The organism is Nonomuraea sp. NPDC050451, assembly GCF_044458585.1.
In genome coordinates, this window is sequence record NZ_JBITHZ010000012.1 from 168,557 (window position 1) to 350,168 (window position 181,612).

Genomic DNA, 181,612 nt, shown 5'->3' on the forward strand with positions numbered 1-181,612 from the left:
CGCCGCGCGCTCGTACTACCGGGACCGGCAGGCCAGCGCGCACACCTTCCGGGACGGTTGGGTGCGGATGGGCGATCTGGGCTACCTCGACGAGGACGGCTACCTGTATCTCGTCGACCGGGAGAGCGACGTCGTCAAGTCCGGGGCGTACAAGGTGTCGACCGTGCAGGTGGAGGCGGCGCTGCACGAACACCCGGACGTGGCCGAGGCGGCGGTCACCGGCGTGCCGCACCCCGTGCTGGGCACCGTGCTGGCCGCAGCCGTCGTGCCCCGTTCGCGGGCGCCGCGCGTGACGGAGCTGCGGGCCTTCCTCATGACCCGGCTGGCCGCGCACGAACTGCCGGCACGAGTGATCTTCGTGGACCGCCTGCCCCGGAACCACTCGGGCAAGGTCGTCAAGTCCGGCCTGCGTGATCTGCTGCAGGACGCGGACTCCGTGATGGAAACAGGCACTGTGGAGAAAGAAGGCGGGAGATGACCGGATCGTGGCCGGCCTCCCCTGCGCAGCAGGGGATGTGGCTCACCGAGCGGGCCGGGGTCGCCGGGCGGGCCTTTCACATGCCGCTGGCCGTCTGGCTGGACGGGCCGCTCGACGTCGTGGCGCTGGAGGAGGCGTGTGAGGAGGTGGCGCGCAGGCATCCCGTGCTGGGCGGCGTGCTCGCCGAGGACGGTGGTGAGCTGCGGGTGGTCCCCCACGGGGTGCCGCCTCTGCGGGAAGGCGGCGACCTCGAGGAGGAGCTCGCCGGGCCGGTCGATCCGGTCGGAGGGCCCGCGGCGCGGTTCACGCTGATCCGGGAGGACGCCAAGCGGCATGTGCTGCTGTTCCAGGCCCATCACGCGGTGTTCGACGGGGAGTCCAAGGACATTCTGCTGAGGGACCTGGCCTCCTGGTACGGGGGCGCGGCGCCGGCGCCGCTGGTGCTGACGCACCCGGAGGTCACGGTCCAGCAGCGGGTCAGGCTCGCGGACGCGCTGCCGGACGCGCGGCGGTACTGGCAGGACCGGTGGCGGGACCAGCGGGAGCTGCACCTGCCCGGCCTGACCGGCGTGTCCGTCGCCGCGGCGCCCGGCTCCGCCCTCGACTTCGTCGTCGAGGACCTCGGCGGGCTCGCCGAGCGGCTGGAGGTCACCCGTTTCGAGGCGGTGCTGGCCGCGTTCGTCGCGCTGCTGCACGCGTACGGCAACGCCCGGCCCGCGGTCGGCGTGGATCTGTCCACGCGGACAGAGCGGAGCCGGGACCACGTGGGCGCCTTCGTCAACGAGCTCCCCGTGATCGGGGTGCCCGAGGGAGGCACGTTCGGCGAGTTCGCCCGGAGCCTGCGGGCCGAGCTGCGGCGGCTGTACCGGCATCGCGAGGTGCCGCTGGCCAGGGCCGTGGACGGGATCGGCCCGCGCGCCGCGCTCACCCCCGTGTCGCTCAGTTACCGCCGGCGGCCGGAGACGGCCCCGCTGTTCCCCGGGCTGGGCGCGTCGGTGGAGTGGATGATGTTCAACGGCTGGGTGCGCAACACGCTCCACCTGCAGATCGTCGACGACCAGGCGGGCACGGCGGCGCGGCTGCAGTACAACCCGGCGCTCCTCGACCCGGCGGGGGCCGAGCGGATCCGGGAGGATCTGGCCGCGCTGCTGGCGGCGGTCGCCGTGGATCCGGAGGCGCCGCTGGACCTGCTGCCGCTGCCCGCTCCCGTGCCGGCGGCGTCCGCGATCATCGCCGCTGTCACGGACGGACCCGTGGCCGCCGAGCTCGTACGGGAGATCCAGGCCATCTTCGCCAAGGAGCTCGAACTGGACGACGTGGAACCCGACGACGACCTGTTCGATCTCGGCGGCCATTCCCTCACGATCACCCAGATCATAGCCAGGGCCCAGGAGCGGTTCGGCGTGGAGCTCTCCTTCGAGCTGTTCATCGACGACGCCACCGCGACGCGCATCGCCGCGGAGGTCGCCAGGCTGCAGGAGCAGGCATGCTGAGGGAGCGCGTGGCCGCGCTGGTGGCCCAGGCCAGCGACGGCGAGCTCACCACGGCGGAGGTGCTGGCGGCCGACTGCTCGCTGACGGCGCTCGGCCTCACCTCGCTGGGCTACATCCGGCTGATCGACGCGATCGAGGAGGCGTTCGGCTTCGACGTCGAGTTCGACGGCGGCCTCGACACGCTCGACGGGCTGGTCGAGCACCTGTCCCGGTTCGTGGGCCGCCCGTCATGATCGGCCCCGTGACGGTCGAGTTCACCGGCGCCAGGTCCGGCCAGGGACCGCTCACCTGGGGCCAGCGGGCGATCTGGCGGCTCACCGAGTGGCTGCCTCCCGGCGACCCGTACTTCAACATGCCGTGGGCCCTTCCGGTGCACGGCAAGCCCGGCCTGCCGGCCGTCCTCGCCGCCCTCGCGCGGCTGCTCGAACGGCATGAGAGCCTGCGTACGAACTGGCTCCCCGGCCCGGAGCAGACCGGCCCGGAGCAGGTCGGCGCGGAGCAGGTCGGCGCGGAGCAGGTCGGCATGGTGCAGCGGGTCGCCGGGCAGGGGCGGCTGGCGGTCGAGCTGGTCGACGCCGCCGGCTCCCGGCCCAGGGTGCTGGCCGGGGAGATCGCCGCCGAGCTCGCGGCCAAGGGCTTCGACTACGCGGACGAGCTCCCGGTGCGCTGCGCCGTCGTCATGGACGGCGGCAGGCCGCGCGCGGTGGCGTTCGCGTTCACGCACATGGCGGTGGACGGGCGGGCGCTCGACGTCATCGCCGCCGAGTGGCCGCGGCTGCTGTCCGGGGAGCCGCTGCCGCAGGCCGTGCCGCAGCCGCTCGACCTGGCCGCCGAGGAGCGCTCGCCCGAGGGCGCGGCGCGTGGCGAGCGGGCGCTCAGACACTGGCGGGCGGCGCTGGAACGGATGCCGCGTCCGCTGTTCGCCGCGCCGCCGGGCACGCCCGAGGAGCCCAGGTTCGTCAAGCTCGGCATGGAGTCGGCGGCGCTCGGCGCGGCGGCCACCGGGCTGGCCGCGCGCTGGGGGGTGAGCACCAGCAGCGTGCTGCTCGGCGCGTACGCGACGCTGCTGTCCCGGCTGACCGGCCGCGGCACGGTCGCGCTGCAGCTCATCGTGGGCAACCGGCACGATCCCCGGCTGGCGCCCATGGTGGCGACCCTCGTCCAGGACGGGATCTTCGTTCTGGACGTGGCCCCGGGCGCGCCGCTCGCCGAGGTGGTGCGGGCCGCGCACCGGGGGGTGCTGGCGACGTACCGGCACGCCCGTTACGACCCGGCCGCCCAGCGGGCGCTGATCGAGGAGACCGGGCCGCCGCCCACCGCCTACTTCAACGACGTACGGGTCGCCGCGGGCTGGCCCAACCTGCCACCGCACCCGCCCGCGATCCCCGGCCGGATCTTCCCGGTGGGGGCCTGGCCGGAGGTGGACGCCGAGGTGTTCTTCACCGCCGGCCCCGCCACCCACACCTGCCGGCTGGACCTGCTCGCCGACACCTCCCTCCTGCCCCGGGAGGCGGTCGAGGCGACGCTGCGCGAGATCGAGACGCTACTGGTCAGCGAGGAGAACACATGAGTGCGGAGACGCGGGTGGTCGTCAACCACGAGGAGCAGTACTCCGTCTGGGCAGCCGATCGCGAACTGCCGCCCGGCTGGTCCGACGCCGGGTTCGCGGGCACCCGGGAGGAGTGCCTGGCCCACATCGAGACCGTCTGGACGGACATGCGCCCGCTCAGCCTGCGAAACTGAAAGGCGAGATCGACGTTGAGTGACGACACGACGCCGCCCCCGCGGAATGCCGTGAACGGGGGCGCGGGCACCATATGGCGGTGGCTGGACAAGTCGCCCGACGCGGTGGCCGTGACCGGCTCCGACGGTCGGGTGACCTACCGGGAGCTGCACCGGCGCGTCGAGGACCTGGCCGCCGTGCTGCGCGGGCATGGCGTCGGCCCCGAGGTGCCCGTGGGGCTGTGCATGGAGCGGACCACCGGGATGCTCGTGGCGATGCTCGCCGTGTGGACGGCGGGCGGGGCATATGTGCCGCTGGACCCGGCCTTCCCCGCCGAACGGCTGCGGATGATGCGCCAGGACGCGGGCATCGGCCTGGTGCTGACGCAGGCGGGCGTCGATCCGGCGCTGCTGGACGGCGTTCCCACTGTTCTCACGCTCTCGCCCGGGGGCCGGCCGCTGACCGGCGTTCCCGCCCCGTCCACCGGGGTTCCGGCCGATGGGGATCGGCTGGCGTACCTGATGTTCACCTCGGGGTCCACCGGCCGGCCGAAGGGGGTGGCGGTGCCGCATCGGGCCGTGGCGAACCTGCTGGAGTCGTTCGCCGACCTGCTGCCGATCGGTCCGGAGGACCGGTGGCTGGCCGTCACCACGCTGTCGTTCGACATCTCGGTCCTGGAGTTGCTGCTGCCCCTGTTCACGGGAGGCCGGGTGGTGATCGCGGCCACCGGCGAGGTCTCCGACGGCTGGGCGCTGCGCGAACGGGCCGTCGCCGAGGGGGTCACGATCATGCAGGCGACGCCGGCGGGCTGGCGGATCCTGCTGGAGTCCGGCGGAGTCCCCGCGACGATCAGGACCCGGTTGTGCGGCGGCGAGGCGCTGCCGCGCGATCTCGCGGACGCGCTGCTGGCCGACGGCGCCGAGCTGTGGAACGTGTACGGCCCCACCGAGACCACCGTGTGGTCCACGGCCGGCAGGGTGCGGCCGGGACCCGAGGCCGTGGATCTCGGCTCGCCCATCGGGCGCACCTCGGTCCACCTGATGGACGAGAACGGGACGCCGGTCGCCGACGGGGAGGTCGGCGAGCTGCACATCGGCGGCGCGGGGGTCGCCCGGGGATACCACGGGCTGCCCGGCCAGACGGCCGCGCGTTTCCTGCCCGACCCGTACGCCGGCGCCCCCGGCGCCCGCATGTACGCCACGGGTGACCTGGCCAGGATCACGCCCGACGGCCGGCTGGAGTACCTCGGCCGGGCCGACCAGCAGGTCAAAGTCCACGGGTTCCGCATCGAGCTCGGCGAGATCGAGGCCGCCCTGCGAGCCGCCCCCGAGGTCAGGGACGCCGCGGCCGCCGTCCGCGACGGGCGGCTGGTGGCCTACCTGGTCCCGCGGGCGCAGGCCGTGGGCTGGGCCGCCCTGCGCGAACGGCTGCGCGCCACGCTCCCCGACTACATGATCCCGGTCCGGCACACGACCCTGACGTCCCTGCCGCTCACCCCCAACGGCAAGCTCGACCGCGCCGCCCTGCCCACCCCGTCGTGGACGCGCCCCGGCACCGCCGCCTTCCGCGCCCCGGCCACCGGGGTCGAGTCCGACCTCGCCGAGATCTGGGCGGGGGTGCTCGGAGCCACCGAGCCCATCGGCGCCGACGACGACTTCTTCGAGCTCGGCGGCCACTCCCTGGCCGCGACGCAGATCATCGCCAGGGTCCAGGCCAGGTACGGCCTGGAGGTGCCGATCGTCGTGCTGTTCGAGCGTCCGACGATCGCCGGGTTCGCCACCCGGCTCGACGACATGGACGACGCCGAGCTCAGCCTGACCGACGTCGCCGCGCTGCGCGACCAGCTCGACGGGCTCAGCGCCGAGGAGCTCCAGGGGCTGTTCGACGACCTGGCGGCCGGGTCATGAGGGCGCCGCTGTCGCCCGCGCAGGAGCGGCTCTGGATGCTCCAGCGGCTGGAGCCCGGCGACGCCTCGTACACGATGTACCTGGTACGGCGCCTGCGCGGCCCGCTCGACCGCGAGGCGTTCACCGCTGCCGTCGGGGCGCTCGTGGCCAGGCACGAGAGCCTGCGGACCGCCTTCGCGGAGGAGGACGGCACGCCCTGGGCGGTGGCCGGGCCGGTCGGCTGGGCGCCGCCGATAGAGTGGCCGGCGGCGGCCGAGGAGCAGGTGGGCGCGCTGGTCGCCGAGCGCACCAACGCCGCCTTCGACCTGGCCGCGGGCGTCCCGCTGCGGGTCGCCGTCATCGAGATCGCCCCGGACGATCATGTGCTGTGCGTGACGCTGCACCACATCCTGGCCGACGGGCACTCCCTGGAGATCATGCTCGACGACCTGGCCGAGTACTACGCCGCCGCCGTGGAGCGCCGCCCCGCCCGCCTGCCCGACCTGCCCATCCAGTCCAGCGACTACGCCCGCTGGCAGCGGCGCAGGGCGGACAAGGCCATGCCGTACTGGACCGAGGCGCTGGCCGCGCCGCCGGTCACCGAGCTGCCGTTCGCCCGTCCCGGGGCGCGCGCCGCCGTCCGGGAGGGCGGCTATCACTGGGTACGGCTGGGCGCGCGGCACCTCGCCGAGGTGGAACGGCTGGCCGTGGCCCACCGGGCGACCCCGTTCATGGTGCTCATGGCGGCCTACCAGGCGCTGCTGTTCCGGCACAGCGGGCAGCACGACATGGTGGTCGGCACCGTGGTCGCCGGGCGGGACCGGGTCGAGCTGGAGCGGATGGTCGGCTACCTCACCCAGACCCTGCCGCTGCGCGGCGACCTGGAGGGAGATCCGACGTTCGCCGAGCTGCTCGGGCGGGTCAAGGGGGTGGTGCTCGACGCGATGGGCCGGCCCGCGCCGCTGCTGGAGCGGCTGGCGCGCGGCGTCGAGACGCTGCTGCCGACCGTGTTCATCATGCAGGACTACGCCGCCGGGCAGGACCGGGCGTACGGGGGAGTCCGGGTGTCGGACTTCGAGGGACGCCACGAGCAGATCGTGGTGGATCTGATGGTGGAGGTCTGGCCGGCGGGGGACGAGCTGGCGATCTGCTTCGGCTACGACGGCGCGGTGTTCGAGGCCGGCGAGGTGGCGACGATCGCCGAGCGCTACCTGACGCTCCTGGCCGGGGCCGTGACCAGGCCGGACACGCCGATCTCGCGGCTTCCCGCGTGGACCGGGCGGGACGAGAAGGCGATGGCCGAGCTGGCCGCCGGTCCCGCCGAGCCGGTCGCGGACGGGGTGCTGGAGCTGGTGGCGGACGTGGCGCGCCGGACGCCGGAGGCCGTCGCCGTGCGCTGCGGCGATCAGGTGGTCTCGTACACGGATCTGTGGGACCAGGCCGGCGCGCTCGCCGGCGCCTTGCGGGAGAGCGGCGTCCGGGAGGGCGACGTGGTGGCCGTGCGGCTGGCCCCGTCCGCCGAGGTGATCGCCGCGCTGCTGGGCGTGTGGCGGGCGGGCGCCGCCTACCTGCCCCTGGACCCCGCCGACCCGCCCGCCCGGCACGCCGACTCCATGGCCGCCGCGGGCGCCGCCTGGCTGATCGGCGAGGACCGGGTGCGCGCCGTGGCCGAGGCAAGCGCGGCCAAGGGGCCAGCGAAGGGAATCGCCTACGTGATGACCACCTCGGGGTCCGCCGGGCTGCCCAAGGCGGTGCTCGTCGAGCATCGTTCGGTGGCGGCCAGGGTCGGGTGGATGCGGCGGGAGTACGGCCTGGGGCCCGGGGACCATGTGGTGCAGTTCGCGTCGCTGAGCTTCGACACCCACGTCGAGGAGATCTTCCCGGCGCTCGCGTCCGGGGCGACGGTGATGCCGCTGCCGGACGGCCCCGCGAGCCTGCCCGACCTGCTGGCGGGGCCGGACGGGCACCGGATCACCTTGCTGGATCTGCCGACCGCGTACTGGCACCGGCTCGTCGAGTCGCCCTCGGAGGTGGCGTGGCCGCCGGCGCTGCGACTGGTGATCCTCGGCGGCTCGCAGGCCGACGGGGCGGCCGTGGCCCGGTGGCAGGCGCTGTGGCATCGCGACGGGCCCGGGGTCCGGCTGGTCAACACGTACGGGCCGACCGAGGCCACGGTCATCGCCACGTGGGCCGAGCTGGACGGGACCGACCCCGGCGGGCGTCCGCCGATCGGCCGGCCGCTGTCCGCGACGACGGTGCGGGTGCTGGACGCCCGGGGGGAGCCGGTGCCGCCGGGCGCGGCGGGCGAGCTGACGATCGGCGGTGCCGGGGTGGCCCGCGGATATGCCGGGCTGCCCCGCCGTACCGCCGCCGCCTTCGAGCCCGACCCGTACGGCGAGCCCGGCGCCCGGCGCCTGCGCACCGGTGACCGGGCGCGATGGCGCTCGGACGGGCAGCTGGAGTTCCTGGGCCGCCTGGACGACCAGGTCAAGGTGCGCGGCGTGCGCATCGAGCCCGGCGACGTGGAGGCCGCCTTGCGCGAGCACCCCGGCGCCGGGCAGGTGGCCGTGGCCGCGCGCGGCGAGGACCTGGTGGCGTACTTCACCGGCCCCGCCGCCCCCGCCGAGCTGCGCGCGCACGCCGCGGGCCGGCTGCCGCGAGGCTTCGTGCCGACCCGGTGGTCACGGCTGGCGGAGCTGCCGCTCACCTCCCGGGGCAAGCTCGACCGGGCCGCGCTGCCCGAGCCGGACCGGGTCACCGGGACGGACTACACGGCGCCGCGCACCGACAGCGAGGCGCTGGTCGCCGAGATCTGGGCCGAGGTGCTCGGCCTCGAACGGGTCGGCGTGCTGGACGATCTGCTGGAGCTGGGCGGGCATTCGCTGATGACCACCCGGGTCGCGGCGCGGCTGCGGGCGATGCTGGAGGTGGAGGTGCCGATCCGGGTCGTGTTCGGCTGCGGCACCGTGGCCGAGCTCGCCGAGGCCGTCGAGGACCTGCTGATCGAGGAGATCGACGCGATGAGCGAGGAGGAGGCGCGGCGCGCCCTGACCGGGGAGCCCGTGCTCAGGGAGTGATCGTCTTCCGGATGGCGTTCAGGAACATCGCCGCCTCGCGCCCGTTCACGAGGCGGTGATCGAACGCCAGCCCGAGGGTGACCGCGGTGCGTTTCACGATATTTCCGGCGGAGTCGAGGGCGAACTCGTGCTGCGGCGCGCACAGCGACAGCGCGCACGTCTGCCCGGGGAACACGATCGGCACCGCGAGGAGCACGGCCGTGTCGGTGTGCAGGGTGACGACGATGTTCCCGCCCGCCAGGTCGTCCTCGCGGAAGGCCGCCTGCGACGCCTTCGTCCGGTACGCCGTGAGACGCTCCGCGATCTCCTTGAGGGACAGGCGGTCGGCGTCGCGCAGCACCGGGACGTACAGGCCGTGGCCGACGTCCACGGTGACGCCGACGTTAGGGCCCGGTGAGAGGCGCACGGCCGGCTCGCCGCCGGGCCCGTCCGCTTCCACCGGCTCGGCGAAGCACATCGGGAACCGCCCGTGCAGCGACGCGACCGCCGAGACCAGCAGCTCAGGCAGCCCGATCAGCGCCCTGGCCTCCTTGCTGAGGGCGCGGGCCCGGGCGATCGCGGGGCCGGCGTCCAGCTTCACGGCGGTGAAGGCGGCCGGGATCGTGTGGTGGGAACGGGTGACCGCGGCGGCCACGGCCCGCTGAACGGCCGGCAGCGGCCGTGTGTCGTCGGTGCCGGTCTCCAGGAGGGCCAGCACGTCGGCGCGCTTGATCACCTTCTTGCCCAGGGCGCGGATCCGCGCCGGGTCCACGCCGTGCTCGTCGATCAGCGCCTGGGCGGGCGCGGTGACGATCGGCCCGGAGTCGCCGCCGGCCGCACCGGGTTCGTCGGCCGCCGGCGGGAGTGCCGAGCCGTCGGAGATGTGCGCGATCACGTCCCCGGGCCGGCAGGTCGCGCCGGTCTCCGCCGTCCGCCGCAGCACGCCGTCGGCCTCGGCCATCAGCTCCTCGGCCGCCTTGGAGGTCTCCAGGACCACCATCGGATCGCCCTTCACCACGTCGGCGCCGTCCTCGGCCAGCCACTCGACCAGCAGGTACTCGGTGTCGTTGTTGTTGAGCTTGGGCACGCGCAGCTCGGTCAAGGCAGGAGCTCCTGTACGGCGCGGACGATCGCGGTGTCCTGCACCAGCACGTCACGCTCGAGGTGGGCGGCCGCCGGGATCACTGAGGCCGCCGAGTGGACGAGGGACACGGGACGCCGCAGGCGCCCCCAGAGCCGGCTGTGCACCTGGTGCGCCACCTCGGCCCCCCAGGTGCCGCCGGCGGTGCTCTCCTCGGCGACGACCACGGCGCCGGCCCGCTCCAGCAGCGGCGACAGCGGGGCCACGTCGAAGGGGTGCAGGCGCCGGGGGACGAGCAGCAGGCAGGTGATCTCCCGCTCCAGCAGCAGCGTGCGCATCGCGGCCAGGGCCCGGTGCGCCAGCCCGCCCGGCGCGATGATCACGCAGTCGGCCTGCTCGGGATCGTCCACGTACACCCTGGTCACCCCGACGGCGCCGGGCAGCACGTCGTACTGGAACAGATCGTCCGCGACCCCGCCGCCGAAGATCTGCCGGGTGTAGAGGATCTTGTCCTCGAACAGCAGGCACGGCTCGCCGAGCGCGAGCATCTCGTCGAACAGCTCACGATGGTCGTCGAAGGGGGACACCTCGTACACCGCCAGACCGGGCACGCCGATGAAGTGCTTCTGCAGGCTCTGGCTGTGCGTGGGGCCGTAGCCGCGCCCGCCCCCGGACGGGCAGCGCACGATCAGCGGCAGCCGCAGCGGTCTGCCGTACATGGAGACCGACTTGCCGGCGAAGTTCACGATCTGATCGAAGGCCAGGGCCACGAAGTCGGAGAACATGATCTCGACGATGGCCTTGCCGCCCGCGAGGGCCAGGCCGCCCGCCACGCCGACGATGCCGTTCTCGCTGATCGGGGTGGCCAGCACCCGGCCGGGGAAACGGGTGGACAGCCCTTTCGTGATCTTGAATGCCCCGCCGTACGGGTCGAGCACGTCCTCGCCGAGCACCCGTACGGACGGGTCGTCGGCGAGCACCTCGTGCAGCGCCCGGTTGAGACTCTCCGCGACCCGCATCGCCTCAGCCCTCCCGCGCCGACAGCGGCCGCCCGAGCACCTCGCCGGCCACCACCTCGACGAACGCGCGCGCCTCCGCGTCCATGCGGGCGAAGCGCGGGGAGACGTCCTGGCGCGGGTACCAGTCGTGATCGCGGGCGCGCCGGATCTCCTCGGCGGAGCGGGTGTCGTCGCCCTTGCTGTGGGGCCCGATCCGGTGCGTGGCGAACTCCACCACCAGCGGCCCCGCGCCCTGTCTGGTCCGTTCGAACAGCGGCCGCAGCGCGTCCCGGATCTCATGCGGGTGCCGCGAGTCCAGGTGCAGGAACCGGCACCCGAACGCCCGCGCCCGATCCCCGATCGTGCCCGCCAGCTGCGCCGACGTCGGCGTGGTCTGCGCGATCCCGTTGTTCTCGGTCACCACGACCAGCGGGAGCCGCCAGAGCGCGGCCATGTTGAGCGCCTCGTACACGGCGCCCTCGCCCCACGTCCCGTCGCCGATGTAGGCCAGTGCCAGCGCGCCCGGCTCGGCGTCCCGGAGGTGCAGGGCCACGCCCGCGGCGACCGGAAGGCTCTCGCCCTGGATCCCGGTGGACAGGTAGCGGCCGGACAGGATGTGCTGGCTGCCGCCCACGCCCCCGCAGACCGCGCCCTCCCGCCCGGTGATCTCCGCGAGCAGTCCGTACGGATCCCGGAACCGTGCCAGGTAGTGGCCGTGCCCGCGATGATTGCTGAAGACGTAGTCCCGCTCGTCCAGCAGCGGGGTCAGCGCGACCGGCACGTACTCCTGCCCCAGGCAGGTGTGGGTGGTGCCCTGCACGAGCCCTTGGCCGAACAGGTCGAGCAGCTTGCGTTCGAAGTGCCTGATCAGCAGGAGCAGCCCGAGGTCGTCGTCGGACAGGTCCTCCGTGATCTCTTCCAGCAGTCGTTCCGGCACGATCGGCACTCCTTGTGGGGGACAGTGTTTTTGGGAGCGCTCCCATCAATTCTATCGATCACTGTGGGGAGCGGCAACGGTCGAACGGGGAGCTTGCCAGACTGTCAAACGGCGAGAATGAAGGGGCGGTGCCACGTGTGATGATCGCTACTCGTCCGCGTTCGGTCACATCGCGTCGCGGTGAGGGATCTTGACCTGTCTCCGGCGTGAAATCTAGGCTCCGTTGGGAGCGTTCCCAACTTTCGAGGTGACCCCACGTGAGCCCCGACCTCGAGCGCGAGAAGCTGCGGCGGCGCCTGGCCGCGCTGCCCCCCGAACGCCGTGCGGCCCTGCTCAGGTCGCTGCTCGGCGGCCGGGAGCAGCGGACCTGGCCGCTGTCCACCGGGCAGGAGCGGCTGTGGTTCCTGCAGCGCTTCGACCCTGACGACTGCGCCTATCACATCACCTGGCCGGTACGGCTGCGCGGCCCCGTCAACGAGGCCGCTCTCGCCGCGGCGTTCACCGCGATCGCCGCCAGGCACGAGGTGCTGCGCACCCGCTTCGTGCTGGACGGCGACCTGCCCGCGCAGGTCGTGGACGAGCCCGGCGAGGTGCGGCTGGACCGCCTGGATCCCGCCTCCGCCGACATCGAGCGGGCGGTCGCCGGCTACGCCGGGCGGCCGTTCGACCTCGCGGCGGCCCCCGCCTGGCGGGTGGGCCTGCTGTGCCTGGCCGCCGACGACGCCGTCCTGTGCATCGTGCTGCACCACATCGTGGTCGACCACTGGTCGCTCGACGTGCTCATGCGCGAGCTCGGCGAGTGCTACGCAGCCCACCGGGAAGGCCGTCCGCTCCTGCTGGACGAGCTGCCCACGCAGTACCGCGACTTCGCCGTGGCCGAGCGGCGGCGGGCCGAGGAGGGCCGGGACCACCTGGACTACTGGACCGAGCGGCTCGCCGGGGCGCCGTCGCTCGACCTGCCCCTCGACCACCCCCGCCCCGCCCGCTGGACCGGCCGCGGCGCGAAGGCCGCCGTGGCCGTGCCGGACGCGGACGTCACCCGCCTGGAAGCTGTCACGCGCGCCCACCGGGCCACCGCGTTCATGGCCCTGCTCGCCGCGTGGCAGGTCACGCTGGGCGCGGCCGCCGGGCAGGACGACTTCTGCGTGGGCGTGCCCGTGGCCGGCCGGGACCGGCCCGAGCTGGCCCCGCTGATCGGCTACTTCTCCACCACGCTCGTCGCGCGGGCCGACCTGTCGGGCGATCCGACCTTCGGCGAGCTGCTGCGGCGTACCCGGATCAGCACCATGAAGGCCCTCGCCCACGCCGGAACCTCCTTGGACCGCATCCTCGGCGCACTGCGGGTGCCCCGCGACCTGAGCCGGCCGCCGCTGTGCCAGGCGATGTTCAACCTCACCCACAACCTGCCCACCGGCGACATGCTCCGCACCGAGCTGGGGGACCTGACCGTGGAGGTGTGTCCGCAGCCCGACCTGGGCCGGGCCCGGGTGGAGGCGTCCCTCGACGTGTACCGGGGGCCCGAGGGGATCGGCGGCTGGCTGGAGTACTCGACCGACCTGTTCGACGCCGCCACCGCGCACCGCCTGGCGGAGGCGTTCGCGCGCGTGGTGGCGCGCGCGGGCGACGACCCGAGCCTGCGGCTGTCCGAGCTGGGAGCAGCGGTCCGGAACTAAGGAGAGCGCCATGCGGCTTTCGGTGGACTTCGCCTCCGACCGTTCCGGAACGGCGGAGCTCGCGTGGGGACAGCGGGACGTCTGGGGGGCCATCCAGAGGGTGGGGCCGGACGCACGCTACTTCAACGTGCCCCGGCTGCTGACCGTCCCGGGCGCGGGAGGCCCGCGCCATCCCTTGGCCGTGGCGGCCGCCCTGGCCGAGGTGATGGGTCGGCACGACGCCCTGAGATCCGTGGTACGGCTCGGCGCGACCGGGCCGCACCAGGAAGTGGCGGCGGCCGGGACCCTGGCGATCGAGCTGGTCGAGGCGGCACGCGGCGACGTGGACGATGCCGCGGCCGGACTTGTCGCCCGTCTGGCCGGGCGATCCTTCGGCGACGGCGAGCAGCCGCTGCGCGCGGGGATCGTGGTCTGCGACGGCGCTGCCACCCACGTGGCGCTCGTGATGAATCATGTCGTCGCGGACTGGCGCGCGGCCGACGTCGTGGTGCGCGATCTGCGGATGCTGCTGCTCCGCGGAGCGATCGCGCGACCGCCGTCGGCGCAGTTGCTCGACCTGGTACGGCAGGAGGAGGCGGCATCGGCCCGTTCGGCCCGGTCGATCGCGCAGTGGGAGGCGCTGCTGCGGACCGTACCGTCCGCCATGTTCCCCACCGTGGTCAGGAGCGGCGCGACGCCGAGGTTCGCGCGGGCCGTGCTGTCGTCGCCCCGGCTCGACCACGCCGCACAGGTGCTCGCCCGCCGTACCGGCGTCAGCACCGCCACGGTCCTGCTGGTGGCGGTCGCCATGCTGCTGCGCGAGCTGACCGGGCACGAGGTGTGCGCGATCACCCCGATCGTGCACAACCGCTTCGACAGCCGGACCCGGGGCCTGGTCACCAGCCTGAACCAGCTGGGGCTGTTCACCCTGGGCCCGTGCGGAAGCCTTGCCGAGACCCTCGCGAGCGCCTATCCGGCGGTTCTCGCGTCTTACAGGTGCGCCCGCTTCGACTCGCTGGCCCTGCACGCGATGGTCGACCGGATGAGTGCCGACCGGGGCATCCCCATGTTCCCGTTGTGCTGCTTCAACGACCTGCGCCCCGGCGCGGATCCGGGTGGAGCCGACCGCGCGGACGGGGAGTCCGAGCTGGAGTGGCTGCCCGGCATGGACCAGCGCAGCTGCGACTTCTGCGTGGCCCTGATGCGCTGGAAGGGCACGCTCGGTGTGGAACTGAGCGCCGACACCGCCCGCCTGCCCGAAGGCGAGATGGCCGCCCTCCTGCACCGGCTGGAGTCCTTTGTGGCCGGTGCAGCTCACTCCTGACGGGGCTCAGTAGTTCTTGAGGGTGATGGCGTTCCCCCCGTCGGGCAGGCGCGGGGCCGTTCAGCGCTCGGAGGTGGTCTCCCGTACCCAGGGCAGGGCCAGCCGCTCGACGAGCACAAGGGCGGAGTAGAGGGCCACGCTCATCGCTCCCAGCAGGACGATCGCCGCCCAGGCGGTGGCGCTGTCGGCGATGCCGCTGTACTGGACGATCTGGTAGCCGAGGCCGCCCTCGCCGGCCTGGAACTCGCCGATCACGGCGCCGATCGCGGCCAGCGGCATGGCGACTTTCAGCCCGACGAAGATGTGCGACAGCGCGGCCGGGAGCCGTACCTTGCGGAAGGTCTGCCAGCGCGAGGCGTCCAGGGACCGGGCGAGTTCGGCGAGTTCGGCGGGCGTAGTGGTCAGGCCGGTCGCGGTGGAGAGCACGATCGGGAAGAAGGAGAGCAGGACGACCATGGTCAGGATCGGCCGCTGCCCCCAGCCGAGCGAGACGACCAGCAGCGGCCCCAGCGCGATCTTCGGCACCGCGTTGATCGCCACCAGCAGGGGCGAGAACATCCGCTCGGCCGCCCGCGAGGCGGCCAGGAGCAGCCCGATCAGCACCCCGGCGACCACGGAGATCAGGAAGCCGGCCACCGTCTCCAGCGTTGTCGTGGCCAGGCCGCCGAGCAGTTCCGCCGGCTTCGCCCGGAAGGCGGTCAGGACTTCGGCGGGCGGTGGCAGCACCGCAGGATGGACGAGGGGGAACGCCGAGGTGATCATCCACCAGCCGCCGACCGCGACCGCGAGGCCGAGAGCGGGCCACCCCACCGCCGTGAGCGTCGCTCGCCCGCCGGGAGTCGCGGGTCGGGTGCCGCCTGCCTCGGCCATGTCGCGTGCTCCTCGTACGGTCAGGGCTTCGGCGTCAGGTCCGCGCTGATGAGCTGGTCGGGGGTCAGCCCGGCAGGTATGGCGTCGGCGTCCTGGAGGAGCTTGATGCTGCCGGCGACCCGTTTCGTGTCGATCGTGCCGACCACGTTGCCTCCCGAGCCCTCCGGCCGGACGAAAGCACTCATCAAGGTGCATTCGGCGGCGGCGGGTGCGGACGCCGATGCCGGGACGTTCTTCTGGAGGATCCGGCCGGCCTCGTCCGGGTTGTCGATGCTGTGGACGAGCCCCTTCATCAGGGCCGAGATGAAACGCTTGGCCAGGTCCGGCTGCTCCTGGGCGATCTTGGTCGTGGTGATGAGCACGTTGCCGTAGAGGTCGCTCATCACGTCGCTGTAGGGGAGCACGACCGCCTGCTTGCCCTTGGCCACCGACTCCACCGTCGGCTCGCCCACCACGAACTGGCCGATGCCCGCCACGCTGCCGCTGGCCAGCAGGCCGATGAGGTTCGCGGGAGCGCCGTTGACCCACGTGACCTTGGACGCGTCGACGCCGGCCAGCTTGGCGTAGGTGGGGAAGAGGTTGCGCACCACCGAACCCGGGCTGTCGGCGAGTGTCTTGCCCTCGAGATCCTTCGGCTTGGTGATCCCGTTGCCCTCGAGGCTGATGAGCGCGGCCATGGTGCGCTGCTGGATCCCGGCCACCACGACGACGCTCTTGGCGCCGCCGTTCCCGCGCGCCAGCATCAGGCCGGTGAGGTCGACCGGGGTGAACATCGCCGCGCCGGCCTCGATCTTCGAAATGTTGTCACCCGTACCGCCCCCGGGCTTGATGTCCACGTCAAGGCCGGCCTCGCGAAAGAATCCTTTGTCCTTGGCGACCCAGGCGTACGAGTCTCGTCCGAAATTGCCGAACGAGGTCAGATAAGTCACCTTTTCTAGGGGCTTATTACTAGAAGTTGATGTCTGTTGTTGATTGTCTGGATTGCTGCAAGCGGAGACGAATGCGCAGGTCAGAGCCAAGGTGGCGACAGTACGGGTGAGCCTGCTCATGCACGCTTCCTTTCATCCGGCGCCGATCGGCCTGCGTATCCAAGCTCACCAAGGGTTCCATTTCTTGTCAATCCGTATAGTCTGGTCCAACTGGATTAAAACCGCAGTCAGATGGAGAGCTGCGCGCATGATTCGGCTGGCTGGGGTTTCCCGCAGTTTCAGTGGACGATCCGGGGTCGTGGAGGCGGTGCGCGGCATAGACCTGACCGTGGCCGAGGGGGAGTTCGTCGCTCTGGTCGGCCGATCAGGATGCGGCAAATCCACACTTCTCAGGCTCATCGCCGGGTTGTTGCCGCCGACCGAAGGTGAAATCACGGTCGCCGGCGAACGGGTCACCAAGGCACGGCGCGACATCGCGATGCTGTTCCAGCGGCCCGCGCTGCTGCCCTGGCGGTCGGTCATCGACAACGTGCTGCTCCCGGTGGAGATCTTCGGCTGGCGCCGGGCGGCGCACCGCGAGCGCGCCTTGCGGCTTCTGGAGATGGCCGGGCTGGCCGGCTTCGAGAGGCGCCTGCCGCACGAGCTGTCCGGCGGCATGCAGCAGCGGGTCTCCCTCTGCCGGTCGCTGATCGGCAACCCCCGGGTGATGCTGATGGACGAGCCGTTCTCCGCGCTCGACGCGATCACCCGCGAGGAACTCTCGGTGGAGTTGCAGCGCGTGCACATGGAGAACGCGTCGACGATCGTCTTCGTCACCCACTCCATCGACGAGGCGGTGCTCCTGGCCGACCGGGTGGTGGTGCTCACCCCGCGTCCGGGGCGGATCCGGGAGGTGGTCGAGATCCGCATCCCGCGCCCGCGGACCCTGGGCCGCGACGCCCATTTCGAAGAGGTCGCTCGGTGCAGCGCCGATCTGCACGAGCTGCTGGTGGGGAGGGGCACGTCGGCGGTGGTCCGGGAGGGGGGACAGTGAGCATGCGCGTGTGCGTATTCGCCGAACCGCATCGCGGCGCCACCTACGACGATCAGCTGCGGATGGCGCGGCTGGCCGAGGACGGCGGGTTCGAGGGCTTCCTGCGCGCCGACCACTACCGGTCCATGGAGCTCGAGGGCGGCCTGCCCGGCCCCACGGACGCCTGGGTGACCCTGGCCGGCCTGGCCAGGGAGACCTCCCGGATCCGGCTGGGCACGCTGGTCTCGTCGGCGACCTTCCGGCTGCCCGGGCCGCTCGCGGTGACCGTGGCGCAGGTGGACCGGATGAGCGGCGGCCGGGTGGAGCTGGGCCTCGGCACCGGCTGGTACGAGCGGGAGCACACCGCCTACGGCATCCCGTTCCCCCCGGTCGGTGAGCGCTTCGACCGGCTGGAGGAGCAGCTCGCCATCGTCACCGGGCTGTGGGCCACGCCGCCCGGAGGCCGGTTCAGCCACCACGGCGAGAATTACCGGCTGGTCGACGCCCCCGCCCTGCCCAGGCCGGTGCAGCGGCCCCGGCCGCCGATCATCGTCGGAGGCCGCGGGCCGAAGCGCACCCCGCGGCTCGCCGCCCGCTACGCGGACGAGTTCAACCTGCCGTTCAGGAACGTGTCAGAGACCGCGGCAGCGTTCGAGCGGGTCGTCGAGGCGCAGGAGCGGATCGGCCGTCGTGTTCCGCTGGTGCTCTCCGCGGGCGTCGTCGTCGCGATCGGGCGCGACGACGCGCAGGCCCGGCGCCGGGCCGCCCCGCTGCACGTGCCGAGCGCGCTGCCCCCGGAGGACCCGGTGATCGGCTCGCCGGCCCAGCTCGTCGACCGGATCGGCGAGTTCGCCGCGGTCGGCGCCACCCGGATACATCTGCGCCTGATCGACTTCAACGATCTCGACCACCTGGAGCTGATCGCGGCCGAGGTGCTGCCGCAACTGGGGCCCGCCTGATCAGGCGGCCTGCCTGATCAGGGGATGGCCGGGCGGCTGGCGGAGGGCAGGCCGAGCCGGGCCGTCACCGCCGCCGCCAGCTCGTCCGGCGGCAGCGCCACCTCCAGCACCATCCCGGACTCCTCCGGGCCGAGGTGCTCCAGGGTCGCCCGCTGCGAGTCGAACAGGCCGGGCGACATGTAGTGGCCGGTGCGGCGGGTCAACCGGTCCCGGATCAGCGTCGCGGGCCCGTCCAGGTGGACGAACTCCACCTCCGGCGGGCCCTGCCGCAGCACGTCCCGATAGGAGCGCTTGAGCGCCGAGCAGGCCAGCACCGTGGAGACGCCCTCGGCGTGCCGGGCGGCCATCCAGGCGGCCAGATCGCGCAGCCACGGCCAGCGGTCCGCGTCGTTCAGCGGGATGCCGGCGCGCATCCGCGCCACGTTCGCCTCCGGGTGGAACTCGTCCGCCTCGGCGAACCGCAGCCCGGTCAGCTCGCTGACTTTGCGGGCCACGGTCGTCTTGCCCGCGCCCGACACGCCCATGACCACGACGTGCCGGGTGCGCCGGTGCTCACCAGTCATGGACGGTGCCGTCCTTGAGCCGGTTGAACGGCAGGTACGCCGGTTGGTACGGGAATCGCGCAGCGGCCTCCTCGTCGAGATCCACGCCGAGCCCCGGCAGCTCCCCGGGGTGCAGGTAGCCGTCGGAGAAGCTGAACGACTGCCGGAACACCTCGTTGGTCGCCGCGCCGTGCTGCATGTACTCCTGGATGCCGAAGTTGTGGATGGCCAGGTCCAGGTGCAGGGCGGCGGCCATGCCGACCGGGGAGATGTCGGTCGGGCCGTGGATGCCGGACTTGATCTGGTACTGGGCGGCGTAGTCGAGCAGCTTGCGCATGGCCGTGATCCCGCCGGTGTGGGTGACGGCGGAGCGGACGTAGTCGATGAGCTGCTCGCGGATCAGGGTCTGGTAGTCCCACACGGTGTTGAAGACCTCCCCGATGGCCAGCGGGGTGGTCGTGTGCCGGCGGACCAGGCGCAGCGCCTCCTGGTTCTCCGCCGGCGTGCAGTCCTCCAGCCAGAACAGGTCGTACGGCTCGAGGGCCTTGCCGAGCCGGGCGGCCTGGATGGGCGTCATCCGGTGGTGCCCGTCGTGCAGCAGCGGCAGCTCGGGGCCGAACTCGTTGCGCACCGCCTCGAAGACGCCGGGCAGGTGGCGCAGGTAGGCGCGGGTGTCCCAGTCCTCTTCCGCGGGCAGCGCGGTGCGCTGGGCCGGCTCGTAGTCGTACCGCTTGCCCTCGACGCTCGGCTGGGCGGCCACGCCGTAGACGGCGTTGATGCCCGGTACGGAGGTCTGCACCCGCAGCGAGCGGTACCCCATCTCCAGGTGCCGGCGGATCGAGTCGAACAGCTCCGGCAGGTCCCGGCCCGAGGCATGCCCGTACGCCATGATGCCGTTCCGGGAGGCGCCGCCGAGCAGCTGGTAGAGCGGCATCCCGGCGGCCTTGGCCTTGATGTCCCACAGCGCCACGTCCACGGCCGCGATGGCGGCCATGGTGACGGGCCCGCGCCGCCAGTACGCCGAGCGGTAGAGGAACTGCCAGGTGTCCTCGATGCGATGCGGGTCCCGTCCGATCAGCAACGGGACGACGTGGTCGGCCAGGTACGACGCGACCGCCAGCTCGCGCCCGTTGAGGGTGCCGTCGCCCAGCCCGGTGATCCCCTCGTCCGTCGTGATCTTGAGGGTGACGAAGTTGCGGTCGGGACTGGTGACGATGACGTCCGCTGCGATGATCTTCACGCGGGTGCCTTTCTCACGTCGGCGGTGCGTTCGGGGGTCGTGGTTACCATTCCGCGTACGAACCGTCCCGATGTCGCCAGACGGGGCTGCGCCAGGCGTGTCCTCGTTTGTCGGCGGAGCGGACCGCCTGGTCGTCGATCTCGATACCCAGGCCCGGCGCGGTCAGCCGCTCGACGTGTCCGTCCACGAAGGTCAGCGGGGTCTTGTCGAGGCAGTAGTCGAGCACCTCGGCGCCACGGTTGTAGTGGATGCCGATGCTCTGCTCCTGGATCAGGTAGTTGGGCGTGGCGAAGCCGACCTGCAGGCAGGCCGCGAGGGCGATCGGGCCGAGCGGGCAGTGCGGGGCGAGCTGCACGTCGTACACCTCGGCGAGCACGGCGATCTTGCGGACCTCGGTGATGCCGCCGGCGTGCGAGAGGTCCGGCTGGGCGACCGCGATGCCGGCCTGGAAGACCGGCAGGAACTCCTGCCGGCTGTAGAGCCGCTCCCCGGTCGAGACCGGGGTGGTCGTCGAGCGGACGAACTCGCCGATGAGGTGCGAGTTCTCCGGGACGACCGGCTCCTCCAGGAACAGCGGCCGGTACGGCTCCAACAGCGGCGCCACCCGGCGGGCGTTGGCCAGGGTGAAGCGCCCGTGGAAGTCGACGGCCACGTCGCGGTGGTCGCCGAGCACCTCGCGGGCGGCGGCCACCCGGGCGACCACGCCGTCCAGCTCGGCGACCGAGGCCACGGGGCTCATCCTGCCGGAGGCGTTCATCTTCACCGCGGTGAGCCCGGCCTCGACCTGGGCGGCGATGTGGTCGCGGACCTCGCTTGGCTCGTCGCCGCCGACCCAGCCGTACACCCGGATCCGGTCCCGGACCGGGCCGCCGAGCAGCTGATGGACGGGGGCGCCGAAGTGCTTGCCGGCGATGTCCCAGAGGGCCTGGTCGAGGCCCGCCACGGCGCTGGCCAGGATCGGGCCGCCCCGGTAGAACGAGCCCTTGGTCAGCACCTGCCAGTGGTCCTCGATGCGCAGCGCGTCCTGGCCGATCAGCAGCTCCGCGAGCTGGTCGACGGCGGCGCGGACGGTCTCGGAGCGCCCCTCGCAGGTGGCCTCGCCCCAGCCGACGATCCCGCAGTCGGTCTCCACCCGGACGAAGAGCCAGCGGGGGGCGACGAGGAAGGTCTCGATGCGCGCGATGGTCGTCATGCCGCTCAGCCCTTCGTCGCACCGGCGGTGAGGCCGGAGACCACGTACTTCTGCACGAACAGGGCGATCACCATGATCGGCACGGTGACCACGGTGGCCGCGGCCATCAGGCCGCCCCAGTCGATGCTGGCGTAGCCGACGAAGTCGAAGATCGCCACGGGCAGGGTCTTGGTGTCGGCGTCGGACAGTACGAGCGCGAACATGAAGTTGTTCCAGGAGAAGATGAAGGACAGGATCCCGGCGGTGGCGATGCCCGGCACGGACAGCGGCAGGGTGATGCGCCGGAACGCGCCGACGTGGGTCAGCCCGTCCACCAGCGCCGCCTCCTCCAGCTCCTCGGGCAGGCTGTCGAAGTAGCCCATCATGATGTAGACCACCAGCGGCAGCGAGACGAACATGTGGCTGATGATCAGCACCCCGAAGCCGCCGACCATCTTCAGGTTGGAGAAGACGTAGTACCAGGGCACCAGCAGCGAGACACCGGGGATGACCCGGGCCATCAGCACCACCAGCGCGGACTTCTTCATGTTGAACCGGCTCATCGAGTACGCCGCCGGCACGCCGAGGATCAGCGACGCCACCGTGGCGGCGAACGCCACCCAGAGGCTGTTGACGATGAACTCGACGTAGTTCGCCTGCTGGAGCACCTTGGCGTAGTTGTCCATGGTGGGCGAGAAGGCCAGGGCCTTGCCCGGGTCGTAGATGTCGACGTTGGTCTTGAACGACGCGGAGATCATCCAGAGCAGCGGCGCGACCAACGACAGCACCACGAAGGTGAGCGCCACCACCCGGAACACCTGGTACGCGGGCCGGGCCTTCATCGCTGCGCCTCCTTGCGCCGGGCGGTCAGGGCCCACATGGCCCCGATGATGATCAGGAAGAAGAGGATGAGCACGGTGGAGGAGACGCCGTACTCGTTGTAGTCGAAGCTGAGGCCGTAGGCGTACACGTTGAGCGTCTCGACCTCGTGGAACGAACCGCCGCCGCGGCCCTTCGTGGCGTACAGGATGTCGAAGGTCTTCAGGGCGTCGATGCCGCGCAGCAGGACCGCCACGGTCAGCGTGGGCATCAACAGCGGCAGGGTGACGTGCCGGAACCGCTGCCAGGTGCTGGCGCCGTCGATGCGCGCCGCCTCCTGCGGCTCCTCCGACAGCGAGGTGAGCCCGGCCAGCAGGATCAGCACCACCATCGGCGTCCACTGCCACACGTCGATGAAGATCGTGGTGGGCAGGGCCGAGTGCTGGCCGGACAGCCACGGCTGCGGCCCGATGCCGAACCAGCCGAGGAGCTGGTTGGCCAGGCCGATGTTCGGGTCGAAGATGAGCCGCCACATCATGCCGACCGCCACCGGGGTGGCGACGAGCGGCATGAGGATGGCGACCCGGACCCACCGCTGCCCCTTGAAGGGCCGCCAGAGCAGCAGCGCGATCGCCATCCCGAGGACCACCTCGAACAGCAGCGCGACGACGGTGAACGTGGCGGTCCGCCCGACCGCGGGCCAGAACCGCTCGGTGTCCGACAGGACGTCGAGATAGTTCCGCAGGCCCACGAACTCGCTCTCCGCGCGGACGGATCCCTCGGCGTCGGTCAGGCTGAGGTAGCCGGTCCAGGCCAGGGGGAACACGAGCAGCGCGGCGACGAAGACCATCGCGGGCGCGGCGAAGAGCCATTTGCGGTGCTCGTCGACCCAGCGCAGCCACCCGGGCGTGCCGGGGGCGGCGGGGGCGCCGCGCGGCGCCTTGGTGGTGGGTGTGGTGATCGTTGCCATGGGGACTCCAGGGGTCGGCGGGTGCCGCTTACTTGGCCTCGTCGTCCAGGAACTTCTGGAACGCGGCGTTGGCCGTGTCGGCGGCCGCCGCGGCGTCCTTGCCGGTGATCGCGTCGACGATCGGCTGGCCCACGATCTCGCGGGACTCGGCGACCTTCACGACCAGCGGCCGGTCATGACCCACCCCGTCCTTGGTGCTGGCCGCGATGGCCTCCACCAGGTCCTTCGGGAAGGTTGAGGTGCCCTCCGGGTTGGACCAGACGGAGCTGCGGGCGCCCGGCACGCCGGACTTCTGCTGGGCGAGCGTCTGCGCCTTGCCGGTGGCCCACTCGATGAACTTCCAGGCGTTGGCCGTGTTCTCCGAGCTGGAGTTGATGCCCAGCGCCCACGACGGGATGTTGTACGGCTTGGAACCGCTCGGGCCGGCCGGGAACGGCGCGAAGCCGACGTTGTCCGAGACCTTGGACTTGGCGGGGTCGGTGGCGTTCTTGTAGAGCGAGTTGGCCTCGGTGTAGAAGGCGGCCTTGCCCTGGGTGAAGATGGCCATCGCCTCGGGCCAGCCCATGTCGGTGCTGACGTTCGCGGGGCCGGAGTCCTTGATCAGCCCGCCGTAGTAGGCGTACGCCTGCTTGGCCGCCTCGCTGTTGACCGCGGCCTTGCCGCTGCCGTCGACGAAGTCGCCGCCGAAGCTGTAGAGGAAGCTGGAGAACTGGGTGACCGCCGGCGACTTGCCGGTACGGGCGACGAAGCCGGCGACGTCCGGCTCGGCCGCCTTGATCTTGGCGGCGGCGGCCTTGAGCTCGTCGAGGGTCTTCGGCGGGGCGCTCAGGCCGGCCTTGGCGAGCAGGTCCTTGCGGTAGTAGAGGACCTCCTGCTCGGTGATGATCGGGACGCCGACCGGCTTGCCCTCGTACGTGGTGGCCTCCACCGGGCCGGCCTGGAAGTCGCCGAAGTCCCAGTCCTTGTTGGCCTTCACCTGCTCCGACAGGTCGGCCAGGTACTTGTTCTTGGCGAAGAGCCTGCCCTCCTGCAGGGGGCGGTACATCATCACGTCGATGTCGGAGGAGCCGGCGTTCAGCTTGACGTTGTACTGGTCGGAGAGCTGGTCCTCGCCGAGCTGGGTGATCTCGGCCTTGAGCCCGGTCTGCTTCTCGAACTCGGGCAGGGCCTTCTTGATGTTGTCGGTCCACACGTGGTTGGCCAGGGTGATCCGGACCGTCTTGGACCCGCCGCCGTCACCGCCACCGCCACAGGCGGACAGGGCCATGGCGGCCACCACGGCCAGAGATGTACCGAATATCGCTCGACGTCGCACGTCATCCCGCCTTTCTGTCATGGTCGCCGCCCCCCGGAAGAGCGCCACATGCTCGTAACATCTGCTTAATGCCGGGATGCTAGGCCAAAAAAGCTGACTTATTCAAGAGTCAACCTTCAACTGATATGTTCTATGCCGTGAATCAGTCCTCCCCGGGGGCCGCCCCCACTCGGCCCGCCGCTGCGGAGGCTGGGTTGCACGCACGCGTCCTCGACCACCTCGGCACCGCCATCTGCAGCGGCGACGTGGCCGCCGGTTCGGTCCTGAGCATCGAAGACCTGGTCGACCGCTATCAGGTCTCCCGCTCGGTGATCCGCGAGGTGCTGCGGGTGCTCGCGTCCATGGGGCTCATCGAGACCCGGCGCCGGGTCGGGATCATGATCCAGCCCCCCGGGGTGTGGAGCGTCTTCGATCCGCAGGTGATCCGCTGGCGGCTCGCCTCGGACGGGAGGATGGCGCAGCTGCGCTCGATCACCGAGCTGCGGACCGCGATCGAGCCGCACGCCGCCTGGCTGGCCGCCGAGCGGGTCGACGACGACGAGGCGAGCGAGCTGGTCGGGCTCGCGGCCAAGATGTGGGCCGCCGGGAAGGCCGGCGACGAGGCCCGCTTCCTCGACCTGGACATCGACTTCCACCGGCGGGTGCTGGCCGCCTCCGGCAACGAGATGTTCGCGAAACTGCAACTGATCGTCGCCGAGGTGCTGGCCGGCCGGCACCACTACCACCTGATGCCGCACTACCCGGACGAGCAGGCGCTGCAGCTGCACAACGACGTCGCCCAGGCGATCCAGCGGCGCGACGGCCAGCGGGCCCGGGAGGCCATGGTGGGGATCATGGAGCAGGGGTTCGCCGAGATGAAGTCGCTGTGGGAGCGGACCGCCGAGCCGGGCGGCGGCTGACCGGCGGCTTCCGCGTCAGTGCGGGGCGGTCCGGGGCGGGCGGGGCCTGCCCGCCAGGATGGTCCACAGGTGCGGGGCGACGTCGTCCTCGGGGAGTTGGGCGATCATGTAGCGGACGCAGCGTTCGATCTTGACCCGATACAGCCGGGCCCCCTCGTTCCCGTCGGCGTCGCGCAACGCGTCGTAGACGGCGGTGTCCTCGTTCGCGATGGTGTCGCACGCCTGGCTGTAGTCCATGTCCAGGACGTTGACGAACATGCGCAGCCGCGCCGTGAGGCGTTCGAAGGTGCCGGCGGCCTGCGGGAGGTCCGCGGTACGGGCGAGGGCGTCCTGGAAGCGCAGGTCGGTTTCGCGGATGCGGGCGTTGTCGCCGTCCCGGGCGGCGGCGCGTACCTCCGCCAGGGCGGCTGACGCGGGGGCGAGCTTCTCGCGGCCGAGCATGGCGACGCGGCGGATGAGCAGCGCGCCGAGGCCGGCGCGCAGGGCGTAGAGATCGAGGACGTCCTTGGCCGTGACGGCGGGGACGGCGGTCGCGCCGCCGGGGAGCAGGTCGAGCATGCCTTCCTCGGCCAGTGCCCGAAGGCCCGCGCGGATGACCCGGCGGGACAGGCCGAGGCGGGCCGCGAGCGGCGCCTCCCGTACGCGCTCGCCGGGCCGATGGCGACCGGAGAGGAGGGCTTCGCGCAGCAGGCCCACGACGGGGTCGGTGGTGATGGGGGCGCCGGGCGGAGCGTCGGGGGAGGCGCTCCCGGGGAGGTCCTGTGCGCGCGCGTCGCGGGCGTTCGAGTCATTTCCAGGGCCGCAGATGGCCGGGGTGTCGTACGGCGGGCGCGGTGCGGCGACCCTGGTGAAGGGGGCCGTGGCGGGGGTCCACGTGGTGGACCAGGTCAGCAGCGCGTCGCGCAGCCGGGGCAGGTCGGGTGCGGTCTCGCGAGGGGACTGAGCGTCGGCGGGCTCGCGAAGGAGCTGAGTGTCGGCGGCCTCGCGGGGGAATTGACCGTGGGCGGCCTCGCGGGGGAGCTGAGTGTCGGCGGCCTCGCGGGAGAACTGAGTGTCGGCGGCGAGCAGGCGGTGGGCCTCGTCGGTCCACGCGGCCGGGCTGGGCGCCCGGTGCCAGCGCAGGCGCGCGGCCGTGTCCGGTCGATCGAGGGCGTCGCATTCCTGCGCCGGTACGCCGTGCGCCAGCACGTGCACGCTTGCCCCGGCACCCACCGCCGACCTGACCTGCTCCAGGAACGCGCGCAGGGCGGGATGGTCCAGGTGCCGCTCGCCCCGCAGCGCCGCGAAGGCGCAGGCCACGGCCAACACGTGGGGCGCCTCCCGGTCCTGGCCGAACAGCCGGCCCGCAGAGGCGCGTACGGCCTCGCCCCCTCCCGCCCGGGCCGTCACGGCGAGCACGCACACCGGCGGGGCGATGAACAGGCCGACCACCTCCTCGGCGCGCTCCGGCAGGGACCACGCCCGGCGCGGCCCGGCCGTGGCGCGCGCCCCGGGCTGGACGCGGTAGGCCCGCCAGATCCGGCTCACCGTGCTCTGGCTCAGGCCGGTCTCGGCCGCCATGGAACGGGTCGACCAGGACTGCCTGGCACCGGCCGGTGGCGCGGTGAGCGTGCGGACCAGGACGTGCGCCACCGTGTCGTCGTCGGCCGCGGGAGGCCGCCCGGGGCGGGGCTGCTCGTCGAGGCCGTCCAGCCGTCCGGCGAGGAAGCGGGCGCGCCACTTGCCGACCATGTCGCGGGAGACGCCGAGGCGCCGGGCCACGGCGGTGCTGGTGGGCTCGTCCTCGCACGCCAGCACGATCCGCGCCCGCAGGGCCAGGGCCTGCGAGCAGGTGCGGCTGCGGGTCCACGTCCGCAGCGTGGCCCGTTCGTCCTCGGTGAGGATCACGGCGTCGCGGGGACAGCCGGCCATGCCGGCAACCGTAGCCGAATTTCTGATTCAGAGGTACCCCGGCGGCCGGCGAGGCGGCGCGAGCATTGTTGGCCGCCCCAGGCCGTCACATACTTCGAAGCCATCCGGTGGCCACACTGCCGGCGCCTCCAGGAAACCGCGTGTTCGCGAGGCGCCCGGTACCAACGACACGAGATCAACCCCCCGACCAGGGGACCTCTCCCGGAGGCCGTGATGACCGCAAACGCAGGAAACAGACTGGATGACGCGCCCCTGTCGCGCTTCCACAAGAAACTGGCGCTGTACTCCTCCGGGGGCCCGTTCCTCGACGGCTACGTCCTCAGCGTCATCGGCGTCGCCATGGTGCAGATCACGCCGCAGCTGAGCCTGTCCGACTCCGCCCAGGGCCTCATCGGCGCGTCCGCGCTCATCGGGATCTTCCTCGGTGCGTTCGCGGGCGGCTACCTGACCGACAGGTTCGGCCGGCAGGTCCTGTACACCATCGACCTGATCGCCATCATCGCCTGCTCCGTCGCGCAGTTCTGGGCCACCGATCCGGTGTGGCTGTTCGTCCTGCGCCTGCTGATCGGCATGGCGGTCGGCGCGGACTACCCCATCGCAACGTCGCTGCTGGCCGAGTTCACGCCGCGCCGCTATCGGGGGCCGCTGCTGGGCGGCCTGGTCGTCATGTGGTTCGTGGGCGCAGCGGTGGCGTACATCGTCGGCGAGGCGCTGCTGGCGATCGGTGACGACGCGTGGCGGTGGATGCTCGCCAGCGCCGCGCTGCCCGCCGCGATCATCGTGCTGCTGCGGCTGGGCACGCCCGAGTCCCCGCGCTGGCTGGCGAACAAGGGCCGCGCCGAGGAGGCCGAGGCCGTACTCAAGCAGGTCTTCGGACCCGACGCGACGATCGCCGACCTGCCGGGGGAGGAGCGCGAGAACGTCGACGCCAAGGCGATCATCCGCGCCGGCTACGGCGGGCGGATGCTCTACATCTCCGTCTTCTGGACCTGCTCCATCGTCCCGCTCTTCGCCATCTACGCCTTCGGCCCGACCATCCTCGGCGCCCTCAACCTCGAAGGCTCGCTGGCGAACCTCGGATCGGCCCTGATCACCGTCATGTTCCTCATCGGCTGCGTGATCGCCCTGTTCGGCGTGAACCGCATGGGCCGGCGCCCCCTGGTCATCCACAGCTTCATCTGGTCGGGCCTGGCCCTGCTGCTGCTCGGCCTCTTCCCCGGCGCCCCCGCGGCCGTGATCATGACCCTCTTCGCCCTGTACGCGGTCATCATCGGCGGCACCCAGATCCTGCAGTGGATCTATCCGAACGAGCTGTTCCCCACCGAGGTACGCGGCTCCGCCGTCGGCCTGGCCTCCTCCGTCAGCCGGATCGGCGCCGCCGTCGGCACGTACCTCGTCCCCATGGCCCTGAGCGGCTGGGGCATCGGCGGCACCATGCTCGCGGCCGCGGCCATCAGCCTCATCGGCGCCGTCGTCTCCGCCCGGTGGGCACCCGAGACCCGCGGCATGGCCCTGCACGAGGCCGCCGCCCTGGCGCCCCGGAGAATCAGCGGAGGTGTGGGGTGACCGTCAACGACCCCCTGATGAGCCCGTTCGTCCTCAAGAACCTGACTCTGCGCAACCGCATCGTCAGCACCTCTCACGAGCCGGCCTACAGCGAGGACGGCCTGCCCAAGGACCGCTACCGCGCCTACCACGTCGAGAAGGCCCGTGGCGGCGTCGGGTTGACCATGATCGGCGGCAGCGCTCTGGTCAGCCGGGACAGCGCGCCCGCGTTCGGGAACCTGCAGCTCTGGAAGGACGAGGCGGAGCCGCTGCTGCGCCGGCTCGCCGACGAGGTCCACGAGCAGGGCGCGGCCGTGATGACCCAGCTCACGCACCTCGGTCACCGTACGAGCAACTACACCGACAACTGGCTCCCGGCGATCTCGGCGAGCAACGTCCGCGAGCCCGCGCACCGCGCGTTCGCCAAGGCGGCCGAGCAATGGGACCTCGACCGGGTGCTGCGGGACTTCGTCGACGTCGCGCAGCGCTGCCGGTCCGCGGGTCTCGACGGCATCGAACTCATGGCGTACGGGCACTTCCTGGACTCGTTCTGGACGCCGTTCTGGAACCACCGCGACGACGAGTACGGCGGCTCCTACGAAAACCGCATGCGCTACCCGCTGCGGGTCATCCGCGCCGTCCGCGAGGCGGTCGGGCCGGAGTTCGTCATCGGCGCGCGTATGACCTTCGACGAAGAGCGCGAGGGCGGCCTCGAGACGCACGAGGCGCTGCGCATCGCCGCGGACATCACCGAGGCCGGGATCGACTTCATCAGCCTGATCAAGGGGTCGATCGGCACCGACGCCGACCTGGCCCGCGCCATCGCGCCGATGTCCACGCCGGCCTCTCCGCACCTGGAGTTCGCCGGGCGGATCAAGCAGAAGCTCTCCGTCCCGGTCATGCACGCCGCCCGGATCAGCGATGTCGCCACCGCACGGTACGCGATCGAAGAGGGCCTGCTCGATCTGGTCGGCATGACCAGGGCGTTGATGGCCGACCCCGAGCTGCCCAACAAGGTGCGTGACGGTCACACCGACCGGATCCGTCCGTGCGTCGGCGCCAACATGTGCATCGACGGCATCTACGGCTCGGGCGCGGCCTTCTGCATACACAACCCGTCCACCGGCCGCGAGCGCGAGGTGCCCCAGCGCATCGAGGTCGCGCGCACGACGAGGCGCGTCGCGGTGGTCGGCGCCGGGCCCGCCGGTCTGGAAGCGTCCCGCGTCCTCGCGGAGCGCGGTCACGCGGTGCGGCTCTTCGAGGCCGCCGACAAGGTGGGCGGGCAGCTGCTGCTGGCCTCGATGGCGCCGCGCCGTCGCGATCTTCGCGGCATCATCGACTGGAGAACCGACGAGCTCGCCCGGCTGGGCGTGCCGATCTCGTTGAACACCTACGTCGACGGCCGGACGCTGCTCGAACAGCCATGGGACGTCGTCATCGTCGCGACCGGCGGCACCCCCGCGACACCCCGCATCCCCGGGGCCGGCCTGGTCCATGACACCTGGGACGTGCTCGCCGGCACGCGTCGGCTGCGGGGGCGGGTGATGGTCTACGACGACCACGGCGGCAACCAGGCACTCGACGCGGCGGAGGCCCTCGTCCGGGAAGGCGCCACCGTCGAGATCGTCACGCCCGAGCGGACGCTCTCACCCGACGTCGGCTCGCTCACGGCGTCCGGCTATTTCCACTCATTGGCGGAGAACGGTGTCGCGGTCACCGTCCTTCGCCGACTGCACGGGGTCTCCAAGACTCCGGACGGTTTGGCGGTGGAACTCGGTGTGGACGGCTTCGCGTTCCGTGAACACCGCATCTTCGATGCCATCGTGGCCGAGATGGGCACCGATCCGGTCCAGGAGCTCTACGACGAGCTGCTCGACTCCTCCACCAACCTGGGGGCCGTCGACCTGGCGGACCTGCTGGCCCGCAAGCCCCAGTCGGTGGTGCGCAACGAAGCCGGTTCGTTCCGGCTGTTCCGCATCGGGGACGCGGTGGCGAGCAGGAACGTCCATGCCGCGATGCTGGACGCGGCCCGCCTCTGCCGGACCATCTGACTCGGCCCCAGGCTCGGGCGGCGCGGTAGCGGCCGGGGCCGGTGGCGGTGAGGACCAGGCGTAGCTGCGCGTTCTTGACGTCGGGATCGATGTGGGGCTCGGTCAGCTGGAGGACGTCGGACAGCAGCGGGCCGGTGGAGGTGTGCTTATCCGCGCCGTGGGAGGTCTGGTAGCGCACGGCGGCGGAGGGTGTGCTGCGGCAGACTGCGCAGTCGCGCCATGGTGAACGAGCGCGGCCGGCGACCTGGCCGCCGCTGGGCCGCCGCTGGGCCGCCACTGGGCCGCCGCTGGGCCGCCGCGTCCGCGCTCGCCACCGCCCTGCTGGCCACTCACGCCAGCCGCCACGGTTGCGACGGCCGCCACACTCACGCCAGCCGCCACGCCGCGACTGGCGCCACACTCACGCCCCCCGCCACGGTCGCGCCCGCCGCCGGCCTCTCCTCCGTTCGGCAGACCACCGTCGGCGCGGTCGGCGGGAACCGCGTGCTCTCGGGTCTCGTGAATGCCACGGCTGAGCGGTAGATCATACCGCTATTGCGGACCAGGACGGGTATTAAGGCTCGAATCTGCTGGCGGTATCCTGAGAGCTTGTGACGACGTTTCGGATCAGCGAGGCCGCCGCGCTGCTCGGGGTCAGCGCTGACACGGTCCGCCGCTGGGTGGACGCGGATCGGCTGGGAGCCGGCCGGGACGAGCACGGTCATCAGCAGGCGAACGGCGCCGACCTGGCCGCTTTCACTCGCTCGCAGATCGAGGAGAGCGGCGACGGCAACCGCTCCTCGTCCCGTAACCGCTTTCGCGGCATCGTGACCGAGGTGATCCGCGATGCGGTGATGGCGCAGGCGGAGATCGCCGCCGGGGCCGTTCCGGAGGGTGCCGCTGATCAGCCTCCAGGCCGCCGACGAGCTCGGCCTGGAGGCGGGGTGGTGGCGGTCGCCGTGATCAAGTCCACCAACGTCGTCGTGGAGATTCCCGGTCACGAACGCGTGGCCAGTCACTTGTGAGGAGCCCCCTGTGGTGTTCAGGCGTCTTTCCCGATGGGCGATCGCCCTGCCCGTGGCATTCGCGCTGGCGGGCCTGTCCGGTTGCGGCTCCGGCGGACCGGCCACGTCCACGACCGCGGCTTCGTCGGCCCCGGCCGCCGGTGGTGCTGCCAAGGAGGTGACGGTGTTCGCTGCGGCGTCGCTGACCGGGACGTTCACCGAGCTCGGCAAGACTTTCGAGGCCGCGCACCCGGGTACGACGGTGAAGTTCAACTTCGGCTCCAGCGCGACGCTGGCCCAGCAGATCGCCCAAGGGGCTCCTGCGGACGTGTTCGCCGCGGCGAGCCCGGCCACGATGAAGACGGCGACCGACGCGTCGCTGGCGAATGCGCCGACCACGTTCGTGCGCAACAAGCTGGAGATCGCCGTGCCGAAGGACAATCCGGCCAAGGTGGACGAGCTGAAGGATCTGACCGACAGCAAGGTGAAGGTGGCGTTGTGCGCCGAGCAGGTGCCGTGCGGGGCGGCGGCGATCAAGGCGCTGGACGCGGCCGGGCTCAAGGTCAAGCCTGTGACGCTGGAGCAGGACGTCAAGGCCACGCTGACCAAGGTGGAGCTGGGCGAGGTGGACGCGGCGCTGGTCTACAAGACGGACGTGATCGCGTCGGCGGGCAAGGTCCAGGGCATCGCGTTCCCCGAGGCCGACCAGGCGATCAACGACTATCCGATCGCCACCCTGACCAAGGCTCCCGCGGGTGACCTGGCCAAGCAGTTCGTGGACCTGGTGCTGTCGCAGCAGGGCAAGGACGTGCTGACCAAGGCCGGCTTCGAGGCCCCCTGATCCGGGATGAGCTCTTCGCCGCCGGAGCCGCTCGGCCCGGCAGGTCCGCGTGCCGGGCCCGCCGGGCGTCCGGCCGCAGGTCGCGAGGTCTCCGGGCGTGCCGGGTGTTCGGTTGCGGGTCGCGGGGTCTTCGGGCGTGCCGGGTGTTCGGTTGCGGGTCGCGGGGTCTTCGGGCGTGCCGGGCGTTCGGCTGCGGGTCGCGGGGTCTCTGGGCGGCTGCCGTGGATGCTGGTCGTCCCCGCGCTGGTGGGCCCGGCCTTCCTGGTGCTGCCGCTGGCCGGACTGCTGATCCGCGCCCTCTGGACCACGCTGCCGCAGCGGCTGGCCGAGCCGCAGGTGCTGGAGGCGTTGCGGCTGTCGCTGGCGTGCGGCACCGTCGCCACCGCCGTGTGCTTGCTGCTCGGGGTGCTGCTGGCCTGGCTGCTGGCCCGGGTGCCGTTTCCCGGGCGGCGGCTGGTCCGAGCACTGGACACCGTGTCGCTGGGACTGCCGCCGGTGGTGGGCGGTGTGGCGCTGGTGCTGGGGCGGAGCGGGCTGGTAGGGCAGTGGCTGGAGTCGTCGTTCGGGATCACGTTGCCGTTCACCGCGGCGGGGGTGGTCGTCGCGGAGGCGTTCGTGGCGACGTCGTTCCTGGTGATCAGCGTGGAGGGGGCGCTGCGGGGCACCACCCGTACGATGCCGCCGGCCCTCTACCTGGCCTTGGAGACGGAGCCGGAGGCGGCGGGTCGTGCTCAGCCTCGTCCTGCTCGCCGTCTCCGTGACCATCCTGGCCAGACTGCGCGACCGATTGGTGAGCGCGCCATGACCTTCGCCGACATCACCCCCGTCGCCCTGGCCGACCTCGACCTGACCCCGGGCCGGCAGATCTGGCCCTCGGTCGAGGCCGCCGAGACCCATGCGTACCCGGCATGAACGCCGAGCGGCTCGGCCACGACTGCAACGCCATCTGTCTCGGCGGGCCCTGCCACGGTCTGCTCACCCACGTCGACCAGGACATCGGCATCCTGACCGTCCCCGTGCCGCGCCGCTCGCCGGACGAGCCCCAGACGTGCGCCCGCTACCGCATCACCCGCGAACGGGTGCGCTACTTCGGCCAGGCCGAGCCGTACATCGCCCTGCACTGGGCCGACCCGCCCTGCTCCTGCGGCCTAGACCCATAACCGGTCGTCGGCGCACATCCTGATGTCGGTGACCTGGCTGATGTGCCGCGCTCCGCAGCGGTCGCCCGGCATCACGAGATGCGGCCCCTCCTTTTCGAGGTCGCGGCAGTCCATGCTGACGGCGAGCAGCGCCGCCGTGTTGCCGAACTCGGGGTCGATCTCGCCCCACGACAGTACGGCGCGGTGGCCGTCGCGTCCCAGGACCGCGATCAGGAAGCGCAGCCGGTCTTTCCGCTCCGCCGGGTCGAACAGTGGCTCGGCGGCCTGGAGCACGTCGATGAGCAGCGGCCCGGTGAAGTAGTGGCGCCGCGGCCCGGAACTGCGGCACTCGAAACTCACCGCCATTTCCCGCTGCGGCATCGAGCGGAGCGTCGCGGCGCTCACCCAGCCGGGCGCGCGCACCTGGCCCGACAGCGTCACCTGGCCATCCGTTGGGAGTTCGGTCGACGTGGGGTGCACCGGCGCCTCCTCGCGTGCCCAGCCGCTCGGCTCATCTGCGAGCTCTATTCAGCTTACTCATGGCGGATGAGAGGAGAAGGAGGCGATCGGCGCCGTTTGTGAGTCGGCCGAACCTCTTGCCCTCTTCCACTGTCAGTAGTCTCATGGTGACTACCAAGCGCTGGCTCAGTCGATCAGATCAGGAGAGAGGAAGCCGACGCCGAGGACGTCGAACGCGTGGTGCGGGCCACCCGCCGCGGCCCTGCCGTTCGGCGGCTACAGGCAGTCCGGCTGGGGGCGGGAGATGGGCCGCGAGGTGCTGGAGGCGTGCACCGAGGACAAGCCGGTGTGCGCCCAGCTGTTGGAGGACCTCCCGGGCTCGGGATTGGCGGACCCGGGGAACGAGGGGTGGGTGTGGGCGGCGCGCTGCCAGGCGGGAACCTGCACGCCGGCCGCGCCCACCCCTTCTGGCCGGCGCCGTCTCAGAGCTGGCCGTGGGCGGGCTCGACCCAGCTGAGCACGACGAACGGGGTGGCGCACGAAGGATGGTGGACCCGGCCTGCCGTGACCCGATAGGGGACGCTGCGCGTCGAGCCGTCCGCCTCGAAGGCGAAGACCTCCACGACGCCGACGTCCTGGTCGATGCGGGTCAGCATGCCGTCGTAGGGGCCGCCGACGCAGATGGCGTTCGGGACGGGTCTCATCCCGGGCGACGCCCTAAGGTGCCGGCCTCGTTCTCCCTCACAGAGCAGTCCTCCGCAACCGTGGCTAGTCAATGCGAGACTACTTGGCGACCTCCTGACGTCCGCGACTGGCCCTACCCTTGGCCGTGTGGATTATCGCGCCTTGTCGCTCACCGAGTGGGTCGTGCTCGCGCTCGTGGCGGAGGGGCCCACGTACGGCTTCGCCGTCGCGCGACTCACCGCTTCCACCGGTGCCGTCGGCGCGATCTGGCAGGTGCCGCGGCCTCGGGTCTACCGCGCGCTCGATCGGCTCACCGACCTGTCTCTCATCGAGCCGTGCGGCAAGGAGCGGGGGGAGAGCGGTCCGCAGCGTACGGTGTTCACCGCCACGGCGGCCGGGACGTCGGCCGTGGGCGGGTGGTTGAGGTGCCCGGTCGAGCACATCCGCGACATCCGTACCGAGTTCCTGATCAAGTTCGCCCTGCTCCAGCGATCCGGCGCGGACCCGCGCCCGCTGCTGGACGCGCAGGCGGAGCGCATCGAGCCGATCATCATCAGCCTGCGCAGGCAGCGGGACAAGGCGCATGGCTTCGACCACGTCGTGGCCGCCTGGCGGTATGAGACGGCCGAGGCGGCGCTGCGCCTGATGCAGACAGCCCGGCACTGACCTGGACCGCCGCCAGGCGGCTCGACACGCGATGCGATGATTTCGGGTGATAACTCCCGCGCGGAGGGCGACCGTGCATGAACGCCATCACCGATCCCCACCTCCGCGGGCCACCTCGGCGCTGCTGACCATCGACGTGCAGCGCGACTTCCTGTCCGAGGCGCCGTACGGCGTCGCGGGCACCAGCGAGGTGCTGCCCACGCCGGCCTCGCTGACCGCCGCCTTCCGCGCCGCCGGACGGCCGATCGTCCACATCGTCCGCCAAGGCGGGCGGAGAGCACGATGCAGGCATACGCCACTGGCGTGCCGTTGTATCTGGTGTGGTGTGAGCGGCCCGGGCACGACTGTCAGGTCGCGATGGAGGGTCTCGGCGGCCTCATGGTGTGGTTGAGCTGGAGCCAGCCACGGGTGCCAGGCTCGTACCGGGAACGTGCCGGCTTGATCATCATCCCCCATTGCCGCACGGGGGAGAGTAAGAGATGTCGCCCACGTAGCGGCGCCATGCGTCGGCGGTCATGGCTTCCGCGCTGGAGGCGCAGATGCGGCGGATGGCGGTCTCCGCATCCAGCTCCCACAGCTGAATCGACCTGTCTCCCCCTGCGCTGGCCAGCAGGTGCCCGTCCGGGCTGAACGCCATAGACGCGACGGCGCCGTTGTGGCCGGTGAGGCGCTGCCCCCGGGGTTCGGCGCGGCCCGAGGCGGAGATGTGCCACAGCCATACCGACCCGTCCCCTCCCTCGCTGGCGAGGGTGTGCCCGTCGGGGCTGAACGCGAGCGTGCCCGTGGCCTGGGATGGCAGCACCCCCAGCGGTTTCGGCTGGGTCAGGTCGCGGACGCTCCACAGGTTCACTTGTGTGCCGGCGACGGCGAGGGTGTGCCCGTCGGGGCTGAACGCGAGCGAGTGCACGCTATCCGCGGAGTGGGACGGGAGCCGGCTCAGCGGCTTCGGGCGAACGGGGTCGGCGATGTTCCAGAGGCTCACGTCGTTCCCGTCGGCACTGGCGAGGGTGTGGCCATCGGGGCTGAACGCCAGCGAGACGACGGGAACTCCGTCGCCTGTGGGACCGGAGAGCGGTTGTGCCGAGGCGGTCGGGTGTGCGGGGTCGGCAACATCCCACAGCCAAACCGATCCGTCTTCGCCGATGGCGACGAGGAAGCGCCCGTACGGGCTGAACGCCACCGAGGTGAAGGCGTCACTTTGGCCAGTGAGGGCCGGGCCGATCTGTACGGCGCGGTCCCGCGCCGTGATATTCCACAGACGCAAGGAGCGGCCTCCATGGTTTCGGTCGCCGACGGTGGCCAATGTACGCCAGTCGGGGCTGAGCGCCATGGGGCCGAGGACTCCGTCGAATTGTGCGGCGAACCCGCTGGGGAATTCACCCAGGGGCATCGGACGGGCCGGATCGGTCGTCCTCCACAGCCGCGCGGCCCAGCCGACGCCGACGAGAGTCCTGCCGTCGGGGCCGAAGGCCACCGATGGGGTCGATCCCGTGGCATCGGTGATGCGGCCGACGGCGAAATTCCACAGCCGCACCGTTCCGTCTTCGGCGGCACTGGCGAGCGTGCGGCCGTCCGGGCTGAACGCCAGCGACCGGACGCCTCCGGTGTGGCCGGTGAGGGGCCGGCCGATCGCCTTCACCTCACTCTGCTCGGAGACGTTCCACAGCCGGATCACATTGTCGTCCGTGCTGGCAAGCGTGAAACGATCCGGGCTGAACGCCACGTCGCTGACGACGTCGGTGGAGCCGCCGAGAGGCCGGCTGACCAGGTTCCCGGTATAGGGATCCCACCGCCGTACGTCGTCGCTCGCGCTGGCCAGTTCGCCGCCGGGGCTGAAGGCCAGTGCATTGACCGAAGTGAGGAAGCCGTCGTGCACCAGAGGCCGGCCCAGCGGTCGCGGGTGCGCCGGATCGTCGAGGCTCCACCGCCACACCTTCTGGTCGTTGTCGCCGACGGCGAGCATGTGCCCGTCGGGGCTGAACGCGAGCGAGAACACGCCGTTCGTGAAGTGGGCCGGCAGTCGGCCGAGCGGTTTTGGCCGGGCCGGGTCGCGGACGCTCCACAGGTGCACCTGGCTGTCGGCGACGACGAGAATGTGCCCGTCGGGGCTGAACGCGAGTGTGGACAGGTAGTCGCTGTGCAAGGAGAGGGGGCGGCCGAGCGGCTTCGGGCGGGCTGGGTCGGCGACATCCCAAAGCCGCACCGACTTGTCGTAGCCGAGGCTGGCGAGAGCCTGGCCGTCAGGGCTGAACGCCACTTCCAGGATGCCGTCGGTGTGGCCGCTGAGGGGCCGGGCCAGTGGCTTGGGATGGGCCGGGTCGGCGACGTCCCACAGCCGTATCAGTCCGTCGCCGCCGGCGGCGGCGAGAATCCGCCCGCTCGGGCTGAACGCCACCGAATTGATGGAGTCGGCCTGGACCGCCAGCCGGATGGATAGGGGAGTGTGCTGGATGTTGAGAATACGGGTGTAGGTGTCGTCGCCGGGATTCCTGCGGTGTGCGACGAGAGTGAGCTGGGCCGACAGGGAGATATCGGTGTCGGCGAGCCGGTCCGCCTCGGCGAGGATGCGGTTGTAGGTGGCCGTGTCGCGCTGACGGAGGGCCTCGCCTCGCTCCCGTACGCCGATCACGGCGGTGGTCGCGGCGACCACAGCCAGCACGGCCAGGGCGGCGATGACGCTGACGCGCAGCCGCGCCGTACGGCGGTGCAGGCGGGCGCTCGCGGACAGGAACGCCCGCGCAGCGAGACTGAGGTCGCCGACCGGCGCGGCGGCCGCCCAGGCCTGCGCGACCTCCAGGCGGCTTCCCCGATACAGCAGGGCGGGATCGCCCCCTGCCCGTTCCCACGCGGCCGTCTCCTCTTCGAGGTCCTGGTGCAGTATCCGGCCCGTACGGTCACCGTCGATCCAGCGGCGCAGCTGCGGCCAGCCGTGCAGCAGGGCCTCGTGGGTGATCTCCACGGTGTCCTGCTCCCGGGTCAGCAATCGCGCCTCGGTGAACACGTCCACGACGGCGGAGGCGGTGGGGCTGTCTCCAGAGGCCTCCACCAGTTCGGTCCATGACACGCGCCGCCGGCTGTCATCCGCACCTTCGCCGATCTTCACCAAGCGCAGGAACACGGTCCTGGCCGCCTTCCGCTCGTCGGCGGCCAAGCCGGCGAAGGCCCGGTCGGCGGTGGTGGCGAGCGCCCGCTGGATGCCCCCAGTGGCCTGGTAGCCCTCGACCGTCAGCGTGGCGCCGTTCCGCTGCTGCCAGCTCACCCGCAGCGCGTGCGCCAGCAACGGGAGCCGTCCCGCCTCGTAGCCGGTCGTCTCCTCCTCGCCGGGGCCGTTCGTCGCCCCGAGATCGCGCAGGAGCAGTTCGACGAGGCCAGGTTCGATCTCCAGTCCCACGTCCTGCGCGGGGAAGATGATCGCCTCGCGCACCTCCGCCCGCGACATCGCCCCGACCAGCAGCGGAGCGTCCTCCAGAGCCGTCCGCAATCCGGGGTGGCCGGCACAGGCCGCGTAGAAGTCGGCTCGCATCCCGATCACGACCAGCCCGGCCGGCCGTGCTGCGGGCGCTTCCGCCTCCGGGTACGGGTCGGCGATCCGGCTGAGCAGGTCGATGAAAATGCGCCTCTGGCGGTCGTCGGCGCATACGGTGAACAGTTCCTCGAATTGGTCCACCACCACGACGACTCGCATCGCGTGGTCGTCGTCGATGTGCCCGGCCAGCATCGCCGCACCCGCACACGGATCGGCACGGAGACGGTCTGCGGTCTCTGCCGTGTCCGTGCCGGTGAGCGAGCAGATCTGGGCGGCGAGAGCCCCGACGGGGTCGGTCGTGGGCGTGAACAGCAGGACCGGCCAGCGGTGAGAGTCTGGCAGGGCCGACTGGGCCAGTCTTGGCAGCAGGCCGGCGCGGAGCAGCGAGGACTTCCCGGTGCCCGATGGCGCGATCACCATTTGGATCCTGCCCACGCCCCGCAGTCGCTGGTCGAGACGGGCGAGCAGGTCGGCCACCAGGCCGTCGCGGCCGAAGAACCAGCGCGCCTGTTCCGGCGCGAATGCCGCCAGCCCGGGGTAGGGGCATTCAAGCGCCTCCCCCGGCCGGGTACGCCGCCGGGTGTGCGGGCCGACACTGTAGTAGAAGTGCTGGTCCCGGCCGGCCTGGTTGATCCGTGCATGGCCGGACGCGTGCGCCTCCTGGCGGACGCCTTCCCCCTGCCGGTCGGCCCCGCCGAGGGGGCTGTCCGGGGTGTCGTCGGGGCCGGGGTCTCGGGTCGTGCTGCTCACCCCTCCGTGATGTGCTGGTCACCACCGGCCTGGTAGACCCGGCCGTGCCCGCTCGCGGTCGCCTTCATCACGATCGACCCGATCCGCGTGCTCTCGTCCCGAGACAGCACGGGCGTAAGGTCCTCCTCCAGGACCCGCCGCAGCTCTCCGGCCAGGGACGGGTCGGCGCGCAGCAGTTGCTGCAGCCGGACCTGCCAGGAGCCGGCCAAGGCCTGCTCGGTGTCGGTGTCGCCGTCCCGGCGGGCCTCGAGCACCTGATCACGGACCTCGACCAACTCCGCCTCGACGGCGTCGGCCTGCTCGGGGCGGACCTTACGCCACAGTGCGACCGCACCGTCGCGGGCCGACTGCCAGGCGTCGGTGGCCATGGCCGTCACCAGCGCTGTGCCCGCGGCCAAAACGATCGGATCCACGTTGACCTCCTCACGGGCGGGTATGACCGTCATGGTCGGCCAAAGCCCGCGACCAGCCTGGCCACGACCCTGGACAAGCACCGCCGATCACGTAGCCCCGACGGCACGATCGCGAACCTGCGCCAAAGGTCGGTCAGGAGTTTCACTGGAGCATCGCGGGCGGCCAGGGCCCCGTTACCCGCATACGATTGCACGAGCACGATCCACCCTTGCGCCACGGACGCCTTCTTCCACGTGACCGTGCCGGGGGCCGCGTCACCGTGAGCGGAGGCCCGTCGCTCCAGGAGTCGCAGGTGCGCGCGGCGATCATCGAGGCAGGGCACGATGGCGGATTCCGGAGCGAGGGGGCGGGATGGGATGATGAGCCCGCTATGACCGCCTCCTTGCCGTTCCGCCTCGCCCGTGCCGCGGTGTTCGCCGTGGTGTGCGTGGCGCTGGGCGTGCTGGCGCACCTCTTCGGCGGGGGTTCGGTCGCGGGGCCGGTGATGGCCGGCGGGCTGCTGCTGGCGTTCGGGGCCGCGGCCGTCGCCTCAGGGCGTGAGCGGCCGCTGGCGGTGATCTTGCCGCTGCTCGCAGGCCTGCAGGTGGTGCTGCATGTCCTCTTCTCTCTCAGCCACACTCCGGCCGTGCACGCGGGGCTCGGCCATGCCCACGCGGGACTGGCGCCCAGTGCCGGCATGCTCGTCGCGCATGCAGGGGCGACCGGGCTGATCGCCCTGTGGCTGGCCCGCGGCGAGGCCGCCCTGTGGGGGCTGCTGCACCGCTTGGCCGCGCGGCTGTGCCAGGTCCTCCTGGTGGTCTTGCCGCAGCCGGTCCATGAGCCGGTCGCCGTGGTGACGGCGCCCGAGCCGGGCCGGCTGCGCTCGGTGGTGCTGGCGCACTCGGCGCCCCGGCGCGGGCCACCGTTCACGCAGGTATTCGCTTTCTCCAGCTGACCTCCCGGTGAGGCTGGAGTCCGTCATCATGCCCGGCTCCGGCCGGGTCCGCGTGGCCGCCGTCGGCGCGGCCGCGTCAAGCGACCCTGTGTGATCTGCCTTCGGCGCGGTGGGAACGCCACCGTGCGCCGAGGCCTGCCTGGAAAGGCCCACCATGTATTCTCCCTGTTCGCGTTCTCTGCTCCTTCCTGCCGCGGCGCTGGCCGCGGCCGTGCTCGTGTCCGGTTGCGGTGGCCAGACCACTGCCGCGGCGCCGCCGTCGCGCGCCGCGGCCGCGGTGGCCACCGACGCCCCCTCGCCCGCCTTGACCATCACCGACCCCTGGGTCAAGACCGGCGAGAAGGGCATGACCGCTGCCTTCGGCACCCTGGTCAACAACACCGACGCCGAGCTGACGGTCGTCTCCGGCACCTCGCCGCTGTCCCCGAAGGTCGAGCTGCATGAGGTGGTGGAATCCGGGGGCAAGATGGTGATGCGCCCCAAGGAGGGCGGATTCGTCGTCCCCGCCCACGGCTCGCACCAGCTGGCGCCCGGTGGCGATCACATCATGCTGATGGGCGTCACCGGCAAGGTGGAGCCCGGCGCCGAGGTGCCCTTCACGCTGACGCTCGCCGACGGCGCGACCGTCCGGTTCACCGCGATCGGCAAGGACTTCGCCGGCGGCAAGGAGAACTACCAGCCCGGCGAGGACAAGAGCTGATGGACGCGTACACCGGTAGCAGGTCCCGCCTGACTCGGCGGGGCCTGCTGGCCTCCAGCGCCGCCGTCGCGGCCGGCGTGCTCGCGGCGCCGGCCGAGGCGCAGGCCGCTCCACCGGGCTCAGCCGTGGAGCCCTTCCACGGCCCGCACCAGGCCGGGATCGCCACCACCCCGCAGGCCCACGCCGTCTTCGTCGGCCTCGACCGGCGCGACGGCGTCGGCCGCGAGGCGGTGGCCCGGATGATGCGGTTGCTGACCGATGACGCCCGCCGCCTGAGCGCGGGCGGTCCCGCCCTGGCCGACACCGAACCCGAGCTGGCGGTGCTGCCCGCCCGGCTGACCGTCACGTTCGGGTTCGGTCCGGGTCTGTTCGACGCGGTCGGCCTGAAGGATTCGCGCCCGGCCTCGGTGAAGGCGCTGCCGCGCTTCTCCATTGACAAGCTGCAGCCCCGCTGGAACGGCGGGGACGTGCTGGTGCAGATCTGCGCCGACGATCCGCTGACCGTGGCCCACGCCCTCCGCATGATCATCAAGGACGCCCGCGCCTTCACCCGCGTCCGGTGGATGCAGCGCGGCTTCCGGCGTGCCGCCGGTGTACAGGACTCCGGGCTGACCCAGCACAACATCATGGGCCAGCTCGACGGGACCGCCAACCCCGTCCCCGGCACCCCTGTCTTCGACCGCGTGGTGTGGGCCGGAGCGGGCGCGCCCGCCTGGCTGCAGGGCGGCACCACGCTGGTGCTGCGGCGGATCCGGGCCGAGATGGAGACCTGGGACGCCGCCGACCGGGTCGCCAAGGAGTTCACCGTCGGCCGCCGCCTGGACACCGGCGCCCCGCTCACCGGAACCGCCGAGCACGATCCGCCCGACTTCGCCAAGCTGACGGCCGTCGGGTTCCCGGTCATCTCGGAGTACGCCCACATCAGGCGAGCGCACAGCACCGACCCGGCCAAGGGGATCTTCCGTCGTCCCTACAACTACGACGAAGGGTTCACCTCGGCCGGGCACTCCGACAGCGGCCTGATCTTCGCCTCCTACCAGGCCGATGTCAGCGCCCAGTTCCTGCCCATCCAGCGCCGGCTGGCCGAGGCCGACCTGCTCAACGAGTGGACCACACCGATCGGATCGGCCGTGTTCGCCCTGCCGCCGGGCTGCGAGCCCGGCGGCTGGATCGGGCAGAGCCTGCTGGCATGACCTCTTCACCGCTGCTGCGCGGGCGGGCTTGTCCGTACGCGGGCCAGCGCCGCCTGCCTGAGCCAGGCCATGCGTAGGGCCAGCACGGCGAAGACGGGCAGCGGGAGGAGCATGGCCACGGCTCCGGCCACCCGCTGGTCGGCCAGGATGTCCGGGACGCCGGGTGGCGTCGCCAGGGAGAACCAGTCGTTCGCGACCGGCGGACCGAGCAGCAGGAACGCGCCCAGGGCCAGGTGGGTCAGGGCGACGGCGGCCAGCAGCCGGACGCGGACGGCCCAGGGAATCGGGCGGGGCAGCGGGTCGACGCCCGCCAGCACCCAGAAGGCGAGCAAGCCGAGGCCGGAGAACAGGACCTGGGTGAGCAGGTGCGGGGCATAGCCGGACAGAGACCACGGGAGCCACGGCGTGGCGTACAGCAGCAGGAACGCGACGGGGTAGGCGGAGAGGAGGAAGGCGGGGTGGGTCAGGCGGCGGGCGGGAAGTTCGAGGCCCTCGCGTAAGGAGGCGGCCAGGGTGAGCGGGGCGCCCAGGCAGAGCAGGAGCGGGGCGACGGCGGTGAGCACGACGTGCTGCAGGACCTGCACCGACAGCATCGCCCGCGCGTATCCGCCCACTCCGGCCAGCAGCACCAACGCCATGAGCGCCACTCCCGCGCACCAGCCGACCGTGCGCCCGACCGGCCACGATGCGGCCCGGCGCACGCCGACCAGGTAGGCGACGGCCGGCAGCGCCAGGAGCAGCAGGACGGTGGGATCCAAACGGACCTCGCTGATCAGCACGCTCGGAGTGAAGGGAGCGAGCGGATACTCCAGGACGAGGTGATCGTGGCCGCCGCCGCTGCCCGGCGGTGGCGGAGTACGGGACAGCCCGACGGCCAGTCCGACGGCCGCCGCCATCACGGTCACCTCGCCGGTCGCCAACCGCGCGAAGGTGTGGCGTACGGTCCGGTCGGCGACGCCCGCGACGGTGCGGCGGCGGTGCGTCCAGCCGAACAGGCCCAGGGTCACGAGGGCGGCGGTCTTGGCCAGCAGGAGCTGGCCGTAGGTGCTTTGCCAGAGGTCGGACAGGGTGCCGAGCCGTACCCACGCGCCGGCCACGCCGGAGACGGCCACGGCGGCGAAGCAGCACAGGGCGAGCGTGCTGAAGCGGGGCAACACCGTCGGGAGGTGTTCGGAGCGGCGGAAGTGGACGAGCACCGCGGCCAGACCGCCGACCCAGACGGAGACCGAGACCAGGTGCGACATCAACGCGGACACGGCGAGGTCGTGGTCACCGGCGGAGGCGGCATGCCCCACGTACGCGGGCGGCAACAGCCCGAAGGCGGCGATCGTCGGCCGGACCCAGGCGGGCAGCGTCCGCAGCCGCGTGGAGGCGGCCGCCAGCGCCGCCACGGCCGGGACCCACAGCAGGGCCCGGGTCTGCGGCAGCGCCGTGCCGAACTGCAGCAGGTCAGGGGCCGCGAGCAGGTCCGCGACGGGCAGGGGGATGAGGTTGGACAGGGTCAGCACGTAGCTCAGCAGCGCGGCGAAGGTCCAGCCGAGCGCCCACCAGCCGGCCGCGCGCAGGCACGCCTCGGACTCCGGCGCGCCGCTCGGGGCGAGGGCGGCCGCCGTGAGCGTTCCGACACAGGCGAGCGCGCACAGGTCGTAGCAGAAGCGGACCAGCGGCAGCCCCCACACGGTGACCGGCCCGGCCGTCGGCAGTCCCGGGAGCTCCGGCTGGATCGCGCCGCCGAACCGCAGCACGACGACCAGCACGACCACGCCGGCGGCCACCGCCGCACCGGCGTAGATCCGTTCCGGGGCCTTCATGGCGGCTCCGCCCGGCTAGGGGGCCCACGCTGGGATATTCGCATGGTGCCACACGGGCAGAGCCCCGGCCACGGTGATCAGGCAATGCCCTCGCCCACTCGGGCTCAGGGATTTCAGACGTGCACCACCGCGGTGTGGGCGTGCCCGCGGCTGCCGCCGACTTCCACCTTGACCGCTTTCTTGGACTTGCGCACGCTGCGGTCGCTTCCCTTGACCGATTTCACCGGCCACGGCAGCGTGATCTTCACCTCTTCGGCGGTCCTGGACGGGTCGGAGACCGCGAGCCGTACCTGCTTGTGGTCGCGGCGGATCACCAACGCGCAGGGGCCGTCGGCGGCGAGCGGACCGTCCGCGGTCTCGACGGTCCCCGCGCGCCAGAAGACGGCGGCGAGCACGTCGTCGCGGGAAATGGCCTGCACCGTACGGGAGTTGGCGAGGACCTTGATCTGCCGGCCGTAAGCCGCGGTCTGGGCGACGGAGGCGTCGGGCAGCACGGCATAGGCGTAGCGCGCCTTGCGCGGATCGACGCCGTGGTCGACCAGGATCGTCGTGTAGTGCCTGGTGACGGGGGTCTTGTCGCCTCCGGTGGTGGCGCCCTTGTCGATGTCCCGCCAGCGGCCGGTGCGCTCCTTGCGGATCACCTTCGCCTTGCCGCCGTCGAGCAGCGCGTAACCGGCCACACCGCACAGGTGGACCCAGCCGTCGCCCCGGGTCAGCGGCGGGTGGGTGTCGTGGGTGTTGCGGTTCTCCACGATGGTCTCGATGCGGCGGCCGTCGGAGGCGGTGATGCCGGCGCCGAGCGCGATCACCGCGTCATCGAGGAGGAACCACGCCTTCTTGGCCCGCAGCGAGGAGCCGTCGGCGACCAGCTTCATGGCCGCCACGCCGTACTCGCCGTCGAGCGCCACGCCGCCCGCCCACGGGGTGGGTGGCAGGCGGCGCTTGCCGTGCGGGAGATCGGCGCGTCCGCGGGTGTCGACCGTCGTGCCCGGCAGCCGGTACGGGTCGATCGTGGGCCACAGGTCATCGTTCCAGTGGGTGAGGTCGCCGGTGTAGAGGTAGGTCATGCCGTCGCCGGTGTACCAGCCGTGCAGGTTCTCCCGGTTCATGGCCTCGGCGGCGCCGATCCGCTCCGAGCTCATCGCGATCGCGTAGGCCCAGGTGGGACGGCGGTGCACGACCCGGTCCATGTCGGCGAAGACGTACGTGCCCGTCATGCGCGGGCCGACCGGCACCGTCGGGTCCGCCAGCAGGGCCTTGGCCCCCGCGATGCTCGGCAGCGGCGCGAGCGTGTCGTACGGGATGGCCTGGTTGCGGGTGAGCCAGCCCTTCACCATCGGTCGCCAGCGCCGGGCATAGCGTTCGGGCGCCGCCTCCAGCAGGGTGAGGACGGCCTCGACCGCCTTCTGCCCCGAGTGGTAGTCGCGGTGGCCCTGCACCGAGATCTGCCGGCCGCGTACGCAGTCCATCATCAGCCCGTCGAAGATGAACGGCGTGAACGAGCGGTCCACGATCTCGTAGACGTTCCCGATTCCGCCGATCTCCCACGGTGACCTCGCGAGCATGGCGATCAGCTTGGCCACGCTGTCCAGGTAGTCCACGCCGTAGCTGCCGGTGTAGGGGTACACGTCGTGCTGGATGAACGACCCGTCACGGTAGAAGCCGTCGCCCGGGCCCCTGGTCCGCCGCAGCAGGTCGGAGACCGCGTCCCTGGCGCGCTTGACCAGGCGTGCGTCGTGGGTGAGCAGTCCGCGCATCGCCACCGCCATGGCCTTGCCCGCCCGGTTGGCGCCGGTCTCGACGACGCCGGGGTGGCTGACGCGGCGCTCCGGGTCGGGGCACCAGCGGCGTAACGGGCGCAGCCAGCGCTCGACGCGGTCCTTGGGCAGGCCGTCGTACATCAGGGCGCAGGTGTCGGTCAGCGCGCGGGGGACGCCGATCTCCCACCAGTACCAGTTGCTGCCCTGCCGGTCGAGCCCCTCGCGGTAGGCGTGCTCGTACAGGAAGTCCAGCGCGCTGACCGCGGTCTCGGCGACCTGCGCGTTGCGGTGCATGGCGGTGCCCGGCGTGGCCCAGCCCAGCGCCAGCGTACGCATGCGGTTGTAGGCGCGGTTGAAGTTGCCCGTCCGGGGGTCTCCGAGCGGCAGGTCGGGCCACAGGCTCGGGCCGCCGGGGACGGGCTTCAGCTTGCGCAGCACCGCGTTGGCCGAGCCCTCGACCGCCTGCGTCTTGTCGGCGTAGGCGGAGTCGTACGATCCGCCGGCCAGCAGGCTCACCCATCGCTCGCGCGCGGCGTCGAACGCGGCGGCGCCGGCCGCCTCGGCCGGTCTCTCCCACACGGCGAGGCCGGTCAGGGCCGCGGCGCCCAGCAGGGCGGACCGCCGACTGAGGGGGTGGGTCATGGAGGCCTTCCGACAATCGGGCGAATACCAGCTGAAACGATCATATGTCCCCAGGTGGGTGGATCATTCCGCCACCGCGACGGTGAGCCGCCGCTACTCGGGCTGGAGGTCGACGAGCTCTACTCCCTCAGGCTCGCCCTGGAGCAGCTCGCCTACGAACGCGCTGCCACCGCCGACGGCCCTGACTCCAGGTGGGACCCGGCTCGCGAGGCCATCCGCACGATGCAGGACGCGGCCGCCACGCCGCCCCACCTTCTCGGTGCTGTTCGGGCTGTCGATCCGGCCCGTCTTGACCTCCAGCGTTCGGTGATGGAGCACGTCACGCTCCTCGAGCACGCGGTCAAGGGCGACGTCGACGCGGGTCTCAGAGAGCTACGCGAACACCTCACGCGCGCGCGTCAGGTCATGATGCGTTCGGTGCAGAGCCAGCGCGAAGGCGGCGAGTCTGTCGAGTGATGCGGTTTCCCGCGACGGGAGACCGCGACGCTCGGGTCGGCGCCGCGATCTGCTGAAACGGCGAGGTGGCCTGGGCGCCCGCCCCCAGGCTGGGCCGGGCGCCCGGTTCCGTATGGCCGTCGGTGTTCCGCGAGGCGGGCGTCACGCCCTGCCGGCTCGCGAGGCATCCATCAGATGCCGGCGTTCAGGCTCTCTTCCGCGGTCGTCGTCCTGGGGCGGTACAGGGGCCGCTTGACGTACGTGACGGGGATCGAGGAGATGGGCTCGTCGAGCATGGCATCCGGCCGGCGACGGGCGACCGCGCGTACATAGCCGAGGTGGCGTCCGTGATCAGCGGTCATGGCGTCGATCTCCACCTCGTTGTCCGGTGCGATCGCCCGCTGCCATTCCAGCCAGTGTTTCCACCCGTCGGTCATCGTGTCGGCGACGTCCACGTGGGCGACGCCGCTGCGATCCCAGTGGCGGCGCCACCACTGGGCCGAGTGAAGGTTGGCCATGCTCGGCTCCCACCATGCCGTCAGGTGCTCGGGCGTCGGCCCGTCGATCTCCTGGACCAGGCCGGCACCGGCGATGCCGATCTGCCCGCCTGGCCGGACGAACCTGGCCAGATAGTTCAGGTACAGATCGTCGGTGCCGTAATAGACGAACGAGTCGATGCTGACGACGGCGTCGAAGAAACCCGTGGCGAACGGCAGGGACCGCGCGTCGGCGTGAAGGGGGAACACCGCGTGCTCAACGCCGGCGTCGCGGATGCGTTCCATGCGTTCGTCGGGACTGAACCACAGGTCGGTGGCCCATACCTGGACCTCGAACTCGCGGTGCAGGAAGATCGATGAGGCGCCGCGCCCGCAGCCCAGATCCAGCACCCGCATGCCGGGGCCCAACGACATCGCCTCGGTGAGCCATTCGGTCAGCCACAGTGAGTTGGCTCCGCCGCTGACGCTGGAGCGGATCCAGTCCGGGTGGTAGCGCGAGGTCCGTGGGAACCGTGCTGACATCAACGGGTCGGTCGGCATCGTCGGGTGTTCTCCTGTGTAGGTCTGTGGTGGGCAGGTCGCGGTGGGGAGGGTAGCGGAACGCGACGCCCTGTTACCGCTGGAAACGCCGCCCGTTGAGTAAAGTCTGCGGCCGTTAAGGCTGATCGCCGGTTGCCAGGCGCGGGCCGGGCGAGACGACGGACGACGTGTCGTGCTTCCGCGCACGGCCGGCAGGCGGAGTGACGCCAATACCTCGAACTGGCGTCACTCCCTCGAGTTCGCCGGCCTCACGGATGCCCGCCCCGCCGGTGTGGAAACACCGCGGACGGTCGGGGCCATGCCGACAGTGCCGCGGGCCTTCGCCGTTGGGTTGACAGGCGTACACGAGCGCGCCGAGGACCGCCCGGCGTTCGCCGGCTCACCTCGCGCGGGATATCGCCATGGGGAGAGTGTCAGGTCATGCCGCGGAGCGCGGCGTGGGATCGATCACGTCGGCGGCCAGCAGCGCCTGATCGAGCGCGGAATAGGTGTGCAGGATCTGATCGACGCCCGTGAGCTTCAGGATGCGCCTGACCCGTTCGTGCGGGGCGGCCAGGTACAGGCCGGTGCCATGCTCGTCTTGACGGTGGTACTGCTGGACGAGCACGTGCAGGCCGGAGCTGTCCATGAAACTCACCCCGGACATGTCCAGCACCAGCGGCAGGCCGGCGTCCGGATGCCCACGCTCGATGCAGGCGGTCAGATTGGCGGCGGTGGCGGCGTCCACCTCGCCCGCCACCTCGATGAGGGTGCCGCCGATCAGGGCTCGGCTGGTCAGGCGTAGCGGGGTCACGTCGGCCTCCGCGGCCAGGTCATCGGCATGGCGGCCGGCCGCCTGTTCAGACATCACGTATCCGCCTCCTCGATCGGTACGGGGACTTTGGTGGTTCTCTGACCGTAACCCCTGAAGGAGGTTACCTGAAAGGGCTTTCACTATAAACTTGAATCCCGTCACCAGCCCGACACCATCCGTCACTACGGACTGAAAGTGTGAGCGCCATGCAGCCCGGTCACGAGACCCCGGCCTGGACCTTCCTGACCCACCACGCCCGCGTGCTGCTGGAGATCGCCCGCAACCCCGAAGTACGGCTGCGCGAGATCGCCTCCTGGATCGGCATCACCGAACGCACCGTGCAGAGCATCGTCAACGACCTGCACGACGCCGGATATCTCACCCGCGAACGGGTCGGCCGCCACAACCGCTACACCCTCAACACCGACCTGGACTTCCGCTACCCCACCGAGGCCGGCATGCCGGTGCGCCGCCTGATCGCCATGCTCGCCGACCGCGACCTGCCCGACGGCCCGCCCCCGCACCAGCCCTGAGGTTGGGGACGGATCAGGTGGTGCGGGTTTCTCCCAGGGCGGTGGCCAGTGATCGGGCCGGCGCGGAGCTGAGTGCGCGCGGCCAGGATGAGCCAGGTCCACCGATCGGCCCTGCTCGGACTCCGTGGTCCTTCCGTGGCGAACCCGTGCCCCCTCCGCGGCGGTCACGGGGCCCGCACGGATGTCCCGGCCTGTCGCCGCAGGCCAAAGCCGCAGGCAGCGACAGCGATGCGGAAGGGAGGCGTCATGGAAACCCGACTGGTGGATCACCCTGATCTCGACCTGATGCCGACCGATGTTGGAGGCATGTCGATAAACAGCGGCCGGCTCCGACCTACCCATGACCGCACAGACAAGAGGAGGCAACTCATGGGCAAGATCATCTACTGGGTGCACGCGTCGGTGGACGGGTTCATCGACGGGCCCAACGGGGAGTTCGACTGGCCGGTGATGGGCCCGGAGCTGTCCGCGTACTCCGAAGCTCTGGACAAGAGGGTCGACACTCTGCTGTTCGGACGTCCGGTGTGGCAGATGATGGTGGGGTTCTGGCCGAACGCCGAGTCGATGTCGGACGACCCGCATGTCACCGCTTTCGCGCCTTTCTGGCGTGCCACGCCGAAAATCGTGTTCTCCCGCACGTACCCGGCCGACGAGTGGACCAGCCGCGTCATCACCGGCAACCTGGCCGAGGAGGTCACCGCCCTCAAGGCGCGCCCGGAGGGCAGGGACCTGCTCCTCACCGGCGGCGCCGCGCTGGCGGCCTCGCTGACCGAGCTGGGGCTCATCGACGAGTATCACGTCGCCGTGCACCCGGTGGTGCTCGGCGGCGGTCGGCGACTGTTCGCCGCGCCGGAGCAGCGCCACAAGCTGCGGTTCGTTGACTCACAGGTGCTCGACGGCCAGGTCGTGGTGTCGCACTACCAGCTCACCTCCCGGTAGGTGACCGCCGGCCCCCACCGATGCCAAGGTCGCGGCTAAGAGGTTCTGACAAAGTGAGCAGAGTCGGCACCAGCAGGCGAGGTGGGGGAAGGCTTCGCGGAGGTCGGTGTGGATCTCTCAGCGGATGCCCGGCGGGCGATCAGCGGACGGATTCGCAGCTTGCCCACTGGGCGGAGGGTACTTGTCGTAGCCGCGGTCGGCGAGCATCGCATCGGGTCGTCAGCCCTTAGCTCGTCAGGTGCGCCGAGATCGCTGCCGATGGCCACGAAGGTTTCACAGTGACTTGACCCGTTGTGTGTGACATTGAGGAGATCTTCCCAGCAAACGCTAAGGTGAGATCTTGTGCACTCGCTCATGCCGGAAGATTTACGTCAGATCGGCCCTTATCGGCTTGTCGGTGTACTGGGGCGGGGCGGCCAGGGAACGGTTTACCTGGGCCAAGGGTCGTCCGAGGAGCAGGTCGCGGTCAAGGTGTTACACGCTGGAGCCGCGGCGGATGAGAACGCACGCCGCCGGTTCCTGCGCGAAGCTGAGGCGGCTCGCCAGGTTGCTCCGTTCTGTACTGCGCGGGTGCTGGACACGGGCTTGGTGGGCGGCCGGCCGTACATCGTCAGTGAGCACATCCCAGGACCGTCGCTCGACCTGCTGGTTAGGACCGAGGGCCCGCGTTCGGGCAGCGGGCTGGAGCGGCTCGCGGTGGCCACGCTCACCGCGCTGGCGGCCATCCACCGGGCCGGGATCGTCCACCGTGACTTCAAGCCGCACAATGTGATCATGGGTCCGGAAGGGCCCGTGGTGATCGATTTCGGGATCGCCAGGGTGACCGCCCAGACGGACACGCACAGCGTGGTGGGCACCCCCGTCTACATGGCGCCGGAGCAGTTCGGCGGAGCGCCGATCACCCCGGCGGCCGACCTGTTCAGCTGGGCGACCTCCATGATCTACGCGGCCACCGGGCAGCAGGTCTTCCGTGGAGACACCTTTCCCGTGATCATGCACGCCATTCTGACCCGCGAACCCGACCTGTCGTCCGTGCCGCAGGAACTGCGCCCGGCGCTCGCGGCCTGCCTGACCAAGGACCCTACGGCCCGGCCGAGCGCCGCCGCCCTACTGCGCCGCCTGACCGGCGACGAGCCTCCCGCCCCACTCGCTCAGCGGCCGGCGGTGCACGCCACGATGGGCATGCCGGAGGCCGAGCAGCTCACCCTCCGGCCGCCTCTGTCGGCGCAGGAGAACATGCCTCCCGGCCGGGCGGAGCCGCATGGGCCACCTGGATGGGGCGTCCCTCCCCAGCCTCCGCCCAGCGGCGGCGGCCGGTCGAAGAAGATCGGCCTGACTGTCGGCGCTGGAGCAGTTGCTCTGGTGCTGGCCGTGGTGGGCGTACGGGCCGTGGTCAAGAACGCGGTACGGGGAGCACTGTCGGACGGCCAGACCTCCCAGCCCACCTCCGCTTACTCCCCCCAGCCGAGCCCTTCTGACACACCTGCGCCGACGCCTTCGCAGACAGCTTCGGAAGAGCCGACCGAGGATCCGTTCAACCCCGCGGACCTCAACAAGGAGAGCACAGACCCGACCCCGATCACGGCCGACGCCCTGCTGCCGAAGTCCTTCACGAGTGCCGAGGGGGTGCGTTTCAGCCGTAAGGCGGCTGGGGTGGAAGACTGCCCGAGCCCGTGGCCCGACGCCAGGGTCAAGTCCGCCCTGCGCAAGGCACGCTGCGACGACATGGCCGTGGGCGCCTATGTCAGCTCGGGCGCCCCGAAGGGGCGCATCATGGTGACCGTCTGGGTCGTTCCGCTGAAGGACTCGGGCAGGGCCGGCACCGCGTACTCAAGGCTCAAGAACGTCTACGTGCAGGACTGGGGTATCCGGTGCCCCCGGGCGGGTCCAGGTTCAACCGGCATCTGCTACACGTCGAACTGGTGGAACGTACAGCTGTACTCGTGGACCGGACAGAGCGGCCGATATGTGATCCGTACCCTGGCCGTCTACACGAACCTCACCAGAGACGCCACCGCGACCAAGTGGCTCAAGGACGCCTCGCGCGCGGCGTTCAAGGAGTCAGGCCCCATGGTCTACCAGGACGGACAGTGATCGGACGGCGTGGGGCCGGAACCCGGCCTGATCACCGGCGCAGGCGGCGCCCCCTGGCCGTGATCTTGACCGGTGCAACCGCAACGATGTCACCCGGCTTCTCCCGCTGCTGCACGCGATCCGCAAGGCTCGCGGCAAGCGAGGCGTAGCGAGCAGCGCCGCGGTACGCACTGATGCCGGACCCGCGTTGGCACGTGCGGTCGCGGCCGAACCTCCACTCGCCGCTTCGAGCAGTTGCGCGATGTGTGCGCGCACGGAAGCGAGGCCGTCCCCGCCCAGGTAGCGGCAGGCGACCGCGAGGGCCGAGGCGAGCGTGGCCGTACGCGGGCCGGCATCGCCCGCCTGTTCGGCGGCCCGTAGCAACGGGCTCAGCGCCAGCCGCCCGTCGGCGATCGAGACCGCCGTGTCAGCCCCGTTCAGGCGGTCCTGGTGCCGGTCGGCGGCGGCGCAGGCGCGGTCGGCGGCGGCCAGGTAGTGGTCGATCGCCTCCCGCTGGAAGCGCCGCGTGAACGCCAGGTGCGCCAGCGATCGGGCCAGGCGGTGCGCGTCCCGGTCCGGTACGGCCGAGGTGTCGGCGAGCGTGGCCCGCAGGCCGTTGGCCACCAGGTTCAACGTCGTGGGCCTGGCCGGCGTGGCCGTCCTGGTGCTGGTGCTCGTCCTCGCCAGGCGCGGCCCGGACAGCTGACACCCCGGAGCACCACGGCGCGGGCGACCTTCGTCCTATGAGGCGTCGTGGACGACCAGGGCCAGCTGGACGCGGTTGTCCAGGCCCGTCTTGGTGAGGATGCGGGAGATGTAGCCCTTGACCGTGCCCACGCTCATGTGCAGCTCTCCGGCGATGACGGCGTTGGTCTTGCCCTGCCCGACCGCGAGCGCCACCTCCCGCTCGCGGTCGCTGAGCGCCGACAGCACCCGCCGGGCGTCGGCCCGCCGCCGGTCGTCCTCCTCGGGCTGCAGGTGGGCGATCAGCCGCCGGGTGACGCTCGGCGACAGGCTGGGCTCGCCGGCGGCGACGCGCCGGATCGCCTCGACGATCCCCTCGGGCGGCGTGTCCTTCAGCAGGAACCCGCTGGCTCCCGCGCGCAGCGCCCGGAACACGTGCTCGTCGGCGTCGAACGTGGTCAGGATGATGACCTCCGGCGCGTCCTGGCGGGCGCGCAGCCTGCGGGTCGCGTCGATGCCGTCGACGCCGGCCATCCGGATGTCCATCAGCACCACGTCGGGGGAGTGCTCGCCGACCGCGGCCTGGACCTGAGCGCCGTCGGCCACCGAGCCCACCACCTGGAGGGCGGGCGCGCCCTTGAGCATCAGCGTCAGCCCGGCGCGGACGAGCGCGTCGTCGTCGACGATGAGAACCCGGATCGCGGCGGGCGCACTCCCGGGCCCCCGAGGGGCGTGCCACTCACAGGTGGACCCGCAGAACCGCTCACCGGCTCACTCATAAGGCTCACTCATGGGGCCGCTCACGAGGCCATGGTAGCCGCGCGGCCAGCCGGAACCCGCCGCTGTCGGTGCGTCCCCGCTCCAGGCACCCGCCGGCCAGCGAGACCCGTTCCTCCAGCCCGGCCAGCCCGGCTCCGGCCCCGGTCGTGGACAACCCCGCCGCCTCCCGCCCGGCGGGCGGCGGGTTGCGCACCTCGACCGTCAGCTCGCCGCCGGCCGCGCCGGAGACCACGACGGTGACGGGCCTGCCGGGCGCGTGCTTGCGCGCGTTGGTCAGCCCCTCCTGCACGACGCGGTACGCGGTGCGCCGGGTCGTCTCCGGCAGGTCGGCGAAGCGTACGTCGTGCTCGTGCAGCTCGATGCGCATCCCGGCCCGCCGCGACTCCTCCACCAGCGGCGCGAGCCCGGTCAGCGGAAGCTCGGCCGACGGGCTCTCGCGCAGCACGGAGATGACCGCGCGCAGCTCCTGCAGGGCCTGGTGGGCGCTGGTCCGGATCACCCCGGCCGCCTCGGCGACCTCGTCCGGCCTGGCGCCGGCGTTGAACTCCAGCGCCCCGGCGTGCACCGCCAGCAGCGACAGCCGGTGGGCGAGCACGTCGTGCATCTCGCGGGCGATGCCGAGGCGTTCGGCGCGGCGGGCCTCCTCCGCGCGCAGCCGCTGGTCGGCCTCGGCGCGGCGGGCCCGTTCCGCGAGTGACGCCAGCAGCTCCCGCCGGGTCCTGGCCAGGATGCCCCAGCCGGTGATCGCCCCGCCGAACAGCACGCCGACCAGCGCCCACACCGGGTACGGCGCCAGCCCGGGCGGCCGCCAGGCGAACCTGACCAGCGTCGCCGCCACCCACGCAACCCCGACCGCGACGGCCGAAGGCGGTCGCCGGTACAGCGCCGCGATGAGCGTGGCGATCCCCGCGGCCACCGACGCGGCCGCGGCCGGGACCGACAGCACGATGACGGCCAGCGAGGCGGCCACCGGCCACCGCCGGCACAGCCACAGCCCCACGCACGCCAGGGCCCCGCCGGCCACGTCGGCCCACAGGTACCAGCCGGGCGTCCCCGGGGCCAGATCCCCCCAGACCACCGCGCCGGCCCCGGCCACGGCGAGCACGATGCCGCCGGCCCCGACGGCCCAGTCACGCCGCGACCGCCCCGAACCCGAGCGGCTCGCGGCTGCGCGCTCCCGTCCCCGGTCGTCGTCTGCCGCTTCCCCGTGCCTCCAGGGTTCGCCGTCCCGGCCCTGTGCTGCGAACACAACCGCAGATCGTATCCGCCGGCCTGCCGCTCGGTAAGCAACCAAGGTCACCGTGGCCGCCCCGCCATGGCAACCAAAGTCACTGGTTGAGAGCGACCGAAGAGGCCACGGACCGGCCCGGTGGCAGCAGCGCGCCGCGCCCGCCGCGAGAGACCGTCGGCGCATGGTCACCTCACGAGCACGCGGCCGGTGGGCCGCGCTCCTGCTGGCCGGGCTCACCCCGGTCGTCGCCGAGCTCACGCTCGGCAATCCGCCCCTCCGCCAGGCGTGGCTGCTGCTGCTGTGGACGCCGATCTACGGCGCCGGCACCGTACTGATCCGCGAGCTGGTACGCCGTACCGGCCGGGGCCGGCCCGCCATCCTGCTGCTCGGGGCGGCGTACGGGATCGTGGAGGAAGGGCTTGCGCTGCAGGCGCTCACCAGCCCGACCATCTACGGCGTGGCCGACTGGGCCCCCAGGATCCTAGGCCTCAACAGCGCCTACACCGAGCTGAACATCCCCTACCATGCGGTCTTCAGCGTGGCGCTGCCGATCCTGCTGGTCGATCTCATCGTCCCGGCTCTTCGCCATCAGCCCTATCTGGGGCGGGCCGGGCTGGTCGTGTCAGGGGTGGTGTTCGTGCTGGGCGTCCTGCTGCTGCGGTGGACGGCGGCCTTCATCGACCCCGGCTACCAGGCGCCGCCGGTGGCGCTCGCGGCGTTCGTGCTGGCCATCGCGGTGCTCGCGGTGCTCGCGCTGCGGTCCGTCCCCCGCCCGCAGGTTCTGCCGGTCGCCGCGCCCCGGAGGGTTCCCGCGCCGCCGGTCGTCGCGTGCCTGGCCGGGGTGGTGGCGTTCGGATATCTCGCGCTGCTGTTCCCCTTCGGCGGCGCCCGGCACCCGGCCTTCACCCAAGGCGGCTGGGTGGTGGTCCCGATGGTGGCGGCGGCGCTCCTGGCGGTGGTGGCAGGGGTGCTGCTGCGCCGGTGGACGGCGCACGGCGGGTGGCGCGACCGGCACAGCCTGGCGCTGGCCGGTGGGGCGCTCGTGGCGCACACCGTGTTCGGGGTGATCGCCAACGGCGAGAACGCCACCGACCGCGTGTCGCTGGCCGTGCTCGGACTCGTCATGACCGGCCTGCTGGCCCTGCTCGCCCGGCGTACGCGGTGACGAACGCTTCAGGAACCAGCACCCCGCCCCGCTGCGCGCTGCTCGACTTTGAGACAGCGATCCAGGATCACGGTCACGCCGCCGTTCGCGGCGACGTTCACGAGGTCGTATTCGTCGCGCGCCCGGCAGCGCGCGATCGTCGCCGTCGCGATCGCCGCCCGGTCCCTGCGCCGCCCCTCGGCGGAGCGCCGCTCGTCGAGGCAGTCCTGGCCATGGCCCGCGGCGGCGTTCTCGTTGCGAGGGCTCAGCGGGTCCGCCGCACCAGTTCGCCGATCTCGGGAAGTACGGCGTCCGCGACCGAGATCTTCTCCTGGATCAGCCCGTTGGCGTGGAAGAGGTCGGCCGCGTGCTGCTGCTCGGCGACGAACTCCTCGCTGACCGGGTGCAACCCCCAGGGGCGGGTGCGCAGCGCGTGCTCCCAGGCGTCGAGGTCGCCGTCGAACAGGGCGGCCGCCTCGCGCGGGTGTTCAGCGGTCCAGCGGTCGGCCTCCTGGAGCGCGGTGACGATCCTGGCCAGCTCGTCGGGCCGCTCCCGCGCGAAGTCGCGGCGGGTGAACCAGAGCGAGCGGTGGCTGAACAGGCCGTCGGTCTCCACGAGCGTCCTGGTGCGCGACTCGACCGGGGTCAGGTACGGGTAGGAGCCCACCCAGGCGTCCACGTCGCCGTTCACCAGGAGTTCGGCGGCGTTGCCGTAGGCGTCCACGGGGACGATGTCGCCCCAGCCGAGCCCGGCGCGCTCCAGGGCCAGCAGCAGCAGCGTGGTCTGCCACGAGCCGTGCCCGAGCGCCACCCGCTTGCCCTTCAGCTCAGCCACGGAGCCGATCGGCGAGTCGTCCCGGACCACCAGGCGGCCGTTCTCGACCCGTGGCTCCGAGATCGCCACGTACACGATGTCGTGGCCCCTGGCCTGGGCGGTGACCGGGGGAGTGGAGCCGGTGCCGATGAAGTCGTACCCGCCGTCGAACAGATGGTCGCTGTGGGCGGACGGGAGCGCCCTGGTGGGATCGACCGGTGCGCCCCGGCCCAGCGCGTTCAGGTCCACCCACTCCACGCCGGGCAGCAGGTCGCGGTGGCGGGCCACCCACAAGGTGTTGTTCTGCGGGAAGAAGCCGACTCGGGTGGTCATGAGGTGCGTCCTTTCAGTAGCGGCAAGACATGGAGGCCCACGCGGCGGGCCTCTTCGAGATGGGGGATCCCGGCCAGGATGAAGGCGTCCACGCCGAGGTCCAGGAGCTGGTCGAGGCGTTCGGCGACCTGGTGGTAGTCGCCGACCAGGCCGAAGGCGGGACCGTCGCGCAACTGGCTGAACCCGCCCCACACGTTGGGGGCGACCTCCAGGCCGCGGGGGTCGTCACCGGCCTCGGCGAGGAAGGAGCGGCTGCGCCGCACGCCGACGGAGTCGCCCCCGCCGGAGCCGTCGCCGCGCGGCCTGGCCGCCCACCCCTGACGGATCTCCTCCCACGCCTCCTCCTCGTTTTCACGGGCCAGCACGTCCACGCGTACGGCGAACCGGGGCGGCGTGGCGCTGTGCGCGCGTACGGCGTCGAACTTCTCCGCCAGCGCGTCGAACGGCTCCAGCCATGACAGGTAGTAGTCGGCGTGACGGCCGGCGGCGTCGATGGCGGCGGGGGAGGAGCCGGAGAAGAAGATCTCCGGGAACGGCTGCCCGGCCAGTTCCTCCGGCAGCCCCGCGTCCTCCACCTGGTAGAAGCGGCCGTGATGGGTGTGCCCGCCCTCCCAGACGCCCTTGAGCACGTCCAGGAACTCCGAGGTCCGCGCGTAGCGGTCGTCGTGGTCCACCTTGTCGCCCCACCAGAGCTGCGCGGGACCACCGCCGCCGGAGATGACGTTGTAGACGATCCGGCCGCCGGTCGCCCGTTGCAGCGTGGCGGTCATCCGGGCCGCCTGCACCGGGTGCAGGAACCCGGGCTGGAAGGCCACCATGAAGCGGTAGGAGGTGGTCTCGCGGGCCAGCGTCGCGGCGGCCGCCCACGGGTCGTCGGTGTGCGGGAAGTTCGGCAGCAGCCCCCCGACGAAGCCGGACTCCTCGGCCGCCCGCGCGACCTCGGCCATGTAGTCGGCGTGCGTGTAGCCGTCGTCGCGGCCGTCCCGGGAGCCGGGGGCGGTGCCGCCCGGGGTGAAGCCGCCACGGCTGCGGACCCTGCGGCGCAGCGACGGCTGGTCGCCCTCCATGTGGATGCGCCAGTAGATGTCAACCGGCAAGAGCCTGCTCCTTGAGGTGCTCACCGAGGTGGTAGACGTCCTCGGTACGGACGAAGAACTCGCTCACGCCGCGGCGGGCGTACTCCTCCACGTGGTCGAGCGAGGCCAGGTGGACGCCGTAGCGCAGGCCCGGCAGCTCGGGGACGAGGGCGTCCAGGTCGTCGCCCTCGGCGAAGACGTGGACGTCCGCGTGCCGCCGCGACAGGGCGAGGGCCTCGGGAGAGGTGCCGGAGAGCTGCACCTCGGGAAAGGGCTGCGCCGACAGTGGCGGGCCGAAGCCGCCCGCGGCGACCTCGTAGAAGTCGCCCCGGAAGTCGAACGGGCCGCCGTGCCATACACCCTTGGCGACGGTCAGGAACTCGCCGGCGCGGGCATAGCGGTCGGGGCCGGTCAGGAAGTCGCCCTGCGCCCTGGCCGCGGCCGGGTCCAGGTCCACCGCGAGCCGCCAGCCCAGCCGGCCGGCGGCGAAGCGCTGCAGCGAGGCCGAGAGCTTGGCGGCGTAGACGGGGGTGGCGGCCGCGGCGTGGAACCCGGCGACCACGCGCAGGTGCCGGGTACGGCGCAGGACGTTCGCGGCGACGGTCAGAGACTCCTGCCCGCCGGGGTCGAACGGCATCAGCGCCCCCGCCAGCCCTGCCAGGTCCGCGGCCACGGCGGTCCGTCCCGCCGGATCGGCCAGGGCGGGCCGCACGTCGGTGACGAACGCGGGCAGCTCCGGCGCGGCGGTGCCCCTGGTGGGGAGGACGGCGTGGAAGCGGGACGTCGCGGGGTGGGTCGTGCTGTGGCCGGTCATGTCAGATCTTTCCTAGGAGTTCGGCGGAAACGGGCGGCGTCCTGACCGGGCGCGCCGACTGCCCCGTCTCTTCGAGGAACGCGGGCGGCGGCAGGTGGTACGGAGGCTCCGCCCCGGCGGGCAGCGGTCCCGGCCCCCGTTCACGGGCGGCGAACTCCTCCCGGACCGCCGCCAGCGTCTCGGGCTGCTCGACCAGCGTGACGGCCGCCGCGGCCAGGTAGCGGGCGGCGGCCAGCAGCCCGGCGTGGGCGATCGTGGTGCCGGTGGAGGCCGTGGCCGCCCATGAGTGCAGCGGCACGCCGATCGGGACCACCGCCGCCGTCAGGCTGAGGTGCGGCGCCGTCCAGCTCACCTCCGACGTGTCGCTGGACGGCCCGCCCAGGTCCGGCTCGACGGGCGCCCGCCCGGTTGCCGAGCCCCTCTCTGATCGCCGTCACGAGCCGGTGTTCGAGCCGGGTCTGGCTCGCGACGGCGGCGGCCGCGGCGCAGGCCACGACCTTGTCATAGAGGGTCCTGGCCCGCTCGTGGGTGGCCTCGCGGACGTAGACCCACAACGTCTGCAGGTCGGGGGTGACGTTGGGGGCGCCGCCGCCGCCGATCGCGTAGCCGATCCGGCCCGACGGGGAGACGTTGCCCGCGCGCAGCCGCTCGATCATGCCGGTCAGCAGGAGCACGCCGTCCAGGCCGCTCCGGGTGCCCAGCGGGTTCGAGCCGTGGCCGGGCGAGCCGAGGAAGGAGAACGTGGCCGAGTACAGCGCGCTGGTGACGTCCCAGCCCGTTCCGGTGACGGGAGCGGGATGCCAGTCGAGGAAGGCGTCGAGGCCGTCGTACGCGCCGTCGCGCACCGCGTACGCCTTGCCGACGAGCTGCTCCTCGCCCGTGGAGGCGAACACTTTGATCGTCGCCCGGCCGCGCAGGACCCTGGCGGCGGCGATGGCCGCGCCGGTCGACGCCGCCGCCAGGGCGTTGTGGCCGCACCCGTGGCCGTGACCGTACGCGGGGGCGTACTCGTCGCCCTCGAACACGGTGGGCTCGTGGCGAGGCACGCCCGCGCGCTGGGACAGGCCGGGCAGCGCGTCGTACTCGACGTTGAAGCCGAGCACGGGGCCGCTGTCACCGGAGGTGGCGACGAAGGCGGCCGGCAGACCGGCGGTGCCCCACGAGATCGTGAAGCCGTGCGCACGCAGCAACTCGGCGGTGGCCGGCGCGGAGCGCCACTCGCGCAGCGACGGCTCGGCGTAGGCCCAGATCCGGTCCGCGAGCCGGGTCAGTACGGGCGCGTTCTCGTCGATCCACGCGGTCGCCCCGGTGCCCGGTGCCCGGCGCGCAGCCCGGACCGGCGCGGTCGCGGCCCTCGGTGCGCGGGGCGCAGGGCGGACCGGCGTGGTCGCGGCCCTCGGTGTGCGGGGTGCGGGCGGGGTCGGCGCGGTCACCGTGCCACCTCCGCGCGCGGCGTGCCCGCGTGGGTGTCGACGCCGAGGTCGGCGAGGAGGCGGCGGCGCAGCTCGACGAAGACGGGGTCCGTCCTGTCGCGCGGACGGTCGAGGCCGACCTGCAGGTCCGTGACGAACCTGCCCCCGCGCAGCACCGCGATCCGGTCGGCGAGCAGGATCGCCTCCTCGACGTCGTGCGTGACCAGCACCACGGCCGGGCGGTGCCGGGCGCACAACTCGGCGATCAGGTCCTGCATGTGCAGCCGGGTGAGCGCGTCGAGCGCGGCGAACGGCTCGTCCAGCAGGAGCAGCTCCGGCTCGCGCACCAGGGCCCTGGCCAGCGCCACCCGCTGGGCCTCGCCCCCGGACAGCGTCGCGGGCCAGGCGTCGGCGTGCCGGCTCAGGCCGACCTCCGCCAGGGCCTCGAGCCCCTTGGCGCGGGCGGAGCGGCCCTGGCCGATGATCACGTTCGCGAGCGCGCGCTTGGAGGGGATGAGCCGCGGCTCCTGGAAGACGACCGTGCGCACCGGGGGCACGAGCACGCTTCCGCCGGTGGCGGCGTCCAGGCCGGCCAGGATGCGCAGCAGCGTGGTCTTCCCCGTGCCACTCGCGCCGAGCAGCGCGAGGAACTCGCCGCGGCGCACGTCCAGGTCCACTCCGTCGAGCACGGCGCGCTCGCCGAAGACCTTGCGCAGCCCTCTCGTCCGTACGGCGAGGCCCAACGATTCGGGACTCATCGGATGCTCACCGCCCTGCGCCAGGGCATCGTCCCCCGCTCGATCAGCCGCAGCGCCAGGTCGGCCAGCAGCCCGATCACGGCGTAGAGCAGCACGCACAGCGCCAGGATGTCGGTACGCAGGTAGTCGGTGGCCCGGGCCATCAGGTAGCCGAGCCCGGCCGTCACGTTGATCTCCTCGGCCGCGATCAGCGCGATCACGCTGAGCGTGGTGGCCAGGCGAAGCCCGGCGAAGACCGACGGCAGCGCCCCCGGCAGCACGACCTCGCGGGCGATCGCGAGCCGGCCGAGGCCGAACGAGCGAGCCGCCTCGACGACCTTGCGGTCCACGTTGCGCACGCCGCTGGAGACGTTGACGTACATGGGGAAGGTGCAGGCCACGCCGATCAGCAGGATCTTGGAGGCCTCCTCGATCCCGAACCAGACGATGAACAGCGAGGTCAGCGCCAGGAAGGGGATGGCGCGCAGCGCCTGCATCGAGGAGTCCACGAGCTCCTCGCCGAGCCGGGTGAAGCCGGAGACGACGCCGAGCAGCAGGCCGGTGGAGGCGCCCAGCACCAGGCCGAGGCCGGCCCGGGTGACGGATACGCGCAGCGCCTCCGGGAGCTGGCCGTCGGCCCACAGCTCGCCGAAGGTCTTGACGACGTCTTGGGGGCCGGCGAGCACGTCCTTGGTGAGGGCGCCGGAGGCGGTGGCCGCGTACCAGGCCGCCAGCAGCAGGACGGGGCCGATGGCCCGCAGCGCGAACGTCAGCGCGGGCGCGCGTCCGGCGGCACGGGGCGGGTTCGGGGCGACGAGCCCCTGCACTGCGGCGCTCATTGCTTCGCGTTCCCGAGCGTCGTCACGTCCACGACGTGCTGGGAGACGTCCAGTGGCGCGGTGAGCACCTTCTGGTCGAGGAAGAACTTCGCGACATCCTGATATTTCGCGATCTCGGGGGCGGTGACCGCCTGGGCGGGCTTGCCCTTCTTCTGGATGTCGACCACCAGGTCCTTCTGCTTGCCCTGCACGGCCTGCGGGCCCGCCTGGGTGAAGACGTTCAGGTACGCCGCCGGGTCGGCGATCTCCTTCGCGCTGCCCTCCTTGATGAACTCGAACAGCGCCTTGACCACCTCGGGATGCTCGTCGAGCAGCTTGTTGGCGGCCACGTAGATCACGTGGTTGTCGGACTTGATGGCCTCGCCGTCGGCCAGGATCCGGGCGTCCAGGTCGGTGACGGCGGGGATGAGGAAGGTGGAGAACGTCGACCAGGCGTCCACCTTGCCCGAGCCGAAGACCGGTGCGGTCTGCGGCGGCGGCAAGTAGACGCGCTTGACCTTGTCCACCGGTACGTTGAACGTCCGCAGCGCCTTGAGCAGCAGATACTCGCTGGTGCCGCCGTGCCCGACGGCCACGCTGCGCCCGGCCAGGTCCGCGACGGACTTGATCGGCGAGCCGTTCTTGACCACGATCCCCTCGCCGGCGAGGTCGGGCGGCACCGTGGCGAAGATCTTGAAGCTGGGCTTGACGGCCAGTGCGGTGACGCCGGAGGTGATCGAGCCGGTCGCGATGTCGAGCGAGCCGGCGTTGATGGCCTGGGCGGCGGGGGCGAAGACGGAGAAGTCGCCGGCCCACTTGACCTTGGCGTTGACCTTGGCCAGGGCGGCGTCCAGGCTGCCGTCCTTCTTCGCGACGGCCAGGAAACCGCTGTTGCCCGGGTCGGAGATCCGGACGACCACCTGCTCCTGGGCGGTGGTGGCGCCGGTGCCGCCGCCGCAGGCCGCGGCCAGGAGGACGAGAGGGACGGCGAGCAGCAGCTTACGCATGGGTGACTCCTTGGAGCGGGGTGTGGTCGGCCCAGGCCGCGACGTCCACGGGGGATTCGAGGAAGCGGTGGCCGTGCAGGAAGTGCTCCTGCTCGGCCAGCAGGTCGAGGCGTTCGGGCGACAGGTCCAGGTGGAGCGAGGCGCCGGGGACGTAGGCGGCGGCCACGCCGGTCGCGCCCGCGCCGGTCTCGGCGCCGAGGATCCTGGCGACCTCCGCCGGGCGATCGGCGGCCCAGTCGGCCGCCCGCAGCAGGACGCCGAGGAAGCGGGTGACCACGTCGGGATGCTCGTCGAGCAGGCGCTGGTGCACGGTGATCGGCCGTGGGGTGCCGTTGTTCACCCGCGCCCGCCGGTCCGGCACGGCGTCGAGGTCGATGCCGACCTCCGCGCCATGGCGCAGGGCGGCCTCGACGGCGAGCGCGCCCTTGACGTAGACCGCGTCCACCTCGCCGGCGGCCAGCGCGGCCAGCTCGGCCTCCCACTGGCCGCCGCCCGGCTCGGCCGCGACGTCCACCAGCTCGGCGTCGCCGAGGCCGAGCCCGGCCAGAGACAGGGCTCCGTGGAAGCCGCGCAGGGCCATGGCCCGCCAGAAGTCGATCGCGATGCGGTGCCGGGGAACGGCCAGGCGCAGGCCCTTGAGCTGCTCGGGGCGCTCCAGGGCGGTGCCGGCGCGGACCAGGACGGCCTGGTGCTCCTCGATCCAGGTGAGCCCGACGAGCCGGGTGGCCTCGCCGCGGGAGCGCGCCCAGAGCGCGGGCACGTTGCCGCCCTCGCGGAACAGGCCGGTCAGGGCGTGGGTGTAGTGCGTCTCGCGGGGGACGTCAGGCGAGTCGTCCTGCAGGGACCGGACCTCGATCCCGTCGGCGGCGAACTCCCCGGCCAGCCAGCCCTGGTCCGCCGCGATGCCCGTCGCGGTGGGCACGGGACAGCGGGTGAACCAGATGGTGTCGAGTGCGGCGGTGGTCATGGAGGAGAGTTTGCTTGTAAGTTGGTAGGAAATACAAAAAATATCCCGCGATGCGGGAAGCATTCCCGGCCGGATCGGCTCTCACCTGGTCACGGCCCTCCCTACTCGGAAGACGGAGTTTCCCGCATGGCAGCAGAAGGCGGCGTGCAGTCCGTGCGCAGGGCGATCGGCATGCTCGACTGCTTCGGCGGCGGGGACGCCTCGCTCGGCCTGTCCGACCTCTCGCGCAGGATGGGGCTGTCCACCTCGACCACGCACCGCCTGGCCAGGACGCTGACCGCCGCGGGCTTCCTGGAGCAGGAGGCGCGCACGGGCCGCTACCGGCTCGGGCCGTCGATCACCGAGCTGGGGCAGCTCTCCTTCCACCGGCGCGGCCTGCACCGCATCCCGTCCGAGCTGGCGGAGCTGGCCCGGATCACCTCCGCCACCGTGGACCTGGCCGTCCGCAACGACAGGCACGCCGTCATCTTGAGCGGCGGCTCGCTCAACCCCGACAGCGGCATCGGCCTGCGCCGCCCGTTGCACTCCACGGCGCTGGGCAAGGTCCTGCTGGCCTGGGACCCGGAGGGCAGGGCGGACCTGGAGGCGCTCGGACCCCTGCGGGCGCTGACCGGCCGTACGATCGTGGACCACGGCGAGCTGCGCGCCGAGCTGGACCGCGTGCGCGAGGCCGGGTACGCGCTCAACGACGGGGAGTCGGGCGACGGCATCCGCACGGTCGCGGTACCGGTGCTCGACCGGCAGGGCCACGCGCGGTACGCGCTGGCCGTGCGCTCCACGCCTCTGGTCATGAGCGACGCGCGGATCGACTGGTTCGTCACGCACGCGCGAGCCTGCGCCCGTGCGCTGGAAGTGCTGCTGATCCCGCCCGCCGAGCGCCGGTTGCGCACCTCCTGAGCGAGACGGCCCATCCCGTCTCCCGGGTACCCGGCCTGTACCTGTTCGCGCCGTCGGTGGTGCTCATGCTGGAGCTGACCGCGCTGGGCATCGTGTTCGGGTCCGTGCTGGGTACGGCGCTGGCGCTGATGCGGCTCTCGCCCAACCGGCTGCTGTCGTCGCGGTGGACCATGGGGGCCTGCCGCGGCAGGAGTCATGAGCGAGCTCACCGCGGAGGTGCGGCTGGTCCCCATGTCGCACCCGGCCGCCGCGCCCGCTGCCGGCCGGACTGCACCTCCCGGTACGGGCCCGACGACGAGCTGACGAGGTATCCGGAAGCCGAGTTCGCGCCGCCGTACGGTGCGTTCGTGATCGTGGTGTCCGGCGGCGAGACCGTGGCCGGCGGGGCGTTCCGCCGCTACGACGCGGCTACCGCCGGATCTACCTGACCGCCGGGCCGCGCCAGCCCGAGGCCGTGCGCCCCTATCTGGCCAGCGGCTACGACCCGCAGTTCGACGTCGCCGACCGCCCCGCGCAGGGCCCGCGCGCCTTCGTCAACGATCTGCACCTTCGCACGTGAAAGGCCATACTGAAGGATTCCGGCAAAGCGAGTAGGAAAAGTTGACTATGTGCGCCGTGAGATCGTACATTACCGGCATGATTGAGGACCGCGACGCGGCCGTCCGCACGGATCTCCCGGGGGACGTGCACTGGTACGACCTCCCGGACGACGAGGTCGAGCTCGACCAGGAGGAGCAGCCCTCCGCGCCGCGGCGACCCTGGTGGCGGTGGTCGGCATCCCCCGCGGCTGACGGCGGCTGAAAGGAAACGTTCAAAGGAAGGTCGTCGTCCGTGCCCAGCCTCGAGCCGTCGCCTGGTCCCGCGATCATGTCGACCGACGAGAACGCCGTCTGCTCCCCGGCCCCGATCCCGCCGCGGTCGCGGTCGAGCCGCCGGCAGTGGGGGAGGGGTACTGGGCGGGTGCGCCCAGCGCGGTGGCCGCGGACGGGCTGATCTACCTCGCTCACCGGCTGCGCCGCCCGGTCGGGCAGGGGCGTGGGTACGCCGTCGTGGCCGCCCGCTCGGCGGACGGCGAGCGCTTCGAGACGCTGACCACCGTCACCCGCGAGCAGATGGACGCCGAGTCCCTGGAGCGCCCCTCGCTGGTACGCCTGCCGGACGGGCGCTGGCGGCTGTACCTGAGCTGCGCCACCACCGGCACCAAGCACTGGCGGGTGGAGGCGGCCGACCCGGCGGCGTTCGACTGTCGTCGGCGAAGTAGGGGATGAGCAGCCGGCGCTGCTCCCAGGACAGGGGGCGCCGGGTCGCGGCGCTGGAGCAGGGCTTCGACCGGCTCGGTCAGGGCGGCGGGCCGTCAGTCGTCCTGGCATTCGTCAAGTAGCCCTATTTTCCTACCGAAAATGTGGGATAATCAAGGCCCGACTCTTGAAACCCGGGAGAACCCGTGTCCATCTCCACCCATACGCCGGTCTACGCGAGCCCCGTAGACCACATCGCGTACGGTCACTACGGCCCCGGCCGCCCGCACCTCTCGCCCGACTGGAACCGCCCGATCTATCCCTTCCAGGGCCGCGTCACCGCCGACGGCTCCAGCGGATTCCGCGCCGAGCCCGGCCGCTACCACCTCTACGTCGCCTGGGTCTGCCCGTACGCCCACCGCGCCGCCATCGTCCGCAAGCTCAAGGGTCTGGAGGGCGTGGTCTCGCTGTCATACGTCGACGACGAGCGCGACGGCCGCGGCTGGGCGTTCAGGGAGCGCCGCGGCCCCGACCCGGTCAACGGCTTCACCCTGCTGGAGCAGGCCTACGAGGCCACCGAGCACGGGTACGGCGGCCATATCTCGGTGCCCGTGCTCTGGGACCGGCGGACGGGCGGGATCGTCAGCAACAACTTCCCCGACATCACCATCGACCTGGCCACCCAGTTCGAGCAGTGGGCCGACACCTCCGTCGACCTCTACCCGGACGCGCTCCGCCCGGAGATCAACAAGCTCAACGGCTGGATCTACCACGACATCAACGCCGGCGTCTCCCGCGTGGCGCGCGCCACCACCGGGGAAGACCGCGAGAACGAGCGCCACCGCGTCATCGCGGCCCTGGAGCGGCTGGACGAGCGCCTGGCCGGGCAGCGGTTCCTGACCGGCGACACGATCACCGAGGCGGACGTGCGGCTGTGGGTGACGCTGGCCAGGTTCGACTCCGAGTACAACCGCGGCGACCTCATCAGCGAGCGGACGCTGGCCGACTTCGAGCACCTGTGGCCGTACGCCCGCGACCTCTACCAGCGGCCGGCCTTCAGGGAGACGACCGAGGGGCTGTCCGCGGCCTGGGACGCGCCGCACGGGCGGGGCCGATGACGCCCAAACAGGTCCATCTGGCGACCTGGCCGCCCTGGGCGGCCGGTTCGACACCCCGCTCGACCCCGTGACCCCCGCTGACCGGACGAGAAAGACCATGAGCACCCTACGCGAGTACCTGTCACACAAACGCGCGGCCCTGCTGGCCCGCCGGGAGGCGCCCGCCGCCGGGCCGGTTCCGCTCCATGCCCACGTCACCGCCGAGGGCCGCAGCGGGATCCGCCGCATCAGGATCAGGGACTTCCAGATCATCAGCGACAGCGGTCCCGACTTCGCCGGCTACGACCTTGGCCCCACCTCGCCCGAGCTGCAGGCCGGCGTTCTGGGCAGCTGCGTCACGCACATCTTCCTGATCAAGGCGGCCGAGCTGGCGGTGCCCGTCGACGCGCTGGAAGTGGACGTCCGGGCCGAGTACGACCCCAGGGCCCAGCAGCCGGGCGAGGGCGACGTTCCCGTGTACCCGCACAACTTCGCCTATGAGGTGCTGATCGACTCGCCCGCCTCGGACGAGGAGCTGGCGAAGTTGCATGCCGAGGTCGAGAGGGTGTGCCCCATACTCAACCTGATCCGCAACCCGCAGCCGGTCAGCGGAACGCTGGTCCGGACCCGGGCCGGAGTGCCACCGGTCTGACGGACAGGCGCCGGCGCGCACGCCTTGCGGCCGGCGCCCAGCCGTCTAGTGCCGGGGCCGCCAGCCGAGCTCGGGGCCCAGCCTGGTGGCGAGGTCGGTGAGGATCTGCACGTAGTCCTCATGATCGAAGGTGAACGGCAGCGCGAACGCGACCTCGTCGATCTCCTGGAAGGCGGCATGGTCGTAGAGGCGTTCGGCGATCTCGGCGGAGCTGCCGACGAGGTCGGGCGCGAACATCATCCGTGCCGGTCCCTGGGGTGTGGTGGTCCGGGGCGTGCGTTTGTCGGCGTATTCCTTGTACCTGGCCCGCTGCTCGGACGAGGCCGAGTCCGTGGGGATGACGACCAGGCCCTGGGAGACCCGGGCGCGGTCGCCGTCGGGATGGCGCGCGCGGAACTCCCGTACGTGGGAGAGCTGGATCTCGGCGAAATCCTCCGACTCCTCCGCCTTCACGACGCTGCTGGTCAGGAAGTTCATGGCGTGCTCACCCGCCCACCGGGCCGAGCGCAGGCTTCCGCCGCCGTACCACATGCGGCTGCCGAGGCCGGGGGAGTGCGGCTGGACCCGTTCCGAGAAGACCTCGAAGCCCTCGGTCCCGTGGAAGCCGGTGGCCGGCTCGCCGCGGACGAAGCCCAGGAGCCGTCGCACGCGTTCGTGGCTGAAGTCCTCGGCCTCGGCCGTGTCGGGATAGAGGGCGTCCTTGACCTGGTCGTAGTGGAACGGCGGGCCCACGCTGACGCCCGGATTGAGTCGTCCCCCGGACAGGACGTCCACCGTGGCCAGGTCTTCGGCGAGCCGCAGCGGATTCTCCCAGCCCAAGGGGATGACCGCCGTGCCCAGTTCGATGCGGCTGGTGCGCTGGGAGGCCGCCGCCAGGACGGCGACCGGGGAGGAGATGCCGTACTGCAGGTGGCGGTGCCGTACCCACGCGCTGTCGAACCCCAGTCGTTCGCCCAGCTCGATGATCTCGAGCGTCGTCTCGTGGCCGCGCCGCGGGTCGGCCTCGTCGAACAACCCGATCGTCAGGAAGCCCAGCTTCCGCAGCGGTTGCGAGGACAGCGGCATACAGATCCCCCCTCAATCCTTTATTTCATCCCAAGATAGCGGGGAATGCTCGTGCCGAGCGTTCAGGGCTTGCGGCGGGCGCCTCGGTTGCGTGAACGATAGCCGGCGATCTTCGCCAGGTTTCCGCAGCGTTCCATGGAGCACCAGCGCCGGCGTCGCGCCTGCGAGTCGTCGAGGAACAGCAGCGAACAGTCGTCGTTCTCGCATTCCTTGACCCGGTCCACGAGCGGGCCGCCGACCAGCAGCACAGCGTCGCGGGAGACGGTCGCCAGAACGGCGGAGGCGACGTCGCCCGTCTGCGCGCGCATAGCCGTGCCCGCGCCGCTGTGAACGAGCTGGGGCGCGAGATCCGGGCGCGCGGCGGCCTGGTTGATCTCGGTGAGGTCGGCCGGGTCCGGGCTCTGGCCGTTCCTCGCGGAGGTCAGGAGCCGATAGAGCGCCTCGCGCAGCTTCCGGGCCGCGGCCAGCGCCTCCTGCGAGATCGTCGGCTCCTCGGGCTGCAGCCCGGCCTCGACGATCCAGCGGCCGAAAGCGGCGGGGTCGGGCAGCCGCTCGACGGGCACCGAGTGGCGTTTGCCGAGCGTGGCGACGAAGTCGAGGCAGGGGCGCCCGCCGATGAACGGGAACGCCAGCACGGCGTCGTCCGCGTCAGGCATGGTCATGCGTCGATCGTACCGCCCGACACTGGTTCAGATGGTGTCGGCGGGAACCGGGGGAAGCGCGTCAGGTCACCTCGGGGACGGACGCGGCTACGGTTGGCTGCCCGCCCTGCGGCGGCGCGCGTCCGGCCAGGTCGTGCGTACGAGGTTGATGGGGCGACGGGCCGTCGGGCTGTGCGGACCGGAGGCGGCGCGGTTCTTCTATGACGAAGACCGCGTCCGCCGGCACGCGGCCGTGCCCGAGCCTGTCAAGAGCACGTTGCTGGGAGACGGCGCCGTGCACACGCTGGACGCCGACCACCACCGTGTACGCAAGGCGATGTTCATGTCGCTGTTGACCGGTGCGGGTGTCCCCTCCCTGGTGACGCATGCCACCGAATGCTGGGACGAGGCGGTCGACACGTGGGCTCGCGGCCGGCAGGTCGTACTCTTCGACGAGGTCGCCAAGGTCCTGACCCGGGCGGTGTGCCGGTGGGCGGGCGTGCCGCTGGACGAGTCCGAGGTGCCGGCTCTGGCGGCGGACCTCACGGCCACGGTCGACGGGTTCGGCAGCGGCGGGCCCCGGCAGTGGCGGGCTCGGCTGGCCCGCGTCCGCCGTGAGGCGTGGCTGGGCGACCTCATCGGGCAGGTACGCGGCGGCACCGTGACGGCGGCGAAGGGCTCGGTCCTCGAGGTGGTCTCGGGTCACCGCGACGCCGACGGCAAGCTGCTCGACCCGCGGGTGGCGGCGGTGGAGGTGCTCAACGTCATCCGCCCGGCTGTGGCCGTGTGCTGGTTCGTGACGTTCGCGGCTCATGCGCTGCACCGCTGGCCTGAGCACCGTGCCGCGTTGCGGAGCGGCGATCCGTCCTTCGCCGAAGCGTTCGCGCACGAGGTCCGCCGCTTCTATCCGTTCGCGCCCTTCGTCGCGGGCAGGGCGGTCCGTGAGCTGTCCTGGGCGGGGGAGCCTATCCCCGAGGGCTGTCTGGTGCTGCTGAACGTCTACGGGCAGAACCACGATCCCGGGCTGTGGGAAGAGCCCTACACCTTCGACCCCGGCCGGTTCGTCGGCCGGCGGATCGGCGCCTTCGACCTGATCCCGCAGGGGGCTTCGTGATGGCCGTCCCTCTGCGATCACGCGACAGCGCGCCGGTGCCGGTACGACGCACAAAGCCGGGAAGGGGCCATCGTGACGAGCCGGTTCGCGCAATGGACGCTCGACGTGCACGACAGCCGGAAGATGGCGGCGTTCTGGTCGGCGGCGCTCGGCTACGAGATCGAGCACGACGGCGAGGCGCCGCACCTTTGGCCTCCCGAGGACGCGCCGCCGGGATCGCTCACGGCCTGGCTGCAGTCGACCGACGCTCACTCAGGGTGATTTCGATGCCGGTCGCTGATCGCCGTCGCCGGATCGACCAGGCAGGCGAGTGGGCGGTGGCTGCCACCGAGCGTGATCAGCCTATTTTGCTACAAGTTCCGAAATTGTTCCGTGACGGGCCCGCTGCACAGCCGAAACACGCCATACCTACTGTCCTTAACAGCTGCATAGGCGCCATCCGGCCCCTCTGATCAAAAAAGCTACTTTCGCCGGAAATCCCCCCACTGCGATCAGCGCCTTCGTGTGACAGGAGCCCAGAGTGTCCAACCTCTCCCGACGCGGTGCCCTACGGCTGACCGCCGGCATAGCTCTCAGCTGCACCCTCTCCCTGGCAGGCTGCGGTCGCAGTGATGGCACTGCCGCGACGGGCACCGCCAAGCCCGTCGACCAGTCCCCGGCCACCGGCACCATCAATGTCTGGGCCGCCCAGGGCGATGCCGACGTGCTCGACAAGGTCATCCAGCCCTTCAAGGCCGCGAACCCGGACGTCACCGTGAAGTTCACGCTGATCCCGAACGCCGAGTACTACACCAAGCTCCAGTCGGCGATCGCGGCGGGCAAGGGGCCCGATGTCGCCCAGCTCTTCCCCGAGTCGCAGGCGCAGTTCCTCGATCCGTCGATCCTTCAGCCCGTTCCGGACGGGCTCGTCGACCCGGGCGGTTTCTTCAAGAGCCTCTGGGACGCGGGCGTCGTCAAGAACGTCGCCTACACGGTGCCCTGGTACGCCTACACCTATGCGCTCGTCTACCGCTCCGACCTGGCGGAGAAGGCGGGTGCCAAGGCGCCGGCCACGTGGGACGGCATGGTGCCGTTCCTCAAGGCGCTCCAGGGCGCCGGCGCCGGGCGCGGCCTCGGGGCCGACATCGGCTGGGACATCTTCAACGGCCAGGACGTCGCCATGTACGCCTGGCAGGCGGGCGGCTCGCTGCTCTCCTCCGACGGCAAGTGGACGCTCGACACCCCGGCGATGGTCGACGCGCTCAAGTACAACGCGTCGTTCTTCACCTCGGGCGTCGCCGACACCAGCGGGCCCACGTTCCTCGACTCGCAGCCGTACTTCGTCGACGGCAAGACCGCCTGCATGATCACGGGCCCCTGGGTCATCGGCCAGCTCGACACCGCCGCGAAGAAGGCCGGCTGGACGGCGTCCCACGTCGCGACCGCGCCGCTGCCGGCCGGGCCGTCGGGCAGCGGCTCCTTCTCCGCGGGCGGCAGCTGGGGCGTGCTGGCCACCAGCGGCAACGCGGCCGCGGCGTGGAAGCTCATCCGGTACATCTCGCAACCGGGCACCCAGGTCGCGCAGTACAAGGCGTACAGCTCGCTGCCGGCCGTCATGTCCGCCTGGGAGGACCCGGCGATCAAGGGCCAGCCGCTCCTGGACGCCTTCCTGACCCAGCTGAAGAACACCCGGGCGTTCCCGCAGGTGAGCACCTGGCAGCAGGTCGCGACCCGGCTGGGCAAGGAGATGGAGGCGGTGGCCAAGGGCAAGGGCACCGCCGAAAAGGCCGCCGCGAGCGTCCAGGCGTACGCCGAGAGCCTCGGCACGGGTACGAAGTGATTCCGGCATGACCACCACCGTCGCACGCCATCCCCGGGGCTCCCGTCGAACGGGCGTCGCCTGGCTGTTCCTCGCGCCGTTCACCATCGTGTTCCTGCTCTACACGGCCGTCCCCACCGTCGCCGCGCTCGGGTTCAGCCTCACCGACCTGCGGGGCACCGATCTACGCAATCCGTTCGCCGTCGACTTCACCGGCCTTGAGAACTATCTCCGTCTGTTCCAGGACGAAAGCTTTCTGCGGGACATCCTCAACACCGCGCTCTTCGTGGTGGTCGGCGTGCCGCTGACCATGGGGATCGGATTCGCGCTGGCCTTCGCGCTCAACACCGGCATCAGGCGGCTGCGCGGCATGTTCCGCGTCGTCTTCTTCGCGCCGGTCGTCACGAACATCGTGGCGGTCGCACTGATCTGGCAGTACGCCTTCAACGCCGACGGCACCGTCAACAAGGTGCTCGGCGCCGTCGGTTTCGCCGGACCGAACTGGCTGGACGACCCGAACCTGGCCATGCCCGTGGTCATCCTGCTCGGCGTCTGGCGCAACTTCGGCACCGCGATGGTGCTGTTCCTCGCGGGTCTGCAGGCGGTTCCGCAGGACGTGTACGAGGCCGCCGCCCTCGACGGGGCCGGCCGATGGCGGCAGCTGAGACACATCACCCTGCCGCTGCTGCTGCCCACCACGCTCATGGTGTCGGTGCTGCTGACCGTCTTCTACCTGCAGGTGTTCGACGAGCCGTACCTGCTGACGAACGGCGGCCCGCTGGGCTCCACGGAATCGGTGGCGCTGTACACCTACCACCAGTTCGGGTCCGGGGCGCTCGGGACGTCCTCAGCCGCGTCCTTCGTGATGCTCGTCCTCGTGATGCTGGTGAGCATCGTCCAGTTCCGGCTGCTGAGGCCCCGCGCATGAGCACCATCGCCACGGTGCGGGACACCGAAATGATCAGCGGCCGGGTCGCCGTGCGCCGCCGGTCCGTCACCCAGCCCCTGCTGTACGGCGCGCTGGTGCTGTGCGGGCTGCTCACCATGCTTCCGTTCGTCTGGGTGATCAGCGGCTCGCTGCGCGGCCTCGACGAGATCCGCTCCGACCCCGGCGCCTGGCTACCGCACCAGGTCACCCTCGGCAACTTCACCCGGCTGTTCGCCACCGAGGGCTTCGGCGGGTACATGGCCAACAGCATCGTGGTCGCGATCATGGTGGTGGCCGGCAACGTCGTGGCGGCGTCGGCCGCCGGTTACGCGCTCGCCAAGCTCGACTTCGCGGGCAAGCGGCTCGCCTTCGGCGCCGTCATGGCCGCGATGATGGTGCCGTTCACCGCGGTGTTCGTCACGCAGTTCGTGATCACTGTCGACATGGGCCTGGCGGACACCCTCGCCGGCATCGCGCTGCCCGGCGTGGCGATGCCGATGTCGGTCTTCATCATGCGGCAGTACGCGATGTCGATCCCCGGCGAACTGCTGGAGGCGGCCCGCATCGACGGCGCCGGCGAGTTCCGGATCTTCTTCCGGATCTTCCTGCCGCTGGCCGGCCCCGCTGTCGCGACGATCACGATCATGTCGTTTCTCGCCTCGTGGAACAACTTCATCTGGCCGCTCATCGTCGCTCAGAGCATGTCCAGTTACACGCTGCCGGTCGGTCTCGCCGCCACCAGCCAGGCCGCGTCGCACGTCACCGACTACGGGCTGCTCCTCGCGGGCGCGATCGTCGTGATGCTGCCCGTGCTGGTGCTCTTCCTGTTCCTGCAGCGCTACTTCGTTCAGGGCGTCGCCGGAACGGGAATGCGGTGAGCCGTGTTGGATGATCGGATGGACTCATTCGACGCGCCCGGCGAGCCGGTCACGGTTCACGCTCCCGCGGGCACGATCATCGGCCGTCGCGACGGCCGGGTAAGGCGCTTCCTCGGCATCCCCTACGCCGAAGCACCCACCGGTGACCGGCGGTTCGCCCCGCCGGTCCCACGCGGCCGGCTCCTCGAGCCGTACGACGCGTCCCGGCACGGCGCCACCTCGCAGCGCGTGCCGCTGTTCGCCACGACGACCATCCCGGAGCCGTCGATACCGGGCGACGACGTCCTGAACCTCGGCGTCGTCGCCCCGGCCGCCGAGGACGACCGCGGGCCCTTCCCCGTCATGGTGTGGATCCACGGCGGAGGTTTCCTGGCAGGGAGCCCGGCCAGCCCGTGGTACGACGGCCGCGCCTTCGCCCGCGACGGTGTCGTCAGCGTCACCGTCGGCTACCGGCTGGGCGTGGATGGATTCGCCCCGTTGGACGGCGTTCTCCCGAACCTCGGGCTGCACGACCTGCTGCTCGCCCTGGACTGGGTGCAGGAGAACATCGCCGCTTTCGGCGGCGATCCGGACCGGGTCACCGTCGCCGGTCAGTCGGCCGGAGGCGCGGCGGTGCTCGCGCTGCTGTCCTCACCCGCGGGCCGCGGCCGCTTCCACCGCGCGGTCAGCCTGTCCGGCGGCCTCTTCCACGGAGGCGCGGACGCCGCCCCGGACCTCCTCGAACGGCTCGGGCGCAGGCTCGGCGTGCCGCCGACGCGCACCGGATTCGGCAGCCGTACCGTGGAGCAGATCCAGCGGGCGGTCATCGACCTGCGGGACGAAGGCGGCGGCGGGCTCGTGATCGCGCCGTGCGTCGGCGACGACCTCCTGCCGGTGCCCATCGCCGACGGGCTCGCCGTCCACGGGCGCGACGTGCCCGTGCTGCTCGGCGCGACGGGCGACGAGTTCGACGGCGGCGTCGAGCCGGAGGCGAGAGCCGCCGCCCGCGCGGCGGGCACCCGCTTGACGGACACCCTGTTCCGCTCCGCCTGCACGCGCGTGGCGGCCGCCCGACGCCAGGCCGTCGCCGGCACCTGGCTGTACTCCTTCGAATGGCCGTCTCCCGTGCTCGGCGGTGCCGCGCACTGCGCCGACCTCCCGTTCTTCTTCGACGTGCTCGACGCACCCGGCGTCGCCGAGGCGCTCGGACCGAACCCGCCCGCCGAACTGGCCAGGCTGATGCATGCCGATCTGGCCGGGTTCGTGCGCGGCCAGGATCCGGCCTGGGCGCGGGCGACCGGCGCGCCCGGCGATCCGGCGCGCGAATACGGCCGGCCCGGAGCGGCCCTCGCGGCCGACACGACGGGCGTGTTCGACCCCGTGGTCCGGGCGGTGGAGACGTGCTGATGCCCGGGATGAACCAGAGCGCCGTCCGACGCGTCAACACCTCGGTCACCCTCCGGGCACTGGCCGTGTCGGCCGGGCCGATGACGCTGGCCGAGCTCGCCGAGCAGACCGGACTGTCCCGCCGTACCATCGAGCTCATCCTGGACTCGCTCGTCGAGGCGGGCTGGGTGACCGAGCTGGACCGCGTGCCGACCAGCGGCTACGCCGGGCGCCCCGCCCGCCGCTACGAATTGCGGGCCGAACACGCGCTGCTGGCAGCCGTCTGCATCACCACCTCCGACGTGTCCGCGGTCATCGCCGATGTGCGCGGCCGCATCGTCGGGCGGGCCCACCGGCTGCTGCGCGCCTACCAGGACCCGCGGGCCACGCTCGACGACACGGCGGCGCTGGTGCTGGAGGCGCTCGACGACGCGGGCGGGTCGACGGAGCGGCTGCGCGCCGGTGCGGTCGCCAGCGGTGGCGCGATCGACGACGACGGGGTCGTACGGCGCCTGGTGCACACGACGCGCTGGGAAGGCGTCCACCTGCCCGAACAGCTCAAGCAGCGGATCCGGGTGCCCTGGTTCGCGGACAACGACACCAACCTCGGCGCGCTCGCGGAGCGCTGGCGGGGCGTGGCCGGAGACCACGACAACGTCGTATGGGCGATCCTCGGGAACCGGGCGGGCCTCGGCATCCTCATCCGCGGAGCCGTGCACCGTGGTCTGGACGGGGCCGCGGGTGAGATCGTCGAAGCGCGGTCGATACCGACCGGCTCGATCGAGAACCGCCCGGTGGCCCTGCTGACCTCGCCGGAACCGGCCGAACGGAGCGTCGCGCTCGGCCGCTTCGACGCGGCTCGGGCCGGTGACGCGACGGCGCTGGCGGAGGTCGACGAGTTCGTGGAGAACATCGCCTCGATCCTCACCACCTTGTCGTGGACCATCGCGCCGTCGCTCATCGTGCTCGGCGGCGGCCTGGAAGACGCGGCCGATGTGCTGCTGCCCCGGGTGCGCGCGGCGTTGCGCGACGCTCGTGCCCCCGCGGTCGAGTTGCGCGCCACCGGCCTGGGTCGCGACGCCCCGCTCGTCGGCGCCGTCAAGCTGGCCCTCGACCGGATGGACACCGAACTGTTCGGCCCGCTCACCCCGAGCGCATGATCCGGCACGAGCACCCGCCCTCCCCACTTGGAGTCTCACTGTGACCGACACCCCCTGCACCGATGTCCTCATCGTGGGCAGCGGCATCATGGGATCCGTCGTGGCCCGGCTGCTGCGGGAGGCCGATCCCGCGCTCGACATCACGATGGTCGACGGCGGCAGCGCGATCGGGGAAGCCCCCGGCCTGCACCTGCACGACCTCGACGACCCGGTCCTCTGGTCGCGCTACAACGAACGGGTCGCCACCGGCATCCAGGGCATGTACACGGGTGCCGAGGTGGTGCGCGAGGTCGCGGGCGGCCTCACCGACCTGACGCCGGGCATGTTCCACGCGCTCGCCTTCGGCGAGGACGCCGAGGCGATGCCGGCGACCGCGCTCGCGTGGAACGCGGGCGGCATGGGCGTGCACTGGACCGCCGCGACGCCATGGCCCGCCGGGGACGAGGTGTTCGACTTCGGCGACCCGGACCGCTGGGCGGCTGACCTGGCCACCGCCCGCCGGGTGCTCGCGGTCACGCCGTCCGCGATCGGCCCGACCGAGGTCGGCCGGACGGTGCTCGACGTCCTGCGCCGGCGCTTCGACGGCGTCGGAGCGGGCGACCGGCGACCGCAGCCGATGCCCATGGCCGTCACCGCGACGGCGTCGGGTCCCATGTCGCGCACGGCCCCGGGGACGATCTTTCCCGCGATCGCGGCGGGCGGGGACCCGGGATTCACCCTGACGACCGGCACGCTGGCCACGACGCTGCTCGTCTCCGGCGGGCGGGTCGCCGGGGCCCGGCTGCGCCGCCTCGCCGACGGAGCCGAGTGGGAGCTCCTGGCGGACACCGTGATGGTGTGCGCCGACGCGCTGCGGACTCCGCAGTTGCTGTTCGCCTCGGGCATCCGGCCCGCCGCACTGGGCCGCTACCTCAACGAGCACGCGTTCATCACCGCCCGAGTGCTTCTCGACCTCGACCGGTTCGGCATCGGCCTCGACGCCCTGCCCCTGCCGCGGCCCGGCGAGTTCAGCACGGACTCGCTCTGGCTGCCCCAGAACGGCGCGGCACAGCCGTTCCACGGCCAGGTCATGAACCGCACGTACGTGGACGAAGACGGCCACCCTCTCGCGTACTCCGTGGGCCTGGCGCTGTACGTCCCCGTCGAGTCCCGCCCCGAGAACCGGCTCGTGTTCTCGGAGACCCAGACCGACCTCGCCGGAATGCCGCGGATCACCGTCGAGTACGGCTACTCCGACGCCGACCGCACGCTGATCGGCCGCGCGCTCGACGAGGTCAGGTCGATCGCCGAGGAGTTCGGCCCGTTCGACCCCGCGACCGAGCGCGCGCTGCTGCCGCCCGGATCGTCGCTGCACCAGACCGGCACGGTGCGGGCCGGACTGGCCGACGACGGCACCAGCGTGTGCGACCCGGATGGCCGGGTGTGGGGCTTCGACAACCTGTACGTTGCGGGCAACGGTGTGATCCCCACCGCGATGGCCGCCAATGTCACCCTGACCGGCGCGGTTACCGCTGTACGGGCCGCTCGCGCCGTCGCAGAACGACACGCGGCGCCGGCCGCGCACCGAGAGGAAGCACGATCGTGATCGACATCGCCAAGGAATTCCGCGTGGCGCTGCCCGCGTGGATCGACGACGAACTGGCCGCCGTGCCCGCCCTCATCCCCGACCGCGACGAGCGGATGCGCCTCGTGCACCGCCTCGCCGACCGCAACTGGCGCGAGGGCAACGGCGGCCCGTTCGCCGCACTCGTCGCCGAGCCGGACTCCGGCCGGATCGTCTCGGTCGGCGTGAACGTCGTGCTCGTCTCCGGCGTCTCCAGCGCGCACGCCGAGGTCGTCGCGCTCGGACTCGCCCAGAAAACGGCAGGCGGCTGGGACCTCGGCGGCGACGGGCTGCCCGCCCACGAACTGGTCGTCAACTGGCGCCCGTGCATTCAGTGTTACGGCGCGGCCATGTGGTCCGGGGTACGCGGCCTCGTGGTCGCCGGCGAGGGCCCGGAACTGGAGGAGATCACCACGTTCGACGAGGGCCCGCTCGGCGCGGACTGGGCCGAGCAGTTCGAGGCACGCGGCATCCAGGTCACCCGGGACGTGCTCCGGGACGAGGCGCTCGCCGTGTTCCGCGACTACCGCAAGGCCGTCGACACCGGCGGCGTCACCGTGTACAACGCCCGCGGAGGCACCGAATGACTCCGAACGACACCACCGAACCCCGCTTCGCCACCGACATCATCACCTTCTATCACCCCAGGTTCTGGGGACTCGACTCCGCCGACGCCTTCCGCGACTGGGCCGTGAAGAACCCTGACCGGTTCTGGGAGCGGGTGCTGGACGCGCTGGCCGAGGCGGGTGTCAGCGGCATCGAGCTGACCTTCGCGCCCGGCGACATCGACTCGGCCCTGCGGGCCTTCGGCGACGCGCCGTCCTTCCGCCGCGAACTCCAGTCCCGGGGCCTCTTCGTCGTGAGCGCCTTCATGGCCGCGAGCGCGGCACCCGACTGGCGGAACGGCGAGAGCCTGCCCGCGATCGTCGCCGACGCCGAGCGGTACGCCGCCTTCCTCGCCGACGTGGGCGCGGAACTCCTGGTCGCCGGGCTGCCCATGCGGAAGACGTTCGGGACGCGCCCGCCCTTCTTCGTCGACGCCGCGTACATGACCCGGATGGCCGACATCGCCCACGTGGTCGGCGAGGCCGTCACTCAGCACGGTGTGAAGCTCGCCTTCCACACGGAGTCCAACAGCACCCTCTGGTACGAGAGGGACATCGACCTGTTCATGGCGTTGACCGATCCGCGCTATGTGTGGCTTTGCCCAGACTCCTGCCACATCGCGCTCGGGGGAGGCGACCCCGTCGCCGTCGCGCGCCGCCACGCCCAGCGCATCGCGCTCGCGCACTGGAAGGACGCGGTCAAGCCCATCGACGTCGAACTCACCATCGACGAAACCGTCTTCGCCCAGCAGCAGCCGTACATGACCGAGCTGGGCACGGGCATCGTGGACTGGCGAGGGTGGGCGGAGGCGATGTCCCGCACGCCCGGCGCCGGCATCGTGCTCATCGAGCTGGACGAGGCGGCTGACCCCGTCGCCGCGCTCCAGGCAGGGACGGCCGTCGTGCGGAAGGCCCGGGCATGAGCGACTTCACCGTCCCGGCGGTCGACATATCCCCTTACGTACAGGGAGGGTCGGAAGCGGAACGCCGCAGGGTCGCACAGGAGATCGACGATGCCTGCGCCGGCGTCGGCTTCATCCAGATCCTGGGCCACGCGGTCCCGGACGCGGCGATCTCCGGCCTGGCCTCCGCGATGGACGCCTTCTTCGCTCTCCCTCTTGAGACGAAGAGGACCTACTGCGTCACGGGCGCCAACCGCGGCTACAGCCCGCCCAAGAGCGAATCCCTGAGCCTGAGCCTCGGCGTCGAGTCGGCCAACCGCATGAACGACTTCTTCGAGGCATTCAACGTCGGCGTGGAGGCCCGCTCCTTCACCTCGCTGGAGCTGTCCGAGGAGGATTACGGGATCAACGTGTGGCCCGGCATCGACGGTTTCACCGAGGACGTCCAGGCCTACTTCGACCACGCCGGCCGGGTCGCGCGCACTCTCACCCGGATCTTCGCCGACGCCCTCAGCCTGGATCCCGAGTTCTTCGCCCGGCTCACCGACCACTCCATCGACGTGCTGCGCATGAACAACTACGCCCTGCCGGAAGGGACGATCACCCTCGACGGCGACCTCACCGGGATGGGGGAGCACACCGACTTCGGGATCGTCACCGTCCTGTGGGCCGACCAGGTCGCGGGCCTCCAGGTCCTCAGCCGGGACGAACGCTGGCACGACGTCGCGCCGGCCGACGGCGCCCTGCTGGTCAACCTCGGCGACCTCACGGCCCGGCTCACCAATGACCGATGGATGTCGACCCTGCACCGCGTCAAGCCACCCATCGTGGACGGCACGATCAAGCGCCGCCGCTCGGCCGCCTTCTTCCACGACGGCAACCCCGAGGCTGTCGTCGAGACGCTGGCCAGTCACCATGACGCCTCCGGGCTGGCCTACGAACCGATCACCGTCCGGGACCACATCAAGGCCAAGCTGGCCGGATCACGGCAGGGCAAGAAGAACCTCGCCGCCGTCCGCGAGGCCGCACGCGTCCTGGCCGCCGCGACTCATTCCTCGGAGCCTTCACCTCCTCAAGGGTGAGGTCCTCGCCGCCGGCCCGATGCCCAGGATCGCGCGGGTCTTGACCGTGCCTTCCGGAATGCCCAGGAGACCGGCGACCTCCTTGCTGGTGAGGCCGTCGAGGTCTCCTGCGGCGCGTCGTCCACGGCGTCCGCGTCGGCCGCGATGAGCTCGGCGTTGCTTTGCGCGGTGACGTCCGGGGCCGCACGCCGCTTGACATAACCCTTTCTGTCAAACAGGCACCAACCCGGTGATCTCGGCCAGTTCCTCGGCGGTCGGTTCCCAGTCGCCGGCGGCCGCGTTGGCCCGGACCTGCTCCGGGGCGGTCGCGCCGGCGATCACCGATGCGCAGCCGGGCAGCGCGGCCAGCGCGCCCATGGCCACGTCCAGGAGGGACCGGTCGTGCTTTTCGGCCCAGGACGTCAGCGTCTCCACCCGCTCCAGCTTCTCCGGCGTGACGAGGTGGGGACGCTCCGCGAGCCGGCTCCCGGCCGGCGGCTCCTGCCCGCGTCGCACCTTGCCCGTCAACAGCCCATGGGCCAGCGGGAAGTACGGCAGCACGCCGACCCCGTAGTGCAGGGCCGCCGGCACCACCTCGCGTTCGGCGCCACGGTCCAGCAACGACCAGTGGTTCTGCGCCGACACGAACGGTACGCCTCCTCTCGCGCGGGCCACGTGCGCGGCCTCGGCGATCTGCCAGCCGGCGAAGTTGGAGCTGCCGATGTAGCGCACCTTGCCCTCACGCACCAGCTCGGTCAGGGCATCCAGCGTCTCCTCTATCGGGGTGACGCCGTCGGGGAAGTGGTACTGGTAGAGGTCGATGTAGTCGGTACGCAGGCGGCGCAGCGACCCCTCCACCGCGCGCCGGATGTACGACCGGCCGCCCAGCGTTCCGCACGCCGCACCCTGGTCGCCGGGTCTGCCGAACTTGGTGGCCAGCACCACCTGGTCCCGCCGGCCGGCCAGCACCTCGCCGAGGATCTCCTCGGAGGCGCCGTGCACCGCGCCGTACGCCTCGGCGGTGTCGAAGAGCGTCACGCCCTCCTCGATCGCCGCGTCCACCACCTGCCTGGTACGGGTCACGTCGATCCGCGAGCCGATGTTGTTGCAGCCCAGGCCGACCACCGACACCCGCAGGCCGGAATCGCCCAAGGTCCTGTAACGCATGATCCCAAGTCACCCTTCGCTCGGACGGTCCGCCGGAGCAGCGCCCCAGGTGACCGGCAGACGGTCCACCCCGTACACCGCCATGCGGTCGCGGGTCGGCACCTCGGCCGCCGGAACGGCCAGGCGCAGGTCGGGAAAGCGCTCGAAGAGCGCGGTCAGCGCGATGCGGAGCTCGGCCCGTGCGAGATGCTGGCCGAGACACTGGTGGATGCCGTGCCCGAACGCCAGGTGCCCGGTCGCGGAGCGGGCCACGTCCAGGGTGTCGGGGTCGGGGAAACGTTCCGGATCCCGGTTCGCGACCGGCAGCGCCAGCACCACGGTCTCGCCGGCCGCGATGACCTGGCCGCCGATCTCGACGTCGGCCAGCGCGGTGCGGCGTACGTCGAACTGGAGGATCGACAGGTACCGCAGGAGCTCCTCGACGGCCGGTCCGGCGAGCTCCGGGTCCGCGGCCAGGCGGGCCCGCTGGGCCGGGTCGGTCAGCAGCACGAACGTCGCGAGCGCGAGCATGCTCGACGTGGGCAGATGGCCGGTGGCCAGCAGCACCATCCCGAGGTTGGTGAGTTCGTCGTCGCTCAGGTCGCCGGTCGCCACGGCGTGAGCCAGCAGCCCGTCGTCCGGCGGGCCGGATCCGGCGCGCAGACGCTTGAGGAGGCCGCGTACCGTCTCCGTGATCGACATCACGGCCTCGGCGGTCTGTCCCGGTGTGGAGTCCAGGTCGTTCATCACTCCTGTGGCCGCCTGGATCACGTGCCGGTCCCGCGCCGGGACGCCGAGCAGCTCGCAGATGACGAGCGCCGGAATCGGTACGGCGAACGACGCGACGAGGTCGGCGGGCGGCCCGTCGGCCGCCATCGCGTCGAGCGTCTGCGCGGTGTACCGCCGGATCGCGGGCGTCAGCTCGGCGACGCGACGAGACCCGAAGTGGCGGCTCAGCAGGCGGCGGTACCGGGTGTGTTCGGGCGGGTCCATGTGGGGGAAGATCCCCGGCTCCGCGGGTGTCGGCCGCTGGTGCGCGCGCTCGCGGCCGACCGGCTGGTGCAGCAGCTCGCGCCGCGTGCTGAAGCGTGGGTCCGCCAGGATGGCGCGGGTGACGGCGTACCCGGTCGCCACCCAGCCCACGTGCCCGTCGGGATAGGCGAGCCGGCTGAGCGGGGCTCGTTTCCGCAGCTCGACGGGCGGGTCGAAGGGATTGGGCCGGTCGGTCTCCAACGGTTGGGCCTTCCGACCATCACTCATCCGGCAACCTCCCACCTGCGTGCCCGGCACGCCGTTGATCATCGGCGCTGATGATTATGCATGGTGAGTCCGAAAAATGACACCACTAGTCATTTATGGATCATCCGATTAGCATCGGCGCTGACCAACCGGACATACATCTGTCAACACTCACGTTGCGAACCGCCGTGAGTATCGCCGGTGTCAGTGCGACCCGGCAGCTCTCTCAGCAGTCTCTTTCTCTCCTCCAGCAGAGGTGTTAATGGCGTATGTGGATGCGCAGGTCGCGGTTGTCGGTGCGGGACCGGTGGGGCTCATGCTCGCGTGCGAGGTTGCCCTCCACGGCGTTCCGGTGGTGGTGCTCGAACGACTGCCCGCGATCGAATGGCGCCCGAAGGCCGAGGGCATCACCGGACGGGCCATCGACATCATGGACCGTCGCGGTCTCATGGTCGGGGTCACCGAGGCTCCCACCGCACCGCTGACGTCCGAGCAGCAGGAGCGCATCGCCGCAGGTGAGCGGCGGCCGGACAGCCTGCTCCCCAAGGCGTTCCCCGGCGCGCGGCATTTCGCCACCATGTTCCTGCTCCGCCCGGAGTCCCCCGACCTGCTGGTGCCCCAGCAGCTCCTGGAGGAGGACCTGGCGCGGCGCGCGGCGGACCTGGGCGTCGAGGTACGGCGCGGCCACACGGTCACCGGTTTCGTCCAGGACGACGACCGGGTGCGTCTCGACGTCGACGGACCGGACGGGCCGTACCGGATGGAGGCCGAATGGCTCGCTGGCTGCGACGGCGGCCGGAGCGTGGTCAGGAAGCTGTCGGGCATCGCCTTTCCTGGGACGGACGGCGTCACGGCCGGATACCGGGCCTTCGCCGAGATCGACGACCCCGAATTCCATCTCCCCGGCTGGTTCCGCAAGGACGGCGGGCTCCTGGTGTACGAGGAGGGACCGCCCCGGTTCATCACGCTGGAGTTCGACGGCCCGCCGGCGAACCGGGACGCCCCCATCACGCTCGAGGAGTTCCAGGAGTCGCTGCGCCGGCTCAGCGGCACCAAGGTGACGGTCACCGAGATCAAGAAGATCACCCGGTTCACCGACAACGCGCGGCAGGCCGAGACGTACCGCAGCGGGCGGGTGCTGCTCGTCGGCGACGCGGCTCACGTCCACTCGCACTGGAGCGGCCCGGGACTGCGGCTCGGGCTGGGAGACGCCCTCAACGTCGGCTGGAAGCTCGCCGCGGTCGCGCGCGGCTGGTGCCCTGAGGACCTGCTCGACACCTACACCTCCGAGCGGCACCCGATCGGCGAGCAGACGCTGGAGGTCCAGCGGGCCTCGATCGCGTTGATGCGCCCCGGCCCGTACGTCGACGCGTTGCGCCGGCTGCTCACGGAGCTGCTGCTCCGCGACGAGGCGAACCGGCAGCTCACCTCCCTGGTCGACGACCTGCACATCAGCTACGACATGGGCGACCCGTCGCTGACCGGTCCGCTGGTCGGGCGCTACAGCCCGGATCTGCGGCTGCGGTGCGCCGACGGCCCCGTACGGCTCGCGGAGCTGCAACGCACCGGGCGGGCGCTGCTGCTCGACCTCGGCGCCGGCCCCGAGCTGCGCGCACTCGCCGAACCCTGGGCCGACCGGGTCGACGTGGTCACGGCCGAATGCGCCGAGGCCCCGGCGGACGCCCTGCTGATCCGGCCGGACGGCTTCGTCGCCTGGAGCACGCCCGCCGACCCGGCGTCGTTGAGGGGCGCCCTCACCCGATGGTTCGGCCCGACCGGACAGGAGGCTCGGAATGAGTGATCCCAAGCTGACAACGCTGCCCGTGTCGGCACCGCTCGACGAGGCGATCGACGTGGTCGAGCGCGACGGAGCGGTGATCATCGAGGATTTCATCGACGCCGGCACGCTGCGCGGCCTGTGGGACGACCTGGGCCCGGACCTGGAACGCCAGGCGGACGGTGACGGTCGGCTGGTCGGCGAGAAGACCCGGATCCTGCCGGGCCTGATACGCCGGAGCCGGCACTCGATCGCGATCATGCGGCAGCCGCACCTCCTGGGCAGCGCGCGGCACTTCCTGCAGCGCCCGGTGAAAGCCTGGCTCGGCGAGCAGCGCGTGGAGCTGATCCCGACGATCCAGCTGGGCATATCGCGGGCGATCCAGATCAGGCCCGGCGTGCCGATGCAGGGGCTGCACCGGGACGACACGGCCCACCTGCGTACCCACCCGGGCCCGGAGAGCCGGGTGCAGGTCATGGTCGCCGCGAGCGAGTTCACCGCGCGTAACGGCGCCACCCGCGTGATCCCGGGGAGCCACCTGTGGGACGACGAGCGGGCGCCCCGCGACGACGAGGCGGTCCCCGCCGAGATGCGGCCCGGTGCCGCGTTGCTGTGGCTCGGCAGCACCTACCACGGCGCCGGCGTCAACGCCTCCGACGCGCCGCGCACCGGCCTGTCGTACGCCTACGACCTCGGCAACCTTCGCCAGGAGGAGAACCACTACCTGTCCCTGCCGCTGGACACGGTCCGCGGCTACCCCGAGGACATCCAGCGGCTCCTCGGCTATGAGGCCTGCCCTCCCATGTGCGGGCTGTACGAGCTGAGCGATCCGATGCTGCTGCTCCGCGACGGGCCGGAGAACCCCGCCGCGATGGCCGACCCCCGGTGAGGCCCGACGGCCTTTCGCACCGCTGAAGGAGGACGGATGCGCACACCCGACATCTACCTGCGCAGTATCGGCGTCCATCTGCCGCCCGTGGTCAGCATCGAGACAGCCGTCGCCGAGGGCCGCTACCCGGCCGACGAGATGGAGTACTTCCGCCTCGGCGGTGCGGCGGTGGCCGGCGACGTACCGGCGCCGGAGCTCGCGCTCCGCGCGGCCCGGCACGCGTTCGAGCGCTCCGGCGGAATGACACCGCGCGACCTGGACCTCATGCTGTACGCCGACGTCTGGCACCAGGGGCCGGAGGGCTGGCAGCCGCAGTACTACCTGCAGCAGCACCTCATCGGCGGCGACGTCCTGTCCGTCGAGCTGCGGCATGGATGCTGCGGGCTGTTCAGCGCCCTGCAGCTCGCCGCCGGCTACCTGCGGCCGGGCGGCAGCGCGCTGCTGGTCGGCGCCGACAACCACGGCACCCCGCTGGTCGACCGGTGGCGCATGATCGAGGGCAACGTGATGGGCGACGCCGGGTGCGCGCTGCTGCTCACTACCGACACGGGCTTCGCGGAGCTGCGGTCGGTCAACGTGACCGTGCTCCCGGAGGCCGAGTCGGTCAACGACGGCGGCGTGCCGATGTTCCCGCCGGACGCGACCGTCGGCCGGCCGCTCGACTTCGCCGCCCGCAACCGCGAGTTCCGCAAGCGACTCTTCGCCCGCGACGGTGCCGGGGTCATGCTGGCGATCCAGACGACGCTGATGGGGCTGATCGACCGCACGCTCAAGGAGGCGGGGATCACCCTCGACGAGGTGGCGCGCGTGGCCTTCCCCCACGGCCGCTGGGACGACCTGGAGCACCGGGGGGTGAACTGGTTCGGGCTGACCTTGGCCGACACCACCTGGGACTACGGGGCGCGCATCGGGCACCTCGGGGTCAGCGACCAGTTCGTCGCCCTCGACCACCTGCTGTCCGTCGGTGCGCTGGCCCGCGGCGACTACATGCTGCTCGTCGGGCTGGGCGCCGGCACCACCATGGCCTGCGCCGTCCTGCGGATCCTGGACGTCCCCCAGGAGTACGCCTCCGGCGGTCCCGGCTGAGCAGGCGCGCGCATCGACGATCGAGTTCGACGAGCCCGGGAGGCGGCATGGAGACGGCGGACATGTACATCAGCGGGGTCGGGTCGTACCTCCCCGCCACGGTGAGCGTGGAGCACGCCGTGGCGGCGGGATGGTATCCGGCCGAGGAGGTCGAGCTGCACCGGCTCGCCGCGGTCGCGGTGGCCGGTGACGTCCCGCCGCCGGAGATGGCGTTACGGGCGGCGCGGAGCGCGGTGGCCCGCAGCGGGCGTTCCCCCACCGAGCTGGACCTGCTGCTGTACGTCTCGACCTGGCACCAGGGCCCGGAGGGCTGGCCACCCCAGTCGTACGTGCAGCGCCATCTGGTCGGCGACGGCGTCCTGTCCACCCAGCTCAAGCAGGGCTGCAACGGCATGTTCGCCGCCATGGAGCTGGCCGCGAGCTACCTGCGCGCGGCGCCCGGCCGCCAGGCGGCGCTGCTGGTCGCCGCCGACAACTACGGCACCCCGCTCGTCGACCGGTGGCGGATGCTGCCCGGGGCCGTCGCCGGTGACGCGGGCAGCGCCCTCGTGCTCGACACCGAGCCGGGGTTCGCCCGGCTGGCGTCGGTCTGCACGATGTCGGTGTCGGAGGCCGAGGAGATGCACCGCTGCGCCGAGCCGTTGTTCCCGCCCGGCGTCACCGAGGGCCGCACGGTGGACTTCGCGGCGCACAACGACGTGTTCCGGCGGCGCGCGGTCGTCGAGGGCGACGGGACCGGGGTACTCGTGACGCTGGACGACCGGATGGCCGAGGTGATCGACCGTGCCCTGTCGGAGGCCGGGATCAAGGCCGATGACGTGGCCCGGGTGGCGTGCATGAACACCTCCCAGGAGATCGCCGACCAGATCTGCGAGCACCGGCTGGGCATTCCGGCGTCCCGGTCGGTCTGGGACTTCGGCCGGACGATCGGCCACTGCGGGGCGAGCGACCAGATCCTCGCGCTGGAGCAGCTGGTCCGCGACGGCGCCCTGAAACCCGGAGACCACCTGCTGATGTTCGGCTTCGGGCCAGGCGTGACGATCTCGGGCGCCGTCGTGGAGATTCTCGAGTCGCCCGTATGGGCGCGGGTACGGGGAGGTGACGTGTGATGGACCGACCGGTCGAGACGATCGCGCTGATCGGGATCGGCTGCCGCCTGCCTGGCGGCGTCGGCTCGGCGGAGGAGTACTGGAACCTGCTGTGCGAGGGACGGGACGCCAGCGGACCGGCGCCCGCCGACCGCTGGCGGGACTACGCCGACCGCGGCCCGTCGTACGCGGCGGCGGTACGCCGCACCCTCTCGCGCGGCAGCTTCCTGGACGGGGTGGCCGACTTCGACGCGGAGTTCTTCGGGCTCTCGCCGCGCGAGGCGGAGCTGATGGACCCGCAGCAGCGTCTCGTGATGGAGACCGCGTGGGAGGCGCTGGAGCACGCCGGTGTGTCGCCGGACGTGCTGGCCGGCACGGACGCGGGCGTGTACGTGGGCGTCTGCACCGGCGACTACGGGCATCGGCTGCTGGAGGACCTGCCCGACATCGAGGCGTGGACCGGGATCGGCGCCGCCGGCTGCGCGGTGGCCAACCGCGTGTCGTACGCGCTCGACCTGCGCGGCCCGAGCCTGGCGGTGGACACGGCGTGCTCGGCGTCGCTGGTCGCCGTGCACCTGGCCATGCAGGCCCTGCGGGCCGGCGAGACCGACGTGGCGCTGGCCGGCGGGGTCAACCTCATCCTGTCGCCCGGCGAGACGCTCACCCTGGACGCCGCCGGCACCCTGGCCCCGGACGGGCGGAGCAAGTCGTTCGACGCCGCCGCCGACGGGTACGGGCGGGGCGAGGGCGCCGTGGTCGTGGTGCTCAAGCGGCTCGCCGACGCCGTACGCGACGGGGACCGGGTCCTCGCGACCGTCCGCGGCAGCGCGGTCAACCAGGACGGCCGCACCGCGGGCATCATGGCGCCGTGCGGCCAGGCGCAGGAGCACGTCATGCGCCGCGCGCTGCGGCAGGCGGGCGTCGAGCCGGGCACGGTCGGCTACGTCGAGGCGCACGGCACCGGCACCGCGGTCGGCGACCCCCTCGAAGCCGGCGCGCTGAGCGCCGTGTACGGGGCGGGCCGGCCACTGGAGCAGCCGTGCCTGATCGGCTCGGCCAAGTCCAACATCGGTCACCTCGAGGGCGCCGCCGGCATCGCCGGCCTGGTCAAGGCCGTCCTGGCGCTCGAACGCGGCGAGATCCCGCCGAGCCGGCTCGACACGCCCACCCCGGCCGTCGACTGGCAGGGCGCCGGGCTGCGGGTGGTCGACGCGCCGACGCCGTGGCCCGGCTCCGACCATCCGCGCCGGGCCGCGGTCTCCGCCTTCGGCTACGGCGGCACAGTCGCCCACGTCGTCCTCGAGGAGGCGCCGCCGGCACGGCCGTCCGCCGAAGGGACCGCGGGCCGGCTGTACCCGGTGTCCGCCGCGTCGCGGGCGGCGCTGCGGCAGGCCGCCGGCAACCTCGCCGAGGTCGCCGGTCACCTGCCGGCGGCCGACGTCGGACACACGCTCGCGCTGCGCCGGGCCCACCTGCCGCACCGGGCGGTGGTGGCGGCGGAGAATCCGGCCGCGCTGGCCGAGCGGCTGCGCGCCCTGTCGGCTGGCACCCCGCACGACGCCGTGACCACCGGGCGGGTGCTCATCGATCCCGGTCCCGGCCCCGTGTTCGTGTTCTCCGGGCACGGCTCGCAGTGGGCCGGCATGGGCCGGGAACTGCTGGAGACCGAGCCGGCGTTCGCCGCGGTGATCGACGAGCTGGAGCCGGTGTTCGCCACCGAGATCGGCTTCTCGCCGCGGAAGGTGCTCACCGAGGACGAGCTGACCGAGGTGGACCGGATCCAGACCATGATCTTCGCGATGCAGCTCGGCCTCGTCGAGCTGTGGCGTGAGCACGGGGTGCGGCCGCACGCGGTCATCGGCCATTCGGTCGGCGAGATCGCCGCAGCCGTGACGGCCGGGGCGCTGAGCCGCCTCGACGGAGCCCGGCTGATCTGCCGGCGGTCCCTGCTGCTGCGGCAGGTGGCCGGTCGCGGCGCCATGGCCATGGTGCAGCTGCCGTTCGCCGAGGCGGCGCGGCTGCTGGGAGACCGTACGGACGTGGTCGCCGCGATCGCGTCGTCGCCTGGCTCGACGGTCGTCTCCGGCGATCCGGACGCCGTCGCCGAGGTGCTGGCCGGCTGGCTCGAGGAGGGGATCCCGGCCCGCCGGGTCGCCTCGGACGTGGCCTTCCACGGGCCGCAGATGGATCCGCTGCTGGCCGACCTGACCGCCGCCGCGGCCGACCTCACGGCCGGCGCCCCCGGCATCCGCGTCTACTCGACGGCGCTGGACGATCCACGGGCGAGTCATGACTTCGCCGGCACGTACTGGGCGGCCAACCTGCGCCGGCCGGTGCGCCTGGCCGACGCCGTCGCGGCGGCCGCGGACGACGGATACCGCGCGTTCGTCGAGATCTCCCCGCACCCGGTGGTCACCCACTCGGTGCTGGAGACGCTGGGCGCGGGCGGGCACGACGAGGTCTTCGTCGGCGCGTCGTTGCGGCGGAACCGTCCCCCGCGGGTCACCCTGGCGGCCGGCGTGGCCGCGGCACACTGCGCCGGCCTCGATGTGGACTGGCATCGGCTGCAGCCGGCCGGTGGCCCGGTCGTGCTCCCCTCCTACCCCTGGCAGCACCGCAGGCACTGGCGTGCGCCGTCGGCCCCGGACACCGCCGGCCGCGGCCACGATCCGGACACGCACACGCTGCTCGGCGACGGCATCGAGCTCGCGGGCACCGACGTACGGCTCTGGCGGACCGGCGTGGACGACCAGACGCGGCCCTATCCCGGCAGCCACGCCATCGAGGGCGTGGAGATCGTGCCGGCCGCGGTGCTCGCGGCGACCTTCTTCGCCGCCTCCGGGGGCCAGACGCTCGGCGAGGTGACGATGTCGGCGCCGCTGCTGACCGCCGACCGCCGCGAGGTCCAGGTCGTGCGGCAGGGGACCGAGCTGCGGCTGGCCGCCCGTGCCGCGGGCGAACCGGACGCCGCCTGGCAGCTGATCGCCACCGCCGCGGTGCCCGCCACGCCGGGCGAGGCGCCCGCGCCACCGGCGCAGCCGCTCACGCCGGCGGATCCGGGCCTGGTCCACCAGCGACTCGCCGCGGTCGGCGTACCGGAGACCGGGTTCGACTGGACGGTCGAGGAGCTGCTGCGCGGCCACGGCGCGCTGCGTGCCCGGGTACGGTGCGGGCCGTCCGCCACATGGGCGCCCGTCCTGGACGCGGCGATGTCGGTGGCGCCGAGCGCGTTCCCCGGTGACCCGCTGCTTCGCATGGTGACGCACGTCGATCGGCTGGTCACGGTCGCGGAGCCGCCGAGCACGGTGGACATCGAGGTGTGGCTCGACCCCGAGCGCGGCGACACGGTGCAGGTACGGCTGAGCGACGGCGCCGGCGCCGTCGTCGGCTGGCTGTCGGGACTGCGGTACCCGGTGATCGACGTGCCGGCCGCCGCGGAGAACGGCGCCGAAGGCGTGCGGCCCGCCGAATCGATCGCCGACCTGGAACCGGCGGAACTGCGCGCGTTCCTGCTCGAAGAGGTCGGCGCGCAGATCGCCAAGGAGATGCGGCTGGCCCCCACCGACCTGTCGCCACACCGGCCGCTGGTCGAGCAGGGGCTGGACTCGGTGCTGACGGTGGTGGTCCGGCGGCGGCTGGAGAAACGGTTCCGGTGCTCGCTGCCGACGACCCTGCTGTGGCGGCAGCCGACCGTCGCCGCGGTCTCCGACTACATCGCCGGGCTGGTGTCCGCCTCGGGCGGCAACGGGAGCGCCGATGCGGGGTGAGGGCGGCTCGGGCGCTCCAGGGCGATCACGGCGGGAACGCGGTCCGGTCTGGCAGCGCGGAGCATGCCGTACCCGATGCCGGCGAGTCCGGTCATCAGGCCCGGCACCTGGACCCCGCTCACCGTGCCGCACGCCCACTCCTGGCGGGCGGCGGAGGCGTGCGCCAGGCCGACGGCCTCCGCGCGCAGCTCCGGATCCTTTCTCAAGGTGGCCGCCTGCAGGAGCAGTTCGAGGTTCCCGAAGTCGCCGTGGCACAGGCACTGGCTGCGTCCGAAGCCGTGCGCCCTGGTGAGCGTCAGTGCCGCTTCGACCTCAGCCTGCGCGAGTGGCCCGGTCAGCCATCGGGAGGCCAGCACCCGGCTGAGGCCGATGCCCATCGCGCCGTAGCACCAGAACGTGGTGGGCGGTGCGTCGGCGGGAATGTCCAGTCCGGAATGGTCGCGCAGCTCCGCGAAGGTTCCCGTGCCGGGGTCGAAGCTTTCCTGCTCGTAGCGGATGGCTTCGATGCCCGCGCGTACGTAGGCGTCCTCCGAGAGCAGCTCGCCGGCTTGCCCCAGCGCCCAGCCCATGCCGCCCGTGCCGTGGGAGAAGCCCGAGATGGGGCGGTCCGCATGGCCTCGAAGGGAGTCGGAGAACCAGCTCGGCCCGGTACGGCTGTTCAACAGGTGCCGGGCCGCCTTGTCCATGACCTCGAGCGCGCGCCGCTCCCCGGCCAGGGCGTGCAGACTGGGGAGACAGGCGAGCACGCCCGCGCTGCCCCCGACGATGTCGTACTCGCGGTCGGCCTCGATCGCGGCGCCCAGCGGCCCGAGCAGGCTCGTCGCCTGGCCGAGCAGGCGGTCGTCCCGCCACAGGGCGGCGAGGTGGCTGAGGGCGTACACGAAGCCGCCGTACCCGATCATCCCGAGATCCTGGCCCAGCAGGCCGCGCCTGACCTGCCCCAGAGCGGTCTCCACGGCGGCGCGCGCCAGCTCGGTGTGCCGGTCGTCGCCGCTCAGCGCGCCGAGGTGGGCCAGGAACAGGGCGATGCCGCTCAGCCCGTGGAACAGATCGGGCCGCAACCTCCCGAGCGACCACTGGCCGTCGGTGGTGGCGTTGACGCCGAACCACTGCGCGCCGCCTTCCGCCGTGATCGCGAGCTCGCGGAGGTGTTCGCCGATGCGCACGGCGGCACTCACGAGGGCGTCAGGCTCTCCCGCGGCCGGTTCGAGCCGGTAGGACGGCATGACCTGGAGACTGTGGTTGCTCGCCGCGGCCAGGCCGATGGTGCCGTGCACCAGCCAGCGCTGCCTGGCGTAGTCCTCGGGCCCGAGCGTACGCAGGCGTTCGAGCACCGCGTCCATCGCGGGCCGCAACGAGATTCCGCGTACCGGCTCGTCGTCCCCGGCCAGCAGCGCGTCGCCGTCGGTGACGGCGCTGAAGTACGGCACGTCGTTGTTCCAGAGGTCGCGACGCTCGGCGGCGATGCACGGGTCGAGCGCGGGCAGGTACGGCGACTCCCGCCACAGCGCGTCGAAGTGCCGGTCACGGTCGGAGCCGTCGCTCAGCAGCGTCGGGTGGAAGGCGGTGCGCAGGATGGCCTCGTACAGGATGGTCGGCCGGACGATCACCCTGACCCGGTCGCCTCGGAACATCTCCAGCACGCCCGCGAGCGCCTCCCGCTCGCGTTCGCAGATCCGGTACGCCTCGGTGAACCCGTCGAGCACGTCCTCGCGGAACTCGTTCAGGTCGAGCGGGGCGTCCGGCGTGACGGGCCGGTGGTCGGGCGTCTCCATCGGCTTGTGCGCCAGCTCGATGCGCATGGTGTCCTTGCCCAGGTCCACCAGGAACGGAACGGGCATCGGGGTGTTCAGGTTCGTGGGGTGGCCCATGCCGGACACGTCGACCAGCGTGCCGTCCTCGGCCGTCCAGGCCGGTTGCGGCAGCAGTCCGACGGCCAGCACGGAGCCGATGGTGAGCTGACCCATGGCGTGCTCGACCGCCGTCACCCTGGTGTCGCGCAGCGGCAGCTCAGGGGCGAGCAGCGACTCCAGGTCCACCAGCACCGGCTGGTCACCGGCGGCGATCAGGTTCTCCGCGTGGAAGTCGGTGGCCCGCAGCAGGTGCAGCAGGGCGAGGAGGAAACCCTGCCGGTGGTAGAAATCGCGCAGCGCCTCGCGGCCCGCGCACGGCTCCGGCCGCACGTACTCCACCCAGCCGTACTCCTCGCGGTCCAGCACCTTGAGGGTCCGCAGCGGACGGGTGGCGCCGTGGTCGTTGAACCAGCGGACCAGCTCCTGGAAGTGCGCGTCCACGGCGAGCGGCCGCGGCTTGTACATGATCTGGAGGCCGTCCTGGAAGCGCAGCCTGCACACGGTGAACCCGCCCCTGTGCCGGTCACCGAGACCGCTGTGCAGCTCGGCCGGCGGGCTCGTCACGCCGAGGGCGTCCGCGTCGGCCACCAGCCGCTCGGCCAGCAGCGCGCTGGTGTGCACCCAGTTCCGCACGGCGACGGCGAGCTGGCGGACGAGCACCGGATACCGCTCCAGCAGCCGCGCCCGGCCCTCGGCGTGCTCGTGAGCGGCCAGGAACCGGCGGAACCGCTCCTCGCTGCCGCCCTCTCCCAGCGCGCCCGCATCGCGGGCCGCCCGCAGCTCCACCACGGCGGTACGGGCCACGAGGCGATGCAGGAGCTCCGTCAGCGGCCCGAACGCCTGCTCCAGGAACACCCCGTCCCCGAACAGCGGGCTGCCGAGCCCGTCGAGCCGTGCGCGCAGCAGCTCGCGGCCGTGCCGCGGCAGCGGTGCCACCAGCGTCGAGAGCAGGTTTATCCGGGTCAGCTCCCAGTCCGCGCCGGTGCCGCCGTCGAGGAGGAAGCCGCTGTCGTGGACGATGTCCATCCACTCCGGCTGCTCACCGGTGTCGGCGGGACCCGCCAGCAGGGCGAGCAGGCGATCCTCGTCCAGGCCGTCGGCCGCCAGCCGCCGTTGCCAGAGCCCGGGCGTGTCGAACGGCTTGGCGGACCGCCACCGGGCCAGCCGTTCCCCGGCGTCCTCTCCCGGCGGGCCGGGGGAGGGGGCCTGGAGGCGCTCCGCCAGCGGGGCCGCACGCAAAGGGGCGGGTACGCCCGCGAGGGCGTACCCGGAAAGATCAGGCACAGCAGGACACCGTTCCGGAGCAGATCCGCGTGACCGCGCTGATGGTGGCACTGGCACGGTCCTCGCTGAGCGTGTTCACCTTGAACGCCTGGTCCAGCTCCAGAGCGGGGTCGCCGGCGAATCCGGCATACGACTGGTTCATGACTACCTCCCGATATCTCTCCGTGGGGTCGACCGCCCTCGCCGCGAGCGCGGGACGGCGCCACCGTTGACCTTCGCCAGGAAACCAGCCGCGCCTGTCGGCCGGCTGTCGGCTTTCTGTCGCGGTGTCTCCCGGCCGTATCACGGCCCCCGGAGTCCACCTCGCCGTCGCGTCGCGCGCCTTCACCTCGGACAAGGTGTCGCCGGGCTGACCGCCTCGTCCGCGGCCGCAGGTTACGGATGTGTTGCGGACTCTTGACGTGTGTCTTCCGGGCTGCATAGATATGACTGCGCAGACATGACTGCGCAGTCACATGGTTGACCTCGACAGATGCGAGGTCGGCCGCCATCGGGAGAGTGACCATGACACGAGAGGTGAGGCGGGGCGGCAGCGCTTCCATGCCGCGAGCCGTCGACGTGGCGCGCCTGGCGGGCGTCTCGCAGAAGACCGTGTCCAGGGTCCTCAACAACGAGCCGTACGTCTCCAGCGAGGTGCGCGGGCGGGTGCTCGCCGCCGCCGAGCAACTCGGCTACCGGCTCAACAACGCGGCCCGGGCGCTCGCCTCCGGACGGAGTCGTTCCATCGGCGTGGTGACGCTCGGGACGGCCCTGTACGGGCCCGCCTCGTTACTCATGGGAATCGAGCGAGCCGTCCGGGACACGGGTTACGCGCTCCGCGTGGTCAACACCATGGAGGGCGACCCGTCGGGCATCGCCGGCGCCGTGGAATCGCTCCTGGAGCAGGGCGTGGACGGCATCGTCATCTCCGAGCCGATCGACGAGGGAGCGGAGCTCATCCGCGCCGACGTGCCCGTTCTCGTCTTCGGCACCCCCCTGCCATTTGCTGCCCCTCGCGTGGTGACCGCGGGCGTCGGCTCCGACGAGCTGGCCCACGCCGCCACCGAGCATCTGCTGGATCTGGGGCACGCGACCGTCCATCACGTCGCCGGTCCGCAGCGCTGGTATGCCGCCAGGGAGCGGCTGGCGGCGTGGCGGGCCGCGCTGGCGGCCCGCGGCCTCGGCGAACCGCCTGTCGTCGAGGGCGACTGGTCGGCCGCGTCGGGATACGCGGCAGGCCGGCAGCTGGCCACCGACAGCGAGGTGACCGCCGTGTTCGCCGCGAACGACGACATGGCCATCGGCGTGATCCGCGCACTGATGGAGGCCGGGCGTCGGGTGCCGGACGACGTCAGCGTCGTCGGTTACGACGACATCCCCGTCGCCGCGTACGTGACCCCTCCGCTCACCACGGTGCGCCAGCCGTTCGACGCCGTGGCGACGGGGGGACTCCGGCTCCTCGTCCATGCCATCGAGCAGCCGCACGAAGACCTTCCACCGGCGGCCGACCACCCGGTCGAGCTCGTCGTCCGCGCCTCGACCGCGCCCCCGCCCCGGAGGACCCCGGGACGCGGGCGTGCGACCTCTCGCTGATCAGCGTCGATCAGCGTCAAGCCAGACCGTCACGGCCACCCGAGTGGCCCCGGCCACGTCCGCCTGTCACCGGGCGTGCCGATCGTCTTTGCCCATTGACGGGAGTTCCCCATGCCCCCATCTGCTCACCCCCCGATCAGCCGCCGGCTCGTCCTCGCCACGGCCGGAGCGATGTCGCTGTGCGTGGCGCTGGCCGCGTGCGGCGGCGGCGCCGGTAGCGGCACCGCTTCCTCGGCCCCCTCCGCCGCGGCGGCCGTGAGTCAGGCCGACATCGACAAGGCCATGTCCACGCCGACCGAGCTGACGTTCTGGACCTGGGTCCCGGACATCCAGCAGGAGGTCGCGCTCTTCGAGAAGAAGTACCCGGCGATCAAGGTCAAGGTCGTCAACGCCGGCCAGGGCGTGCCGCAGTACACCAAGCTGCGCACGGCCCTCAAGGCGGGCACCGGCGCTCCCGACGTCGTGCAGATCGAGTACCAGTACATCCCGACGTTCACCATCACCGACAGCCTCCTCGACCTGCGGCCCTACGGCGCCTCGGCGCTGAAGGACAAGTTCGTCGACTGGACGTGGGGACAGGTCAGCGGCGCGGGCGGGGAGGTCTGGGCGATCCCGCAGGACACCGGCCCGATGGGCATGCTGTACCGGAAGGACATCTTCGACAAGCACGGCATCCAGGTGCCGAAGACCTGGGACGAGTTCGCCGCCGCGGCACGCAAGCTCCACGCGGCCGACCCGGACGTCTACCTGACCGACCTCGCCTCGAACGAGGCCGCCGCCTGGCACGGCCTGCTCTGGCAGGCCGGGGCCAAGCCCTACGTTAACGCTAACAAGAGCGACATCTCCATCAAGGTCAACGACGAGACCTCCAAGAAGCTCGCCACCTACTGGGGCGGGCTCGCGAAGGAGGGCGTCATCGGCGTCGAGCCGGACTTCACCGACGCCTGGTACTCCGCGCTCAACAAGGGCAAGTACGCCACCTGGATCACCGCCGCCTGGGGACCCGTCTTCCTGTCCGGCGCGGCCAAGTCGACCGCCGGGAAGTGGCGGGCGGCCCCGCTGCCGCAGTGGGACCCGGCCAAGCCGGTCTCCGGCAACTGGGGCGGCTCGACCAGCGCGGTCACCAAGACGACCAAGAACCCGATCGCGGCCGCGATGTTCGCCCAGTTCCTCAACAGCGACCCCGAGAGCGCCAAGCTGCTCGCCACCAAGCAGTTCTTCTTCCCGGCGACGAAGGCGCTGCTCGCCGATCAGGGCTACGTCGGCGAGAAGCCCGCCTTCTACGGCGGCCAGCAGGTCAACCAGGTGTTCGCCGACATCAGCGGCACGGTCAACCTCTCCTTCCAGTGGCCGCCGTTCCTCGACCGGGTGGTGACGGACTGGACCGAGACCGTCGGCAAGTCCCTCGCCGACAAGACCGACACCACCGCCGCGCTCGACCAGTGGCAGACGCGGATCACCACGTTCGCCAAGAGCCAGGGCTTCACCGTCAAGGACCAGTGACCGCCGCCGGGTCCCGCACCCCGGGTGCGGGGCCCGGCACCACCGCAGAAAGGGCCGACTATGACCGCCATAACCACGGCCTCGCGCGAGCACCCGCGCCGAGCGGCGGCGACACGTCACCGACGCGGCCGCGGCCGGAAACGGGTGGCGGGGCCGCTGTTCGTCGCCCCGTTCCTGGCGCTGTTCCTGGTGCTCTTCCTGGCTCCGCTCGGCTACGCCGCCTACCTCAGCCTGTTCCAGGACCGGCTCATCGGCGGGGCGACGTTCGTCGGGCTGGAGAACTACGTGACCGCCGTCCAGGACCCGCTCCTCATCAAGGGGGTTGTCCGCGTCGCGGCGTTCTTCGTGATCCAGGTCCCCGTGATGCTGCTGCTGGCCCTGCTGTTCGCGCTCGCGCTCGACAGCGGGGTCCTGCGGCTCGCGCGGGTGGTGCGGCTCGGCATCTTCGTCCCGTACGCGGTCCCGAGCGTCGTCGCCTCGCTCATGTGGGGTTACCTCTACGGGCCCGACTACGGCCCGTTCGCCCAGCTGAGCAAGGCGCTGAACCTGCCCGCGCCGCCCTTCCTCAGTGACGGCTGGATGCTCGGGAGCCTGGCGAACGTCGTGACCTGGGAGTTCGTGGGCTACAACATGATCTTGCTGTACGCCGCGCTGCGGGCCATCCCCCAGGAGCTCTACGAGGCGGCCGCGATGGACGGGGCCGGCGCCTGGCGGATCGCCTGGAGCGTCAAGCTGCCGGCGCTGCGGCCGGCGCTCCTGCTGGCCCTGGTGTTCTCCGTGATCGGCAGCTTCCAGCTGTTCAACGAGCCGAACCTGTTGCAACGCCTGGCCCCGGACGTCATCGACAGCGCCTACACCGCCAACCTCTACGCCTACTCCCTCGCCTTCACCAGCCAGCAGATCAACTACGCGGCAGCGGTGTCCTTCCTCCTCGGGGTGGTCATCGTGATCGTCTCCTACGCCGTCCTGCTCACCGCCAACCGCAGGAGGAACGCATGACCGCACCGGGCAGAGCCCGCCGGCGGCACAGCACGCCGCTGACGATCGCCATGCTGGCAGCGCTGGCGTACTTTCTCCTGCCGCTGTTCTGGCTGGTCGTCGCCGCCACCAAGAGCACCCAGGACCTGTTCACGACGTTCGGGCTGTGGTTCTCGCGCACCCCGCGGCTGCTGGCCAACATCGGGTCGACCTTCGGCCACGACGACGGGGTCTTCGGGCACTGGCTGCTCAACACGATCGTGTACGCCGTCGTCAGCGCCTTCGGGGCCGCGCTCCTGGCGGCCGCCGGCGGGTACGGGTTCGCCAAGTTCCGCTTCCGCGGCGACCGCGCGGCCTTCAACCTGGTGCTCGGCGCCATCATGGTGCCGACCACCGCGCTGGCCATCCCGACGTACCTGCTCTTCGCGAAGGTGGAGCTGGTCAACACCCCCTGGGCCGTCATCCTGCCCTCCCTCGTCAGCCCCTTCGGCCTCTACCTCATGCGCATCTACGCCCAGGACGCCGTCCCGGACAGCATCCTGGAGGCCGCCCGCATCGACGGCGCCGGCGAGGCCAAGATCTTCTTTCGGATCGCCATGCGGCTGCTGGCGCCGGGCCTGGTGACGGTCGTGCTCTTCACGCTCGTCACGACCTGGAACAACTATTTCCTCCCGCTCATCATGCTCAACGACCCGAACCTGTACCCGATCACGGTCGGCCTCGCCTCCTGGGCGTCCCAGGCCGTCGGGGGCGGGGCCGGTGCCGACAGCAACATGCTCGCCCTCGTCGTGACCGGGTCCCTGCTCTCGGTCATCCCGCTCGTCGTGGCGTTCCTGCTGCTGCAGCGGTACTGGCAGAGCGGTCTGACGACCGGCGGCGTCAAGCAATGACCCGCCCTTCCACTCCCTCGGAGGTTGCCCCCATGGCGGTTCTGCCGGCCCATGTCCTGTTCGGCGCTGCCTACTATCACGAGTACCAGCCGTCCCCGGAACGGCTGAAGATCGACCTCGACCTGATGGCCGACGCCCACTTCAACGTCATCCGGGTCGGCGAGTCGGTCTGGTCGACCTGGGAGCCGGAGAACGGCCGGTTCGACCTCGACTGGCTGGAGCCGGTGCTCGACGGCGCCCGCGAGCGCGAGATCTCGGTCATCCTCGGGACGCCGACGTACGCGGTCCCGCCGTGGCTGGTCCGGCTCTACCCCGAGATCACCGGCGAGCACGCCACCGGGCATCGCATCGGCTGGGGCGCCCGGCAGGAGGTCGACTTCACCCACCCCGGCTTCCGGTTCCACGCCGAGCGGGTGATCCGCAAGGTCGTCGGCCGGTACGCCGATCACCCGGCGGTCATCGGCTTCCAGGTGGACAACGAGCCGGGCCTGCACCTGCTGCACAACCACGGCGTCTTCCAGCGCTTCGTCGATCACCTGCGCGGCAGGTACGGCGACGTCGAGACCCTCAGCCGGGAGTGGGGCCTGGTCTACTGGTCGCACCGCCTGTCGGCGTGGGCGGACCTGTGGACGCCGGACGGCAACCTCCAGCCGCAGTACGACGTCGCCTGGCGGGAGTTCCAGGCCCGCCAGGTGACGGAGTTCATCGGCTGGCAGGCCGACCTCGTCCGCGAGTACGCCCGCCCCGGCCAGTTCGTCACGACGTGCATCTCCTACACCCGGCCCGGGGTCGAGGACGACGAGATGACCGACCGCCTCGACGTCGCCGCGGGCAACCCGTACTACTACATGCAGGACGCCCTGGAGCTCCCCGACCGCACTCCCGACGAGGTCGAGCAGAACTGGGCCACCACCGGGGTGTGGTCGATGTACCAGACCGCGGACCGGATGTTCTCCTCCCGCCAGGAGCCGTTCCTGGTCACCGAGACCAACGCCATGCACATCGGCACGCCGTGGGACAACCGGCCCGCCTACGACGGCCAGTGGCGGCAGGCCGCATGGGCGCACGTCGCGCGCGGCGCCCGGATGATCGAGTACTGGCAGTGGCACACGCTGAACTTCGGCTTCGAGACCTACTGGGGCGGGGTCCTGCCGCACAGCAACCAGCCCGGCCGCACGTACGCCGAGCTCGCCCGCCTCGGGGCCGAGCTGGAGGCCGCCGGCCCGCTGGTCGCCGGGCTGGAGCCGGACGCCGACATCACGATGGTCTACTCGATGCCGAGCAAGTGGCTCATGCAGAAGCACCCGCCGCTGCCGGCCCCCGACGGCGGCCCGGACGCCGCCGCCTACCACCGGATCTTCGACCCCTTCTACCGGGGCGCCTTCGACGCCGGCCGCCAGGTGCGGATCGTCCACGCCCGGCAGCTGCACGACCCCCGCGGCGAGCGGTCCGGGACGACGCCCGAGGAGGCCGCGTGCCGTCACCCGATCCTCGTCGTCCCGGCGCTGTACGTCGCCGACGACGCCACGCTCGACTGGCTCGCGGCCTACGCGCACGCGGGCGGCCACCTGGTCCTCGGCCCGCGCACCGCGTACGCCGATCACGAGGCCCGGGCGCGGCGGGAGCCCGCACCCGCACGTCTCGTCGAGGCGGCGGGCGTGCGGTACGACGAGTTCAGCAACCTGACGCGCGACCTCCCGGTGCACGCCGTGCCCGGCGGCCTCCTCGACCTGCCCGCGAACGCGACGGCCACCCGCTGGGCCGACGGCCTCACCGTCGTCGACGCCGACGTGCTCGCCACCTACGTCCATCCGCACTTCGGCCGCTGGCCGGCGATCACCACCCGCCGCCATGGGGCGGGCCGGGTCACCCACGTCGGCACGGTGCCGGGACGCGACCTCGCCCGCGCGCTCGCGGCGTGGCTGGCGCCGTCCCCGGCCGGCGGCTGGCGGGACCTGCCGGCCTCCGTCACCGCGACCACCGGGACGTCCCCGGACGGGCGTCGTGTCCACGTCGTGCACAACTGGAGCTGGGAGCCCGCCCGCGTCGAGGTGCCGGTGGAGCTGTCCGACGTCGTGGACGGCGGTCCCGTCCCCGCCGGCACGCCGCTGGACCTCGGCTCCTGGGACGTGCGGGTACTCGTCTCGCGCTGACTTGTCCCTGCGTCATCGAAGGAAGGGCTATGCACGTGAAACCCCTGAGCAAGGCGCTGGTCCCCCTCGTCGCGGCAGCCGCGACGCTGGTGTTACCGGCAACCGGTGCGCACGCCTACAACCCGACCGGCGGCATCCTGTACCAGCTCGGAAACGAGCCGTGCCTGAAGGGCCGGGGCAACTGCGCGATCTACCCGAAGTCGGCGCAGCTGCCGAGCGGGCGTCTCGTCGCGTCGTTCGAGAAGGCCACCGTCGTGCCGGAGACGGGAAGCGCCGACAGGGAGACACTCCCGATCTACAAGAGCGACGACTACGGGACGAGCTGGCAGCCGCTGGCCGAGGTCAAGGCTCCGGCGTACCTCTCCCGCGATCCCCGGTACGCGAAGTACACGAGCAACTGGACCAACCCGTACCTGTACGCGCTCCCGCAGGACGTCGGGAAGCTGCGAGCGGGCACGCTGCTCCTGGCGAGCGTCGTGTCGGGCGACGACCACTTCTACCGCGAGCACAAGGCGGCCGACCCCGACTGGACGCCGTCCAACGACGGAGACCGCAGTGACCTGGCGATCGCCCTGTTCGCCAGCACCGACGAAGGCGTGACGTGGAACGTCGTCAACGTCGTCGCGACGGGCGGCTGGCAGGGCGGCAGCGCGGGCGCGATCGGCCGGAACATCGCCGCCGCGAACACGTACAAGCAGGTCGATCCCCTGTGGGAGCCCTACCTGACGGTCCACGAGGGCAAGCTCGTCTGCTACTACTCCGACGAGAACGACTACCTCGGCTTCGACCCGGCCACCGGCGTGGCGACCGTGGACCCCGCGAACGACACCGCCCCGGACTCGCACGGCCAGATCCTTGTCCACAAGACCTGGAACGGCCGCGGCAAGGAGTGGAGCGCCCCTATCGTCGACGTCGCCGGGCTGACCCAGGACATGGGAGGCGGCAAGACGCAGATCGGAGGCGGGCGGCCGGGCATGACGAACGTCGTCCCGACGACCGACGGCAAGTGGCTCCTCACCTTCGAGTACTGGGGCGGCGGAACCAACACCAGGTACACGATCTCCGACGACCCGCTGACCTTCTACCGCGGCTCCCCGACAGGCGAGGCCGTCACCTCGCTGCCGGTCGACGCCGGTTCCCGCCCGCTCGCGACAGGCGGCAGCCCGGTCGTCATCAAGCTCCCCGACGGGCGCCTGGTGTACAACGCCAGCGGCAGCGGCAACGTCTGGGTCAACGAGAGCGGGCGCGGTGCCGGCGGGTGGAAGGAGTATCAGACGCCCTTGGGGTCCGGTTACAGCCGCAACCTGCAGTACGTCGAAGGCACCGGCCGCATCGCGATCCTGCGGAACCAAGGCATATCGACGATCGCGTACGCCGAAGTCGATCTCGGCCACTCGGAAGGCGCCCACTACCAACTGGTCAACCGGAAGACCGGCCAGGTGATCGGCACCGGGAGCAAGACCAACGACGCGAACCTCGGCAACGCGGACGTCCCCGACGTCGTCCTGGAGGACCGCGGATCGGCGGCGATCAAGGACACCCAGTACTGGCACGTACGGACCGAGCCGCAGGGCGGCGTGACCCTGCTGAACAAGTCGGGCGGCCGCGCGGCGGCCATCTGGACGGGGAACGCGACAGCCGGTCAGAGGATCGGCCAGTGGGTCGACAACAGCGCCACGGGCAGCTGGAACCTCGTCAAGACCGGCGACGGCTCCTACAAGCTCCAGGCGCTCAAGAACCCGGACGTGTACCTGACCGGCGCGTCCGCCGGGGCCGCGCTGACCTTGCAGAACGCGGTCGGGGACGGCTCGCAGGAGTGGCGGCTCGTCCAGCGGGCTCCGGCCCTCGACGACCTGACGCGCGATCGGCGGTCGCCGCGTCTGATCAGGGCGAACGGCGTCGGCGAGAGGGCGACGGTGCCGCTGGACGCCACGGCGTCGGATCCCGCGGGCACGGCCCTGCACGCGAACACGACAGGTCACGGCTACCTTCTCACGGCCGACGGGAAGGTCACGGATCTCGGCCCGGTCTCCTTCGACCAGGCTCAGCAGGGCAGCGTCACCCTTCCGGAGGCGATCAAGGCGGGGACGAAGGTCAGGATCGCCGTGCTCTTCGACGACACGCCGCTGATGTGGGACTCGGCGGTGGCTACGGTCCCCTAGGGTCCGTGCCGGTCAGGCGCGCATGTTCGCGCCGCCGTCGATGGCCCACACCTGGCCGTTGATCCATTCGGCGTCGTCGGACAGCAGGAAGGCCACCACCGCGGCCAGGTCGCTCGGGCGGCCCAGCCGGGTGGTGGGCACGTGCTCCAGGAACATCTTCTGGAGCTGGACGTCGTTCTGCGCCTCCTGCGTCTCGCCCATGACCAGGCCGGGCATCACTCCGTTGCAGCGCACGCCCTCGGGGCCGAAGCGCCCGGCGATGTGCCGGGTGAGCGCGTTGACCGCTGACTTCGACGCCCCATAGGCGGGGCGCTTGCGGTCACTGGCGCTGACCGCGGCGCCGGAGGAGCAGTTGACGATGCCGCCGCCGCCGTTGTCCAGCAGGTGCGGCAGGACGGCGCGAGCCGTGCGGACGTAACCCAGAACATTGACGTCCAGAGTCCGTTCCCACACGTCCGGGTCGGTGTCGAGCAGGGACCTGTCGCGCCCGAGGGTGCCCGGCGACAGGTCCGCGCCGACGTTGAACAGGCCGTGCACGGTGCCGAACTCCTCGAGGGTTCTGGCGACCATCGCGTTGACGGAGTCCTCGTCGGCGAGATCGAAGTGCACCGCGATCGCCGAACCGCCGGCCTCGGTGATCTTGGCGGTGGTGGCCTGCGCGCCGGACAGGTTGATGTCGCCGACCACGACATCGGAGCCTTCCTCCGCGAGCCTGATCGCGGTGCCCGCGCCGATGCCCGCCCGCAACCGGGACCGGCTGCTCGCCGAGGCCCGGCGGATGTTCGCCGAACACGGCCACGACGTCGCACTGGAGGAGATCGCCCGGGCGGCAGGGGTGAGCCGCACCACGATCTACCGCAACTTCGCCACCTGCGAGGAGCTGGCGGCCACGGTCTTCGCCGACAACGTCGCCCAGATCGAGCACCATGCCGCCGGGCTGCGGGACCGACCCGACGGCGCGGTCAAGCTGTTCGACTTCGTCCTGGACATGCAGCTGGACAACCGCGGCCTCGCCCAGGTCCTGTCCAGCGCCGACCTGCAATGGTTCATCGAGCATGCCCGCCGCATCGCGGCCTGCTTCGAGCCGCTCCTCGACGCCGGCCGCGCGGCCGGCATCGTCCATCCCGTCGTCGAGGTCGACGACCTGATGCTCGCGATCTCCATGGGGGAGAGCGCCGTCGCCACCAACGACGTCGCCCAGCGCGACAACCGCCACAAACGCGCGCGGGACATGCTGCACCGCGCCCTTTTCACGCGCTGACGAGATCTGCGCGAACAGTCTCAATCACGCAGCAGGGCGCACAGCTCGTCTGTCGCGTCATCGACCGAACCGGCGCCGTCGACCACCAGGTCGGGGTGCTCCGGCGGCTCGTAGGCCTGGCCGAGGCCGGTCAGGTTCGGCAGCGTGCCGGCCTTCGCCTGGGCGTACAGGCCCTTCGGGTCCCGGCGCGCGCACACCTCGGCCGGTGTGTTCACCCAGACCTCGGCGAAGTCGCCCGGCTGGAACAGGCCCTTGGCCACCAGCCGGTCTGTCCGGAACGGCGAGACCAGCGCGACGATCACGATCAGCCCGGCGTCCAGCAGGATGCGGGTCAGCTCGGCGACCCGGCGCACGTTCTCCGCGCGATCCTCCGGGGTGAACCCGAGGTCCTTGTTCAGTCCACTCCGGACGTTGTCGCCGTCGAGCACGTAGGTGTGCAGCCCCATGGCGTGCAGCCGCCGCTCCAGCGCGTTGGCGATCGTCGACTTGCCGGCGCCCGGCAGGCCGGTCAGCCACAGCACCCTGGCCCGCTGCCCCTTCAGCCGTTGCCTGGCGTCGCGGTCGACGGTGTAGGCGTGCGGAACGACGTTGCGGCCGCGCCGCAGCGCGTGCCTGACCATGCCGGCCGCCACGGTCTCCTTGCTGACCCGGTCCACGAGCAGGAAGCTGCCCGTGTCCCGGCACGTCCGGTAGCTGTCCAGGCAGATCGGGGTGTCGGTGGTCAGCTCGACCGTGCCGATGTCGTTGAGGCCGAGGGTGCGCGCGGCGAATTGCTCCCCGGACACCACGTCCAGCCGGTCGCGCACGGACGTGACCACGGCGGGCACGGTTCGCGACCCGGCCGGCAGCAGGTAGGAGCGGCCGTGCCGCAGTGGCTCCTCGGCGGTCCATACCAGCGTGGCGGAGTACGCCGTGGCGGGGGAGAGCCCGTCGCCGAGGGTGCCCGGCGTCGTCAGCAGGTCCCCGCGACGGACGTCGACCTCGTCGGCCAGCGTCACGGTCACCGGGGTGCCGGGGCCGGCCCGGTCGAGGTCGCCGCCGCCGGGGCCGAGCAGCCGGTCGATCCTCGACTCCACGCCGCTGACGGCGACCGCGACGGTGTCGCCCGGCCGGACCGAGCCGCCGACCACCGTGCCCGCGAAACCGCGGAAGCCATCCGCCCGGATCACGTACTGGACGGGCAGCCGGTAGTCGCCCGCGCCGTCCGGTCGCGGCCGGTCGGGCGGCTCCCAAGCAGAAAGCGCGCCGAGCAGCGTCGGGCCGTCGTACCAGGGCAGATTCGGCGACGGGTCGACGACGTTGTCACCGCCGAGTGCGCTGGCCGGGATCACGCTCGCCGTCATGTCGAGGCCGGCCGCTGCCGACAGCACCTCGCCCGCGAGCTTGTCGAACACCGCCTGGTCGTAGCCCACCGCGTCGAGCTTGTTGACCACCGCGATGACGGCCCGCACGCCCATCAGCGCGCAGATCGCCAGGTGCCGATGGGTCTGCTCCCGGACCCCCTTGGTGGCGTCGACGAGTAACACGGCGACGTCCGCGGTGGACGCCGCGACCGCCATGTTGCGGGTGTACTGCTCGTGTCCCGGAGCGTCGGCGATGATCACCCGGCGCCCGGACGGCAGGTCCAGGAAGAGGTGGGCGACGTCGATGGTGATGCCCTGCTCGTGCTCTGCCTCCAACCCGTCGGTCAGCAGCGAGTAGTCGACCGCTCCGGCCGGGATCGTGGAGCCGCCGCGCCTGGTTCGCCGCGCGTAGTCGAGCTGGTCCTCGGTGGCGCTGCCGGTGTTGGCGAGCAGCCGACCGATGAGGGTGGACTTGCCGTCGTCGACCGAGCCGCAGGCGACCACTCGAAGCACCGAAATCATCAGAAGTACCCCTCCGACTTCTTGCTCTCTATGGATGTGCCGCCCTCACCGTCGATGAGCCGGCCGGCGCGTTCGGACCTCCGGTCGAGCCGCATCTCGTCGATGACCTCGTCGAGGTTCTCGGCCTTCGACTCGACGGCCGCGGTCAGCGGGTAGCAGCCGAGTGTGCGGAACCGTACGTGCCGCAGCAGCGGCCGCTCGCCGGGCGACAGCGGGAAACGCTCGTCGTCCACCATGATCAACGATCCGTCCCGCTCGACGACCGGGCGTGGCGCGCTGAAGTACAGCGGCACCACGGGGATGCCCTCCCGCCTGATGTAGCGCCAGACGTCCAGCTCCGTCCAGTTCGACAGCGGGAACACCCGCATCGACTGGCCGTCGGCCAGCTCGGTGTTCGCCCACCACCAGAACTCCGGACGCTGCGAGCGCGGCTCCCAGCGATGACCGGGCTCACGCAGCGAGAAGATCCTCTCCTTGGCCCGCGACCGCTCCTCGTCGCGCCGCGCGCCGCCGATCGCCGCGTCGAACCCGCCGTCATCGAGCGCCTGGCGCAGCGGGACGGTCTTCATGATCCGGGTGTACTCGTGCGCGCCGTGGGTGAACGGCGTCACCCGCTCCGGGTTGGTGCACACCCGCAGGTCGAGCTCCAGCCGCCTGGCCGTGTCATCCCGGAAGGCGATCATCTCGCGGAACTTCCAGCCGGTGTCGATGTGCAGCACGGGGAACGGCATCCGGCCGGGCGCGAACGCCTTGGCCGCCAGGTGCAGCAGCACCGAGGAGTCCTTGCCGATCGAATACAGCAACACCGGCCGGCGAAAGGCGCCGGCGACCTCACGCAGCACGTGGATCGCCTCGGCTTCGAGCATGTCCAGGACGTCTTCTTCGGCCACGTATCGGCCCTCCGTCGTCGCTAACCCAGCTAAACCATAGTAACCTATAAAGGCGTGATACCGGTTATTCGCGTCAGATTGGCGGTGCGGTGATGAACACTCGTAGCGATCAAAAAGCGTCCGGTTCCCTGACTGTCAAAGAGCTGTCCAAGAAGACCTGGAGCGATTTCGAGGCGGTTCTCGGAACGAACGGAGGTGCCCGCGGGTGCTGGTGCATGCACTGGCGGCTGTCCATCGCGGAGTGGATGGAAGGAAAGGGCGAGGGGAACAAGCAGGCCATGAGGCGGCTCGCCCAGCGCGAGCCGGTGCCCGGCGTCGTCGTCTACGAAAACGACGCGCCGGTGGCATGGTGCTCGCTCGGGCCGCGTTCCTCGTTTCCGAGACTTGAGCGTTCGCCCCTGCTCGCGAACCTCGACGACGAGCCGGTCTGCGCGATCACGTGCGTCTTCGTTCAGAGAAAGCATCGTGGCTCCGGGCTGCTGCCGGCCATTCTCGAAGCCGTCTGCGAGTACGCGGCCTCCGCGGGTTACACGACCGCCGAGGGCTATCCGGTCGAACCTCGCGACGGGAAACGCGCGGGCGCGGATACGGCGATGACCGGGATAGCCAGCGCCTTTCTCGCTGCCGGATTCTCCGAGGTGGCCCGCCCGCGTGGCGATCGACCCATCATGCGGCGCGCACTCCGTGACGCCGGATGACGCGCTCGGTCGGTCAGCGGTGCGTTCGACCCTGACGGTGGCGGCGCGCCTTCTCGCGATTGCCGCAGATGTTCATGCTGCACCAGCGGCGGCGTCCGCCCCGCGAGGAATCCAAGAACAGCCAACCGCATCTTCCGCATGCCCTGATGCGGCCGCGCGGAAGGGTGAACAGCGCATGGACCACCAGCAATGACAAGGCCGCGGGAATCGCTCCCGGCGCCGCCCAGTCCACGGTCAGGCGGTCGAGCGCGGGATCGATCTGCTGAACCTGCTCGGCTCGCACGCCCGACCCGGCCCGTTCGAGAAGCGCGCCGAAAGGTTCGGCCGGCACCGCCTGGCCATGCGCGACCGCGCTGAACACGGCCCACGCCTGCTCGCGAACGGCCTGAACCTCCGGCACGAGGCCGCTCGCGGCCGCCTCCGCCAACGGCGGCACCTCCTCGAACAGGCCCGCGGATGCGCACCACGTCAAGACGTCCGAGGGTGATCTCAACAGCTCGCCGTCCTCGGCCGGGTGGGTGCGATCGAAGACGGTGTTCGTGAGGTCCAGGACCGGGTGGCCGCCGATGAAATGGGCGTCCTGCCAGGGTGGCCGGACCTTGGGAGCCAAAGTAACCATTATAACGAGTATATATGGTTTCTCGGCGGCGGGCCAGGACCGGCTCCAAAACCCGGTCTACGTGATCTCTCCCTTGAAACGTTTCCGCAGCAGGACGGTCGCGACGACCGCCGCGACCGCGAACCCGACCGAGCACCAAAGAGCCCAGCGCCAGCCCGCGAGGACGGCATCGGGTCCACCGGAGGCCGTGGCGAAGTGGGCCGCCACCGAGGTCACGACCCCGACTCCCACGGCCAGCCCGAGCTGCTGGGAGACGTTGATCAGAGCGCCGGCCGTGGCCCGTCGCCCCTCGTCGGCGCCGTTCGTGCCGGCGATGCTCGTCGTGATCAGCGCGAGGATGTGGCCGAACGCGTTCACGGAGGTGCCGATCAGGACGAGAGCGAGTCCGTAAGCTTCCGGCAGGCCCACCAGGACCAGGATGCCGAACGTCTCGACGACGATTCCGGAAAGCAGAACACGGTAGAGCCCGAAGCGCTCGACGAGCTTACCCGCGTAGATTCCGGTGACGATCGCGATCGCGCCTGAGACCGCGAACGTCAAACCGGTCGCGAGCGCGCCCAGGCCAAGATGCGTCTGGAGGTAGAGGGTGAGAATGAACAGCATTCCACCGTACGAGCAGATCAGCAGGACGGTGACCAGGTTGGCCGCGCCGATGGCGGAGGTGCGGAAGATGGAGATCGGCACGAGGGCGTTGTCCTTCCGGGACTCCACCCAGATGAACAGGGCCACGGCAGGCACCGCGATCCCGGCGGAGAGCAGGATCGGAGCCGATGACCAGCCGTACTTCTCCCCTTCGGTGAGGGCGAACACGAGCGCGACCATGCTCGTGGTCGCCAGGGCGACGCCGATGAGATCCAGGTGGCGGGACGCGTGCGTGTCTCGGCTCTCATCGAGACAGCTTCTCGCGAGCAGACCGGCGACCAGCACAATGGGCACGTTGATCAGGAAGACGGACCTCCAACCGGCATACTCGGTGAGAACACCCCCGAGGACCATGCCGGAGACGAACCCCGCCGACAGTGCCGACCCGTAGATGCCGAGAGCGCGTTCGCGTTGCGCTCCCTCCGGGATGGCCGCCTGGAGAAGTCCCAGACCCGCCGGGGCGATGAACGCGGCGGCGACCCCCTGCAAGGCGCGGCCCGCGACCAGAGCCGCCGGGGACCAGGCGAGTCCCGCGATGAGCGAAGCGAGAACGAAGCCGGCCATGCTCCAGATGAACACTCGCTTTCTTCCGAACAGATCGGCGACCCTTCCCCCGAGGAGGAGGAAGCCACAGAAAGCAAGTGGATAGGCGGAGAGAACCCAGGCGATGCCGTCTCCGGTGAATGCCATGCCCTCGCGAATGCTCGGGGCGGCGACATTGATGATCGAATAGTCAAGAGCGACCAGGAACTGCGTGCCGCAGATGACGGTGAGCTGCCAGAAATGCCGGGACTGGAATTTGCCCTCCACCCTTCCGGCCGCGTGCGTCGATGCTTCGTTCATTTCACATTCCTTTCGCGGGGTGCCGAGTTGAGGAACATCCGGTGAAGGTGCGTCACGGCGTCGAGTACGTCGTGCTCGGCGCAGGTGATGGAGATCCGCCGGGCCTGGACGGTCACGTCCCGCACGGTGACGCCGTGAGCCTTGAGCGTGTCCAGAAGGAGCCGCACCTGGGGATGGTGGGCACAGAACCCGCGGCCCACCAGCGACACTTTCCCCATGGGCCCGGACCAGTGGCAGGTGGTGAAGGCATCGGCAGCGTGCAGGTCGGCGAGCACGCCGTCGACCTGGTCCCGGCAGGCGGCGTTCACGACGAACCGCAGCGAACACGGGGCCAGGTGGCCCAGCATGTCCACGTGCAACGTCGGATCGGCCAGCGCGGCGGCGATCGTGGTCAGGGCGGTGGGGGCGACCCCGTCGAGCCGGCAGCGCAGCTGACCGGTCCGGTGGGCGACGCCGACGGCGGCGAACCGCTCGCTGTCGAGCGGGGCGGCCGAGCGGAGGCCGGTCACCCAGGTGCCGGCCGACTCGGTCGTGCTGGATCGCACGTGAATGGGAACGCGATGGGTGCTGGCGTACTCCACGCTGGAATGGGCGAGCACCGAAGCGCCTCCGGCGGCCAGCTCGGCCATGTCCTCGTAGGAGAGGAGGTCCAATTTGCGGGCTTCGGCGACGAGTCGCGGATCGGCGGTGAACACGCCCTCGACGTCGGTGAATATCTCGCATGCCTCGGCCCGCAGCGCCGCGGCCAGGGCCACGGCGGTGGTGTCGGAGCCGCCTCGGCTCAGGGTGGTGAGCTCGCCGCTGTCGGCGGCGATGCCCTGGAAACCGGTCACCACCGGGACATGGCCGGTCGCGACGCATTCGCGGATCCGCACCGGGTCGACGCTGACGATGCGCGCGCAACCGTGCACTCCGTCGGTGATGATGCCGCCGTCGCGGGCGCCCAACGAGCGGGCGGGCACGCCCAGTTCGTGCAGCGCCAGGGCGAGTGCGGCCGCGGAGGCCTGCTCACCGGTACTGAGCAGGAGGTCCAGTTCCCGGGCGTGTGGCGTGGCCGTGAGGTTACGCGCCAGGTCGAGCATGGTGTCGGTGGCGCTGCCCATCGCGGAGACCACGGCCACCACGGACCCGTCCGCGGCGGCTATGCGCTTCGCCGCGTGACTGATCCTGCTCACGTCACCCAGTGATGTCCCGCCGTACTTCTGTATCACCAGGTTCATCGGCCTACTCCTGCGCCGGGTAGGCCGCTGCGGCTTCCGTCATCGCGGCCCCCAGCTTTCGCGCCGCAGCTGTGACGGCGTGCCGAGCCGCACCGATTCGGCCGCCGCCCGCCTGTAGTACAACTGCGCGTCGTTGTCGGACCGCATGCCCGCGGCACCGTGGATCTGCATGGTCTGCGTCGTGACGGTGCGGGCCAGATCCGAGGCCGCCGCGAGGTTGGCCGCCGCGTGCGCGGCCGCGTCGCGGCCGTGCACCAGCAGGCGCGTCGCGTCGATGTGCATCGACAGCTCGCTGAGCCGGAACGCCAGGCCCTGGAACTTGCCGATGGGCTGGCCGAACTGGCGGCGCGCCTTGGCGTGGTCGACGGCGTGATCGAGCGCCGCCTGGGCAAGCCCCACCAGGTACGCCGCCTGGCGCACCCGGGCGCCGGCCAGCGCCGCCTCCCACTCGATGGCGGAGCCGGCCCGCGCGGCCACGGGCGTGCCGGCGAACTCGACCGCGTACGCCTCGCCGCGGCTGGTCTCCTCGTACCGCCGCATCGTGACGGACGGATGGTCCGCGCGCACGAGCGCCAGGCGCAGTCCGCCGGTGTCGGCACCGCCCACGACGAAGTAGTCCACCTCCGCCGCGAACCCGACGAAGGCCCGCCGCGCGGAGATCACACCGTCCTGATCGGACCATGGCTCGGCCGCGACCGCCAGCGCCACGGGCGCCCGGCCGATGTCGGCGTCCCGCACCAGCTCTCGAGCGGTGAGCGTGTCGAGCAGCGGCCCCTGATAAAGCACCGACCCGAGCAGCTCGGCCAGCCGCGCGGTGTCGGAGGCCTGGAGCGCGCCGAGCCCGACCAGCCCCTCCCACACCATCGCGCGGATCTCGCGACTGTCGTCGTCGCCCCCGCCCTCGGAACGCGGCCGATCGGCCATCCGCCGCACCAGCGGCGCCAGATCCTCGTCGAAGAAGTCGGCTATCGCCGTGGTCTCCACCGCGGTCATGACGGCAACCCCAATTTCGATGTGGCGACAAAGAAGAGCATGATCTCCGAAGAACCCTGCGCGAGCGTGAGCCCCGGAGCCTCCCGGAGCGCGGCGTCGAAGACGCCCTCGGCGATCGCCTCGGGATCGCGTGCGTCCAGCAGCGCCTGCGGCCCGAGCAGCTCGACCGCCGCCACCGACACTTCCTTGGCCGTTTCCGACGTGTACCACTTGGCGGTCGCCGAGTGGACCTCGTCGGGCCGCCCCTCGTGCAGGTTGGCCACGCACCGCCACGCCAGCAACCGCGCCGCGCGTACCCGCGTCTCCAGCTGCACCAGCCGCTGCTCGCAGCCGGGCGGCGCGTGCTCACGCAGCGCGGCCAGCGTGCGCTCCGCCTTGGCGGAGTGGTCCAATCCGGTGCGCTCCAGCGGAAGCACCTTGCCCAGCACCTGCCAGCCGTCGTCGACCTCGCCGAGCACGTCCTCGCGCCCGACCCGGATCCCGTCGAGCGTCACCAGGTCGAAGCGCTCCTCGGACAGGTTCCACACCGGCTCGATGACCACGCCCATGCTCTGCAGCGGCACCAGGAACAGTGTGATCCCGAAGAAGTTCACCGGGCCGGTCGACGTGCGGGCCGCGCACAGCGCGAAATCACTGTGCTGCGCCTTCATGTTGTAGATCTTCCGGCCGTACAGGCGCCAGCCGTCGCCGTCCGGCTCGGCGCGCGTGGCCAGCGACGCCAGGTCGGATCCGACACCCGGCTCGCTGAACAGCACGTTGGCCGTGATCTCGCCGCGTGCGAGGCCCGGCAGGAGCCGCTCCTTCTGCTCCTGCGTGCCGAACAGGTGGATGGCCATCCCGACGATGTCGATGCCCAGCGAGTGCACGTTGTCCGGCACGCCGTGGCGGATCATCTCCTCGGTGAGGATCGCCTTCTCCACGATCGTGGCGTCCGCTCCGCCGTACCGCTCGGGCCAGTTGACCGCGAGCCAGCCGAGCTTGCCCAGCCGCCGGTGCACGTCGAGCAGGCCGCTCTCCTGCCCGTACGGCATCCGCCGGGACTGTGCGATCTCCGCGCGCACCGCGTCCTCGCACAGCAGCTTGCAGACCTCTTCCCGGAAGCCGTCCTGTTCCGGCGTGAAGGCCGGCATCATCGGACACTCACCTCGCTCAGTCTGTCGCGCATCGCTTCCGCCAGCGCTTCGATGTGTGGGGGTCGGAGCATGGTGTAGTGGTCGCCCCGCACCACCTGGATCTCATCGGCGTAAGCACGCCATCGGTCGAGCCTCGCGGGCTCCGAGCCCTCGGCGGACAGCAGCACCACGCGGCTGTCCACCCGCGACGGCCGGAACGTCAGGAGCGCACGCACGTTCGCGGCGAACACCGGGAACCGTTCGGCCAGCTCCACCTCGCCCGGCTCGGCGCCCATCGCCGCGACGTCGGCGGCGAACCACGTCCTCAGGTCGTCATCGCCCGGACGGGACGGTGCGTCGTCCGGGACGGCGGTGTCGAGCACGAACGTCAACGCGACGTCGCCGTCCTGGCGCGCCATTTCGAGCGCCACCGCTCCGCCGACCGACCAGCCGCCCACCTGCAGCGGCCCGTCGGGCTGGACCTCGCGGACCGCGTCCAGATAGGTGGCCGCGAGGCCGGGCAGCCGCCGTTCCCCGATCGTGCCGCCGTGCAGGCCCGGATCCTCCAGCGCGTAGACGGGCTGGTCGTCGCCCAGCAGCGCGGCCAGCGCGGCGTAGGGCGCCACAGAGCCGCCCGCCGCGTGCACGAGGAACAGCGGTGGCTTCGTGCCTTCAGGACTGAGCGGCACAACGGGAGACAGGCGCGGCGGCCGTCCCTCCGGCCGGGCGGAATCGCCCCCCTGCCGGGCAAGGGCCTCCTCCCGCTTGCGCCGTAACCGGAGTCGCAGCAGCGCGCTTCGTTTCTCCTCCAGCGTGGAGGGATGCGAACCGGCCATCAGCCCGACTCCTTCAGCAGCCGATCGATTTCCTCTTCGGGCAGATCAGCGACCTGAGCCTCCAGCCGCGCCACCTCCTCCTCGCCCAGCAGCGCGCGCTGCGCGTCGTCGATCTGGGCGGCGAACTGGCTGAGCAGCGGGTAGCTGAACAGCCGCCGCGGGTCGAGCGTCACCTGGAAGGTGTCGCGCACCCGCGAGATCATCTGGGTCACCTGCAGGGAGTTGCCGCCGAGGACGAAGAAGTTGTCCTGCGCGCCGATGCGGCCGGCGTCCAGGCTCAGCAGGCCCTGCCAGATCTCGGCCAGCCGGCGCTGCGTCTCGGTGGTCAGCTCGACCTGCCCCGCCTCGCCCTCGGGGCGAGGATCGGGCAACCGCGCGTGGTCCACCTTCCCGGTCGAGGTCAGCGGGAGCTGCTCCAGCCGTACGTAGTCGGTGGGCACCATGTGCAGGGGCAGCCGCCCGGCCAGGTGTTCGCGCAGCGCGTCCGGCTCGAACTCACCGACCACGTACGCGGCCAGCCAGGCCGAGGCCGTGCCCGGGTCGCGCACGGTCACGACGCACTGCCGCACGCCGTCGAAGCTCTCGATGGCGTGCTCGATCTCGCCGAGCTCCACCCGGAGCCCGCGCAGCTTCACCTGGCGGTCGACCCGGCCCAGGAACTCCAGATCGCCGTCGGCGTTCCAGCGCACCAGGTCGCCGGTGGCGTACATGCGCTCGCCCGGGGTGACGGCGAACGGGTCGGGCAGGAACTTCTCGGCGGTCTGGTCGGGCCGGCCGAGGTAGCCGATGGCCAGACCGGCGCCCGCCATGAAAAGCTCCCCGGGAACGCCGACCGGCACGGGCCGCAGTCCCTTGTCCAGGACGTATGCCCGCTGATTGGCCATCGCCCGGCCGATCGGCGGCGGCCCGTCCAACGGCTCCGGCGGGCACAGGTAGTCCACACACGTCACCGTGACCTCCGTCGGCCCGTATCCGTTGTGGAACTCGCGCCCCGGCTTGCGCCACCGGTTGACCAGATCGGGGCCGAACGGCTCCATGCCGATGAAGCACACTCTCAGATCGTCCAGAGCGGACGGATCGAGCAGCCCCAGCACGGCGGGCGGGATGTCCACCATCGTCACCCGCTCCTGGGCCAGCAGCCGCTGCAGCGCTTCCGGGTCGAGCAGCTCGGAGCGCGGCGCGCCCACGATGGTCCCGCCGGCGGTCAGCGTCGAGAACACGTCCGACACGCTCACGTCGAAGGCGGGGTTGGAGAACTGCAGGATCCGGTCGTCCGGCGTCACCGAGAACATCCGCTGGAAGGTGGTGCAGAAGTTCACCACTGCCCGGTGGGGGACCATGACCCCCTTGGGGGTGCCGGTCGAGCCCGACGTGTAGATGACGTACGCCGTGTCCTCCTGCGCCACGTGCACCGAAGGCGGCGAAACCGCCCGCCCGTCGAGCGCGTCCGTGTCCAGCAGGATTCGTCCCACGTCCGCGGGCACGCGGTCGGCGAGATCCGACGTCGTCACCACCGCCGCCACGTCGGCGTCGCCGAGCTGGTAGGCCAGCCGCTCCGGCGGATACTGCGGGTCGAGCGGCAGCCAGGCCCCGCCCGCCTTGAGCACGCCGAGTTCGGCGGCCGGCAGATCGAAGCCACGCTCGAGCAGCACCCCGACCACGCGCCCGGGCGCCACCTTGAACTCCTCGACGAGCGCGTGCGCCAGCCGGCTGGACCGCTCGTCCAGTTGCGCGTAGGTCAGGTCCTCGCCCGCGAAACGCATCGCGACCGCGTCGGGCATCTCGGCCACCCGCGCCGCGAACAGCTCGTGCAGCAGGCGCTCGTCGCGCTCACCGGGCGCGGGATTCCACGCGGTGAGCACGCGCAGATATTCGTCGTTGGACATGATGTCCAGCGAGCCCGCCCGAGCGTCCGGCCTGGACAGGGCGTCGGCCATGACCGTGGCGAAGTGTTCCACCAGCTGCTCGATGCGCTCGTGGTCGAACAGCTCGGAGGAGTATTCGATCCATACGCCCAAGCCGCCGTCCGGCAGGTCGTTGATCTGGAACGTGATGTCGAACCGGGTCGTCTCCGGTTGCGGGGTCAGCATCTCGACCTCTACGCCGGGCAGGCGCCAGCGCGCGATCATCGGCTCGGGCAGCAGCGTGAACAGGTGCGCGACCAGTGGATTCCGCCCCGGCAGCCGCTCCGGTTTGAGCTCCTCCACCATGCGGCCGAACGGCACGTCCTGGTGGGCCATCGCCTCGAGGATGTTGTCGTTGGTGGCGTGCACCAGGTCGCGGAACACGGGGTTGCCCTCGAGATCGCCGCGGACCACCACCGTGTTGGCGAAGAACCCCATCATGGGTTCGATCTCCGAGCGCGTCCGCCCGGAAAGGACCGAGCCGAGCGCGATGTCCTGCTGGCCGGTGTAGCGGTTCAGCAGAACCTGGTATCCGGCCATCGTCAGGGCGAGCAGGGAGACACCCTCGGCCTTGGCCAGATCGCGGATCCCGCGTGCGAGGTCGTCGGGCAGGCGGGTCTCGTAGATACGGCCGGCCCCGGTGGGTGCCGACGGGCGCTGCCGGTCGGTACGCCACTCCAGCGGTTCCATCCCGTCCACCGCGGAGTGCCAGTACTCGATCTGCTTGGCCGGTTCCTCGCTGAGCAGCCAGAGCCGCTGCCACGCCGCGAAGTCGGCGGGCTGAAGGGTCAGCTCGGGGAACTCCGCGCCCTCCGGATCTGTGTAGCGGGCCGTCAGCTCCTCGGCGAACTGGCGCGAGGACCATCCGTCGATGACGATGTGATGCCAGACGATGGACAGCACGTGGTCCTCACGGCCCAGGCGCAGCAGCGCGAACCTGTACGGCGGGCTGTTGCGCAGGTCGAACTCCTCGCGCACCTGCCCGTCGATCCAGTCCTGAACGGACTCCTCGCTCCCGTCGGTCACCGGCAGGTCCCACGTCCCGGGCGGCGGGTCGACGGTCTGGAAGGGCACGCCGTGCTCGTCGCCGAACCGGGTGCGCAGGCTCTCGTGCCGCGCGACTATCCCGCGCAGCGCCTCGGAGAGGGCGGCCACGTCGAGCGGCCCGCGCAGGCGCATCGCGAACGGCACGTTGTAGACCGGTGCGCCCGCGACCATCTGGTGCAGGAACCACAGGAACCGCTGCTGCTCGGCGATGGCCATCTTGCCCGTGCGCGGGACGGCGACGATCCGCTCCCGCTCGGCCTTCTCCGCCACGCGCTGGCGGACCTTCATCTCCAGCAAGGCGCGCCTGATGTCGGCGACGTCGCGTTCGTTCGGGGTGGACATGATCTCGGTCTCCTCCTTCACCGTCGCACGCTCAACGGGCGCAGATCCGTCCAGACCCGTGCGATGTGTGCCAGGCAATCGCTCTTGCCGCCCTCGGCTCCGGCCTCGCGCCAGCCGGTCGGAATCTCCCGGCCGGCGGGCCAGATCGAGTACTGGTCCTGGTGGTTGATCACCACGACGAACTTCTCTTCCATTGCGCCTACCTTTCTTGAGGTACGAAGGCGGGAATGTCGGTCAGCTCACTGAGGTAGCGATCGAGCGTCCTGAGCCCGTCCGCCGCCGGCCGCGCCAGCGAGACCGCGTGCCGGCTGAACCGCCGGGCGTCGAAGTGCCGGGAGCTGTCGGTGAACATCTGGTCGAACTCGACCGGCGCCGCGTCACAACCGGTGGCCGGAGGCGGCAGCAGCAGGCGCAGCCCGGCGAGCCGCTCGTCGGGCCCGGCGATGGCCTCCAGGCGATCGTGAAACTGCGCGTAGCCGACCCGGTCGAGCCGGCACCGGTCGGCGAGCACGCCGAACGCCTCGGCGAAGCGCAGCCTTGCCGGCCACAGCACGTGCATCGCGCCGTCGGGCACCTTGATGTCGCCGGTCGCGGCGCGCGCCACGAACTGGCCGACCACGTCCACCGGCGTCACGTCGGTCTCGGCTTCGGTCTGGAACACGCATCCGGTGCGTGCGCACGCGTACAGCAGGTTGTGTGCCAGCGAATCGGGGTTGGCCGCGCCTGTCGCCTGGTGCGGCCAGACCTCGCCGAGGCGGTACACCACCGAGCTGACGCCCTGCCGTTGTGCGTCGGCGAGCAGGCTTTCCGCGACGTACTTCGATCTGTTGTAGCCGTCCGCGGCGACCTGCTCGGTCTCCGGGATCTGATCCTCGGTGATGGGCGGGGCGGCCGGCCCGGCGGGCGGGAAGATGCTCAAGGTGGACAGGCTGTGCACGCGGGCGCCGCCTGAGGCGAGTTTGATGAGCTCCTGCACGCCGAGCACATTGGCCGGGCGATGGTCCAGATAGCCGGACAGGAAGTTCACCGCGCCCGCGGCGTTGATGACACCGGACACAGCCGACGCGATCGCGTCGAATCGCCACTGCGGCAGGCCGAGCAGCTCGCTGCCCAGGTCGCCGGGGACCACCTCGACCCGCCCCGTCTTGAGCGCCATGGGCAGCAGCTGCCAGGCGGACGTCAGCCCGTACTGCTCAAGGACCTCGGTCAGCCGCCGGGCACCGTCAGGAGGGTCGGAGCACCGTACCAGGCAGATCAGCTCCGCGTTGGAGCGCATCAGCAACTCGGCGAAGATGTGCGCCCCGACGAACCCGGTCGCGCCGGTGAGCAGCAGCGTCTGCGGCGGGCGCCACGCCAGGTCGTGCTTGATGTAGGCCAGTTCGGCGCTGTCGTCGTCGATGCCCCTGGTCAGCCGCGCCGCCTGCGCGCGCACGGTCGACGCGACAAGCAGATCTCTGGGACGCACCGGCCTTGCCAGCCGCCGGCTGACCGCGGTGGTGAGCCGGTAGGCGATCAGCGAGGTGCCACCGTAATCGGAGAACGGGACGACCACCGAGATCTGTTCCCGCTCGAGCACTTCGCGCCACGCCGAGCAGACCAGCTCCTCCATCGGGTTGGCCGGCGGCTCGACCCGCTCTTCCGGGCCCACCTGCCGCGCCGACTCGGCCACGATGAGCGCGGCCAACGCCTTGCGGTCCGCTTTGCCGTTGCGGTTGAGCGGGAGCGCGTCGAGTACCACGATCTGCTGCGGGACCTGCTCGGCCGGCAGCTTCTCCGCCGCGTACCCGCGAAGCTGCTCCGCGGACGGCGGATCGTCCGGCGAGCGGGGCGTGACGCAGCAGACCAAAGTGGACTCGGGCGCCTCACCGAGCACGACCGCCACCGCGCTGCCCACGAGCGGATGGTCGGCCACGGCCGAGGCCACATCGCCGAGCTCCACCCGCACCCCACCGAGCTTGACCTGCTCGTCGAGCCGGCCGATGAAGTACAGCAGCCCGTCTTCGCCGACCCGGGCCAGGTCGCCTGTCCGATAAAGCTTTTCGCCCGGGATCTGGGGGAACGGGTTGGCCACGAACACCCGCGCGGTGCGCTCGGGATCGTTGAGGTAGCCCGCGCCGATGCACTCACCGCCGAGATACAGCTCGCCGGGCGTGTTCACCGGGACGGGCTCGAGGTCGTCGTCGAGCACGATCGCGGCGGTGTTGTCGATGGCGCGCCCGAGGGGGATCCGGTCCACGTCGGCGTCCGTGACTTCGTGGAACACCGACCCGATCGAACACTCCGTCGGCCCGAACGTGTTGGTGACCTTGAGCTCGGGCAGCAACGCGCGCAGCCGGTGCACCACGCCGGCGCCGGCCGCCTCCCCGCCGATCAGCATGCGCCGCAGGCTCGACGTCGCGTCCCGCAGGTCCTCGCGCACCTCCAGCAGCGACACGAACGCCGCGAGCACGGACGGCACGAAGTCGGTCATCGTGACGCCGTAGCGGCCGATGGTCATCGCGGTCTCCTCAAGGTCGAGGATCCCGTCGCGGTGCGGCAGCACGACCTGCCCACCGGACACCAGCGGCCACAACACCTGCCACATCGAGGAGTCGAACGTGGACCGGCTGTTCTGCAGCGTCACGTGATCGGCCCCGTCACCGAACCGGCGCGACATCGTGGTCAACCTGTTGACCAGGCCGCGGTGGTGGTTGAGCGCGCATTTGGGCGTGCCCGTGGAGCCGGAGGTGTAGAACCCGTAAATCAGGTCTCCGGGTCCGGGTTCACGGCCGGCCGGCGGGGGTGTCCGGTCAACCGGATCGTACGGCTCCGCGCAGTCGACGATCACTGTCGCGAGGGCCGGCTTCAGTTCGGCGACGGTCTCCACGGTCGCCGGCGACGCCACGATGGCGGGCGGCGAGAGCTCGGCCACGATCGCGCGGAGGCGGTCGACCGGCCAGGCCGGATCCAGCGGCACGAAGGCCGAGCCTGTTTTCAGCACCCCGAAGAGCGATGCCGGGAATTCGGGCCCGTCCGCTGCCAACACGGGTATCAATTGCCGGGCCAGGACACCGTTGCCGATCAGTCGATTGGCCGTCGCATTGGCCGCGGCATCGAGGTCGGCATAGCTCATGGTGGTGTCGCGGTAGCGGACGGCGGGACGGTCCGGCGCGTTCTCTATTTGGGCGCGGAACAGGTCAAGGACTGTGCTTTCCCGCGGGAACGAATTCTGCGGTCCCAGGGATAAGTGAATGGCGGTCAGGGCATGTTCGCTCAGGTGCGTCTGCTGATGGCGTGGCATCGCGCTCCCATAGTCTCGACCGGCAACAGATCCTCGTGATCAGGCAGATCGGTCACTATTCAGGTCTGTGAGTTTCAGGCAGCCAGGGCCGGCCCTCGGTGAGCATGACAATGTGAATAAGTGGCCGCATGTCACGCGAATTGTCGGGCTCCGGCGAATGCGCGCAGGTGGCCGGATATTCCTGGCTCAGCTTGATCGTGCGGATGTCGCGTCCGGGCGCCTCGGCGCTCTGCTCGGCCCGGCACCACCGGGCCTGGGTGCCGCGCCGGCGCTGTCACGCCCTCCGGTGCCGTGCCGCCGGTGACGGCCGCGCCGCGGCGACGGCTCCTCCATCGGCTCGGCAACGTGCCGAGATATGCGTGATGAGCTCGGGAATCGTGAAATTGACGTGAGCCTGGGTGCGCTGCCCGGGGTCACTCGTTCCCCGGTCTGCGGTGAACACGCGTTCCTCCCTTCGCCGGACGGCTTGAGTGCTGGATAACCAGTATTCTGCGGCTTACAGGTTACTTCCATCCTGGAACACGTGGCCTGGATTCGCAACCCCGGATCTCGCCACAACTCGTCGCGGATGTCACCGGGCAAGGTGTGAGCGACCATTAATCCTGCGGGTCAGGCCGGGATTCATACCCGGCCTTACCCGAGCCGGCGCCGGTCAATCCACGGCCGCGTTCTCCGCAACAAGAAAGAATGATCAATTCAAATGAGAGATCATCGGCGTGCGGGGCGTGAAGGCCCGCCATCCGTGGGTAGAGTCGGTGGCGGTCGGCGTATAGAGTGCCGACATCGCGCCCCATCCACCAGCGTTAGGGGAAGGTTGTGCGCCAAGCCAATGGCAACGCCCGTGTCGGATTATTCCAATCGGGAGGACTTTCCTCCCTGGCCGTCGGAGTCCGGCTTCACGAACTGTCCACTCCGACGAGGCACTATATCGCCGACATTGGCCAATCAGATCGCGCGGACATGGAGTCACTCGCTTCTTCGCTGCGAAGATCAGGGGACGAAGTCGTCGTCATAGATTTACGATCATCGATGGCCGCCGTGGCGTCGGATCTGTTGCGCTACCGGGCCCGCCACGACGGCGGCTACTGGAACACGACCGGTGCGGCGCGCTTCGTGCTCGTCAGCGAGCTCACCCCGCTGATGCGGGCCGACGGATGCCGGACGTTCGCTCACGGCTGTGTCGGCGGGGGCAACGACCAGCGCCGCTTCGCGCGCTACGGCGCCCAGGTCGCACCGGGGCTGTCCGTCATCGAGCCGTGGACGGATCCGCAGGCGCTCGAGCGATTCCCCGACCGCGAGGCCATGCTCGCGGCCGTCGCCGAGCACGGGCTGCATCTCGACCCGGGCAGCGGCGCAGAGCGGTCCACCGATGCCAACCTCGCCGGCGTCTCGCACGAGTCGGCCGAGCTGGAAGACCTCGAAACGCCGGTCACCCGGCTCCAGCCGCGGTGGAGCAACTGGCCCGGGCAGGCCCCGGACGAGCCCGAGACCGTCACGGTCACCTTTCACGACGGACGGGTCGCCGACCTCAACGGCAGCGGGCCCGACCCGGTCGCGTGGATGGCGCGGGCCAACGAAATCGGCGCGCGGCACGGCATTTGGCTTCGCGACGTGGTCGAGCGGCGCATCATCGGTACGGTCTGCCGGGGCATCTACGAGGCGCCCGGCCTTGAGCTGCTCGAACGCGCGTGGGCGCGCATCCTGCAGGCCGGCCTCGATGCGGCCGGCCGCGAACTCTACGATCGGCTGGCCACCGTTCTGGGCGCCGCGATGTATGAGGCGCGGTGGCTCGAGCCCGCCGCGCAGGCCGCGCGAGCCGCGATCGACCGGCTCGTCGGCGAGGTCGGCGGCAGCGTGACCCTGTCCGTCCACCGGGGCATCGTCCAGGTCGAGCGGATGAAGGTCGCGAGCGCCGTGGTGCAGCAGACCCGGTTCGGCTCGGGCGGAAACCGCTGGAGCGAGGCAGTCGCCGTTTCGGGAATGGAAGGAGGAAACGATGCGTGAGCGTCGATTCGGCCGGCTGGGCTGGATGGTCGGCGACGTCGGCTACGGGATGTGGGGCATAGCCGGCGGCGAGGGCGGATGGACCGGCGCCGACGACGAGACCGGCGACACCGCGTTGGACGAAGCCGTGCGGCTCGGGTGCGACTACTTCGACACGGCCTGGATCTACGGCCGCGGACACAGCGAGAGGATGCTCGGGCAGTTGGTCAAGCGGCACCCGGAGCGCCGCCTCCACATCGCGACCAAGCCCCCGCCGAAGGATCGCACCTGGCCCTCCACCCGCGACTCCAAACTGTCCGAGGTGTACCCACCGGATCATCTTTGGGAATACCTGCACCGCAGCCTCGAAGGGCTGGGCACGCCGTCCATAGACCTGTTCCAGTTCCATGTCTGGGAGGACGCCTGGGCACATGACGCGGCCTGGCAGGACACCATCATCGAGATGAAGGAACGCGGGCTGATCAAAGGCGTCGGCATCAGCGTCAACAGATGGGAACCCTGGAACGTCCTGGAAACCCTGAACACCGGGCTGATCGACGCGGTGCAGGTCATCTACAACATCTTCGACCAGGCCCCCGAAGACGAACTGTTGCCGGCATGCCGCGAGCTGGACGTCGCGGTGATCGCACGGGTGCCCTTCGACGAAGGCACCCTCACCGGCACCCTCACCCGCCACACCCGCTGGCCCGAAGGCGACTGGCGCAACACGTACTTCGTGCCCGAAAACCTCGTCGCGAGTGTGGAGCGCGCCGAACGGCTGGCGCGGATCGTGCCCGAGGGCATGACCATGCCCGAACTCGCGCTGCGCTTCATCCTCCAGAACCCCGACGTCGCCACCGTCATCCCCGGCATGCGCAAGCTCACACACGTACGCGCCAACATCGCCACCAGCGACGCCGAACCACTGAGCGAGGAACTGATGGCGCAGTTGCGCGAACACCGCTGGGACCGCCGCCCCACCGCGTGGTCGCAATGAGTGCCGCGCCGAAGCCCATCGTGCTGTGGGCCGTGCCCCGATCGAGGTCCACCGCGTTCCTGCGCATCATGCTGGAGCGCGGCGATCTCGAGGTGGTCCACGAGCCGTTCTCGTACCTGCAGGTGGACGGCCATTTCGAGCTCGCGGACAGGCGCGTCACGTCGGCGACCGAGCTGCTCGACGTGATGCTCGAGGTCAACGCCGGCGGGCGCCGGGTGTTCGCCAAGGACACCTCCGATTACACGTACACGCCGCTGCTCGAAGACGGGCGCCTGTTCAGCGACGTCATCAACACCTTCATGATCCGGGAGCCGCGGAGCGCGACAGCCTCGCACTACGCCATGAACCCCGACGCCACCCTGGACGAGTACGGCTTCGAATACCTGCACGCCATCTTCGACGCCGTGCGGTCGGCCACCGGCGAGGTCCCCCTGGTGATCGACGGCGACGATCTCGTGGCCGATCCGGAGGCGACGGTTCAGGCGTACTGCGAGCGGGTCGGGCTCGAGTTCATGCCCGAGGCGATGCGCTGGGATCCCGGTCAACAGGCGAACTGGCAGCGTACGAACCGGTGGCACGCGGAGGTGGCCGAGAGCAGCGGGCTGGTGGCCAAGGCGCCCGGGCAGCGCGAGACGCCCGACACCAACGAGCACCTGCGCCGCATCGCCGAGCACCACCAACCGTTCTACGACGCGCTCGCGCGCCACCGCCTCTGTCCCTCCCGATGATGTGGTGGGGTGGCGGTCGCCGCCAGTTCGGCGGCACGGCCCTCGCGCCGGCCGCCGGAACCGCACTCGGCGACCGCCTCGGCTTCCGGAGCCTGGGCTTCACGCTCGCCACCCTCGGCGTCGGCCTGGCGCTCGTCTTCGTCATGATCGCAAAAGCGACGGACCGGCCTCAGCCGCCGGCATCACCGAAATGAGCCCCTGACCCCGAAATAGAGCACCGGCACCGGTGCGCGGCTACGGGGTCCGGTTCTCGAGCAGGTCGAGGGCGATGTCGACGATCATGTCCTCCTGGCCGCCGACAAGGCGGCGTCTGCCGACTTCCAGCAGGATGGTCCGTACGTCGATGCCGTACCGGCGGGAGGCGGCCTCGGCGTGCCGGAGGAAGCTGGAGTACGCGCCGGCGTAGCCGAGGGTGAGGGTTTCGCGGTCCACCTGGACCGGGCGGTCCTGGAGGGGGCGGACGATGTCGTCGGCGGCGTCCTGCAGGGCGAACAGGTCGCAGCCGTGCTTCCAGCCGTTGAGGTCGGCGACGGCGATGAAGGGTTCGACGGGGCAGTTGCCGGCACCCGCTCCGTGCCCGGCCAGGGAGGCGTCCACGCGGGTGACGCCCTCCTCGACGGCGACGACGGAGTTGGCGACGGCGAGGGAGAGGTTCTGGTGGGCGTGGATGCCGAGCTGGGTGCCGGGGTCGAGGACGTCGCGATAGGCGCGGACGCGCTCGCGGACGCCATCCATGGTGAGCCGGCCGCCGGAGTCGGTGACATAGACGCAGTGGGCGCCGTAGGACTCCATGAGTTTGGCCTGGCGGGCCAGCTCGGCAGGGGGTGCCATGTGGCTGAGCATGAGGAAGCCGGCCACGTCCATGCCGATCTCGCGGGCGGTGGCGATGTGCTGGGCGGCGACGTCGGCCTCGGTGCAGTGGGTGGCGATGCGGATGGAGCGGACGCCGAGGGAGTAGGCGTGCTTGAGCTCGGCGATGGTGCCGATGCCGGGCAGCAGGAGGGTGGTGAGCGTCGCCCGCTTGACGTTCTGCGCGGCGGCTTCGATCCATTCCCAGTCGGTGTTGCTGCCGGGGCCGTAGTTGATCGAGGCGCCCGCCAGGCCGTCGCCGTGAGCGACCTCGATGGCGTCCACCCCGGCGGCGTCGAGGGCGGCGACGACGCGGCCGACGTCATGCGGGGTGATGCGGTGCCGTACGGCGTGCATGCCGTCCCGCAGGGTGACGTCCTGGATGTAGAGACTCATGCGGTGGCTCCAGCGATGCGTTCGGCGACGCGCAGGGCGGCCGAGGTCATGATGTCGAGGTTGCCGGCGTAGGCGGGCAGATAGTGGGCGGCGCCCTCCACCTCCAGGAACACCGACACGCGCGTGGTCACCGGCTCGAGGGTGAGGGTGGTGACCGGCTCGTCGATCGGGGCGAACTGTACGTCCTGCTTCAGCCGGTAGCCGGGGACGTATTTCGCCACTTCGGCCACCATCTCTTCGATGGAGGCGCGGATCGCGTCGTGGTCGGCGTCGCCGGTCAGGCAGAAGACGGTGTCGCGCATGATGAGCGGCGGATCGGCGGGGTTGAGGACGATGATCGCCTTGCCGCGGGCGGCGCCGCCGACGCTCTCGATGGCGGCGGCGGTGGTCTGGGTGAACTCGTCGATGTTGGCGCGGGTGCCGGGCCCGGCCGACCTGGAGGCGATGGAGGCGACGATCTCGGCGTACGCGACGGGGGCGACGCGGGAGACGGCGTGCACGATGGGGATGGTGGCCTGGCCGCCGCAGGTGACCATGTTGAGGTTGCCCGCGCCGAGGTGGGCGTCGAGGTTGACCGGGGGGACGACGAACGGACCGATCGCGGCGGGGGTGAGATCGATGAGGGTCTTGCCGTACGGTTCCAGCCTGGCGGCGTTGGCGAGGTGCGCCTTGGCGGAGGTGGCGTCGAAGACGATGCCGATGTCGGCGAAGCCGTCCATGGCGATCAGGCCGTCCACGCCGTCGTGGGTGGTGGGCACCTTGAGGCGGCGGGCGCGGGCGAGGCCGTCGGAGCCGGGGTCGATGCCCACCATGGCGCCCATCTCGAGGGTGCCGGAGAGGCGGAGCACTTTGAGCATCAGGTCGGTGCCGATGTTGCCGGAGCCGATCACGGCCACCTTGGTCTTGTTCATGCGTTGTCCTCGAAGGTCACGGCCACCACACCAAGTCCAGAAATTTCGGCTTTTACGGTGATGCCGGGGGAGACGGGCACCATCGGTCCCAGGGCGCCGGACAGGATCACCTGGCCCGCGCGCAGCGGGTCGCCGAAGTCGCGGGCGGTGGTGGCCAGCCACAGCAGGGCGTTGAGCGGGTCGCCGAGGCAGGCGACGCCGGTGCCCTCGGAGACGAGCTCGTCGTCGGCGTGCATCCGCATGGTGGCGTCGACCGGCTCGAACGCGGTCAGCGGCAGCCGGTCCGGGCCGAGGACGTACAGGCCGCTGGAGGCATTGTCGGCGACGGTGTCGACGATGGTGATGTCCCAGCCGGCGATGCGGCTGTCGACGATCTCCAGGGCGGGGACGGCGTAGGCGACCGCTGCCCGCACCGCCGCCGGGTCGAGGTCACCGGACAGGTCGGCGGCGAGCACGAAGGCGATCTCGGCCTCGATCTTGGGCTGCATCAAGCGGTCCGCACGCGTGGAACCGGTGACCTCCATGTCGGCGAAGAGCACGCCGAAGTCGGGCTGGTCCACGCCGAGCTGCTGCTGAACGGCGGGGGAGGTGAGGCCGATCTTCCTGCCCGTCACGGGAGAGGTGTGGCGGCGGGCGTTCAGCAGGCGCTGCACCTGGTAGGCGTCGGCGACGTCGGTGATGAGGTCGCGGACCGGCCGGCACGGGTTGCCGGTAAGAGCCGCGTCCGCCAGCCGGTCCACGGCCTCGCCCATGGCGGTCATCGCGTGCCCTCCGGCGATGCGGTGGCGACGGCGAAGCCGGCGATCCATTCGGGGATGGGCTGGTAGAAGCGGGAGGTCATGCGGTACTTGCCGGTGGCGGCGAGCGAGGCGAACGCGGCGATCCACGTCCGGACCTCGTGTGCGGAGCCGCCGCCCTCGGCGCCCATCCACTCCACGGTCCAGCCGTCCACGTCCTCCAGCCGGCCGCTCGCGAGGGTGTCGAGGACCAGGTTGTCCCAGGTCGGGTTGATGGGGATCATCGTGGTCGATCCGGCGGCGTAGTCGCGCCCGGCCTGGATCACCCGCTGCTCGCCACGAAGACGTTGTTCGGGGGTGGGCGGGTGGCCCTCGATGAGGGCGTCGGCGACGCGGGGCGGCGCGCCATCGAGCACCGGCACGGGCGGGTCGTGGGAGAGCCCGCCGGAGCCGAGGAACAGCACCCGCCGGTCCAGCCCGGCCGCGGCCTCGCCGATCGCGGTGCCGAGGGCGCGGATGCGGCTGACCGGACCGAGCGGCGTGGCGACGCCGTTGACGAAGACGGGCACGACCGGAACCTGGTCGATACCGCCGAACAGCACCTCCAGCGGCTGCACGAACCCGTGGTCGACGGTCATCCGCGCCGAGATGGTCAGATCGACGCCCCGCTCCAGCACGCCGCGGGCGATGGCGCGGGCGGCCTCGGTGTCCACCGCCAGAGCTCCGGCGGCCGAGCCGAAGTCGCCGACCGCGTCGGCCTCGGTGGCCAGGCAGAAGGGCGGCATCTCCTTGTAGAAGAAGCCGTTGTAGTGGTCGGGCGCGTACAGCACCACCAGCTCGGGATCGAAGGCCCGGACGAACGCGCGGGCCTCGTCCACCGCGGCCTCCACCGCCGCGACCACGTCCGGGGCGGGGTCGTTCTTGCCGATGAGCGGGGAATGGGAGAGGCCGACGGCGACGGCGGTCATGAGGTGATCTCCTTAATGACGAGCTTGCCGGTGAGCCGCCCGTCGATCATGAGCTGGAAACCCTTGTGGATCTCGTCCAGCGGGAGCGTGCGGTCGATCACCGGGCGCAGGCCCGTGGCGTCCATCATGTCGAGCAGCGCGACCAGCTCGCCGCGGGTGCAGCCGGTGGAGCCGAGGATGCGCTGCTGGAGGTAGAAGATCCGGCCGAGGTCGGCGGGCGGGTTGGTGCCGCTGGTGGCTCCGGCGATGACGACGGTGCCGCCGGGGCGCAGCGACTTCAGCGAGTGCGACCAGGTGGCTTCGCCGACCGTCTCGATGACGACGTCCACGCGCTCCGGGAGCCGTTCGCCGGTCGGCAGCGCGGCGCGGGCGCCCCAGGAGAGCGCTTGCGCGCGCTTGTCCTCGCTGCGGCTGGTGGCGTACACGACGGCGCCCGCGGCGACGGCCAGCCTGATCGCCGCGGAGGCGACGCCGCCGCCCGCGCCCTGCACCAGCACGCGGTCACCGGCCTTGATCCGCGCCTGGGTGAACAGCATCCGGTACGCGGTCGTCCACGCGACCGGCAGGCACGCGGCCTCGTCGAACGACAACCACGACGGCTTGGGAACGAGGTTGCGGGCCGGCACGATCAGGTACTCGGCGAACGCGCCGTCGTGCCGCTCCGACAGCAGGGCCCGGTTCGGGTCGAGGGTCTCGTCGCCCCGGCCGGCGTCGGGGTCGGCGATGACGGGATGCACGATGACCTCGTTGCCGTCCTCGTCGTAGCCGGCGGCGTCGCAGCCCAGGATGATCGGCAGCCGCTCGGGAGGGTGGCCGACGCCGCGCAGGGTCCACAGGTCGTGCATGTTCAGGGAGGAGGAGACGACCCGGACGATCGACCAGCCGGGCCGGCGTTCGGGCTCGGGGACGTCGCCCAGCACGAGACCGGACAGCGGATCGGTCGCGCTCTGGGAGACGGCGGTGGCGGCAAGCATGCCCCAAAGGTGTCCGACGACGACCATCGCGGGACAGCTCGTGTGCCGTCGTACGGAACGACCGTTGGAACGCGACGCGTCCATGGCTGTTGTCTGAGCCCATGACCATCGAATCCCCGCACGGGGCCCTGCGGCGCCCGGCCGAACTGGCGCCGACCATCGACGTCTCCGGGCTGGTGGATGCCGAGGGCGGGCTGGTGGATCGCGCCATCTTCACCGACCAGCAGATCTACCGGCAGGAGCTGCGCCGCGTGTTCGCGCCGAGCTGGCTCTTCCTGGCGCACGCCGACCAGTTCCGCAAGCCCGGCGACTTCTTCACCACGTACATGGGCGAGGACCCGGTCATCGTGACCCTCGACCGGAGCCGCCGCGTGCGCGCGTACCTCAACTCCTGCCGGCACCGCGGCGCCCGCGTGTGCCGTGCCGACCACGGCGCCACCCGCAACTTCACCTGCACCTACCACGGCTGGTCCTACGACCTGGAGGGCAGGCTGGTCAGCGTCCCGAACAAGGCGGGCTACCCGGAGTCGTTCGACACGGGGGAGTGGGGCCTGGTCGAGGTGCCGCACGTCGACAGCCACCGCGGCCTGATCTTCGGCACGTGGAACCCCGAGCCCGTGCCGCTGCGCGAGTCGCTGGGCGACATGGCCTGGTACATGGACGCGATGCTCGACCACGACGACGAGGGCACGGTCGTCGTGGGAGGCGTGCACAAGTGGGTGCTGGAGGGCAACTGGAAGCTGGCGGCCGAGCAGTTCGCCACCGACTGGTACCACGTCAACATGAGCCACGCCTCGGCGCTCATGGTGCTCTCGCCCACCGGCAAGGGCCCCAAGGACGAGATCGTGCACCGCACCGGCCGCCAGTACGCCGGCCCGGGTGGCCACGGTGCCGGCTTCCCCGTCCACCCGAAGAACCGCTTCGACGCCAGAGCCGTCCACCAGTGGACCGACTACCGAGCGCTGCGCGAGCGCCTCGGCGAGGCCCGCGTCGAAGGCCCGCTCACCAACGGGCACGCCACCGTCTTCCCCAACTTCTCCTACCTGCCGGTCAACGGCTCGATCCGGGTCTGGCACCCGAAGGGCCCGGACCGGATGGAGGTGTGGGCGTGGACGATCGTCGACAAGTCGATGCCGCCCGAGGTGCGCGAGGCGCAGCGGCTGTACAACCTGCGCACGTTCGGCCCCAGCGGCATCTTCGAGCAGGACGACGGCGAGAACTGGAGCGAGGTGCAGGCCGTCTCGCACGGCTTCGTCACCAACCGCGTGCCGCTCAACTACCAGATGGGCCTCGGCTCCGAACGTGACGACGGCCGCTACCCCGGCCCCACCAGCGAGCTGTACAGCGACGCCGCCGGCCGGGCCTTCTACGCGCGCTGGCGCGAACTGATGACCACCCCCGCCTGGCACGAGGAGGACGGCAGATGAGCGAGGGAATCCGCGTCGCCGCGCTGGACGACATCCCCGAGGGCGAGGGCATCGCCATCGACAAGGCGATCATCGGCACCGACGACGACGTGGCGCTGCTGCGCGACACCGACGGCAGCGTCTGGGCGCTGGACGACACCTGCACCCACGAGGACGCCTCCCTGGCCGACGGCTGGGTCGAGGACGGCTACGTCGAGTGCCCCCTGCACTCCAGCCGGTTCTGCCTGAAGAACGGCGAGGTCCAGGGCCTGCCCGCCACCCGCGACACCTGCCCGCACCGGGTCGAGGTACGCGACGGCGAGGTCTACCTCTTCCCGAACCAGGCGCCATGAAAGTCGTGATCGTCGGCGGGGGGATCGCGGGCGTCAGCACGGCCGCGGCCCTGCGCGCGGGCGGGTTCGACGGGGACCTCACGCTGGTCGACGCGGGGGAGCTCCCCTACGACCGGCCGCCGCTGTCGAAGGACTACCTGACCGGGGCCAAGGATCTCGAGCGGATCGCCCTCCAGCCGCCGCAGTGGTACGACGAGCACGCGATCCGGCTGATCAACCGGACCCGCGTGACCGCGCTCCGCTCAGGCGGCGTCGAACTGCGGGACGGCACCCTGCTGCCCGCCGACCGCGTAGTGCTGGCCACCGGCGGGGCAGCAGCCCGCCCGCCCATCCCCGGTTGCGAACACGTGCACGTGCTCCGCACGGCCGAGGACGCCGACCGGCTGCGTGCCGCGCTGAGGCCGGGCGCCCGCGTGCTGGTGGTCGGCGCTGGGCTGATCGGCGCGGAGGTGGCGTCGAGTGCCGTCGATCTCGGTTGCGAGGTCGTGCTGGCCGATCCGGTGGCCACGCCGCTGGCCGCCGCGGTCGGCGGCGAGCTGGCCGGCTGGCTCCACGAACAGCACGCCACCCGCGGCGTCACCACCGTCCGGTCCGCGGTGGAGTCGTTCGACGGGGCGGGGGCCACGCTCGCGGGAGCCCGCCACGCGTTCGACGCCGTGCTGCTCGGGGTCGGCATGGTGCCCGACACGAGGCTCGCCGAGACGGCCGGGCTGAAGATCGACCGCGGCATCGCCGTGGACGCCGGACAGGTCACCTCCAACCCGGCGATCCTCGCGGTGGGCGACTCCGCGCGCGGCCGCGACGGTCACTGGGAGGCGGCTCAGCACGACGGCGCCCGGGCGGCGGCCACCGTTCTGGGCGCACCGCTCCCGCCGCCCACCGCCCCGTGGTTCTGGACCGACCGGCACGGCCGCCACGTCGAGGCCGCCGGCCACATGGCGGCGGCCGAGCAGACGGTGCTCCGCGGTTCCTACGACGACCCCGCGTTCTCGGTGTTCGGCCTGCGTGACGGGCTGGTCGTGGCCGCAGCCGCCGTGGACGACTCGGGCGCCGTACGGGCCGCCCGCCGCATGATCGACCGCCGGATCCCGGCCGACCCGGGCCGGCTGAAAGACACCTCAGTGAACCTGCGCACGCTGCTGCGCGCCTGAAGGAGAACGCATGCGCGCCGACCGCGACACCCACTTCGAGGTCGAGCAGTTCTACTACGAGGAGGCCGACCTCCTCGACGCCGGCCGCTACGCCGACTGGCTCGACCTGCTCGCCGACGACCTCGACTACTGGATGCCCACCCGCACCAACCGGCTGCGCCGCCAGCAGGCCCTGTCGGTGGCCGCGCGGGGCGAGGCCGCCTTCTACGACGAGAGCAAGGAGAGCCTGGCCTGGCGCATCCGCCGCTTCGACTCCGGCATGGCCTGGGCCGAGGATCCCCCCTCACGCACCCGCCACCTCGTCACCAACGTGCTGGCCCGCCACGTCGACCCCGCCGAACATCCCGGCTTCACCGGCGACGACCTGCTCGTCCGCTCGGCGTTCCTGGTCTACCGCAACCGCCTGGAACGCGAAGAGAACGTCTTCGCCGGCAGCCGCACGGACATCCTGCGCCGCACCGCCACCGGTCTCCAGGTCGCGCGCCGCACGATCCTGCTCGACCAGAACATCCTGCTGGCCAAGAACATCTCGACCTTCTTCTGAGGGGAACCCGGTGAAACACCACAACGTGACCACCACGCTCGGCGAGATCGCCGTCGCCGAGGTCGGCGAGGGCCCGGTGCTGGTGATGCTGCACGGCGGCGGCCCCGGCGCCTCCGGCGTCGGCAACTACCACCAGAACCTGCCGGCCCTGGCCCGGCACTTCCGCGTCGTCCTGCCCGACCAGCCCGGCTTCGGCGGCAGCTACCGCCCAACCGAGGAGGACCTGGACCAGCGGTCCATCACCGAGATCACCGTGGACGCCCTCTTCCAGGCGCTCGACGCCCTCGGCATCGAGACGTTCCACCTGCTGGGCAACAGCCTCGGCGGCGCCGCCGCGATCGCCATGGCCCAGGAACGCCCCGATCGCGTGACCAGGCTGGTGCTGATGGCCCCCGGCGGCGGCTGGCTGCCGTTCGGGCCCACCCCGACCGAGGGCCAGAAGGAGATGTTCCGCTACTACAACGGCTCCGGCCCCAGCGAGAAGAAGATGGCCGCGTTCATCCGCACCATGGTCTTCGACCACCGGCAGTTCGGCGAGGACGTCGTCAAGGCCCGCTACGAGGCCTCGCTCGACGAGAGCCACATCGCCTTCTACCACCGCTACAACGCCGCCTTCGCCAGACGCGGCGGCATGGACCCGCTCTGGCGCGACCTGCACAAGGTCAAGGCCCCGACCCTGCTGCTGTGGGGGCGCGACGACCGCACCATCACCCTCGACGGCGCCCAGCTCATGCTCAAGCAGCTCCGCGACGTGCAGCTCCACGTGTTCGGCCGCTGCGGGCACTGGGTGCAGCTGGAACGCCGGCGCGAGTTCGAGCACCTCGTGACGGGATTCCTGGCATGAGCGGCTGGCTCGACGGCTACGTAGCCTTGATCACCGGCGGCGGCTCCGGCATCGGCCGCGCCGTCGCCGAACGTTTCCTCGCCGAGGGCGCGTCCGTGACCGTCCTCGGCCGCGACCTGGCCCAGCTCGACCAGGTCGCCGGCGAGCGGGTACACCGAGTGACCGCCGACGTCCGCGACTCCGGCGCGCTGCACGCCGCAGTCGCCGAGACCGTCGAACGCTTCGGCAAGCTCGACACCCTCGTAGCCAACGCCGGCGTCTGGGACTACCAGCGCCAGCTCACCCGCCTGTCCGGCAAGGAGATCGACACCGCCTTCGACGAGATCTTCTCCGTCAATGTCAAGGGCTACCTGCTCGCCGCCGAGGCCGCCTGGCCGGAGCTGGTCCGGACGCGGGGCAGCATCGTCATGACGCTGTCCAACTCCTCCTTCCATGTCAACGGCGGCGGCCCGCTCTACACCGCCAGCAAGCACGCCTGCCTCGGCCTGATGCGGGAGCTCGCCTACGAGCTGGCCCCCAAGGTCCGCGTGAACGGCGTCGCCTGCGGCGGCATGAACACCGACCTGCGCGGCCCGGAAAGCCTCGCCATGGGCGACCGGTCGATCGCGGCCTCCTTCGCCAGACGCCAGGGCACCCCGCCCATCCCGCTGCACGACTCCAGCACCGACCCGCGCGACTTCACCGGGCCCTACGTCCTGCTCGCCGCCCGCGAGCAGAGCGGCGCCATCACCGGACACGCCATCTCGGCCGACGGCGGCATCGGGGTACGGGGGTTCGCCCGCGCCGCCGGCGGCGACCACCTCTGAGGAGCCGAACCATGCCCCACCCCCCGAACTCGGGTCTCAACGTCGACGTCAACCCCGCTTCGGCTGTCGCGCGCAACGCCCGCTACCACGGCGAGGTCACCGCGATCCGGTACGCGGGCGGCGACCTCACCTACGCCCGCCTCGACGAGAAGGCGGCGCGGCTGGCGGGCGCCCTGGCCGATGGCGGCGTCGGCGACGGCGACCGCGTCGCCTACCTGGGCCTCAACAGCGCCTCCTTCCTGGTCACGATGCTGGCCGCGTTCCGGCTCGGCGCCCTCTTCGTACCCGTCAACTTCAGGCTCGCCGAGCCCGAGCTGCAGAGCGTGCTCCAGCGGAGCGGCGCGGCCACGATCGTCTGCGAGGAAAGCCATCGGGCCGGTGTCGAGCACGTGCGCGGCGGGACCGCCCTGCGGCGCTTCCTGCTCGTCGACGACGACCCCGAAGTGCCCGCCACGACCGGTGTGGCCGGCTGGGAACCCTGGTCCGGCCCGATCGCCGCGGCCCCGCCTGCCTGCGCCCCCGTCGCCAAGGGCTTCGACGACCCGGCGATCCTGATGTTCACCTCCGGCACCACCGGCCTGCCCAAAGGGGTCGTCCTCACCCACGGCAACGCCTGGTGGAACTCGGTCAACGTCGACTCCATGCTGGACACCCGGCGCGGCGACGTGACGTACGCCGCCGCCCCGTTGTTCCACATCGGCGCGCTCAACAGCTTCGTGCTGCGTACACTCGTGCGCGGTGGCACCGTGGTCGTGCGCCGCGCCTTCGACCCGATCCGGTTCCTGGACGACCTGGTCACCCACCGGGTGAACTCGATGTTCGCGGTGCCCGCCATGCTCGCCGCGCTCAGCCGGGTGCCCGGCGTCTTCGACGCCGACCTGTCCCACCTGCGCTCGATCGTCGTCGCGGGCGCGCCGGTGCCGTCGTCCCTGATCGAGCTGTACGCCTCCCACGGGATCCCGCTGCAACAGGCCTGGGGGCTGACCGAGACCGCCCCGTTCGCCACCCACCTCCCGGTCGAGCACACCCTGCGCAAGCTCGGCTCGGCCGGAATCCCCATGCCCCACACCCAGGTCCGCGTGGTGGATGCCACGACCAACCAGCCGCTCAAGCCCGGCGAGGCCGGCGAGATCGTCGTGCGCGGCCCCAACGTCACCCCCGGCTACTGGGAGAACCCCGAGGCCACCGCGGCCGCGTTCGACGACGAGGGCTGGTTCCACTCCGGCGACGTCGGCTACCTCGACGAGGACGGCTGCCTGTTCATCGTCGACCGGCTCAAAGACATGATCATCAGCGGCGGGGAGAACGTCTACCCGGCCGAGGTCGAGCAGGCCCTGTCCGCCATGCCCGGCATCGTGGACGTCGCGGTCGTCGGCAGCCCCGACGAGCAGTGGGGCGAGACGGTCGTCGCGGTGGTGTCCCTGGCCGAGGGGACCACGGTCACCCTCGACGACGTCCGCGACCACGCCGCCGCCCAGCTCGCCCGCTACAAACTGCCGCGCAAGCTGAAGATCGTGCAGGACGTGCCCAGGAACGCCTCCGGCAAGCTGGACAAGACCGTCATCCGCCGCCTGGTGGACGAGGAGGGCTGACAATGACGACGTTGCCGGTGATCGACGGCGAGGTCCACCTGGAGCGCTGCGCCACGGGCCGCCTGCGCGAGGCGTACCCGGCGGGCGCGCGCGACGTGGAGGTGCGGGTCTCCCCGGCCGTGACGGGAGAGGCCATGACGCGGTTGTTGCGCGTCGTCACCGACGCCGTGTCGAGACAGGATCCCGCCTGCCGCCGGGTGGTGTGCCCGGTGCCGGAGGGCGACCTCGGCCGGATCGCGGCGGCCGAGGCGGCCGGCTTCCGGTACGTCGTCGACGTCGATCTGGCCGACGAGCAGCTCAGCCTGCTGGTTGCCGAGCCGGAGTGGGTGACCGGGATCGACCCCGGCCGCGTACCGGAGACCTGACGGTCAGGAGGCGACGGCGGCCGCGGGCCGCCGTCGGACCCGCATGAGGTGCTGGGCCGCCGCGGCACTCACCCGGCGCAGCGCCGGAGCCTGCGCCCGGGTGTCGAGGCGGCCCGTGACCGCCGAGACGGACATGGCCGCCACGGCCCTGCCGCCGGGCCCGAGGACGGGGACCGCCACGCAGCTCAGCCCGGGCGTCGCCTCCTCGTCGTCGAAGGCCACGCCCTCCGCGCGCACCCGGGCGATCTCCGCCGCGAGCAGGTCCGGGTCGGTGATCGTGTTCGGCGTCAGCGGGCGCAGCTCGCCGTGCAGCACCTGCTCCAGCGCTTCTGCGTCATAGGCCAGCAGCACCTTGCCCACCGCCGTGCAGTACGCGGGGACCCGGCCGCCGATCCGGGAGGGCGAGCGCACCTGCCGGTGGCCGTAGAGCTTGGACAGGTAGACGACGTCCGTGCCGTGCAGGGCCGCCAGGTGCACGGTCTCGCGCGTCAGCTCGTACAGGTCGGTCAGGAACGGGATGAGCGCGTCGCGGATCCGGTCGTGATCGGGGACGTACGCGTGCCGGCCCAGCTCGTGCAGCCGCTCGCCCAGCCGGTACTTCTGCCCGACCTTCTCCACCACGCCGTTGCGCTCCAGCATCCCCAGCAGGCGGAAGGCGGTGGACTTGCTCAGCTCTGCGCGTCTGGCCAGCTCGCTGACCCCGATCCCGGTGCCGGCCTGGCCGCCGAAGCAGGCCAGCAGGCTGACCGCCTTCTCGACGGCGGCACGATCGTCCCTGTTCACGGTGATGGCCCCATCTCTCAAAGGGTCATTTATGCGTGACAGAATGTCCGATATAGTTTGCGTCCGTCAACAGTGACGAACCGTCTATTAAAAGTGACAACCAGGGGTTGGCGATGGACCACAACGAGTTGGTGGCGCGCAACATCCGCAGGCTACGCCGCGAGCGCGGCTTCACCATCGGCGAGTTGTCCCGCCGCTCCGGCCTGTCCAAGCAGACCCTGTCCAAGGTCGAGCAGGGCGACGGCAACCCCACGGTGGACACCCTGGCCGCTCTGGGCAAGGCGCTCGACGTGGCGCCCCGGCAGCTGCTGACCGAGTGGGGCAGCGCCGTCTACCTCCAGCGCCAGGCCGACGGGGAGTGGGCGCGGCACGAGGGCTGGTCGGAACGCGTCCTCGACCAGACCTACGGATCCGGCTACGTGCACACGCTGGTCATGAGACTGGAGCGCGGCACGCCGTGCCCGATCGTGCCCGCCCACTCACTGGGCACGCTGCACCACGTGTACGTCATCACCGGCAAGCTGCGCACGGGCCCGGTCGAGGACCAGGTGGAGCTGTCCGCCGGTGACTTCGTCCGGTTTCCCGGCGACGTGCCGCACCGGCACACCTGCCTGTCGGATCGCGTGGTGGCCCATGTCGTCACCACCATCCCGCAGGCCCACCAGTTCGGCACCGCCGACCCGCGAGGCTGACCCCCGGCCCCCACGATCACTGCACGCCGGCGAGCTCGCTCTCGAAGCGCTCGCGCAGCGCGTCCTTCTCGGGCTCCGGCAGCCAGCACGCCTCGACCCCCGCCAGCGCCATCGCGCGCAACCGCTCATCCGGTACGGCGAGCTGCTCGGAGAGGATCCGATACTCGTTCGCCAGCGACGTCGGGAACATCCCAGGATCGTCGGAAGCGGGGATGACGTTGAGCCCCGCCTCGAGCATCGCCGCGATCGACGCCCGCCGCCACGGCCGCCACGAGCGCCGCGAGGTGGTCGAGATGACGGTGAACGGGATCTGCTCGTCCCGCACCCTGGCGACCACCTCGTCGTCCTCGAGCACGAAGTAGCCGTGGTCGATCCGGTCGCACCCGAGCACGTCGAGGCAGGTGACCGTGTTGACGGCGACGGGCGCGTGCTCGGAGGAGTGGGCGGTACGGCGGAGCCCGGCCGCACCGGCGAGCCGGAAGGCGGCCTCGAACCGCTCGGGCGGCCCGGCGGTCTCCAGGTTGTCCAGCCCGATCCCCGCCACGTAGTCGTGCGGGTGGTCCACGACCGTGCGCACCCAGGAGAGCGCCTCGTCTCCCGACCTGCTCCGGTCGACGGCCGCGATGAGCCTGCCGGACATGCCGAAGTCGCGTTCGGCCATCCTGATGCCCTCGGCGTACGCCTCGATCACCGTGGCGTAGCCGAGCTTCTCCTGATGCTCGGTCAGCGCGTCAAAGGAGACCTCGAGATGCCTGGTCGCGCTGGTCCGGTGGGCGTCCTCGAACGCCTCGTAGGTGATCCGGGTGAGATCGTCGGCGTCGCGCAGGACCTGGAGCACCCACGAGGACACCTGGAAGAGCGAGTAGGAGACCTCAGGCTCGTCCGCGCTCCTGCCCTGCGGGACCGGGACCCGGGTGTCCAGGTAGAGCGCCGGGTCCGGCGGGAGCGAGTTCACGTCCGCATAGATCCGCTCGGGCGTGTCGGGCAGGTCGAGCCCCTCCCTCCTGGCCAGCTCGGCGAAGGTCGAGGCGCGTACGGTGCCGATGAGGTGGCAGTGCAGATCGACCTTGGGCATCCGGTCAAGGTTCACTTGCCGGCCACCTCGCGGGTGAAGCGGTCGACCCAGGTGGCGCGGGTGTCGACGAGCTGGGCGGGGTCGAGGGTCTTGAACCCGGCGGCCACGGGGTCCTTCGCCGCCTCGCCCGTCACCTTGGCGATGTCGGCCGGGACCTCGGCCTTCGGGTTCGTGGGCAGGTCACCCGCGGTCTTGGCCATGGCGCTCTGCGCCTCGGCCGACAGCATGTAGTCGATGAACTTCGCCGCTCCCTGCGCGTTGCGCGCGCCCTTGGGGATCATCGCCCGGTTGGTGGCCATGTAGCGGCCCTTGGCGGGAGCCGTCCAGGCGATCGGCTCGCCCGAGGTGACGAGCTTGGTGGCGAAGCCGCTCAGCGCGTCGGCAGCGACGATCTCGCCCTGGGTCAGCAGGTTCGTGACCTCGGTCGAGGAGGTGTAGAACTGCAGGACGTTCGGCGCCCAGCCGGCCAGGGTCTTCAGCGAGGTGTCGATGTCGTAGGGGCCCTTGCCGTACGACTCACCCACCCCCGAAATCATGAGTTGTCCGGCGGTCACCGAAATATCGGGAAGCGCGACCTTTCCCTTGTTCGCCGCGTTGGCGAACAGCTCCCAGTCGGAGGCCTGCTTCTGGCTGAGCTTGCCGGTGTTGTAGATGATCCCGTTGAGCTGGTGCGTGTAGGCCGGTCCCTCGTACGCGCCCTCGGTCGCGAACGGCGCGAGCTGCTTCATGTTGGGCACGTCGACCTTCTGGAACAGGCCGTCCTTCTGCCCGAGCGCGGCGAAGTAGTCGGAGATCAGCACCACGTCCGCCTCCGGCTCACCCTTGGCGAGCTTCAGCTTCGACAGCCGGTCGGAGTTGGACCCGGTGTCCAGCTCGACCTTGATCCCGGTCTGCTTGCTGAACGGAGCGACGACCGCCTGTTCGAACTCCTTCACGCCGAAGGGGAAGGTGCTGACGACGATGGTGTTCTGATCGGCCTGCTTCTCACTGGAGCCGGAGCCGGAGCATCCGGCCGCGGCGAGCACGGTCAGGGCAGCGGCCAATACGGCACGGCGTGTGGGCATGGGGTCGTTCCTTCTTTCAGCGGGGGAGTGAGACGAGATGGTCGTCCGGCGCGATCACCGTGACGCCCGATCCGGGCGTCAGGGCCGCGCCGCTGCGTACGTCGGCGAGCAGCCTGACGGTCGCGCCCGACGGGTCGACCACGTCGAGCGAGACCAGCAGGTCGACGCCGCGGAAGGCCACGTCGACCACCGTCGCGTCAAGGCTGTGACCGGGGCTGTGACCTTTCTCGGCGATGCGCAGGTGCTCGGGCCGGATGGTCAGAGGCGTGCCGTCGGCCGCGGTGAGGAAGTTCTCGTAGCCGAGGAACTCGGCGACGAAGCGGTCGGCGGGACGGGGGAAGACCTGCTGGGGAGTGCCCTGCTGCACGATCCTGCCCTCGTTCATGATGACCATCTCGTCGGACATCTCGAGGGCCTCGTCCTGATCGTGGGTGACGAGGATGACGGTCAGCCTGGTCTCCGCCTGGATGCGCCTGATCTCGGCCCGCATCTGGACGCGCAGGCGGGCGTCGAGGTTGGACAGCGGCTCGTCGAGCAGCAGGAGCTTGGGCCTGATCGCGATCGCCCTGGCCAGCGCCACCCGCTGCTGCTGCCCGCCGGACAGCTTCTTCGGCTTGCGGTCGGCCAGGTGCGCGAGCCCGACGAGGTCGAGCGTCTCCATGACCCGCGAGCGTCTTTCCGCGGACGCCACCTTGCGCAGCTTGAGCCCGTACCCGACGTTGTCGGCCACCGTCATGTGCGGGAACAGCGCGTACGACTGGAAGACCATCCCGAGATTCCGCTTCTCCGGCGGCGTGCGCGTGCTGTCGACCCCGTCGATGCGGATCGTCCCCGACGTCGGCGTCGAGTAGCCCGCGATCATCCTCAGCGTGGTGGTCTTGCCGCAGCCGCTCGGGCCCAGCAGCGTCGTCAGCTTCCCCGCCGGCACGGCGAGGTCGATGTCATCGACGGCGGTGAAGGAGCCGAACCTCTGGGTGACTCCGATCAGCTCGGCGGCGGCGGTCATTGGTTGATCCCTCCGAAGATCTTGGCGAATCCGACCGTGCGCTCGGCGATCACCGCGATGACCACGGTGGCGGCCAGGATCAGGGTGGAAGCGGCGGCGACCATCGGGTCGTACGACTGCTGCACGTAGTCGAGCATCGTCACCGGCAGCGTCCGGAAGTCGCGTCCCTGCAGCAGCAGCGACAGCGGCACGTTGTTGAACGACGTGACCACGCTGAGCAGCCCGGCGGAGAAGATTCCCGGACGCAGGACGGGCAACGTCACGTTGAGGAACGCGCGCAGCGGCGAGGCGCCGAGACCCCGGGCGGCCTCCTCCAGCGCGGGGTCGGCCAGCGCGAGCGAGGCGCCGGTCACGCGCACCGCGTAGGGCAGCATCAGCGCCGTGTGCCCGACCAGCAGGGTGCTGAAGTTGTCCAGGTCCAGGCCGACCATCAGCTGCTGGAACAGCGCGAGGCCGACGACCAGCTCGGGGACGATGAGCGGCGACAGGAACAACCCCTCGACCAGGCCCTTGCCCGGCAGCTTTCCGCGGTGGACGGCGAGCGTGACGGGCACGCCGAGCACCAGCGCGAGCACGGTGGCGAGCACGGCGAGCTCCAGGCTGGAGAGCGCGGCCTCGATGAACGGCTCGTAGCCGAGCGCCTCGCCGAACCAGCGCAGCGAGATCCCGTCGGGCGGGAACCTCAGGGTGCTTCCGGCCGTGAAGGCGGTGGCGACCACGAAGATGATCGGCACGATCATGATGACGTAGCCGATGACCGCGAGCGCCGCCGTGATCGGGCGCTTCATGAGGTGGCCCCCTTCCGCCCGATCAGCGAGGACAGCCCGGAGACCAGGAAGACCAGGACCGTCATGATGAGCGCCGTCGCCGAGGCGGAGGCCCAGTCGACCGTGGTGCTCGCGTAGTTGAACAGCTGCGTGGACAGCATCCGCTGGCTGGACCCGCCGAGCAGGTAGGGCGTGGTGTAGGCGGTGACGGATCCCGCGAAGACCAGGGTGGCGGCCACCACGATGCCCGGCATGGTCAGCGGGATGACGACGTTCCACATCGTGCGGATCCGGCTCGCGCCGAGCCCGCGCGAGGCGTCGTCCAGGCCGGGATCGACCTGGGCGACAGCCGAGTAGCAGGAGATGATCGCCAGCGGCAGGAACAGCTGGGTGAGGCCGAGGACGATCGCCAGCTTGGTGTAGAGCAGCTGCGGCGCCGCGTCGACGATGCCGAGCTGGACGAGCAGCCGGCCGAGCGCCCCCTTGGAGCCGAGGATCACCAGCCAGCCGAACGTCCGTACCACGTTGCTCAGCATCAATGGGAAGATCGCCACTGCCAGGAAGACCCCGCTCCAGCGTGACGGCGAGCGGGCGAGCCAGTAGGCGATGGGGAAGCCGAGGACGACGCAGATGATCGTGACAGCCAGGGCCAGCCCGACCGTGCGCCCGATCACCTCCAGGTCGTACGGATCCGTGAGCATCTCGCCCAGGCGTGCGAAGATCTCGCTGGTCGGCACGTCCGGCGGCGCGAAGAGCATCGCCGCGGAGGGGATGAGGAAACCTGCGACGAGGAGGACGAGACCAGGCACCAGCAGAAGGGCCGATTTGCGGGAGATGTCGGCGTCCTTTCTCCGTGGCGTACGCTTGGATGGAACCGGTTGCGGAACCGGTTGCATGAGCCTGACCATAGATTATGAGCGGCCTCTCGCACAAACCCCTGTGTGAAATCCGTGTAACGACTCAAGGAGGATCAGTGCCGACACTGGCGGACGTCGCCGCGCTGGCCGGGGTCTCCAAGGCGACGGCTTCCCGCGCCCTGGGCCGGCCGGACCAGGCCGCCCCGGAGACGGTGGCCCGCGTCCGCGCAGCCGCCGAGCAGCTCGGATTCGTCCCCAACCGGGCGGCCACCCAGCTCGCCCGCGGGCGGACCGGGGTGGTCGCCGTCGTGGTGCCCACGCTCGACAACACCTTCTTCACCCCGATCATCGGCGGCGCCCAGGCGCGCGCGGCCGAGTCGGGCATGCAGCTGACCATCGCGGTGCACTCCCTGGAGCACGCCGCCCAGGTCGCCGCCGTCGAGCAGCTCGCGCACCAGGTCGACGGCTTCCTGCTCACCGCGCCCCGAGGTTCGGACGAGATCGTCCGCGCCGCCGCGTCGTTCAAGCCGACCGTGCTCATCGACCGCGAGATCGAGGGCATGACCTCGGCGGTCGCCGACACGGCCACCGCCTTCGGCACGCTCGTCACCCGGTTCGCCGAGCTGGGCCACGAGCGCATCGTCTACATCGGCGGTCCGGCGGGCTCCTGGCAGGATCGCCAGCGCCAGGCGGCCATCCGGGCCGCGGCCGAGTCGAGCGGCGCGACGCTGACCATGCTCGGCCCCTACCCCTCGACGTTCGCCGCCGGGGTGGAGACGGCGGAGGCCGTGGTGGCCGCCCGCGCCACCGCCGTCGTCCCGTACGCGACCTCGATCGGCCTCGGTCTCATGTTCGCCCTGCTCCACCGCGGGGTCAGCGAGGTCGTGGTCAGCTCGGAGCGCATGATCGTCGAGAGCCTCGGCCTGGGCGACGTCCCCTCGATCGACGTGGACGGCGAAAAGCTCGGCGAGGTGGCCATGGACCAGCTCATGACCCTCCTCGGCGAGCGCAGGGAGCCGTCACCCACCAGACGCCGCCTCACCGTCCCGATCAGCTGACCAAAAGGTGTAACAACGGGAGGGCTGCGACCACTTCGTGGTGTCAGAAGAACGCATCCCGAACGAAGGGGCTGGGCGGTGTCAGATGATGAGCACCGGTTCACCGGCATGTACGACGAATGCCGGCAACGGGTGTGGGCCTACGTCGTGAGCCGCGCGGGCCGCCAGGTGGCGGACGAGGTGGTGAGCGAGACGTTCGCGATCGCCTGGCGGCGGCTGGAGGACGTGCCCGAGCCGGCGCTGCCGTGGCTGCTCGGCGTCGCCAGGAACGTCCTGCGCGACAACGTACGCGCCGAGGTACGCCGCGAGGCGGTCGCGGCGGAGCTGCGGGCCTGGGCCGAGGGCGACGTGGCCGACCACGTGACCGAGCGGATGGGCGTGCTGCGCGCGCTGGCCGCCGTGCCCGAGGACGACCGGGAGATCCTCGTCCTGGTCGCCTGGCACGGGCTGTCACCGAAGGAAGGAGCCCGTGTCGTCGGCTGCTCGTCGGCGGCCTTCCGCGTGCGGCTGCATCGGGCGCGCAAACGGCTCAAGCAGGCCATGGAGGCCACGGACGCCGACCCCCGGCGCGAACCCCTGCCCCACGTGCGGAGCCTCAACGAGGAGTGGTCATGAACCCCATCGACGAACTCAGGGCCGCCAGGCCCGCCCACCTCGGAGACCGGCCGATCGACCCGCGCACCAGGGCCGCCGAACTCTCCCGCGCCATGTCACAGCCCCGGCCGGTCCGGCGCCGCCGCAGGCCCGCCCGGCCCGTATGGAGCCTGGGTCTCGCCGGAGCCGCGGCGGCCGTCACCGCGGTGGCCGTGGTCGTCGCGACGAACGGCACGGCGTCCACGCCACGAGCCCCCGACAGGCCGACGAGCACCCAGCGGACGGTGACGCTGTCGGCCCGCGAGGTGCTGCTGGCCGCCGCCGCGAGGGCGGAGCGGCAACCGGAGGGCAAGGGCGCGTTCTGGCACACCGTGTCGGTGCGCCGGACCCTGTTCGCCGCCAAGGGCGGCTACCGGGTCCTGAACCAGCAGCGGGACGAGGGCTGGACGCCCAGCGCCACCGGTCCGGGCCAGAAACAGTGGGGTCGCCTGCAGTCCCTCGGAGCCCGCCCGGCCACCGAGGAGGACCGGCAGGCGTGGGAGCGGGCCGGGTCCCCCGCCTCCATCGAGGTCACGGTCCCCAGGAAGTCCAGGCCCATGATCCTATCGACGTCGCCGGGCCGGGCCAGGACCAGCCACAGCCCGCTGACAGACGGGGACAAGGTGTTCTGGCTGGGCCGCAACGTCTCGGTGAAAGAACTGCGCGAGCTGCCCGGCGACCCGGACCAGCTCAAGAAGCGGCTCCTGGCCTGGAAGGGTCATGCCACCGACGTGCCGATGGTGGGCGACGGGTGGCTGTTCGTGGTCAGCGCGGGATTGATCATGGACATGCCGGTGACGCCCGAGGTGCGCGGCGCCGCGTTCCGGATGCTGGCCGAGCTCGACGACGTACGCGTCATCGAGAACGTCACGGACGCCGAGGGGCGTACGGGCACGGCCGTGGCGATCAACGAGCCGACCCTCGACGACGGCGTCGCGGAGCACCGGCTGATCATCGACGAGGCGACCGGGGCGGCCCTGGCGAGCGAGTACGTCGCGGTGAAGCCGCGCGGCTTCCAGACCGGCTTCGAGCCCGGCACGATGTGGAACTCCATCGCGGTGACCAAAGCAGGCTGGACCGACGACAAGCCCATGTAACAACTCCCGGTCACCGGCCAGTACGTAGTGACGTTTGCCGATGATCGGAGAACTGCGTGCAGGCAATGACAAGGTGGGCCGGCGTCGCCGTGCTCGCCGCGGCCATGACCGCCCCGCCACCGGCGGTCGCGGAGGCCGGCGATCAGGCGGTGACCAGCGTGCGGACGGTCACGCTGGTCACCGGCGACAAGGTGACGGTGACCGGCCCGGCGAGCGCGATCGTCGAGCCGGGCGAGGGGAGGGAGAAGGTCACCTTCCTCACCGACGAGGCGCGGGGGCGGTTGCGCGTCTTACCCGGCGACGCCGCGCCCCTGGTGGCCGCCGGACGGCTGGATCCCCGGCTGTTCGACGTGACCGGGCTGCTGGAGCTCGGGTACGACGACAGCCGCAAGGAGCTCCCGCTGCTCGTGACCGGGGCCTCCGCTCCCGCGCCGGGCGTCCGCGCGATGAGCGGGTTCAGGTCGCTGGGCGCGGTGCGCGGCTTCGCCGTACGGCAGCGCAGGAGCGAGGCCGCGCGGACGTGGCAGGCGCTCGCGGGCGGCACCGGCAAGATCTGGCTGGACGGGCGCCGGCGCGTCTCCCTGGACGTGAGCGTCAAGCAGGTCGGCGCGCCGCACGCGTGGGAGCGCGGGCACACCGGCGCCGGCGTCAAGGTCGCGGTGCTCGACACGGGGATCGACGCGACCCATCCCGACCTCGCCGGGCGGGTCGCGGCGCGGGCCGACTTCACCGAGGTCCAGGACGCACGCGACGTGATAGGCCACGGCACGCACGTGGCCTCCACCATCGCGGGCAGCGGCGCCGCCTCGGACGGCAGGTACCGTGGCGTCGCCCCCGGCGTCACGCTGCTGGACGGCAAGGTGTGCGAGTCCACATGGTGCACGGACTCGGCCGTCCTGGCGGGCATGCAGTGGGCGGCCGAGCAGGGCGCCAGAGTCGTCAACCTGAGCCTCGGGTCCCCGGACACCCCCGGAACCGACCCGCTGGAGGAGGCCCTGCAGACGCTCAGCGAGCGGTACGGCACCCTGTTCGTGACGGCGGCCGGCAACTACGGCGCCGATCGTACGCTCATCTCGCCCGGCACCGCCGACGCCGCACTCGCGGTTGGCGCCGTCAGCAAGGCGGGCGAGCAGGCCGGGTTCGCCAGTCGCGGGCCACGCGCCGGTGACGACGGCCTCAAGCCGGAGATCACCGCCCCCGGCGTGGACATCACCGCGGCCCGCGGCAAGGACAGCCCCGGCGACGGCTCCTACGTCGCGATGTCCGGCACCTCCATGGCCACGCCGCACGTCACGGGCGTCGCGGCGCTGCTGGCCGGGGCGCATCCCGACTGGAAGGGCGACCTGCTCAAGGCGGCCCTCATGGGGACCGCCCGGCCGCTGCCGGGGATCGGGGTCTTCGCGCAGGGCGCGGGGCTCGTGGACGCCGCCCGCGGCACGGGCCAGGCCGTGACGGTCGAGCCGCCCGCGCTGAGCTTCGGACGACAGCCGTGGCCGCACGACGACGACCAGCCGGCCGGGAAGAAGATCGTCTACCGCAACCACCAGCGGCAGCCGGTGACCCTCCGTCTGGAGGCGCGCGGCGACAAGTCCTTCAGCGTCGCACCCGCCACGCTGACCGTCCCCGCGGGCGGGCAGGCCGAGGCCGTCGTCACCGCCGACACCCGCGCCGGCGGGCCCGACGGCTTCGTCGGCGCGCACGTCGTCGCGACCGGCGACGGCGACCTGGCCCTCAGCACTCCGGTCGGGGTCGACAAGGAGAAGGAGAGCTACGACCTCACCCTCAGGTTCACCGGCAGGAACGGCGGGCCGGCCACTCAGAGCTTCACGACGCTGTACCCGCTGGACGCCGACCAGACGCCGATCGACGTGGAGAACCCCGAGGGCCCGGTCACCCTGCGGCTGCCCAAGGGCAGATGGCTGATCAGGACCACCATCCGCGACGACCAGAGCCGGACGCTCCTGGTCCACCCGGGCCTCGACCTGGACCGGTCGCAGACGGTCGACGCCGACGCGCGGCTGGGCCGGCCGATCTCGCTGACGCTTCCCCGCGCGGACGCCGTCCCGCTGCAGGCCGAGATCGTCTACCAGTATCAGGTGGCCGGCGGATCGTCGCGTTCCTGGGGCTGGCTCGGCGGCTCCTATGAGGGGACGTTCACCGCTCAGCTCGGCCCCGCCCGGACCTATCCGGGTGCGCGCACCAAGGTCGCCGGGCTGTGGGCCGCCGCCCGGACCGGCAGCCCGTACGCCTACCGCCTGGCCTGGTTCCACTCCGGGGGCATGGTCGACGGATTCGAGCGGCGCGTGGAGCAGCGCGACCTGGCCACCATCCAGGCCGACTACGCCCGCCACCTGCCCGACGCGGAAGCCCGCGCGTACGGCCGCGCCTGGCCGCGCGACGGCGCCGTCTTCGCCTTCATGTTCCCCACCACGTTCGGCACGCCGTTCAAGCAGGTCGAGTACGTCAACACCGACGACGGCATCCGCTGGCAGCGCTTCCTGTTCGAGTACGGCCCCGACGGCCGGCTCAACCGCTTCGACTCGCCCTTCCAGGCGTACCGGTCGGGGCGGGCGTACACAGAGCTCTGGAACCGCGGCGTCTTCTCGCCCGCGCTGCCCTGGGCGGGCGCGGAAGAAGTAAACGGCGTCAGCCGCACCGGCGACGTCATCTCGACCGACCTGCTCATGTACGGCGACAGCCGAGGGGCGCTCGGCACCTCCACCCGGGCCATGCAGCGCACCGCCCTCTACCGCGACGGCACCCTCGTGGGCGAGCAGCCGGAGATCAGGACGAGCTTCACCGTCCCCGCGCGGGAGGCCGCCTACCGTCTCGTCGTCGAGAGCGAGCGCGGAGCGCCCGCGACGCTGTCCACGCGCGTGTCCGGCGCGTGGACCTTCCGGTCCGGGCACGTCGCGGGCGAGACGCCCGTACGGCTGCCCGTGTCGGTCGTGCGCTTCGGCCCCGCCCTCGACGCCGAGAACTCCGCCCCGTCCGGGCGGCGCTTCACGGTGCCGGTGACCGTTCAGCCGCTGGAGGGAAGCGCCGCCCGTCCCGTCCGGCGGCTGTCGGTGGAGGTCTCCTACGACGACGGCGCCACCTGGACCAGGGCCGCGATCCACGGGTCGGCGGCCGTCCTGCGCCACCCGGCCGGCGACGGGTTCGTGTCCCTGCGCGGCCGAGCGGTGGACGAGGCGGGCAACACGGTGGAACAGACCATCATCCGGGCCTACCGGATCCGGCCGTCGTGGACCCGGTAACCGTCACGTGTCGGAGCGGCCGGCCCAGGCCGGCCGCTCCTCCCATCCGGCATCGGTGCTCTCGTTGGGGAAATGGCAGGCGACGCGGTGTCCCGCGCCGGTCAGCGGCGGCTCCTCGATGGCGCATCTCTCCTGGGCCTTCCAGCAGCGGGTACGGAAGCGGCAGCCCGACGGCGGGTCAGCCGGGCTGGGCACGTCACCGGCGAGCACGATCCGCCTCCTCTTGCCGCGCTGCGACGGACACGAGATCGGCACGGCCGAGATGAGCGCCTTGGTGTAGGGGTGGGCAGGCCGTGCGAAGATCTCCGCCCGCTCACCCTCCTCCACGATCCGGCCCAGGTACATGATCGCCACTCTGTCGCACAGATGCCGCACCACCGACAGGTCGTGCGAGATGAACAGGTAGGCCAGGCCCAGCTCCCGCTGCAGGTGGGCGAGCTGGTTGACGACCTGCGCCTGGATCGAGACGTCCAGCGCCGAGACGGGCTCGTCCAGCACCAGCACGCGCGGGTTCAGGGCCAGCGCCCTGGCGATGCCGACGCGCTGGCGCTGGCCGCCGGAGAACTCGTGCGGATAGCGGTTGGCGTGCTCGGGCGACAGGCCCACCAGCTCCAGCAGCTCGCCGACCCGCTCCCGGCCGCCGCGGCGGTAGCGGCCCTGGGTGCGCAGCGGCTCGGCGACGATCTCGTGCACGGTCAGCCGCGGCGACAGCGACGAGTACGGGTCCTGGAAGACGATCTGGATCTCGCCGCGCAGCGGGCGGAGCTCGGCGTGCGACATGGCGGCCAGATCGCGCCCGCCGTACAGGATGCGGCCGGAGGTGGGCTCGGCCAGGCGCACGACGAGCCTACCCGTCGTGGTCTTGCCGCAGCCGGACTCGCCGACCAGCCCGAGCGTGCGGCCGGGGTGCAGCGCCAGGTCCACGCCGTCCACGGCCCGGACCGCCCCGGTCTGCCCGCGCAGGACCCCGGTGCGGATCGGGAAGTGCTTGACCAGGCCCTCGACGGCTAGGACGGGTTCGCTCACGCCGGCTCCTCGTGGAAATGACAGGCCGACAGGTGACCGGCGGCCACCGCGACCGGCTCGGGACGGTCCACCCGGCAGGCGGCGCGACCGGCGCCCAGCGCGCAGCGCGGCTCGAAGGCGCAGCCGGGCGGCGGCGCCAGCAGGTCAGGCGGGCTGCCCGGGATCGGCACCAGTTCCCCCGCCGCCGGCCCCAGGCCGGGCCGGCTGGACAGGAGGCCGCGCGTGTAGGGGTGGCGGGGCGTGGCGAAGACCTGGTGCACGTCGCCGTGCTCGACGACGCGGCCCGCGTACATGACCGCGACCCGGTCGGCCAGCTCGGCGATCACGCCCAGGTCGTGGGTGATGAGCACCGCCGCCGCGCCGGCCTCCCGCCTGGCCGTGTCGAGCAGGCCGAGCACCTGGGACTGGACGGTGACGTCCAGCGCGGTCGTCGGTTCGTCGGCGATGAGCAGGTCGGGCTCGTTCGCCAGGGCCATCGCGATCATCGCGCGCTGGCGCATGCCGCCGGAGTACTCGTGGGGGTGCCGGCCGTACCGGTCGGCGGGGTCGGCGATGCCGACGGAGGCCAGCAGCTCCAGCACGCGGGCCCGCACGGCGGCGCGGCCGAGGCGCGGCTGGTGCAGCCTGATGGCCTCGGCGATCTGGGCGCCGACCGGGACGACCGGGTTGAGCGCCGTCATCGGGTCCTGGAAGATCATGGCGATGCGGCGGCCCCGGATCCGGCGCAGCCGGCGCGCGGGCAGGGCCAGCAGGTCCTCGCCGTCGAAACGGACGCTCCCGCGCACCACCCGCCCCGGCGGCCGGACCAGGCCGAGCACCGACATCGCGGTGACGCTCTTGCCCGAGCCGGACTCGCCGACCACGCCGAGGATCTCGCCCGGCGCCACCTCCAGGCTGACCCCGTCGACGGCGCGCACCACGCCGTCCTCCGTGGGGAACTCGACCGCGAGGTCGTCGATCGTGAGCAGCGGCGTCATCGGCGCACTCCCTTCGGGTCCACGGCGTCGCGCAGGCCGTCGCCGACGAAGTTCACGGCCAGGACGGTCAGTGCGATGGCCAGGCCGGGCGGCAGCCACAACCACGGCATGGTCTGGATGAGGGTGAGGTTCTGGGCGTCGGTCAGCATGTTGCCCCAGCTGGCCTGCGGCGGCCGCACGCCGAGGCCGAGGAAGGACAGCACCGCCTCCAGCAGGATCATCTGCGCCACCAGCAGCGTGCCGGCCACCGCTACCTGCGGCAGGACGGCGGGCAGCACGTGCCGGCCGATCACCGTCAGCCGCCCGGCGCCGAAGGCGCGCGCCGCCTGGACGTACTCCCGCTCGCGCAGCGACAACGTCAGCCCGCGCACCACGCGGCAGGCGGTCGGCCAGTTGCACGCGGCGAGGACGAGCACGAGCATCGCGGTGCCCGGCCCGAGCACGCCCGCCAGCACGACGATGACGACCAGCGACGGGAAGGAGAGCACCACGTCGGCGGCGCGCATGACGAGGGCGTCGACCGGCCCGCCGAACATGCCGGCCAGGGCGCCGAGCAGCGTGCCGAAGGCGACCGCCGCCAGCGACGACAGCAGGCCGACCAGCAGCGAGATCCGCCCCGCGTGCACGAGCCTGGCGAACACGTCGCGCCCGGAGGAGTCGGTGCCGAGCAGGTGCGCCGCTGACGGCGGCTCGCGGAAGGCGGCCAGATCCACCGCGTTCGGGTCGTGCCCGGCCAGCAGCGGCGCGGCCAGCGCCAGCACGCCGACGGCGGTCAGGAACACGGCGCCGGCCAGCGCCATGCGGTTGCGCCGGAAGCGCCGGGCGGCCCGGGAGGCGGGGGCGACGGTCGTGGTCATGACAGGCTGATCCTCGGGTCGGCCACCGCGTAGAGCAGGTCGGCGGCGAGGTTGCAGAGCAGCACGAGCAGCGCGACGAACATCGCGAAGCCGATCACCACGGGGTGGTCGAGCTGGCCTGTCGAGCTGACGGCGAGCTGTCCCATGCCCGGCCAGGCGAAGACCTGCTCCAGGGCGACCGCCCCGGCCAGCAGCTGCGGGATGTAGATCATCACGACGGTGATGAGCGGGACCAGCGCGTTGCGCAGGGCGTGCCGTATCAGCACCCGGCCGGGGCCGGTGCCCTTGGCCTCGGCCGTGCGCACGTAGTCGGCGCCGAGCTCGGTCAGCAGCCCGGCTCGTACGTACCGCGTGAACGGCCCGGCGATGGACAGCCCGAGGACGGCCGCCGGCAGCGCCAGGTGGGCCAGGATGTCGGCGGCGCCGCCGTCGCCCGGTGTGGACATGCCGGAGGACGGCACCCAGCCGAGCTTCAGGGAGAAGAGGTAGATCGCGGCGATGCCCAGGAAGAAGCTGGGCACCGAGATCGTGCCGAGCCCGGCGACGGTGGTGGCGTAGTCGACTGCGGTGTTGCGCCGGGTCGCGGCCGGCGTGCCCGCCGCCACCGCCAGCACCAGGCCGATCGCCAGGGCGGTGCTCATGAGCAGCACGGTGGGGCCCATGCGCTCGCCGAGCACCTCCGCCACCGGGCGGCGGCTGACGAAGGAGTAGCCGAGGTCGCCGCCCAGCACGTCGCGCAGCCAGATGCCGTACCTGACCAGGACGGGCTCGTCCAGGCCGAGTTCGGCGCGTTTGGCGGCGACGAACGCCGGGCCGCCCGAGGCCAGCTGCTCGGGGTCGACCATCATCCGGACCGGGTCGCCGGGCGCGGCGCGGACCAGGAGGAACACGCCGACGCTGATGAGCAGGAAGACGGCGGCGTTGGTCAGGAGCCGGCGCACGAGGTAGGCGAGCATCAGCCGGCCAGGGTCCACTCGTCGGCGTTCCAGAAGCCGGTGGTGAAGTCGCCGCCGGGCTTGAAGCCGCGCAGCCGCGAGCCGGTGACCCAGAGGGTGTCGGGGTTGTACAACCACAGGTACGGGACCTGGGCGTTGTCCTTGCTCGCGGCCTCCTGGTAGAGCTCGGCGCGCTGGTCCCGGTCGGTGCGGGCGTCGGCCCGGGAGGTGAGGGTGTCCAGCGACTCGTCGCAGAAGTTACTGATATTTCCCCCGGCGGGGTAGAAAGCGGCGCAATTGATGATCGTGACGCTGCTGGAGGGGTCCACGGCGTAGCTGCCGCCGCCGAAGAGCGCCAGGTCGAACGTGCGCTTCTCATAGGATTCCAGCAGTTCGGCCGCCTGTACCTGCTTGAGCTCGACGGCCATGCCCGCCGCGCTCAGCGCGCCCTGCACCACCGTGGCCGTCACGTCGCGGTCGCGCTGGCCGGGGATCCACGACAGCGTCACCTTCTCGCCGGCCTTCCAGCCCGCCTCGGCCAGCAGCGACCTGGCCTTGGCCGGGTCGTAGTCGTACTCCTCCAGCCTGTCGGGCAGCGCCCAGGGGGTGACGAACGAGGAGTTCTGCACCCGGCCCCTGCCGGCCAGGAGCTTGGCGACCAGCGCCTTGCGGTCGATCGCGTGGAGCATCGCCCGCCGTACCCTGGGATCGGCGAAGCGCTCGTCACTCTGGTCGACCGCGATCCTGATGAAGCCCGGGCTCGGCCTCGCCGAGACGGTGACGCCCTTGAGCGCCTCCACCACCCGCAGGTCGGTGGGGGAGATCTGGACCAGGTCCATCTCGCCGGTGCCGAGTTGCGCGGTCGCCACGTCCGAGCTGATGGGTTTGAGGAAGATTCTGGGGATCGCGATGGGTCTGCGGTAGTGCGGGTTGGCGGCCAGCTCCACGTACTGGTCGGTCTTGTAGCTCATGAAGGTGTACGGGCCCATGCCGACCGTCGGGTCATTGAAGAAGGCGCTGCCCGCGATCTTGTCCACCGGCTCCATGCCGAGCACGTGCTCGGGCAGGATGAAGGCGAACGGCCCGGCGATCAGGCTGAGGAAGCCGACGTTCGGCCTGGCCGGCCTGATCACGAACGTGGTGTCGTCCGGGGCCTCGAAGGCGGCGCCGGCCAGCTTGCCCGCCATCGCGCTGCCGCTCTTGGCATCGGCCAGCAGCCTGTAGGTGAACAGCACGTCTTTGCTGGTGAACGGCATGCCGTCACTCCACTTCAGGCCCTCGCGAAGGTGGAAGGTGATCCGGTCCTCGTCCACCTCCCAGCGCTCGGCCAGGCGCGGGGTGTAGGCGTAGGAGTCGTCGACGGTCAGCAGGTTGTCGAAGATCAACGTCATGACCTGCTGGTCGGGGCCGCTGGGCGGATCCAGCGGGGAGAAGCGCTTCGGCTTCTGGTACAGGTGGATGTTGATCACGTTCTGCGGGGAAACCTGGGCGGCGGAGTTGGTCGGGTCGGAGCAGCCGGCGGCAAGCGCGAGGACGACGACGGCCAGCGCGCCTGACAGGCGGTTCATGGGCCTCCCTGGGGGTGACGGGACTGACGAGCGCGCCGAGGCCGGTGATCGAGCCCTCACCGCCCGGGGTGCGGTCGGGTGCCGGCCATCAGCGCGTCCCACGGCGGCGGCGTCATCGGTCGGGAGCCGAAGCCCACCGGCTCCGCACCCGGCTGTCGAGGCGCGGTTCCATGCCGAGCGCCTGCGGGTGGCCCGTCACCCGGCACGGCCCGAGCGGCGCGAACCCGTCCGGCCAGCCGCAGAAACGCCCGGCGATCATCGGCTCGGCCTTGCCCAGCACGCGGGCCGAGGCGCGGTCGGCGGCGGCGTCCTTGGACACGCGGACGGTCGGCTGGAAGCGTCGGCACGCTTCACCAACGTAGGGGGAGCCTCCTAAGGGTCGCGCACACAGAGTAACGGATTCGATACTGTCAGCAATGCAAGCTCGATGCAAGCCCACCTCTGGCGTGCAACGTTCCACTTGGGCTCTGGCTGCGCGGATACCGCTTCCTGGGCGTCTCTGTAGGATGTCCGCGTGGAGAACCATTCCGAGGTCCGCAGGGTGACGATCGAGGACGTCGCCAGGGAGGCGGGGGTCTCGGCTCCGTCCCCTGGGCATGAACGCCGGCGACTTCGACCTCGTCGTGGATCCGGTGGACGGCAAGGGTTACTACTACTTCGAGCGCGTGCACAGCGAGCTCATCTGCGCCGACCTCTCCGACGACCTCACCGACGTCACCGGCTACTACTCCACGCACCTCCCGCGCCGCCGCCCGCCCATGGTGCGCGAGGCGCCCGCGTACTTCCGGCGTGACGGCAGGCACTACCTCATCACGTCCGGCACGACGGGATACTTCCCCAACCCCTCCGAGGTGGCGGTCGCCGACACCTACCACGGACCCTTCACGGTCCTGGGCGATCCGCACCCGTCGGACCCGAGCGGCACCTCGTTCCGGTCGCAGATCAGCTCCGTCTTCCGGCATCCGGCCAAGCGGGATCTCTACATCGCGCTCGCCGACCGCTGGGCCCCGCGCCTGCCGGAGAGCGAGTCGGATCAGAGCGAGGCCTTCGACCGGCACTTCGCGGCACTGGAAGCCGGCGAACGGCCTGCCTCGTTCGACCTCCCGGACGTCGACACGTCGATCGCCGACTACGTCTGGCTGCCGATCCGGTTCGACGGGCGGATCCCGACGATCGAATGGCACGAGGAGTGGCGAATCGAGGACTTCGGCTGACCACACCCGTCGCCGGTGCCATGGGTCCTGCGAAAGCACGGCGCCGCGGCGCACGCTCTCCAGCACGGCCCTCAACTCGGCGCGCCCAGACGTGGAGCGGGTGACCCGCGTCCGCGATGGCCTGGGGTGAGGCTCAGGCTCCGATGGCGTCGAGTTCGGCGATCGCGTCGGCGGGCAGGGCCGGCTCGGCGGCCTTGATGTTCTCCTCAAGGTGGGCGACCCTCGAGGTGCCCGGGATCACCACGGAGGTGGCCGAGCGCCGAGGCAGCCAGGCCGGCGCGACCCGATGCGTCGAGGCGCCCACGCGGGCGGGGTCGTCGCCCAGGGTGACGTCTGCCGTGATCACGGAAGGGACGGCGTCGTTCACGCCGCCGTCGGCGAGCGCCGGCGTCCCGTCCCGCCCGCGGGTCATCGGCGGGTCTCCCGCCTCCGTGCGGTCGTCGGACGGTCCGGCGGCCTCGACGCTCGCCGGCACTCGCCCTAATGCGTACGGCCGGACCGCCTCGAGCCGCTGCCGTTTCGCGGTCCTGCGCCCCGTCCAGTCCCGGGTGCCCATTGCCGTGGATGTCATCGCTCGCCCCCGTACGCGCGCGGACCCGACTAATTCAGCGAGGACCGAATGCCCGGTAAATGCCCGGTTGCTGACCTGTTTTGTTCACTTTGCCCGTGAGACCGTTTCGTCATTTGATCACGCCTTTCGGAAAGGAAATATCGTGATTCGTTTATCCAGGCTCCTCGCGAGCTTTCTGGTCTTCGTTCTCCTCGTGGCGTTCATTCCCGAGGCTTCAGCCGCTTCCCCCCACATCACCGGCGGCTGGATTCCCGAGAGTGAACGCACCCTCTGGGACCGGGCGACGGCGTGGTTCACCGGGGACGGCCTGCCGGAGCCCCGCGTCGTGCCGGTCCGGGCGGTGGAGAGCGGCCGCGAAGGGGCCGCTCTCGGTCCCGAGAGCCCGCCCGGAACCACGTACTACGCCCCCGGGACGCCCGCCCGCGTCCCGCCCGACTCGACCCTGTCCATCCCCGTCACGCTGACCAACACCACCACGGCGACCTGGGCCGTGGCGGACTGGGTGCTGTCGTACAGGTGGAGCAGGCCGGACGGCACGCCGGTGACCGTTCAGCAGCTCCACACGGCCTTGCCCGGGGACCTCGCCCCGGACGCCGCCGTGACCGTGCAGGCTCAGCTGAGGACGCCGCCCGCCTCCGCCGAGGGCGACCAGCGCACCGGCTACGTCCTGGCCTGGGATCTGTGGAACAAGAGCGGCGGAGCCTGGCTTTCCACCGCGAACACGAGCAAGGCGACCGCGCTCACGCAGACGCTCTCGGTGGAGGACGCCACCAGCGACCAGCTCGGCCTGGAGAAGTTCTACTCCTATGGCGGGGTGAACACCGGCGCGGGGTCGACCCTGCTGACCAACCTGTACTCCGGGAACGCGGTCTGGCAGTACAACGCCTTCTCCAACCCCTCCCGCGGTCTGAGCACGTTCGTCCGGCTGGCCTACAACTCCAAGGACTCCTCCGACGCGGTGGCCGGGCACGGGTGGTCGCTGCAGGCCACGTCGCTCACCCGGCTGGGTACGACCCTCGACCCGCACCTGCTCGGCCACGCCGTCTCCTTCACCGACGGCGACGGGACCACGCACAGCTTCGCGCTCGACGACAAGGGCACCTGGGACACCTCCGACGACGAGTACGTCAACCCGCCGGGCGTGCACCTCTACCTGCAGCGGCTGAAGGACTGCAAACCCTGGGAGGAGGAGCCCCGGGCCTGGGTCATGACCTCGCCCGACCGCACCCGGTTCTTCTTCGACTGCCAGGGCTACCAGAGCTCGATCACCGACAACAACGGCAACGAGCTGACCTTCGGCTACGAGGTGCGCAAGACCCTGCTCGGGCCGGTCAAGTACCTGCGCCACCTGACCGACCCGACCGGGCGGCGCACGCTCACGATCGACTACTACGCCACGGGCGACCCGTACGACTACATCGACGACGACACGTGGGAGCGGAAGAGCGGCACCAAGCTCCTCAATCCGCTCATCATCGACCACGTCAAGACGGTCAAGGACATCTCCGGCCGCACCCTGACCTTCACGTACACCCACAAGGGCCTGCTGGGCGAGCTGATCGACGGGGCGGGTTCGGCGCAGCCCAAGAAGTTCAGGTTCGCCTACGACGGGCACGACCTGACCAAGGTCACCGATCCGCGCGGCAAGGCCACCAGGCTCGCGTACCGCTCCCGGCTCGACGCCTTCCTGGGCGCGGCCGAGACCATCACCGACCGGCTCGGCCAGCCGACCTCGTTCGCCTACGGCGACTCCCACGACCACACGGGCAGGCAGGTCCGCACGGTCGTGACGGACGCGGAGCAGCGCGCCACCACCTACCTCCTGGACGGCAAGGGCCGCGCCCTCCAGAGCACGGACGCCAAGGCCCGCACGACGAAGCTCACCTGGGACGCCGACAACAACGTCACCCGGCTCGAAGAGGCCAACGGGGCGGCCTCCACCTGGTCCTACGACCCGAAGACCGGCTACCCGCGGGAGATCAGGGACGCCGAGGCCACCAAGAACGGCTGGCCCGGCACCACCCTGACGTACCAGACCGGTCTGAACGGCCACATCGCCGATCTCATCGCCAAGCGCAGCCCCGAGGGCCGCGCCTGGACCTTCACCTACACCCCCGAAGGGGACCTCGCCACCGCCACCGACCCGGCGGGCACCGCGACCCCTGCCGCCGGCGACTACACCACCACGTACACGTACGACACGTGGGGCCAGCCGCTCACCAGCAAGGACGCCAACGGCCACACCGTCACCAACGCCGGCTTCGATCCCAGCGGCTACCCCCGCGAGATCGTCGATCCGCTGGGCAAGACCACGGCCTACGTGTACGACGAGCGCGGCAACGTCACCAAGGTCGTCGACGCCAACGGCAAGGCCACCTCGCAGGAGTACGACGTCTTCGCCCGTCCGCTGGAGAAGCGGGTCCCCAAGGACCAGACGGCGGGGCAGTTCGTCGTCACCCCCGCCCCCGAGTACGACCCCAACGACAACGCCACCCGGGTCACCGCTCCCAACGGCGCGGTGGCGACGGCCGCCTACGACGCCGCCGACCAGCTCTCCCACCTGCTGGAGCCGAAGGACGAGCCGGGCGGCCCGGAGCGGAAGACGTCCTACACCTACGACCGGGTCGGCAACGTCAGGACCGTCACCGAGCCCAAGGGCAACCTGACGGCCACCGCCGGGGACTTCACCACCACCTACGGCTACGACGAGATCTACCAGCTCATCTCGATCGCGAACGCCAAGGGTCACCGTCTGACCTACGCCTACGACGCGGTCGGCAACGTGACGGCCGTCACGGACGCGCGCAAGAACGCGACCCCCGACCCGGCAGACGTCACCGCTTCCTATGTCTACGACCTGGCACACCGGGCCGTCAGGTCCACCGACGCCGCGGGCAAGGCGCGCTCCACCGTGTTCGACCGGGACGGGCTGGTCAAGGCCACGACCGACGAGGACGGCAACACGACCACGGTCACCCTGGACGCCCGGGGCCTGCCGGTCGAGGCCACCGCGCCGTACAAGAGGGACGGCGGGACGGTCGTCCAGCGGACCATGCGGTTCGAGTACGACCAGGTCGGCAACCGCACCAAGGTGATCACGCCACGCGGCGTGGAGAGCGCCGACGACCCCGACGACTTCGTGCACCAGGTCGTGTACGACGAGCTCAACCGGGTCAAGGAGGAGATCGCTCCCTACGACAAGGACGACCCCCGCTACAACCGGCCCGACAGGACCATCCGGACCTACGACGCCGTCGGCAACCTGACCAGGATCAGCGCGCCGCCGTCCAGCGGGGAGTCCGTCCGCAACGACACCGTCTACACCCACTACGACAACGGCTGGATCAAGACCTCCGGCGACCCGTGGGACATCGTCGCCTCGTACGACTACAACCCGCTCGGTCAGCAGATCAAGAACACGCTGACGAGCGCCGGCGGGTCGGTCAGCCGCACCATGACGACCGACTACTTCCCGGACGGGAAGCTGCGCTCCCGCACGGACGACGGCGTGCCCGTCGGCGCCCACACGGTGGTGGTCGACAACTCCGACGTCAACAACGCCCGCCCGTCCGGCGAGTGGACCGCCCACGACGCCGGTGAGGGCCTGTACGGCCACGACTTCCACACCAAGCCGGCGGGCGACGGAACGGCCCAGTTCCAGTGGGCGCTGAACATCCCGCAGGCCGGCAGCTACGAGGTGTTCGTCCGCTGGCCCGCGGTCCAGGGCGCGGCCACGGACGCCGAGTTCCTCATCGACCACAAGGCCGGGACCGCGGTCAAGACCGTCGACCAGAGCGCCGGCCCCGGCACGTGGGTCAGCCTCGGCCGGCACGACTTCGACGCGGGCGTCACCCACAAGATCACGCTGACAGACAAGGCGGCGGCCGGGTCCACGGTCGTGGCGGACGCGGTCAAGCTCGTACGGGACAACTCGGGCGACCCCGACGACGAGAGCCGGCGGTTCGCGTACCACTACGACGCCGACGCCAACCTCACGTCGATCACCGACTCCAGCGCCGGCGCCAGGATCGACGACTACGCGATCACCTACGACGAGCTGGACCAGGTCGCCAAGCTCGAGGAGCGGCTCGACGGGGCCACGAAGAACACCATCTCGTTCACGTACGACGAGAACGGCCAGCCCGTCACCCAGCAGCACGACAAGGAGTACTCCACCTTCGAGTACGACGTGCGCGACCTCCCCTCGAAGATCACGCACGGCAGTTCGGCGGCGGACCTCGCCCCGATGGTCACCACGTTCGCCTACACCGCGCGGGGCCAGCGGCTGCACGAGGTCAAGGGCAACGGCAACACCGTCGACTACGAGTACAACCTCGACGGCAGCCTGCTCCGGCAGACCGAGAAGAAGCCCGGCGGCACGGTGGTGTCCGAGCACACGCTGGACTACGACGCCAACGGCCAGCGCAGCCGGGACGTCACCCGCAAGATGAACGCCGACGACCACTCGGCCTACCTCACCACGACCGCCGACTACGCCTACGACCCGCGCGACCGGATCGCGAAGCTGGTCAGGACCGGTCACAACGCGGGCACCGAGACCTACGTCCACGACGCCAACAACAACGTCGTCGACCAGGTCGTCGGCGGCACCCGGACGACGTTCGACTACGACCGGAACCGGCTGGCCAAGGCGGTCACCGGGGGGACCGCCGCGTCGTACGACTACGACCCGTTCGGCCGCCTGGCCGCCGTCGTGTCGGGCGGGCAGGTCGTCGAGCGGAACACCTACGACGGGTTCGATCACGTCGTCGAGAACCGGAGGCTGACAGCGCCGGGTTCGACGACCACCACGCGCTTCGCCTACGACCCTCTCGACCGCACCGCCTCCAAGACCACGGACGCGGGCGGCGCGGGGGAGAAGAGCACGGTCTTCAACTATCTCGCCCTGTCCGACGAGGTCCTCGACGAGGAGACCGCCGGGAAGATCACGAAGTCCTACCGGCACAGCCCGTGGGGCGAGCGGCTGGCCCAGGCCACGCACGACGAGAACGGCGCCAGGCAGGAGTCGTACTTCGGCTACAACCCGCACGGTGACGTCGAGACCCTGACCGACGCCGCGGGCGACACCAGGGCGACCTACGGCTACAGCGCCTACGGCAAGGGCGAGGACGCCGAGACGACGGGCATCGACAAACCCGATCCGCAGGATCCGACCAAGGAGCCCTACAACCCCTACCGGTTCAACGCCCAGCGCTGGGACGCCACCTCCGGCAGGTACGACATGGGCTTCCGCGACTACGACCCGGGTCTGAACCGGTTCCTCAGCCGCGACATGTACAACGGGGCCCTCGACGACCTGGCCCTCGAAGTCGACCCGTGGACCAGCAACCGCTACGCGTTCGCGGCGGGCAACCCCGTCAACCTGATCGAGCTGGACGGCCACGACCCGCACGGCTGCCGGCCCACCGACGACGCCGCGTCCCGGGCCTGCCACGACCGGGGCCGGGCGGCCTTCTACGCGGATCAGCCCAAGCAGGTCGTGCCCACCACGGGCCCGACCGAGAAGATCAACGACCCGGAGCTGGCCTACCCGCCCGAGGGCATGCGGCCCGAGGACATCGACGCGGCCGGCATCATCCTCTACGGCGGCGCGCTGAGCGAGCTCGCCGGCTTCCTGAACCAGAACGAGAACAAGCGCGGAGACTTCACGGTGGTCCTGTCGCGCGTCACCGTGGACACGGGGCACGGCACGGTGTCCAGGGTCATCGCGTTCGTCAGCCAGGGCGGCCTGCCGAAGGGGCTGCAGGACAAGCTGACGAACATGGGCGTGACGATCTATCAGGCGCCCAAGGTGCCCAAGGGCGGCGACCCCAGGGACGGCCACGCCGAACGGGCCGCGGCCGACGTCCGGGGGGACGTCAACCGCCAGGTCCGAGACCTGGGCGGCAAGATCATCAACGTCCACAGCGCCTTCTCCAGTGTGCGGGTGTGCTCCGCCAAGTGCGAGGGCAACCTCAACAGGTTCATCGACGACCCGAGCAAGAAGGTCAGGGCAGGCACCAACGGCATGATCGAGGGCACTCAGCTGACACCGCAGACCGTCGGCAGGCTCAGAGACATAGTGGGAAGGGGCGCCGCCACGTGGGTCGCGGCCCGGGCCTACTGGGGCGGCTTCTTGAGAGGGCCCGGCGGCAGGGGCAGACGCTAGGGCGATCCCGTCGGCGGCGGCCCGGCCTTGTGGCAGGCCGCCGCCGACGTCCTTGACCTGCGCTCCACGAGAACTTCAGGATGGCACACGTGACCGAGGACGAGCTGATCGCGGCGATCCGCGCGGAACCCGGCCTGCCGCCGCCGGCGACGCCGGCGGCGGTCAAGGCGGCGGAGGAGGCCATCGGCCATCCGCTGCCCCCGCTGCTGCGGCGGCTGTACCTGGAGGTGGCCAACGGCGGCTTCGGCCCGCGCGAGGGGGTTCTCGGGGTCTCCGGCAGCGCGTACGAGCACCACGACGAATGGGCCGACATCGTCGACGTCCACGCGACCTTGGAACGGCCGGAGGGCCGGCCCGGGATGGTGTGGCTGTTCGACTGGGGCTGCGCCACCTGGTCCCTGGTGGACTGCACGGACCCGGCCGGCCCGATGTGGGCCTGGGACCCCGGCGGCGAGCCGTCGCTGTCCCCCCAGAACATGACGCTCGCGGAATGGCTCGCCGCCTCGCTCGGCGGCAATCTGGAGAGCGCCTACGAGACCGGCGGCCTGACCGCCGTCGCCGCCCGCCGCCTGCTGCCCGATGACGTCCCGCGCGATCTCGGGCCCCGCCGGCCGCTTCCCGACGACGAGATCGTCGCACGGGTCCGGGAGATCACCGCTCTCCCGCCGCCCGCGCCCGCGACCGCGGTGGCCGAAGCCGAGGAGGCGATCGGCCATCCGCTGCCGCCGCTGCTGCGGCGGCTGTACCTGGAGGTGGCCAACGGCGGCTTCGGCCCGGGTGGCGGGCTCCTCGGCGTCCCCGACGCCTCCGGCCCCCGTCCGGGCACCGACATCGTCGAGTGTCACGAGCTGTTCACCGCCGCCCCGCGCCAGTTGGTCCCCGACGGCATGGTCTGGTTGTGCGACTGGGGCAGCACGATCTGGTCCTTGGCGGACTGCCGCGACCCGGCCGGCCCGATGTGGGTCTGGGATCCGGTGGCGCCCGGCGAGGCGCCGGGCGCGCCGCTGCTGCCTCAGCACCTGAGCTTCGCCGAGTGGCTGACGGCCTGGCTGGAGGGCGCCTACGGCGAGGGTTTCAGCCCCGCCGCCCTCCGGCGCGGCTAGCATCGCGCTGCTTGCGCACTGCCCGGTGTCCGTGACGATGTCCGGACCGTCATTCCTCAGAGGCCGTGGATGCGGCGGCCCGTGATCTGGTGCGGGACGATGCGGATGTAGAGCCGGCGCTCGCCGCCCGTCCATGGGGTGACGCCAGCCTGGGCGGCCTTGTCCACCTCGTCCTGGGACACATGGTGGGCGGGGCCCTGGATGAGGACGCTCCAGCCCTCCCGCTGGGCTTCGTCGATCCGGTCGACCTCGAAGCCGATCTTGATCTCCACCCCTTCCACGCCGGTGCGCAGGTCCTGGTCCATGGGGCCGCCGGGGGCGGTGCGGAAGACGATGGCGCCGTCGTGGAGCTTGTAGTTCACCGGCAGCACCGTGGGCCCGTCCGGACTGTTGAACGCCACTCGGCCGATGCCACCCGGGGCGACCAGCCGCAGGCACTCCCCGGGTTCGAGGACCTCCAGGACCGCGTCGGCCGAGCCGGATCCGGGGCCGGGCGGGCGATCGCGCCCACCGCCCAGCAGGTCCTCGACCGTCGTTTCAAGGGCGGCGGCCAGGCGGGCCACCGTACCCGTGTCAGGAGTGCCCAGATGGCCTTCGAGGTGCTGGACGTATCCGGCGGACATGTCCGCCCGGTCGGCCACCTGCTGGGCGGTGAGGCCGAGCTGGTGACGGTGATAGCTGATGCGACGCCCGAAGTCGCCGGTGCCGGTCATGAGCATGTCCTCCCTGGTGACGTCCACGAAGCTACCCGGCCACCCGTTCGGCGGACAGGGTCCTTCGGCCCTGGCCGGACCGACCTGCGGCCCTGCTGCGGACGGGCGCGAGCGGGTCGGATGGAAGGTGACGAAGGAGGCACATCATGATCATCGTAGGAGCGGACGGCTCAGTGAACTCGCGCGCCGCGCTGGAGTGGGCGGCCGACGACGCGTTCCGCATGCGGGTGCCGCTGCGGATCGTCCATGCCACGGACCGCTTGCCGTACCAGATCCGCAAGCACCCCATCGCCGTTCTCGCGGATGCGCTGCGGAGCGAGGGGCAGAGGATCCTGCACGAGGCGGAGGCGCTCGTGCGCGAGCGTCAGCTCACCGTCGAGGTCACGACCGAGGACATCGAGGGCGCGCCCGCCGAGGTCCTGCGCGAGCAGGCCGAGGACGCCACCGAGGTCGTGGTCGGCAGCCGAGGGCTGGGCGGGTTCGCCGGCGCGCTGCTGGGTTCCGTCAGCATGCACGTGGCCGGCCAGGTGCACTGTCCCGTCGTGGTCGTACGCGGTGAGCAGGGGACGGTGTACCAGGAGGTCGTGGTCGGGGTGGACGACTCGCCGGAGTGCGAGCCCGCGCTGGCCTACGCCTTCGAGCAGGCGAAGCTGCGCGGGAGCGCGCTGCGCGTGGTGCACGCCTGGCAGTTGCCGGTGCACGCCTTCGCGCCCGAGATCAGCTACGACATGGACGAGATCCGTACGGCACAGCATCAGGTCGTCCGGGACCGGGTGATGGTCTTCAGCGATGACCACCCGGAGGTGAAGGTGATCGAGGACGTCCAATCGGCCCATCCCGTCGAAGCTCTCACTGACGCGTCCGAGCGGGCGGACCTGCTGGTGGTGGGCTCGCACGGGCGCGGATCCGTGGGCTCGATGCTGCTCGGCTCGGTCAGCCGGGGTGTCCTGTCCCACGCGCACTGCCCGGTGGCGGTCGTCCGCGCCCGGTAACCGCTGGTCAGGACCTTGGTCACCCGGCATCGGGGACGTTCGCCACTGCCGGAGGAGGTCGCGCCGGCGGATCGTGAAAGGGGAGGTAGGTGTCATGCCATTCGAAGTCAAGGACATCATGGGGCGCGTGGCCATCGCCGTACTGAAGGAGGCCTCTTTCGCCGAGATCGTGGACGCCATGGAGCGGTTCGCGGTAGGCGCGGTCGCCGTGATCGACGCTGACAGACGGCCCGTGGGGGTGGTCTCCGAAGACGATCTGCTCCTGAAGGAGGCCGACCCGGTCAGGAACAGCCTGTCGATCTTCGAGTCCCGCCGGCGGCAGTGGGAGCACCAGAAGGCCGCGGGCGTGACGGCCGCTCAGCTCATGACCTCCCCGGCGATCACCGTCACACCGGGCACCTCCGTGCGGGACGCCGCCCGGCTGATGCACGCCAAGCGCATCAAGCAGCTGCCCGTGACCGACATGAACACCGGACGCATCGTCGGCACCCTGCACCAGCGCGATGTGCTGCGCGTCTTCACCCGACCGGTCGAGGAACTGGCGGCGGACATCAGAGCCGTCCTGCCGAATCCCGCGGCGTTCACCGTGGACATCCACCAGGGCGTGGTGACGATCAGCGGCGTGGTCGAATGGAAATCACAGGCCCTCGCACTGACGGAGCAGATCCGGCTGATCGAGGGGGTCGTGGACGTGAGGTCCGAGGTGGCCTTCGACAAGGACGACCTTCTCATCGCCCCCTCCGGGATGTAGGAGCCTTCTGGACGGCGGTACGGCCGGTTGAGGCGAGTCGTCGTCGGCGAATGCGAGGGACATGAGGCACACCCGGCCCGGCAGCCGCGAGCGCATCTCCCCGCGAACATTCACGCCGTCGCCGTCCGGCAACCGCACGTCAAGCATGAGCGGGCCGAGCAGCAGCGCCTGTACCTGACCCTGATCAGGCTGCTCGGCGACGCCGACGCGATCGTGACCATGGGCAGCGCGCACGCCGAGATCACCGGACTCGCGACCGGGCCTGGCCGCCAGTCGAGCTCACGGAGCAGATCGACAGTCGGCGGCCTGCCTTTGCCTGCTGTACGCCGTGCTGACCTCGCACTTCGCGCCAGGCGGAGCTCGCTGGCCGGCCGGGCCGAGTAGGGGACGTACCGATAAGTCCCTGGTGTGCGGGGTTTGCCCGGCTCTGAGGGACGAAGGTCCCGGAGCCGCGGGCCGTACGGCACTGCCTCGAGGACGGCGCAGACGGTGTGCTTGAGGCGTGACAAGGACGACTGATCCCCACTGAAAGGGGGCCGTCATGGCCACCACCGTCAACAGGCCCGTCATGAATGCCGGCGCCGCCACCACCCGCCGTCCCGTCGACTACGTCTGGGCGATCGCCCGGATCTCGATCGGCTGGATCTTCCTGTGGGCGTTCCTGGACAAGACCTTCGGCTGGGGGTTCGCCACCCCGGCCGACCGCGCCTGGATCTCCGGTGGCAGCCCGACGACAGGGTTCCTCAAGGGCACCGGCGAGAACGCGCTGGGCGGCTTCTTCGGCTCGCTGGCCGGGCAGGCATGGGTGGACTGGCTGTTCATGTCCGGGTTGCTGGGCATCGGCCTCGCGCTCACCCTGGGCGTCGGCACCCGGATCGCCGCGATCACCGGCAGCCTGATGCTGGTCCTCATGTGGGCGGCCGAGCTGCCCCTGGCCAACAACCCCTTCATGGACGAGCACATCGTCTACGCCATCGTCCTGGTCGGCCTCGCCCTCGCCAACGCCGGCGCCACCCTGGGGCTCGGCAGCCTCCCCATCGTCCGGGACAACCCCTACCTCAAGTAGCCGGCAAGCTCACGCCCACCCTGCGCAAGGGTGGGCGTCGCGCTGTTCGTGCAGGTTCTATTTCCTGGGGCGGGCGATGAATGTCGTGACGATGACGGCGACGCCCAAGATCACGGAAACGATGACGATCGCGATGGGCCAATCCATGACGGCTTCTCCTTACCAGAAACCTGGTACGTCCAGCCCACGTCACCGGCCACTGCCCGCGCAAGAGGCGAAGGTCCCGTGTACGGTCCCGGAGACCGGCGCCGTCGGAAGGCGGAAGCCAAGAACACCCGGTCCTCGGCTTCGATCCGTTGTCAGCAAGGTCGGCCTGCTCGGCGATCCGGCACCCAACTGACCGCGACCGATCAGCGCGGCTCGACAAAACAAATTCCACACAAACCGCCGTTGCGTGGTGGAGCGGGCCTTGGCCTGGCTGACCGCCTGCCGACGGCTGGCCCGCGACTGCGAACGCGGCCCAGCCGTATCCGAGGCCATTATCCGCTGGGCCGCCATCGCCGGTATGGCCCGCCGCCTCCCCGCGGAAACTCCGCTACACGCCGGCAGCGGTACGTACTTGACCAGCCGAGCTACTGGCCCTCCTGAACACGCGCTCAGTCGTCAGCGGCGACCAGGAGCGACAAGATCTTGGCGGGGCGGTCGATGAAGACCAGCTCGTGAAAGTCGATATGAACCCCACCCCAGTCGTGAAAGGCCCCATAACCGAGATCTGAGAGCCGGTATCTCGCGGTGGCTCCTGCGACCAGCGGATGAACCTCGTGCTCCAGCCGGGCGGACAGAGCCGCAGGAAGAGGGCCGGACTGTGCCGCCCAGTCGCGCAGCATGGCGTTCGCGCTCATCTCGTCCACGCGCACGTATGCGGCCGGGCTCACGTTCCGCAGCCAGTAGGGGCCATGGCGAAGCCCGTCGGCCTCGACTCCCCCTCCGGCATAGTCGTCCCGGAACTGCTCATGGCCGATCAGCTCCGTCAGTAGGTGGGTATCGCCGACATCCGAGTGAGACACACCGAAGCGCTTGATGTCGACCCAGCGAGATGCATGATCCTCGAAGAGGAACTCACGAAAGTTGATGAAGGTCTGATCTAGATAAGTGAGCGCCTCTTGCACGTCTCAACAGTAAGGGCATGCTTCAGGCGAATGATCGCATCGGCCGACGCGGCGCCACACACGCCGGCATGAGGCCGCAGACTGAGAAGCGATTTACACGGCGGAGGGCCGACGGTCCTGGCCGTACGGGACCTTTGGCCCTGACTCGGGACGCGCAGGGCGTGATGCGCTTGATGCCTGATTCCGTGGAGGTGGGCGTCATGGCTGTCCTGTCGGCGAAGCACGCGATCGGCGCCGCGGTGGAGGCCGCGCGCTGGGCGCCGTCCGTACACAACACGCAGCCCTGGACCTTCTCGATATCGGGGGAGGAGATCAGCCTGCGGGCAGATCCGGACAGGAAGCTGCGCGTCAGCGACGCCTCGGGCCGCGAGCTGCTGATTAGTTGCGGCGCGGCGCTCTACACCCTCCGTACGGCCATGCGGTGCGAAGGCTTCGAGCCGGTGGTGCGCATCTTGCCGGACCCGGACCGGCCGTCCTTGCTCGCCACGCTCCGCCCGGGCACCGAGGCGTACCCCGACGAGTCCATCAAGCTTCTGGCCGGGGAGATCGAACGACGCCGTACCCACAGGGCGGGCTTCGCCGACATGCCGGTGCCGGACAACCTGATCGAACGACTGAGCCGCGCCGCCACGGGGGAAGGCGCCACGCTGACCCCCGTGCGTTCCCCGGAAGCGGTCCGGGTGATCGCCTTGCTCACTCAGGCCGCGCAGGGGGTGCAGGCGCAGGACAGGCGCTTCAGCCTGGAGATGATCCGCTGGGGTCGGCCACCGGGCAGCAGGCGCAAGGACGGGGTTCCCGCCCGAGGCTATCCACGCCGGCCGGTCCACACCGACCCGGACTTCCCGCAGCGTGACTACTCCTGGCGGCACGACTGGGGCAGCCAGGCCGATCAGCGGACCGCGACCTCTGTCGGGGTCGTGGCGCTGCTCACCACGCCGGGCGACAGCCGGCAGGAGTGGATCGACGCCGGGCAGGCGCTGCAGCACGTCCTGCTGCACGCCTCCGCGTACGGGGCCAGCGCCGCGTTCCACACGCAGGCGCTGGAGATGGGCCCGCTACGCGAGTTCCTGCGCCACGAGCTCTGCTCGGACGAGTATCCGCAGATGATCATGCGACTGGGCATCACCTTCGACGACAAAGAGTCGGTCCGCCGTCCCCTCTCGGAGATCGTGGAATAAGGACCAAGCTGTCGGACCGCGGCGGCCCGTACGGCGCTGCGCCGAGACGGCTCGACACGGGCTGCGAGAACAACCGCGATCCGCAGGGTCCTGAAGGTCGGCACCCGGATGCCGCCGAGGCATTCACCCCCAGGGCGGAGGTACGTCCACCCATCACCGTCACGGGGAGACTCAAGCGACGATGAGCCCGTGGTGGCGGAATCGAGTGTCCGGTGATGCGATGTCCACTCGCTCGCCAGGGGTGTTGGTCAGGGACCTGTCGGGGATCCGTGCCGGCTTGGCGCTGCTGCTGGCTCGCCGCCTCACCAACCCGCGCGTGCGCCGCACCACCACCCGCGCCGACAGGGTCCTCTACGTGGTCCTGGCGGCGACGATCCTGCTCGGCCTGACCGCGACCATCGGCAAGAACCTGCTCGGCGGGGGCTACGACTACCGCGCCACCATCGCCGTCTGGTTCCGCGGCGTCCTCACCTTCCGTCCTGACCCGGACCTGATGGCCGGCGTGCCGCCGGTCTTCCAGCTGCACGCGATGTCGGCCTGGGTGCTGGCAGCGATCTGGCCGTTCAGCAGGCTCGTACACGTCTGGTCGGCGCCGATCGCATACCTGTGGCGGCCGTACATCGTCTACCGGCGGCGCCCCTACGCCCTGGGAGAGCCGGAAATGAGCGCGAGAGGAAGAACATGACGCACGCGACCGGTCGCAAACCCGTGTTGATGCTCGCCCTGGCGACCCTGGGCTTCGCGATCAACTTCTGGGCCTGGGCATTGCTCAGCCCTCTGGGGCCCCGCTTCAAGGAACTGCTCGGCCTGTCGGCACCCCAGCAGGCGCTGCTGGTGGCCGTGCCCGTGATCGTCGGCTCGTTGGGCCGTATCCCTGTCGGTGCCCTCACCGACCGCTTCGGCGGGCGCGTGATGTTTCCCTTGGTCTCCGCCGCTGCGATCGTGCCGGTGCTGTTCATCGGTGTGGCCGGGCAGACCTCGCTGATCGCGCTTCTGGTCGGCGGTCTCTTTCTGGGCATCGCCGGGACCGCCTTCGCCATCGGGGTGCCGTTCGTCAGTGCATGGTTCCCGCCGCACCGGCGCGGGCTCGCGGTCGGGATCTTCGGCGCGGGCATGGGCGGCACCGCCATCAGCGCGTTGACCACCGTCACCCTCGTCAGGACCGGCGGCGCGGCGACTCCGTTCGTCATCACCGCCGCCGTCCTGGCCATCTATGCCGCCGTGGCGTGGCTGCTCCTGCGGGACGCGCCCGGTCGCACGGTGGCGACCGAGCCGCTCACGGCGCGCCTGGCCGCCACGCTGAAGCTGCCGATCACCTGGCAGGCGTGCGTGCTGTACGCGGTGGCGTTCGGCGGATATGTCGCCTTCGCCGTCTACCTGCCCGCCTACCTGCAGACCGGCTACGGGCTGGAGCAGGCCGACGCGGCCAACCGGATGGCGGGGTTCGTGGTGCTGGCCGTGGTGATGCGGCCGCTGGGCGGCTGGCTGTCGGATCGGATCGGCCCGGTGCGCGTCCTGTCCGGCGTGTTCACGGTGATCGCCGTCATGGCCGGGACACAGGCCCTTACCCCGGGCCTGATGCCTGTGGGTACCATCGCGTTCCTGACCATGGCGGCCGCAGTCGGCGCAGGCAGCGGCGCCACCTTCGCCCTGGTCGCCCAGGTCGCGCCGCCCGACAAGGTGGGCGCGGTCACCGGGCTGGTCGGCGCGGCCGGCGGGCTCGGCGGGTTCGTGCCGCCGTTGGTCATGGGTTTCGTCTACGGGCAGCTCGGCTCCTACGGCCTCGGCCTGGCGCTGCTCGCCGTCACCGCTGCACTCACCCTGATCCTGACGATCACCGTCACCCGTTCTGCGGTCTCACAAGGCGCAACCGTCCGGTAAGCCGGCCGTGGCGGCCCGCCGCACGCACATACAGCGGATCATCGGTACGCCACACCAGCGGGTCTCACCCATCCGGCCACAGAGCTGGAAGTGGATGTCCGAGCCGTGCTCCCGGACCTCGAGGCGTTCTCCGTCGAGATCGATCAGGGTGTGGTGAAGCCCAGGCCGTCGCGGTGGCGTGGACGTCCGGCCGTTCGTCCACCGGCTATCGGGGCTTGTGGGCCCGCAGCCGGGCGGACAGGGCGGCTGCCTGGGTGCGCCGTTGCATGTTGAGCTTGGCCAGCAGGTTCGAGACGTAGTTCTTGACCGTCTTCTCGGCCAGGAACAGCCGTTCGCCGATCTGCCGGTTGGTCAGGCCCTCGCCGATCAGGTCGAGGATGTGGCGTTCCTGTTCCGTCAGCGCGGCGAGGGGGTCCTTGCGGGCGGCCTGGTCGCGCAGACGTTGCAGCATGGCGGCGGTGGTCTGCGGGTCGAGCAGGGACTGGCCCGAGGCGACCGTGCGGACGGCGCCGACCAGGTCGGAGCCGTGGATCTGCTTGAGCACGTAGCCGGACGCGCCGGCCATCACCGCGTCGAACAGCGCGTCGTCGTCGGCGAACGACGTCAGCATCAGGCACGCCAGCCCGGGCAGCCGGGAACGCACCTCTCGGCACACGTCGACGCCGTTGCCATCGGGTAACCGCACGTCCAGCACCGCGACGTCGGGCTTGAGCGCGGGAATGCGGGCGATGGCCGACTCGGCGGTTCCCGCGTCGCCGATGACCTCGATGTCGTCCTCGGAGTCCAGCAAGGCGGCGACCCCGCGCCGTACGACCTCATGGTCGTCAAGGAGGAACACACGAATCATGCTCCCGACGTTAGTCACACGATTAACGATCACAAAGAGTCCAAAGTCCCTAGCCGGGCACACCTGAGCCGCTCAACCGGCGAACCCCTGGCCTTCGCTGCGCTGGGACACGCAGACCGCCTGTCGCGCATGCCCGCTTTCATGGAGGCGTCACTTCTCGTCGCAACGGACGGTTCGCGGGCGCAGCAAGAAGGGACGTTGGACCCTGTTCCTGGCGCCGTCCGTACATCAGGCTGTCGCGGTGAATTACAGGACGACAGGCGGTCTGGTGGCATGAACGGCCGTAACCTCAAGGAACTGTCCGCGGCGGACTCACTGCGACGGCTGGCCGGCGTGCCGCTCGGACGTGTCGTGTTCACGCGGCACGCGCTTCCGGCCGTACGGCCGGTGAATCACGTCGTCACCGACGGGCAGATCGTCATCCGCTCCAGCGCGGGGACCATCCTGAGTGCGGAGGTGGCGGCGTTCGAGGCCGTGGTGGCCTTCGAAGCGGACGAACTGGACGTCGAGGAACGCCTCGGCTGGAGCGTGGTCGTGACCGGCTTCGCCCAGCTCGTGACGGATCCTGATGAGGCGGCCCGGCTCAAGTCCATGATCAAGCCCTGGGTGACGGGGCAGCTGGACCAGGTGATCCGCATCCGTCCGCAGATCATCACCGGCTACGAACTGGTCCCCGCCGCCGTCCCCGGATGAGGCGGCCCTGGAGTCGGGGACGGCCCCACCTGAACGGCGGCTCCCGGCCACAAGCCCTCCGGACACTCGTTCGGGTGGAAGGCGGCTGCCGCCTCGGTGCGTGTGTGACGATGCCGTCACGAGCGTTCCACCGGGCGTGCGGCGGGACCCCTTCGAGGACGCGCCGCTTGATCTCGTCGGCGGACGCCGGAACGTCACCGCAGGAGCGGTCATCAGGTCCCCCTCGGAGACGACGCCGACGACCCGATCGCCCTCACCCAGCACCGCTACGGCGCTGATGCCGTTCGTCACGAGTCCCTTGACGCGTCTTGACCGCGGTTGCTCCTGCGGTCATGGCCTCTCTCCTATGGGTTCCCCCTTTTCATGGCGTCGCTTTCCAAGGTGGATTCGCAGGGACGAAAGTCCCGGGAAGCGCTCCCGGACATGGGGAGGGTAGGAGGCGATCTGGCGTGGTGCCAGACTGATCGATATGGAAAGCGAGCACCGTCCGTTGATGCCGCAGATGCGGCTCGATGAGCTGCTGGCCGAGCTGCAGGTAAGGCTCAACGCCGTGCTGGCCACCCGGGACCGGGTGCACGCGCTGCTCGAGGCCGTCGTGTCCGTGGGCAGCGACCTCGACCTGGAAACGGTGCTGCGGCGCATCGTGGAGACCGCGACCAAGCTGGTCGACGCCAGCTATGGCGCGCTCGGCGTGGTGGGCCAGGAGAACACCCTCATCCAGTTCATCCCGGTCGGGCTGAGCGAGGAGGAGATCGCTCGCATCGAGCACTGGCCGCACGGGCTCGGCCTGCTCGGATTGCTGATCAAGGATGCCCGGCCGCTGCGGCTGCGCCGCATCTCGGATCATCCGGAGTCGTACGGCTTCCCGCCCGGCCACCCGCCGATGGGCACCTTCCTCGGTGTCCCGCTACGGGTGCGCGACGAGGTGTTCGGCAATCTCTACCTGACCGAGAAGCGCGGCGGTGGCGAGTTCGACGAGGAGGACGAGGTGATCGTGATCGCGCTGGCCACCGCGGCCGGCGTCGCCGTGGAGAACGCCCGCCTGTATGAGGAGTCGCGGCGGCGCGAGACCTGGCTGCAGGCCTCTTCGGAGGTGACCACGAGCCTGCTGTCCGGCGCCGAGCCGGGCCAGGTGCTCACCGTGGTGGCCGCACGCGCCCGCCAGATGAGCGACGCCGACCTGGTCCAGGTGCTGCTGCCGGACCCGGCCGGGGACTCGCTGCGTGCGGAGGTCGCCGAAGGAGAGGGCGCCGAGGAAGCGCTGGGAACCGCCTTCGAGATGTCGGCCACCCTCGCCGGCGACGTGTTCGCCAAGGGGGAGCCGCTGACTGACGCGGACCTGCAGAGCGCTCCCCACCTGGACTCGCCGCTGCGGCGGCTGGGTTACGGCCCGGGGCTCATGATCCCGCTCGGCAGCCCGCCGAAGGTGCGCGGGGTGCTCGCGCTGGCCAAGCGGGGCGGGCGGCTGCCGTTCAGCGCCGCGGACCGGCAGATGCTGCATGCCTTCGCGGGCCAGGCGGCGATCGCGCTGGAACTGGCCGAGGCGCGCCGGGACGCGGAGCGGCTCGGCCTGTTGGAGGACCGCGACCGGATCGCCAAGGACCTGCACGATGTGGTGATCCAGCGATTGTTCGCGACGGCGATGACGTTCATGAGCACCGTGCGGCTGGTGGACCATCCGGAGGCGGCCAAACGGCTGCAGCGCGGCATCGACGAACTGGACGAGACGATCCGGCAGATCCGCTCGTCCATCTTCGCCCTGCAGGTCTCCCACGACCAGGCCGCGCCCAGCCTGCGGGGGCAGATCGTGGACCTGGTGGAGGGCGCGGGCAGCCATCTGGGGTTCATGCCGGGCCTGCGGATGGAAGGGCAGATCGACACGCTGGTGCCCGAAACCGTGGCCGAGCATCTGCTGGCTGTCCTGCGCGAGGCCCTGTCCAATGTCGTACGCCACTCCCACGCCACCCGCGCCGACGTCTCGGCCGAGGTGGCGAAAGACGGCGTCACCCTCGTGGTCTCTGACAACGGCATCGGCCTGGGGGAGGGCGGACGCAGAAGCGGCCTGCGCAACATCGAGGAACGGGCAGGCGGCCTGGGCGGCGCCGCGGAGCTGGAGAGCCCGGGACCGGACGGGAAAGGCACGCGGCTGCGCTGGCACGTCCCTCTGTGAGGGACTACGCCTGAGCTGACCTCCTGCTCCTCGGTGGGCCGTACTCGAGTTCGCGTTCAGCGAGGCGGCCATGCACCAGGTCCCCGTCACCCCGCTCCGAGCAGGGCGCTCTCGTCGGGAGCGGCGGTGATCAAGTCAGGATGGAGAATCGATGATCCAGATCGAAGATCTTGATGAGGCGGAAGACGCGTTCGGGGACATGGGACAGATGCAGCCGTCCGCCGACGTCTCGGGCCTTGGCGTCGGCCCGGATGAGCGCTGTGAGTCCTGACGCGTCCATGAACGACACGTTCCCCAGGTCGACCTCCGTGGTCGAACGCGGGCCGTTCATCGTGCCGATGAGCAGTTCCTGCAGAGGCAGCGCCGCAGCCAGGTCGACCTCTCCACTGACCGTGACCTTCGCGGCGCCGTTCACCGCCTGCTCGGAAAGTTGGAAATGTTCCAGGTATAGGCCTGGGTTGGCACGCTTCCTGTCCATCTCACCTCCATTACCGCTTGCTCCATACTGTCGGGGGCTCCGATGGCCGCAATAGGGCCGAAGGTCCCGATCGTTGTCTTCCGATGGTCCTGAGATGGTGGCTGACCAGGGTGGATCGCTGGTCCGCCGACTCCGCCACCTGGCAGTACATCGGCGGGCCCGCCCAGACCCTGACGGCGGGCTGAGGCCCGGCCTCCCGACGGCTTCAACGGCTTCCCGCCGGCGGTCCGGCCCATCGCGACAGGGCGTCGGCCAAGGACGCGGCGTCCGAATCCGACGGCGGATCTCACGATCTTCCTCAGGGACACCGGTGAGGGCGGACAGCCGGTGGACGAGCGGTGGCGAAGTACTCGATGTCGAGAGCCACCGCCGCCTCACCGGCCTCCTGTGCGGCGAGCGCGCCGACGAGGGTGGGCGGGAACGCAGTCGTAGGCGAACGCCGCCGCCGCGGCCGGAATGGCAGCGGAGCAGGACCCCCTTCACGTCACCTGGTTCAACCTTTCCGCCGCAATGTCGAAGCGGCCCGCTCTTCGTCGTGATCGACGGTGGCGGAGCGGCGGCGGGCGTCGACGGCGGGAGCCAGGAAGACAGCGGAGGCGACGAAGGCGAGCACCGCGAGCATGGCCGTGCGCAGGCCCCAGTGGTCGCCGAGGAAACCGAGGCCGGGCGGGCCGACGAGGAAGGCGACGTAGCCGATGGTGGCCACCAGGCTGACGCGGGCGGTCTCGTTCGGTCCGGATTCTCCCGCGGCGGACAGGGCGACGGGGAAGCCCAGCGACGCGCCGAGCCCCCAGAACAGGACGGCCGCCCCGGCCAGCACCGCGTTGTCCGAGAAGATCACCAGGATAAGACCGAGCGCTCCCGAGACGGCGCTGGCGCGGATGACGGCGGTGCGGCCGAAGCGGTCGAGGAAGAAGGTGCCGCTGAAGCGGCCGATGGTCATGGCCGCGGCGAACCCGGCGTAGACGAGGGACCCGGATGCGGCGTCCAGCCCGTGCCCGTCGACCATGAGCAGCGGCAGCCAGTCGTTGGCGGCTCCCTCGGCCAAGGCCATCGCCAGGACGATCGCGCCGATCAGGAGAAGTTTGCCGTCCTTCCAGACCTTCGATCCCGTGCCGCCGGACTCGGCCTGGCCCGGTGCGCCGATGCCGATGCCCGCGGGGACGGCGCGGATGGCGTACAGGAAGAGCACGACCGCGATCAGGGTGACCGCAGCCAGATGCCAGTGCGCGGGAAGGCGGGCGGCGGTGGCCGCGATGCCCGCGCCGGCGCCGACGACGGTGCCCAGGCTGAAGCAGCCGTGCAGGGTGGGCAGCGTCGTCTTGCCGGTGATCCGCTCGACGTCGGCGGCATCGACGTTCACGGCGACGTCACCGGCTCCCATGCCCGCGCCGAACGCGCACAGGCCCGCCATGACCAGCGGTACGGACGCCATGAGGGCGCCGGCGCTGATGAAGGCCAGGCTCGCGACGATCATCGCGGTTCCGACGACGATGACGGGTCTCGTCCCGTAGCGGGAGGTGAGACGTCCGGAGCAGAGGATCCCGATCATGGAGCCCAGCGACAGGCCGAACAGGATCCAGCCCATCTGGCCGGTGGAGGCTTCCAACCGGTCGCGGATGTCGGGGGTGCGGGTCACCCACGACGACATCGCGATTCCCGGGAGGAAGAAGAGCAGGAACAGCGCCTGCCGGCGTCGGCGCGTGGCGAGGTCCATTGAAGATTGGTCTCCGTGGAGGTTGCGGATGTGCGGCAGGCGCGTACAGGCGTACAGATGAATATTAACGGGGAGAAGGATGCCTATAGGTGATGAAGTAGACATGTCGGGACTGAGACCTGGTCCCGTGCGCGACACCCGCCAGGCGGTCGTGGAGGGCTGCCGGCCACACCGGACGGCCGGCAGCCCTCCTGTTGCGTGGGGTCAGTTACTGATCGCGCATCCAAAGCTCGATGAGTTCCTGGGTCTCCGCCGTACGGGGAGTGATGCTCTTCTCCTGGTGGTCCACCTCCACCTCGACCGGACGCAGGTCGGGCACCCCTCCGTCGTCCAGCGCGGCCGGCTCGTCCTGGCCGGGACGCCACCAGTAGACCTGCGAGCTGATGCCCTTCTCTCCCTGCTCGATCAGCGTTCGGGTGACCGCCTGCATGCTCTCCATCGCCGCGATGACATGGACGTCGCCGATCTCGTGTACCAGCAGGTACTCCGGAAGCGGGAAGGAGACCAGCGCACCGTGGCGGGCAGGCCCGACGTAGCGGCTGAGCACGTGGACATGGCAGCCGATATAGCGCTGAGTCTCACCGATGAACGTGACCGGGACGCCCATGACCTCCTCGACCTTGGTGTAGTGCGGTTCCCGATGCAAAGAGGCGTGGAGCGCCGCGCCGAAGACCTGGTTCTCCGTCAGGCCGCCGAGTCTCTCGCGCCCGAGCGACATGATCGAGTCGGGCAGGTCGATGACCACGGTCTCCACCAGCCCCGGCGCGAGAGGACGGGTCACCAGGGAGTCACGGAGGCCAGGAGGATCGGCCAGCGCGGCTTCGGAGTAGATGCGTATCCGCAGTGCTTCGCTGTCCACCAGGTGCCGGATGTCAGCCGACGTGTCCGGCACCTGAGCCATCTTCCTTCTGTATCCCCGGGCGAACCCGCTGACGAAGTCCGCGGCGAACGCGGGCAGCTCATCGTGCGGGACGCCGCCGGCCTCCGCGAACACGTTGCCGATGTCGGCGGTGAAGTCGCTGACCCCCGGGAGGCTGATGCTGAGGGTGGTGGGGGCGACGAACCTGGCCGGAAAGCCTTCGGCTGCGAAGGCTTCCAGCAGGGCTGCGCCGATAGCGTCCTGGGTCATCCATGCTTCCGATCAATTAGGGACAATAAGCCCCTTACGGTACGAGCAGCGGCCGGCCCTCCGCCGCTGATTCCGAATTCCTCGAAGTGCGTCGCCACTCGCGGAAAGCACGCCGACTCGGCCAGGCGTGGGGACGGTGAGCGGCGTGTGACCCTGGGGTGCCCGCCCCGCTGGAGGGGCCGCGACGTTCGCGTCGCGCTCCGCCTTAAAACCTGGAGCGAAGTACGCCGACCCAGCGACGTGAGATAGGGCAGGCTTGCTGGTGTGATGGCGATTCACTCGCTGCCCACGCAGCCACAGGCGGAGCCGTACCAGATGATCGCCCGTCTGCCACCGCCGCACCTGCGTCCGTACGTGCTGGGGTGGGCCGGCTTTCGCACCCGGGCGGGAGAGCCCGCCCACCCCAGCCGGATGCTGCCGCTCAACGCGGCCACCCTGATCATCGACTTCACCGGCATGGGCCCGATCGTCACCGGTCCCCGCGCGACCGCGACGTTCTCGGCCCACTCGCCGTGGCGTCACGGGGTGGCGGTCGGGCTCACCCCCGCCGGGATGGCGGCGCTGACGGGGACGCCCGTACGCGAGGTGGCCGGCACGACCGCGCAGCTGGAGGACCTCCTCGGCACCCGTGCCGAGGAGCTGACCGGCCGGTTGATCGCGTCGGCGAGCTGGGCGGACCGCTTCAGCCTGCTGGAGGAGCGGCTGACGGCGTGGCTGCGCCCCGACGCCGGCCGCGACGGCCTGATCATGCGCGCCTGGTGGCGGCTGCAGGACCCGGCCGGCCCGGCCACCATCGGGTCCCTCGCCGGTGAGCTGGGCGTCAGCCGTCGTTATGTCGAGCTCGGATTCCGCCGGGTGGTGGGCCTGTCGCCCAAGACGGTGGCCCGGATCGCCCGGTTCCAGCGGACCTTGGACACATGGAGACGGCCTTCGGCCACCCTGGACGAGGCCGTCGCCTGCGGCTACGCCGACCAGCCCCACCTCACCCGCGAGATGCGGGCGATGGCGCAGATGACCCCGAAGCAGCTGTTCGCATTCGTTCAATACACCGATCGGCTCACCGGCTAGCGTGATCTTCCGCTCCGGGTCGAACGAGTGCCGGGGACAGGAAGGGGCAACACGTCATGGCAGGCGTTCTCGCGGCCGATCCCACCCTCGCCGACTTCGGCAGGGACCCGCTGTGGATCACGATCGTCAAGGCCGTGATGGTGTTCCTCTTCCTGGCGCTGGGAGTCGTCTTCGGGGTCTGGTTCGAGCGCAAGCTGATCTCCAGGATGCAGAACCGGTTCGGCCCCAACCGGGCCGGCAAGTTCGGCCTCCTGCAGTCCGTCGCCGACGCGATCAAGATGGGCTTGAAGGAGGACCTCTTCCCGCGCACGGTGGACCGGGTGCTCTACCTGCTGGCGCCGGTCATCATGGTGGTCCCGGCGTTCCTGGCCTTCTCGATCGTGCCTTTCGCGGGGATGGTCAACCTGTTCGGCGTGCGGACGCCGCTGCAGCTGGTCGACCTGCCGGTGGCGGTGCTGTTCATGCTGGCCATGGGCGCCGTGTCGGTCTACGGCGTGGTGCTGGCCGGTTGGTCGTCGCGCTCGCCGTACGCGCTGCTGGGCGGTCTCAGGTCGGCGGCGCAGGTGGTCTCGTA

The 181,612-nt window shown here is 71.2% G+C and carries 162 protein-coding genes and 3 pseudogenes (1 of these 165 only partly in view); 91 read left to right on the forward strand and 74 right to left on the reverse strand.

Annotated elements, in window-relative coordinates:
* The 7 genes in view from ACIBI9_RS32740 to ACIBI9_RS32770 are tightly spaced (at most 15 nt apart) and all read left to right on the forward strand, a layout consistent with a single transcriptional unit that may run on beyond the window.
* Window positions 1-478, forward strand: the end of a protein-coding gene (locus tag ACIBI9_RS32740; protein ID WP_397227608.1) for an AMP-binding protein. The gene continues 1,028 nt to the left of window position 1, outside the view; 478 of the gene's 1,506 nt are visible here — the last part of the coding sequence; its start codon lies off the left edge, out of view; its stop codon occupies window positions 476-478.
* A complete protein-coding gene (locus tag ACIBI9_RS32745; RefSeq protein WP_397227610.1) occupies window positions 475-1,971 on the forward strand; it encodes a condensation domain-containing protein in 1,497 nt (498 codons plus the stop codon). Before ACIBI9_RS32740 ends, ACIBI9_RS32745 begins: the two co-directional genes overlap by 4 nt.
* Entirely contained in the window at window positions 1,965-2,204 is a 240-nt protein-coding gene (locus ACIBI9_RS32750; RefSeq protein ID WP_397227612.1) for a phosphopantetheine-binding protein, read from the forward strand. Before ACIBI9_RS32745 ends, ACIBI9_RS32750 begins: the two co-directional genes overlap by 7 nt.
* Window positions 2,205-2,212: 8 nt before the next feature.
* Complete coding sequence (locus ACIBI9_RS32755) at window positions 2,213-3,541, forward strand: condensation domain-containing protein (RefSeq protein WP_397227614.1); 1,329 nt, start codon at window positions 2,213-2,215, stop codon at window positions 3,539-3,541.
* Complete coding sequence (locus ACIBI9_RS32760) at window positions 3,538-3,714, forward strand: MbtH family protein (RefSeq protein WP_394497073.1); 177 nt, start codon at window positions 3,538-3,540, stop codon at window positions 3,712-3,714. Before ACIBI9_RS32755 ends, ACIBI9_RS32760 begins: the two co-directional genes overlap by 4 nt.
* 15 nt (window positions 3,715-3,729) lie before the next feature.
* Entirely contained in the window at window positions 3,730-5,601 is a 1,872-nt protein-coding gene (locus ACIBI9_RS32765) for an amino acid adenylation domain-containing protein (RefSeq protein ID WP_397227616.1), read from the forward strand.
* Window positions 5,598-8,657 carry an amino acid adenylation domain-containing protein gene (locus ACIBI9_RS32770; RefSeq protein ID WP_397227618.1) on the forward strand — a complete coding sequence of 1,020 codons (3,060 nt, stop codon included), beginning with the start codon at window positions 5,598-5,600 and terminating at the stop codon, window positions 8,655-8,657. Before ACIBI9_RS32765 ends, ACIBI9_RS32770 begins: the two co-directional genes overlap by 4 nt.
* Here the strand turns inward: ACIBI9_RS32770 and ACIBI9_RS32775 are convergent.
* The 3 genes from ACIBI9_RS32775 to ACIBI9_RS32785 are packed head-to-tail and all read right to left on the reverse strand — an operon-like array spanning window position 8,647 to window position 11,652.
* Window positions 8,647-9,738, reverse strand: coding sequence for a 2-oxo acid dehydrogenase subunit E2 (locus ACIBI9_RS32775; RefSeq protein ID WP_397227620.1), 1,092 nt, complete (start codon window positions 9,736-9,738; stop codon window positions 8,647-8,649). The genes ACIBI9_RS32770 and ACIBI9_RS32775 overlap by 11 nt on opposite strands.
* Complete coding sequence (locus ACIBI9_RS32780; RefSeq protein WP_397227622.1) at window positions 9,735-10,736, reverse strand: alpha-ketoacid dehydrogenase subunit beta; 1,002 nt, start codon at window positions 10,734-10,736, stop codon at window positions 9,735-9,737. The genes ACIBI9_RS32775 and ACIBI9_RS32780 overlap by 4 nt, the downstream gene beginning before the upstream one ends.
* A gap of 4 nt (window positions 10,737-10,740) precedes the next feature.
* A complete protein-coding gene (locus ACIBI9_RS32785) occupies window positions 10,741-11,652 on the reverse strand; it encodes a thiamine pyrophosphate-dependent dehydrogenase E1 component subunit alpha (protein WP_397227624.1) in 912 nt (303 codons plus the stop codon).
* A 257-nt stretch (window positions 11,653-11,909) separates the two neighbouring features.
* Here ACIBI9_RS32785 and ACIBI9_RS32790 point away from each other — a divergent pair, with 257 nt between their 5' ends.
* Window positions 11,910-13,325, forward strand: a complete 1,416-nt coding sequence (locus ACIBI9_RS32790) for a condensation domain-containing protein (protein ID WP_397227626.1) — start codon at window positions 11,910-11,912, stop codon at window positions 13,323-13,325.
* A 10-nt stretch (window positions 13,326-13,335) separates the two neighbouring features.
* Window positions 13,336-14,628 (forward strand): condensation domain-containing protein, encoded by a 1,293-nt coding sequence (locus ACIBI9_RS32795; RefSeq protein ID WP_397227628.1) that lies wholly within the window; start codon window positions 13,336-13,338, stop codon window positions 14,626-14,628.
* 60 nt (window positions 14,629-14,688) lie between these two features.
* Here the strand turns inward: ACIBI9_RS32795 and ACIBI9_RS32800 are convergent, their stop codons facing one another.
* Both ACIBI9_RS32800 and ACIBI9_RS32805 read right to left on the reverse strand, forming a co-directional pair.
* Complete coding sequence (locus ACIBI9_RS32800) at window positions 14,689-15,498, reverse strand: ABC transporter permease (RefSeq protein WP_397227630.1); 810 nt, start codon at window positions 15,496-15,498, stop codon at window positions 14,689-14,691.
* A gap of 20 nt (window positions 15,499-15,518) precedes the next feature.
* Window positions 15,519-16,547: an ABC transporter substrate-binding protein gene (locus tag ACIBI9_RS32805; RefSeq protein WP_397227632.1), complete on the reverse strand. Its 1,029-nt coding sequence runs from the start codon at window positions 16,545-16,547 to the stop codon at window positions 15,519-15,521.
* On the opposite strand from ACIBI9_RS32805, the gene ACIBI9_RS32810 reads away from it, so the two are divergent.
* Window positions 16,534-17,460, forward strand: a complete 927-nt coding sequence (locus ACIBI9_RS32810) for an ABC transporter ATP-binding protein (protein WP_397227634.1) — start codon at window positions 16,534-16,536, stop codon at window positions 17,458-17,460. The two genes, ACIBI9_RS32805 and ACIBI9_RS32810, sit on opposite strands and share 14 nt — an antisense overlap.
* A 2-nt stretch (window positions 17,461-17,462) precedes the next feature.
* Window positions 17,463-18,398 (forward strand): TIGR03560 family F420-dependent LLM class oxidoreductase, encoded by a 936-nt coding sequence (locus ACIBI9_RS32815; protein ID WP_397227636.1) that lies wholly within the window; start codon window positions 17,463-17,465, stop codon window positions 18,396-18,398.
* Window positions 18,399-18,415: 17 nt separating this feature from the next.
* Here the strand turns inward: ACIBI9_RS32815 and ACIBI9_RS32820 are convergent, their stop codons facing one another.
* The 6 genes from ACIBI9_RS32820 to ACIBI9_RS32845 are packed head-to-tail and all read right to left on the reverse strand — an operon-like array spanning window position 18,416 to window position 24,407.
* The gene (locus tag ACIBI9_RS32820) at window positions 18,416-18,961 is read right to left on the reverse strand and encodes a gluconokinase (RefSeq protein WP_397227638.1); all 546 of its coding nucleotides are present in this window, start codon (window positions 18,959-18,961) and stop codon (window positions 18,416-18,418) included.
* Window positions 18,951-20,180 (reverse strand): D-mannonate dehydratase ManD, encoded by a 1,230-nt coding sequence (gene manD, locus ACIBI9_RS32825; protein WP_397227640.1) that lies wholly within the window; start codon window positions 20,178-20,180, stop codon window positions 18,951-18,953. The genes ACIBI9_RS32820 and manD overlap by 11 nt, the downstream gene beginning before the upstream one ends.
* A 43-nt stretch (window positions 20,181-20,223) precedes the next feature.
* The gene (dgoD, locus tag ACIBI9_RS32830) at window positions 20,224-21,372 is read right to left on the reverse strand and encodes a galactonate dehydratase (RefSeq protein ID WP_397227642.1); all 1,149 of its coding nucleotides are present in this window, start codon (window positions 21,370-21,372) and stop codon (window positions 20,224-20,226) included.
* A 5-nt stretch (window positions 21,373-21,377) separates the two neighbouring features.
* Complete coding sequence (locus ACIBI9_RS32835) at window positions 21,378-22,193, reverse strand: carbohydrate ABC transporter permease (RefSeq protein WP_397227644.1); 816 nt, start codon at window positions 22,191-22,193, stop codon at window positions 21,378-21,380.
* A complete protein-coding gene (locus ACIBI9_RS32840; RefSeq protein ID WP_397227646.1) occupies window positions 22,190-23,140 on the reverse strand; it encodes a carbohydrate ABC transporter permease in 951 nt (316 codons plus the stop codon). The genes ACIBI9_RS32835 and ACIBI9_RS32840 overlap by 4 nt, the downstream gene beginning before the upstream one ends.
* 28 nt (window positions 23,141-23,168) lie before the next feature.
* Entirely contained in the window at window positions 23,169-24,407 is a 1,239-nt protein-coding gene (locus ACIBI9_RS32845; RefSeq protein WP_397227648.1) for an ABC transporter substrate-binding protein, read from the reverse strand.
* A gap of 242 nt (window positions 24,408-24,649) precedes the next feature.
* On the opposite strand from ACIBI9_RS32845, the gene ACIBI9_RS32850 reads away from it, so the two are divergent.
* On the forward strand, window positions 24,650-25,354 hold the full coding sequence (locus ACIBI9_RS32850) for a FadR/GntR family transcriptional regulator (RefSeq protein ID WP_397227650.1): 705 nt from the start codon (window positions 24,650-24,652) through the stop codon (window positions 25,352-25,354).
* A 15-nt stretch (window positions 25,355-25,369) separates the two neighbouring features.
* Here ACIBI9_RS32850 and ACIBI9_RS32855 read toward each other — a convergent pair whose 3' ends face one another.
* Window positions 25,370-27,265 carry a helix-turn-helix domain-containing protein gene (locus ACIBI9_RS32855; protein WP_397227652.1) on the reverse strand — a complete coding sequence of 632 codons (1,896 nt, stop codon included), beginning with the start codon at window positions 27,263-27,265 and terminating at the stop codon, window positions 25,370-25,372.
* A gap of 213 nt (window positions 27,266-27,478) precedes the next feature.
* Between ACIBI9_RS32855 and ACIBI9_RS32860 the strand changes: the two genes are divergently transcribed.
* From ACIBI9_RS32860 to ACIBI9_RS32890, 7 genes and pseudogenes are all read left to right on the forward strand, one after another.
* Window positions 27,479-28,831, forward strand: a complete 1,353-nt coding sequence (locus ACIBI9_RS32860) for an MFS transporter (RefSeq protein ID WP_397227654.1) — start codon at window positions 27,479-27,481, stop codon at window positions 28,829-28,831.
* Window positions 28,828-30,861 carry an FAD-dependent oxidoreductase gene (locus ACIBI9_RS32865; protein ID WP_397227656.1) on the forward strand — a complete coding sequence of 678 codons (2,034 nt, stop codon included), beginning with the start codon at window positions 28,828-28,830 and terminating at the stop codon, window positions 30,859-30,861. Before ACIBI9_RS32860 ends, ACIBI9_RS32865 begins: the two co-directional genes overlap by 4 nt.
* 219 nt (window positions 30,862-31,080) lie before the next feature.
* Window positions 31,081-31,383: a hypothetical protein gene (locus ACIBI9_RS32870; RefSeq protein WP_397227658.1), complete on the forward strand. Its 303-nt coding sequence runs from the start codon at window positions 31,081-31,083 to the stop codon at window positions 31,381-31,383.
* A 68-nt stretch (window positions 31,384-31,451) separates the two neighbouring features.
* Window positions 31,452-31,865: pseudogene (locus ACIBI9_RS32875) on the forward strand (molybdopterin-binding protein).
* A 10-nt stretch (window positions 31,866-31,875) separates the two neighbouring features.
* Window positions 31,876-32,685, forward strand: coding sequence for a molybdate ABC transporter substrate-binding protein (gene modA / locus ACIBI9_RS32880; protein ID WP_397227660.1), 810 nt, complete (start codon window positions 31,876-31,878; stop codon window positions 32,683-32,685).
* A 225-nt stretch (window positions 32,686-32,910) separates the two neighbouring features.
* Window positions 32,911-33,490, forward strand: a pseudogene (locus tag ACIBI9_RS32885) (hypothetical protein).
* A gap of 103 nt (window positions 33,491-33,593) precedes the next feature.
* Window positions 33,594-33,845 carry a hypothetical protein gene (locus ACIBI9_RS32890; protein WP_397227662.1) on the forward strand — a complete coding sequence of 84 codons (252 nt, stop codon included), beginning with the start codon at window positions 33,594-33,596 and terminating at the stop codon, window positions 33,843-33,845.
* Here the strand turns inward: ACIBI9_RS32890 and ACIBI9_RS32895 are convergent.
* On the reverse strand, window positions 33,834-34,304 hold the full coding sequence (locus ACIBI9_RS32895; RefSeq protein WP_397227664.1) for a hypothetical protein: 471 nt from the start codon (window positions 34,302-34,304) through the stop codon (window positions 33,834-33,836). The two genes, ACIBI9_RS32890 and ACIBI9_RS32895, sit on opposite strands and share 12 nt — an antisense overlap.
* Window positions 34,305-34,545: 241 nt before the next feature.
* Between ACIBI9_RS32895 and ACIBI9_RS32900 the strand changes: the two genes are divergently transcribed.
* Window positions 34,546-34,800, forward strand: a complete 255-nt coding sequence (locus ACIBI9_RS32900) for a hypothetical protein (protein WP_397227932.1) — start codon at window positions 34,546-34,548, stop codon at window positions 34,798-34,800.
* Here the strand turns inward: ACIBI9_RS32900 and ACIBI9_RS32905 are convergent.
* Window positions 34,766-34,987, reverse strand: coding sequence for a hypothetical protein (locus tag ACIBI9_RS32905; protein ID WP_397227666.1), 222 nt, complete (start codon window positions 34,985-34,987; stop codon window positions 34,766-34,768). The genes ACIBI9_RS32900 and ACIBI9_RS32905 overlap by 35 nt on opposite strands.
* A gap of 127 nt (window positions 34,988-35,114) precedes the next feature.
* Between ACIBI9_RS32905 and ACIBI9_RS32910 the strand changes: the two genes are divergently transcribed.
* Window positions 35,115-35,633 (forward strand): PadR family transcriptional regulator, encoded by a 519-nt coding sequence (locus ACIBI9_RS32910; protein WP_397227668.1) that lies wholly within the window; start codon window positions 35,115-35,117, stop codon window positions 35,631-35,633.
* A 136-nt stretch (window positions 35,634-35,769) separates the two neighbouring features.
* Entirely contained in the window at window positions 35,770-36,024 is a 255-nt protein-coding gene (locus ACIBI9_RS32915) for a hypothetical protein (RefSeq protein WP_397227934.1), read from the forward strand.
* Window positions 36,025-36,078: 54 nt separating this feature from the next.
* On the opposite strand, the gene ACIBI9_RS32920 is transcribed toward ACIBI9_RS32915, so the two are convergent.
* Together ACIBI9_RS32920 and ACIBI9_RS32925 are read right to left on the reverse strand one after the other, a co-directional pair.
* Window positions 36,079-39,909 carry an NACHT and WD repeat domain-containing protein gene (locus ACIBI9_RS32920; protein WP_397227670.1) on the reverse strand — a complete coding sequence of 1,277 codons (3,831 nt, stop codon included), beginning with the start codon at window positions 39,907-39,909 and terminating at the stop codon, window positions 36,079-36,081.
* Window positions 39,906-40,322 (reverse strand): hypothetical protein, encoded by a 417-nt coding sequence (locus ACIBI9_RS32925; protein WP_397227672.1) that lies wholly within the window; start codon window positions 40,320-40,322, stop codon window positions 39,906-39,908. The genes ACIBI9_RS32920 and ACIBI9_RS32925 overlap by 4 nt, the downstream gene beginning before the upstream one ends.
* 371 nt (window positions 40,323-40,693) lie before the next feature.
* Between ACIBI9_RS32925 and ACIBI9_RS32930 the strand changes: the two genes are divergently transcribed.
* From ACIBI9_RS32930 to ACIBI9_RS32940, 3 genes are all read left to right on the forward strand, one after another.
* On the forward strand, window positions 40,694-41,257 hold the full coding sequence (locus ACIBI9_RS32930; RefSeq protein WP_397227674.1) for an MFS transporter: 564 nt from the start codon (window positions 40,694-40,696) through the stop codon (window positions 41,255-41,257).
* Window positions 41,258-41,411: 154 nt separating this feature from the next.
* The gene (locus ACIBI9_RS32935; RefSeq protein WP_397227676.1) at window positions 41,412-41,957 is read left to right on the forward strand and encodes a copper chaperone PCu(A)C; all 546 of its coding nucleotides are present in this window, start codon (window positions 41,412-41,414) and stop codon (window positions 41,955-41,957) included.
* The gene (locus tag ACIBI9_RS32940) at window positions 41,957-43,150 is read left to right on the forward strand and encodes a Dyp-type peroxidase (protein WP_397227678.1); all 1,194 of its coding nucleotides are present in this window, start codon (window positions 41,957-41,959) and stop codon (window positions 43,148-43,150) included. Before ACIBI9_RS32935 ends, ACIBI9_RS32940 begins: the two co-directional genes overlap by 1 nt.
* A gap of 5 nt (window positions 43,151-43,155) precedes the next feature.
* On the opposite strand, the gene ACIBI9_RS32945 is transcribed toward ACIBI9_RS32940, so the two are convergent.
* Together ACIBI9_RS32945 and ACIBI9_RS32950 are read right to left on the reverse strand one after the other, a co-directional pair.
* A complete protein-coding gene (locus ACIBI9_RS32945) occupies window positions 43,156-44,961 on the reverse strand; it encodes a cytochrome c oxidase assembly protein (protein ID WP_397227680.1) in 1,806 nt (601 codons plus the stop codon).
* A gap of 113 nt (window positions 44,962-45,074) precedes the next feature.
* Window positions 45,075-47,363 carry a polysaccharide lyase 8 family protein gene (locus tag ACIBI9_RS32950; RefSeq protein WP_397227682.1) on the reverse strand — a complete coding sequence of 763 codons (2,289 nt, stop codon included), beginning with the start codon at window positions 47,361-47,363 and terminating at the stop codon, window positions 45,075-45,077.
* Window positions 47,364-47,417: 54 nt separating this feature from the next.
* On the opposite strand from ACIBI9_RS32950, the gene ACIBI9_RS32955 reads away from it, so the two are divergent.
* A complete protein-coding gene (locus tag ACIBI9_RS32955; protein WP_397227684.1) occupies window positions 47,418-47,819 on the forward strand; it encodes a hypothetical protein in 402 nt (133 codons plus the stop codon).
* Window positions 47,820-47,989: 170 nt separating this feature from the next.
* On the opposite strand, the gene ACIBI9_RS32960 is transcribed toward ACIBI9_RS32955, so the two are convergent.
* A complete protein-coding gene (locus ACIBI9_RS32960) occupies window positions 47,990-48,817 on the reverse strand; it encodes an SAM-dependent methyltransferase (RefSeq protein ID WP_397227686.1) in 828 nt (275 codons plus the stop codon).
* A 436-nt stretch (window positions 48,818-49,253) separates the two neighbouring features.
* Window positions 49,254-49,682 carry an STAS domain-containing protein gene (locus tag ACIBI9_RS32965; RefSeq protein ID WP_397227936.1) on the reverse strand — a complete coding sequence of 143 codons (429 nt, stop codon included), beginning with the start codon at window positions 49,680-49,682 and terminating at the stop codon, window positions 49,254-49,256.
* A gap of 152 nt (window positions 49,683-49,834) precedes the next feature.
* On the opposite strand from ACIBI9_RS32965, the gene ACIBI9_RS32970 reads away from it, so the two are divergent.
* The 3 genes from ACIBI9_RS32970 to ACIBI9_RS32980 all read left to right on the forward strand — a co-directional run bounded on the left by ACIBI9_RS32970 (window position 49,835) and on the right by ACIBI9_RS32980 (window position 53,194).
* Entirely contained in the window at window positions 49,835-50,161 is a 327-nt protein-coding gene (locus tag ACIBI9_RS32970) for a helix-turn-helix transcriptional regulator (protein WP_397227938.1), read from the forward strand.
* A gap of 369 nt (window positions 50,162-50,530) precedes the next feature.
* On the forward strand, window positions 50,531-51,100 hold the full coding sequence (locus ACIBI9_RS32975; protein WP_397227688.1) for a dihydrofolate reductase family protein: 570 nt from the start codon (window positions 50,531-50,533) through the stop codon (window positions 51,098-51,100).
* A gap of 354 nt (window positions 51,101-51,454) precedes the next feature.
* Window positions 51,455-53,194, forward strand: a complete 1,740-nt coding sequence (locus ACIBI9_RS32980; RefSeq protein WP_397227940.1) for a serine/threonine protein kinase — start codon at window positions 51,455-51,457, stop codon at window positions 53,192-53,194.
* Here the strand turns inward: ACIBI9_RS32980 and ACIBI9_RS32985 are convergent.
* The 3 genes from ACIBI9_RS32985 to ACIBI9_RS32995 all read right to left on the reverse strand — a co-directional run bounded on the left by ACIBI9_RS32985 (window position 53,162) and on the right by ACIBI9_RS32995 (window position 55,886).
* Complete coding sequence (locus ACIBI9_RS32985; RefSeq protein ID WP_397227690.1) at window positions 53,162-53,797, reverse strand: hypothetical protein; 636 nt, start codon at window positions 53,795-53,797, stop codon at window positions 53,162-53,164. The two genes, ACIBI9_RS32980 and ACIBI9_RS32985, sit on opposite strands and share 33 nt — an antisense overlap.
* 117 nt (window positions 53,798-53,914) lie before the next feature.
* Complete coding sequence (locus ACIBI9_RS32990; RefSeq protein ID WP_397227942.1) at window positions 53,915-54,556, reverse strand: response regulator; 642 nt, start codon at window positions 54,554-54,556, stop codon at window positions 53,915-53,917.
* A gap of 85 nt (window positions 54,557-54,641) precedes the next feature.
* Window positions 54,642-55,886: a sensor histidine kinase gene (locus tag ACIBI9_RS32995; RefSeq protein ID WP_397227692.1), complete on the reverse strand. Its 1,245-nt coding sequence runs from the start codon at window positions 55,884-55,886 to the stop codon at window positions 54,642-54,644.
* 163 nt (window positions 55,887-56,049) lie between these two features.
* Here ACIBI9_RS32995 and ACIBI9_RS33000 point away from each other — a divergent pair, with 163 nt between their 5' ends.
* A complete protein-coding gene (locus ACIBI9_RS33000) occupies window positions 56,050-57,033 on the forward strand; it encodes a hypothetical protein (protein ID WP_397227694.1) in 984 nt (327 codons plus the stop codon).
* 244 nt (window positions 57,034-57,277) lie between these two features.
* Here ACIBI9_RS33000 and ACIBI9_RS33005 read toward each other — a convergent pair whose 3' ends face one another.
* The 8 genes from ACIBI9_RS33005 to ACIBI9_RS33040 all read right to left on the reverse strand — a co-directional run bounded on the left by ACIBI9_RS33005 (window position 57,278) and on the right by ACIBI9_RS33040 (window position 64,990).
* Window positions 57,278-58,159 (reverse strand): ABC transporter substrate-binding protein, encoded by an 882-nt coding sequence (locus tag ACIBI9_RS33005; protein ID WP_397227696.1) that lies wholly within the window; start codon window positions 58,157-58,159, stop codon window positions 57,278-57,280.
* A complete protein-coding gene (locus ACIBI9_RS33010; RefSeq protein ID WP_397227698.1) occupies window positions 58,156-59,256 on the reverse strand; it encodes an LLM class flavin-dependent oxidoreductase in 1,101 nt (366 codons plus the stop codon). The genes ACIBI9_RS33005 and ACIBI9_RS33010 overlap by 4 nt, the downstream gene beginning before the upstream one ends.
* A complete protein-coding gene (locus ACIBI9_RS33015; RefSeq protein ID WP_397227700.1) occupies window positions 59,246-60,049 on the reverse strand; it encodes an LLM class flavin-dependent oxidoreductase in 804 nt (267 codons plus the stop codon). The genes ACIBI9_RS33010 and ACIBI9_RS33015 overlap by 11 nt, the downstream gene beginning before the upstream one ends.
* 140 nt (window positions 60,050-60,189) lie before the next feature.
* Window positions 60,190-61,482: a hypothetical protein gene (locus tag ACIBI9_RS33020; RefSeq protein WP_397227702.1), complete on the reverse strand. Its 1,293-nt coding sequence runs from the start codon at window positions 61,480-61,482 to the stop codon at window positions 60,190-60,192.
* The gene (locus ACIBI9_RS33025; protein WP_397227704.1) at window positions 61,479-62,219 is read right to left on the reverse strand and encodes an ABC transporter ATP-binding protein; all 741 of its coding nucleotides are present in this window, start codon (window positions 62,217-62,219) and stop codon (window positions 61,479-61,481) included. Before ACIBI9_RS33025 ends, ACIBI9_RS33020 begins: the two co-directional genes overlap by 4 nt.
* Window positions 62,216-63,037 (reverse strand): ABC transporter permease, encoded by an 822-nt coding sequence (locus tag ACIBI9_RS33030; protein ID WP_397227706.1) that lies wholly within the window; start codon window positions 63,035-63,037, stop codon window positions 62,216-62,218. Before ACIBI9_RS33030 ends, ACIBI9_RS33025 begins: the two co-directional genes overlap by 4 nt.
* Window positions 63,034-64,023, reverse strand: coding sequence for an ABC transporter substrate-binding protein (locus ACIBI9_RS33035; RefSeq protein WP_397227708.1), 990 nt, complete (start codon window positions 64,021-64,023; stop codon window positions 63,034-63,036). Before ACIBI9_RS33035 ends, ACIBI9_RS33030 begins: the two co-directional genes overlap by 4 nt.
* Window positions 64,016-64,990, reverse strand: coding sequence for an ABC transporter substrate-binding protein (locus tag ACIBI9_RS33040; protein WP_397227710.1), 975 nt, complete (start codon window positions 64,988-64,990; stop codon window positions 64,016-64,018). Before ACIBI9_RS33040 ends, ACIBI9_RS33035 begins: the two co-directional genes overlap by 8 nt.
* 126 nt (window positions 64,991-65,116) lie before the next feature.
* On the opposite strand from ACIBI9_RS33040, the gene ACIBI9_RS33045 reads away from it, so the two are divergent.
* The 6 genes from ACIBI9_RS33045 (at window position 65,117) to ACIBI9_RS33070 (ending at window position 68,874) form a co-directional block, all read left to right on the forward strand.
* Window positions 65,117-65,887: an IclR family transcriptional regulator gene (locus tag ACIBI9_RS33045; RefSeq protein WP_397227712.1), complete on the forward strand. Its 771-nt coding sequence runs from the start codon at window positions 65,117-65,119 to the stop codon at window positions 65,885-65,887.
* Window positions 65,888-65,952: 65 nt separating this feature from the next.
* On the forward strand, window positions 65,953-66,315 hold the full coding sequence (locus tag ACIBI9_RS33050) for a hypothetical protein (protein ID WP_397227714.1): 363 nt from the start codon (window positions 65,953-65,955) through the stop codon (window positions 66,313-66,315).
* A gap of 208 nt (window positions 66,316-66,523) precedes the next feature.
* Window positions 66,524-66,688 (forward strand): hypothetical protein, encoded by a 165-nt coding sequence (locus ACIBI9_RS33055; protein WP_397227716.1) that lies wholly within the window; start codon window positions 66,524-66,526, stop codon window positions 66,686-66,688.
* A 137-nt stretch (window positions 66,689-66,825) separates the two neighbouring features.
* Window positions 66,826-67,155, forward strand: a complete 330-nt coding sequence (locus ACIBI9_RS33060) for a hypothetical protein (protein WP_397227718.1) — start codon at window positions 66,826-66,828, stop codon at window positions 67,153-67,155.
* A gap of 176 nt (window positions 67,156-67,331) precedes the next feature.
* The gene (locus ACIBI9_RS33065) at window positions 67,332-68,243 is read left to right on the forward strand and encodes a glutathione S-transferase C-terminal domain-containing protein (RefSeq protein WP_397227720.1); all 912 of its coding nucleotides are present in this window, start codon (window positions 67,332-67,334) and stop codon (window positions 68,241-68,243) included.
* A 97-nt stretch (window positions 68,244-68,340) separates the two neighbouring features.
* Window positions 68,341-68,874, forward strand: a complete 534-nt coding sequence (locus tag ACIBI9_RS33070) for an OsmC family protein (RefSeq protein ID WP_397227722.1) — start codon at window positions 68,341-68,343, stop codon at window positions 68,872-68,874.
* Between the two features lie 45 nt (window positions 68,875-68,919).
* On the opposite strand, the gene ACIBI9_RS33075 is transcribed toward ACIBI9_RS33070, so the two are convergent.
* On the reverse strand, window positions 68,920-69,939 hold the full coding sequence (locus ACIBI9_RS33075; protein ID WP_397227724.1) for an LLM class flavin-dependent oxidoreductase: 1,020 nt from the start codon (window positions 69,937-69,939) through the stop codon (window positions 68,920-68,922).
* A gap of 62 nt (window positions 69,940-70,001) precedes the next feature.
* Window positions 70,002-70,601: a CGNR zinc finger domain-containing protein gene (locus ACIBI9_RS33080; RefSeq protein WP_397227726.1), complete on the reverse strand. Its 600-nt coding sequence runs from the start codon at window positions 70,599-70,601 to the stop codon at window positions 70,002-70,004.
* A 31-nt stretch (window positions 70,602-70,632) separates the two neighbouring features.
* On the opposite strand from ACIBI9_RS33080, the gene ACIBI9_RS33085 reads away from it, so the two are divergent.
* The 11 genes from ACIBI9_RS33085 (at window position 70,633) to ACIBI9_RS33135 (ending at window position 82,015) form a co-directional block, all read left to right on the forward strand.
* The gene (locus tag ACIBI9_RS33085) at window positions 70,633-71,694 is read left to right on the forward strand and encodes a cytochrome P450 (RefSeq protein ID WP_397227728.1); all 1,062 of its coding nucleotides are present in this window, start codon (window positions 70,633-70,635) and stop codon (window positions 71,692-71,694) included.
* 72 nt (window positions 71,695-71,766) lie between these two features.
* On the forward strand, window positions 71,767-71,955 hold the full coding sequence (locus ACIBI9_RS33090; protein WP_397227730.1) for a VOC family protein: 189 nt from the start codon (window positions 71,767-71,769) through the stop codon (window positions 71,953-71,955).
* Between the two features lie 259 nt (window positions 71,956-72,214).
* Window positions 72,215-73,513 (forward strand): extracellular solute-binding protein, encoded by a 1,299-nt coding sequence (locus ACIBI9_RS33095; RefSeq protein ID WP_397227732.1) that lies wholly within the window; start codon window positions 72,215-72,217, stop codon window positions 73,511-73,513.
* 7 nt (window positions 73,514-73,520) lie between these two features.
* Complete coding sequence (locus ACIBI9_RS33100; RefSeq protein WP_397227734.1) at window positions 73,521-74,420, forward strand: carbohydrate ABC transporter permease; 900 nt, start codon at window positions 73,521-73,523, stop codon at window positions 74,418-74,420.
* A complete protein-coding gene (locus ACIBI9_RS33105; RefSeq protein ID WP_397227736.1) occupies window positions 74,417-75,298 on the forward strand; it encodes a carbohydrate ABC transporter permease in 882 nt (293 codons plus the stop codon). Before ACIBI9_RS33100 ends, ACIBI9_RS33105 begins: the two co-directional genes overlap by 4 nt.
* Before the next feature lie 18 nt (window positions 75,299-75,316).
* On the forward strand, window positions 75,317-76,684 hold the full coding sequence (locus tag ACIBI9_RS33110) for a carboxylesterase family protein (protein WP_397227738.1): 1,368 nt from the start codon (window positions 75,317-75,319) through the stop codon (window positions 76,682-76,684).
* On the forward strand, window positions 76,684-77,823 hold the full coding sequence (locus tag ACIBI9_RS33115; protein WP_397227740.1) for an ROK family protein: 1,140 nt from the start codon (window positions 76,684-76,686) through the stop codon (window positions 77,821-77,823). The genes ACIBI9_RS33110 and ACIBI9_RS33115 overlap by 1 nt, the downstream gene beginning before the upstream one ends.
* 40 nt (window positions 77,824-77,863) lie before the next feature.
* Entirely contained in the window at window positions 77,864-79,408 is a 1,545-nt protein-coding gene (locus tag ACIBI9_RS33120) for a GMC oxidoreductase (RefSeq protein ID WP_397227742.1), read from the forward strand.
* Entirely contained in the window at window positions 79,405-80,013 is a 609-nt protein-coding gene (locus ACIBI9_RS33125) for a hypothetical protein (RefSeq protein WP_397227744.1), read from the forward strand. The genes ACIBI9_RS33120 and ACIBI9_RS33125 overlap by 4 nt, the downstream gene beginning before the upstream one ends.
* Window positions 80,010-80,954, forward strand: coding sequence for a sugar phosphate isomerase/epimerase family protein (locus ACIBI9_RS33130; protein ID WP_397227746.1), 945 nt, complete (start codon window positions 80,010-80,012; stop codon window positions 80,952-80,954). Before ACIBI9_RS33125 ends, ACIBI9_RS33130 begins: the two co-directional genes overlap by 4 nt.
* A complete protein-coding gene (locus ACIBI9_RS33135) occupies window positions 80,951-82,015 on the forward strand; it encodes an isopenicillin N synthase family dioxygenase (RefSeq protein WP_397227748.1) in 1,065 nt (354 codons plus the stop codon). Before ACIBI9_RS33130 ends, ACIBI9_RS33135 begins: the two co-directional genes overlap by 4 nt.
* Here ACIBI9_RS33135 and ACIBI9_RS33140 read toward each other — a convergent pair.
* The 3 genes and pseudogenes from ACIBI9_RS33140 to ACIBI9_RS33150 all read right to left on the reverse strand — a co-directional run.
* A pseudogene (locus tag ACIBI9_RS33140) lies at window positions 81,998-82,111 on the reverse strand (hypothetical protein); the annotation flags it as partial. The gene ACIBI9_RS33135 and the pseudogene ACIBI9_RS33140 overlap by 18 nt on opposite strands.
* Window positions 82,112-82,225: 114 nt before the next feature.
* A complete protein-coding gene (locus ACIBI9_RS33145; RefSeq protein WP_397227750.1) occupies window positions 82,226-83,161 on the reverse strand; it encodes an aldo/keto reductase in 936 nt (311 codons plus the stop codon).
* Window positions 83,162-83,170: 9 nt separating this feature from the next.
* The gene (locus tag ACIBI9_RS33150) at window positions 83,171-84,400 is read right to left on the reverse strand and encodes a cytochrome P450 (protein WP_397227752.1); all 1,230 of its coding nucleotides are present in this window, start codon (window positions 84,398-84,400) and stop codon (window positions 83,171-83,173) included.
* 241 nt (window positions 84,401-84,641) lie between these two features.
* On the opposite strand from ACIBI9_RS33150, the gene ACIBI9_RS33155 reads away from it, so the two are divergent.
* From ACIBI9_RS33155 to ACIBI9_RS33175, 5 genes are read left to right on the forward strand one after another with little or no spacing between them, the layout of a single operon-like run.
* Window positions 84,642-86,180, forward strand: coding sequence for an FAD-dependent monooxygenase (locus ACIBI9_RS33155; protein WP_397227754.1), 1,539 nt, complete (start codon window positions 84,642-84,644; stop codon window positions 86,178-86,180).
* A complete protein-coding gene (locus tag ACIBI9_RS33160) occupies window positions 86,173-87,045 on the forward strand; it encodes a phytanoyl-CoA dioxygenase family protein (RefSeq protein ID WP_397227756.1) in 873 nt (290 codons plus the stop codon). Before ACIBI9_RS33155 ends, ACIBI9_RS33160 begins: the two co-directional genes overlap by 8 nt.
* Window positions 87,046-87,081: 36 nt before the next feature.
* Window positions 87,082-88,131 carry a ketoacyl-ACP synthase III family protein gene (locus tag ACIBI9_RS33165; RefSeq protein WP_397227758.1) on the forward strand — a complete coding sequence of 350 codons (1,050 nt, stop codon included), beginning with the start codon at window positions 87,082-87,084 and terminating at the stop codon, window positions 88,129-88,131.
* Between the two features lie 47 nt (window positions 88,132-88,178).
* Window positions 88,179-89,240: a ketoacyl-ACP synthase III family protein gene (locus ACIBI9_RS33170; protein ID WP_397227760.1), complete on the forward strand. Its 1,062-nt coding sequence runs from the start codon at window positions 88,179-88,181 to the stop codon at window positions 89,238-89,240.
* Window positions 89,240-92,986 carry a type I polyketide synthase gene (locus tag ACIBI9_RS33175; RefSeq protein WP_397227762.1) on the forward strand — a complete coding sequence of 1,249 codons (3,747 nt, stop codon included), beginning with the start codon at window positions 89,240-89,242 and terminating at the stop codon, window positions 92,984-92,986. Before ACIBI9_RS33170 ends, ACIBI9_RS33175 begins: the two co-directional genes overlap by 1 nt.
* Here the strand turns inward: ACIBI9_RS33175 and ACIBI9_RS33180 are convergent.
* Window positions 92,929-96,123 carry a type 2 lanthipeptide synthetase LanM family protein gene (locus tag ACIBI9_RS33180; RefSeq protein WP_397227764.1) on the reverse strand — a complete coding sequence of 1,065 codons (3,195 nt, stop codon included), beginning with the start codon at window positions 96,121-96,123 and terminating at the stop codon, window positions 92,929-92,931. The genes ACIBI9_RS33175 and ACIBI9_RS33180 overlap by 58 nt on opposite strands.
* Entirely contained in the window at window positions 96,116-96,265 is a 150-nt protein-coding gene (locus ACIBI9_RS33185; protein WP_319719248.1) for a hypothetical protein, read from the reverse strand. Before ACIBI9_RS33185 ends, ACIBI9_RS33180 begins: the two co-directional genes overlap by 8 nt.
* Before the next feature lie 362 nt (window positions 96,266-96,627).
* On the opposite strand from ACIBI9_RS33185, the gene ACIBI9_RS33190 reads away from it, so the two are divergent.
* From ACIBI9_RS33190 to ACIBI9_RS33215, 6 genes are all read left to right on the forward strand, one after another.
* Window positions 96,628-97,695 carry a LacI family DNA-binding transcriptional regulator gene (locus ACIBI9_RS33190; protein WP_397227766.1) on the forward strand — a complete coding sequence of 356 codons (1,068 nt, stop codon included), beginning with the start codon at window positions 96,628-96,630 and terminating at the stop codon, window positions 97,693-97,695.
* A gap of 111 nt (window positions 97,696-97,806) precedes the next feature.
* Window positions 97,807-99,198: an extracellular solute-binding protein gene (locus ACIBI9_RS33195; protein WP_397227768.1), complete on the forward strand. Its 1,392-nt coding sequence runs from the start codon at window positions 97,807-97,809 to the stop codon at window positions 99,196-99,198.
* Window positions 99,199-99,258: 60 nt separating this feature from the next.
* A complete protein-coding gene (locus ACIBI9_RS33200) occupies window positions 99,259-100,197 on the forward strand; it encodes a carbohydrate ABC transporter permease (RefSeq protein WP_397227770.1) in 939 nt (312 codons plus the stop codon).
* Complete coding sequence (locus ACIBI9_RS33205) at window positions 100,194-101,066, forward strand: carbohydrate ABC transporter permease (protein ID WP_397227772.1); 873 nt, start codon at window positions 100,194-100,196, stop codon at window positions 101,064-101,066. Before ACIBI9_RS33200 ends, ACIBI9_RS33205 begins: the two co-directional genes overlap by 4 nt.
* Before the next feature lie 32 nt (window positions 101,067-101,098).
* Entirely contained in the window at window positions 101,099-103,219 is a 2,121-nt protein-coding gene (locus ACIBI9_RS33210; RefSeq protein WP_397227774.1) for a beta-galactosidase, read from the forward strand.
* A gap of 29 nt (window positions 103,220-103,248) precedes the next feature.
* Window positions 103,249-105,381 (forward strand): RICIN domain-containing protein, encoded by a 2,133-nt coding sequence (locus ACIBI9_RS33215; protein ID WP_397227776.1) that lies wholly within the window; start codon window positions 103,249-103,251, stop codon window positions 105,379-105,381.
* A 12-nt stretch (window positions 105,382-105,393) separates the two neighbouring features.
* Here ACIBI9_RS33215 and ACIBI9_RS33220 read toward each other — a convergent pair whose 3' ends face one another.
* A complete protein-coding gene (locus ACIBI9_RS33220) occupies window positions 105,394-106,128 on the reverse strand; it encodes an SDR family NAD(P)-dependent oxidoreductase (protein WP_397227778.1) in 735 nt (244 codons plus the stop codon).
* On the opposite strand from ACIBI9_RS33220, the gene ACIBI9_RS33225 reads away from it, so the two are divergent.
* Window positions 106,103-106,642, forward strand: coding sequence for a TetR/AcrR family transcriptional regulator (locus ACIBI9_RS33225; protein WP_397227780.1), 540 nt, complete (start codon window positions 106,103-106,105; stop codon window positions 106,640-106,642). The two genes, ACIBI9_RS33220 and ACIBI9_RS33225, sit on opposite strands and share 26 nt — an antisense overlap.
* 20 nt (window positions 106,643-106,662) lie before the next feature.
* Here ACIBI9_RS33225 and cysC read toward each other — a convergent pair whose 3' ends face one another.
* Both cysC and cysD read right to left on the reverse strand, forming a co-directional pair.
* Window positions 106,663-108,498: an adenylyl-sulfate kinase gene (cysC, locus tag ACIBI9_RS33230; protein WP_397227782.1), complete on the reverse strand. Its 1,836-nt coding sequence runs from the start codon at window positions 108,496-108,498 to the stop codon at window positions 106,663-106,665.
* An 8-nt stretch (window positions 108,499-108,506) separates the two neighbouring features.
* Window positions 108,507-109,397 carry a sulfate adenylyltransferase subunit CysD gene (gene cysD, locus ACIBI9_RS33235; protein WP_397227784.1) on the reverse strand — a complete coding sequence of 297 codons (891 nt, stop codon included), beginning with the start codon at window positions 109,395-109,397 and terminating at the stop codon, window positions 108,507-108,509.
* Window positions 109,398-109,489: 92 nt separating this feature from the next.
* Between cysD and ACIBI9_RS33240 the strand changes: the two genes are divergently transcribed.
* Window positions 109,490-110,095, forward strand: coding sequence for a GNAT family N-acetyltransferase (locus ACIBI9_RS33240; RefSeq protein ID WP_397227786.1), 606 nt, complete (start codon window positions 109,490-109,492; stop codon window positions 110,093-110,095).
* A 13-nt stretch (window positions 110,096-110,108) separates the two neighbouring features.
* Here ACIBI9_RS33240 and ACIBI9_RS33245 read toward each other — a convergent pair whose 3' ends face one another.
* From ACIBI9_RS33245 to ACIBI9_RS33285, 9 genes are all read right to left on the reverse strand, one after another.
* Entirely contained in the window at window positions 110,109-110,705 is a 597-nt protein-coding gene (locus ACIBI9_RS33245; protein ID WP_397227788.1) for a CGNR zinc finger domain-containing protein, read from the reverse strand.
* A 66-nt stretch (window positions 110,706-110,771) separates the two neighbouring features.
* Window positions 110,772-112,199, reverse strand: coding sequence for an MFS transporter (locus ACIBI9_RS33250; protein WP_397227790.1), 1,428 nt, complete (start codon window positions 112,197-112,199; stop codon window positions 110,772-110,774).
* Window positions 112,196-113,419: an aspartate kinase gene (locus ACIBI9_RS33255; protein ID WP_397227792.1), complete on the reverse strand. Its 1,224-nt coding sequence runs from the start codon at window positions 113,417-113,419 to the stop codon at window positions 112,196-112,198. The genes ACIBI9_RS33250 and ACIBI9_RS33255 overlap by 4 nt, the downstream gene beginning before the upstream one ends.
* 39 nt (window positions 113,420-113,458) lie before the next feature.
* Window positions 113,459-114,412, reverse strand: a complete 954-nt coding sequence (locus ACIBI9_RS33260; protein ID WP_397227794.1) for an acyl-CoA dehydrogenase family protein — start codon at window positions 114,410-114,412, stop codon at window positions 113,459-113,461.
* On the reverse strand, window positions 114,409-115,545 hold the full coding sequence (locus ACIBI9_RS33265; protein ID WP_397227796.1) for an acyl-CoA dehydrogenase family protein: 1,137 nt from the start codon (window positions 115,543-115,545) through the stop codon (window positions 114,409-114,411). The genes ACIBI9_RS33260 and ACIBI9_RS33265 overlap by 4 nt, the downstream gene beginning before the upstream one ends.
* A complete protein-coding gene (locus ACIBI9_RS33270) occupies window positions 115,542-116,360 on the reverse strand; it encodes an alpha/beta fold hydrolase (protein ID WP_397227798.1) in 819 nt (272 codons plus the stop codon). The genes ACIBI9_RS33265 and ACIBI9_RS33270 overlap by 4 nt, the downstream gene beginning before the upstream one ends.
* A complete protein-coding gene (locus tag ACIBI9_RS33275) occupies window positions 116,360-119,674 on the reverse strand; it encodes an amino acid adenylation domain-containing protein (RefSeq protein ID WP_397227800.1) in 3,315 nt (1,104 codons plus the stop codon). Before ACIBI9_RS33275 ends, ACIBI9_RS33270 begins: the two co-directional genes overlap by 1 nt.
* Entirely contained in the window at window positions 119,671-119,847 is a 177-nt protein-coding gene (locus ACIBI9_RS33280) for an MbtH family protein (RefSeq protein WP_397227802.1), read from the reverse strand. The genes ACIBI9_RS33275 and ACIBI9_RS33280 overlap by 4 nt, the downstream gene beginning before the upstream one ends.
* A 5-nt stretch (window positions 119,848-119,852) precedes the next feature.
* Window positions 119,853-122,933, reverse strand: a complete 3,081-nt coding sequence (locus tag ACIBI9_RS33285) for an amino acid adenylation domain-containing protein (protein ID WP_397227804.1) — start codon at window positions 122,931-122,933, stop codon at window positions 119,853-119,855.
* Between the two features lie 816 nt (window positions 122,934-123,749).
* On the opposite strand from ACIBI9_RS33285, the gene ACIBI9_RS33290 reads away from it, so the two are divergent.
* The 4 genes from ACIBI9_RS33290 to ACIBI9_RS33305 are packed head-to-tail and all read left to right on the forward strand — an operon-like array spanning window position 123,750 to window position 126,835.
* Window positions 123,750-124,937, forward strand: a complete 1,188-nt coding sequence (locus ACIBI9_RS33290; RefSeq protein WP_397227806.1) for an argininosuccinate synthase domain-containing protein — start codon at window positions 123,750-123,752, stop codon at window positions 124,935-124,937.
* Window positions 124,930-125,913, forward strand: a complete 984-nt coding sequence (locus ACIBI9_RS33295; RefSeq protein WP_397227808.1) for an aldo/keto reductase — start codon at window positions 124,930-124,932, stop codon at window positions 125,911-125,913. Before ACIBI9_RS33290 ends, ACIBI9_RS33295 begins: the two co-directional genes overlap by 8 nt.
* On the forward strand, window positions 125,910-126,641 hold the full coding sequence (locus ACIBI9_RS33300) for a sulfotransferase family protein (RefSeq protein ID WP_397227810.1): 732 nt from the start codon (window positions 125,910-125,912) through the stop codon (window positions 126,639-126,641). The genes ACIBI9_RS33295 and ACIBI9_RS33300 overlap by 4 nt, the downstream gene beginning before the upstream one ends.
* The gene (locus tag ACIBI9_RS33305; RefSeq protein ID WP_397227812.1) at window positions 126,638-126,835 is read left to right on the forward strand and encodes a hypothetical protein; all 198 of its coding nucleotides are present in this window, start codon (window positions 126,638-126,640) and stop codon (window positions 126,833-126,835) included. The genes ACIBI9_RS33300 and ACIBI9_RS33305 overlap by 4 nt, the downstream gene beginning before the upstream one ends.
* A gap of 40 nt (window positions 126,836-126,875) precedes the next feature.
* Here ACIBI9_RS33305 and dmpG read toward each other — a convergent pair whose 3' ends face one another.
* Genes dmpG through ACIBI9_RS33330 form a run of 5 tightly spaced genes read right to left on the reverse strand, consistent with a single transcriptional unit; the run spans window position 126,876 to window position 131,476 of the window.
* Window positions 126,876-127,886, reverse strand: coding sequence for a 4-hydroxy-2-oxovalerate aldolase (dmpG, locus tag ACIBI9_RS33310; protein ID WP_397227814.1), 1,011 nt, complete (start codon window positions 127,884-127,886; stop codon window positions 126,876-126,878).
* On the reverse strand, window positions 127,883-128,797 hold the full coding sequence (locus ACIBI9_RS33315) for an acetaldehyde dehydrogenase (acetylating) (protein ID WP_397227816.1): 915 nt from the start codon (window positions 128,795-128,797) through the stop codon (window positions 127,883-127,885). Before ACIBI9_RS33315 ends, dmpG begins: the two co-directional genes overlap by 4 nt.
* Window positions 128,794-129,558 carry a 2-keto-4-pentenoate hydratase gene (locus ACIBI9_RS33320; protein WP_397227818.1) on the reverse strand — a complete coding sequence of 255 codons (765 nt, stop codon included), beginning with the start codon at window positions 129,556-129,558 and terminating at the stop codon, window positions 128,794-128,796. Before ACIBI9_RS33320 ends, ACIBI9_RS33315 begins: the two co-directional genes overlap by 4 nt.
* On the reverse strand, window positions 129,555-130,502 hold the full coding sequence (locus ACIBI9_RS33325; protein ID WP_397227820.1) for a 3-carboxyethylcatechol 2,3-dioxygenase: 948 nt from the start codon (window positions 130,500-130,502) through the stop codon (window positions 129,555-129,557). Before ACIBI9_RS33325 ends, ACIBI9_RS33320 begins: the two co-directional genes overlap by 4 nt.
* Window positions 130,499-131,476 (reverse strand): zinc-binding dehydrogenase, encoded by a 978-nt coding sequence (locus ACIBI9_RS33330; RefSeq protein ID WP_397227822.1) that lies wholly within the window; start codon window positions 131,474-131,476, stop codon window positions 130,499-130,501. Before ACIBI9_RS33330 ends, ACIBI9_RS33325 begins: the two co-directional genes overlap by 4 nt.
* Before the next feature lie 101 nt (window positions 131,477-131,577).
* Between ACIBI9_RS33330 and ACIBI9_RS33335 the strand changes: the two genes are divergently transcribed.
* From ACIBI9_RS33335 to ACIBI9_RS33370, 8 genes are read left to right on the forward strand one after another with little or no spacing between them, the layout of a single operon-like run.
* The gene (locus ACIBI9_RS33335; RefSeq protein ID WP_397227824.1) at window positions 131,578-132,903 is read left to right on the forward strand and encodes an SRPBCC family protein; all 1,326 of its coding nucleotides are present in this window, start codon (window positions 131,578-131,580) and stop codon (window positions 132,901-132,903) included.
* Window positions 132,900-133,235 (forward strand): non-heme iron oxygenase ferredoxin subunit, encoded by a 336-nt coding sequence (locus ACIBI9_RS33340; RefSeq protein WP_397227826.1) that lies wholly within the window; start codon window positions 132,900-132,902, stop codon window positions 133,233-133,235. Before ACIBI9_RS33335 ends, ACIBI9_RS33340 begins: the two co-directional genes overlap by 4 nt.
* On the forward strand, window positions 133,232-134,386 hold the full coding sequence (locus tag ACIBI9_RS33345; RefSeq protein WP_397227828.1) for an NAD(P)/FAD-dependent oxidoreductase: 1,155 nt from the start codon (window positions 133,232-133,234) through the stop codon (window positions 134,384-134,386). Before ACIBI9_RS33340 ends, ACIBI9_RS33345 begins: the two co-directional genes overlap by 4 nt.
* Window positions 134,387-134,396: 10 nt before the next feature.
* Window positions 134,397-134,930, forward strand: a complete 534-nt coding sequence (locus tag ACIBI9_RS33350; RefSeq protein WP_397227830.1) for a 3-phenylpropionate/cinnamic acid dioxygenase subunit beta — start codon at window positions 134,397-134,399, stop codon at window positions 134,928-134,930.
* 10 nt (window positions 134,931-134,940) lie between these two features.
* The gene (locus tag ACIBI9_RS33355) at window positions 134,941-135,774 is read left to right on the forward strand and encodes an alpha/beta fold hydrolase (protein ID WP_397227832.1); all 834 of its coding nucleotides are present in this window, start codon (window positions 134,941-134,943) and stop codon (window positions 135,772-135,774) included.
* On the forward strand, window positions 135,771-136,580 hold the full coding sequence (hcaB, locus tag ACIBI9_RS33360; protein ID WP_397227834.1) for a 3-(cis-5,6-dihydroxycyclohexa-1,3-dien-1-yl)propanoate dehydrogenase: 810 nt from the start codon (window positions 135,771-135,773) through the stop codon (window positions 136,578-136,580). The genes ACIBI9_RS33355 and hcaB overlap by 4 nt, the downstream gene beginning before the upstream one ends.
* An 11-nt stretch (window positions 136,581-136,591) precedes the next feature.
* Window positions 136,592-138,172, forward strand: coding sequence for a long-chain fatty acid--CoA ligase (locus ACIBI9_RS33365; RefSeq protein WP_397227836.1), 1,581 nt, complete (start codon window positions 136,592-136,594; stop codon window positions 138,170-138,172).
* 2 nt (window positions 138,173-138,174) lie between these two features.
* Entirely contained in the window at window positions 138,175-138,537 is a 363-nt protein-coding gene (locus ACIBI9_RS33370; protein ID WP_397227838.1) for a hypothetical protein, read from the forward strand.
* A gap of 3 nt (window positions 138,538-138,540) precedes the next feature.
* On the opposite strand, the gene ACIBI9_RS33375 is transcribed toward ACIBI9_RS33370, so the two are convergent.
* Window positions 138,541-139,320 (reverse strand): IclR family transcriptional regulator, encoded by a 780-nt coding sequence (locus ACIBI9_RS33375; RefSeq protein WP_397227840.1) that lies wholly within the window; start codon window positions 139,318-139,320, stop codon window positions 138,541-138,543.
* Between the two features lie 113 nt (window positions 139,321-139,433).
* Here ACIBI9_RS33375 and ACIBI9_RS33380 point away from each other — a divergent pair, with 113 nt between their 5' ends.
* Window positions 139,434-140,012: a helix-turn-helix domain-containing protein gene (locus ACIBI9_RS33380; RefSeq protein ID WP_397227842.1), complete on the forward strand. Its 579-nt coding sequence runs from the start codon at window positions 139,434-139,436 to the stop codon at window positions 140,010-140,012.
* Window positions 140,013-140,028: 16 nt separating this feature from the next.
* Here the strand turns inward: ACIBI9_RS33380 and ACIBI9_RS33385 are convergent, their stop codons facing one another.
* From ACIBI9_RS33385 to ACIBI9_RS33405, 5 genes are read right to left on the reverse strand one after another with little or no spacing between them, the layout of a single operon-like run.
* Window positions 140,029-141,087, reverse strand: a complete 1,059-nt coding sequence (locus tag ACIBI9_RS33385) for an adenosine deaminase (RefSeq protein ID WP_397227844.1) — start codon at window positions 141,085-141,087, stop codon at window positions 140,029-140,031.
* Window positions 141,088-141,098: 11 nt separating this feature from the next.
* Window positions 141,099-142,151, reverse strand: a complete 1,053-nt coding sequence (locus ACIBI9_RS33390; protein WP_397227846.1) for an extracellular solute-binding protein — start codon at window positions 142,149-142,151, stop codon at window positions 141,099-141,101.
* A gap of 16 nt (window positions 142,152-142,167) precedes the next feature.
* On the reverse strand, window positions 142,168-143,157 hold the full coding sequence (locus tag ACIBI9_RS33395; protein ID WP_397227848.1) for an ABC transporter ATP-binding protein: 990 nt from the start codon (window positions 143,155-143,157) through the stop codon (window positions 142,168-142,170).
* Window positions 143,154-143,945, reverse strand: coding sequence for an ABC transporter permease (locus ACIBI9_RS33400; protein WP_397227850.1), 792 nt, complete (start codon window positions 143,943-143,945; stop codon window positions 143,154-143,156). The genes ACIBI9_RS33395 and ACIBI9_RS33400 overlap by 4 nt, the downstream gene beginning before the upstream one ends.
* On the reverse strand, window positions 143,942-144,733 hold the full coding sequence (locus ACIBI9_RS33405) for an ABC transporter permease (protein ID WP_397227852.1): 792 nt from the start codon (window positions 144,731-144,733) through the stop codon (window positions 143,942-143,944). Before ACIBI9_RS33405 ends, ACIBI9_RS33400 begins: the two co-directional genes overlap by 4 nt.
* A gap of 164 nt (window positions 144,734-144,897) precedes the next feature.
* Here ACIBI9_RS33405 and ACIBI9_RS33410 point away from each other — a divergent pair, with 164 nt between their 5' ends.
* The 4 genes from ACIBI9_RS33410 (at window position 144,898) to ACIBI9_RS33425 (ending at window position 150,826) form a co-directional block, all read left to right on the forward strand.
* Window positions 144,898-145,839 carry a LacI family DNA-binding transcriptional regulator gene (locus tag ACIBI9_RS33410; RefSeq protein ID WP_397227854.1) on the forward strand — a complete coding sequence of 314 codons (942 nt, stop codon included), beginning with the start codon at window positions 144,898-144,900 and terminating at the stop codon, window positions 145,837-145,839.
* A 78-nt stretch (window positions 145,840-145,917) separates the two neighbouring features.
* On the forward strand, window positions 145,918-146,454 hold the full coding sequence (locus tag ACIBI9_RS33415) for an RNA polymerase sigma factor (protein WP_397227856.1): 537 nt from the start codon (window positions 145,918-145,920) through the stop codon (window positions 146,452-146,454).
* Window positions 146,451-147,569 (forward strand): CU044_5270 family protein, encoded by a 1,119-nt coding sequence (locus ACIBI9_RS33420; RefSeq protein WP_397227858.1) that lies wholly within the window; start codon window positions 146,451-146,453, stop codon window positions 147,567-147,569. Before ACIBI9_RS33415 ends, ACIBI9_RS33420 begins: the two co-directional genes overlap by 4 nt.
* A 65-nt stretch (window positions 147,570-147,634) precedes the next feature.
* Window positions 147,635-150,826, forward strand: a complete 3,192-nt coding sequence (locus ACIBI9_RS33425) for a S8 family serine peptidase (RefSeq protein WP_397227860.1) — start codon at window positions 147,635-147,637, stop codon at window positions 150,824-150,826.
* 3 nt (window positions 150,827-150,829) lie between these two features.
* Here the strand turns inward: ACIBI9_RS33425 and ACIBI9_RS33430 are convergent, their stop codons facing one another.
* From ACIBI9_RS33430 to ACIBI9_RS33455, 6 genes are all read right to left on the reverse strand, one after another.
* Entirely contained in the window at window positions 150,830-151,852 is a 1,023-nt protein-coding gene (locus ACIBI9_RS33430; protein WP_397227862.1) for an ABC transporter ATP-binding protein, read from the reverse strand.
* Entirely contained in the window at window positions 151,849-152,829 is a 981-nt protein-coding gene (locus ACIBI9_RS33435; RefSeq protein ID WP_397227864.1) for an ABC transporter ATP-binding protein, read from the reverse strand. Before ACIBI9_RS33435 ends, ACIBI9_RS33430 begins: the two co-directional genes overlap by 4 nt.
* Window positions 152,826-153,686: an oligopeptide ABC transporter permease gene (opp4C, locus tag ACIBI9_RS33440; RefSeq protein WP_397227866.1), complete on the reverse strand. Its 861-nt coding sequence runs from the start codon at window positions 153,684-153,686 to the stop codon at window positions 152,826-152,828. The genes ACIBI9_RS33435 and opp4C overlap by 4 nt, the downstream gene beginning before the upstream one ends.
* The gene (locus ACIBI9_RS33445) at window positions 153,683-154,642 is read right to left on the reverse strand and encodes an ABC transporter permease (protein ID WP_397227868.1); all 960 of its coding nucleotides are present in this window, start codon (window positions 154,640-154,642) and stop codon (window positions 153,683-153,685) included. The genes opp4C and ACIBI9_RS33445 overlap by 4 nt, the downstream gene beginning before the upstream one ends.
* Window positions 154,642-156,189 (reverse strand): ABC transporter substrate-binding protein, encoded by a 1,548-nt coding sequence (locus tag ACIBI9_RS33450; protein WP_397227870.1) that lies wholly within the window; start codon window positions 156,187-156,189, stop codon window positions 154,642-154,644. The genes ACIBI9_RS33445 and ACIBI9_RS33450 overlap by 1 nt, the downstream gene beginning before the upstream one ends.
* A gap of 112 nt (window positions 156,190-156,301) precedes the next feature.
* Window positions 156,302-156,508, reverse strand: a complete 207-nt coding sequence (locus tag ACIBI9_RS33455; RefSeq protein ID WP_397227872.1) for a hypothetical protein — start codon at window positions 156,506-156,508, stop codon at window positions 156,302-156,304.
* Window positions 156,509-156,785: 277 nt separating this feature from the next.
* Here ACIBI9_RS33455 and ACIBI9_RS33460 point away from each other — a divergent pair, with 277 nt between their 5' ends.
* Complete coding sequence (locus ACIBI9_RS33460) at window positions 156,786-157,403, forward strand: hypothetical protein (protein ID WP_397227874.1); 618 nt, start codon at window positions 156,786-156,788, stop codon at window positions 157,401-157,403.
* 133 nt (window positions 157,404-157,536) lie between these two features.
* Here the strand turns inward: ACIBI9_RS33460 and ACIBI9_RS33465 are convergent, their stop codons facing one another.
* Complete coding sequence (locus ACIBI9_RS33465) at window positions 157,537-157,974, reverse strand: aldo/keto reductase (protein ID WP_397227876.1); 438 nt, start codon at window positions 157,972-157,974, stop codon at window positions 157,537-157,539.
* Window positions 157,975-158,116: 142 nt separating this feature from the next.
* Between ACIBI9_RS33465 and ACIBI9_RS33470 the strand changes: the two genes are divergently transcribed.
* On the forward strand, window positions 158,117-164,143 hold the full coding sequence (locus ACIBI9_RS33470; protein WP_397227878.1) for an RHS repeat-associated core domain-containing protein: 6,027 nt from the start codon (window positions 158,117-158,119) through the stop codon (window positions 164,141-164,143).
* Between the two features lie 89 nt (window positions 164,144-164,232).
* Window positions 164,233-165,246, forward strand: coding sequence for an SMI1/KNR4 family protein (locus ACIBI9_RS33475; protein WP_397227880.1), 1,014 nt, complete (start codon window positions 164,233-164,235; stop codon window positions 165,244-165,246).
* A gap of 56 nt (window positions 165,247-165,302) precedes the next feature.
* Here the strand turns inward: ACIBI9_RS33475 and ACIBI9_RS33480 are convergent, their stop codons facing one another.
* Window positions 165,303-165,986: a pyridoxamine 5'-phosphate oxidase family protein gene (locus ACIBI9_RS33480; RefSeq protein ID WP_397227882.1), complete on the reverse strand. Its 684-nt coding sequence runs from the start codon at window positions 165,984-165,986 to the stop codon at window positions 165,303-165,305.
* 119 nt (window positions 165,987-166,105) lie between these two features.
* Between ACIBI9_RS33480 and ACIBI9_RS33485 the strand changes: the two genes are divergently transcribed.
* The 4 genes from ACIBI9_RS33485 to ACIBI9_RS33500 all read left to right on the forward strand — a co-directional run bounded on the left by ACIBI9_RS33485 (window position 166,106) and on the right by ACIBI9_RS33500 (window position 168,768).
* Window positions 166,106-166,951: a universal stress protein gene (locus ACIBI9_RS33485; protein WP_397227883.1), complete on the forward strand. Its 846-nt coding sequence runs from the start codon at window positions 166,106-166,108 to the stop codon at window positions 166,949-166,951.
* Between the two features lie 94 nt (window positions 166,952-167,045).
* Window positions 167,046-167,702, forward strand: a complete 657-nt coding sequence (locus tag ACIBI9_RS33490) for a CBS domain-containing protein (protein ID WP_397227885.1) — start codon at window positions 167,046-167,048, stop codon at window positions 167,700-167,702.
* A gap of 27 nt (window positions 167,703-167,729) precedes the next feature.
* Window positions 167,730-168,086, forward strand: coding sequence for a hypothetical protein (locus ACIBI9_RS33495; protein ID WP_397227887.1), 357 nt, complete (start codon window positions 167,730-167,732; stop codon window positions 168,084-168,086).
* Window positions 168,087-168,243: 157 nt separating this feature from the next.
* Complete coding sequence (locus ACIBI9_RS33500; RefSeq protein WP_397227890.1) at window positions 168,244-168,768, forward strand: hypothetical protein; 525 nt, start codon at window positions 168,244-168,246, stop codon at window positions 168,766-168,768.
* Between the two features lie 596 nt (window positions 168,769-169,364).
* Here the strand turns inward: ACIBI9_RS33500 and ACIBI9_RS33505 are convergent.
* Window positions 169,365-169,877 (reverse strand): hypothetical protein, encoded by a 513-nt coding sequence (locus ACIBI9_RS33505; RefSeq protein ID WP_397227892.1) that lies wholly within the window; start codon window positions 169,875-169,877, stop codon window positions 169,365-169,367.
* A gap of 173 nt (window positions 169,878-170,050) precedes the next feature.
* Here ACIBI9_RS33505 and ACIBI9_RS33510 point away from each other — a divergent pair, with 173 nt between their 5' ends.
* The 3 genes from ACIBI9_RS33510 to ACIBI9_RS33520 all read left to right on the forward strand — a co-directional run bounded on the left by ACIBI9_RS33510 (window position 170,051) and on the right by ACIBI9_RS33520 (window position 172,936).
* Complete coding sequence (locus ACIBI9_RS33510; RefSeq protein WP_397227894.1) at window positions 170,051-171,055, forward strand: Acg family FMN-binding oxidoreductase; 1,005 nt, start codon at window positions 170,051-170,053, stop codon at window positions 171,053-171,055.
* A 220-nt stretch (window positions 171,056-171,275) separates the two neighbouring features.
* Complete coding sequence (gene narI / locus ACIBI9_RS33515) at window positions 171,276-171,740, forward strand: respiratory nitrate reductase subunit gamma (protein ID WP_397227896.1); 465 nt, start codon at window positions 171,276-171,278, stop codon at window positions 171,738-171,740.
* Complete coding sequence (locus ACIBI9_RS33520; RefSeq protein ID WP_397227898.1) at window positions 171,737-172,936, forward strand: MFS transporter; 1,200 nt, start codon at window positions 171,737-171,739, stop codon at window positions 172,934-172,936. The genes narI and ACIBI9_RS33520 overlap by 4 nt, the downstream gene beginning before the upstream one ends.
* 205 nt (window positions 172,937-173,141) lie before the next feature.
* Here ACIBI9_RS33520 and ACIBI9_RS33525 read toward each other — a convergent pair whose 3' ends face one another.
* Window positions 173,142-173,783, reverse strand: a complete 642-nt coding sequence (locus ACIBI9_RS33525) for a response regulator (RefSeq protein WP_397227900.1) — start codon at window positions 173,781-173,783, stop codon at window positions 173,142-173,144.
* Window positions 173,784-174,056: 273 nt separating this feature from the next.
* On the opposite strand from ACIBI9_RS33525, the gene ACIBI9_RS33530 reads away from it, so the two are divergent.
* Window positions 174,057-174,476: a pyridoxamine 5'-phosphate oxidase family protein gene (locus ACIBI9_RS33530; protein ID WP_397227902.1), complete on the forward strand. Its 420-nt coding sequence runs from the start codon at window positions 174,057-174,059 to the stop codon at window positions 174,474-174,476.
* Between the two features lie 469 nt (window positions 174,477-174,945).
* Window positions 174,946-176,646 (forward strand): GAF domain-containing sensor histidine kinase, encoded by a 1,701-nt coding sequence (locus ACIBI9_RS33535; protein ID WP_397227904.1) that lies wholly within the window; start codon window positions 174,946-174,948, stop codon window positions 176,644-176,646.
* Between the two features lie 130 nt (window positions 176,647-176,776).
* On the opposite strand, the gene ACIBI9_RS33540 is transcribed toward ACIBI9_RS33535, so the two are convergent.
* The 3 genes from ACIBI9_RS33540 to ACIBI9_RS33550 all read right to left on the reverse strand — a co-directional run bounded on the left by ACIBI9_RS33540 (window position 176,777) and on the right by ACIBI9_RS33550 (window position 179,970).
* Window positions 176,777-177,124, reverse strand: coding sequence for an STAS domain-containing protein (locus tag ACIBI9_RS33540; RefSeq protein ID WP_397227906.1), 348 nt, complete (start codon window positions 177,122-177,124; stop codon window positions 176,777-176,779).
* A gap of 493 nt (window positions 177,125-177,617) precedes the next feature.
* Window positions 177,618-178,841, reverse strand: coding sequence for an MFS transporter (locus ACIBI9_RS33545; RefSeq protein ID WP_397227908.1), 1,224 nt, complete (start codon window positions 178,839-178,841; stop codon window positions 177,618-177,620).
* Window positions 178,842-179,049: 208 nt separating this feature from the next.
* The gene (locus tag ACIBI9_RS33550; RefSeq protein ID WP_397227910.1) at window positions 179,050-179,970 is read right to left on the reverse strand and encodes a hypothetical protein; all 921 of its coding nucleotides are present in this window, start codon (window positions 179,968-179,970) and stop codon (window positions 179,050-179,052) included.
* A 267-nt stretch (window positions 179,971-180,237) separates the two neighbouring features.
* Between ACIBI9_RS33550 and ACIBI9_RS33555 the strand changes: the two genes are divergently transcribed.
* Together ACIBI9_RS33555 and ACIBI9_RS33560 are read left to right on the forward strand one after the other, a co-directional pair.
* On the forward strand, window positions 180,238-181,038 hold the full coding sequence (locus tag ACIBI9_RS33555; protein WP_397227912.1) for a helix-turn-helix domain-containing protein: 801 nt from the start codon (window positions 180,238-180,240) through the stop codon (window positions 181,036-181,038).
* A 56-nt stretch (window positions 181,039-181,094) separates the two neighbouring features.
* Window positions 181,095-181,612: NADH-quinone oxidoreductase subunit H (locus tag ACIBI9_RS33560; RefSeq protein ID WP_397227914.1), on the forward strand; the 518-nt coding region annotated here is incomplete at its 3' end.

What these genes read in the sequence shown, in the direction of transcription:
- ACIBI9_RS32745 (WP_397227610.1), top strand. Translation starts at nt 475, where the DNA reads ATGACCGGATCGTGGCCGGCCTCCCCTGCGCAGCAGGGGATGTGGCTC.
- ACIBI9_RS32750 (WP_397227612.1), top strand. Translation starts at nt 1,965, where the DNA reads ATGCTGAGGGAGCGCGTGGCCGCGCTGGTGGCCCAGGCCAGCGACGGC.
- ACIBI9_RS32760 (WP_394497073.1), top strand. Translation starts at nt 3,538, where the DNA reads ATGAGTGCGGAGACGCGGGTGGTCGTCAACCACGAGGAGCAGTACTCC.
- ACIBI9_RS32770 (WP_397227618.1), top strand. Translation starts at nt 5,598, where the DNA reads ATGAGGGCGCCGCTGTCGCCCGCGCAGGAGCGGCTCTGGATGCTCCAG.
- ACIBI9_RS32780 (WP_397227622.1), bottom strand. Translation starts at nt 10,736, where the DNA reads ATGCGGGTCGCGGAGAGTCTCAACCGGGCGCTGCACGAGGTGCTCGCC.
- ACIBI9_RS32795 (WP_397227628.1), top strand. Translation starts at nt 13,336, where the DNA reads ATGCGGCTTTCGGTGGACTTCGCCTCCGACCGTTCCGGAACGGCGGAG.
- ACIBI9_RS32800 (WP_397227630.1), bottom strand. Translation starts at nt 15,498, where the DNA reads ATGGCCGAGGCAGGCGGCACCCGACCCGCGACTCCCGGCGGGCGAGCG.
- ACIBI9_RS32805 (WP_397227632.1), bottom strand. Translation starts at nt 16,547, where the DNA reads ATGAGCAGGCTCACCCGTACTGTCGCCACCTTGGCTCTGACCTGCGCA.
- ACIBI9_RS32815 (WP_397227636.1), top strand. Translation starts at nt 17,463, where the DNA reads ATGCGCGTGTGCGTATTCGCCGAACCGCATCGCGGCGCCACCTACGAC.
- ACIBI9_RS32820 (WP_397227638.1), bottom strand. Translation starts at nt 18,961, where the DNA reads ATGACTGGTGAGCACCGGCGCACCCGGCACGTCGTGGTCATGGGCGTG.
- dgoD (WP_397227642.1), bottom strand. Translation starts at nt 21,372, where the DNA reads ATGACGACCATCGCGCGCATCGAGACCTTCCTCGTCGCCCCCCGCTGG.
- ACIBI9_RS32835 (WP_397227644.1), bottom strand. Translation starts at nt 22,193, where the DNA reads ATGAAGGCCCGGCCCGCGTACCAGGTGTTCCGGGTGGTGGCGCTCACC.
- ACIBI9_RS32840 (WP_397227646.1), bottom strand. Translation starts at nt 23,140, where the DNA reads ATGGCAACGATCACCACACCCACCACCAAGGCGCCGCGCGGCGCCCCC.
- ACIBI9_RS32845 (WP_397227648.1), bottom strand. Translation starts at nt 24,407, where the DNA reads ATGGCCCTGTCCGCCTGTGGCGGTGGCGGTGACGGCGGCGGGTCCAAG.
- ACIBI9_RS32855 (WP_397227652.1), bottom strand. Translation starts at nt 27,265, where the DNA reads ATGGCCGGCTGTCCCCGCGACGCCGTGATCCTCACCGAGGACGAACGG.
- ACIBI9_RS32860 (WP_397227654.1), top strand. Translation starts at nt 27,479, where the DNA reads ATGACCGCAAACGCAGGAAACAGACTGGATGACGCGCCCCTGTCGCGC.
- ACIBI9_RS32870 (WP_397227658.1), top strand. Translation starts at nt 31,081, where the DNA reads ATGGTGAACGAGCGCGGCCGGCGACCTGGCCGCCGCTGGGCCGCCGCT.
- ACIBI9_RS32890 (WP_397227662.1), top strand. Translation starts at nt 33,594, where the DNA reads ATGAACGCCGAGCGGCTCGGCCACGACTGCAACGCCATCTGTCTCGGC.
- ACIBI9_RS32905 (WP_397227666.1), bottom strand. Translation starts at nt 34,987, where the DNA reads ATGAGACCCGTCCCGAACGCCATCTGCGTCGGCGGCCCCTACGACGGC.
- ACIBI9_RS32930 (WP_397227674.1), top strand. Translation starts at nt 40,694, where the DNA reads ATGACCGCCTCCTTGCCGTTCCGCCTCGCCCGTGCCGCGGTGTTCGCC.
- ACIBI9_RS32935 (WP_397227676.1), top strand. Translation starts at nt 41,412, where the DNA reads ATGTATTCTCCCTGTTCGCGTTCTCTGCTCCTTCCTGCCGCGGCGCTG.
- ACIBI9_RS32940 (WP_397227678.1), top strand. Translation starts at nt 41,957, where the DNA reads ATGGACGCGTACACCGGTAGCAGGTCCCGCCTGACTCGGCGGGGCCTG.
- ACIBI9_RS32945 (WP_397227680.1), bottom strand. Translation starts at nt 44,961, where the DNA reads ATGAAGGCCCCGGAACGGATCTACGCCGGTGCGGCGGTGGCCGCCGGC.
- ACIBI9_RS32950 (WP_397227682.1), bottom strand. Translation starts at nt 47,363, where the DNA reads ATGACCCACCCCCTCAGTCGGCGGTCCGCCCTGCTGGGCGCCGCGGCC.
- ACIBI9_RS32960 (WP_397227686.1), bottom strand. Translation starts at nt 48,817, where the DNA reads ATGTCAGCACGGTTCCCACGGACCTCGCGCTACCACCCGGACTGGATC.
- ACIBI9_RS32965 (WP_397227936.1), bottom strand. Translation starts at nt 49,682, where the DNA reads ATGTCTGAACAGGCGGCCGGCCGCCATGCCGATGACCTGGCCGCGGAG.
- ACIBI9_RS32970 (WP_397227938.1), top strand. Translation starts at nt 49,835, where the DNA reads ATGCAGCCCGGTCACGAGACCCCGGCCTGGACCTTCCTGACCCACCAC.
- ACIBI9_RS32975 (WP_397227688.1), top strand. Translation starts at nt 50,531, where the DNA reads ATGGGCAAGATCATCTACTGGGTGCACGCGTCGGTGGACGGGTTCATC.
- ACIBI9_RS32980 (WP_397227940.1), top strand. Translation starts at nt 51,455, where the DNA reads ATGCCGGAAGATTTACGTCAGATCGGCCCTTATCGGCTTGTCGGTGTA.
- ACIBI9_RS33000 (WP_397227694.1), top strand. Translation starts at nt 56,050, where the DNA reads ATGGTCACCTCACGAGCACGCGGCCGGTGGGCCGCGCTCCTGCTGGCC.
- ACIBI9_RS33005 (WP_397227696.1), bottom strand. Translation starts at nt 58,159, where the DNA reads ATGACCACCCGAGTCGGCTTCTTCCCGCAGAACAACACCTTGTGGGTG.
- ACIBI9_RS33015 (WP_397227700.1), bottom strand. Translation starts at nt 60,049, where the DNA reads ATGACCGGCCACAGCACGACCCACCCCGCGACGTCCCGCTTCCACGCC.
- ACIBI9_RS33025 (WP_397227704.1), bottom strand. Translation starts at nt 62,219, where the DNA reads ATGAGTCCCGAATCGTTGGGCCTCGCCGTACGGACGAGAGGGCTGCGC.
- ACIBI9_RS33030 (WP_397227706.1), bottom strand. Translation starts at nt 63,037, where the DNA reads ATGAGCGCCGCAGTGCAGGGGCTCGTCGCCCCGAACCCGCCCCGTGCC.
- ACIBI9_RS33035 (WP_397227708.1), bottom strand. Translation starts at nt 64,023, where the DNA reads ATGCGTAAGCTGCTGCTCGCCGTCCCTCTCGTCCTCCTGGCCGCGGCC.
- ACIBI9_RS33040 (WP_397227710.1), bottom strand. Translation starts at nt 64,990, where the DNA reads ATGACCACCGCCGCACTCGACACCATCTGGTTCACCCGCTGTCCCGTG.
- ACIBI9_RS33045 (WP_397227712.1), top strand. Translation starts at nt 65,117, where the DNA reads ATGGCAGCAGAAGGCGGCGTGCAGTCCGTGCGCAGGGCGATCGGCATG.
- ACIBI9_RS33050 (WP_397227714.1), top strand. Translation starts at nt 65,953, where the DNA reads ATGCTGGAGCTGACCGCGCTGGGCATCGTGTTCGGGTCCGTGCTGGGT.
- ACIBI9_RS33055 (WP_397227716.1), top strand. Translation starts at nt 66,524, where the DNA reads ATGATTGAGGACCGCGACGCGGCCGTCCGCACGGATCTCCCGGGGGAC.
- ACIBI9_RS33070 (WP_397227722.1), top strand. Translation starts at nt 68,341, where the DNA reads ATGAGCACCCTACGCGAGTACCTGTCACACAAACGCGCGGCCCTGCTG.
- ACIBI9_RS33075 (WP_397227724.1), bottom strand. Translation starts at nt 69,939, where the DNA reads ATGCCGCTGTCCTCGCAACCGCTGCGGAAGCTGGGCTTCCTGACGATC.
- ACIBI9_RS33080 (WP_397227726.1), bottom strand. Translation starts at nt 70,601, where the DNA reads ATGACCATGCCTGACGCGGACGACGCCGTGCTGGCGTTCCCGTTCATC.
- ACIBI9_RS33085 (WP_397227728.1), top strand. Translation starts at nt 70,633, where the DNA reads ATGGTGTCGGCGGGAACCGGGGGAAGCGCGTCAGGTCACCTCGGGGAC.
- ACIBI9_RS33100 (WP_397227734.1), top strand. Translation starts at nt 73,521, where the DNA reads ATGACCACCACCGTCGCACGCCATCCCCGGGGCTCCCGTCGAACGGGC.
- ACIBI9_RS33105 (WP_397227736.1), top strand. Translation starts at nt 74,417, where the DNA reads ATGAGCACCATCGCCACGGTGCGGGACACCGAAATGATCAGCGGCCGG.
- ACIBI9_RS33110 (WP_397227738.1), top strand. Translation starts at nt 75,317, where the DNA reads ATGGACTCATTCGACGCGCCCGGCGAGCCGGTCACGGTTCACGCTCCC.
- ACIBI9_RS33115 (WP_397227740.1), top strand. Translation starts at nt 76,684, where the DNA reads ATGCCCGGGATGAACCAGAGCGCCGTCCGACGCGTCAACACCTCGGTC.
- ACIBI9_RS33130 (WP_397227746.1), top strand. Translation starts at nt 80,010, where the DNA reads ATGACTCCGAACGACACCACCGAACCCCGCTTCGCCACCGACATCATC.
- ACIBI9_RS33135 (WP_397227748.1), top strand. Translation starts at nt 80,951, where the DNA reads ATGAGCGACTTCACCGTCCCGGCGGTCGACATATCCCCTTACGTACAG.
- ACIBI9_RS33145 (WP_397227750.1), bottom strand. Translation starts at nt 83,161, where the DNA reads ATGCGTTACAGGACCTTGGGCGATTCCGGCCTGCGGGTGTCGGTGGTC.
- ACIBI9_RS33150 (WP_397227752.1), bottom strand. Translation starts at nt 84,400, where the DNA reads ATGAGTGATGGTCGGAAGGCCCAACCGTTGGAGACCGACCGGCCCAAT.
- ACIBI9_RS33155 (WP_397227754.1), top strand. Translation starts at nt 84,642, where the DNA reads ATGGCGTATGTGGATGCGCAGGTCGCGGTTGTCGGTGCGGGACCGGTG.
- ACIBI9_RS33160 (WP_397227756.1), top strand. Translation starts at nt 86,173, where the DNA reads ATGAGTGATCCCAAGCTGACAACGCTGCCCGTGTCGGCACCGCTCGAC.
- ACIBI9_RS33165 (WP_397227758.1), top strand. Translation starts at nt 87,082, where the DNA reads ATGCGCACACCCGACATCTACCTGCGCAGTATCGGCGTCCATCTGCCG.
- ACIBI9_RS33170 (WP_397227760.1), top strand. Translation starts at nt 88,179, where the DNA reads ATGGAGACGGCGGACATGTACATCAGCGGGGTCGGGTCGTACCTCCCC.
- ACIBI9_RS33175 (WP_397227762.1), top strand. Translation starts at nt 89,240, where the DNA reads ATGGACCGACCGGTCGAGACGATCGCGCTGATCGGGATCGGCTGCCGC.
- ACIBI9_RS33185 (WP_319719248.1), bottom strand. Translation starts at nt 96,265, where the DNA reads ATGAACCAGTCGTATGCCGGATTCGCCGGCGACCCCGCTCTGGAGCTG.
- ACIBI9_RS33190 (WP_397227766.1), top strand. Translation starts at nt 96,628, where the DNA reads ATGACACGAGAGGTGAGGCGGGGCGGCAGCGCTTCCATGCCGCGAGCC.
- ACIBI9_RS33195 (WP_397227768.1), top strand. Translation starts at nt 97,807, where the DNA reads ATGCCCCCATCTGCTCACCCCCCGATCAGCCGCCGGCTCGTCCTCGCC.
- ACIBI9_RS33200 (WP_397227770.1), top strand. Translation starts at nt 99,259, where the DNA reads ATGACCGCCATAACCACGGCCTCGCGCGAGCACCCGCGCCGAGCGGCG.
- ACIBI9_RS33205 (WP_397227772.1), top strand. Translation starts at nt 100,194, where the DNA reads ATGACCGCACCGGGCAGAGCCCGCCGGCGGCACAGCACGCCGCTGACG.
- ACIBI9_RS33210 (WP_397227774.1), top strand. Translation starts at nt 101,099, where the DNA reads ATGGCGGTTCTGCCGGCCCATGTCCTGTTCGGCGCTGCCTACTATCAC.
- ACIBI9_RS33215 (WP_397227776.1), top strand. Translation starts at nt 103,249, where the DNA reads ATGCACGTGAAACCCCTGAGCAAGGCGCTGGTCCCCCTCGTCGCGGCA.
- ACIBI9_RS33240 (WP_397227786.1), top strand. Translation starts at nt 109,490, where the DNA reads ATGAACACTCGTAGCGATCAAAAAGCGTCCGGTTCCCTGACTGTCAAA.
- ACIBI9_RS33250 (WP_397227790.1), bottom strand. Translation starts at nt 112,199, where the DNA reads ATGAACGAAGCATCGACGCACGCGGCCGGAAGGGTGGAGGGCAAATTC.
- ACIBI9_RS33255 (WP_397227792.1), bottom strand. Translation starts at nt 113,419, where the DNA reads ATGAACCTGGTGATACAGAAGTACGGCGGGACATCACTGGGTGACGTG.
- ACIBI9_RS33260 (WP_397227794.1), bottom strand. Translation starts at nt 114,412, where the DNA reads ATGACCGCGGTGGAGACCACGGCGATAGCCGACTTCTTCGACGAGGAT.
- ACIBI9_RS33265 (WP_397227796.1), bottom strand. Translation starts at nt 115,545, where the DNA reads ATGATGCCGGCCTTCACGCCGGAACAGGACGGCTTCCGGGAAGAGGTC.
- ACIBI9_RS33270 (WP_397227798.1), bottom strand. Translation starts at nt 116,360, where the DNA reads ATGGCCGGTTCGCATCCCTCCACGCTGGAGGAGAAACGAAGCGCGCTG.
- ACIBI9_RS33280 (WP_397227802.1), bottom strand. Translation starts at nt 119,847, where the DNA reads ATGGAAGAGAAGTTCGTCGTGGTGATCAACCACCAGGACCAGTACTCG.
- ACIBI9_RS33285 (WP_397227804.1), bottom strand. Translation starts at nt 122,933, where the DNA reads ATGCCACGCCATCAGCAGACGCACCTGAGCGAACATGCCCTGACCGCC.
- ACIBI9_RS33295 (WP_397227808.1), top strand. Translation starts at nt 124,930, where the DNA reads ATGCGTGAGCGTCGATTCGGCCGGCTGGGCTGGATGGTCGGCGACGTC.
- ACIBI9_RS33300 (WP_397227810.1), top strand. Translation starts at nt 125,910, where the DNA reads ATGAGTGCCGCGCCGAAGCCCATCGTGCTGTGGGCCGTGCCCCGATCG.
- ACIBI9_RS33305 (WP_397227812.1), top strand. Translation starts at nt 126,638, where the DNA reads ATGATGTGGTGGGGTGGCGGTCGCCGCCAGTTCGGCGGCACGGCCCTC.
- dmpG (WP_397227814.1), bottom strand. Translation starts at nt 127,886, where the DNA reads ATGAGTCTCTACATCCAGGACGTCACCCTGCGGGACGGCATGCACGCC.
- ACIBI9_RS33315 (WP_397227816.1), bottom strand. Translation starts at nt 128,797, where the DNA reads ATGAACAAGACCAAGGTGGCCGTGATCGGCTCCGGCAACATCGGCACC.
- ACIBI9_RS33320 (WP_397227818.1), bottom strand. Translation starts at nt 129,558, where the DNA reads ATGACCGCCATGGGCGAGGCCGTGGACCGGCTGGCGGACGCGGCTCTT.
- ACIBI9_RS33325 (WP_397227820.1), bottom strand. Translation starts at nt 130,502, where the DNA reads ATGACCGCCGTCGCCGTCGGCCTCTCCCATTCCCCGCTCATCGGCAAG.
- ACIBI9_RS33330 (WP_397227822.1), bottom strand. Translation starts at nt 131,476, where the DNA reads ATGCTTGCCGCCACCGCCGTCTCCCAGAGCGCGACCGATCCGCTGTCC.
- ACIBI9_RS33335 (WP_397227824.1), top strand. Translation starts at nt 131,578, where the DNA reads ATGACCATCGAATCCCCGCACGGGGCCCTGCGGCGCCCGGCCGAACTG.
- ACIBI9_RS33340 (WP_397227826.1), top strand. Translation starts at nt 132,900, where the DNA reads ATGAGCGAGGGAATCCGCGTCGCCGCGCTGGACGACATCCCCGAGGGC.
- ACIBI9_RS33345 (WP_397227828.1), top strand. Translation starts at nt 133,232, where the DNA reads ATGAAAGTCGTGATCGTCGGCGGGGGGATCGCGGGCGTCAGCACGGCC.
- ACIBI9_RS33350 (WP_397227830.1), top strand. Translation starts at nt 134,397, where the DNA reads ATGCGCGCCGACCGCGACACCCACTTCGAGGTCGAGCAGTTCTACTAC.
- hcaB (WP_397227834.1), top strand. Translation starts at nt 135,771, where the DNA reads ATGAGCGGCTGGCTCGACGGCTACGTAGCCTTGATCACCGGCGGCGGC.
- ACIBI9_RS33365 (WP_397227836.1), top strand. Translation starts at nt 136,592, where the DNA reads ATGCCCCACCCCCCGAACTCGGGTCTCAACGTCGACGTCAACCCCGCT.
- ACIBI9_RS33370 (WP_397227838.1), top strand. Translation starts at nt 138,175, where the DNA reads ATGACGACGTTGCCGGTGATCGACGGCGAGGTCCACCTGGAGCGCTGC.
- ACIBI9_RS33380 (WP_397227842.1), top strand. Translation starts at nt 139,434, where the DNA reads ATGGACCACAACGAGTTGGTGGCGCGCAACATCCGCAGGCTACGCCGC.
- ACIBI9_RS33385 (WP_397227844.1), bottom strand. Translation starts at nt 141,087, where the DNA reads ATGCCCAAGGTCGATCTGCACTGCCACCTCATCGGCACCGTACGCGCC.
- ACIBI9_RS33390 (WP_397227846.1), bottom strand. Translation starts at nt 142,151, where the DNA reads ATGCCCACACGCCGTGCCGTATTGGCCGCTGCCCTGACCGTGCTCGCC.
- ACIBI9_RS33395 (WP_397227848.1), bottom strand. Translation starts at nt 143,157, where the DNA reads ATGACCGCCGCCGCCGAGCTGATCGGAGTCACCCAGAGGTTCGGCTCC.
- ACIBI9_RS33400 (WP_397227850.1), bottom strand. Translation starts at nt 143,945, where the DNA reads ATGAAGCGCCCGATCACGGCGGCGCTCGCGGTCATCGGCTACGTCATC.
- ACIBI9_RS33420 (WP_397227858.1), top strand. Translation starts at nt 146,451, where the DNA reads ATGAACCCCATCGACGAACTCAGGGCCGCCAGGCCCGCCCACCTCGGA.
- ACIBI9_RS33425 (WP_397227860.1), top strand. Translation starts at nt 147,635, where the DNA reads ATGACAAGGTGGGCCGGCGTCGCCGTGCTCGCCGCGGCCATGACCGCC.
- ACIBI9_RS33435 (WP_397227864.1), bottom strand. Translation starts at nt 152,829, where the DNA reads ATGACGCCGCTGCTCACGATCGACGACCTCGCGGTCGAGTTCCCCACG.
- opp4C (WP_397227866.1), bottom strand. Translation starts at nt 153,686, where the DNA reads ATGACCACGACCGTCGCCCCCGCCTCCCGGGCCGCCCGGCGCTTCCGG.
- ACIBI9_RS33445 (WP_397227868.1), bottom strand. Translation starts at nt 154,642, where the DNA reads ATGCTCGCCTACCTCGTGCGCCGGCTCCTGACCAACGCCGCCGTCTTC.
- ACIBI9_RS33450 (WP_397227870.1), bottom strand. Translation starts at nt 156,189, where the DNA reads ATGAACCGCCTGTCAGGCGCGCTGGCCGTCGTCGTCCTCGCGCTTGCC.
- ACIBI9_RS33460 (WP_397227874.1), top strand. Translation starts at nt 156,786, where the DNA reads ATGAACGCCGGCGACTTCGACCTCGTCGTGGATCCGGTGGACGGCAAG.
- ACIBI9_RS33465 (WP_397227876.1), bottom strand. Translation starts at nt 157,974, where the DNA reads ATGACATCCACGGCAATGGGCACCCGGGACTGGACGGGGCGCAGGACC.
- ACIBI9_RS33485 (WP_397227883.1), top strand. Translation starts at nt 166,106, where the DNA reads ATGATCATCGTAGGAGCGGACGGCTCAGTGAACTCGCGCGCCGCGCTG.
- ACIBI9_RS33490 (WP_397227885.1), top strand. Translation starts at nt 167,046, where the DNA reads ATGCCATTCGAAGTCAAGGACATCATGGGGCGCGTGGCCATCGCCGTA.
- ACIBI9_RS33500 (WP_397227890.1), top strand. Translation starts at nt 168,244, where the DNA reads ATGGCCACCACCGTCAACAGGCCCGTCATGAATGCCGGCGCCGCCACC.
- ACIBI9_RS33510 (WP_397227894.1), top strand. Translation starts at nt 170,051, where the DNA reads ATGCCTGATTCCGTGGAGGTGGGCGTCATGGCTGTCCTGTCGGCGAAG.
- narI (WP_397227896.1), top strand. Translation starts at nt 171,276, where the DNA reads ATGTCCACTCGCTCGCCAGGGGTGTTGGTCAGGGACCTGTCGGGGATC.
- ACIBI9_RS33520 (WP_397227898.1), top strand. Translation starts at nt 171,737, where the DNA reads ATGACGCACGCGACCGGTCGCAAACCCGTGTTGATGCTCGCCCTGGCG.
- ACIBI9_RS33525 (WP_397227900.1), bottom strand. Translation starts at nt 173,783, where the DNA reads ATGATTCGTGTGTTCCTCCTTGACGACCATGAGGTCGTACGGCGCGGG.
- ACIBI9_RS33530 (WP_397227902.1), top strand. Translation starts at nt 174,057, where the DNA reads ATGAACGGCCGTAACCTCAAGGAACTGTCCGCGGCGGACTCACTGCGA.
- ACIBI9_RS33535 (WP_397227904.1), top strand. Translation starts at nt 174,946, where the DNA reads ATGGAAAGCGAGCACCGTCCGTTGATGCCGCAGATGCGGCTCGATGAG.
- ACIBI9_RS33540 (WP_397227906.1), bottom strand. Translation starts at nt 177,124, where the DNA reads ATGGACAGGAAGCGTGCCAACCCAGGCCTATACCTGGAACATTTCCAA.
- ACIBI9_RS33545 (WP_397227908.1), bottom strand. Translation starts at nt 178,841, where the DNA reads ATGGACCTCGCCACGCGCCGACGCCGGCAGGCGCTGTTCCTGCTCTTC.
- ACIBI9_RS33550 (WP_397227910.1), bottom strand. Translation starts at nt 179,970, where the DNA reads ATGACCCAGGACGCTATCGGCGCAGCCCTGCTGGAAGCCTTCGCAGCC.
- ACIBI9_RS33555 (WP_397227912.1), top strand. Translation starts at nt 180,238, where the DNA reads ATGGCGATTCACTCGCTGCCCACGCAGCCACAGGCGGAGCCGTACCAG.